The organism is Pseudomonas sp. Tav-5-1A, assembly GCF_055755055.1.
The window spans coordinates 1,914,718-2,138,507 of sequence record NZ_CM146901.1; the positions used below are offsets into that span (position 1 = coordinate 1,914,718).

206 protein-coding genes, 2 tRNA genes and 2 pseudogenes (2 of these 210 only partly in view) are annotated in these 223,790 nt (G+C 65.6%); 128 read left to right on the forward strand and 82 right to left on the reverse strand.

From position 1 onward, the window contains the following. The 9 genes from AC0J42_RS08690 to AC0J42_RS08730 form a co-directional block, all read left to right on the forward strand. On the forward strand, positions 1-776 hold the 3' portion of the coding sequence (locus tag AC0J42_RS08690; RefSeq protein WP_473005853.1) for a TatD family hydrolase. Its footprint begins 10 nt before the window's first position; the window shows 776 of its 786 coding nt (coding positions 11-786); the start codon falls outside the window, past its left edge; its stop codon occupies positions 774-776. A gap of 374 nt (positions 777-1,150) precedes the next feature. Continuing rightward, a complete protein-coding gene (locus AC0J42_RS08695) occupies positions 1,151-1,786 on the forward strand; it encodes a TetR/AcrR family transcriptional regulator (protein ID WP_416423154.1) in 636 nt (211 codons plus the stop codon). Positions 1,787-1,947: 161 nt separating this feature from the next. Continuing rightward, positions 1,948-2,916 carry a GTP 3',8-cyclase MoaA gene (locus tag AC0J42_RS08700; RefSeq protein WP_473005854.1) on the forward strand — a complete coding sequence of 323 codons (969 nt, stop codon included), beginning with the start codon at positions 1,948-1,950 and terminating at the stop codon, positions 2,914-2,916. Positions 2,917-3,003: 87 nt separating this feature from the next. Beyond that, on the forward strand, positions 3,004-3,609 hold the full coding sequence (locus tag AC0J42_RS08705) for a DUF4823 domain-containing protein (protein WP_416423156.1): 606 nt from the start codon (positions 3,004-3,006) through the stop codon (positions 3,607-3,609). A 20-nt stretch (positions 3,610-3,629) separates the two neighbouring features. After that, positions 3,630-4,193, forward strand: coding sequence for a DUF1285 domain-containing protein (locus AC0J42_RS08710; protein ID WP_473005855.1), 564 nt, complete (start codon positions 3,630-3,632; stop codon positions 4,191-4,193). A 170-nt stretch (positions 4,194-4,363) separates the two neighbouring features. Further along, the gene (locus AC0J42_RS08715) at positions 4,364-4,747 is read left to right on the forward strand and encodes a cupin domain-containing protein (protein WP_416423158.1); all 384 of its coding nucleotides are present in this window, start codon (positions 4,364-4,366) and stop codon (positions 4,745-4,747) included. 431 nt (positions 4,748-5,178) lie between these two features. Further along, the gene (locus AC0J42_RS08720) at positions 5,179-12,057 is read left to right on the forward strand and encodes a hybrid non-ribosomal peptide synthetase/type I polyketide synthase (protein ID WP_473005857.1); all 6,879 of its coding nucleotides are present in this window, start codon (positions 5,179-5,181) and stop codon (positions 12,055-12,057) included. Positions 12,058-12,122: 65 nt separating this feature from the next. Then, positions 12,123-13,322, forward strand: a complete 1,200-nt coding sequence (locus AC0J42_RS08725; protein ID WP_473005858.1) for a multidrug effflux MFS transporter — start codon at positions 12,123-12,125, stop codon at positions 13,320-13,322. A 143-nt stretch (positions 13,323-13,465) separates the two neighbouring features. Further along, a complete protein-coding gene (locus AC0J42_RS08730) occupies positions 13,466-13,810 on the forward strand; it encodes a type II toxin-antitoxin system RelE/ParE family toxin (RefSeq protein ID WP_473005860.1) in 345 nt (114 codons plus the stop codon). Here the strand turns inward: AC0J42_RS08730 and AC0J42_RS08735 are convergent. From AC0J42_RS08735 to AC0J42_RS08745, 3 genes are all read right to left on the reverse strand, one after another. Continuing rightward, the gene (locus AC0J42_RS08735) at positions 13,807-14,130 is read right to left on the reverse strand and encodes a helix-turn-helix domain-containing protein (RefSeq protein ID WP_473005861.1); all 324 of its coding nucleotides are present in this window, start codon (positions 14,128-14,130) and stop codon (positions 13,807-13,809) included. The two genes, AC0J42_RS08730 and AC0J42_RS08735, sit on opposite strands and share 4 nt — an antisense overlap. Before the next feature lie 190 nt (positions 14,131-14,320). Beyond that, positions 14,321-14,396 (reverse strand) — tRNA-Asn (locus AC0J42_RS08740). Between the two features lie 71 nt (positions 14,397-14,467). Next, on the reverse strand, positions 14,468-15,664 hold the full coding sequence (locus AC0J42_RS08745) for an amino acid aminotransferase (RefSeq protein ID WP_416423163.1): 1,197 nt from the start codon (positions 15,662-15,664) through the stop codon (positions 14,468-14,470). 333 nt (positions 15,665-15,997) lie between these two features. On the opposite strand from AC0J42_RS08745, the gene uvrB reads away from it, so the two are divergent. Continuing rightward, the gene (gene uvrB, locus AC0J42_RS08750; protein WP_416423164.1) at positions 15,998-18,013 is read left to right on the forward strand and encodes an excinuclease ABC subunit UvrB; all 2,016 of its coding nucleotides are present in this window, start codon (positions 15,998-16,000) and stop codon (positions 18,011-18,013) included. A gap of 79 nt (positions 18,014-18,092) precedes the next feature. Here the strand turns inward: uvrB and AC0J42_RS08755 are convergent, their stop codons facing one another. Together AC0J42_RS08755 and fliK are read right to left on the reverse strand one after the other, a co-directional pair. Then, the gene (locus tag AC0J42_RS08755; RefSeq protein ID WP_473005863.1) at positions 18,093-18,410 is read right to left on the reverse strand and encodes an EscU/YscU/HrcU family type III secretion system export apparatus switch protein; all 318 of its coding nucleotides are present in this window, start codon (positions 18,408-18,410) and stop codon (positions 18,093-18,095) included. After that, positions 18,407-19,966, reverse strand: coding sequence for a flagellar hook-length control protein FliK (gene fliK, locus AC0J42_RS08760; protein ID WP_473005864.1), 1,560 nt, complete (start codon positions 19,964-19,966; stop codon positions 18,407-18,409). Before fliK ends, AC0J42_RS08755 begins: the two co-directional genes overlap by 4 nt. Positions 19,967-20,210: 244 nt before the next feature. Here fliK and ccmA point away from each other — a divergent pair, with 244 nt between their 5' ends. The 14 genes from ccmA (at position 20,211) to AC0J42_RS08830 (ending at position 35,245) form a co-directional block, all read left to right on the forward strand. Next, positions 20,211-20,792, forward strand: coding sequence for a cytochrome c biogenesis heme-transporting ATPase CcmA (gene ccmA, locus AC0J42_RS08765; protein WP_473006826.1), 582 nt, complete (start codon positions 20,211-20,213; stop codon positions 20,790-20,792). Next, entirely contained in the window at positions 20,789-21,460 is a 672-nt protein-coding gene (ccmB, locus tag AC0J42_RS08770; protein WP_416423168.1) for a heme exporter protein CcmB, read from the forward strand. Before ccmA ends, ccmB begins: the two co-directional genes overlap by 4 nt. A gap of 59 nt (positions 21,461-21,519) precedes the next feature. Beyond that, complete coding sequence (locus tag AC0J42_RS08775; RefSeq protein WP_416423169.1) at positions 21,520-22,278, forward strand: heme ABC transporter permease; 759 nt, start codon at positions 21,520-21,522, stop codon at positions 22,276-22,278. Next, positions 22,275-22,451 carry a heme exporter protein CcmD gene (ccmD, locus tag AC0J42_RS08780; protein ID WP_416423170.1) on the forward strand — a complete coding sequence of 59 codons (177 nt, stop codon included), beginning with the start codon at positions 22,275-22,277 and terminating at the stop codon, positions 22,449-22,451. The genes AC0J42_RS08775 and ccmD overlap by 4 nt, the downstream gene beginning before the upstream one ends. Further along, the gene (gene ccmE, locus AC0J42_RS08785) at positions 22,448-22,915 is read left to right on the forward strand and encodes a cytochrome c maturation protein CcmE (protein WP_416423171.1); all 468 of its coding nucleotides are present in this window, start codon (positions 22,448-22,450) and stop codon (positions 22,913-22,915) included. The genes ccmD and ccmE overlap by 4 nt, the downstream gene beginning before the upstream one ends. A gap of 4 nt (positions 22,916-22,919) precedes the next feature. Further along, entirely contained in the window at positions 22,920-24,893 is a 1,974-nt protein-coding gene (locus AC0J42_RS08790) for a heme lyase CcmF/NrfE family subunit (protein ID WP_473005866.1), read from the forward strand. Next, the gene (locus AC0J42_RS08795) at positions 24,890-25,426 is read left to right on the forward strand and encodes a DsbE family thiol:disulfide interchange protein (protein WP_416423173.1); all 537 of its coding nucleotides are present in this window, start codon (positions 24,890-24,892) and stop codon (positions 25,424-25,426) included. The genes AC0J42_RS08790 and AC0J42_RS08795 overlap by 4 nt, the downstream gene beginning before the upstream one ends. Beyond that, a complete protein-coding gene (locus AC0J42_RS08800) occupies positions 25,423-25,893 on the forward strand; it encodes a cytochrome c-type biogenesis protein (RefSeq protein WP_473005867.1) in 471 nt (156 codons plus the stop codon). The genes AC0J42_RS08795 and AC0J42_RS08800 overlap by 4 nt, the downstream gene beginning before the upstream one ends. Next, complete coding sequence (gene ccmI / locus AC0J42_RS08805; RefSeq protein ID WP_473005868.1) at positions 25,890-27,092, forward strand: c-type cytochrome biogenesis protein CcmI; 1,203 nt, start codon at positions 25,890-25,892, stop codon at positions 27,090-27,092. Before AC0J42_RS08800 ends, ccmI begins: the two co-directional genes overlap by 4 nt. A 2-nt stretch (positions 27,093-27,094) precedes the next feature. Further along, positions 27,095-27,496, forward strand: a complete 402-nt coding sequence (locus tag AC0J42_RS08810) for a hypothetical protein (RefSeq protein WP_473005869.1) — start codon at positions 27,095-27,097, stop codon at positions 27,494-27,496. A gap of 554 nt (positions 27,497-28,050) precedes the next feature. Then, a complete protein-coding gene (locus AC0J42_RS08815) occupies positions 28,051-30,060 on the forward strand; it encodes a DUF1302 domain-containing protein (RefSeq protein ID WP_473005870.1) in 2,010 nt (669 codons plus the stop codon). 12 nt (positions 30,061-30,072) lie between these two features. After that, positions 30,073-31,440 (forward strand): DUF1329 domain-containing protein, encoded by a 1,368-nt coding sequence (locus tag AC0J42_RS08820; RefSeq protein WP_473005872.1) that lies wholly within the window; start codon positions 30,073-30,075, stop codon positions 31,438-31,440. Positions 31,441-31,862: 422 nt separating this feature from the next. Continuing rightward, on the forward strand, positions 31,863-32,849 hold the full coding sequence (locus AC0J42_RS08825; RefSeq protein WP_473006827.1) for a WD40/YVTN/BNR-like repeat-containing protein: 987 nt from the start codon (positions 31,863-31,865) through the stop codon (positions 32,847-32,849). A gap of 20 nt (positions 32,850-32,869) precedes the next feature. Next, a complete protein-coding gene (locus tag AC0J42_RS08830) occupies positions 32,870-35,245 on the forward strand; it encodes an efflux RND transporter permease subunit (RefSeq protein ID WP_473006828.1) in 2,376 nt (791 codons plus the stop codon). Positions 35,246-35,343: 98 nt separating this feature from the next. On the opposite strand, the gene AC0J42_RS08835 is transcribed toward AC0J42_RS08830, so the two are convergent. Further along, positions 35,344-36,066, reverse strand: coding sequence for a FadR/GntR family transcriptional regulator (locus AC0J42_RS08835; protein ID WP_416423179.1), 723 nt, complete (start codon positions 36,064-36,066; stop codon positions 35,344-35,346). Between the two features lie 188 nt (positions 36,067-36,254). Beyond that, positions 36,255-37,994, reverse strand: a complete 1,740-nt coding sequence (locus AC0J42_RS08840; protein WP_473005873.1) for an IlvD/Edd family dehydratase — start codon at positions 37,992-37,994, stop codon at positions 36,255-36,257. A gap of 170 nt (positions 37,995-38,164) precedes the next feature. On the opposite strand from AC0J42_RS08840, the gene AC0J42_RS08845 reads away from it, so the two are divergent. The 8 genes from AC0J42_RS08845 to AC0J42_RS08880 all read left to right on the forward strand — a co-directional run bounded on the left by AC0J42_RS08845 (position 38,165) and on the right by AC0J42_RS08880 (position 45,911). Further along, the gene (locus tag AC0J42_RS08845) at positions 38,165-39,496 is read left to right on the forward strand and encodes an MFS transporter (RefSeq protein WP_473005874.1); all 1,332 of its coding nucleotides are present in this window, start codon (positions 38,165-38,167) and stop codon (positions 39,494-39,496) included. 21 nt (positions 39,497-39,517) lie between these two features. Beyond that, on the forward strand, positions 39,518-40,510 hold the full coding sequence (gene araD1, locus AC0J42_RS08850; protein ID WP_416423182.1) for an AraD1 family protein: 993 nt from the start codon (positions 39,518-39,520) through the stop codon (positions 40,508-40,510). Between the two features lie 9 nt (positions 40,511-40,519). Continuing rightward, positions 40,520-42,094 (forward strand): aldehyde dehydrogenase (NADP(+)), encoded by a 1,575-nt coding sequence (locus AC0J42_RS08855; protein ID WP_473005875.1) that lies wholly within the window; start codon positions 40,520-40,522, stop codon positions 42,092-42,094. 249 nt (positions 42,095-42,343) lie between these two features. Next, entirely contained in the window at positions 42,344-42,616 is a 273-nt protein-coding gene (locus AC0J42_RS08860) for a DUF5629 family protein (protein WP_416423184.1), read from the forward strand. 71 nt (positions 42,617-42,687) lie between these two features. Next, positions 42,688-43,860, forward strand: coding sequence for a lactonase family protein (locus AC0J42_RS08865; RefSeq protein ID WP_473005876.1), 1,173 nt, complete (start codon positions 42,688-42,690; stop codon positions 43,858-43,860). Positions 43,861-44,002: 142 nt separating this feature from the next. After that, on the forward strand, positions 44,003-44,824 hold the full coding sequence (locus AC0J42_RS08870) for an alpha/beta fold hydrolase (protein WP_473005877.1): 822 nt from the start codon (positions 44,003-44,005) through the stop codon (positions 44,822-44,824). A 191-nt stretch (positions 44,825-45,015) separates the two neighbouring features. Beyond that, a tRNA-Gln gene (locus tag AC0J42_RS08875) sits at positions 45,016-45,090 on the forward strand. A gap of 209 nt (positions 45,091-45,299) precedes the next feature. Continuing rightward, entirely contained in the window at positions 45,300-45,911 is a 612-nt protein-coding gene (locus AC0J42_RS08880; RefSeq protein WP_416423187.1) for a hypothetical protein, read from the forward strand. On the opposite strand, the gene AC0J42_RS08885 is transcribed toward AC0J42_RS08880, so the two are convergent. Continuing rightward, on the reverse strand, positions 45,833-46,573 hold the full coding sequence (locus AC0J42_RS08885) for an RES family NAD+ phosphorylase (protein WP_473005878.1): 741 nt from the start codon (positions 46,571-46,573) through the stop codon (positions 45,833-45,835). The two genes, AC0J42_RS08880 and AC0J42_RS08885, sit on opposite strands and share 79 nt — an antisense overlap. A gap of 421 nt (positions 46,574-46,994) precedes the next feature. Between AC0J42_RS08885 and AC0J42_RS08890 the strand changes: the two genes are divergently transcribed. Beyond that, positions 46,995-47,174, forward strand: coding sequence for a hypothetical protein (locus AC0J42_RS08890; RefSeq protein WP_416423189.1), 180 nt, complete (start codon positions 46,995-46,997; stop codon positions 47,172-47,174). 271 nt (positions 47,175-47,445) lie between these two features. Here the strand turns inward: AC0J42_RS08890 and AC0J42_RS08895 are convergent, their stop codons facing one another. The 12 genes from AC0J42_RS08895 to AC0J42_RS08950 all read right to left on the reverse strand — a co-directional run bounded on the left by AC0J42_RS08895 (position 47,446) and on the right by AC0J42_RS08950 (position 62,526). Next, positions 47,446-48,018 (reverse strand): glutathione S-transferase, encoded by a 573-nt coding sequence (locus AC0J42_RS08895; RefSeq protein ID WP_473005879.1) that lies wholly within the window; start codon positions 48,016-48,018, stop codon positions 47,446-47,448. Beyond that, positions 48,015-51,653, reverse strand: a complete 3,639-nt coding sequence (locus AC0J42_RS08900; RefSeq protein WP_473005880.1) for an AAA family ATPase — start codon at positions 51,651-51,653, stop codon at positions 48,015-48,017. The genes AC0J42_RS08895 and AC0J42_RS08900 overlap by 4 nt, the downstream gene beginning before the upstream one ends. Continuing rightward, positions 51,650-52,888 carry an exonuclease SbcCD subunit D C-terminal domain-containing protein gene (locus AC0J42_RS08905; protein WP_473005881.1) on the reverse strand — a complete coding sequence of 413 codons (1,239 nt, stop codon included), beginning with the start codon at positions 52,886-52,888 and terminating at the stop codon, positions 51,650-51,652. Before AC0J42_RS08905 ends, AC0J42_RS08900 begins: the two co-directional genes overlap by 4 nt. A 42-nt stretch (positions 52,889-52,930) precedes the next feature. Beyond that, positions 52,931-54,559 carry a BatD family protein gene (locus AC0J42_RS08910; protein WP_473005882.1) on the reverse strand — a complete coding sequence of 543 codons (1,629 nt, stop codon included), beginning with the start codon at positions 54,557-54,559 and terminating at the stop codon, positions 52,931-52,933. Further along, a complete protein-coding gene (locus AC0J42_RS08915; protein ID WP_473005883.1) occupies positions 54,556-56,322 on the reverse strand; it encodes a vWA domain-containing protein in 1,767 nt (588 codons plus the stop codon). Before AC0J42_RS08915 ends, AC0J42_RS08910 begins: the two co-directional genes overlap by 4 nt. After that, the gene (locus AC0J42_RS08920) at positions 56,319-57,395 is read right to left on the reverse strand and encodes a vWA domain-containing protein (RefSeq protein ID WP_473005884.1); all 1,077 of its coding nucleotides are present in this window, start codon (positions 57,393-57,395) and stop codon (positions 56,319-56,321) included. Before AC0J42_RS08920 ends, AC0J42_RS08915 begins: the two co-directional genes overlap by 4 nt. After that, positions 57,388-57,882 carry a DUF4381 domain-containing protein gene (locus AC0J42_RS08925; protein WP_416423196.1) on the reverse strand — a complete coding sequence of 165 codons (495 nt, stop codon included), beginning with the start codon at positions 57,880-57,882 and terminating at the stop codon, positions 57,388-57,390. The genes AC0J42_RS08920 and AC0J42_RS08925 overlap by 8 nt, the downstream gene beginning before the upstream one ends. Continuing rightward, the gene (locus AC0J42_RS08930) at positions 57,879-58,823 is read right to left on the reverse strand and encodes a DUF58 domain-containing protein (protein ID WP_416423197.1); all 945 of its coding nucleotides are present in this window, start codon (positions 58,821-58,823) and stop codon (positions 57,879-57,881) included. Before AC0J42_RS08930 ends, AC0J42_RS08925 begins: the two co-directional genes overlap by 4 nt. Before the next feature lie 5 nt (positions 58,824-58,828). Then, positions 58,829-59,788 carry an AAA family ATPase gene (locus AC0J42_RS08935; RefSeq protein ID WP_416423198.1) on the reverse strand — a complete coding sequence of 320 codons (960 nt, stop codon included), beginning with the start codon at positions 59,786-59,788 and terminating at the stop codon, positions 58,829-58,831. Between the two features lie 224 nt (positions 59,789-60,012). Then, entirely contained in the window at positions 60,013-61,056 is a 1,044-nt protein-coding gene (locus AC0J42_RS08940) for a patatin-like phospholipase family protein (RefSeq protein WP_416423199.1), read from the reverse strand. Between the two features lie 124 nt (positions 61,057-61,180). After that, complete coding sequence (locus tag AC0J42_RS08945) at positions 61,181-61,555, reverse strand: hypothetical protein (RefSeq protein WP_416423200.1); 375 nt, start codon at positions 61,553-61,555, stop codon at positions 61,181-61,183. After that, positions 61,552-62,526, reverse strand: a complete 975-nt coding sequence (locus tag AC0J42_RS08950; RefSeq protein WP_473005885.1) for a hypothetical protein — start codon at positions 62,524-62,526, stop codon at positions 61,552-61,554. Before AC0J42_RS08950 ends, AC0J42_RS08945 begins: the two co-directional genes overlap by 4 nt. A 789-nt stretch (positions 62,527-63,315) precedes the next feature. Between AC0J42_RS08950 and AC0J42_RS08955 the strand changes: the two genes are divergently transcribed. From AC0J42_RS08955 to AC0J42_RS08980, 6 genes and pseudogenes are all read left to right on the forward strand, one after another. Further along, complete coding sequence (locus AC0J42_RS08955) at positions 63,316-63,594, forward strand: hypothetical protein (protein WP_416423204.1); 279 nt, start codon at positions 63,316-63,318, stop codon at positions 63,592-63,594. 51 nt (positions 63,595-63,645) lie between these two features. After that, positions 63,646-64,563 (forward strand): AAA family ATPase, encoded by a 918-nt coding sequence (locus AC0J42_RS08960; protein ID WP_416427561.1) that lies wholly within the window; start codon positions 63,646-63,648, stop codon positions 64,561-64,563. Continuing rightward, positions 64,533-65,516: a DUF58 domain-containing protein gene (locus tag AC0J42_RS08965; protein ID WP_473005886.1), complete on the forward strand. Its 984-nt coding sequence runs from the start codon at positions 64,533-64,535 to the stop codon at positions 65,514-65,516. The genes AC0J42_RS08960 and AC0J42_RS08965 overlap by 31 nt, the downstream gene beginning before the upstream one ends. Further along, positions 65,513-67,504, forward strand: a complete 1,992-nt coding sequence (locus AC0J42_RS08970) for a transglutaminase TgpA family protein (protein ID WP_416423206.1) — start codon at positions 65,513-65,515, stop codon at positions 67,502-67,504. Before AC0J42_RS08965 ends, AC0J42_RS08970 begins: the two co-directional genes overlap by 4 nt. After that, on the forward strand, positions 67,504-68,268 hold the full coding sequence (locus tag AC0J42_RS08975) for a CHAD domain-containing protein (protein ID WP_473005887.1): 765 nt from the start codon (positions 67,504-67,506) through the stop codon (positions 68,266-68,268). The genes AC0J42_RS08970 and AC0J42_RS08975 overlap by 1 nt, the downstream gene beginning before the upstream one ends. Positions 68,269-68,352: 84 nt before the next feature. Next, positions 68,353-69,150, forward strand: a pseudogene (locus AC0J42_RS08980) (acyl-CoA thioesterase). Between the two features lie 12 nt (positions 69,151-69,162). On the opposite strand, the gene AC0J42_RS08985 reads toward AC0J42_RS08980, so the two are convergent. From AC0J42_RS08985 to AC0J42_RS08995, 3 genes are all read right to left on the reverse strand, one after another. Further along, a complete protein-coding gene (locus tag AC0J42_RS08985; RefSeq protein WP_416423209.1) occupies positions 69,163-69,348 on the reverse strand; it encodes a hypothetical protein in 186 nt (61 codons plus the stop codon). Positions 69,349-69,876: 528 nt separating this feature from the next. Further along, the gene (locus AC0J42_RS08990) at positions 69,877-71,130 is read right to left on the reverse strand and encodes a methyl-accepting chemotaxis protein (RefSeq protein ID WP_416423210.1); all 1,254 of its coding nucleotides are present in this window, start codon (positions 71,128-71,130) and stop codon (positions 69,877-69,879) included. An 84-nt stretch (positions 71,131-71,214) separates the two neighbouring features. Continuing rightward, a complete protein-coding gene (locus AC0J42_RS08995) occupies positions 71,215-72,021 on the reverse strand; it encodes a TatD family hydrolase (protein ID WP_473005889.1) in 807 nt (268 codons plus the stop codon). 125 nt (positions 72,022-72,146) lie between these two features. On the opposite strand from AC0J42_RS08995, the gene AC0J42_RS09000 reads away from it, so the two are divergent. The 6 genes from AC0J42_RS09000 to AC0J42_RS09025 all read left to right on the forward strand — a co-directional run bounded on the left by AC0J42_RS09000 (position 72,147) and on the right by AC0J42_RS09025 (position 78,021). Beyond that, positions 72,147-73,577: an MltF family protein gene (locus tag AC0J42_RS09000; RefSeq protein ID WP_473005891.1), complete on the forward strand. Its 1,431-nt coding sequence runs from the start codon at positions 72,147-72,149 to the stop codon at positions 73,575-73,577. A 236-nt stretch (positions 73,578-73,813) separates the two neighbouring features. Further along, a complete protein-coding gene (locus AC0J42_RS09005; protein ID WP_416423213.1) occupies positions 73,814-74,251 on the forward strand; it encodes a DoxX family protein in 438 nt (145 codons plus the stop codon). A 149-nt stretch (positions 74,252-74,400) separates the two neighbouring features. Continuing rightward, positions 74,401-75,204, forward strand: coding sequence for an alpha/beta fold hydrolase (locus AC0J42_RS09010; RefSeq protein ID WP_473005893.1), 804 nt, complete (start codon positions 74,401-74,403; stop codon positions 75,202-75,204). Continuing rightward, positions 75,201-76,055, forward strand: coding sequence for an alpha/beta hydrolase (locus AC0J42_RS09015; protein ID WP_416423215.1), 855 nt, complete (start codon positions 75,201-75,203; stop codon positions 76,053-76,055). The genes AC0J42_RS09010 and AC0J42_RS09015 overlap by 4 nt, the downstream gene beginning before the upstream one ends. A 103-nt stretch (positions 76,056-76,158) precedes the next feature. After that, positions 76,159-76,950 (forward strand): DUF4892 domain-containing protein, encoded by a 792-nt coding sequence (locus AC0J42_RS09020; RefSeq protein WP_416423216.1) that lies wholly within the window; start codon positions 76,159-76,161, stop codon positions 76,948-76,950. A 15-nt stretch (positions 76,951-76,965) separates the two neighbouring features. Then, positions 76,966-78,021: an AI-2E family transporter gene (locus AC0J42_RS09025; RefSeq protein ID WP_416423217.1), complete on the forward strand. Its 1,056-nt coding sequence runs from the start codon at positions 76,966-76,968 to the stop codon at positions 78,019-78,021. Between the two features lie 35 nt (positions 78,022-78,056). Here AC0J42_RS09025 and xopAW read toward each other — a convergent pair whose 3' ends face one another. The 3 genes from xopAW to AC0J42_RS09040 form a co-directional block, all read right to left on the reverse strand. Next, entirely contained in the window at positions 78,057-78,977 is a 921-nt protein-coding gene (xopAW, locus tag AC0J42_RS09030) for a XopAW family type III secretion system calcium-binding effector (protein ID WP_473005895.1), read from the reverse strand. Positions 78,978-79,235: 258 nt separating this feature from the next. After that, positions 79,236-80,315 (reverse strand): sensor histidine kinase, encoded by a 1,080-nt coding sequence (locus tag AC0J42_RS09035; RefSeq protein WP_416423219.1) that lies wholly within the window; start codon positions 80,313-80,315, stop codon positions 79,236-79,238. After that, complete coding sequence (locus AC0J42_RS09040) at positions 80,315-81,079, reverse strand: response regulator (protein WP_008371971.1); 765 nt, start codon at positions 81,077-81,079, stop codon at positions 80,315-80,317. The genes AC0J42_RS09035 and AC0J42_RS09040 overlap by 1 nt, the downstream gene beginning before the upstream one ends. A gap of 345 nt (positions 81,080-81,424) precedes the next feature. Here AC0J42_RS09040 and kdpF point away from each other — a divergent pair, with 345 nt between their 5' ends. The 6 genes from kdpF (at position 81,425) to AC0J42_RS09070 (ending at position 89,338) form a co-directional block, all read left to right on the forward strand. Next, complete coding sequence (kdpF, locus tag AC0J42_RS09045) at positions 81,425-81,514, forward strand: K(+)-transporting ATPase subunit F (RefSeq protein WP_416423220.1); 90 nt, start codon at positions 81,425-81,427, stop codon at positions 81,512-81,514. A gap of 8 nt (positions 81,515-81,522) precedes the next feature. Further along, a complete protein-coding gene (gene kdpA / locus AC0J42_RS09050; protein ID WP_473005896.1) occupies positions 81,523-83,217 on the forward strand; it encodes a potassium-transporting ATPase subunit KdpA in 1,695 nt (564 codons plus the stop codon). 17 nt (positions 83,218-83,234) lie between these two features. After that, positions 83,235-85,295 carry a potassium-transporting ATPase subunit KdpB gene (gene kdpB / locus AC0J42_RS09055; RefSeq protein ID WP_473006829.1) on the forward strand — a complete coding sequence of 687 codons (2,061 nt, stop codon included), beginning with the start codon at positions 83,235-83,237 and terminating at the stop codon, positions 85,293-85,295. A gap of 10 nt (positions 85,296-85,305) precedes the next feature. Beyond that, positions 85,306-85,863 carry a potassium-transporting ATPase subunit KdpC gene (gene kdpC, locus AC0J42_RS09060; protein ID WP_473005898.1) on the forward strand — a complete coding sequence of 186 codons (558 nt, stop codon included), beginning with the start codon at positions 85,306-85,308 and terminating at the stop codon, positions 85,861-85,863. 128 nt (positions 85,864-85,991) lie between these two features. Then, positions 85,992-88,643, forward strand: a complete 2,652-nt coding sequence (locus AC0J42_RS09065; RefSeq protein ID WP_473005899.1) for a DUF4118 domain-containing protein — start codon at positions 85,992-85,994, stop codon at positions 88,641-88,643. A gap of 2 nt (positions 88,644-88,645) precedes the next feature. Further along, positions 88,646-89,338 (forward strand): response regulator, encoded by a 693-nt coding sequence (locus AC0J42_RS09070; protein WP_416423224.1) that lies wholly within the window; start codon positions 88,646-88,648, stop codon positions 89,336-89,338. A 72-nt stretch (positions 89,339-89,410) separates the two neighbouring features. Here AC0J42_RS09070 and AC0J42_RS09075 read toward each other — a convergent pair whose 3' ends face one another. Beyond that, positions 89,411-90,784, reverse strand: a complete 1,374-nt coding sequence (locus tag AC0J42_RS09075) for an MATE family efflux transporter (RefSeq protein ID WP_473006830.1) — start codon at positions 90,782-90,784, stop codon at positions 89,411-89,413. A gap of 157 nt (positions 90,785-90,941) precedes the next feature. On the opposite strand from AC0J42_RS09075, the gene pdxB reads away from it, so the two are divergent. Then, on the forward strand, positions 90,942-92,087 hold the full coding sequence (gene pdxB / locus AC0J42_RS09080; protein ID WP_473005900.1) for a 4-phosphoerythronate dehydrogenase PdxB: 1,146 nt from the start codon (positions 90,942-90,944) through the stop codon (positions 92,085-92,087). Between the two features lie 154 nt (positions 92,088-92,241). Here pdxB and AC0J42_RS09085 read toward each other — a convergent pair whose 3' ends face one another. Next, positions 92,242-92,427: a PA1571 family protein gene (locus AC0J42_RS09085; RefSeq protein ID WP_416423226.1), complete on the reverse strand. Its 186-nt coding sequence runs from the start codon at positions 92,425-92,427 to the stop codon at positions 92,242-92,244. Between the two features lie 260 nt (positions 92,428-92,687). Between AC0J42_RS09085 and AC0J42_RS09090 the strand changes: the two genes are divergently transcribed. Further along, positions 92,688-94,466 carry an ABC transporter transmembrane domain-containing protein gene (locus tag AC0J42_RS09090; protein WP_416423227.1) on the forward strand — a complete coding sequence of 593 codons (1,779 nt, stop codon included), beginning with the start codon at positions 92,688-92,690 and terminating at the stop codon, positions 94,464-94,466. A gap of 45 nt (positions 94,467-94,511) precedes the next feature. On the opposite strand, the gene ppnP is transcribed toward AC0J42_RS09090, so the two are convergent. Both ppnP and AC0J42_RS09100 read right to left on the reverse strand, forming a co-directional pair. After that, positions 94,512-94,793: a pyrimidine/purine nucleoside phosphorylase gene (gene ppnP, locus AC0J42_RS09095; RefSeq protein WP_416423228.1), complete on the reverse strand. Its 282-nt coding sequence runs from the start codon at positions 94,791-94,793 to the stop codon at positions 94,512-94,514. 78 nt (positions 94,794-94,871) lie between these two features. Continuing rightward, complete coding sequence (locus AC0J42_RS09100; protein WP_416423229.1) at positions 94,872-95,414, reverse strand: 3'-5' exonuclease; 543 nt, start codon at positions 95,412-95,414, stop codon at positions 94,872-94,874. Positions 95,415-95,549: 135 nt separating this feature from the next. Here AC0J42_RS09100 and AC0J42_RS09105 point away from each other — a divergent pair, with 135 nt between their 5' ends. The 3 genes from AC0J42_RS09105 to AC0J42_RS09115 all read left to right on the forward strand — a co-directional run bounded on the left by AC0J42_RS09105 (position 95,550) and on the right by AC0J42_RS09115 (position 98,134). Next, entirely contained in the window at positions 95,550-96,173 is a 624-nt protein-coding gene (locus AC0J42_RS09105) for a TetR/AcrR family transcriptional regulator (RefSeq protein ID WP_473005901.1), read from the forward strand. A 105-nt stretch (positions 96,174-96,278) separates the two neighbouring features. Continuing rightward, on the forward strand, positions 96,279-97,076 hold the full coding sequence (locus AC0J42_RS09110) for a substrate-binding periplasmic protein (RefSeq protein WP_416423231.1): 798 nt from the start codon (positions 96,279-96,281) through the stop codon (positions 97,074-97,076). A gap of 74 nt (positions 97,077-97,150) precedes the next feature. Further along, on the forward strand, positions 97,151-98,134 hold the full coding sequence (locus AC0J42_RS09115) for a GNAT family N-acetyltransferase (protein ID WP_473005903.1): 984 nt from the start codon (positions 97,151-97,153) through the stop codon (positions 98,132-98,134). A gap of 217 nt (positions 98,135-98,351) precedes the next feature. On the opposite strand, the gene AC0J42_RS09120 is transcribed toward AC0J42_RS09115, so the two are convergent. Together AC0J42_RS09120 and AC0J42_RS09125 are read right to left on the reverse strand one after the other, a co-directional pair. Next, positions 98,352-98,888, reverse strand: a complete 537-nt coding sequence (locus AC0J42_RS09120; protein ID WP_416423233.1) for an RNA polymerase factor sigma-70 — start codon at positions 98,886-98,888, stop codon at positions 98,352-98,354. Between the two features lie 101 nt (positions 98,889-98,989). Then, a complete protein-coding gene (locus tag AC0J42_RS09125) occupies positions 98,990-99,823 on the reverse strand; it encodes a TlpA family protein disulfide reductase (protein ID WP_473005905.1) in 834 nt (277 codons plus the stop codon). A gap of 151 nt (positions 99,824-99,974) precedes the next feature. Here AC0J42_RS09125 and AC0J42_RS09130 point away from each other — a divergent pair, with 151 nt between their 5' ends. The 5 genes from AC0J42_RS09130 to AC0J42_RS09150 all read left to right on the forward strand — a co-directional run bounded on the left by AC0J42_RS09130 (position 99,975) and on the right by AC0J42_RS09150 (position 103,772). Further along, positions 99,975-100,637 (forward strand): response regulator, encoded by a 663-nt coding sequence (locus AC0J42_RS09130; protein ID WP_473005906.1) that lies wholly within the window; start codon positions 99,975-99,977, stop codon positions 100,635-100,637. After that, positions 100,634-101,953: an ATP-binding protein gene (locus AC0J42_RS09135; protein WP_473005907.1), complete on the forward strand. Its 1,320-nt coding sequence runs from the start codon at positions 100,634-100,636 to the stop codon at positions 101,951-101,953. Before AC0J42_RS09130 ends, AC0J42_RS09135 begins: the two co-directional genes overlap by 4 nt. A 70-nt stretch (positions 101,954-102,023) precedes the next feature. After that, a complete protein-coding gene (locus AC0J42_RS09140) occupies positions 102,024-102,554 on the forward strand; it encodes a GNAT family N-acetyltransferase (protein WP_473005908.1) in 531 nt (176 codons plus the stop codon). Between the two features lie 94 nt (positions 102,555-102,648). Beyond that, entirely contained in the window at positions 102,649-103,128 is a 480-nt protein-coding gene (locus tag AC0J42_RS09145) for a sigma-70 family RNA polymerase sigma factor (RefSeq protein WP_473006831.1), read from the forward strand. 170 nt (positions 103,129-103,298) lie between these two features. Beyond that, the gene (locus AC0J42_RS09150; protein ID WP_416423238.1) at positions 103,299-103,772 is read left to right on the forward strand and encodes a histidine kinase; all 474 of its coding nucleotides are present in this window, start codon (positions 103,299-103,301) and stop codon (positions 103,770-103,772) included. Here the strand turns inward: AC0J42_RS09150 and AC0J42_RS09155 are convergent. After that, positions 103,769-104,314, reverse strand: coding sequence for a PaaI family thioesterase (locus AC0J42_RS09155; protein WP_416423239.1), 546 nt, complete (start codon positions 104,312-104,314; stop codon positions 103,769-103,771). The two genes, AC0J42_RS09150 and AC0J42_RS09155, sit on opposite strands and share 4 nt — an antisense overlap. 223 nt (positions 104,315-104,537) lie before the next feature. On the opposite strand from AC0J42_RS09155, the gene AC0J42_RS09160 reads away from it, so the two are divergent. After that, positions 104,538-105,851 carry an MFS transporter gene (locus tag AC0J42_RS09160; RefSeq protein WP_416423240.1) on the forward strand — a complete coding sequence of 438 codons (1,314 nt, stop codon included), beginning with the start codon at positions 104,538-104,540 and terminating at the stop codon, positions 105,849-105,851. Positions 105,852-105,866: 15 nt separating this feature from the next. Here AC0J42_RS09160 and AC0J42_RS09165 read toward each other — a convergent pair whose 3' ends face one another. Together AC0J42_RS09165 and AC0J42_RS09170 are read right to left on the reverse strand one after the other, a co-directional pair. Beyond that, positions 105,867-106,151 carry a HigA family addiction module antitoxin gene (locus tag AC0J42_RS09165; RefSeq protein ID WP_416423241.1) on the reverse strand — a complete coding sequence of 95 codons (285 nt, stop codon included), beginning with the start codon at positions 106,149-106,151 and terminating at the stop codon, positions 105,867-105,869. A gap of 17 nt (positions 106,152-106,168) precedes the next feature. Then, positions 106,169-106,447: a type II toxin-antitoxin system RelE/ParE family toxin gene (locus AC0J42_RS09170; protein WP_473005911.1), complete on the reverse strand. Its 279-nt coding sequence runs from the start codon at positions 106,445-106,447 to the stop codon at positions 106,169-106,171. Positions 106,448-106,636: 189 nt separating this feature from the next. Between AC0J42_RS09170 and AC0J42_RS09175 the strand changes: the two genes are divergently transcribed. The 7 genes from AC0J42_RS09175 to AC0J42_RS09205 all read left to right on the forward strand — a co-directional run bounded on the left by AC0J42_RS09175 (position 106,637) and on the right by AC0J42_RS09205 (position 112,543). Next, the gene (locus tag AC0J42_RS09175; protein ID WP_473005912.1) at positions 106,637-107,635 is read left to right on the forward strand and encodes a 2-dehydro-3-deoxygalactonokinase; all 999 of its coding nucleotides are present in this window, start codon (positions 106,637-106,639) and stop codon (positions 107,633-107,635) included. Between the two features lies 1 nt (position 107,636). After that, the gene (locus tag AC0J42_RS09180) at positions 107,637-108,257 is read left to right on the forward strand and encodes a 2-dehydro-3-deoxy-6-phosphogalactonate aldolase (RefSeq protein WP_473005913.1); all 621 of its coding nucleotides are present in this window, start codon (positions 107,637-107,639) and stop codon (positions 108,255-108,257) included. Positions 108,258-108,296: 39 nt separating this feature from the next. Beyond that, complete coding sequence (gene dgoD / locus AC0J42_RS09185) at positions 108,297-109,445, forward strand: galactonate dehydratase (RefSeq protein WP_416423245.1); 1,149 nt, start codon at positions 108,297-108,299, stop codon at positions 109,443-109,445. A 121-nt stretch (positions 109,446-109,566) separates the two neighbouring features. Further along, positions 109,567-110,877: an MFS transporter gene (locus tag AC0J42_RS09190; RefSeq protein ID WP_416423246.1), complete on the forward strand. Its 1,311-nt coding sequence runs from the start codon at positions 109,567-109,569 to the stop codon at positions 110,875-110,877. Between the two features lie 64 nt (positions 110,878-110,941). Then, positions 110,942-111,742 (forward strand): IclR family transcriptional regulator, encoded by an 801-nt coding sequence (locus AC0J42_RS09195; protein ID WP_416423247.1) that lies wholly within the window; start codon positions 110,942-110,944, stop codon positions 111,740-111,742. Positions 111,743-111,902: 160 nt separating this feature from the next. Beyond that, positions 111,903-112,085, forward strand: coding sequence for a type II toxin-antitoxin system HicA family toxin (locus AC0J42_RS09200; RefSeq protein ID WP_473005917.1), 183 nt, complete (start codon positions 111,903-111,905; stop codon positions 112,083-112,085). 56 nt (positions 112,086-112,141) lie between these two features. Beyond that, entirely contained in the window at positions 112,142-112,543 is a 402-nt protein-coding gene (locus AC0J42_RS09205) for a type II toxin-antitoxin system HicB family antitoxin (RefSeq protein ID WP_473005918.1), read from the forward strand. A gap of 7 nt (positions 112,544-112,550) precedes the next feature. Here AC0J42_RS09205 and AC0J42_RS09210 read toward each other — a convergent pair whose 3' ends face one another. After that, positions 112,551-112,988: an Lrp/AsnC family transcriptional regulator gene (locus AC0J42_RS09210; protein WP_473005919.1), complete on the reverse strand. Its 438-nt coding sequence runs from the start codon at positions 112,986-112,988 to the stop codon at positions 112,551-112,553. A gap of 132 nt (positions 112,989-113,120) precedes the next feature. Between AC0J42_RS09210 and AC0J42_RS09215 the strand changes: the two genes are divergently transcribed. Further along, positions 113,121-114,011: a DMT family transporter gene (locus AC0J42_RS09215; RefSeq protein WP_473005920.1), complete on the forward strand. Its 891-nt coding sequence runs from the start codon at positions 113,121-113,123 to the stop codon at positions 114,009-114,011. A gap of 7 nt (positions 114,012-114,018) precedes the next feature. Here the strand turns inward: AC0J42_RS09215 and AC0J42_RS09220 are convergent, their stop codons facing one another. The 5 genes from AC0J42_RS09220 to argC form a co-directional block, all read right to left on the reverse strand. After that, entirely contained in the window at positions 114,019-115,209 is a 1,191-nt protein-coding gene (locus tag AC0J42_RS09220; RefSeq protein ID WP_416423252.1) for a Wadjet anti-phage system protein JetD domain-containing protein, read from the reverse strand. Next, on the reverse strand, positions 115,206-118,586 hold the full coding sequence (locus AC0J42_RS09225; RefSeq protein WP_473005922.1) for an ATP-binding protein: 3,381 nt from the start codon (positions 118,584-118,586) through the stop codon (positions 115,206-115,208). Before AC0J42_RS09225 ends, AC0J42_RS09220 begins: the two co-directional genes overlap by 4 nt. Then, the gene (locus AC0J42_RS09230) at positions 118,579-119,322 is read right to left on the reverse strand and encodes a DUF4194 domain-containing protein (RefSeq protein WP_473005923.1); all 744 of its coding nucleotides are present in this window, start codon (positions 119,320-119,322) and stop codon (positions 118,579-118,581) included. Before AC0J42_RS09230 ends, AC0J42_RS09225 begins: the two co-directional genes overlap by 8 nt. Further along, positions 119,319-120,773 carry a DUF3375 domain-containing protein gene (locus AC0J42_RS09235; protein ID WP_416423255.1) on the reverse strand — a complete coding sequence of 485 codons (1,455 nt, stop codon included), beginning with the start codon at positions 120,771-120,773 and terminating at the stop codon, positions 119,319-119,321. The genes AC0J42_RS09230 and AC0J42_RS09235 overlap by 4 nt, the downstream gene beginning before the upstream one ends. Before the next feature lie 228 nt (positions 120,774-121,001). After that, the gene (gene argC, locus AC0J42_RS09240) at positions 121,002-121,922 is read right to left on the reverse strand and encodes an N-acetyl-gamma-glutamyl-phosphate reductase (RefSeq protein ID WP_473005925.1); all 921 of its coding nucleotides are present in this window, start codon (positions 121,920-121,922) and stop codon (positions 121,002-121,004) included. 108 nt (positions 121,923-122,030) lie between these two features. Here argC and AC0J42_RS09245 point away from each other — a divergent pair, with 108 nt between their 5' ends. Then, positions 122,031-122,915, forward strand: a complete 885-nt coding sequence (locus tag AC0J42_RS09245) for a LysR family transcriptional regulator (protein WP_416423257.1) — start codon at positions 122,031-122,033, stop codon at positions 122,913-122,915. A gap of 12 nt (positions 122,916-122,927) precedes the next feature. Here the strand turns inward: AC0J42_RS09245 and AC0J42_RS09250 are convergent, their stop codons facing one another. Together AC0J42_RS09250 and AC0J42_RS09255 are read right to left on the reverse strand one after the other, a co-directional pair. Continuing rightward, a complete protein-coding gene (locus AC0J42_RS09250; protein WP_416423258.1) occupies positions 122,928-123,152 on the reverse strand; it encodes a hypothetical protein in 225 nt (74 codons plus the stop codon). 161 nt (positions 123,153-123,313) lie between these two features. After that, on the reverse strand, positions 123,314-124,978 hold the full coding sequence (locus AC0J42_RS09255; RefSeq protein WP_473005927.1) for an electron transfer flavoprotein-ubiquinone oxidoreductase: 1,665 nt from the start codon (positions 124,976-124,978) through the stop codon (positions 123,314-123,316). A 526-nt stretch (positions 124,979-125,504) separates the two neighbouring features. Here AC0J42_RS09255 and AC0J42_RS09260 point away from each other — a divergent pair. The 9 genes from AC0J42_RS09260 to AC0J42_RS09300 all read left to right on the forward strand — a co-directional run bounded on the left by AC0J42_RS09260 (position 125,505) and on the right by AC0J42_RS09300 (position 132,542). Continuing rightward, entirely contained in the window at positions 125,505-126,254 is a 750-nt protein-coding gene (locus AC0J42_RS09260) for an electron transfer flavoprotein subunit beta/FixA family protein (RefSeq protein WP_416423260.1), read from the forward strand. Next, positions 126,255-127,184, forward strand: coding sequence for an electron transfer flavoprotein subunit alpha/FixB family protein (locus AC0J42_RS09265; protein WP_416423261.1), 930 nt, complete (start codon positions 126,255-126,257; stop codon positions 127,182-127,184). 94 nt (positions 127,185-127,278) lie between these two features. After that, positions 127,279-128,094: a substrate-binding periplasmic protein gene (locus tag AC0J42_RS09270; protein WP_416423262.1), complete on the forward strand. Its 816-nt coding sequence runs from the start codon at positions 127,279-127,281 to the stop codon at positions 128,092-128,094. Positions 128,095-128,103: 9 nt separating this feature from the next. Next, positions 128,104-128,457 (forward strand): DUF4398 domain-containing protein, encoded by a 354-nt coding sequence (locus AC0J42_RS09275; RefSeq protein ID WP_416423263.1) that lies wholly within the window; start codon positions 128,104-128,106, stop codon positions 128,455-128,457. Continuing rightward, on the forward strand, positions 128,454-129,272 hold the full coding sequence (locus AC0J42_RS09280; protein ID WP_416423264.1) for an OmpA family protein: 819 nt from the start codon (positions 128,454-128,456) through the stop codon (positions 129,270-129,272). The genes AC0J42_RS09275 and AC0J42_RS09280 overlap by 4 nt, the downstream gene beginning before the upstream one ends. Positions 129,273-129,468: 196 nt before the next feature. Further along, complete coding sequence (locus tag AC0J42_RS09285) at positions 129,469-130,914, forward strand: aminotransferase-like domain-containing protein (RefSeq protein ID WP_473005928.1); 1,446 nt, start codon at positions 129,469-129,471, stop codon at positions 130,912-130,914. 141 nt (positions 130,915-131,055) lie between these two features. Next, complete coding sequence (locus AC0J42_RS09290) at positions 131,056-131,508, forward strand: translation initiation factor 2 (RefSeq protein WP_416423266.1); 453 nt, start codon at positions 131,056-131,058, stop codon at positions 131,506-131,508. A gap of 123 nt (positions 131,509-131,631) precedes the next feature. After that, positions 131,632-131,889 carry a YkgJ family cysteine cluster protein gene (locus tag AC0J42_RS09295; protein ID WP_416423267.1) on the forward strand — a complete coding sequence of 86 codons (258 nt, stop codon included), beginning with the start codon at positions 131,632-131,634 and terminating at the stop codon, positions 131,887-131,889. Positions 131,890-131,936: 47 nt separating this feature from the next. Beyond that, positions 131,937-132,542, forward strand: a complete 606-nt coding sequence (locus AC0J42_RS09300; RefSeq protein WP_416423268.1) for an START domain-containing protein — start codon at positions 131,937-131,939, stop codon at positions 132,540-132,542. Between the two features lie 845 nt (positions 132,543-133,387). Here the strand turns inward: AC0J42_RS09300 and gltA are convergent. After that, positions 133,388-134,677 carry a citrate synthase gene (gene gltA / locus AC0J42_RS09305; protein ID WP_416423270.1) on the reverse strand — a complete coding sequence of 430 codons (1,290 nt, stop codon included), beginning with the start codon at positions 134,675-134,677 and terminating at the stop codon, positions 133,388-133,390. Positions 134,678-135,040: 363 nt separating this feature from the next. On the opposite strand from gltA, the gene sdhC reads away from it, so the two are divergent. The 11 genes from sdhC (at position 135,041) to AC0J42_RS09360 (ending at position 148,777) form a co-directional block, all read left to right on the forward strand. Beyond that, the gene (gene sdhC / locus AC0J42_RS09310; RefSeq protein WP_008372071.1) at positions 135,041-135,415 is read left to right on the forward strand and encodes a succinate dehydrogenase, cytochrome b556 subunit; all 375 of its coding nucleotides are present in this window, start codon (positions 135,041-135,043) and stop codon (positions 135,413-135,415) included. After that, the gene (gene sdhD, locus AC0J42_RS09315) at positions 135,409-135,777 is read left to right on the forward strand and encodes a succinate dehydrogenase, hydrophobic membrane anchor protein (RefSeq protein ID WP_416423271.1); all 369 of its coding nucleotides are present in this window, start codon (positions 135,409-135,411) and stop codon (positions 135,775-135,777) included. Before sdhC ends, sdhD begins: the two co-directional genes overlap by 7 nt. A gap of 3 nt (positions 135,778-135,780) precedes the next feature. Continuing rightward, the gene (gene sdhA, locus AC0J42_RS09320) at positions 135,781-137,553 is read left to right on the forward strand and encodes a succinate dehydrogenase flavoprotein subunit (protein ID WP_416423272.1); all 1,773 of its coding nucleotides are present in this window, start codon (positions 135,781-135,783) and stop codon (positions 137,551-137,553) included. Positions 137,554-137,564: 11 nt separating this feature from the next. Continuing rightward, a complete protein-coding gene (locus AC0J42_RS09325; protein WP_473005929.1) occupies positions 137,565-138,269 on the forward strand; it encodes a succinate dehydrogenase iron-sulfur subunit in 705 nt (234 codons plus the stop codon). Between the two features lie 255 nt (positions 138,270-138,524). Next, positions 138,525-141,356, forward strand: coding sequence for a 2-oxoglutarate dehydrogenase E1 component (locus AC0J42_RS09330; protein ID WP_473005930.1), 2,832 nt, complete (start codon positions 138,525-138,527; stop codon positions 141,354-141,356). 42 nt (positions 141,357-141,398) lie between these two features. Beyond that, positions 141,399-142,622: a 2-oxoglutarate dehydrogenase complex dihydrolipoyllysine-residue succinyltransferase gene (odhB, locus tag AC0J42_RS09335; RefSeq protein ID WP_473005932.1), complete on the forward strand. Its 1,224-nt coding sequence runs from the start codon at positions 141,399-141,401 to the stop codon at positions 142,620-142,622. 102 nt (positions 142,623-142,724) lie between these two features. Continuing rightward, entirely contained in the window at positions 142,725-144,161 is a 1,437-nt protein-coding gene (gene lpdA, locus AC0J42_RS09340) for a dihydrolipoyl dehydrogenase (RefSeq protein WP_473005934.1), read from the forward strand. Positions 144,162-144,363: 202 nt separating this feature from the next. After that, positions 144,364-145,530, forward strand: coding sequence for an ADP-forming succinate--CoA ligase subunit beta (gene sucC / locus AC0J42_RS09345; RefSeq protein ID WP_416427566.1), 1,167 nt, complete (start codon positions 144,364-144,366; stop codon positions 145,528-145,530). Beyond that, complete coding sequence (gene sucD, locus AC0J42_RS09350; RefSeq protein WP_158155878.1) at positions 145,530-146,417, forward strand: succinate--CoA ligase subunit alpha; 888 nt, start codon at positions 145,530-145,532, stop codon at positions 146,415-146,417. The genes sucC and sucD overlap by 1 nt, the downstream gene beginning before the upstream one ends. Before the next feature lie 322 nt (positions 146,418-146,739). Further along, positions 146,740-148,053 carry a branched-chain amino acid transport system II carrier protein gene (brnQ, locus tag AC0J42_RS09355; RefSeq protein WP_473005935.1) on the forward strand — a complete coding sequence of 438 codons (1,314 nt, stop codon included), beginning with the start codon at positions 146,740-146,742 and terminating at the stop codon, positions 148,051-148,053. 310 nt (positions 148,054-148,363) lie between these two features. Next, positions 148,364-148,777 carry an MAPEG family protein gene (locus tag AC0J42_RS09360; protein ID WP_473005936.1) on the forward strand — a complete coding sequence of 138 codons (414 nt, stop codon included), beginning with the start codon at positions 148,364-148,366 and terminating at the stop codon, positions 148,775-148,777. A gap of 67 nt (positions 148,778-148,844) precedes the next feature. Here AC0J42_RS09360 and AC0J42_RS09365 read toward each other — a convergent pair whose 3' ends face one another. Then, positions 148,845-149,138: a hypothetical protein gene (locus tag AC0J42_RS09365; RefSeq protein ID WP_008372097.1), complete on the reverse strand. Its 294-nt coding sequence runs from the start codon at positions 149,136-149,138 to the stop codon at positions 148,845-148,847. A gap of 155 nt (positions 149,139-149,293) precedes the next feature. Between AC0J42_RS09365 and AC0J42_RS09370 the strand changes: the two genes are divergently transcribed. The 4 genes from AC0J42_RS09370 (at position 149,294) to AC0J42_RS09385 (ending at position 153,019) form a co-directional block, all read left to right on the forward strand. Continuing rightward, entirely contained in the window at positions 149,294-149,767 is a 474-nt protein-coding gene (locus AC0J42_RS09370; protein WP_473005937.1) for a PaaI family thioesterase, read from the forward strand. Next, positions 149,764-150,219, forward strand: a complete 456-nt coding sequence (locus tag AC0J42_RS09375) for a PaaI family thioesterase (protein WP_473005938.1) — start codon at positions 149,764-149,766, stop codon at positions 150,217-150,219. The genes AC0J42_RS09370 and AC0J42_RS09375 overlap by 4 nt, the downstream gene beginning before the upstream one ends. 90 nt (positions 150,220-150,309) lie before the next feature. Further along, positions 150,310-152,214 (forward strand): molecular chaperone HtpG, encoded by a 1,905-nt coding sequence (gene htpG, locus AC0J42_RS09380; protein WP_416423281.1) that lies wholly within the window; start codon positions 150,310-150,312, stop codon positions 152,212-152,214. 73 nt (positions 152,215-152,287) lie between these two features. After that, the gene (locus AC0J42_RS09385) at positions 152,288-153,019 is read left to right on the forward strand and encodes a dienelactone hydrolase family protein (RefSeq protein WP_416423282.1); all 732 of its coding nucleotides are present in this window, start codon (positions 152,288-152,290) and stop codon (positions 153,017-153,019) included. Positions 153,020-153,078: 59 nt separating this feature from the next. On the opposite strand, the gene AC0J42_RS09390 is transcribed toward AC0J42_RS09385, so the two are convergent. From AC0J42_RS09390 to AC0J42_RS09410, 5 genes are all read right to left on the reverse strand, one after another. After that, positions 153,079-153,939 (reverse strand): pirin family protein, encoded by an 861-nt coding sequence (locus AC0J42_RS09390; RefSeq protein ID WP_473005939.1) that lies wholly within the window; start codon positions 153,937-153,939, stop codon positions 153,079-153,081. 11 nt (positions 153,940-153,950) lie between these two features. After that, complete coding sequence (locus tag AC0J42_RS09395; protein WP_473005940.1) at positions 153,951-154,367, reverse strand: OsmC family protein; 417 nt, start codon at positions 154,365-154,367, stop codon at positions 153,951-153,953. 234 nt (positions 154,368-154,601) lie between these two features. Further along, positions 154,602-155,822: a beta-ketoacyl-ACP synthase I gene (gene fabB / locus AC0J42_RS09400; RefSeq protein WP_416423285.1), complete on the reverse strand. Its 1,221-nt coding sequence runs from the start codon at positions 155,820-155,822 to the stop codon at positions 154,602-154,604. Positions 155,823-155,833: 11 nt separating this feature from the next. Further along, the gene (gene fabA / locus AC0J42_RS09405; RefSeq protein ID WP_416423286.1) at positions 155,834-156,349 is read right to left on the reverse strand and encodes a 3-hydroxyacyl-[acyl-carrier-protein] dehydratase FabA; all 516 of its coding nucleotides are present in this window, start codon (positions 156,347-156,349) and stop codon (positions 155,834-155,836) included. 248 nt (positions 156,350-156,597) lie between these two features. Then, on the reverse strand, positions 156,598-158,496 hold the full coding sequence (locus tag AC0J42_RS09410) for a response regulator (protein WP_416423287.1): 1,899 nt from the start codon (positions 158,494-158,496) through the stop codon (positions 156,598-156,600). 206 nt (positions 158,497-158,702) lie between these two features. On the opposite strand from AC0J42_RS09410, the gene AC0J42_RS09415 reads away from it, so the two are divergent. From AC0J42_RS09415 to AC0J42_RS09435, 5 genes are all read left to right on the forward strand, one after another. Then, complete coding sequence (locus AC0J42_RS09415) at positions 158,703-159,728, forward strand: NAD(P)H-dependent glycerol-3-phosphate dehydrogenase (protein WP_473005943.1); 1,026 nt, start codon at positions 158,703-158,705, stop codon at positions 159,726-159,728. Positions 159,729-159,746: 18 nt separating this feature from the next. Then, positions 159,747-160,094 carry a DUF4389 domain-containing protein gene (locus AC0J42_RS09420; RefSeq protein WP_416423289.1) on the forward strand — a complete coding sequence of 116 codons (348 nt, stop codon included), beginning with the start codon at positions 159,747-159,749 and terminating at the stop codon, positions 160,092-160,094. Next, a complete protein-coding gene (sixA, locus tag AC0J42_RS09425) occupies positions 160,091-160,546 on the forward strand; it encodes a phosphohistidine phosphatase SixA (RefSeq protein WP_473005944.1) in 456 nt (151 codons plus the stop codon). The genes AC0J42_RS09420 and sixA overlap by 4 nt, the downstream gene beginning before the upstream one ends. Positions 160,547-160,699: 153 nt before the next feature. Further along, on the forward strand, positions 160,700-161,143 hold the full coding sequence (locus AC0J42_RS09430) for a hotdog fold thioesterase (RefSeq protein ID WP_473005946.1): 444 nt from the start codon (positions 160,700-160,702) through the stop codon (positions 161,141-161,143). 192 nt (positions 161,144-161,335) lie between these two features. Beyond that, positions 161,336-161,644, forward strand: a complete 309-nt coding sequence (locus AC0J42_RS09435; protein WP_416423292.1) for a hypothetical protein — start codon at positions 161,336-161,338, stop codon at positions 161,642-161,644. Between the two features lie 46 nt (positions 161,645-161,690). Here the strand turns inward: AC0J42_RS09435 and greB are convergent, their stop codons facing one another. Beyond that, positions 161,691-162,188 carry a transcription elongation factor GreB gene (gene greB, locus AC0J42_RS09440; protein ID WP_416423294.1) on the reverse strand — a complete coding sequence of 166 codons (498 nt, stop codon included), beginning with the start codon at positions 162,186-162,188 and terminating at the stop codon, positions 161,691-161,693. Between the two features lie 134 nt (positions 162,189-162,322). On the opposite strand from greB, the gene AC0J42_RS09445 reads away from it, so the two are divergent. Further along, positions 162,323-164,074: an FAD-dependent oxidoreductase gene (locus AC0J42_RS09445; protein WP_473005947.1), complete on the forward strand. Its 1,752-nt coding sequence runs from the start codon at positions 162,323-162,325 to the stop codon at positions 164,072-164,074. Between the two features lie 267 nt (positions 164,075-164,341). Further along, positions 164,342-164,864, forward strand: a pseudogene (locus AC0J42_RS09450) (IS110 family transposase). A 222-nt stretch (positions 164,865-165,086) separates the two neighbouring features. On the opposite strand, the gene AC0J42_RS09455 reads toward AC0J42_RS09450, so the two are convergent. The 6 genes from AC0J42_RS09455 to AC0J42_RS09480 all read right to left on the reverse strand — a co-directional run bounded on the left by AC0J42_RS09455 (position 165,087) and on the right by AC0J42_RS09480 (position 172,584). Next, entirely contained in the window at positions 165,087-165,899 is an 813-nt protein-coding gene (locus tag AC0J42_RS09455; protein WP_473005949.1) for a sugar phosphate isomerase/epimerase family protein, read from the reverse strand. Between the two features lie 55 nt (positions 165,900-165,954). Then, complete coding sequence (locus tag AC0J42_RS09460) at positions 165,955-167,298, reverse strand: MFS transporter (protein WP_473005951.1); 1,344 nt, start codon at positions 167,296-167,298, stop codon at positions 165,955-165,957. A 103-nt stretch (positions 167,299-167,401) separates the two neighbouring features. Continuing rightward, positions 167,402-168,196 (reverse strand): IclR family transcriptional regulator, encoded by a 795-nt coding sequence (locus AC0J42_RS09465; protein ID WP_416423299.1) that lies wholly within the window; start codon positions 168,194-168,196, stop codon positions 167,402-167,404. A 63-nt stretch (positions 168,197-168,259) separates the two neighbouring features. Next, positions 168,260-169,303, reverse strand: coding sequence for a Gfo/Idh/MocA family protein (locus tag AC0J42_RS09470; RefSeq protein ID WP_473005952.1), 1,044 nt, complete (start codon positions 169,301-169,303; stop codon positions 168,260-168,262). An 88-nt stretch (positions 169,304-169,391) separates the two neighbouring features. Then, entirely contained in the window at positions 169,392-171,896 is a 2,505-nt protein-coding gene (locus tag AC0J42_RS09475; RefSeq protein ID WP_473005953.1) for an ABC transporter permease, read from the reverse strand. A 4-nt stretch (positions 171,897-171,900) separates the two neighbouring features. Continuing rightward, the gene (locus AC0J42_RS09480) at positions 171,901-172,584 is read right to left on the reverse strand and encodes an ABC transporter ATP-binding protein (protein WP_473005954.1); all 684 of its coding nucleotides are present in this window, start codon (positions 172,582-172,584) and stop codon (positions 171,901-171,903) included. Between the two features lie 10 nt (positions 172,585-172,594). Here AC0J42_RS09480 and AC0J42_RS09485 point away from each other — a divergent pair, with 10 nt between their 5' ends. From AC0J42_RS09485 to AC0J42_RS09505, 5 genes are all read left to right on the forward strand, one after another. After that, complete coding sequence (locus tag AC0J42_RS09485) at positions 172,595-173,200, forward strand: arylesterase (RefSeq protein ID WP_416423303.1); 606 nt, start codon at positions 172,595-172,597, stop codon at positions 173,198-173,200. A 57-nt stretch (positions 173,201-173,257) separates the two neighbouring features. Further along, positions 173,258-173,545, forward strand: a complete 288-nt coding sequence (locus tag AC0J42_RS09490; protein ID WP_416423304.1) for a hypothetical protein — start codon at positions 173,258-173,260, stop codon at positions 173,543-173,545. A gap of 99 nt (positions 173,546-173,644) precedes the next feature. Then, positions 173,645-174,655 (forward strand): L,D-transpeptidase family protein, encoded by a 1,011-nt coding sequence (locus AC0J42_RS09495; protein WP_416423305.1) that lies wholly within the window; start codon positions 173,645-173,647, stop codon positions 174,653-174,655. Between the two features lie 578 nt (positions 174,656-175,233). Further along, entirely contained in the window at positions 175,234-175,527 is a 294-nt protein-coding gene (locus AC0J42_RS09500) for a transposase (protein ID WP_473002674.1), read from the forward strand. After that, on the forward strand, positions 175,524-176,384 hold the full coding sequence (locus AC0J42_RS09505) for an IS3 family transposase (protein WP_473002672.1): 861 nt from the start codon (positions 175,524-175,526) through the stop codon (positions 176,382-176,384). The genes AC0J42_RS09500 and AC0J42_RS09505 overlap by 4 nt, the downstream gene beginning before the upstream one ends. 453 nt (positions 176,385-176,837) lie before the next feature. Here the strand turns inward: AC0J42_RS09505 and oprI are convergent, their stop codons facing one another. Beyond that, entirely contained in the window at positions 176,838-177,089 is a 252-nt protein-coding gene (gene oprI / locus AC0J42_RS09510) for an outer membrane lipoprotei OprI (protein WP_008372139.1), read from the reverse strand. Between the two features lie 587 nt (positions 177,090-177,676). Between oprI and AC0J42_RS09515 the strand changes: the two genes are divergently transcribed. Further along, on the forward strand, positions 177,677-177,958 hold the full coding sequence (locus AC0J42_RS09515; protein WP_416423306.1) for a GNAT family N-acetyltransferase: 282 nt from the start codon (positions 177,677-177,679) through the stop codon (positions 177,956-177,958). Positions 177,959-178,027: 69 nt separating this feature from the next. Here the strand turns inward: AC0J42_RS09515 and AC0J42_RS09520 are convergent, their stop codons facing one another. Together AC0J42_RS09520 and AC0J42_RS09525 are read right to left on the reverse strand one after the other, a co-directional pair. Next, positions 178,028-179,104: a 3-deoxy-7-phosphoheptulonate synthase gene (locus AC0J42_RS09520; RefSeq protein ID WP_416423307.1), complete on the reverse strand. Its 1,077-nt coding sequence runs from the start codon at positions 179,102-179,104 to the stop codon at positions 178,028-178,030. A 147-nt stretch (positions 179,105-179,251) separates the two neighbouring features. Beyond that, positions 179,252-179,683 carry a PilZ domain-containing protein gene (locus AC0J42_RS09525; protein ID WP_473005956.1) on the reverse strand — a complete coding sequence of 144 codons (432 nt, stop codon included), beginning with the start codon at positions 179,681-179,683 and terminating at the stop codon, positions 179,252-179,254. Between AC0J42_RS09525 and AC0J42_RS09530 the strand changes: the two genes are divergently transcribed. The 3 genes from AC0J42_RS09530 (at position 179,682) to cysB (ending at position 181,758) form a co-directional block, all read left to right on the forward strand. Continuing rightward, the gene (locus AC0J42_RS09530; protein ID WP_416423309.1) at positions 179,682-180,068 is read left to right on the forward strand and encodes a YbbN family protein; all 387 of its coding nucleotides are present in this window, start codon (positions 179,682-179,684) and stop codon (positions 180,066-180,068) included. The two genes, AC0J42_RS09525 and AC0J42_RS09530, sit on opposite strands and share 2 nt — an antisense overlap. A 94-nt stretch (positions 180,069-180,162) precedes the next feature. Beyond that, a complete protein-coding gene (locus tag AC0J42_RS09535) occupies positions 180,163-180,663 on the forward strand; it encodes a universal stress protein (RefSeq protein WP_416423310.1) in 501 nt (166 codons plus the stop codon). A 120-nt stretch (positions 180,664-180,783) separates the two neighbouring features. Continuing rightward, positions 180,784-181,758, forward strand: a complete 975-nt coding sequence (cysB, locus tag AC0J42_RS09540) for an HTH-type transcriptional regulator CysB (RefSeq protein ID WP_416423311.1) — start codon at positions 180,784-180,786, stop codon at positions 181,756-181,758. Positions 181,759-181,811: 53 nt separating this feature from the next. Here cysB and AC0J42_RS09545 read toward each other — a convergent pair whose 3' ends face one another. The 6 genes from AC0J42_RS09545 to ppsR form a co-directional block, all read right to left on the reverse strand. Further along, on the reverse strand, positions 181,812-182,546 hold the full coding sequence (locus tag AC0J42_RS09545; protein WP_416423312.1) for a phosphoadenylyl-sulfate reductase: 735 nt from the start codon (positions 182,544-182,546) through the stop codon (positions 181,812-181,814). Between the two features lie 135 nt (positions 182,547-182,681). Continuing rightward, entirely contained in the window at positions 182,682-184,025 is a 1,344-nt protein-coding gene (pabB, locus tag AC0J42_RS09550; RefSeq protein ID WP_473005957.1) for an aminodeoxychorismate synthase component I, read from the reverse strand. Positions 184,026-184,173: 148 nt separating this feature from the next. Beyond that, positions 184,174-185,157, reverse strand: coding sequence for an alpha-L-glutamate ligase-like protein (locus tag AC0J42_RS09555; protein WP_473005958.1), 984 nt, complete (start codon positions 185,155-185,157; stop codon positions 184,174-184,176). Continuing rightward, the gene (gene rloB / locus AC0J42_RS09560; protein WP_416423315.1) at positions 185,158-186,690 is read right to left on the reverse strand and encodes an osmotic stress tolerance membrane protein RloB; all 1,533 of its coding nucleotides are present in this window, start codon (positions 186,688-186,690) and stop codon (positions 185,158-185,160) included. 5 nt (positions 186,691-186,695) lie between these two features. Next, positions 186,696-187,229, reverse strand: coding sequence for a retropepsin-like aspartic peptidase RloA (gene rloA, locus AC0J42_RS09565; RefSeq protein WP_416423316.1), 534 nt, complete (start codon positions 187,227-187,229; stop codon positions 186,696-186,698). An 88-nt stretch (positions 187,230-187,317) separates the two neighbouring features. After that, on the reverse strand, positions 187,318-188,136 hold the full coding sequence (gene ppsR / locus AC0J42_RS09570) for a posphoenolpyruvate synthetase regulatory kinase/phosphorylase PpsR (protein ID WP_416423317.1): 819 nt from the start codon (positions 188,134-188,136) through the stop codon (positions 187,318-187,320). A gap of 179 nt (positions 188,137-188,315) precedes the next feature. On the opposite strand from ppsR, the gene ppsA reads away from it, so the two are divergent. The 8 genes from ppsA (at position 188,316) to AC0J42_RS09610 (ending at position 196,423) form a co-directional block, all read left to right on the forward strand. Further along, positions 188,316-190,691: a phosphoenolpyruvate synthase gene (ppsA, locus tag AC0J42_RS09575; protein ID WP_416423318.1), complete on the forward strand. Its 2,376-nt coding sequence runs from the start codon at positions 188,316-188,318 to the stop codon at positions 190,689-190,691. Positions 190,692-190,827: 136 nt separating this feature from the next. After that, a complete protein-coding gene (locus AC0J42_RS09580; RefSeq protein WP_473005960.1) occupies positions 190,828-191,817 on the forward strand; it encodes an alpha/beta fold hydrolase in 990 nt (329 codons plus the stop codon). Between the two features lie 154 nt (positions 191,818-191,971). Then, positions 191,972-192,460 (forward strand): ribonuclease E activity regulator RraA, encoded by a 489-nt coding sequence (rraA, locus tag AC0J42_RS09585; RefSeq protein WP_416423320.1) that lies wholly within the window; start codon positions 191,972-191,974, stop codon positions 192,458-192,460. 29 nt (positions 192,461-192,489) lie between these two features. Continuing rightward, complete coding sequence (locus AC0J42_RS09590) at positions 192,490-193,485, forward strand: zinc transporter ZntB (RefSeq protein ID WP_416423321.1); 996 nt, start codon at positions 192,490-192,492, stop codon at positions 193,483-193,485. A 91-nt stretch (positions 193,486-193,576) separates the two neighbouring features. After that, positions 193,577-193,822 carry a CrfX protein gene (locus AC0J42_RS09595; RefSeq protein ID WP_416423322.1) on the forward strand — a complete coding sequence of 82 codons (246 nt, stop codon included), beginning with the start codon at positions 193,577-193,579 and terminating at the stop codon, positions 193,820-193,822. Positions 193,823-193,824: 2 nt separating this feature from the next. Next, entirely contained in the window at positions 193,825-194,649 is an 825-nt protein-coding gene (locus AC0J42_RS09600) for a mechanosensitive ion channel family protein (RefSeq protein ID WP_416423323.1), read from the forward strand. Between the two features lie 90 nt (positions 194,650-194,739). Then, entirely contained in the window at positions 194,740-195,330 is a 591-nt protein-coding gene (gene sigX, locus AC0J42_RS09605) for an RNA polymerase sigma factor SigX (RefSeq protein WP_008368464.1), read from the forward strand. Between the two features lie 109 nt (positions 195,331-195,439). Then, positions 195,440-196,423 (forward strand): OmpA family protein, encoded by a 984-nt coding sequence (locus tag AC0J42_RS09610; RefSeq protein ID WP_416423324.1) that lies wholly within the window; start codon positions 195,440-195,442, stop codon positions 196,421-196,423. A gap of 114 nt (positions 196,424-196,537) precedes the next feature. Here AC0J42_RS09610 and AC0J42_RS09615 read toward each other — a convergent pair whose 3' ends face one another. The 4 genes from AC0J42_RS09615 to AC0J42_RS09630 form a co-directional block, all read right to left on the reverse strand. Then, complete coding sequence (locus AC0J42_RS09615; RefSeq protein WP_473005962.1) at positions 196,538-198,214, reverse strand: bifunctional protein-serine/threonine kinase/phosphatase; 1,677 nt, start codon at positions 198,212-198,214, stop codon at positions 196,538-196,540. Between the two features lie 2 nt (positions 198,215-198,216). Continuing rightward, positions 198,217-199,428, reverse strand: coding sequence for a nitrate/nitrite transporter (locus AC0J42_RS09620; protein WP_416423326.1), 1,212 nt, complete (start codon positions 199,426-199,428; stop codon positions 198,217-198,219). A 187-nt stretch (positions 199,429-199,615) separates the two neighbouring features. Then, positions 199,616-200,191, reverse strand: a complete 576-nt coding sequence (locus tag AC0J42_RS09625; protein WP_416423327.1) for an ANTAR domain-containing response regulator — start codon at positions 200,189-200,191, stop codon at positions 199,616-199,618. A 15-nt stretch (positions 200,192-200,206) separates the two neighbouring features. Further along, complete coding sequence (locus tag AC0J42_RS09630) at positions 200,207-201,394, reverse strand: CmpA/NrtA family ABC transporter substrate-binding protein (protein WP_473005963.1); 1,188 nt, start codon at positions 201,392-201,394, stop codon at positions 200,207-200,209. 159 nt (positions 201,395-201,553) lie between these two features. Here AC0J42_RS09630 and AC0J42_RS09635 point away from each other — a divergent pair, with 159 nt between their 5' ends. Next, entirely contained in the window at positions 201,554-202,579 is a 1,026-nt protein-coding gene (locus tag AC0J42_RS09635) for a quinone-dependent dihydroorotate dehydrogenase (protein ID WP_473005964.1), read from the forward strand. 103 nt (positions 202,580-202,682) lie between these two features. Here AC0J42_RS09635 and rmf read toward each other — a convergent pair whose 3' ends face one another. Further along, positions 202,683-202,898: a ribosome modulation factor gene (gene rmf / locus AC0J42_RS09640; RefSeq protein WP_008368461.1), complete on the reverse strand. Its 216-nt coding sequence runs from the start codon at positions 202,896-202,898 to the stop codon at positions 202,683-202,685. 538 nt (positions 202,899-203,436) lie between these two features. On the opposite strand from rmf, the gene rlmKL reads away from it, so the two are divergent. The 4 genes from rlmKL to AC0J42_RS09660 all read left to right on the forward strand — a co-directional run bounded on the left by rlmKL (position 203,437) and on the right by AC0J42_RS09660 (position 209,216). After that, on the forward strand, positions 203,437-205,701 hold the full coding sequence (gene rlmKL / locus AC0J42_RS09645) for a bifunctional 23S rRNA (guanine(2069)-N(7))-methyltransferase RlmK/23S rRNA (guanine(2445)-N(2))-methyltransferase RlmL (protein ID WP_473005965.1): 2,265 nt from the start codon (positions 203,437-203,439) through the stop codon (positions 205,699-205,701). A gap of 193 nt (positions 205,702-205,894) precedes the next feature. Continuing rightward, positions 205,895-208,282: a sensor domain-containing diguanylate cyclase gene (locus AC0J42_RS09650; RefSeq protein ID WP_473005967.1), complete on the forward strand. Its 2,388-nt coding sequence runs from the start codon at positions 205,895-205,897 to the stop codon at positions 208,280-208,282. A 71-nt stretch (positions 208,283-208,353) separates the two neighbouring features. Next, positions 208,354-208,536 carry a hypothetical protein gene (locus AC0J42_RS09655; protein WP_416423332.1) on the forward strand — a complete coding sequence of 61 codons (183 nt, stop codon included), beginning with the start codon at positions 208,354-208,356 and terminating at the stop codon, positions 208,534-208,536. Between the two features lie 56 nt (positions 208,537-208,592). After that, a complete protein-coding gene (locus AC0J42_RS09660; protein WP_473005968.1) occupies positions 208,593-209,216 on the forward strand; it encodes a LysE family translocator in 624 nt (207 codons plus the stop codon). Positions 209,217-209,232: 16 nt separating this feature from the next. Here the strand turns inward: AC0J42_RS09660 and AC0J42_RS09665 are convergent, their stop codons facing one another. The 3 genes from AC0J42_RS09665 to ligD form a co-directional block, all read right to left on the reverse strand. Further along, the gene (locus AC0J42_RS09665) at positions 209,233-209,520 is read right to left on the reverse strand and encodes a helix-turn-helix domain-containing protein (RefSeq protein ID WP_416423334.1); all 288 of its coding nucleotides are present in this window, start codon (positions 209,518-209,520) and stop codon (positions 209,233-209,235) included. After that, entirely contained in the window at positions 209,504-209,797 is a 294-nt protein-coding gene (locus AC0J42_RS09670; protein ID WP_473005969.1) for a type II toxin-antitoxin system RelE/ParE family toxin, read from the reverse strand. Before AC0J42_RS09670 ends, AC0J42_RS09665 begins: the two co-directional genes overlap by 17 nt. Before the next feature lie 300 nt (positions 209,798-210,097). Then, positions 210,098-211,720 carry a non-homologous end-joining DNA ligase gene (gene ligD / locus AC0J42_RS09675; protein WP_416423336.1) on the reverse strand — a complete coding sequence of 541 codons (1,623 nt, stop codon included), beginning with the start codon at positions 211,718-211,720 and terminating at the stop codon, positions 210,098-210,100. A gap of 348 nt (positions 211,721-212,068) precedes the next feature. Here ligD and AC0J42_RS09680 point away from each other — a divergent pair, with 348 nt between their 5' ends. Next, entirely contained in the window at positions 212,069-212,329 is a 261-nt protein-coding gene (locus AC0J42_RS09680) for a DUF1652 domain-containing protein (RefSeq protein ID WP_416423337.1), read from the forward strand. Between the two features lie 74 nt (positions 212,330-212,403). On the opposite strand, the gene AC0J42_RS09685 is transcribed toward AC0J42_RS09680, so the two are convergent. After that, the gene (locus AC0J42_RS09685) at positions 212,404-212,811 is read right to left on the reverse strand and encodes a hypothetical protein (protein ID WP_416423338.1); all 408 of its coding nucleotides are present in this window, start codon (positions 212,809-212,811) and stop codon (positions 212,404-212,406) included. Positions 212,812-213,007: 196 nt separating this feature from the next. Here AC0J42_RS09685 and AC0J42_RS09690 point away from each other — a divergent pair, with 196 nt between their 5' ends. Both AC0J42_RS09690 and AC0J42_RS09695 read left to right on the forward strand, forming a co-directional pair. After that, on the forward strand, positions 213,008-213,403 hold the full coding sequence (locus tag AC0J42_RS09690) for a RidA family protein (protein WP_416423339.1): 396 nt from the start codon (positions 213,008-213,010) through the stop codon (positions 213,401-213,403). A 31-nt stretch (positions 213,404-213,434) separates the two neighbouring features. Next, complete coding sequence (locus tag AC0J42_RS09695) at positions 213,435-214,634, forward strand: amino acid deaminase (protein WP_473005971.1); 1,200 nt, start codon at positions 213,435-213,437, stop codon at positions 214,632-214,634. Positions 214,635-214,703: 69 nt separating this feature from the next. On the opposite strand, the gene AC0J42_RS09700 is transcribed toward AC0J42_RS09695, so the two are convergent. After that, positions 214,704-214,979 carry a peptidylprolyl isomerase gene (locus AC0J42_RS09700; protein WP_008369722.1) on the reverse strand — a complete coding sequence of 92 codons (276 nt, stop codon included), beginning with the start codon at positions 214,977-214,979 and terminating at the stop codon, positions 214,704-214,706. 51 nt (positions 214,980-215,030) lie between these two features. Further along, the gene (locus AC0J42_RS09705; RefSeq protein ID WP_416423341.1) at positions 215,031-217,205 is read right to left on the reverse strand and encodes a PAS domain-containing protein; all 2,175 of its coding nucleotides are present in this window, start codon (positions 217,203-217,205) and stop codon (positions 215,031-215,033) included. 87 nt (positions 217,206-217,292) lie between these two features. Between AC0J42_RS09705 and AC0J42_RS09710 the strand changes: the two genes are divergently transcribed. Next, positions 217,293-218,447, forward strand: coding sequence for a PilT/PilU family type 4a pilus ATPase (locus AC0J42_RS09710; protein WP_416423342.1), 1,155 nt, complete (start codon positions 217,293-217,295; stop codon positions 218,445-218,447). 175 nt (positions 218,448-218,622) lie between these two features. Here AC0J42_RS09710 and hbdH read toward each other — a convergent pair whose 3' ends face one another. The 5 genes in view from hbdH to AC0J42_RS09735 are tightly spaced (at most 16 nt apart) and all read right to left on the reverse strand, a layout consistent with a single transcriptional unit that may run on beyond the window. Next, a complete protein-coding gene (gene hbdH / locus AC0J42_RS09715; RefSeq protein ID WP_473005974.1) occupies positions 218,623-219,393 on the reverse strand; it encodes a 3-hydroxybutyrate dehydrogenase in 771 nt (256 codons plus the stop codon). Between the two features lie 16 nt (positions 219,394-219,409). Then, on the reverse strand, positions 219,410-220,996 hold the full coding sequence (locus tag AC0J42_RS09720; protein ID WP_473006832.1) for an ABC transporter ATP-binding protein: 1,587 nt from the start codon (positions 220,994-220,996) through the stop codon (positions 219,410-219,412). Positions 220,997-221,003: 7 nt separating this feature from the next. Further along, positions 221,004-222,026, reverse strand: coding sequence for an ABC transporter permease (locus tag AC0J42_RS09725; RefSeq protein ID WP_416423344.1), 1,023 nt, complete (start codon positions 222,024-222,026; stop codon positions 221,004-221,006). Further along, positions 222,026-223,087 carry a microcin C ABC transporter permease YejB gene (locus AC0J42_RS09730; RefSeq protein ID WP_416423345.1) on the reverse strand — a complete coding sequence of 354 codons (1,062 nt, stop codon included), beginning with the start codon at positions 223,085-223,087 and terminating at the stop codon, positions 222,026-222,028. The genes AC0J42_RS09725 and AC0J42_RS09730 overlap by 1 nt, the downstream gene beginning before the upstream one ends. Continuing rightward, positions 223,087-223,790: the end of an extracellular solute-binding protein gene (locus AC0J42_RS09735; RefSeq protein WP_473005975.1), read on the reverse strand. It continues 1,144 nt past the right edge of the window; 704 of the gene's 1,848 nt are visible here — the last part of the coding sequence; the start codon falls outside the window, past its right edge; the stop codon is at positions 223,087-223,089. Before AC0J42_RS09735 ends, AC0J42_RS09730 begins: the two co-directional genes overlap by 1 nt.

Sequence of the window (223,790 nt, forward strand, 5' to 3'; positions counted from 1 at the left end):
ATTCCCACTGCCACCTCGATCGTCTGGACCTGGCCCAGCACGACGGTTCCCTCGATGCCGCCCTGCAGGCGGCCCGTGACCGCGGGGTAGGGCACTTCCTGTGCATCGGCGTCAGCGCCGACAACGCCGGCGCGGTCAAGGCCGTGGCCGAGCAATACGCCGACGTCGACTGTTCGGTGGGCATCCACCCGCTGGACCTCAAGCCCGGTGAAGCGCCAGCCCTGAAGTGGCTGCTCGAAGAGCTGGACCACCCGCGCGTGGTGGCCATCGGCGAGACCGGCCTGGACTACCACTACGAGCCCGAGGCGGCCGAGCTGCAGCAGGCCTCGTTCCGCCTGCACCTGGAAGCGGCCAGCATCACCGGCAAGCCGGTGATCATCCACACCCGCGGTGCCCGTGCCGACACCCTCGACCTGTTGCGCGAGGCCAAACTGCCCCAGGCTGGCGTGCTGCACTGCTTCACCGAGGACTGGGACATGGCCAAGGCGGCCCTGGACATGGGCTATTACATCTCCCTGTCGGGCATCGTCACCTTCCGCAACGCCGACGCCCTGCGCGACGTTGCCCGCCAGGTGCCGGCCGATCGCCTGCTGGTGGAGACCGACTCGCCGTACCTGGCGCCCATCCCGCACCGCGGCAAGCCCAACCTGCCGCAGTACGTGCGCGAAGTCGCCGAATTCCTGGCGCTGGTGCGTGGCGAAAGCTACGAGCAACTGGCCGAGCAGACCACCGCCAACTTCAAGCGGCTGTTCCCGCTGGCCCACGTCGCCGGCTGAGGCAAATCCGGGGCAAAAAAAACCCGGGTTCTGGGGGGTGAATCCGGGTTAAGACCATTAGGAGTAAAACAAAGGCGTGCGATCCATTGACACCTTTATCGGCGTCTCACTTGGGGGGTATGAGCACGTCGACACTTCAAGTATTGGCTAGCCTGCGCACTATGCCACCGGCGATTGAGCGTTTTTTAAACAGATTTGGAATACGTCCGCGTCCATTGAGTGCTCTTGGCTTGGTTGGGCCCTGAAAGCGTCAAAAAACAGGTGGTAAAATTGTACCGGCACGTGTCGGCAACCGCTGTCATGGTTGGAACTTCCGTGCAATTTGCTGCAAGTTAGGCATAATACCGGCCTTCGATTTTGATCCAGTCCTTCTTATGCAGAAAGAACCTCGTAAGGTCCGTGAGTTTCGTCGCCGGGAGCAAGAGATCCTCGACACCGCACTCAAACTGTTCCTGGAACAGGGTGAAGACAGCGTCACCGTCGAGATGATCGCGGATGCCGTGGGCATCGGCAAAGGCACGATTTACAAGCACTTCAAGTCCAAGGCGGAGATCTACCTGCGCCTGATGCTCGACTACGAGCGCGACTTGAACGAACTGCTGCATTCGGCGGACGTCGACCGCGACAAGGAAGCCCTGTCGCGCGCCTACTTCGAATTCCGCATGCGCGACCCGCAGCGCTACCGCCTGTTCGACCGCCTGGAAGAGAAGGTGGTGAAGGGCAACCAGGTGCCGGAGATGGTCGAGGAACTGCACAAGATCCGCGCCTCCAACTTCGACCGCCTGACGCTGCTGATCAAGGGTCGCATCACCGAGGGCAAGCTCGAGGACGTGCCGCCGTACTTCCATTACTGCGCCTCCTGGGCCTTGGTGCACGGCGCCGTGGCGCTGTACCACTCGCCGTTCTGGAGCAACGTGCTGGAAGACCAGGAAGGCTTCTTCCAGTTCCTGATGGATATCGGCGTACGCATGGGCAACAAGCGCAAGCGCGACAGCGAACCGTCCGCCTAACCCCTGTGGGAGCTGGCTTGCCAGCGAGCTTTTGATTGCGGCAAGCTCGCTGGCAAGCCAACCCCCATGGCGCGGTCCATACTCAAGTATGTGTGGGGCTTGCAAAAACCTGACTTTTCGGTCAGATTTTCGCAGTCCGCTTCCCCCATGCCGGAGTCATCATGATCGTCGATCGTCAAGGCAGGTCCTTTCGCAACCTGCGCGTCAGCCTGACGGCGGCCTGCAACTACGCCTGCACCTACTGCGTGCCCGACGGCAAGCGCCTGGTGGCCGCGCCGGACGAGCTGTCCGCCGCCGCCCTGGTGCGCGGCGTGCAGTACCTGATCGAAGCCGCCGGCATCGAGCGGCTGCGCATCACCGGCGGCGAACCGCTGGTCAGCCCACGCCTTGAAGAGTTCCTGCACGGCGTCGCGCCGCTGGGCCTTGCGGACATCAGCCTCACCACCAACGGCCAGCTGCTGTCGCGCAAGCTGCCGTTGCTGCTGGACACCGGCATCCGCCGCCTCAACGTCTCCCTCGACACCCTGGACCCCGACGCCTTCCGCGGCATCGCCCGTGGGGGCGACCTGCGCACTGTGCTCGACGGCCTGGAGCGCGCGCGGGCGGCGGGCTTGCGCATCAAGGTCAATATGGTGCCGCTGCGCGGGCGCAACGTCGACCAGGTGCTGCCGCTGCTGGACTATTGCCTGGACCGCGGCTTCGAGCTGCGTTTCATCGAACTGATGCGCATGGGCCACCTGGCCCGCGACAGCGCTGGCTTCCACGCCCAGTTCATCGGCCTTGACGCCCTGCTGGCGCTGATCGGCGAACATTATGAATACCAACAGGCCAGCGCGCCGGTGGACGCCACCGCGTTGCGCTACGAGGTGCCAGGGCGTGGTTATTTTGGCGTGATCGCCAACGAGAGCGTGCCGTTCTGCCGGACCTGCTCGCGCTTGCGCCTGTCGTCCACCGGGTGGCTGCACGGCTGCCTGTCCTCCAGCAACCGCCACTACGTCGGCGACCTGCTGGAACTGCCCCGCGAACAGGCGCTGCCGGCTCTGCAGGGCCTGCTGCAGAAGGCCCTGGGCGACAAGCAGGAGGTGGCGTTTTCGGGCGGCGCCACGGTGATGAAGATCATCGGCGGCTAAACCTTGCAGGGCGGATACGCAGACTGGCGCAAAAGCTGCATCACGCGGCTATTCGCCGGTTTTCCGTCACCGGCCTCTGGAGGAAAGATGCGTAGCCTGGTCTTGCTGCTCGCGCTGTTGGCGTTGGGCGGCTGCATGAGTGTGAGCGATATGGGTGAAGCCACCCGCGAACAATTGAGCGACGCCGGTGTGCTGAACCACAGCAACACCCGCCGCCTGAACAACTTCCGCCTGCAGCCGGATTCGTTCATCTACATCGGCCAGGGCGCCTTCGCCCCGCCGGGCAGCGCCTACCCCAAGCCTAACGTGGTGGCCGAGGCAGCGTTCAACGGCTTCATCGACTACTTCCCCATGGTCCGCCGCGCCCGCGCGCCGCTGGGCCTGGAGCAGGCCCTGGGCGAGGCCCGCAGCGCCGGCGCCAGCTACCTGCTGTACACCCGCTTCGCCAACGCCGATGACCGTATCGGCAACGCCGACGAGTGGGCCGACCAGGAAGCCGTCGACCGCCTGGGCGTGGACAACGGCACCATCCAGGTGATGCTGATCGAAACCAACACCCGCTACCTGATCGACAGCGCCACCATCCGCATGCGCGGTGGCCTGCTGAGCATCCACAACCAGAAGCCGGAAGATTTGCTAGAGCCGCCGCTGGAGGATTACGCTCGTATCCTGTTGGGCATGAGTCGCCCGTAAAGCGGTCACAGGAGCAAGGCATGAGTGGTGCAGGCAAGGCGAACGATCTGTTGGCGCAGATCCCGAGCAGCGGCAAGGGCCTGCCGCCCGTGCACCTGTGGAACCCCGATTTCTGCGGCCACATCGACATGCGCATCGCCCGGGACGGTACCTGGTACTACCTGGGCACGCCCATCGGCCGCAAGCCCATGGTGCGCCTGTTCTCCACCATCCTGCGCCGCGATGGCGACGACTACGTGCTGGTGACCCCGGTGGAGAAGGTCGGCATCACCGTCGACGACGCGCCCTTCGTCGCCGTGACCCTGGACGTGGAAGGGCAGGGCGAAGCCCAGGTGCTGCGCTTCACCACCAACGTCGACGATGGCGTGGTGGCCGACGCCGACCACCCCCTGCGGGTGGAGACCGACCCTGCCACCCAGGAACCGGCGCCATACCTGCTGGTGCGCAGCAACCTCGAGGCACTGGTGCACCGCAACGTCTTCTACCAACTGGTCGAACTGGCCAGCGTGCGCGAAATCGACGGCCAGCGCTGGCTGGGCGTGTGGAGCAGTGGGCAGTTCTTCCCCATAGGTCTCGAGCCCTGACAGTGCAGGACGCCGCCTTCGGCAGCTGCTACGGGGGGGGGCTGCGTAGCAGCGGCCGCAGGCCGCGTCCGGCACCATTGGCCACCCCCTTTTCCACTCCATTGGCGCTTTAACGCCACGGCGGCTGGGCCTATCTTCACCTCATCCCCCCAAAAAAAGAGGCCACGAAGATGAACCTGCGCATCCTGCTCGCCACCGCCCTGCTGTCCACCAGCGCCTTCGCCCACGACAACGTCAAGATCCTGCAACAGCAGAGCCCACCCAACGCCCCGGGCCAGCAGGCCATCATGCTCACCGTCGACTACGCCCCCGGCCAGGCCTCCGACGCCCACAGCCACCCCGGCTCGGTGATGGCCTACGTGCTCGAAGGCAGCGTGGTGTCGCAGCTCAAGGGCCAGGCGCCGGTGACCTACAAGCAGGGGCAGTACTGGTACGAGCCGGCCGGCACCGTGCACCTGGTGTCGCGCAATGCCAGCAAGACTCAGCCGGCGAAGTTGTTGGTGTGGGTGTTAAAAGGGCAGGACCAGCAGGTGCTGGAGCCGTACAAGCCATAAAACCCTACAGCCATGGCGCGATCCCGACTCACCGTTCGTCGGGATCCCCACCCCTGCTCGATAGACCGCCGAACGCATTCTCCGTACACTGCCGCGTGATGGCGGTTTGCTATTCGTTTGCGTGATAACCCCGGCAATCGGGGGGGGCAGCCGAAACACAGCCGCCGTTGAACCACCCGTTTCACGATGACTCCCGACTCTCCCGTATTCCGCATCGAGCCTCGTTCCGTGGCTGGCCCTTTCCTGTGGCTGTCCTCCCAGCGCGCGCCCATGCCGGGGGTGAGTGCGTGGGCAATAAACGACCTTCACTAGGCTAACCCAGATTGACCAACCCTCTGCAGCATTCGCGCCCTGGCACCTCTTCGCTTGACCACCCCGTTGTTGCTTCCCCTGGTATCACCACTGCGCCCCTGTCCCGTGGGCAGCGCGCCATGTGGTTCTTGTGGAGCCTGAACCCCGACGGCGCACAGTACGGCCTGCCCATGGCCTGGACCATTCGCAGTGCCCTGGACCTTGCGGCCTTCGCCGGTGCCCTGCAGGATCTGGTCGATCGTCACCCGGTGTTGCGCACCACCTACGCAGCCCCCCAGGGCGAGCCGCTGCAGATGATTCATGCCCAGGCGGCGGTGGACTTCCAGCACCACGACGCCAGCCAGTGGAGCGCCAAGGCGCTGCACGCACGCCTGGCCCAAGAGGCCGAACAGGGCTTCGACCTGCAGCATGGCCCGGTGTTTCGCGCCCGGCTGTTCTCGACCAGTGCCGATGAGCAGGTGTTGTTCCTGAACTGCCATCACATCGCCGCCGACACCTGGTCGCTGATCGTGCTGATGGAAGAGCTGGGCCTGCTGTACCGGGCGCGATTGCTGGGCGAGGCGGCGGTGCTGCCGGACATGGGCCTGCCGTTCGAGGCCTATGTAGGCTGGCAGCAGCAACTGCTGGAGTCGCCTGCCGGCGAGCAGCATTGGGCCTACTGGCAGCAGGTGCTGCAGCGCCCGCCGGTGCTGGACCTGCCCACCGACCGCCCGCGCCCGCGGGTGCAGACCCACGTCGGCGCCGGGCATGCCTTCGAGTTCGACCAGGCCTTCACCCAGCAGATCCGGGCCCTGGCCCGCGAGCAGGACGTGACCTTCTACACCGTGCTGATGGCGGCCTTCTACCTGCTGCTGTACCGCTACACCGGGCAGGATGACATTGTCGTCGGTTCGCCGCGCTTCGGCCGCCCGCCCGAGGGCCATGGGCGTACGGTCGGCTATTTCGCCAGCCCGTGCGCCTTGCGGGCGCAGCTGGACGGCGAGCAGCCGTTCAGTGACTTCCTGGGCCATGTGCGCAACGTGCTGGTGGGCGCCAAGGCGCACCAGGACTACCCGTTCCCGCTGCTGGTGGAAAAACTCAACGTGGCCCGCGATAGCAGCCGCAGCCCGGTGTTCCAGGTGTCCTTCACCTACCAGAAATCCCACCTGGCGCACCTGAGCGGCGTGGCGGCGGCGCGCATGGGCCTGGGCGGCGCGGTGGTGGACCTCAGCGGGCTGGCGCTGGAGTCCTACCCGCTGGAGCAGCATGGGGTGAAGTTCGACCTCGACTTCGTGGTCGAGGAGGTGGACGGCTGCCTGCGCGCAGTGTGCTGGTACAACACCGACCTGTGGGACGCCCGCAGCATCGGCTACCTGGTGGCCCACTACCAGGCGCTGCTGGCCAGCGCCGTGCAGGCGCCGGCCCAGGCCATTGCCCGCCTGCCGATGCTGACGGACGGCGAGCGCGCCAACTTTGCCGCTTGGAACGCCACCGACGCGCGCTTCCCCCAGGAGCCGGTGCACCACTGGGTGGAAGGCTGGGCCCAGCGCACGCCGGACCGCGTGGCCCTGCTCCATGAAGACCAGGCCATCAGCTACGCCGAGCTCAACGCCCGGGCCAACCGCCTGGCCCATTACTTGCGCCGCAATGGCCTGCAGCCAGGGCAGCCGGTGGGCGTGAGCATGGAGCGCAGCCCCGAGCTGGTGGTGGGTATCCTTGCCATCGTCAAGGCCGGTGGCGCCTACCTGCCCCTGGACCCCGGCTACCCGGCGGACCGCCTTGCCTACATGCAGGAGGACTCGGGCCTGAGCCTGCTGCTGACCCGCGCAGGCGCGGGCGCCGAGCCAGCCTCGGCCAAGGTGCAACAGCTGTGCGTGGATACCCACGCCGCGGCCATCGCCCAGGAGCCTGCCAGCAACCCCGAGCGGGTGTCGCGGCCCGACGACCTTGCGTACATCATCTACACCTCCGGCTCCACCGGCCGGCCCAAGGGGGTGATGCTGGAGCACTACGGCCTGTCGAACATGGTCCATGCCCAGATCGAGGGCTTCGCCATCAGCGAGCAGAGCCGCGTGCTGCAGTTCGCCTCGGTGAGCTTCGATGCCTCGGTGTCGGAGATCTTCACCGCCCTGTGCGCTGGCGCGGCGCTGTGCCTGGCGGCCAAGGCGGACATCATGCCGGGGTCGGCGCTGATCAACACCATCGCCCGCCACGCCGTCACGGTGGTCACCCTGCCGCCGTCGGTGCTGGCGCTGCTGCAACCCGAAGAGGTGCCCACCCTGCGCACCGTGGCGGCGGCGGGGGAGGCCTGCAGCCTGGACATCGTCAAGCGCTGGGCTCCCGGCCGGCGCTTCCTCAACGCCTACGGCCCCACCGAAGCCACCGTCTGCGCGACCATGGCCGTGCTGGGTGCCGAGACCACGCGGGTCACCCTCGGCCAGCCGCTGGCCAACACCCGGCTGTACCTGCTCGACTCGCGCCTGCAACAGGTGCCGGTGGGCATCGCCGGCGAGATCCACATCGCCGGCGTGGGCCTGGCCCGTGGCTACCTCAACCGCCCGGACCTGACCGCCGAACGCTTTATCGCCAACCCGTTCGAGGGCGGTGAGGCGCGCCTGTACAAGACCGGCGACCTGGCCCGCTACCTGCCCGATGGCAGCCTGGAGTACCTGGGCCGCCTGGATCACCAGGTGAAAATTCGCGGTTTCCGCATCGAACTGGGCGAAGTGGAAGCGGTGATTGCCGCCTGTGCCGGGGTGCGCGAAGCACTGGTGATCGCCGGTGGCAGCACGCCGTCGCTGCTGGCCTACGCCATTGCCGACGCGGCCACCGTGACCGCCGCCGACATCCGCGCCCATGCCCAGGGTACCTTGCCGGATTTCATGGTGCCAGCGGCGATCATGCTGCTCGACGCCTGGCCCCTGACCCCCAACGGCAAAATCGACCGCGCCGCCTTGCCTAGCCCGGCCGAGCAGCGGACCAGCAGCCACCTGGTCGCCCCCCGGGACCTGCTGGAACAGCAGATCGCCGGGGCGTGGACCACGGTGCTCAAGCTTGAGGCCGTGGGCATCGACGACAACTTCTTCGAGGTGGGCGGCAACTCCCTGGACCTGGTACGGGTAGAGCTCGAGCTGGAGAAGGTGCTGGGCTACCGCGTGGCGACCATGGACCTGTTCCGCTTCGCCAACATCCGTACCCTGGCCGAACACCTGCGCGGCGCCCACCAAGGCCCCCGCCCCGCACCCCAGGCGCCGCGCCTGACCAGCGTGGGCGTGGACACCGATATCGCCATCATCGGCATGGCCGGGCGCTTCCCCGGCGCGGCCAACGTCGAGGCGTTCTGGTGCAACCTGGCCGCCGGCGTCGAGTCGGTGGGCGAGCTGAGCGACGAACAGCTGCTGGCCGCTGGCGTCGACCCCGCGCTGCTGGCCGACCCGCGCTACGTGAAGCGCAAGGGCGTGCTCGATCAGGTCGAGCAGTTCGACGCCGCGTTCTTCGGCTACCCGCCACGCGAAGCGCTGTTGATGGACCCCCAGCAGCGGCTGTTCCTGGAAACCGGCTGGCACGCCCTGGAGCACGCCGGTTATGCCAATGCCGACTACCGCGGGCGCATTGGCGTGTATGGCGGTACCGGGCGCTCGGGCTACCTGTTGCACTACCTGGAGACCAACCCGGGCAGTGCCGCCGAGCTGTTCCAGACCACCATCCTCAATGAAAAGGATTTCCTCTCCACGCGCCTGGCCTACAAGCTCAACCTGCGCGGCCCGGCGCTGACGGTGCAGACCGCGTGCTCCACCTCGTTGGTGGCGGTGCACCTGGCCTGCCAGCAGCTGATCCTGGGCGAGTGCGACATTGCCCTGGCTGGCGGGGTGTCGATCGAGGTGCCCCATGGCACCGGCTACCTGCACCAGGACGGCCACATTCTGTCCGGTGACGGCCGCTGCCGGCCGTTCGACAGCCAGGCCCAGGGCACCGTGCGCGGCAGCGGCGGGGCGCTGGTGGTGTTGAAGCGCCTCTCGGCGGCGGTGGCCGACGGCGACCAGGTGTGGGCGGTGATCAAGGGCTCGGCCATCAACAACGACGGCAACGCCAAGGTCGGCTTTACCGCCCCGGCGGTGGACGGCCAGGCCGACGTGATCGAACAGGCGCTGCAGCGCGCCAAGGTCGACCCGGCCACCATTGGCCTGGTGGAAGCCCACGGCACCGCCACGTCCCTGGGCGACCCGATCGAAGTGCAGGCCCTGAGCCAAGCCTGGCGTCGTCACACCGACGCCACGCAGTTCTGCGTGCTGGGTTCGGCCAAGGCCAACGTCGGCCACCTGGATGCTGCGGCGGGCGTCACCGGCCTGATCAAGGCGGCGCTGGCGCTGCACCACGGGCAAATTCCCGGCACCCTGCATTTCCAGGCGCCCAACCCCAAGCTCGAGCTGGCGCAGAGCCCGTTCAGGGTCAGCGCCACGCTCAGCGATTGGCCGGCCACGGCCACACCGCGCCGCGCGGCCGTCAGCTCGTTCGGCATTGGCGGCACCAACGCCCACATGATCCTGGAGCAGGCCCCGGCGGTTGCCGTAGTGCCGCCAGCGGGCGGTTGCCAGGTGCTGGCGCTTTCGGCAAAAACCGAGGCGGCCCTGGCGCGCATGACCGAGCAGCTGGCCAGCCACCTGCAGGCCAATCCCGGCGTCGACCTGGCGGATGTCGCCTACACCCTGCAACAGGGCCGCAGCCACTTCCAGCACCGCCGCGCGGTGGTCTGCGACACCCCTGCCACTGCCGTCGAGGCGCTCACGGCGCTGCCCGCCGCGCGCAGCAGCACCGGCCTGGCCGGCCCTGGCGCCGGGGTGACGTTCCTGTTCCCCGGGCAAGGCTTGCAGCAGGTCAACATGGGCCGTGAGCTGTACGACAGCGAAGCGGTGTTCCGCGCTTGCATCGATGACTGCGCACAGCTGCTGCAGCCGGTGATGGGCCTGGACATTCGTACCGTACTGTACCCGCCAGCGGCGGCCACGGACGCGGCGCGCGAGCAACTGATGCAGACCGCCATCACCCAGCCGGCGCTGTTCGTGGTCGAGTACGCGCTGGCGCAGCAGCTGCAACACTGGGGTGTGCGCCCTGCGGCCATGATGGGGCACAGCCTGGGCGAGTACGTGGCCGCCTGCCTGGCCGGGGTCATGGCGCTGCCTGATGCGTTGCAGCTGGTGGCCCGGCGTGGCCAATTGATCCAGGCGCTGCCCGGCGGCGCAATGCTCGCCGTGGAGGCGTCGGCCCAGGAGCTGCAGGTGTATGCCGTCAACGGCGTCGACCTGGCCGTGGTCAACGCTGCGCGCGCCTGCGTGCTGGCCGGGCCCCTCGCGGCCATCGATGCGGTGCAGGCGCAAGTCGCAGCCGCCGGCCTGCGCTGCAAGCGCGTGGCCACCTCCCATGCCTTCCATTCGGCCATGCTCGACCCGGTGCTGGAGCAGTTCATGGCCGAGGTCAGTGCCGTGCCGCTGCACGCGCCGACCACGCCTTACCTCACCAACGTCACGGGTGACTGGGTGACTGCCGAGCAAGCCACCGACCCGGCGCACTGGGTGCGCCACCTGCGCCAGGCAGTACGCTTTGCCGAGGGCCTGGAGCGCTTGCTGCAGGTGCCCGGTGGGTTGTTCCTGGAAGTGGGGCCGGGGCAGACCTTCACCTCGATTATCCGCAAGCACGCCCTGGCCGCCCATGCCCGCGTGGCCAGCGCGACCCTGGCCAGCAGCGCTGGCGGCGCCGATGGTGCCAGCCTGGCCATGGGCCTTGGCCGCCTGTGGGTAGCGGGCGTGGCGCCGCAGTGGGCGGCCTTGCACCAGGGCGCGGTCCGTCGCCGCGTGGCGTTGCCCGGCTACCCCTTCGAGCGTCAGCGCTTCTGGCCCGGCAACACTGCGGCGCCGGCTCGGCAAGTGCCGGCGCCGCAGGTCGAGCCGCGGGCCCAGGGCAATTCCATCGAAGCGCAGCTGGTGGAGATCTTCGAGCAGGTGCTGGGCATGGACGCCATCAGCGTCAGCGACGATTTCTTCGAATTGGGCGGCAGTTCGCTGTCCGCCCTGAGCGTGATCATGCAGGCGCAGCAACGCTTCGGCCAGGCCCTGTCGCCCGCCGCGCTGCTGGAAAATCCCACGGCCAAGGCGCTGGCGGCGACGCTGCAGCGCCAGCAGGCGCCACGCAGCCCGCAACTGGTGGGCATGCACACCGGCGGCGAACTGCCGCCGCTGTTCTGCATCCACCCCTATGGCGGCCACACCACCAACTACCTGGAACTGACGCGGATGCTGGGCAACGACCAGCCGGTGTATGGCATCCAGGCCGCGGGCCTGCAAGGGGAGGCCACGCCGCTGCGGCGAATCGAGGCCATGGCCACGGCCTATATCGCGCTGGTCAAGACGGTGCAGGCCGAAGGGCCGTATCACCTGGTGGGGCATTCCATGGGCGGCTGCATCGCCTACGAGATGGCCCAGCAACTCACCGCGCGCGGTGAACGCGTGGCGCTGTTGGCGCTGCTGGACTCGCGCGCGCAGAACGCCAGCGCCCAGCCGCTGTACCGCAACGGCACGTACGGGCAGATGGCCAAGCGGCACTGGCTGAGCGACGACGCGGTGATGCTCGGCATCCTTATGCCCAAGCTGGCCTTCGACTGGGACAGCCTGCAAGGCGTGCCGGCCCAGGTGCAGTGGCTGCAGGTGCTGGCAGCCGCCACCGGCCAGGACCTGCTGCCCGCTGGCTCCAGCGAAGCGCAGCTGCGCCATGTGCTGACGGTGACCGATGCCAACGACGAAGCGCTGCGCAGCTACCAGCCGGCCCCCTACGCCGGCACCGTGCTGCTGTGCTGCGGCGAGCAGGGCTTTGCCCGGCAGTTCGCCGAGCCCGACCTGGGCTGGGGCGTGCTGGCCGCGCAACTGGACCTGGCCTGGGTGCCTGGCGACCACCACAGCATCATGGCCAGGGACAACGTCGCGGCCATCGTGGCGCAGCTGCAACGCCACCTGGATGGTCGCGGCTGACCCGCCGTCAACGCCCTGCAGGCCTGGCTTGCAGGGCAACCCCTGGACGTTATTAAGGATGGGCTGTGTCCACATCAACGCAAATTCGTTTCACCGGCGACGAGCTGAAAATCGTCGCCATGGTCACCGTGCTGCTGTTCATCGGCTTGCTGGGCACCGACATTCACCTGTCGTCGCTGCCCGAAATCATGAGTGTCATGCAGGTGTCGCGTGCCACCTTGCAGGCCTCGATCTCGATTTTCCTGTTCGGCACTGGCGTGGGAGCGCTGGTGTACGGGCCGCTGAGCGACAAATACGGGCGCAAGCCGGTGATCCTCATCGGCATCGCCGTGGCCATCGCCGGCAACCTGTGGGCGGTGTATGCCGCCAAGGCTTCGGTGTTCCTGGCAGCCCGCTTTGTCCAAGGCATTGGCAGCGGGGTGTGCCTGGCGCTGTCGCGGGTGGTGCTGTCGGACATCGTCCAGGGCCCGCGCTATGCCATCGCCAGTTCCTACATCACCTTGTTCACGGGCCTGTCGTTCGTGCTCGGACCCTTGCTGGGCAGCCTGGTGCAAGCCTGGTTCGGCTGGCGGGCCAACTTCGTGGTCATGGCCCTGTTGCTGGCGGTGATTTTCCTGGCCTACGGCCGTAGCCGGGAAACCAATACCCACAAGGACCCGTCCATCAGCGTGGCCGGCGTGTTCGCCAGCTACGCCGTGGTGCTGGGCGACGCGACCTTCCTGGCCACCACGGTCATGGCCGGCATCGGCATGACCTGCTTCGTGCTGTACACCAGCTCCAGCCCCTTCGTGCTGCAGCAGCGCTTCGGCTTCAGCGCCACCGACTATGGCTGGGCCACGGCCCTGGTGGGCAGCGGCCTGATCATCAGCCGCCTGGCGTTCCCCTGGCTGGTGCGCACCCTGGGCATGCACGCGACCATGGCGGTGGGTTTTGTCATCACCCTGCTGTGCGGCGCAGCGCTGCTGATCGTGGCGCAACTGGGGCTGATGTCAGCGTGGGTGTTCCTGGCCTGCGTGGCGGGCATCTCGTTCAGTTACTCCTTCATCGTCCTGTGCGCCTCGGCGCTGGCGATCAACCGCTTCCCCACCCGGCGCGGGGCGGCGGGGGCGCTGTATTGCTGCTCGCAGATGGGGTTGGCGTTCGGCGTCAACAGCCTGGTGTCGGCGGCGGGGAATGACGTGGTGACGCTGCTGGGAGTGAGCTACGTGGTGCTGCCGGTGCTGGGGTTGGCCTTGTGCCTGCGGATGAGAACGGCGTCTGCCTGACCCGCACCGCACCGCACCGCGCCGTGGCCGGACGCCGCCTGACGGCAGCTGCTACGGGGCGCGATTACAAACAGTAATGGATTTCGGCTGGCGAAGGCTGCGTTTCCCCCCGACTATGGGCGCCATTTCAGGGGAAGCCTTTCATGAGACGGTTCGCTTTTGTCAGCGCAGCAGCCGAACGCGAATACAAAGCCCTGCCTGGCGAAATCCAGGATGAATTCGGGAAGGACTTGCGTCGTATCCAATACGCGGATGAGCCAAGGTTGGTCTGTAAGCCACTGGCTGAATCCGTGGGTGCTGGGGCATTGGAACTGGTGATCAACGGTAGCCCTGCTTACCGGTGTGTCTACATCGTGAAGTACGCCGACACGTTATTTGTGCTGCATTCCTTCATCAAGACCACGAACCGGACGGATCGGCATGCAATGGCTGTGGCCCAGGAACGCTTGAAAGAGTTGCTATGCATACTGCGTGAGCAGCGCGTTTAGCGCTCCGCGTTCTGTGAGATGACAATGCAGGGGTGGGGGCGATCGCCCTCGCTCGACATCGTGAAGTGGGTCCGGAAGCCCAGCTTGTCGAGCATGTCCATCATCGCGTCGACCGTGAATTTCTCTATTTTGCCGTTGGCCAGTTCCGAAATGCGCGACTGGGTGACTTCGAGGCGGGCAGCGGCCTCGGTTTGGTTGAGTTTCATTTGCTTGAGGCAGTCGGTGATGAAAATGGAAAGGTCCATTTTCAAGGCCATTTTGCTGGCCGTTTCTTCGTCGTGGGTGACGTGGAATGGGCTGTCGTAATATCGGATGGACATGGCGTTAGCACCGAATTATCTAAAATTTTAGATAATGTACGTCTTCGGGGTTGCCAGGGCAACCTGAAAGTAGGCTTCATGCCAGCTGCGTGTCTTGATGATGATCGGGAGGGGGGGGGGCGCCCGAGGACTGATTCCACCAAGCCCAGAAACGACAAAGCCCCTCTAAAAGAGGGGCTTTGTTATGTTTTGGCTCCACGACCTGGACTCGAACCAGGGACCCAATGATTAACAGTCATTTGCTCTACCAACTGAGCTATCGCGGAATCTGGTGCCTATGTTACTGATTCAAAAGGAGAAGTCAACACCTTTTGTTAACTTCTCCCGCTGAACGGCATCACAGCACGGCAACGATCGCCTTGATCACGCGGTCGATGTTGCTCTGGTTCAGGGCTGCCACGCAGATGCGGCCGGTGTCCAGGGCGTAGATGCCGAAGTCGCTGCGCAGGCGCTGGGCCTGGGCGGCGGTCAGGCCCGAGTAGGAGAACATGCCGCGCTGCAGGCCGACGAAACCGAAGTCGCGGTTGGCGCCGGCGGCGGCCAGGCCTTCGACCATCTGGTTGCGCATGCCACGGATGCGCAGGCGCATCTCGGCCAGTTCGGCTTCCCACATGGCGCGCAGCTCAGGGCTGTTCAGCACGGTGGCGACGATCATGGCGCCGTGGGTGGGCGGGTTGGAGTAGTTGGTGCGGATCACGCGCTTGACCTGGGACAGCACGCGGGTGCTTTCTTCCTTGGACTCGGTGACGATCGACAGCGCGCCAACGCGTTCGCCGTACAGCGAGAACGACTTGGAGAACGAGCTGGAGACAAAGAAGGTCAGGCCCGACTCGGCGAACAGGCGCACGGCGGCGGCGTCTTCGTCGATGCCGTCGCCAAAGCCCTGGTAGGCCATGTCCAGGAACGGCACATGGCCCTTGGCCTTGACGGTTTCCAGCACTTGCTTCCAGTCTTCGGGGGTCAGGTCGACGCCGGTCGGGTTGTGGCAGCAGGCGTGCAGCACGACGATGGAACCGTTGGGCAGGGCGTTCAGATCTTCGAACAGGCCGGCACGGTTGACGCCATTGGTGGCGGCGTCGTAGTAGCGGTAGTTCTGCACCGGGAAGCCGGCGGTTTCGAACAGGGCGCGGTGGTTTTCCCAGCTTGGGTCGCTGATGGCGACGACGGCGTTGGGCGAGAGCTGCTTGAGGAAGTCGGCACCGATTTTCAGTGCGCCGGTGCCGCCAACGGCCTGCACGGTGACCACGCGGCCTTCGGCCAACAGTGGCGACTGGGCGCCGAACAGCAGTTTCTGCACGGCCTGGTCGTAGGCGGCGATGCCGTCGATCGGCAGGTAGCCGCGGGCGGCGTGCTGGGCAACACGTGCGGTCTCGGCTTCGACGACGGCACGCAACAGGGGAATTCGCCCTTGTTCATCACTGTAAACGCCCACGCCCAAGTTGATCTTGTCGGTGCGGGTGTCAGCGTTGAACGCTTCGTTCAGGCCCAGGATAGGATCGCGGGGTGCCAATTCGACAGCAGAAAACAGGCTCATTTTTACCGTAGCTCTGATTGGAGGGTAATGGGGGGGGTACACCGCTCCAAAAATGCACTAGAGCGGTGCACAAACGGGGAGTCAGTATAGAGATCCTTGCTTGCACCTGCGACAGCTTGATGCAGGTTTTCCGGCCCAATTTCGCTTTTTTTTTACACCGTTAGTCATTTCGATGTGGGCGCGGTCCAATAACCTTGTAGGCCTTATCTTGAAACTGACACCGCAAAACACCACTTGGGGTATAAGATACTGTCTATAAATACAGGCGTCGGTTGCCGCCCGTGATCGTTTTCGTCTGCAGGGCGCGTCCTGCCGATGACCAAGAGGTTCGCCATGTCCGAGTTCCAGCTCGTCACCCGTTTCCAGCCCGCCGGCGACCAGCCCGAGGCCATCCGCCTGATGGTGGAGGGCATCGAAGCCGGCCTTGCGCACCAGACCCTGCTCGGCGTGACGGGCTCGGGCAAGACCTTCAGCATCGCCAACGTGATCTCCCAGGTGCAGCGGCCGACCCTGGTGCTGGCGCCGAACAAGACCCTGGCGGCGCAGCTGTACGGCGAGTTCAAGGCGTTCTTCCCCAACAACGCCGTGGAGTATTTCGTTTCCTACTACGACTACTACCAGCCGGAGGCCTACGTGCCGTCGTCCGACACCTTCATCGAGAAGGACTCGTCGATCAACGACCACATCGAGCAGATGCGCCTGTCGGCCACCAAGGCGCTGCTGGAGCGCAAGGACGCCATCATCGTCACCACGGTGTCGTGCATCTACGGCCTGGGCAGCCCCGAGACCTACCTGAAAATGGTGCTGCACGTGGACCGCGGCGACAAGCTCGACCAGCGCGCGCTGCTGCGCCGCCTGGCCGACCTGCAGTACACCCGCAACGAGATGGATTTTGCCCGCGCCACCTTCCGGGTGCGCGGCGACGTGATTGACGTGTACCCGGCGGAGTCGGACCTGGAAGCCATCCGTATCGAGCTGTTCGACGACGAGGTGGAGAGCCTGTCGGCGTTCGACCCGCTTACCGGCGAGGTCATCCGCAAGCTGCCGCGCTTCACCTTCTACCCCAAGAGCCACTACGTGACCCCGCGCGAGACCTTGCTCGAGGCCATCGAAGGCATCAAGGAAGAGCTCAAGGAACGCCTGGACTATTTGCGCGACACCAACAAGCTGGTGGAGGCCCAGCGCCTGGAGCAGCGCACCCGTTTCGACCTGGAGATGATGCTGGAGCTGGGCTACTGCAACGGCATCGAAAACTACTCGCGCTACCTGTCGGGCCGCCCGGCGGGCGCGCCGCCGCCCACTTTGTACGATTACCTGCCGCCCGATGCGCTGCTGGTGATCGACGAATCCCACGTCAGCGTTCCCCAGGTGGGCGCGATGTACAAGGGCGACCGTTCGCGCAAGGAAACCCTGGTGGAGTATGGCTTCCGCCTGCCGTCGGCGCTGGATAACCGGCCCATGCGCTTCGACGAGTGGGAAGGGGTGAGCCCGCAGACCATCTTCGTCTCGGCCACGCCGGGCAAGTATGAAGAAGAGCACGCCGGCCGGGTGATCGAGCAGGTGGTGCGCCCCACCGGCCTCGTGGACCCGCTGGTGGAAGTGCGGCCGGCGCTGACCCAGGTGGACGATTTGCTCTCGGAGATCCGCAAGCAGGTGGCCATCGAGGAGCGGGTGCTGGTGACGGTGCTGACCAAGCGCATGGCCGAGGACCTCACCGATTACCTGGCCGACCACGATGTGAAGGTGCGCTACCTGCACTCGGACATCGACACCGTGGAGCGGGTGGAGATCATTCGCGACCTGCGCCTGGGGACCTTCGATGTGCTGGTGGGTATCAACCTGCTGCGTGAAGGCCTGGACATGCCCGAGGTGTCGCTGGTGGCGATTCTCGACGCCGACAAGGAAGGTTTCCTGCGCTCTGACCGTTCGCTGATCCAGACCATTGGCCGCGCCGCGCGGAACCTCAACGGCCGGGCGATTCTGTACGCCGACCGCATGACCGGTTCCATGGAGCGCGCCATCGGCGAGACCGAGCGCCGGCGCGAGAAGCAGGTGGCCTTCAACGAAGCCAACGGCATTGTCCCCCAGGGGGTGGTCAAGGACGTCGCCGACATCATGGAAGGCGCCACCGTGCCCGGCTCGCGCAGCAAGAAACGCAAGGGCATGGCCAAGGCCGCCGAGGAAAACGCCAAGTACGAAAACGAGTTGCGCTCGCCCAGCGAGATCAACAAGCGTATTCGCCAGCTGGAAGAGAAGATGTACCAGTTGGCCCGCGACCTGGAGTTCGAAGCGGCGGCGCAGATGCGCGACGAGATTGGCAAGTTGCGCGAGCGGTTGTTGAACGTCTGAGCTTGAGTGGGAGCTGGCTTGCCAGCGAGTTTTTCGGGCCCCCACAACTCGCTGGCAAGCCAGCTCCCACAAGAAAGCGTTATCGCGGCGGGGTGATGTCGCGTTCCACCGGCGCCGGGTTGGGGTCGAACCCCTGGGGGTACTTGCCCTTCAAGTTCCAGGCGAAGGCGATGATTTCGGCGATGGTGCGGTACAGCGCCTCGGGGATGCTGTCGCCCAGCTCCAGCCGCGCCAGCAGCTTCACCAGCTCGGCGTTCTCGTAGATCGGCACCTCGTATTCCCGGGCGATGGCCAGGATGGCCTCGGCCAGTTCATCGTCGCCCTTGGCGGTGAGGGTCGGGGCCTGTTGGCCGTCGTAGGTCAGGGCAATGGCCTGACGGGGGGCTTTGGCAGTCATGCGGTTTCATCCACCCAGCGTTGTTCCAGTTGCGTGCTCGGGCCCTGGGGCGGCATGCCCTGGTGGCATTGCAGGTCGCTGACGGCCAGGCCTGCGGCCAACAGCTGCTGGCGCAGGTTGCCCAACTCGCTGTCGATCAGCCGTGCGGTGGCAGGCCACTGTGCCCACAGCTGGCCGCTGAGGCTGCCGCGCAACAGCTGCGCCTGGATCTGCAAGGGGCCCAGCGGGTCCAGGTCGAAGGCCAGGTCCACGCGCCACAAGGGGTCTTTGCTTTCTCGCTGCTCCTGGGGTTGCGCGGCCTGCTCCTGGGGTTCGTCCTCACGCTGCACGCGCACCTGCAGGGGCACGATGTCCTGCTGGTTGCGCATGGGAATTTCCAACTGCCAGGTGGTCAGCAGCTTGCCGTCCTCGCTCATGCCACTCTGGGCCAGGCTCGACAGCTGGTGGCTCTGCAGTCGCGACACCGCCGCCGAGGCCAGGCGCAGCAAATTCTGCAAGTCGTTTTCACCCTCGGCGCCGCCCAGCAGCCGCGCGGGCAGGGGGAAGCTGCTGGCGTCGGGCTTGTCGCCGATCTGGCCGAGCGTGCCCAGCGCAGTGCGCACGTAGCCGGGCAGGGCGTTGGCCAGCGCCTTGGCGGCGTCGGCAGGGTTGAACGGGGCATTGCCCGGCAGGTTGGGCAGAATTTGCGCCACCAGGCGCAGCAGGCTGCTTTTCAGGTCGTCGGGCTGGGCGCCGTTCTGCGGGGTCAGCAGTTGCGCTTCCAGGAACAGGCCGCTGGCGTTCAGGGCCTGGGCCACGCCGCGGGCGTCGGTCAGTTGGCGAATGTCCGGCAGGCTGGCCAGCAGGCGGCTGGCACTGGCGCGCAGGTCGTCACCCACCTCGCTGCTGTCGCCCAGGTTCTGCAGCGCCGCCAGCAGGCCTTCCAGTGAGCCTTGGCGGCTTTGCTGGGTTTGCAGCTGCTGGCTGACCGCCAGCTGCTCCAACCGCCCGCCCAGGGGCAGGAAGCTCAGGCTTTGGCTGCCTTGCACCTGCGCGCTGAGCAGGCTGCCCAGGCGTAGCGGCCCGGGGCTGTCGATTTCCAGGGTGCTGCCGGCCATGGCGGTGTTGAGCAGGGTCACCAGCGAGCGGTAATTGGCCGTCTGCGGCTGGAACTGGCTGCTCATCACCTTGCCCTGCACCAGGGTGCCCACCGGCAATTGTTGGGTATCCAACTGGGTGAGGGTGCTGACGCTGCTGGCCTTGGCCTGCTGCACCGTGACCGCCAGATTGCCCGAGGCCAGCTGCGTGACCGTCACTTGGGTGCCCTGGGCCAGGGGTTGCTGGCTGGTAGCCTGCACCGTGGCCTTGTCGCCGTTGGCAGTGACCAGCGACAGCACCACCTGGAACGGCTGGCCAGCGCCACCCTTGCTCGACAGCACCTGGCCGCTGGCGCTGTCGCCCACGTCCAGCAGGCCGTCGAGCGAGGTCAGCAGCTTCAGCACGTCGCCGCTGCTGACGCTGGCGCGCAACGCGCTGGCCGACGGCAGTTGGGTGGGAAGGCTGGTGATATCAGTCATGGAGGCCTGGCCTGCGGAAATTGCCATGATGGCAGTGGGGGGCGATATGTATAATGCGGCACCAACTTTTTCGAAGCTTGTATACAGTGCACGTCGAACGCTTGCAAAAAGTACGCCGATGCCAGTTTAACGGCAACGGCGGCGCGCACTTGAACGGCGCCTGTACCCTTTATCCGATTGATAAGGTCTTCGTTTGATTCCTCATCTCCAAGCCCAGGCCCTGGCGTGCGAGCGTGACTGGCGGATGCTGTTCGAGCAGCTGGAGCTGGCCGTCGGCCCCGGCGACATGCTGCAGGTCAGCGGCCCCAACGGCAGCGGCAAGACCAGCCTGCTGCGCCTGCTTGCCGGTTTGATGCAACCTACTGCCGGCCAGGTGCTGCTGGGCGGCAAGCCATTGGCCGGGCAAAGCGCGGCGCTGGCGCGCATGCTGTTGTGGATCGGCCACGCCGCCGGCATCAAGGACGTGCTCAGCGCCGAGGAAAACCTCACCTGGCTGTGCGCGCTGCACCAGCCGGCCTCCCGCGCCGCCATCTGGGAAGCCCTGGCGGCAGTGGGCCTGCACGGTTTCGAAGACGTGCCGTGCCACACCCTGTCGGCCGGCCAGCAGCGCCGCGTGGCCCTGGCGCGCCTGTACCTGCCGGCGCCGCCGCTGTGGATCCTCGACGAGCCCTTCACCGCCCTCGACAAGCACGGCGTGGCCCAACTGGAGGCGCACCTGGCCGCCCACTGTGACAACGGCGGCATGGTCATCCTCACCACCCACCACACCCTGACGGTGATGCCGGCCGGCTACCGCGAACTGGACCTGGGGCGGTGGGCAGCATGAGCGGCGTATTCCTGCAACTGCTCAAGCGCGAGGCGCGGCTGCTGGTGCGCCGGCCTGCCGAACTGATCAATCCGCTGGTATTCTTCGCCATAGTGATCGCCCTGTTTCCCCTGGCGGTAGGCCCGGAGGCGCAATTGTTGCGCACGCTGTCACCGGGGCTAGTCTGGGTAGCAGCGCTGTTGTCGGTGCTGCTCTCGCTCGATGGCCTGTTCCGCAGTGATTTCGAAGATGGCTCCCTGGAGCAGTGGGTGCTGTCGCCGCACCCGCTGCCGTTGCTGGTGCTGGCCAAGGTGCTGGCCCACTGGGCGTTCTCCGGGCTGTCGCTGGTGTTGCTGTCACCCCTGCTGGCGCTGATGCTGGGCCTGCCGGTGGCGTGCCTGCCGGTGCTGCTGGCCTCGCTGCTGCTGGGCACCCCGGTGCTTAGCCTGCTGGGCGCGGTGGGTGCGGCGCTGACGGTGGGGCTCAAGCGCGGCGGCCTGTTGCTGGCGCTGGTGATCCTGCCTTTATACATACCGGTACTGATTCTCGGCAGTGGCGCCCTGCAGGCGGCCCTGCAAGGCATGCCGACCGCCGGCTACCTGCTTTGGCTGGGTAGCCTGACAGCCCTCGCTGTCACCCTCACACCCTTTGCGATAGCCGCTGGCCTGAAGATCAGCGTCGGCGAATAATGATGCCAGCCCCCATGAGGGCTGGCGAAGATTCAGGATGCACCGTGATGAATAGCAGCGTGATCAGTTGGACTTGGTTTCACAAACTCGGCTCGCCCAAATGGTTCTACGGGATCAGCGGGCGCCTGCTGCCGTGGTTGAGCATCGCCGCGGCGTTGCTGCTGGCCATTGGCGTAGTCTGGGGCCTGGCCTTCGCGCCGCCGGACTACCAGCAGGGCAACAGCTTCCGCATCATCTATATCCACGTGCCGGCGGCCATGCTGGCGCAGTCCTGCTACGTGATGATCGCCGTCGCCGGCCTGGTGGGGCTGGTGTGGAAGATGAAGATCGCCGACATCGCCCTGCAGTGCGGCGCACGCATCGGCGCCTGGATGACCGCCCTGGCGCTGCTCACCGGCTCCATCTGGGGCAAGCCCACCTGGGGCACGTTCTGGGTGTGGGACGCGCGCCTCACGTCGATGCTGATCCTGCTGTTCCTCTACGTCGGGCTGATCGCCCTGGGCCATGCCATCACTAACCGCGACAGCGCCGCCAAGGCCTGCGCGGTGCTGGCGCTGGTGGGCGTGGTGAACATCCCGATCATCAAGTACTCGGTGCAGTGGTGGAGCACCCTGCACCAGGGCGCCACCTTCAGCCTGACCGAAAAGCCGGCCATGCCCGCGGAAATGTGGCTGCCGCTGCTGTTCACGGCACTGGGCTTCTACTGCTTCTTCGGCGCCGTGTTGCTGATGCGCATGCGCCTGGAAGTGCTCAAGCGCGAGGCGCGCAGCAGCTGGGCCAAGGCCGAAGTGGCGCAGGCGCTGGAGGGTCGCGTATGAATTTCGCTTCATTCGGCGATTTCCTCGCCATGGGCCATCATGGTGCCTATGTATGGTCGGCCTACGGCATCTGCCTGGTGGTGCTGGCCAACAACGTCGCCGCGCCGCTGCTGGCGCGCCGTCGCTATTTGCAGGAAGAGGCGCGCCGTTTGCGCCGGGAGAAAGGCAAGTGAATCCGCTGCGCAAGAAACGTCTGTTGATCATCGTCGGCCTGCTGGTGGGCCTCGGCGTGGCCGTGGGCCTGGCCCTGAGCGCGCTGCAACAGAACATCAACCTGTTCTACACCCCCACCCAGATCGCCAACGGCGAGGCGCCGGTGGACACCCGCATCCGCGCCGGCGGCATGGTGGAGAAGGGCTCGCTGGTGCGTTCGGCCGACTCGCTGGACGTGCGTTTCGTGGTCACCGACTTCAACAAGCACGTCACCATCACCTACCGCGGCATCCTGCCGGACCTGTTCCGCGAAGGGCAGGGCATCGTCGCCCTGGGCAAGCTGGACGCCAATGGCGTGGTGGTGGCCGACCAGATCCTGGCCAAGCACGACGAGAAATACATGCCGCCGGAAGTCACCAAGGCGTTGAAGGACAGCGGCCAGTCCGCTGCCGGCGCCCCGGCGCAGCCCGGCAAGGAAGGTTGAGACCATGATTCCCGAACTCGGCCACCTGGCCATGATTTTGGCCCTGTGCTTTGCCCTGGTGCAGGCCACCGTCCCCCTGTTCGGCGCCTGGCGCGGCGACCGTCAATGGATGGGCCTGGCCCAGCCGGCGGCCTGGGGGCAATTCTTTTTCCTGGCCTTTGCCTTTGGCAGCCTGACCTACAGCTTCATGACCGACGACTTTTCCGTCGGCTATGTCGCCAACAACTCCAACAGCGCCTTGCCCTGGTACTACAAGTTCAGCGCCGTGTGGGGCGCCCATGAAGGCTCGCTGCTGCTGTGGGCGCTGATCCTCGGCGGTTGGACCTTCGCCGTGTCGGTGTTCTCGCGCCAGTTGCCGCAGGTGATGCTGGCGCGGGTGCTGGCGGTGATGGGCATGATCAGCACCGGCTTCCTGCTGTTCCTGATCCTCACCTCCGACCCGTTCGCGCGCATCCTGCCGCAGGTGCCGGCCAACGGCGCCGACCTCAACCCGCTGCTGCAGGACCCCGGCCTGATCATCCACCCGCCCATGCTGTACATGGGCTACGTGGGCTTCTCGGTGGCCTTCGCCTTCGCCATCGCCGCCTTGCTTGGCGGGCGCCTGGACGCCGCCTGGGCGCGCTGGTCGCGGCCCTGGACCATCGTTGCCTGGAGCTTCCTGGGCTTCGGCATCACCCTGGGCTCCTGGTGGGCCTACTATGAATTGGGCTGGGGCGGCTGGTGGTTCTGGGACCCGGTGGAAAACGCCTCGTTCATGCCGTGGCTGGTGGGCACCGCGCTGATTCACTCGCTGGCGGTCACCGAGAAACGCGGGGTGTTCAAGAGCTGGACCGTGCTGCTGGCCATCGCCGCGTTCTCGCTGAGCCTGCTGGGGACCTTCCTGGTGCGTTCCGGCGTGCTGACCTCGGTGCATGCCTTCGCCTCGGACCCGGCGCGCGGGGTGTTCATCCTGATCTTCCTGCTGTGCGTGGTCGGCGGCTCGCTGACCCTGTTCGCGGTGCGTGCGCCGGTGGTCAAGAGCCACGTGGGCTTTGGCCTGTGGTCGCGCGAGACGCTGCTGCTGGGCAACAACCTGGTGCTGGTGGTGGCGGCCTCGATGATTTTGTTGGGCACCCTGTACCCGCTGGTGCTCGACGCCATCAGCGGCGCCAAGCTGTCGGTGGGGCCGCCGTACTTCAACGCGCTGTTCGTGCCGCTGATGGCCATCCTCATGGTGGTGATGGCGGTGGGCGTGCTGGTGCGCTGGAAGGACACGCCGCTGCAGTGGCTGCGCGGCATGCTCCCCCCGGTGCTGATCGGCGCCGTGGTGCTGGCGCCGATCGGCGGCCTGCTGGTGGACAACTTCGACTGGGCCATTCTCACCGTGTTCGCCCTGGCCGCCTGGGTGCTGCTGGCCGGCGTGCGTGACCTGCTCGACAAGACCCGCCACAAGGGCCTGCTCAATGGCGCCCGCAGCCTGACCCGCAGCTACTGGGGCATGCACGTGGCGCACCTGGGCATTGCCGTGTGCGCCCTGGGCGTGGTGCTGTCCAGCAGCCACAGCGCCCAGCGCGACCTGCGCATGGCGCCCGGCGACGCCGTGGACCTGGCCGGCTACCACTTCATTTTCGACGGCGCGCAGCACTATCGCGGGCCTAACTTCACTTCTGACCGCGGCACCCTGCGCGTCAGCAAGGACGGCAAGGACGTGACCGTGTTGTACCCGGAAAAACGCCTGTACACCGTGCAGCAGTCGATGATGACCGAAGCCGGCATCGACGCAGGGTTCACCCGTGACCTCTACGTGGCCCTGGGCGAACCGCTGGAAAACGGCGCCTGGGCGGTGCGCGTGCACGTCAAGCCGTTCGTGCGCTGGATCTGGTTCGGCGGCCTGCTGACCGCCCTGGGTGGCGCGCTGGCGGCCATGGACCGGCGGTATCGGGTGAAAGTGCGCGCCAAGGTGCGTGATGTATTGGGTCTGGATGGAGCGGCCGCATGAAGCGCTGGATGTTGTTGGTGCCCCTGGCACTGTTTCTCGTGGTGGCGGTGTTCCTCTACCGCGGCCTGTACCTGGACCCCTCGGAACTGCCGTCGGCCATGATCGGCAAGCCGTTCCCGGCGTTCGCGCTGCCATCGGTACAGGATGGCAAGCCGCTGACCGAGGCTGACCTGAAAGGCAAGCCGGCACTCGTCAACGTCTGGGGCACCTGGTGCATTTCCTGCCGGGTCGAGCACCCGGTGCTGACCAAGCTGGCCCAGCAGGGCGTGGTGATCTACGGGGTCAACTACAAGGATGACAACGCCGCCGCGCTGAAGTGGCTGCAGGACTTCCACAACCCCTACCAGATCAACATCAACGACGAGCAGGGCGGCCTGGGCCTGAACCTGGGCGTGTACGGCGCGCCGGAGACCTTCCTCATCGACGCCAAGGGCGTGATCCGCTACAAGCACGTGGGCGTGATCGACGACACCGTGTGGCGCGAGCAGCTGGCCAGCCAGTACCAGGGCCTGGTCGACGAGGCCCGGCCATGAAGCGCTGGCTCGCCGCCGCCGGCCTGGCGCTGGGCCTGGCGGGCGTGGCCCAGGCGGCCATCGACACCTACCAGTTCGCCAACGACGCCGAGCGTGAGCGTTACCGCGAGTTGACCCAGGAACTGCGCTGCCCCAAGTGCCAGAACCAGGACATCGCCGACTCCAACGCGCCCATCGCCGCCGATCTGCGCCGCGAGATCTTCCGCATGCTGGGCGAGGGCAAGGACAACCAGCAGATCATCGACTTCATGGTCGACCGCTACGGCGAGTTCGTGCGCTACAAGCCGGCGCTCACCGCCCGCACCTGGCTGCTGTGGTTCGGCCCCGGCGTGTTGCTGGTGGGTGGCGTGGGCGTGATCCTGCTGATCGTCCGCCGCCGCCGTGCCACCGGCACCGACGCTGAACCCGAATTGTCCCCCGAAGAGCGCGCGCGCCTCGCCACCTTGTTGGATAAAGAACACCCATGATTGATTTCTGGCTTGCCGTGGGCCTGCTGTTGCTGGTGGCCCTGGGTTTTTTGCTGATCCCCGTGGTGCGCGGCCGTCGCGCCCAGCAGGAAGAAGACCGTACCGCCCTGAACGTGGCCCTGTACCAGGAGCGCATCGCTGAACTTTCGGCGCAACAGGCCGACGGCGTGCTCACTGCCGAACAGCTGGAGGCCGGCCGCGCCGAGGCCGCCCGCGAGCTGCTGGCCGACACCGAGGGGGCCGACGGCGCCCGCGTGTCGCGCCTGGGCCGGCCGCTGCCGCTGCTGGCAGCGCTGCTGGTGCCGGCGTTGGGCCTGGGCCTGTACCTGCATTTTGGCTCCAGCGACAAGGTGGAGCTGACCCGCGAGTTCGCCACGCCGCCCACGTCCATGGAGCAGATGACCCAGCGCCTGGAGCGTGCGGTGGCTGCGCAGCCGGATTCAGCCCAGGGGCTGTTCTTCCTCGGCCGTACCTACATGTCGCAGAACCGTCCGGCGGACGCGGCGCGGCTGTTCCAGCACACCCTGGCGGTGGCCGGGCGCGAGCCCGAAGTGCTGGGCCAGTTGGCCCAGGCCGAGTATTTCGCCAGCAACAAGAAGTGGTCGCCGGAGATCCAGGCGCTCACCGATGAAGCGCTGAAGGCCGACCCCAAGGAAGTCACCAGCCTGGGCCTGCGCGGCATCGCCGCCTTCGAGGGCCAGCGTTACCAGGAAGCCGTGGACTACTGGCAGCGCCTGCTGGTGCTGCTGCCGGCGGACGATCCATCCCGCGCTGCCCTGCAGGGTGGCATCCAGCGCGCCGCCGACAAGATCACCGCCGGGGGCGGCAGCGTGGCGGCGGCACCGGTGGAAAAAGCCGCGGCGCTGCTCAAGGTGCACGTCGACCTGGGCGCCGAGCTGAAAACCAAGGTGCAGCCGGGCGACAGCGTGTTCATCTTCGCCCGCGCCGCCTCCGGGCCGCCGATGCCGCTGGCGGTGAAGCGCCTGACCGTGGCCGACCTGCCGGCCAGCGTCGAGCTTACCGATGGCGATGCAATGATGCCGCAGCTGAAACTGTCGAACTTTCCCGAGGTCCAACTTGTCGCGCGCATCTCCCGTGCCGGCCAGCCGACCAAGGGCGAGTGGGTCGGCCGCAGCCAGCCCCTGGCCAGCAGCACCACCGCGCCGCAAAACCTGACCATCGACAGCCCGGATCTCTGATCATGCACGCCATTGCCCGTGTTTCCCTGTTAACCCTGATTGCGGGCCTGAGCGCCTGTGCGGTGCAACACCCGCAGCCCAGCGCCCCGACCATCCCGTCGCTGCCCCAGACCCGCCCGGCGCCGCAGCCTGGCCGGCCCCTGCCGGTCACCCCTGGCAACCCGGCCAGCAAGCCTGCGCCGCGCACCTCGGCCAGCTTCGCGCCGCCACCGGGCGGGGCCAGCCACTGGGAGCCGAAACTGGGCGTGTACGTGCTTGAAGGCCAGGCGGACACCTACTACCGCCAGCGCACCTACTACCGCTGGAACGGCGGCTGGACCTGGGCCACCAGCCTCGATGGCCCCTGGCAGGCCACCGACACCGGCGGCGTGCCACCCGGCCTGGGCCGCCTGCACGGCCAGTAACACCGGGGTATACACCCTCCCGTAGCAGCGGCCAAAGGCACCGCGTTCTTCCAACCACACCGCGTTGGCCCCGGACGCCGCCTGCGGCAGCTGCTACGCAGACCCCCCGTAGCAGCGGCCAAAGGCCGCGTCCCCAGGCACCGCGTTCTTCCAGCCCCACCGCGTTGGCCCCGGACGCCGCCTGCGGCAGCTGCTACGCAGCCCCCCCGTAGCAGCGGCCAAAGGCCGCGTCCCCAGGCACCGCGTTGTTCCAGCCACCCGCGTTGGCCCCGGACGCCGCCTGCGGCAGCTGCTACGGGGCACGGGCCTTCCCGTCGCGTTGTTCCCGCCAGGAAAACCCTGGATTTGTAGGAGGTTTTACCCTGCTGCGTAGGGTATTCCTGAAAATCCGCTCCCCGGCGCATTAGCGCTATCGCTCCCTCGTTACCCTTGGCACTCTGCCTCCCTGACCTTCATCTGCCGGTCAGCACCCGCCTTTTTTTCATACCTTGGGAAATGTCCTACGGATTGACCCTGCGGGTTCGGAAAACAATAAGATTTTCAGGGAGATCACCATGCGTAACCATGCAGTCGCGGTACCCCCAAGCCTGGCACCGGCACGCGCCGGCTACACCTTGGCGGGGCTTTTGCCGTTCCTGGCCTGCGTGCCCGCCGAGGCCGTGGAATTCAGCTTTCTAGAGGATGAAGTGCGTGGCTCGCTGGACACCACCCTGTCCTACGGGCAGCTGTGGCGCGTCCAGGGGCGGGACAAGGGCAACGACGACATCAACGCCAACGACGGCAATCGCAACTTCGACCCGGGGCTGGTTTCCTCGGTCTACAAGTTCACCAGTGAACTGGAGACCTCCTACAGGAACTACGGGCTGTTCCTGCGCGCCAGCGGCTTCTATGACAGCCGCATCATGGACGGCCACACCGACTACAACCGCAACAACAACCCGGTCCAGCCCAGCCAGAATTTCCCTGATGACCGCCATTTCAGCCGCGCCACCCGCGACCACGCCGGCAGCAACGTGGAAATCCTCGACGCCTACGTGCGCGGCGACTGGGACATGGCCGGCATGCCGGTATCCGGGCGCCTGGGGCGGCAGGTGTTCAACTGGGGCGAGGGCATTTTCTACCGGGGCGGGGTGAACACCACCAACCCCATCGACGCCGCCAAGTTCCGCCTGCCTGGCTCGGAGCTCAAGGAAGTGCTGATGCCGGTGGAGGCCATCAACTTTAGCGTCGGCCTCACCGACAACCTGTCCGTGGAAAGCTTCTACCAGTTCAACTGGAAGGAAACCGCCATCGACCCGGTGGGCACCTACTTCGCCGAGACCGACCTGTTCGCCAAGGGCGGCCACACCGCCTACGCCGAAGTACCGGCGCTGCGCGCGGTCACCGGCCTGTACCAGGGGCTCAGTGCGCTGGGCGTTGGTGGCCTGCAGGGCGGCGGGGGCATAGACCGCTACGGCAACCTCAAGGCAGCCAGCATCGGCCCCGACATCAATGCCCGCAACGACGGCCAGTTCGGCGTGGCATTTCGGTACATCGCCGAGCAGTTGAACAACACCGAGTTCGGCTTCTACTTCGTCAACTATCACAGCAAGGAGCCGACCATCCATGCCGACCTGGGGGCCTACAAGGGGCTGAACCTGACCCAGATCAAGGCCGCTTCGGCGCCGGCCATCCAGCAGCAGGTGGCGCAGCAGATGGATATGTCCCGCGAGCAGCTGCAGGCAGCGATTGCCGCCAACCCCACCGGGCAAGTCGCCGCCGCCTACAACGCCGCCCTGACCCAGGCCGCCAACGGCGTCGCCACCCTCGACGTCGCCAACCAGGTGCGCGGCCGCCGCGAGTTCGCCGAGGACATCCGCATGTTCGGTGCAAGCTTCAACACCCGCTTGGGCGAAGCCGCGCTGTTCGGTGAATTCACCTACCGCCCCAACATGCCCATCGGCATGGCCTCCACCAGCGACCTGGTCGGCGACCTGCTGGCCCAGGCCGGGCCGCTGGCCGACGGCAAGACGGTGAACATCGGCGGCAAGCACGTGCGCCTGGGCGACGAGGTGCAGAGCAGCGAGCGGGTGCAGATGTTCAATGCCTCCATCGGCACGCTCTACAGCTTCGGCCCGCGCTGGGGCTTCGATGGCATCAACGCCGTGGCCGAGGTGGCGTCCGAGCACCTGCGCGGCAGCAGCCTGCAGTACACCGCCTTCGACGGCAGCCGCCGCTACTACGCCAGCCGCGCGAACGCCGGCTACAGCGTCGGCTTCGGTCGCGACGCGCAAGTTACCCCGGACGCCTACGGCGCCACGCTGATGGTGATCGGCACCTGGAACAACCTGGTGGGCGGCGTCAACGTCTCGCCGTTCCTGACCTACAAGGACGACTTCAGCGGCAACTCGCACCTCACCGGCAACTTCATCGAGGGCCGCAAGGCCTACTCGGCGGGGCTGCGGGCCAACTACCAGAACAGCCTGGAAGCCGAGCTGCAATACACCGAGTTCTACGGCGGCGGGCAGAAAAACGCCGTGCGCGACCGCGACAACATCGGTTTCAACGTCAAGTACTCGTTCTAAGGGAGAACCACCATGCTCACATTTTCGAGATGGCCAGGCGTGGCCGTGCTGCTCGCCTGTTTCGCCACCCCGGTGCTGGCGGCCGACCCCCAGGGCGGCGTGCAACTGGGCGTGACCCTGACCCCGCTGGGCGCGCAGAAGGCCGGCAACGCCGCCGGCACCATTCCGCCGTGGACCGGCGGCCTGGTGACCCCGCCTGCCGGCTACCCCGGCTCCGGCCACCCGCATGTCGACCCGTTCCCCGCCGACAAGCCGATGTTCACCATCACTGCCGCCAACCTGGCGCAGTACCGTGACCACCTCAGCCCCGGCCAGCTGGCGCTGTTCAAGACCTATCCCGACACGTTCCGCATGCCGGTGTACGTGAGCCGGCGCACCGGCGCCGCGCCCCAGTGGCTGTACGACAACACCCGCCACAACGCCGCCAACGCCGTGCTGGCGCCGGACGGCAACGGCTTCACCGGTGCCCAGGGTGGCATTCCGTTCCCCATTCCGGCCAGCGGCGTCGAGGCGCTGTGGAACCACATTGCCCGTTACCGTGGCATCTACGTGGAGCGTCGCGCCGCCGAGGTGGCGGTGCAGCGCAACGGCAGCTACGTGCCCATCGTCGCCGAGCAGCAGGGCCTGTTCCGCTTCTACGACCCGCAGCCTGCGGCAGACACCAATGACAACATGCTGTTCTACTACCTGAACCAGATCCGCAGCCCCGCGCGCCTGGCCGGTGGCGTGGTGCTGGTGCACGAGCCCCTGGACCAGGTGCGCGAACCGCGCCAGGCCTGGATCTACAACCCCGGCCAGCGCCGCGTGCGGCGTGCACCGAGCCTGGCCTACGACACGCCCATCAGCAGCGCCGACGGCCTGCGCACCGCCGACGACACCGACATGTTCAACGGTTCACCCGACCGCTACGACTGGCGGCTGGTGGGCAAGCAGGAGCTGTACATCCCCTACAACAACTACCGCCTGGGCCAGCGCTCGGTGAAATACGCCGACCTGATCAAGCCCGGCCACCTCAACCCCGAGTTCACCCGCTACGAGCTGCACCGCGTGTGGGTGGTGGAGGGCACCCTCAAGCCCGGCGCGCGGCACTTGTACGCCAAGCGCCGGCTGTACCTGGACGAAGACAGCTGGCAAGCCGCGGTGGTGGACCAGTACGACGGCCGCGGCGAGCTGTGGCGGGTGTCCATGGCCTACCTGAAGAACTTCTACGAGTTGCCCACCACCTGGTCGGCGCTGGACGTGTTCCATGACCTGCAGGCGCGGCGCTACCACGTGCAGCACCTGGACAACGAGGAAGCCAGCACCGTGGACTTCAGCCGGCCGATACCTGCGGCAGCGGATTTCAGCCCGGCGGCGCTGCGGCGCATGGGTACGAGGTAAATAGGTACGAGGTAAATAGGTACCCGATAAAGAGGTACCCGATAACGGCGGATGATGGCCCGACATTCAGCCTTGCCTGCGCAGCCCGGCCCGCCGCGGCTGGCGCCTGGCCCGGCAAGGCTCTGGCCTGCAGCTGCGCGGCCTTCTGCTAGGGTTGGGGAAGCGCCGTGCGGGCCACCGGCGAATGAAAGATCACACCGCGCGCGTTGTCAGCCCGTTTCCGGGCTGGCTAGGATAGACCAGCTTTCGCGGGGCTCTGGCGTGCTGGTTTCAGCCAACCCCCACCCAGGCTGGTCAAATAACAATAATGGGAGTGCGCTATGAGCGAGCCGGTCAGGCGTGGTGGCAAGCACGCCACAGGGAAGGGCGCGTGGCGCCCATGGGTGGCATTGTCGATGGCCGTGGGGCTGGGGGTGGGCGGCATGGCGGGCATGGCCCGGGCTGCCGACCCCAGCGCGGATGCACAAGTGTGGTCGGTGGAGTCGGCCAAGGCAGTGCGCGGCCTGGTGCTGGACGTGGTCAGCGCCGGCAAGCGCCTGGTGGCCGTGGGCGACCGCGGCCACGTGCTGTACTCCGATGACCAGGGCGTGACCTGGGCCCAGGCCAAGGTGCCCAGCCGCCAGCTGCTGACGGCGGTGTTCTTCGTCGACCCCCAGCATGGCTGGGCCGTGGGCCATGACGCGCAGATCCTCGCCACCGCCGACGGCGGCGCCACCTGGACCAAGCAGTTCGAAGACCTCAAGCGCCAGGCACCGCTGCTCGACCTGTGGTTCAAGGACACCAGCACCGGCTTCGCCATCGGCGCCTACGGCGCGCTGCTCACCACCACCGACGGCGGCCAGCACTGGCAGGACGTCAGCGACCGCGTCGACAATCCCGACCAGTTCCACTTCAACGCCATCGGCGCGGTGAAGGACGCCGGCCTGTTCATCGTCGGCGAGCAGGGCAGCCTGTTCCGTTCCCGCGACTGGGGGCAAAGCTGGGAAAAGGTCCAGGGGCCCTACGAGGGCTCGCTGTTCGGCCTGCTGGCCACCGGCGAACCGCAGACCCTGCTGGTGTACGGCCTGCGCGGCAACCTGTTCCGCTCCACCGATTTCGGCGACACCTGGGCCAACGTGCCCCTGCAAGGCCCGCGCGGTCCGCTGGAGTTCGCCCTGTCGGGCGCCACGCGCCTGGACGACGGCACCCTGGTGCTGGTGGGCAACAGCGGCACGGTGCTGCGCAGCAAGGATGACGGCAAGACCTTCAGCCTGTTCAACCGCCCCGACCGCCTGTCGCTGTCGGCCGTTACCGGCGGTGCCGGCGGCACCCTGGTGGTGGCCGGGCAGGGCGGCGTGCGGGTCACCGCGGCCAACGGCGCCGACCTCGGCCAGCAACAGGCCAGCCTTCAGAAGGTGGGCCAACCATGACCGTCCGGGAGCAGATTTCCATGAGCAGCCACCACCAGGACAAGGCCACGTTCCTTGAGCGCCTGATCTTCAACAACCGCCCCGCGGTCATCATCCTCTGCCTGCTGGCCAGCCTCTTCCTGTTCTGGCAAGCCACGCAGATCCGCCCCTCCACCAGCTTCGAGAAGATGATCCCGCTCAAGCACCCGTTCATCCAGCGCATGCTCGAGCACCGCAACGACCTGGCCAACCTGGGCAACACCGTGCGTATCTCGGTGGAGGCGGTGAACGGCGATATCTTCAACAAGGACTACATGGAGACCCTGCGGCAGATCAACGACGAGGCGTTCTACATTCCCGGCGTCGACCGCTCGGGCATGAAGTCGCTGTGGAGCCCCAGCGTGCGCTGGACCGAGGTCACCGAGGAAGGCTTTGCCGGCGGCGAGGTGATTCCGCAGAGCTACAACGGCTCGGCCGACAGCCTCGAATTGCTGCGCAGCAACATCCTCAAGTCCGGCCAGGTGGGGCGGTTGGTGGCCAACGACTTCAAGTCGAGCATCGTCGAGATCCCGCTGCTGGAGTCCTACCCCGACCCCAACGACCAGGGCAAGCTGCTGAGCCTGGACTACCAAAAGTTTTCCCACAGCCTTGAGGAAAAGATCCGCGACAAGTTCCAGGCGCAGAACCCCAACGTCAAGGTGCACATCGTCGGCTTCGCCAAGAAGGTCGGCGACCTGATCGATGGGCTGATCATGGTGGTGATGTTCTTCGGCGTCGCCTTCGTCATCACCCTGGTGCTGCTGTATTTCTTCACCAACTGCCTGCGCAGCACCATCGCCGTGCTCAGCACCACGCTGGTGGCAGTGGTCTGGCAGCTGGGGCTGATGCACGCCTTCGGCTTCGGCCTGGACCCGTATTCGATGCTGGTGCCATTCCTGATCTTCGCCATCGGCATCTCCCACGGCGTACAGAAAATCAACGGCATCGCCCTGCAGTCCAGCGACGCCGACAACGCCCTGACCGCAGCGCGGCGTACCTTCCGCCAGCTGTTTTTGCCGGGCATGATCGCGATCCTGGCCGACGCCGTGGGCTTCATCACCCTGCTGATCATCGACATCGGCGTGATCCGCGAGTTGGCCATCGGCGCCTCGATCGGCGTGGCGGTGATCGTGTTCACCAACCTGATCCTGCTGCCGGTGGCGATTTCCTACGTGGGCATCAGCAAACGCGCCATCGAACGCAGCAAGAAGGACGCGGTGCGCGAGCACCCGTTCTGGCGCGCGCTGTCGAACTTTGCCAGCCCGAAAGTGGCGCCGGTGTCGGTCGCGCTGGCGTTGGTCGCCCTGGGTGGCGGCCTGTGGTACGGCCACAACCTGAAGATCGGCGACCTCGACCAGGGCGCCCCGGAGCTGCGCCCCGACTCGCGCTACAACCAGGACAACCAGTTCATCATCGACCACTACGCCACCAGCTCCGACGTGCTGGTGGTGATGGTGCAGACCGCCGCCGAAGGCTGCTCGCGCTACGAGACCATGCAGCCGATGGACGAGCTGATGTGGCAGCTGGACAACACCGCCGGGGTGCAGTCGACGGTGTCGCTGGTCACGGTGAGCAAGCAGGTGATCAAGGGCATGAACGAGGGCAACCTCAAGTGGGAAAGCCTGTCGCGCAACCCCGAGGTGCTCAACAGCTCGGTGGCCCGCGCCGATGGCCTGTACAACGGCAATTGCTCGCTGGCGCCGCTGCTGGTGTTCCTCAACGACCACAAGGCCGAGACCCTCGACCGCGCCGTGGCGGTAATCAAGCAGTTCGCCGCCAGCCATGACAGCGACGGCCTGCAGTTCCAGCTGGCGGCGGGCAACGCCGGTATCGAGGCGGCCACCAACGAGGTGATCAAGCAGGCCGAGCTGACCATCCTGATCCTGGTGTACATCTGCGTGGCGGTGATGTGCCTGATCACCTTCCGCTCCTTCGCCGCGACGCTGTGCATCGTGCTGCCGCTGGTGCTGACCTCGGTGCTGGGCAACGCGCTGATGGCGTTCATGGGCATCGGCGTCAAGGTCGCGACCCTGCCGGTGGTGGCGCTGGGCGTGGGCATCGGCGTGGACTACGGCATCTACATCTACAGCCGCCTGGAGAGCTTCCTGCGCGCGGGCCTGCCGCTGCAGGAAGCCTATTACCAGACGCTGAAATCCACCGGCAAGGCGGTGCTGTTCACCGGCCTGTGCCTGGCGATCGGCGTGTGCACCTGGATCTTCTCGGCCATCAAGTTCCAGGCCGACATGGGCCTGATGCTGACGTTCATGCTGCTGTGGAACATGTTTGGTGCGCTGTGGCTGTTGCCGGCGCTGGCGCGGTTCCTGATCAAGCCGGAGAAGATGGCGGGCAAGGCGGGGGGGTCGATATTCGCGCACTGACGCGGCCTGGGACGCGGCCTGCGGCGGATGGCCGCTACGACGGACCTCGCGTAGCAGCTGCCGCAGGCTGCGTCCGGGCGTTACGCGGTGGCAGGAGGTTACAGAGTCAACTCCGACCCCAACACCATCCCCAGCGCATTGCGCGCATCATCCAGCTGCACCAGCGTCGCCTGCCGCGCTGCCAGGGCATCGCGGTTCTCGATGGCGGTCAGGATCGCCTTGTGCCGTGGCATCGCCAGTTCATGCAGGTTGGGCCGCTGGTTGGAATGCTTCAACGCCTCGCGCAGCGCCAGCGCCAGCATGTTGCACAGGTGCGCCAGCAGGTCGTTGTGGGTGGCCTCGGCAATGCGGCTGTGGAAGTCCAGGTCCGGCTGCAGCAAGGCTTCCGGCGTGGGCGCCGCTTCCATGCGCTGGTAGGCCTCGGCAATCGAGGCCACGTCCTCGGCGGTGGCGTGCTGCGCCGCCAGGGCCGCTGCCGCCGGCTCGATGATCGCCCGCACGCTGGTCAGCAACGCGAAGAACTCGTTCTGCGGGCTGCTCTGCATCAGCCAGTGCAGCACGTCCGGGTCCAGCAGGTGCCACTCGCGCCGCGCCTTCACCACCGTACCCACCCGCGGCTTGGAATACACCAGCCCCTTGGCCACCAGCACCCGCGTGGCCTCACGCAGCACCGGCCGGCTGACCGCATATTCCTCGCACAACAGCGCCTCGGCGGGCAGCTTGTCATCGGGCTTCAGCCGCCCGGAAACGATCTGCATGCCGATTTCCTGCACGATGCGCGCGTGCATGCTCTTGCGGTCGGAGGGTTTGCGGTAGTCCATGGGGGGTGGGGAGGTCCTGAGCGATGGTTGGCGCGATCATAGCATTGCTGGGCGATGCCCCCCCAACCGTGGGAGCGGGCTCTGCCCGCGAAAAGAACCCCGCGTATTGCCTGACAGACCGCGTTGGTTCAATTCGCGGGCAGAGCCCGCTCCCACGGTTGGCGTTTTCAGATGCCAGCGGGGCCCAATCAATGGGAGTGGCGGGGCACTTCGGCGCCGCGGCAGCCTACCAGGAAGTCGAAATCGCAGCCCTGGTCGGCCTGCATCACATGGTCCACGTACAGCTGGCGGTAGCCACCGGCCAGCAGGTTGTGCGCCGGTGCCTGCCAGTCGGCCAGGCGCGCCGCCAGTTCGGCGTCGCTGATGTCCAGGTGCAGGCGCCCGGTGCTGCAGTCCAGTTCGATGTAGTCGCCTTCCTGCACCGCTGCCAACGGGCCGCCGGCCGCCGCTTCCGGCGCCACGTGCAGCACCACGGTGCCGTAGGCGGTGCCGCTCATGCGCGCGTCCGAGATGCGCACCATGTCGGTCACGCCCTGGGCCAGCAGTTTGGCCGGCAGGCCCATGTTGCCGACCTCGGCCATGCCCGGGTAGCCCTTGGGGCCACAGTTTTTCATCACCAGGATGGAGTCGGCGTCCACGTCCAGCTGCGGGTCGTTGATGCGTGCCTTGTACTCGTCGAAGTTCTCGAACACCACGGCGCGGCCACGGTGTTTCATCAGCGCCGGGGTGGCGGCAGAGGGCTTGAGCACCGCGCCCAGCGGCGCCAGGTTGCCGCGCAGCACGCAGATGCCGCCGTCGGCCACCAGCGGGTTGTCGATGGCGCGGATTACCTCGTCGTCGCCGTAGATGGGCGAGTTGCGCACGTTGTCCCACAGGCTCTTGCCGTTGACGGTGAGGGCCTCGGGGTTGGGGATCAGGTGGTTTTCGCCCAGGCGCCGCAGCACCGCGGGCAGGCCGCCGGCGTAGTAGAACTCTTCCATCAGGAAGCGCCCGGACGGTTGCAGGTCCACCAGGGTCGGGGTACCGCGGCCGATGCGGGTCCAGTCGTCCAGCTCCAGGTCGACGCCGATGCGCCCGGCGATGGCCTTCAGGTGGATCACGGCGTTGGTGGAGCCGCCAATGGCGGCGTTGACGCGGATGGCGTTTTCGAAGGCTTCGCGGGTCAGGATCTTCGACAGGCGCAGGTCTTCCTTGACCATCTCCACGGCGCGCATGCCGGACATGTGCGCCAGCACATAGCGGCGTGAATCCACCGCCGGAATGGCGGCGTTGTGTGGCAGCGAGGTGCCCAGGGCTTCGGCCATGCAGGCCATGGTCGAGGCCGTGCCCATGGTGTTGCAGGTGCCCGCCGAGCGCGACATGCCGGCCTCGGCGGAGAGGAATTCGTCGAGGCTGATCTGCCCGGCCTTCAGCGATTCGTGCATCTGCCAGACGATGGTGCCGGCGCCGATGTCGCGGCCCTTGTGCTTGCCGTTGAGCATCGGCCCGCCGGTGACGACGATGGCCGGCACGTCGCAGCTGGCGGCGCCCATCAGCAGGGCCGGGGTGGTCTTGTCACAGCCGGTGAGCAGCACCACGCCGTCGATGGGGTTGCCGCGAATGGCCTCTTCCACGTCCATGCTCGCCAGGTTGCGGGTGAGCATGGCCGTGGGGCGCAGGTTGGACTCGCCGTTGGAGAACACCGGGAACTCCACCGGGAAGCCACCGGCCTCCAGCACGCCACGCTTGACGTGTTCGGCGATGGTGCGGAAGTGGGCGTTGCAGGGCGTCAGCTCGGACCAGGTGTTGCAGATGCCGATGATCGGCTTGCCGTGGAACTGGTGGTCGGCGATGCCTTGGTTCTTCATCCAGCTGCGGTACATGAAGCCGTTCTTGTCGGCGGTGCCAAACCATTGGGCCGAACGCAGTGCAGGTTTCTTCTCAGACATGGGGGCTTCTCTTATTGTAAGACTTAATGACGGCGCTGATAGCTAAAATAGGCCTAAAATCCCAACATGTGAAGTCGTTGTTCGTTAAATAGTAATACTATATAGTCGTTCGCAACGGAGGACGGCCTGCCGATCCCCATCCATAACAAGAACAATTGGAGACCGTTGCCATGAGCGAAGAACTGCGCCTGGTCAGGCGTATCACCCTCAAGCTGATCCCCTTCCTGATCCTGCTGTACCTGGTGGCCTACGTGGACCGCTCGGCGGTGGGCTTCGCCAAGCTGCACATGGGCAGCGACGTGGGCATCGGCGACGCCGCCTATGGCATGGGCGCCGGGCTGTTTTTCATCGGCTACTTCCTGCTGGAAATCCCCAGCAACCTGCTGCTGACCCGCTTCGGCGCGCGGCGCTGGTTTGCGCGCATCATGATCACCTGGGGCGCCATCACCATCGGCATGGCGTTCGTGCAGGGGCCCAACAGCTTCTATGTGATGCGCTTCCTGCTGGGCGCCGCGGAGGCGGGCTTCTTCCCTGGCGTGCTGTACTACATCACCCAGTGGTTCCCGGTGCGCCACCGCGGCAAGATCCTCGGCCTGTTCATCCTCTCGCAGCCCATCGCCATGATGATTACCGGGCCCGTGTCCGGCGGCCTGCTGGGCATGGACGGGGTGCTGGGCCTGCACGGCTGGCAGTGGCTGTTCATCGCCATCGGCACGCCGGCCATCCTGCTCACCTGGCCGGTGCTGCAGTGGTTGCCCGACGGCCCGGCGCAGGTGAAGTGGATGACCGAGGTGGAAAAGGGCTGGCTGGCCGCCGAGCTGCAGAAAGATCTCGACACCTACGGCCAGACCCGCCACGGCAACCCGCTGCACGCCCTGAAGGATTTCCGCGTGTTGTTGCTGGCGCTGTTCTACCTGCCGGTGACCCTGAGCATCTATGGCCTGGGCCTGTGGCTGCCGACGCTGATCAAGCAGTTCGGCGGCAGCGACCTGGTGACCGGCTTCGTCTCGTCGGTGCCATACATCTTCGGCATCGTCGGCCTGCTGATCGTGCCGCGCAGCTCCGACCGCCTCAACGACCGCTACGGCCACCTGGCCGTGCTCTACGTGCTGGGCGCCGCCGGCCTGTTCTTCAGCGCCTGGCTTAGCGTGCCGGTGCTGCAACTGGCGGCCCTGAGCCTGGTGGCGTTCTCGCTGTTCTCCTGCACGGCGGTGTTCTGGACCCTGCCGGGGCGCTTCTTCGCCGGCGCCAGCGCGGCCGCCGGCATTGCCCTGATCAACTCGGTGGGCAACCTGGGCGGCTACATCGGCCCGTTCGTGATCGGTGCGCTCAAGGAGTACACCGGCAACCTGGCCAGCGGCCTGTATTTCCTTACTGGCGTGATGCTGTTCGGCCTGCTGCTGACCGCGGTGGTCTACCGCCTGCTGGAGCGCCGCCACGCGCTGCCAGCCGAGCAGTTCGCCGCCAGTGCCCGCAGCGCGCAACCCAGCGCACGTACCTGACAACAAAAGGGAGCAGCAACCATGCGTCTAGTGCAATTCCAATTGATTGATGGCCAGCGCCGCGTGGGCCTGGTGGACAGCGACCGCGTGCACGAAGTGCGCGGCGCCAACAGCGTGCGCGAACTGGCCCTGGCGGCCATCGAGGCCGGCATTGGCCTGGCGCGCCATGTCGATGACCTGGGCCTGGGCCAGCACCACGATTACCTGCAACTGCTGGACGAGGGCCGCATCCTGCCGCCGCTGGACCACCCGGACCCGGCGCACATGCTGATCACCGGCACCGGCCTGACCCACCTGGGCAGCGCCGCCACCCGCGACAAGATGCACCAGCAGGTGGGCGAGGAAGCGGCGGTCACCGACAGCATGAAAATCTTCAAGTGGGGCCTGGATGGCGGCAAGCCGGCGGCGGGGCAGGCCGGGGTGCAGCCGGAATGGTTCTACAAGGGCGATGGCAGCATCGTCGTGCGCCCCGGTGGCGAGTTCCCGGTGCCACCGTTCGCCGAAGACGCCGGCGAAGAGCCGGAGCTGGGCGGGATGTACGTCATCGGCCGCGACGGCAAGCCGTACCGCCTGGGCTTCGCCCTGGGCAACGAGTTCTCCGACCACGTGATGGAGCGCAAGAACTACCTGTACCTGGCGCACTCTAAATTGCGCCACTGCTCCTACGGCCCGGAATTGCGCGTGGGCGAGCTGCCCACGCACCTGGCGGGCACCAGCCGCATCTGGCGCGACGGCAAGCTGCTGTGGGAAAAAGAGTTCCTCAGCGGCGAAGGCAACATGTGCCACAGCTTCGACAACCTGGAGTATCACCACTTCAAGTACGCGCAGTTCCTGCGCCCGGGCGATGTGCACATCCATTTCTTCGGCACCGCGACGCTGTCGTTCGCCGACGGCATCAGCACCCAGCTGGGCGACCGTTTCGAGATCAGCCTGGACGAGTTCGGCGCGCCGCTGAACAACCGTGTCGGCCGTGGCGAGGCGGCGTTCGCCCCCGGCAGCATCGGCAAGCTTTGAGGAGGTTCCATGATTCGTGGTCATAACTACATTGGCGGGCGCCGCAGCGCCCAGGGCACGGTAGTGGTCAAGAGCGTCGACGCCAGCACCGGCGCCGAACTGCCGTTCGACTTTCACCAGGCCACCCCGGAAGAAGTCGACGCCGCCGCCCGTGCGGCCCGGCAGGCGTACCCGCTGTACCGGCGCCTGAGCAGCGAGCGGCGCGCGCAGTTCCTGGAAGCAATTGCCGATGAGCTGGACGCGCTGGGCGATGACTTCGTCGCCCTGGTCACCCAGGAAACCGCCTTGCCGGCGGCGCGCATCCAGGGCGAGCGCGGCCGCACCAGCGGGCAGATGCGTCTGTTTGCCAAGGTGTTGCGCCGTGGCGATTTCTACGGCGCGCGCATCGACCGCGCGCTGCCCGAGCGCACCCCGCTGCCGCGCCCGGACCTGCGCCAGTACCGCATCGGCGTCGGCCCGGTGGCGGTGTTCGGCGCCAGCAACTTCCCGCTGGCATTCTCCACTGCTGGCGGTGACACCGCCGCCGCCCTGGCCGCCGGCTGCCCGGTGGTGTTCAAGGCCCACAGCGGCCACATGGCCACCGCCGAACGGGTGGCGGACGCGATCATCCGTGCCGCCGAGCGCACCGAGATGCCTGCTGGTGTGTTCAACATGATCTACGGCGTCGGGGTAGGGGAGGCGCTGGTCAAGCACCCAGCCATCCAGGCCGTGGGCTTCACCGGTTCGTTGAAGGGCGGCCGGGCCTTGTGCGACATGGCGGCGGCGCGGCCGCAGCCGATCCCGGTGTTCGCCGAAATGTCGAGCATCAACCCGGTGATCCTGCTGCCGCAGGCCCTGGAACTGCGCGGGGAAACCGTGGCCCGCGAGCTGACCGCCTCGGTGGTGCAGGGCTGTGGCCAATTCTGTACCAACCCCGGGCTGGTGATTGGCCTGCGCTCGCCGGGTTTCAGCGTGTTCGTCCAGCAACTGGCCGCCGCCATGGGGGCGCAACCAGCGCAGACCATGCTCAACGCCGGCACCCTGCGCAGCTACGCCAAGGGCCTGGAGGCGCTGCACGCCCACCCCGGCATTCGCCACCTGGCCGGCAGCACCCAGCAGGGCGCCCAAGCCCAGCCGCAGCTGTTCCAGGCCGATGTGCAGTTGCTGCTGGATGGCGATGAAGTGCTGCAGGAAGAGGTGTTCGGGCCTACCACCGTGCTGGTCGAGGTCGCGGATCAGTACCAGCTCAACGCCGCGCTCGAGGCCTTGCACGGCCAGCTGACCGCCACGCTGATTGGCGAGCCGGCCGACTTCCGCCACCACGCCGAGCTGACCGCGCTGCTGGAACAGAAGGTCGGGCGCATCCTGCTCAATGGCTACCCTACCGGCGTCGAGGTTTGTGAAGCCATGGTCCACGGCGGGCCGTACCCGGCCACCTCGGACTCGCGCGGCACCTCGGTAGGTACCCTGGCCATCGACCGCTTCCTGCGCCCAGTGTGCTTCCAGAACTACCCCGACGAGCTACTGCCCGAGGCGCTGCGCAACGCCAACCCCCTGGGCCTCACCCGCCTGGTAGACGGCGCCCCCAGCCGCGACGCCTTGTGACATAAACTCGACAACCCGCAACAACCCCGTAGCCGCTGCCGCAGGCTGCGCTGGCCCCATGCCCCGCTGGAGATCTCCAGTGTACTCAGGGGCCAGCGCAGCCTGGCGGCAGCGGCTACGGGGTTTTGCGTCGTAGGGTCGCGGCGTTTTCAGGCATGGAGGTGCGACAGTTTGAAGCGGAAACCGGTTTCAAATTGGCCGATTTGGCATATCATGGATGCCTCTCCACCCCCTTTATGAAAGATGGTCATGACCGGCCTTAAAGAACAACTAGAAACAAGCGGCATGCTGCTGATCAATGATCTGCATGCCTTTGATTTTGTCCTGGACGCGGGCGAACTGCGTATCGAATGCATGGATGGGCGCGAGCTCAAGCGCTGGCGCTTCACCGCCGAGCAACTGGCGGCGGCGCGCTTCGACGATGCACAACAGTCCTGGGAAATCAGCAACGACACCGGCAACTATCAACTAGTCTGCCTCAGTGGTTTCTCTGCAACGGATGAGGATGACGAACAGGAATAAGCGTTCCTGGCGTCCAACTTCTGAATATGACCGGGGTCTTTTGATCAGGACCCGTCGAGGATAAAACTACAATGAAACGCCATCTCCTGCCCCTGCTGCTCGCCAGCGGAATCAGTGTGCTCTCGTCCCACGTCATGGCCGCCAGCGGCTACGACCTGTTGGTGGGCACCTACACCAACAACACCAGCGAAGGTATCTATCGCTACCACTTCGACAGCGCCACCGGCCAGCTCAGCGCCAAGCCGCTGGCCGTGACCAAGGCCGAGAACCCGTCCTGGCTGACCATCAGCAAGGACCAGAAGCACCTGTTCGCCGTGAACGAAAACGGCCCTGACTCGGCCCACGATAAAGTCGGCAAGGTCAGCAGCTTCAAGATCGACCCCAAGACCCATGACCTGACCCTGATCAACCAGGTCGAGACCAAGGGTGAAGACCCGACGTTCTCCAGCCTGGCCAAGGGTGAGAAGCACCTGTTCGTGGCCAACTACTCGGTGCACCCGGACCCTAACGGCAGCCTGTCGGTGTTCGGCGTGGGCGCCGATGGCACCCTGAGCCAACTGGTGCAGCAGGAAAGCCACGACGCAGCCTCCAAGGTGGTTGCCGAGCGCCAGGCCAGCGACCACGTGCACTCGGTGGTCTCCAGCCCCGACGGCCGTTTCGTCTACGTCCAGGACCTGGGCGCCGACAAGGTGTTCGTCTACCACTATGACGCCGCCAACAAGGCCAAGCCGCTGACTGCCGCCTCGCCAGCCTCGGTGCAACTGCCAGCAGGCAGCGGCCCGCGCCACCTGTTGTTCAGTGCCGACGGCAAGCACGCCTACCTGACCACCGAAATGAGCGGCCAGGTGTTTGTGTTCGACGTCAAGGCCGGCAACCTGGTGCAGAAGCAGGCCGTCAACCTGGCTGCTGCCGACGCCGATGCCGCCCACAAGGCCACCGCCGCGCTGCACTTCTCGGCCGATGGCAAGTTCTTCTACGTCACCAACCGTGGCCAGGCCAGCGAGCTGCTGGTGTTCAGCATCGACAAGGCCAGCGGCGAGCTGAAGGAAGTACAGCGTCGCTCCGTGGAAGGTATCGAGCCGCGTGAATTCACCATCGACCCGAGCGGCAAGTTCGTGGTGATCGCCAACCAGAAGAGCAACCAGATCGTGGTGGTCAAGCGTGACCCGGCCACCGGCAAGCTCGGCGACACCGTGCAGAAGCTCGACATCGATTCGCCGTCGGATGTGAAGTTCCTGCGTTGATTCACCAGAACCCCCGCGAAAGCGGGGGGTTTGCTTTGCGGTGCCCGACGACGAGCGGCACCATCGCCCCGCCTTCCACCATCTAACCTCCCTGTTCGGCCTGCGCAGCGTGCGCATGCTTTCCGCACACTGGAGGTGACACATGGCTCTGTTTACCCTCAAAGACGGCACCCAGCTGTTCTACAAGGACTGGGGCACCGGCCAACCCATCGTGTTCCACCACGGCTGGCCGCTGAGCGCCGACGATTGGGACGCGCAGATGCTGTTCTTCCTGCACCAGGGCTTCCGCGTCATCGCCCACGACCGCCGCGGCCACGGCCGTTCCACCCAGACCGCCACCGGCAATGACATGGACACCTACGCCAGCGACGTCGCCCAACTGGTGGCGCACCTGGACCTGAAGAACGCCATCCACGTCGGCCACTCCACCGGCGGTGGCGAGGTGGCGCGCTATGTGGCCCGGCACGGGGCGGGCAGGGTGGCCAAGGCGGTGCTGATCGGCGCCGTGCCGCCCATCATGGTCAAGTCGACGAGCAACCCCGGCGGCCTGCCCATCGAGGTGTTCGACGGCTTCCGCAGCGCCCTGGCCGCCAACCGCGCGCAGTTCTACAAGGAAGTGCCGGTGCCGTTCTACGGCTACAACCGTGAGGGCGCCGACGTCTCGGAAGGGGTCAAGGACAATTGGTGGCGCCAGGGCATGATGGGCGGCACCAAGGCCCACTACGACTGCATCAAGGCCTTCTCGGAAACCGACTTCACCGAAGACCTCAAGCAGATCAGCGTGCCGGTGCTGGTGCTGCACGGCGACGACGACCAGATAGTGCCCATCGCCGACTCGGCCGAGCTGTCAATCAAACTGCTGAGCCGTGGCGCGTTGAAGGTCTACAAGGGCTATCCGCATGGCATGTGCACCACCCATGCCGATGTGATCAACCAGGACCTGCTGGCATTCTTCAAGGCCTGACACCGCCGGCGCTGGCCCCCGCAATCCGCAGGGAAAACGGGGCCCGGCGCCGCCTTGCGGCCTTTCGAGAGGGCAAGCAGCTGTTTTTAAAGAAAAAATTTCACACTAGGGCTTCACAGATCGATATTTTGCTGGTAAATTGCGCGCCATACCCAACGAGCACTAAGCAACATGCTCGTCGCAACACCTACAGGGGCGTCGCCAAGCGGTAAGGCAGCAGGTTTTGATCCTGCCATGCGTTGGTTCGAATCCAGCCGCCCCTGCCATTTTCTCTTCCAGTATTTGAATTCTTTTTCTCCCAAGTGCATAAGCATTGTGGGGGATTTGTCGTGCCTGGCGTTTGAGCTTTATGGGTGGCGGAGGTAGACATTTTTGCTTACTTTATGGGTGACAGGTAGTCAGGTTTACAAGTTGACAGTTGTTTTTTGTAGGCTTAGCCTTCATTCACTGCTTCTTGAATCCTGGGAAACCTGCCATGAACGTCCACCCCACCCCGTTGAACCCTTCGTTTGAAGCGGCCAAGGCGGCGCTGCTGAAGGAATTTGAGGCGCTGATCCTCGCCATTCCCGAATCAGCGGTTATTGCAGCGGCGAAGCTCAAGGGTGAAAAGGCGGTTGCGGTGGTCCTCAAGAAGCCTGCCCGGCCAATGAGCATCCAGGCCCGTAATGAAATCGCCCTGGCACAGATGAAAGCCGATGCCCTGCAAGGTTTCCAGAAGGCCTACGACGCCTTGGAAGCCAGCGATGTGTGCGCCATTCTTGGGGTCACCAAGCAGGCGCTGAGCAAGAAAACCCGGACGGGCAGCGTGGTCGCCTACACTCACAACCGTCGCCGCTACTACCCCGATTTCCAATTCCGCAACGGCAGGGAAACGCCAGTGATTGGCCAGTTGATCAAACAGCTGGGCATAGACCCGGCGGATGAAACGCTGGTCAATGTGTTGGTCTTGTTCCTGGCCCAGCCGATGGATTTCTCTGAGCCAGGGAAGCCGGCAAACTGGCAGCCTCGTTACCTGCTGCTGGAGCATGAGGCGGCGTTTGACATCATTCTGCGCGACTTCCGTAACCGGTTGGAGATGGGGAAGTAACCGGCAGCCGTTGAGGTTGCTTGGCTACACCACAAGCACTTTGAGCTGAAGTAAAGCTCAAGCGCTGTAGTGTCCCCGGATAGCATGACAGTCTCAACAGGTGATGCGTCGAGGGCTAGCAACTGGGTGCCGCGCCCTTCGAACAGCACCACATTATGGCCCTCCATCGATAGGGCCCGGCCAAAGGCTACCGAGCTGTACACAAGGCCATCCGCGTCAACGCCGCTTCTCATGCAGGCACCGCTGAGCTGTTGGGTGAGCCGATATCCTGACCCGCCTTGCCCCCTGCCTTCGCAGATAGCGCCCAATTTGCCCCCGAGGTAGCTACACAGGCGCTGCACATCAACAAGCCGCAGGGTCCGAGCCGTTTCCAGCTGGTGAAGTGACGCGCTGCTGATTTCGGCTACGAGCACGGGAGAGCCAAGCCCATTCCGGCCGTGCTGGAAAGTCTCGGCAATGGCAACTTCCGGGCTGCCCGCGACGTAGCAAACCCCTACCTCCTGGAAGGGGTCGCTGTACCTCGAGATCGAGCGGCGGTTGTAGAAAATGGGCGTTGGGTGGCTGGTGATGCGAAACACCGAAGTTTTTGCTGGCAGGTGTATCCATACATCCTGCCGTTCCATGAGAAGGCGTTGCACCGTCTCCGGATTGGTCTCGGTCATGTTTGTCCATTTCCATAGGTTGTTGTGTACGCAGCTGCGCAGACCTGCGGGATTGGGGGCCGTTGGATGTGGAGCGGGAGAATAGGAATACCTGGCAAGGAGGACAACCCCTACATCGGTCCGGAAATGTTACCGGATGCAGCAAGGGCGGCCGGGGGGGGCTGACCCGGCCTGGCGGCCGGTGCTACAGGGTACTTGCGTAGCAGCTGCCGAAGGCTGCGTCTGCGGTCCGCAAGGTATGCGGCGGTGCGCGGCGTGCGTGACGCGGCCTGCGGCCGCTGCTACGGTGAGGTCGCTCAATATCAATCCCAATGATATCCGCTACCACCCCAATGAATTTCAACCCGCGGCACCCCAGGCGTAAGTTTGACCCATGGCCTCACCGGCCCCAGCCAAACCACCCTATTCGAGGTACGCCGCCATGAACTTCAATCTCTTCTCCGTGATCGCCGCTTCCGCCGTTTCCGCCACCGTGGCGCTGCCAGCCCACGCCAGCGTGCAGGTCACCGAACGCAAGGCCGCCGTCAGCAGCTACACCCAGCAGTACCTGCAGAAAAGCGCCAACTTCTATGCAGCCCTGGACCACAAGATCCAGCACTGAGCAGCCCTGAGCAGACCCGCCCGATCTGCGGCGGGTTGCTAGCCATCAGCTACAATCAAGAAAACCGATAACCTTCATTGATGTTTGTCACTGGTTTTCGGCGCGGCAATACCTGATCCTGTCAGCCTGAATTCTTCGCCACGGAGCCTTCATCATGGCCAGTGCCATTCTTTCGTCTGCCCGTCACGGTGCCTACCTGGCCATCGGCCTGTATGTAGCGGTGATGCTGGCGGCCACCATTGCCACGCAGTTCGTCGTCGGCGGCTGATACTCAGCGGGCCATGATGGCCTTGAACAACGCAGACTCTATGATGCCTTCGATCCACGCGCGCACGCGCGGGTAGGGCGCCTGCCCGAACCAGTCCGGGTCCACGCCGCGGAACTGGCGGATGAAGGGCGCGATGGCGATATCGGCCAGGCCCAAGCGCTCGCCTGCCAGCCACTGGTTTTCCAGCAAACGAGCTTCCAGCACCTGCAGGAACGCGCAGCCCTGTTCCCGGTAGCACGCCATGGGGTGTTCGGGGTAGCGGTCGGCGTACTTGTAGCGGTTCAGCGCCTGCTTGAACGGGCCGTCGTTGTAGGCGATCAGCTCATCGCCATCGCTTTCCAGCCAGCCATCCGGATCGTTGTGTGCCAGGGCCCAGCGCATGATGTCCAGGCTCTCATCGATCACCCGATCCGCCAGCACCAGCACCGGCACCGTGCCCTTGGGCGACGCTGCCAGCATGTCTGCCGGCTTGGCCTTCAGGCTCACTTCGCGAATCTCTACCGGCACGCCGCTGTAGCGCAGCGCCATGCGCGCACGCATGGCGTAGGGGCAGCGGCGGAACGAATACAGAATCATCCTGTCACCTCGACGCTGCTGAGGCCGTTGCCCTGGCGCTTGACCTGGATCTGCACCGGGATGCGCTCATGCATCTCCTGCACGTGGGAGATCACCGCCACCTTGCGGCCCTGGGCCTGCAGGCCGTCGAGGGCGTCCATGGCCAGTTGCAAGGACTCGGGGTCGAGGCTGCCGAAGCCTTCGTCGATGAACAGCGACTCGATGCGCAGCGTGCTCGACGCCATGGACGCCAGGCCCAGGGCCAGTGCCAGGGAGACCAGGAAGGTCTCACCGCCCGACAGCGAATGCACCGAGCGCAGTTCGTCGCCCATTTCCGTGTCCAGCACCAGCAGGCCGAGCATGCTGCCGCCGCGCTTGAGGCGGTAGCGGCGCACCAGCTGGCGCAGCTGGGCGTTGGCGTGGTGCACCAGCAGGTCGAGGTTGTAGGCCTGGGCCAGCTTGCGGAATTTTTCCCCTTCGGCCGAACCGATCAGCGCGGCCAGGCGGCCCCAGCGCTGGAACTCGGCGTAGGCCTGTTCGATGCGTGCCTGCAGCTCGCCGTGGGCAGCCAGGCGGCGCTGGTCTTCGACCTGGCGGGCACGCAGCTCGGCGCAGGTTTCCTCGCAGGCGGCGCACTGTTGCTGGGCCTGGAGCAGGCTGGCGTCCAGTTCGTCGACGGTGCCGGCGCCGTTGGCCTGGGCCTGGTGCGCTTGCAGCTGGCGTTCGCGTTCGTGCAGGCGCACGCGGGCTTCTTCCACGGCCTTGTCGGCCTGGCTCAGGCGCTGGCGCAGGTGGCTGACCTGCTGTTCATCGATGGCCAGCAGTGCGGCCAGGCCGTCGTCGTCCAGCTGCGGGTGCTGCTGGCGCCAGGCGTCGAGGCTGGCCGTCAGCTCGCCGAGCGTCGCGTCGAGCTGCTGTTGGCGCTGCTGGTCGGCCTTGAGTTCGCTGGCCAATTGCAGGGCCTGGTTGCTGGCGTCCTGCTGCTGGGCGGCGGCATCGCTGTCGGTGGTGCGCGCCTGATGCACGGCCTGTTCCAGCGCGGTTTGCCAGGTGGCAGCGTCGGCATGCTGGCCGAGCAGGGCCTGCAGGCGTTCGCTGGCGGCCTGGCGCTGCTGGGTGAACCGCGCAAGGCCTTCGGCCTGGGCCTCGGCCGCCTGTTCGCGGGCCTGTTGCAGCAGGCGCTCCTGGGCCAGGCGTTGGCGCCGCTCGTCATGCTCCTGCTGTTCCTCGCGCTGTTGTTCGAGGTGTTGCAGGCGCTGGCTGACGCTGTTGTCCAGGGCCATGAAGGTGGCGGCCGGGGTGTGCAGCAGGCCGTCGAGGTCGCTGGCCGGCAGCACGCTGGCGAACGCCTGCAGTTCTTCGTCCAGGCGCTGCTGGTCGTTGTGCAGGTGCTGGCTTTGCTCGGCCAACAGGCGGCTGGCGTCCTGGCTGGCCTGCTGCGCCTGTTGCAGTTGCTGCTGTTGGGCGCCGGCCTGCTGTTGCAGGGTCAGCAGCGCGCCTTGCTGCTGTTCCTCGGCCTGGATGCGCTGGTGGGCGGCGTGCTGCTGGTGTTCCAGCCACGGGCCGGGTTGCTCGGCATCGCTCAGTGCAGCGTACAGCGGGTGAGCTTCCAGCAGCGGTTGCACCGTGCCCAGCTGGCCTTGCAGTTGTTCATCCTGTTGCTTGAGCTGCGCCTGCTGGTCACGCAGGGCGATGACCTCGACGCGCAGCTCGGCCAGGCGCGCGGCCAGTTTTTCCACCACCAGGCGGGCGTTGCGCTCTTCGCTGTCATCGTGCCCTGCCAGCGCCTGCAACAGCGCCTCGGGCTGATGCCAGGGATGCTCGGCACTGCCGCACACCGGGCAAGGTTGATCGGCTTGCAGCTGCGCGCGCAGTTCCTCGACGCTGGCGCTGCGGGCCAGGCGCTGGCGGTTGAGCAGCGCGACGGTAACCTCCAGTTGCTGCACGGCGGTCTCGTGCTCGCCCTTGAGCTGCAGGCCTTCGCGGGTGCGCGCCTCGCGCTGCTGGCTGGCAGCGCGGGCCTGTTCGGCCAGGCTGTGTTGGCGCTCCTGCAGTTCCTGCTGGCGCTGCCAGTGGCGGTGCAGGTCTTCGACGCTGCGCAGCTGCTGGCGGCTGTCCTGCAGCTGGCGGGTGAGGGCGCTGAGGCGGTCGGCCAGTTCATGGGGGGCGCAGCCGGCCTGCTGGTACAGCGCGTCCAATGCCTGTTGCAGCTTGGTCAATTGCGCCTGGCCGGCGCTGGCGCGCTGCTCCAGCGCCGGCAGTTCCTCGCGGCCCTTGAGCAGGCGTGCGCTGAGGGTCAGCGCCTGTTGCAGGCGTGGGCGCCATACTGGCCAAGCCTCGGCCAGCGGCGCAAGGCCTGCGCTCTGGGCCAATTGCTGGGTGATCTGTTCGAGGCGCGCGGTGCTGGCCTGCTGGCCCTGGTCCAGGCGCTGGATGGCAGCCTGGCCCTGGTCGCGGGCAGCTTCGGCAGCCTCCAGGGCTTGCTGCAAGGGCGCGGCCTGTTCGTCCAGGCGCGCCAGGTGGCTCTGTTCGTCGAAAGCCTGGCGCAAGGCGGGCGCGGCATCAGCCTGGGCGGCCAGGGCGGCGGTCAGTGCGGCCTGTGCCTGTTCGCGGGCCAGTTGCAGCTGCGCCTGGCGTGTGTGCAGTTGTTCGCTGGCCTGCTGGTGGCCGGCGATGCGCGCCGCCAGCGGCTGCAGTTCGCCGGTCAACTCGGCCTGGCGGCTGAACAGATGGCGCTGGGGCGCCAAGGTGTCCAGGCGCGCCAGGGTGTTGCGGCTATCGGCCAAGGCTTGCGCCTGTTGCTCGGCCTGTTGCAGCTGCTCGCTGGCGGCCTGGTGTTCGCCGTGCAGGCGCTGGCCTTCCACGTGCCATTGGCGCTGCTGTTCCAGCTGCTTGAGGCGCGCCTGTTCAGTGCGCAACAGGCCCAGGGCGGTGCTGTATTCCAGGTCCAGGGCTTCGCGAGCCTCGGTGGGCAGCGGTGCGATGCCGCCGGCCTGGTCCTGCAGCTGCTTGTGGGCGTCGCGGGCGTCGCGGCTCTTCTCGAAGGCGCGCTTGCCCAGGCGCGTGTACAGCGCCGTGTCGGTGAGCTTTTCCAGCAGTTCGCTGCGCTCGTTGTCGTCGGCCTTGAGGAAGGCGCTGAACTCGCTCTGGGCCAGCAGCACGGCGCGGGTGAACTGTTCGAAGTTCAGGCCCAGGCAGCCTTCGAGCAGGGTCTTGTATTCGCCTTTCTGGCTGGCCAGCAGTTGGTCGTTGTCCAGGTCGCGCAGGCTCTGGCGGCTGGCCTGCAGCTTGCCGCCGGCCTTGTCGCGGGCGCGGTTGGCTTCCCAGCGCGCACGGTAGCGGCGGCCGTCGATGCCGACGAAGTCCACCTCGGCAAAGCCTGCGCCGGTGCCGCGGCGCAGCAGGGTGCGCGGGTCGCCGGTATTGATCTCGCCGTCGGCGTCCGGCACCTTGGCGTCGCGGCCGGTCTTGCTCAGCCGCGGCACGGCGCCGAACAGCGCCAGGCACAGGGCGTCGAGCAGGGTGCTCTTGCCGGCGCCGGTGGGCCCGGTTATGGCGAACAGGCCGGCGCTGGCCAGGGGCTCGGCGGTGAAGTCCAGCTCGAAGGGGCCGGCCAGCGAGGCCAGGTTCTTCAGGCGAATGGCGAGGATCTTCATGGCTGTTCTCCCGCCAGTTGCACTTCCTGCAACAGCAGGGCGAAGTCGTCCAGGGTGGCGCTGTCCACCTCGCGGCCGTAGCTGTCCAGCCAGGCGCGGCTGAACAGCTCCTGCGGGCTGAGCTGGTCCAGTTCGATCAGCGCCGCGTCGCCGTCGTCGGCGCCACGGCTGCCGGCGTATTCGGCGCCGATGCGCACCAGGCGCACGGCCTTGTTCTGCAGCGCCGTTTCGATCTGCTGGCGCAGGTCGGGCTGCGGCTCGTCGAGTATCACCCGCACTTCCAGCCAGGGCTGGTGGGTGAGGTCGGCCAGCAGGTCCACTTCGCTCAGGTCGGCCAGCTTGGCCAGCACCTCGGCCAGGGGCGCCGGGCCCAGGCGGATCAGGTCCACGGCGCGGGGAATCAGCAGCGGTTCGACGCTAAGCAGCTGCTCGCCCTCGCAGCGGATCTCGAGGATCTGGTGCGGGTAGTCGATCTCGGAGAACGACAGCGGGATCGGCGAGCCGCTGTAGCGGATGCGCGTTTCGCCGTTGACCTGCTGGGGCTTGTGCAGGTGCCCCAGGGCCACGTAGCTGATGGCCTCGCCGAACAGGCTGGCGGGCAGGGCCTCGGCGCTGCCGATGATCAGGCTGCGCTCCGAGTCCACCGACACCGAGCCGCCGGCCATGTGCGCGTGACTGACGGCAATCAGCGCCTGGCCCGGCTGCCGCTTGGCCTCGGCGGCGGCGATCAGGCGTTCATGCACGTGGGCGATGCCCTTGAGGTAGTCGTCGCCCAGGGTGGCGCCGGTGACTTCGGCCGGGCGCAGGAACGGCAGCGCCAGGCACCAGCCGGCCACTTCGCCGTCGGCGTCTTGCAAGGGGATCAGCAGGCGCTCGCTGTCCAGCTGGCCGTCGTCCAGCCACACCACGCGGCCCAGGGCGTGGGTGCGCAGGCGGCGCATCAGTGGCGCCGGCAGTTCGATGCGTGAGCCGGAGTCGTGGTTGCCGGCGATCATCACGATGGTCAACGCCGGCTGTTGCTCGTGGGCGTTGACGATGAAGTCGTACAGGCGTTCCTGGGCTTTTACCGGCGGGTTGACGGTGTCGAAGATGTCGCCGGCGATCAGCAGCACGTCCGGCCGGCGCTCGCCCAGGCGGGCCAGCAGCCAGTCGAGGAAGCAGGCGTGTTCGAAGTCGCGGTCCTGGCCATGCAGGCTTTGGCCCAGGTGCCAGTCGGAGGTGTGAAACAGGTGCATCGCAAATTCCTTGGCAGGCCCTGCCCGCGGGGCAGGGGCTGGCTATTTGGGGTAGAGCGGCGGCAGCGCGCCGTTGTCGCCGACGGGCGCCTGCACGGCTTCGCTGGCGGGGATGGTGCCGATGGCGCGCCACAGCTCCTGGCCTTGCCAGTGCTGGCCGCTTTCGCTGTACAGCGCGCCGTTGAGGCCGTCCAGTGCGTCGGACAGCGGCACGAAGCGCGCGGCCATGTCGGCCAGGGTCTCGGGCTGCTGCCGCGCCCAGGCGTCGAGCGCCTGGCGGGTGGCCTGGGGGTCGTTGGCAAGGCAGGCGCGCTTGAGGTCGTCCAGCAGCGTACGCGGGCTGGGACCGGCCTGCGCGACGCGGGCCACGGCGGGTTGCGAGCGTGCACGCCACCACAGCACGAAGCCGGCCAGGGTGGTCAGCGCCAGCACCAGGGTGCTCAGCTGCCACGGCCACAGCAGCGGCGTGGCGGCGCTGCTGGCGGCCGGGGTGTCCACCGTCAGGGTCGGGTTCTGCGCCACTTGCAGGGTGCGCGCCGGCAGGCTGGTGTGGTCCAGGTGGTCTTCCTGGGTGTTCCACCAGGTGATGTCGATGGCCGGCACCTCGATGCTGCCTTCGCGCGCCGGCACCAGCGCCTCGCGCTCGTCGCGGCTGCCCACCAGGCCGCGTTCGTTGACCAGGTTGCTCAGTTGCGGCTGGTCGGGGTAGCGGCGCAGGGCAATGTTGTCGGTGCCCGGCAGCGGCGGCAGTTGCGCGGCCGACAGGCCCTCGGCCTTGAGGCTGAGGGTGCGGGTCATGGAGTCGCCCACCTGCAGGTGGTCGGGCTCGGGGTTCCAGCTTTCGCTCAGGGCCAGGCTGTGGGCCGGCAGCCAGGGCGCGTCGGTGGGGTAGCTGGCGGGCTTGGGCTTGACGGTCAGCTCCAGCTGCGCCGATGTCACGTGCACCAGCTTGCCCGGGTGCGGGCTGTTGGCGTCCTGGCCCGCAGGGGCGGGTTCGACCTCGGTGGCGCTGAAGGTCAGCGGCGGAATCTGCAGGCTGCCGCTGTGCTGCGGGTAGATGGCGTAGCGGCTCTCGATGACGCCGTGGCGGATGCCGTTGATGAGCTTTTCGTAGGTGCGGGTGTCGCCGACCGGCTCGATGCGCGCGTCGGCCACCTGTAGCGGGGTCATGTTGCTGTCGTCGTACAGCGCCACCGAATGGTAGACGCGCACGGTGAGCACGGCCTGGGCCTGAACGTAGACGCTGTTGGTGTCGAGGCTGGCCTCGATGGACACCGGCGCCTCGGTGTTGGCATCCGGCGCCTGGCTGGCCAGCACCTGCACGCTGATGGCTTCGCTGTGCAGGTCGCCCACTTGCAGCGAGGGGATGTTCAGGGTGCCGGCGCGGCGCGGCGCCAGGGTAATCAGCCAGCGGGTGGTGGCCTCGCTGTCGCCGCCCAGGGTGCGCAACTGGTTGACCTGGCGGGTGTCGCGCACCTCGAAGGCGGCGTCCAGGCCGGTCAGGTCGGGCTTGCCGAACTGGGTGACGTCACTGGTTTCCAGGGTCAGCACCAGGGTCTCGCCCACGGCCAGGCGCGCGCGGTCGACGCTGGCGGTGAGCGCGGCGGCGTGGGCCTGGCTGGCCAGCACGGCGAGTAGCAGGGTGAGGGGCAGGACGCTTGCGCGACTCATCGGGTCTTTTCCTGATGTTGTTGCTGTTCATACCAGAATTTGCGCCGCAGCAGTTCCGACGGGTTGTCGGGAATCTGCCGCAGCCATTGCTCCAGGGCCTGGCGCTGCTCGTCGTTGAGGTCGCCGTCGGTGGGCGGCGGCGGAGCGAAGATCGGCGTTTGCGCGTCCGGCGTCTGGCTAGTGGCCGCAGTGCTGTCAGTATCGCCTGGCGTGGGGTTGTTGCCGGCCTTGGCCTGGTCCTGGGGCGGATGTTGTTCGGTGTTGGCCGCCTGCTGGGCGTTTTGCGCCTGTTGCGCGGCGGCGTCGGATTGGGCGTTTTGCGTGGGTGCAGTCGTGGCCTGGCTGTTGGCGGCATCCCGTGCTGCTTGCGCCGCGGCGTCGGCGGCGGCCTGGGCCTTGCGTTGCTGTTCGTGCAGCAACTGTTCCACCAGCGCCTTGTTGCGCAGCGCCGGGGCCAGGTCGGCCTGGCGCTCCAGGGCCTGGTCGTAGGCGTCCAGCGCCGCTTCCAGCTCGCCGCTCTTGGCCAGGGCGTTGCCGCGGTTGTAATGGTCCTGGGCCTCGTTGCCCTGGGCGAAGTGCTGGGCGGCGGCCGCATAGTCGCCGGCGCGGTACAGGGCAATGCCCTGCCACTGCGGGTCTTCGAAGTGCTGCGCGGCCTCGGCCGGGCGCTGTTGCTGCAGCAGGCGCTGGCCTTGCTGGTCGGGGCGCAGCCACAGGTCGTCCCAGCTGGCGGCAAAGCTGTGCTGCGGCAGGCACAGCAGCAGCGGCAGGCAGAACAACCAGCCGCGGCGCCCGGCGCAGGCGGCCAGCAGCAACAGCGGCAGCAACAGCCAGTAGCCCTGGTCGGCCCAGCTGTCCAGCTGCACGGTCTGGCCGGTGCTGCGCAGGCTCAGCGGCCCGTCGAGCAGGCCCAGTTCGCCGAGGTCGTCGTCTTCCAGGTGCGCCTGGCGGTACAGGCCACCGACTTCGCCGGCGAAGGTCTTCAGGCCGATGTTGTCCAGGCGCGGCAGCAGGATGGCGCCTTGGGCGTCCTTGAGGTATTCACCCTGTTCGTCGCGCACCGGTGCGCCGTCGCGAGTGCCGATGCCCAATATCAGCAGGCGCGGGGCGTCGCGGCCCAGGCGCTGGACAATGCCGTCGCGCTCGGCGTCGCTGAGCGACGAGCCGATCAGCAGCAGGCGGCCCTGGCCCAGCCCGGCCTGGTGCAGCAGGGTCAGGGCCTTTTCCACGGCCAGGTCGGCGCGGTGGCCGCTTTGCGGCATGATCGCAGGCTTTACCGCGTCCAGCAGGTTGCGGCTGGTGGCCAGGTCATCGGACAGCGGCACCAGCACGTGGGCGGAGCCGGCGTAGACGATGATGGCGGTCTGCGAATCGCGGCGCGCCTGCAGCAGGTCCAGCAGCTTGCGCCGGGCCTGTTCCAGGCGGCTGGGGGCGACGTCGGTGGCGAGCATGTCCGGGGTCAGTTCCAGCATCACCACCAGCGGGTCGGCGGGCTTCTGGCTGGTCTGTTCCACCCGCTGCCAGCTGGGGCCCAGCAACGCCAGGGCGGCCAGCAGCCAGGCCAGGCCGAGGACGACCCACGGGGTCTTGCTGCCGCGCCCGTGGGCGCCGTTGAGCAGGATGGCGTGGAAGGCCGGCGGCAGCAGCACCTGCCAGCGCCCGGCGCGTTTCTCCCGGTGCCAGACCTTCCACAGCAGCCAGCCCAGTACGGGCAGCAGCAACAGCCAGGCGGGCCGGAACCAGTGGGGCCACAGGGCGATCATCGGCGCCTCCGCAAGCGCAGGCGCTTGAGCCGTTCACGCCAGTCGCTGCTGGCTGGCAGGAAGTGCCGGCGGGCCAGCAGGCGTTGCCAGCGGGCGTCCGGCCACTGCTCGCGCACCACCAGCAGCAGGCTCATCAGCAGCGCGGCCGCCAGCGGCCAGCTGTACAGCGCCTGGGTAGGGCGCGCCTGGGTGGGTTGCTGGGTCACCGGTTCCAGGCGGTCGAGGCTGGCGCCGATGGTCTTCAGTTGCTCGCCGTCCTTGGCGCGGAAGTACTGGCCGCCGGTCAGGCGGGCGATTTCGGTGAGGCTGGCCTCGTCCAGGTCCATGCTCGCGTTGATGCCCAGCATGCCCAGGGCGCCGTCCTCGGAGGGGTCGGCACCGATGCCGATGGTGTAGATCTTCACGTGTTCCTCGGCCGCCAGTTTCGCCGCGGTCAGGGGGTGGATCTCGCCGCCGTTGTTGGCGCCGTCGGTGACCAGAATCAGCACGCGGCTCTGCGCCGGGCGCATGCGCAGGCGTTTCACCGCCAGGCCGATGGCGTCGCCGATGGCAGTGTTCTTGCCGGCGATGCCAATGCGCGCCTCGTCCAGCCAGGTGCGCGCGGTGTGGCGGTCGAAGGTCAGCGGCGCCTGCAGGTAGGCCTGGCTGCCGAACAGGATCAGGCCCACGCGGTCGCCCTTGCGGTTTTCCAGGAAGTCGCCGAGCAGGCGCTTGACCAGGGTCAGGCGGCTGACGTCGTCGCCGTCCCAGTGCATGTCGGGGTAGTCCATGGAGCCGGAGACGTCCACGGCCACCAGCAGGTCGCGGCCGCTGGCGGCGATGGGCAGCGGCTGGCCCAGCCATTGCGGGCGGGCGGCGGCGCCCAGCAGCAACAGCCACAACAGTACGAAGGGCGCCTGCTGGCGCCAGGTGGGCAGGCTCATGCGCGCGCGGCGCTTGGCCAGGCCTTCCAGCTCGTCGAGGAAGCTGACTTTCAGCGCCGGCTCGCCGCTGTCGGCCACCGGCAGCAGGGCGCGCAGCACCCAGGGCAGCGGCGCCAGCAGGAAAATCCACGGCCAGGCGAACTCAAACATGTTTGCGGATCCAGGTCTCGACCGACTGGTTGAGGCCCTTGATGGCCTTGTCGTCGAGTTTGCATTCGGGCTTGTAGGCGCCTTCCACCAGCACCATCCAGCGCGTCAGGCCGGCGGCCGGGCAGCGGTTGTCGAGGAACGCCAGCCACTGCCGGCCGTTGAGGGTGTGGCTGTTGGCGTTGGGGTAATGGTTGCGGCACAGGCGCTTGAGCAGCGCGTTGATCTGCTGCAGCCAGGCGCCGGCGGGCGCGCCGTCGTAGGGCTTGGGCAGGCGCGCCAGTTCGTCCAGGGCGTTCTGGCGCACCGGGTCCAGTGGCTGCTCCACCGGCGCTGCGGCCTTGCGCTTGGGCAAAAAGCGGCGCAGGCGCCACAGGCCCCAGCCCAGCACCGGCAGCAAGGCCAGCAGCAGCCACCAGCCGGGGGCGGGCGGCCACAGGCCGGGCGGCGGCGGGGTGATCAGCGGTTGCAGGTCGTCCAGGCTGCTCATTGGCTTTTGCCCGGTTTGTGCGGGTTCAGGTATTCGCGCAGCTGTTCGATCATTTCGCTCTGAGTGCTCAGGGGCATCATCAGGATGCGCAACTTCTGCGCCAGCCGCTCCCAGCGGGCAATGCGCGCCTCGCCCTGGGCGCGGTAGGCCTGGCGCAGCTCGGGGTTCAGGGTGTCGAGCTCCAGTTGCGCGCCGCGCTGGGCGAAACGCAGCAGGCCGGCAGCCGGCAGGGCGTGGTCCAGCGGGTCGGACAGCGGCAGCAACAGCAGGTCGCAGTGGCGCGACAGCAGGCTGAGCTGCTGTTCGGCGGCGCTGCTCAGGGCGCGCTCGTCACAGATGATGAAGGCCAGGCTGCCGGGGCGCAGCACCTCGCGGGCGCGGCGCAGGGCCATGCTCAGGGCTTCGTCGTCGTGGCGGCTGTCGGTGTGCAGCGACTGGTTGACCCGCACCAGGCGGTTCAATAGCTGCAGCAGGCTCTGCTTGCTGCGCCGCGGCTTCACCTCGTAATACTCGCCGTCGCCGTACACCAGGCCGCCGATGCGGTCGTTGTGGCCCAGCGCTGCCCAGCCGATCAGCGCGGCGGCCTGGGCGGCCAGCACCGATTTGAACATCAGCCCCGAGCCGAAGAACAGCCGCTGGCTCTGTTCGACCAGGATATAGATGGGCCGCTCGCGCTCCTCATGGAACAGCTTGGTGTGCGGCTCCTGGGTGCGTGCGGTCACCCGCCAGTCGATGCTGCGCACGTCGTCGCCGGCCTGGTACACGCGCACCTGGTCGAAGTCCACGCCGCGGCCGCGCAGCTTGGAATGATGCAGGCCGATCAGCGGGCTGCGCTGGCCGGGGGTGGAGAACAGCTGCACCTCGCGCACGCGGTGGCGCATCTCGATCAGCTCGGCGAGGCTGATGCGAGTGCCGGGTGCGGTAGGCGCGGGCACGGACATGTTGGTCAAGCGACGGCGACGACGTCGAGGATGCGCTGTATCACCCGGTCCTGGTCGATGCCGGCGGCTTCGGCCTCGAACGACAGGATGATGCGGTGGCGCAGCACGTCGAACAGCACCGCCTGGATGTCCTCGGGGCTGACGAAGTCGCGCCCCGCCAGCCAGGCGTGGGCCCGCGCGCAGCGGTCCAGGGCGATGGAGCCGCGCGGGCTGGCGCCGTAGGCGATCCATTCGGCCATTTCGGCGTCGAACTTGCTCGGGGTACGGGTGGCCATCACCAGCTGCACCAGGTATTCCTCCACGGCGTCGGCCATGTACAGCCCGAGGATTTCCTTGCGCGCAGCGAAGATGGCCTGCTGGCTGACCCGCCGCTCGGGCTTGGTCTCGCCGTTCAGCGCTTCGCCGCGGGCCTGCTGGAGGATGCGGCGTTCGACGGCGGCGTCAGGAAAGCCGATTTTCACGTGCATCAGGAAACGGTCGAGCTGGGCCTCGGGCAGCGGGTAGGTGCCTTCCTGCTCGATGGGGTTCTGGGTGGCCATCACCAGGAACAGCGGCGACAGCTCGTAGGTGCTGCGGCCCACGCTGACCTGGCGCTCGGCCATGGCCTCCAGCAGCGCCGACTGCACCTTGGCCGGGGCGCGGTTGATTTCGTCGGCCAGCACCAGGTTGTGGAAGATCGGCCCCTGCTGGAACACGAAGCTGCCGGTTTCCGGGCGGTAGATCTCGGTGCCGGTGATGTCGGCGGGCAGCAGGTCGGGGGTGAACTGGATGCGGTGGAACTGCGCCTCGATGCCTTCCGCCAGTTCCTTGATGGCCTTGGTCTTGGCCAGCCCAGGCGCGCCTTCGACCAGCATGTGGCCGTCAGCCAGCAGCACGATCAGCAGGCGGTCGATCAGTTTTTCCTGGCCGAGGATCTGGGTGGAGAGAAAGGTTCGCAGCGCGATCAGCGCTTCACGATGTTCCATCGATGAAGGTTCCTGGAGAAGGTGACCGGTGCGTCAAGATAACGCCCGGGCCGGGGGCATTACTTTAATCTATCCGGGCCTTGCAGGACTAACGCTGGCGGTAAAATCTTTGTGCGCGCGGGTGTTTCCGTGGGAGTGGGCTCTGCCCACGAAGAGGGCACCGCGTGGCATCAGGAATTACGCAGCGGTCTTTTCGCGGGTAGAACCCGCTCCCACGGGCCGGGTCAATGGCGCTCGCGCTCGTAATTGTCCAGGGTATCGCTGGCAATCAGCCGGCCCAGCTCGATCAGCTCCGGCGCCTTGTAGAACTCGAAGAACCGGCACACGCGCTTGGGCACGTTGATGAGGATGTCCGGCGGGTAGCCGGCGATCTTGTACTGCGCCAGCGAGGTCTGCATCACCTCGAAGCTCTGGTTGATCAGGTCCAGCAGCGACGCCGGGCCGACGTTATCGACGATGATCGACCCCGTGGCAGAGCTGGGCGCGCCGTCTTCCTCGGGCGCGGCGGCTGGCTGCTGGGCGTTGGGCGACGCCGCGTCGGCCAGCCACGGGTTGGGCAGGATAGCCGCGGCGGGCTTCAGGGTTTCCTGCTCCAGCTGCAGCAAGGCCTCGGCCTGCTTGCGCCGGAACGGCAGGTGCGAGCCCAGGGAGCTGAGCAGCGCGTTGAAACGCTGCTTGAACGCCGCCGGCCGTTCGATCACCGGCAACTGGTATTGCTTCTGGTTGGTGGAGTTGAGGTTCACCGCGATGATCAGGTCGCAGTGGCTGGACACCACCGGCACGATGGGCAGGGGGTTGAGGATGCCGCCGTCCACCAGCATGCGGTTGCCCTGGATCACCGGCGTGAACAGGCTGGGAATCGCCGCCGAGGCGCGCATGGCCTGGTGCAGGCAGCCTTCCTGGAACCAGATCTCCTGCTGGTTGGTGAGATCGGTGGCCACTGCCGTGTAGGGAATGCGCAGGTCCTCGATGTTCAGCTCGCCGACGATCTTGCGAATCTGCCCGAACACCTTCTCGCCGCGAATGGCCCCCAGGCGAAAGCTCACGTCCACCAGGCGCAACACGTCGAGGTAGTCCAGGCTCTCGATCCAGTTGCGGTATTCGTCCAGCTTGCCAGCGGCATAGATGCCACCCACCACCGCGCCCATGGAACAGCCGGCCACGCAGCCGATCTCATAGCCCCGGCGCTCGATTTCCTCGATCACGCCAATGTGCGCATACCCCCGGGCGCCGCCCGAGCCCAGTACCAGTGCGACGCGTTTCTTCATGCTGGAGCCCCCCCGGAGCGTGGCGTTGCTTGGTGGGTTCACAATGCGCCATTGGGTGGGGGCGGGACAAGGGTGGGGCGGGGGTGTTTTGGTTTTTTGTTGGGCGGCGATCTGTAAGGCAGGGCTAATTTGCGTAATGCACAAAAATAGCCCAGCAGCCCATTGCCAGGAGGCCCAGGTAACCTGTGTTGAAAATCGTCATTAGAACCAGCCGCTGCCGGCGCGGGATCTTTACAAGGTCCGCGACGTTGACCATGCCCTGTGCATGGCATCTTTTTGGAAAACACAACAGCGTATTGATGCAGCCGACCCTGAAGGTCAGGTCGAAGAATCCATTGCTGGGCCAGTGTCGCTTGTTTTCCTGCACCCATTGCGAAGTTTCCAAAATCTTTTCCAGTGCAACAACGTTTTTGTAGCTGAAGGTATATAGGCAAGCGGCGTGAATGAGCAGCCACAGGGTGAATATGCAATACACCGTCTCGATTGTGGCCAGGGTCATTGCGCTGCCTGCCTGTATAAAAAGCGCCCTGCGTGCTCGCCGCCAGCCTGGCCTAGCATGCCTCCTGCAAAGCCACCGCCCGCGCCACCGATGACAGCACAGGCCAGCGCCCCAGGGCCCGTGGTCAGGCCCAGTGCGACTGCACAGGCCGCAGTGGCCATGACCGCTCCAACGGTACCGCCGAAGTGCGAACCCAAAATTCCGGCGCCGAGCTTTCCGGCCTCGACAAACTGTGCCTCCGTACACTCGGTTTCGCGGCCCGCGTTGCAAACCTCTTGAATTTCCAATGCGGTAGATGTGCTATCCAGGAACCATCCCACATAAGTACCTTTTTTCAACAGCCTGGCCGCGTTGGCAACTTTCGCCATTCGTTGGGCGTATTGCTTGATTTCCCCGCTTTGCCTGTATCGTCGCGTGGAGATATTGAGCATCTTTTTAATCGAGCCGCTGTTCTTCATTCCAGCCCCGTAGCGGGCCATGCCGTCCAGTTGGCCATCCAGCTTCCTGAACAGAATGGTTCGCTCGGCAATGAATCTGTTTCTGCTTTCAGTTGCCCCACCGCGCAGATACCGCGCGTGCAACCGTTCGACTTCCTTCAGGGTTTTCTCGATTTCAGCCAAGTGTTTGCTCCAGGCAGCGGTTGAAGCTCCTACCCCGAGTGCTGAGTAGCCGAGCAAACTCTGCAAAAAATCATAGTTCTTCAGCACGAAACCATCGCCACCCAGCTGATTGGCAATCATCGCCTGCTTCACGTCCCGCGCGCTTTGCATCAGCCACCCCTCTTCTACTGTGCACGCAAGGCTGGTGGTGTCGGGCAAGATGATCAATTGGCCGGGCAGTACCATTGTGTTGCGGATGTGGTTGTTGAGTTGGTCGAACTTGATGGCGCTGCTGGGGGACAGTCCCAATCTTTGCTTGAGTTCACTGAAGGTCTGCAGGGGTTCGTTGATGTAGGCGTAGGGCTGGGACACGACGTGACCTCTGGCAAATGGCAGAGGGAGATGATGGAAGGGGGCAGTGGGGATGGATGTAGGGTGATTCGCTTTTGGTGGGCGGAAATGTCCGAGAAGTCAGGGAGGTGGTTCCTCTGGGATGGCTGCAGGCCAATGAATGCGGGGCCTTTAGGCATGCATGGGTAGCCAAGCCATGAAATGTAGGGGTTCGCACACCGCTCTGGCGCCGAGCACTAGGCTGGCGTAGCCGCTGCCGGTAGGCTGCGCTGGCCTTCATGTGCGCTGGAGATCTTCAGTGGGGCACAGGGCCAGCGCAGCCTTCGGCAGCGGCTACGGTGCAAGCCTTTCAGGCCATGGCGCGTTCCACCAAACGTAGCAGCTGCCGAAGGCTGCGTCGCGCCGCGTAGGCGGCGCTCGATCTCAAGAGCGGCAAGGCAGCATTGGCGGGCACCTGGAGGCCGTGGCGCGGTCGCCAATAGGAATCTTCGAAGAACGCCCGGTGCGCCTGCCGTGAAACCGCGTCATGGCTCAAAGGTGCATGCCTTGGTTTTTCCATGGCTCTTCAGATCGTGCGCCGCCCGCGCGGCGCGACGCAGCCTGGCGGCAGCATCTACATTTGTTGCAACGTGCCATGGCCTGATGGACAGGCGTTGCCAGCCTTTGGCGTTCGACATCAGAACGGTACCTTCCCCACCCTCAACACCACGCTGGCTTCCAAGGCCCTGCTACGCTACTTTCACGGCACTTTTTCCCTGGCCCAGCGTCTGAGCCAGCATCCAATACCGTATTTTTTTGAGGTGTCACTCCATGAAAGCCTGGATCTGCGTGCCGTTGTTTGCCTTGGCTCTGACAGGTTGTGCCGGCAAGACCGCCTACCGCGACACCTGTGCCACGCAGCTGGATGCCGCCTGGCACGAGCTGGATCTGGCGAAGGCCGAAGGTTTCGCCGGCACCGTGAGTTATTCCAAGGCGCTGTCGCTGTTGACCGGCGCCAAGACCCAGCAGCAGTTCGAGGCCTTTGACGGCTGCACCGAGAAGGCCGAGAAGGCGCGGTTCTACATTCGCGAGTCGCGCGCGGGGCGCTGACCGGTGCGTTAGCCGCAGGCTTCGGCCGGTTCGATACGGAGGGGTTGCATGATGCACAGCCAGTTATCCGCCTGCCTGGAAGCCGTGAACGAGGTGCTGCTGGGCAAGCAGCACCAGGTGCGCCTGGCCCTGACCTGCCTGATTGCCGGGGGGCACCTGCTGATCGAGGACTTGCCCGGCATGGGCAAGACCACCCTCAGCCACACCCTGGCCAAGGTCATGGGCCTGCGCTTCCAGCGCATTCAATTCACCTCCGACCTGCTGCCCAGTGACATCCTCGGCACCTCGGTGTTTGACAAGGACAGTGGCCAGTTCGTCTTCCACCCCGGGCCTATCTTCGCCGAGCTGGTGCTGGCCGACGAGATCAACCGCGCCACGCCCAAGAGCCAGAGCGCGTTGCTGGAGGCCATGGAAGAGGGCCAGGTGACCATCGAGGGCGCCACTCGGCCGCTGCCGCAACCCTTTTTCGTCATTGCCACCCAGAACCCCACCAGCCAGGGCGGCACCTTTGCCTTGCCCGAGTCGCAGCTGGACCGCTTCCTGATGCGCCTGTCCCTGGGCTACCCGGCCAAGGCGGCGGAAAAGGCCCTGCTGCTTGGCGAGTCGCGCCGCGAGTTGTTGCCGCGCATGGCGGCGGTGCTCGACCATGAAGAATTGGCCGTGCTGCAGCAGCAGGCCCGCGAGGTGCGGGTCAGCGACGCGCTGGTGGACTACGTGCTGCGCCTGGTGGAAGCCACCCGCACCCAGCCGCAGTTCGCCTGGGGCCTGTCGCCGCGGGCGAGCCTGGCGCTGCTCGCGGCGGCGCGCGCCTGGGCGTTGCTGCTGGGGCGCGACTACGTGATTCCCGAGGACGTGCAGGCGGTGCTGCCGTCGGTGGTCAGCCACCGCCTGCGCGAACGCGCCGACCCCACCGGCCAAGGGGGCGGCGCGCTGGTGCAGTGGCTGCTCAAAGAGGTGGCGGCGCTGTGATCGCGCGCCTGCGCCAGGGCCTGGTCCGGTGGCAGGCACGCCGCTCGCCGGTGGCGGCGCAGGTGCAATTGGGGCAGCGGCAGATCTACATCATGCCCGACCGCAGCGGTGCCGCGTTCGGCGTGGTGCTGTTGCTGATCCTGCTGGCGGCCATCAATTACCAGAACAGCATGGCCTACGCGTTGGTGTTCCTGCTGGGCTCGGTGTTCGTGGTGGCGATCCTGCACACCTTTCGCAACCTCAGCGGCCTGCGCATCAGCGGCGCCGGCACGCCCGCGGTGTTTGCCGGTGAGCACGCGCGCTTCGTGCTGCGCCTGGAAAGCGTCAACCGCGAGCACCAGGCCATCGGCGTGGGCTGGTCGGCCAACGAGCTGCAAAGCGTCGACATCGCGGCGCGCAGCGCCCTGGAGCTGGAATTGAACCTGCCCACCCTGGCGCGCGGCTGGTTGCCGGCCCCGCGCATTCGCCTGCAGAGTACCTTCCCCCTGGGCGTGCTGCGCGCCTGGAGTTATTGCAACCTGGGCCAGCAGGTGCTGGTCTACCCACGGCCGCTGGAGGGCGAGCTGCCGGTGATGGCCAGCGACCTGCAGGACGTCGAAGGCGAAGGCCAGCGCGTGGCCGGGCAGGGCGTGGATGACTACCAGGGGCTCAAGGCCTACCAGCCCGGGGACTCCTGGCGGCGATTGCACTGGAAGGCCTATTCGCGTGGCGCGCAGTTGCTGGTCAAGGAATTCGCCGACCTGCGCGGCCGTGACCTGTGCCTGGATTTCATGGCCCTGGGCGGCGACGTCGAACAGCGCCTGTCGCGGCTGTGCCACTGGGTGCTGGCCCTGTCCCGCGAGCAGCGGCCGTTCGCCCTGCGCCTGCCCGGCCTGTACCTGCCGGTGGACCGCAGCGACGGCCACCGCGAGGCCTGCCTGCGGGCGCTGGCGCTGTACGGGCAAAAGCCATGAGCCAGGCGCCGGCCATTCCGCGCATCAGCCTGGTGTGGCTGCTGCTGGCGCAGTGCCTGGTGATCGTGCCGTTCTGGCCCCACGTCCCGCCCTGGATGATTGGCCTGTGGCTGGGCTGCACCCTGTGGCGCGTGCAGATTTTCCGCATGCGTGCCGCCTTCCCGGGCTTGTTGCTGAAGGTGGGCATGGTGGTGGCCACTGCCGGCGGGGTGTTCTTGTCCCGCGGCGTGCTGATTGGCCTGGACGCGGCGGCCAGCCTGCTGGTAGCCACCTTCATGCTGAAAGTGGTGGAGATGCGCAGCTCGCGTGACGCGCGGGTGTTGATCTACCTGGGCTTCTTCTGCGTGGTGGTGGCCTACTTGTACGACGCCAGCCTGCCGTGGGCGCTGTACAGCGTGCTGCCGGTGACGGCGCTGCTCACGGCCATGATCGGCCTGCAGCAGACGCGCCTGGTGGCGCGGCCGCTGGCCACCCTGCGCCTGGCGCTGACCATCCTCGCCCAGGCGCTGCCGCTGATGCTGCTGTTCTTCGTGTTCTTCCCGCGCATGGAGCCCCTGTGGTCGTTGCCCATTCCCAGTAACAAATCGCAGACGGGCCTGGCGGAAAGCATGACCCCGGGCGACGTGGCCGAATTGGGCCGCTCGCCGCAACTGGTGATGCAGGTCAGCTTTGACGGGCCGATGCCGCCACGCCAGGCGCTGTACTGGCGCGCCTTCACCCTGGAGCGCTTCGACGGCGCGCGCTGGAGCCAGTCGGAGCTGTCGCGCGGGCTGCCGGTGGCGCCCTGGCAGCCCAGTGGCGCGCAATATCGCTACCGCATCATTCAACAACCGCTGGGCGGGCGCTGGTTGTATGGGCTGGACGTAGCCCGCACCGACCTGCCCGGCGCGCGGCAAATGGCCGACTTCCGCCTGCAGCGGGTGCAGCCCCAGGACCGCCCGCTGCTGTACGAGGTGACCTCGTCGCCGCAGGCCATCCGCGACCTGCAACTGAGCGAGTCCATGCGCCGCCAGGACCTGCGCCTGCCCAACGGCGGCGACCCGCGCAGCCGCCAGTGGGCCCATGAACTGCAGGCTCGCTACGCCCAGCCCGACGCACTGGTGCAGGCCATGCTGCAACGCTTTCGCGACGAGGACTATCATTACACCCTCAAGCCACCTGCGCTGGGCGCCGACAGCATCGACAGCTTCCTGTTCGACAGCCGCCGTGGCTTCTGCGCCCACTACGCCGGGGCCATGACCTTCGTGCTGCGCGCCGCTGGCATCCCGGCGCGCATGGTGGTGGGCTACCAGGGCGGCGAGCTGAACCCCGCCGGGCATTACCTGACGTTGCGCCAGTACGACGCCCATGCCTGGGTCGAGTACTGGCAGGCCGGGCGCGGCTGGCGCAGCGTGGACCCCACGGCGGCGGTGTCGCCACTGCGCATCGAGTCGGGCCCCGAGGATGCCCTGGCGGCGGACGAGGAGTTTCTTGGCGATGCACCGTTCTCGCCCCTGCGCCTGCGGCGATTTGCCTGGGTCAACGAGCTGCGCCTGGGCTGGGATAATCTCAACTATGGCTGGCAGCGCTGGGTGCTGGGCTACCAGGCGGCGCAGCAGTTGGACTTTCTCAACCGCTGGTTCAAGGACCTGGCCAGCTCGATATTGCCGGCAGGCTTGCTGGTGATGCTGGCGATATTGGCTATCGTCCTGCTAAAGCCCTGGCAACGCCCGGCCGATAGCCAGCTGCGGATTTACCAGGCGTTCGAGGTGCTGCTGGCCCGTCATGGCCTGGTGCGGGCCACGGGGGAGGGCGCCGAGGCGTTCGCCCGCCGCGCCGCGCGCCAACTGGGCGCCCAGGCGGCAGCCATCGAGGCCTTCAGTCAAACTTTCATCGGCCAGCGGTATGGTGGCCAACCGCTGGACGTTGCGGTGTTGCGTCAACAATTCAAAGCAGTGCGTGCCAGCCTTGAGGGCCTGCACCCTGCGGCGGTTCGGGAGTCGTTGTAATGTCGAAAATGCTCGATGAAGTCATCGCCCACCTGTTGGGTATCGAGGTGCGCCTGCTGGCCTGCCAGGCGCGGTTGCAGGCCGAGACCGACGCGGAGGCGCTGCACGACCTGCGCACCACCGTGCGCCGCTTGCGCAGCCTGATCCGGCCATTGCGTGGCCTGCCGGGGGTAGACCAACTGGAAGAGGCAGCCAGGGCCGTGGGCCAGTTGACCACGCCCCACCGCGACCGCGAAGTGCTGGCCGCGCACCTGCACAAGCGCGGCCACCATGACCTGGCCCAGGTGCGCGTGGCGCAGATGCGCGGGGTGTTCCCCGCCGTGGCGGCCAGTGCCGAGCTGGGGCGCCTGATTCGCATCCTCGACGGCTTCCCGCGCTTTGCCCGCGCCGCCCAGCGCCAGAAGCTGATCGGCAACCTGCGCGGGCGCATCGAGAAGCGCCTGGCCAAGCAATGGCGCCAGCTTGAGCATGCCTTGAAAGACCCCGGCCACGACCGCCATCGCCTGCGCCTGTTGATCAAGCGCGCGCGTTACGGCGCCGAGGCGTACCCGGCGCTGGACAAGGCCGACGCCAGGCTGGTCAAGCGCCTGAAGCAGGCCCAGGCCACGCTGGGTGATTGGCATGACAACTGGCAGTGGCTGTTGCAGGTGGAGCAGCAGCCCGACCTGCTGCCGTGCCTGCATGAATGGCAGGCGGGCTTGCTCAAGGGCGAGCAGCGCAGCGACCTGGCGCTGGACAAGCTGCTCGGCGCCATGGGCCATTAAGCCGGACAAATGGCCGAAACGGCGCCTGTTGCCCCGGCGCGTGCTGGTTACCATGGAACCTTTGCGTCCCGTATCGAGGTGCCGATGAAATTTGCCGAACTGCTGGCCGCCGTGCGCCAGCACCCACAGGCCGTGACCCTGCCTGCCGAATGGGCCCAGGGCCGTGCCGGCTATGGCGGGCTGATGGCGGCGTTGCTGTTCGAAGCGCTGCAGGCCAAGGTCGGCCCGGGCCAGCCGGTGCGCTCGCTGGCCATCACCTTCGTGGCGCCGGCGCCGTTGCAGGCGCCGATCAGCTTTGAGGTGGAGGTGCTGCGCGAGGGCAAGTCGGTGGTCACGCTACTGGGCCGGGCCGTGGCCGAAGGCGGCACCGTGACCCTGATGCAGGCCAGCTTCGGCGCCCCGCGCGAATCGGCCATCAGCGTTGCGGCGGAGCCTGCGGTGGCGCTCAAGCCGCTGGAGCAGTGCACGGCGCTGCCCTATATCTAGGGCGTCACCCCGGAATACATCCGTCACCTGGACCTGCGCTGGGGTATTGGCGGGCTGCCGTTCACCAACAGCCCGGGGCGGCAGATGGGCGGCTGGGTGCGCCTGCGCGACGAGCCGGTGGCAGAGCCCGTGGGCGTCGCCCACCTGCTGGCCCTGGTCGATGCCTGGCCGCCCGCGGTGCTACCGCACCTGAGCAAGCCGGCGCCGGGCAGCACCCTGAGCTGGACCATCGAATTCGTCCAGCCGCTGGTGCCGCTGTGCACCCAGGACTGGTGCCGTTACTGCGCGACCATCGAGCATGCCCAGGATGGCTATGGGCACACCTCGGCGATGCTGTGGACGGCTGAGGGGGCGTTGCTTGCCATGAGCCGGCAGACCGTGACGGTGTTCGGCTGACGACAGCTGTTTTCACGCCTTGCGCAGGCCCAGCCCGGCAATCACGCCGATGACGCCCACCGCCACGGCAGGGAAACTGCCGTCCACCGCGCCGGAAGCCACCAGCAGCCCGCCCAGGCCGATCAGCGGCAAGCCGATCAGTTCGGCGGTGTGGTCGACGCTGTTGTGCCAATGAAAGTGGGGCAGGTACTTACTCATGGTGCTCTCCTCGATGCGCTACGTTGCTGCTTGAGGTAAGCGTAGTGCGGGGCAGGGCCGGGGGCGAATGAGGGTTGGCTATGGGGGTGATAGCACGCGCCTTTGGCCGCGCCGCCGATGCCTCGCCACACCTACAAGGCTGGCAACGCCTATCTATCAGGCCATGGCACGGTGCAGCAAATGTAGCACCGGCCGGGAGGCCGGGTCGCGCCGCGCGGGCGGCGCTGGATTTCGCAAGCGCTGCAAGGCTCAAGGCATGCACGCCGAAGATCTTCAGCGAACGTTCGGGCCAGCGCAGCCTGGCGGCAGCGGCTACGCGGGTTGCGGGTTGGATTCGGTGGGTTCGTCGGGAGATTGCGTCACGGCGCGCGGTTGCATGTCGGGAGAGGTGTGGCGCTCTTGAGATCGAGCGCCGTCCGCACGGCGCGACCCGGCCTAACGGCCGGTGCTACATGTGTTGCACCGTGCCATGGCCTGATGGAGAGGCGTTGCCGGCCCTTGGCGCCCGGCGAAAGAAAGGTGGTGTCTTTAAAGTTTAAGTTGGCCGATCGCTCGGTTCAGCTCTGTCGCCAGGCTGGCCAGGTCGGTGCTGGTGCTGGCCGAATCCACGGTCTGCTGCACGGTGTTTTCGGTCACGTCGCGGATGCTCACCACCGCGCGGTTCATTTCTTCGGCCACTTGGCTCTGCTGTTCGGCGGCCACGGCGATCTGGGTGTTGCTTTCGCGCATCTGCGCCACCGCGCCGGTGATCTGCGCCAGGGCCTGGCCAGCTTCGCGGGCCTGCTGCACGCAGTCGTCGGCCTTGAACGAGCTTTCCTGCATGAAGTCCACGGCATCACGGGTACCGGCCTGCAGGGCGGTGACCATGGTGGTGATCTCGTCGGTGGAGGTTTGCACGCGCTTGGCCAGGCTGCGCACTTCATCGGCGACCACGGCGAAACCGCGGCCCATCTCGCCGGCGCGGGCGGCTTCGATGGCGGCGTTCAGGGCCAGCAGGTTGGTCTGCTCGGCGATGCTGTGGATCACGCCCACCACGCCGTTGATTTTCTGGCTGTCCTCGGCCAGGCGCTGGATCATCTCGGCGGTTTGCTGCACGCCGCTGGACAGGCCGGCAATGGACACCTGCACCCGGTCCACCACCTGCTGGCCGCTGCCGGCCAGGGTGTCGGCGCTTTGCGAGAGGTCGCGGGTGGCGCCGGCGTGCTGGGCGATGTGGTGCACGGTGGCGGTCATTTCGTTGATGGCGGTGGCGGCCTGGTCGGTCTCGCTCTGCTGGCCGAGCATGCCGTGGCGCACCTGGCCCATGCTGCTGGCCAGGCGCGCGGCGCCCTCGTCCAGCTGCGCAGCGGTGCGCGCCACGGTGCCGACCACGCGCTGGTAGCCGGCCTGCATGGCGTTGAAGGCCACGGCCATCTGGCCCACCTCGTCGGCGCCGGCCACCGGCACCCGGGCGGACAGGTCGCCGGTTTTCTCCACGTGCAGAATCACGTCCTTGAGGGTGTTGAGCTGGCTGAGCAGGAAGCGGATCAGCAGCTGCGAGGCGCCGAGCATGGCCAGCATCAACACCAGCACGGCGCCGGCGTACTGGGCGAAACGCTCTGCGAACACCTGGGCGAAGTCCGGGCCCACGGCACCGGGTGACAGCGCCTGCAGGTCGGCCACGCGGCCCTGTTGCTCGAGGTGGATGGCGTACAGCACCAGCAACAGGGTGGTGATGAAGGCGACCGCGTTCACGGCCCAGAATTTGTATTTGAGGGAGATGTTGCTAAGCCAGGTACCCATGGAGGTCTTCTCTGAATTCGCGGAGCATTAAAGGCAAGGTGCCATCATTGTTCCAGAAGACCATTACGCAAATGTTGATATGGGTCAAGGCAGCGTCGGCAAACCGAAGAACGCGCGCGCGCACGCGGTGGTGTGGGCGGCCAGGTCGTCAGCGCTTTCCTGGCGATGGCGAGCCACCTCGTTGAGCACCTCGGTCAGGTACGCCGGCTCGTTGCGGCCGTTCTTCGGCTTGGGCCGCAGGGTGCGCGGCAGCAGGTACGGTGCATCGCTTTCCAGCATCAGGCGGCCGCGGGGGATATTGCCCACCAGCGGGTGCAGGTGGGTGCCGCGGCGCTCGTCGCAGATCCAGCCGGTGATGCCGATGTGCAGGTCCAGGTCCAGGTAGCTGAACAGCGCCTTCTGCTCACCGGTGAAGCAGTGCACCACGGCGGCGGGCAGGCGGTCGCGGAAGTCCTTGAGGATGCCCAGCAGGCGCACGCTGGCGTCGCGTTCGTGGAGGAACACCGGGCGCTGCAGCTCCACGGCCAGGGCCAGGTGCTGCTCCAGCACCTTTTCCTGCTGCGGGCGCGGGGAGAAGTCGCGGTTGAAGTCCAGCCCGCATTCGCCCACCGCGCGCACCCGTGGCTGGGCCAGCAGGTCGCGCAGCTGGCGCTCGGTGTCGGCGGTCCAGTCGCTGGCGTGGTGGGGGTGGATGCCGGCGGTGCTGAACAGCCGGGTGGCGCTGTCGTCGAGGCGCTCGCACAGGGCCAGGGCCTGCTCGCTGCCGGCGATTTCAGTGCCGGTCAGCACCAGCTGCGCCACGCCGGCGGCGTAGGCGCGTTCCAGCACTCCCGCGTGCTGTTCGTCGAAGCTTGGGTTGGTCAGGTTGACGCCGATGTCGATGAGTTGCATGGTGTGCTACCTCAGGCCGCAGGCCCGACAGCATAACAGAGCGCGTGCAAGAACATTAAAGCCAAGAACTTCAAGACGTTATCGTGGTCTCTTGAGGTCGATTGAGATATCAGGCTGGAGACCCGATGCCCCGTCCCTCATTGTTGACCGTGCTGTTGCTTGCGTTGCTGGCGCCCTTGCCGGCGATGGCGCGCCTGGCCGGGCCGCCCGAAGTGGTGCACCCGGTCAAGGTTCGCGACCTGGCCGACATCCGCCAGAGCCGCGTGCTGCGTGTGCTGGTGAACCAGAGCCGCAACAGCTCCGGCGAAGTGCAGGGCGAGTGCGTGGGCATGGAATTGCACCGCCTGCGCGCCTTCGAGCAATACCTCAATGGTCACGCCAACACCGGCCAGGCCATCCACCTGAAGATCATTCCCCGGCCCAAGGAACAGCTGATCAGCGCCCTGCAACGCGGCGAGGGCGACCTGGTGGCGCCGGGCGAACTGGTGGACATGCCCGATACCCAGCTGGTCAGCGCCAGCGCCCCGGTGGTCAACGACGTGCCGCTGGTGCTGGTGGGCGCCAAGGGCGCGCGCCGCTACGGGCGTGTGGAACAACTGGCCGGCAAGACCGTGTCCCTGCCCGCCGGCAGCGCCGCCGGCGATGCCCTACTGGCCATCAATCAGAAGCTGGCACTGCACAAGCTGGCGCCGATCAAAGTGGAGTGGGCCGACCCCAGCCTGGCCGTGGAAGACGTGCTGGAGATGGTGCAAGCGGGCATCCTGCCGATGACCATCGTCGAGCGGCCCATCGCCCAGCGCTGGGCCAAGGTGATGCCCAAGCTGATGCTGGAGCCGGGCGTGCACCTGGGGGCGCCGCGGCAGATCACCTGGTACGTGCGCAACGACGCTTCCATGTTGCACGCCAGCGTCGACCGTTTCCTGCAGGGCTACCGGGCGCCGACCGACCAGGACGCGACCCTGACCCGTGCCTACAAAGGCCTGTACCGGGTACATAACCCGCTGGCCGCCAGCGACCGCCAGCGCCTGGAGAAACTGCGGCCGGTGCTGCAGCGCTACGCCCGCGAGCAGAACATGGACTGGCTGAACCTGGCGGCCCTGGCCTACAAGGAATCCCAGCTGGACCCGTCGGTGCGGGGCGGGGGCGGTGCCACCGGGCTGTTGCAGATCACCCCGTCGGCCGCCCGCCGGGTGGGCGTGGGCAACGTGCAGAACGTGGACAACAACGTCCAGGCCGCCGCCCGCTACCTGGCCATGATCCGCAAAAAGTTCTTCGCCAGCAGCCAGCTCAATGAGCGTGAGCGCATGGCCTTCGTGCTGGCTGCCTACAACATGGGCCCAGAGCGTGTGCAGGCCATGCGCGCCGAGGCCCGCCGGCGCGGCCTGAACCCCAACCAGTGGTTCTTCCAGGTGGAACGCGTGGCCATGGAACAGGCCGGCATGCCGGCGGTGAGCTACGTCAACAGCGTCAACAAGTACTACCTGGCCTACGACCGCGAGCGCGACACCCTCGACCCCGGCGCCATGAAAGGCCGGCGCATCGCCTTCAACCGCTGACCCTTCGCCTGACCCAAAAACCCGTAGCCGCTGCCGCAGGCTGCGCTGGCCCTTACCCACGCTGGAGATCTTCAGTGAGGTAGAGGGCCAGCGCAGCCTGCGGCAGCGGCTACGTGATTCCAAAAGATATCGAATTGTTCGATTTGTATTGTCGTTTATTTGCGATTTTCTTATTCGATAGATCGATTAATATGGCCCCCATCAACTCCTACACCACTTTCGCAAGGGAATACGCCATGAACGCTTCGATCAAACGCCTTTTCACCACCAACGCCGGCCTGGGCTTCACCGTGCTGCGTATCCTGGTCGGGATCATCTTCGTCGCCCACGGCGGCCAGAAACTCTTCGGCCTGTTCGGCGGCTACGGCCTGGAAGGCACTGGCCAGTGGATGGAAAGCATCGGCATCCACCCTGGCTACTGGATGGCCCTGCTGGCCGGTAGCGGCGAGTTCTTCGGCGGCCTGGCCCTGGTCCTCGGCCTGCTGGTGCGCCCGGCGTCGCTGGTGCTGATCGTGACCCTGGTAGTGGCCATCCTCAGCGTGCACATCCACAACGGTCTGTTCATGGCCAACAACGGCTACGAATTCGCCCTGGCCCTGCTGGCCGGCACCATCGCCACCCTGGTGGAAGGCGCAGGCAAACTGTCCTTTGACCGCCTGATCAGCCGCGCCTGATACCGGTAGCCGCTGCCGCAAGGCAGCGGCTACACGCCATACCCGTCAATCAATGGCCTGAATACCCTCGTTATTGACCATTCCCCGCATTGCCCCCGCCGCCCAGCTTGCGGACAATCCTCCCCAAGATTCGCCCACGAGCCACCCCCATGCCGCAGACTATCTTCTTCGCCCACGCCAACGGTTTTCCTTCGGGTACCTACGGCAAGCTGTTCGCCCACCTGGCCCCCGACTTCAGCGTCGCGCACCTGCCGCAGCATGCCCATGACCCGCGCTTTCCGGTCACCGACAACTGGCCAGCGCTGATTGCCGAGTTGGTGCACCACCTGCGCCAGCAGCCGGGGCCGGTGTGGGGCGTGGGGCATTCGTTCGGTGGCCTGCTGCACCTGTATGCCGCGCTGCAATACCCCGAGCTGTACCGCGGCGTGGTGATGCTCGACTCGCCGGCCTTGACCCTGGCCGACCAGTGGGTGATTCGCGCCGCCAAGCGCTTCGGCTTCATCGACCGCCTGACCCCGGCCGGGCGCACCCTGGGCCGCCGCGAGACGTTTGCCGACCTCGAGGCGGCGCGGGCGTATTTTTCCCGCAAGTCGCTGTTCCGTGATTTTGACCCCGAGTGCTTCGAGGCGTACCTGCAGCATGGCCTGTGCGCCGACGCCGACGGCCTGCGCCTGCGTTTCGACCCCGCCACCGAAATCGACATCTACCGCAGCGTGCCCCACGTGCGCCCGGCCAGCACCCGGCGCCTGCGCGTGCCGCTGGCGCTGGTGCACGGCGCAGAGAGCCGCGTGGTACTGAACCACCACGCGCGCATGGTCCGCGGGTTGGCCCAGGGCGAAACCCACCGGGTGGCCGGCGGGCACATGTTCCCGTTGGAACACCCGCTGGCGACCGCCGACCTGCTCAAGGGCATTGTCGGCCGCTGGCAGCAAGGCCAGGCGGCGTGCGCATGAGCAGTGGCGTGGAGGAAATTCGCCTGAGCCTGCCGCACATCGAACTGGCGGCGCACGTATTTGGCCCGGCCAACGGCCGCCCGGTGATCGCCCTGCACGGCTGGCTCGACAACGCCAACAGCTTCGCGCGCCTGGCGCCCCGGCTCGAAGGCCTGCGCATACTGGCCCTGGACATGGCCGGGCACGGCCTGTCCCAGCACCGCCCGGCCGGCGCCGGCTATTCGCTGTACGACTACGCCCACGACGTGCTGCAGGTGGCCGAACAGCTGGGCTGGCAGCGCTTTTCGCTGCTCGGCCATTCCCTCGGGGCGATTGTCTCGGTGGTGCTGGCCGGGGCGCTGCCCGAACGCGTGGAGCGGCTGGCGTTGATCGATGCGGTGCTGCCGCCGGGCTCGCCGGGGCCTGGCACCGCCGAGCGCTTCGGCCAGGCCTTGCTCGAGCAGGTGGCCCTGCCGGGCAAGCGCAAGTCGGTGTACCCGGACTTCGACCGCGGCGTGGAAGTGCGCATGCAAGGCATGGTGGCGGTGAGCCGCGAGGCCGCCGAGCTGCTGGCCCAGCGCGGCCTGATGCCGGTGCCCGGCGGCTACAGCTGGCGCAGCGACAGCCGCCTGACCCTGCCCACGCCACTGCGCATGAGCGAAGAGCAGGGCTGGTCGTTCGTGCAGCGCATCGCCTGCCCGGCGCACCTGGTGGTGGCCGAGGAGGGCATGCTGGCCAAGCACGCGGGGCTACTGGCGCGGCTACCCTTCAGTCACGAGCGCCTGCCCGGCGGCCATCACCTGCACCTGAACGACGAGGCCGGCGCTGCTCTTGTAGCAAGCTGTTTCAATCGCTTCTTCGCCATGCCTTGACTTGCGGTGGCCAAGTGCCGAGGCTTGGCGTGCTTAATGGGAAGCCGAGCATCGACAGGGAGACCTCCATGAACCACCGCCATACCGCCGCGGCAGCCCCGCGATGAGGGCATGCCTGTTCGCCTTCACCCTTGCCGCAGCCGTGAGTGCCACCGCCGCGGACCTGGCCAACGTGCCGCCGCCCGCCGACGCCCAGGTGGTGGACCAGAAGCCCGCCGCCGAAGCCGAGCGCACCTACCCGCTGGGTTCGGTGCGCAAGATCAGCAACCAGCTGCGCATGGACGCCCAGGTCACCGCCCGTGGCCAGGTCAGCTCGGTGACCTACGAACTGGCCAGCGGCGCACTGGCCACCGACGCCCTCAACGCCGCGCGCCAGGGCCTGCAGGACCAGGGCAGCCAGGTGCTGTTCTGGTGCGAGGCGCGCGACTGCGGTGAGTCCAGCCTGTGGGCCAACGAAATCTTCGCCAACGCCAAGCTGGTGGGCGCCGACGAGCAGCAAAGCGTGATCCTGCTGCGCCACGCCGACTCCGGCCAGGACACCCTGGTGGCGCTCTACGCCATCAACCGCGGCGGCCGTCGCGCCTACCTGCACGTGGAGCAGTTCGTCGCCGCCAGCCCCCTGGGCACGCTGCTGCCGACCCCGGCCACGCTGCTGCGCGAGCTGCGCGGCACCGGCCGCCTGGACTACCCTGACCTGGGCGTGACGCCGCCCCCGCCGGCCTGGGTGGCGCTGCTGGCGCGCAGCCTGAACCAGGACAGCACCTTGCGCGTGACCCTGGCCGGGCCCGCCGCCGAACCCTGGCGCCAGGCGCTGGTGGCCCAGGGCGTGCGCGCCGCGCGCCTGGAACTGGGCGACCCGGCGAAAAGCGGCCTGCACATCGACCTGATTCGCTGAGGAGTAGCGCCTGCCATGACGCTCAACAACGACCGCCTGCTGGTGCAGATCATCCTGCTGGTGCTGCTGGGCGCCTGCCTGTGGGTGATGGCGCCGTTCATCTCGGCGCTGCTGTGGGGCGCCATCCTCGCCTACGCCAGCTGGCCGCTGATGCGCCTGCTGACCCGCTGGTTGGGCGGCCGCGAGACCCTGGCGGCCAGCATCCTCACCCTGGGCTGGATCCTGCTGGTGATACTGCCGCTGGTGTGGCTGGGCTTCAACCTGGCCGACCACATCCGCGACGCCATCACCTTCGTGCGTGACGTGCAGGTGGACGGCCTGCCGGCAGCGCCGGACTGGCTGCAGGCCCTGCCGCTGGTGGGGCCGCGCCTGGCCACCTGGTGGGACACCCTCGACCAGCAGGGCGCCGCGCTGATGCTCAGCGTCAAGCCGTACCTGGGCCAGGTGGGCAACTGGCTGCTGGCGCGTAGCGCGCAGATCGGCGGCGGCATCCTGGAGCTGACCCTGAGCCTGGTGTTCGTGTTCTTCTTTTATCGCGACGGGCCGCGGCTGGCGGCGTTCGTGCTGCGCCTGCTGGAACGCCTGGTAGGCGAGCGCGCCGAATATTACCTGGACCTGGTGGCGGGCACCGTGCAGCGGGTGGTCAACGGCGTGATCGGCACGGCGGCGGCGCAGGCAGTGCTGGCGCTGATCGGCTTCCTGATCGCGGGTATTCCAGGGGCGCTGGTGCTGGGCATCGTGACGTTCCTGCTCAGCCTGATCCCCATGGGGCCGCCGCTGGCATGGATACCGGCGACGGCCTGGCTGGCGTGGAAGGGCGAGTACGGCATGGCGGTGTTTCTGGGGGTGTGGGGCACGTTCATCATCAGTGGCGTGGACAACGTACTCAAGCCCTACCTGATCAGCCGCGGCGGTGACCTGCCGCTGGTGATCGTGTTGCTGGGGGTGTTCGGCGGCCTGCTGGCGTTCGGCTTCATCGGCCTGTTTATCGGCCCGACGCTTCTCGCCATCGGCTACAGCCTGCTGCTGGACTGGACCCGCAGCGGCCACGGCGCCGCGCACAAGCCCTGAGACGGGCAGCCCGAAGGCTGCCCGCGGCGTAAAGGTCAGGCGGCTGTGGTCAGCTGACTGCCCACGGTTTGTTGCGCGTCGGTGGCGTACTGCTTGGTCAGGGCGGCGATCATCTTGTTCAGCGCCGCCGCGGTATCGCTGCTGGCGGTGTCCGAACTGCTGCTGCCACTGCTGCTCTGGTCACCCGAGGATTGCAGGGCGGCGGCCAGTTCCGAGGCGCTGACGGTGCCGTCCTTGTTGGTGTCCAGGTCGCTGAACACTTCGCTGGCCAGGCTGCTGGACGACGAGGTGGAGCTGCTGGACGAACTGCTGGACGACGAGCTGGTGGCGCTCAAGGCGCTGCTCAGTTCGGTCTCGGTGATGCTGCCATCGTCGTTGCTGTCCAGCGCGCTGAACAGGTCATCGCTGGAGACGCTGGCCGGTGGCGGCGGAGGTGGGGGCTGCATGGCCGCGGCCAGTTCGTCCTTGCTCACGGTGCCATCGCCGTTGCTGTCCAGCGCCGAGAACAGCTGGCTGCTGTCATCGGTGGTGTCGCCGGCGGCGCTCAGGGCCGAGCTCAGCTCGTCGCTGCTGATGGAACCGCTGCCGTCGCTGTCGATGGCGCTCATCAGGTCGTCGACCGCGTCAGTGTTCGGCGCGCTGTCCTGGGTGGGCGGTGCCGGTGGCTGCAGGGCCGCCATCTCGTCCAGGGTCAGGCCATCATCCGAGTCGCTGTCCAGGCTGCTGAAATTCTTGCTCAGCGTGACCAGGATGCCGCCGTCGTTGCTGGTGCCACTGCTCGAACTGTTGGAAATCGCCGTGTTCAGCTCGTCGCTGCTGACCTCACCGTTGCCGTCGGTGTCGAGGCTGGCGAACAGCTCTTCCTGGAACTTCTTCAGTTGCGCGCTGGCGCTGGTGCTGCTGGTACTTGTGTAGTTGGAATAGCTACTGCTGCTTACGCCGCTTATGGATGACATTGGGTGTGCTCCCCTGTTGTATGCCGGTTACAAACCGCCGGCGTGTAAAGAATCTATCGGGGGAATGTCGAGAGTGTGTGGGGTTTGTAAGGGGCGGGACATGGGGGCGGGGGTTTATAGCGAAAGCGTAGATTGGCCATCCGACATAATCGCCAACCCCACATCTATTGTGGGAGCTGGCTTGCCAGCGAGCTGTTGGCGCCCTAAAGCTCGCTGGCAAGCCAGCTCCCACAAAAAATGGCCGCGACGGGGAGGGACTCAGCGGGGGAGGCGAATGACGGCAGTGAGGCCGCCGCCGGGTGTTTCTTCCAGGCTCAACTGCCCGCCCAGGCGCTGGCACGCCTCGCGGGCGATGGTCATGCCCAAACCGACGCCGCCGGAGTTGCGGTTGCGCGAGCCTTCCAGGCGGAAGAACGGCTCGAACACCGCTTCGCGCTTGTCGGCGCTGATGCCGGGGCCGTGGTCGATGACGCGGATGGTCACGGCGTCGCGGGTGTCGTCGATGTCCACCAGGGTGGCGCCGCCGTAGCGCAGGGCGTTGTCCATCAGGTTGCTGATGCACGAGCGCAGGGCCATGGGCTGTACTTGCAGCGGCGCACAGGTGCCCCGGGCCTGCACGGCCGCGCCATGGTCCTGGGCGTTCTCCACCAGCGACTCCACCAGCGCCTGCAGGTCATACCATTGCAGCGCCTCGCTGGTGCGCTGCTCGTGCAGGTAGGTCAGAGTGGCGTCGAGCATGCCGATCATGTCGTCCAGGTCCTGGCGCATCTGGCCCTGCAGCTTCTCGTTGTCGATCTGCTCCAGGCGCAGCTTGAGCCGCGACAGCGGCGTGCGCAGGTCATGGGACACGGCGCCGAGCATGCGCGCCCGTTGCTGCACCTGCTCGCGGATGCGTTGCTGCATGCGGTTAAAGGTGTGCGCCACCTGGCGAGCTTCCAGCGGGCCGGTCTCTTCCAGGGGCGGGGCGTCGAGGTTTTCACTCAGCCGCTCGGCCGCTTCGCTGAAGCGGCGGATGGGCCGCGACAGGGCCTTGGCGCCGAACCAGGCGGCCACCACCAGGGTGATCAGCTGGAACAGCAGCGGCACGACAGGCCCGCCGAACAGCGGCGGCGGTGGCCGGTGTTCTTCCTCGCGCAGCTCCTTGGCGCCGAAATCGGCCAGCGCTTCGGGCGAGGGATTGGGGCCCAGCTCCGCGCGCAGCTCACGCAGGTGCTCGCGGTGGGGTGGTGGCGGGAAGCCGTACTGCTGGAACCAGAGGAAGGCCAGCAGGTGGGCGAAGATGATGGCAATCAGTGACACGCCGAACAGGCGGGCGAACAGCGTATCAGGGCTGCGCATCAACCAATGTCTCTCGCATCGAAGAGGTAGCCTTCACCGCGCACGGTCTTGATCAGCTGGGGTGCCTTGGGGTCGTCGCCCAGCTTTTGGCGCAGGCGCGATACCAGCAGGTCGATGCTGCGGTCGAACGCTTCGATGGAGCGGCCGCGGGCGGCGTCCAGCAGTTGTTCGCGGCTGAGCACGCGGCGTGGACGCTCCAGGAACACCCACAGCAGGCGGAATTCGGCGTTGGACAGCGGCACCACCAGGCCATCGGAGGAGATCAGCTGGCGCAGCACGCTGTTCAGGCGCCAGTTGTCGAAGCGCACATTGGCACGCTGCTCGGTGCGGTCGTCGCGCACGCGGCGCAGGATGGTCTGGATGCGCGCTACCAGTTCACGTGGCTCGAACGGCTTGGCCATGTAGTCGTCGGCGCCCAGTTCCAGGCCGATGATGCGGTCGGTCGGCTCGCAGCGGGCGGTCAGCATCAGGATCGGGATGTCGGATTCGGCGCGCAGCCAGCGGCACAGCGACAGGCCGTCTTCGCCCGGCAGCATCAGGTCCAGCACCACCACGTCGAAGTTTTCTTCCAGCAGCGCCTGGCGCATGCCTTCCCCGTCGCTGACGCCCAGGGCCAGGATGCCGAAGCGGGCCAGGTAGTCGATCAGCAGTTCGCGAATCGGCACGTCGTCATCCACGATCAGGGCACGGGTGTTCCAGCGTTTGTCATCGTCGCCGACGAGGTTCTTGCTGGCATCGCTGAGAGGGAGCGGGGTGTTCTGCATGCTTGCGTTCATCTGCCTGGTATTGCTGCCAGCCGCGACGACGGGGCCGCGTCAGTTACCCGGAGGGTAAGCGTTCGCCCGGCGGGCTGGTAGTCATGTTCGGATTGGGAGCGGCCAGCGAGGGTCACTCGCAGGCGTGTCGCTGGAATGTCCTGTATGTATCAAGCTCGATACATTTGGCTACATTTTTCCCGTTTCGTTCCGGCAATCGCTCTACATCGGCATTCTTTACGAAAACTTTATGCCGGTCTTTCCCCTTCAGTCTCGTTCCTTTACGGCCTGGTTTCCGACAATACCGACCAATGGCCCTGCAAGGGGCTGGCGATTCCAACGAGGAGAAAGGCCATGAACGTGCTGGATGGGGTGGCTCTGCTGCTGGCAGCAGGGCTGTTTGTGTATCTGACGGTGGCGCTGTTGCGCGCCGACCGGCACTAGGAGCGACCATGCACAGCTATGACTATGGGCTGCTCCTGGCCTTCCTGGCCCTGGTGCTGGTCCCGGCGCCCTTCCTGGGCCGCTTTTACTACAACGTCATGGAAGGCCAGCGCACCTGGCTCACGCCTGTGCTTGGCCCGGTGGAGCGCGGCTGCTACCGCCTGGCCGGGGTGGACCCGGCGCAAGAGCAAAGCTGGCAGCGCTACACCCTGGCCATGCTGGCCTTCAACCTGGCCGGGTTCGTGCTGTTGATGGGCGTGCTGCTGTTCCAGCAATACCTGCCCGCCAACCCGCAACACCTGCCCGGCATGGAATGGTCGCTGGCCTTCAACACTGCGGTCAGTTTCGTCACCAACACCAACTGGCAATCCTACAGCGGCGAGGCGTCCCTGAGCTACTTCAGCCAGATGGTCGGCCTCACCGTGCAGAATTTCGTCAGCGCCGCCACGGGCCTGGCGGTGCTGGTGGCGCTGTGCCGTGGCATTGGCCGGCGCTCGGCGAAAACCCTCGGCAACTTCTGGGCCGACATGACCCGCGCCACCCTCTATGGCCTGCTGCCGTTGTGCCTGGTGCTGGCGCTGATCCTGGTGTGGCAGGGCGTGCCGCAGACCTTCATGCATTACGTCAGCGCCGTGACCGTGCGGGGCGCCGACCAGGTCATCCCGCTGGGCCCGGCAGCCAGCCAGATCGCCATCAAGCAGCTGGGCACCAACGGCGGCGGCTTCTTCGGCGTCAACTCGGCTCACCCCTTCGAGAACCCCACGGCCCTGAGCAACCTGCTGGAGGTGGTGTCGATCATCCTGATTCCGGTGGCGCTGGTGTTTACCTTCGGCCACTACGTGAAGGACATGCGCCAGAGCCGGGCGATCATCGCCTGCATGTTCGCGTTATTCCTGATCGGTGGCGGCGTGGCGCTGTACGGCGAGTACCAGCCCAACCCGACGCTGCAAAGCGCCCAGGTGGAACAGGCGCCGCCGCTGGAAGGCAAGGAGGCGCGCTTCGGCACCACGGCCTCGGCGCTATGGGCAGTGACCACCACGGCGGCGTCCAACGGTTCGGTCAACGCCATGCATGACAGCCTCAACCCGCTCACCGGCATGGTCGCGCTGGTGAACATGATGGTCGGCGAGGTGATCTTCGGCGGCGTCGGTGCCGGGCTCTACGGCATGCTGCTGAACGTGCTGACGGCGGTGTTCCTGGCCGGCCTGATGATTGGCCGCACGCCCGAATACCTGGGCAAGAAGATCCAGGCCACGGAAGTAAAACTGCTGGTGGTGACCCTGCTGGTGATGCCTGTCGGTGTGCTGGTGCTGGGTGCCATCGCCGCCAGCCTGGCAGGCCCGGCGTCGGCGGTGAGCAACCCCGGCCCCCACGGCTTCAGCCAGTTGCTGTACGCCTACACCTCGGCCAGCGCCAACAACGGCTCGGCGTTCGGCGGCTTCAGCGCCAACACCGTGTTCCACAACCTGATGCTGGGCCTGGGCATGTTGATCGGCCGCTTCGGCTACATCCTGCCGATCATGGCCCTGGCCGGCAGCCTGGCGCTGAAGAAGACCGCGCCGCTGGGCAACAACAGCTTCCCCACCCACGGCCCGCTGTTCGTCACCCTGCTGACGGTGACCATCCTGCTGGTGGGTGGCCTGACCTTCCTGCCGACCCTGGCACTGGGGCCGATCGCTGAACAACTGAGCCTGGGCTTCTAAGGAACATGACCATGAATATGCCGATCCGTGTTGCCAAGCCGGCCGCCGCCGATGCCGCCGGCACTGCGCAGAAAACCGCGTTCGCCGCCCTGTGGCGGCCGGCGCTGGTGCAGGCCTTCGTCAAGCTCGACCCACGCCAGCTGCAGCGGGCGCCGGTGATGCTGGTGGTGGAACTCACGGCCATCCTCACCACGGTGCTGTGCGTGCTGCCCGAAGCCGGGGTGAACACCGGGGTGGCGGTGCAGATCGCCCTGTGGCTGTGGTTCACCGTGCTGTTCGCCAACTTCGCCGAAGCCCTGGCCGAGGGCCGTGGCAAGGCCCGCGCCGACAGCCTCAAGGCCGGTAGCCAGGGCCTCACCGCGCGCCGCCGGGACGGTGCCGGGCAGTTCCAGAACGTTGCCGCCGCCAGCCTGCGCAAGGGTGACGTGGTGCGCGTCGAGGCCGGGGAAATGATCCCCGGCGACGGCGAGGTCATCGAAGGCATCGCCGCGGTCAACGAGGCGGCCATTACCGGCGAATCGGCGCCGGTGATCCGTGAGTCCGGTGGCGACCGCTCGGCCGTCACCGGCAACACCCGCCTGGTGTCGGACTGGCTGCTGGTGAAGATCACCGCCAACCCCGGCGAGTCGACCCTGGACCGCATGATCGCCCTGGTGGAAGGCGCCAAACGGCAGAAGACCCCGAACGAGATTGCCCTCGACATCCTGCTGATCGGCCTGACGCTGATCTTCCTGCTGGTGGTGGTGACCCTGCAGCCGTTCGCCCACTTCGCCAACGGCAGCCTGCCGCTGGTGTTCCTGGTGGCGCTGCTGGTGACCCTGATTCCCACCACCATCGGCGGCCTGCTGTCGGCCATCGGCATCGCCGGCATGGACCGTCTGGTGCGCCTGAACGTGATCGCCAAGTCCGGCCGTGCCGTGGAAGCGGCGGGGGACGTGCACGTGCTGCTGCTGGACAAGACCGGCACCATCACCTTCGGCAACCGCCGCTGCACCGCGCTGTACGCCGCCCCCGGCGTGACCGCCAAGGAACTCGCCGAAGGCGCGCTGTTGGCCTCGCTGGCCGACGACACCGCCGAGGGCAAGTCCATCGTCGAGTTCCTGCGCCAGTTGCACAGCCTGCCGGAGCCGGCTGCCACCGAGTTGGTGGCCGTGCCCTTCAGCGCCGAGACGCGCCTGAGCGGCGTCGACCACGCCGGGCGCATCTACCGCAAGGGTGCGGTGGACTCGCTGCTGGCCTTCGTCGGCCTGGCGCGCCTGGAAATGCCCGCCGCCCTGGCCCGGGAAGTGGACAAGATCGCCCAGAGCGGCGGCACTCCGCTGCTGGTGTGCCGCGACAAGCGCCTGCTGGGTGCCATTCACCTCAAGGACGTGGTCAAGCCGGGCATCCGCGAGCGCTTCGACGAGTTGCGCAAGCTGGGCATCCGCACCGTGATGGTCACCGGCGACAACCCGCTGACCGCCGCTGCCATCGCTGCCGAGGCCGGTGTTGACGATGTGCTGGCCGAAGCCACCCCGGAGAAAAAGCTGGCGCGCATCCGCCAGGAACAGGACGACGGCCGCCTGGTGGCCATGTGCGGCGACGGCGCCAACGACGCCCCGGCCCTGGCCCAGGCGGACGTGGGCATGGCCATGAACGACGGCACCCAGGCGGCGCGCGAGGCGGCCAACATGGTCGACCTCGACAGCGACCCCACCAAGCTGCTGGACGTGGTGCAGATCGGCAAGGAGCTGCTGGTGACCCGTGGCGCCCTGACCACGTTCTCCATCGCCAACGACGTGGCCAAGTACTTCGCCATCCTGCCGGCGCTGTTCGCCGCCATCTACCCGCAGCTGGGGGTGTTGAACGTGATGCACCTGGCCAGCCCGCAGAGCGCGATCCTGTCGGCCATCGTCTTCAACGCGCTGATCATCGTGGTGTTGATCCCGCTGGCCCTGCGCGGCGTGCGAGTGCAGGCCGCGAGCGCCGCGCACCTGCTGCGGCGCAACCTGTTGATCTACGGCCTGGGCGGGATCGTGGTGCCGTTCGTGGGCATCAAGCTGATCGACCTGCTGCTGACCGCCGTCCACCTGGTATGAGGAATTGATGATGTCGACTTATCTGCGTCCGGCCTTGAGCCTGCTTGTGTTGATGACCCTGATCACCGGCGTGGCCTACCCGCTGGCCGTGACGGCGGTGGCCCAGGTGGCCTTCCCGGAACAGGCCAATGGCAGCCTGGTGCACGACGAGGCGGGCAAGGTGCGCGGCTCCAGCCTGATCGCCCAGGGCTTCAGCGGCGATGCCTGGTTCCACCCGCGGCCGTCGGCCGGGGATTTCGCCACCGTGTCCAGTAGCGCCAGCAACCTGGCCCCCAGCAACCCGGCGCTGGCCAGCCGCATCAAGGACGATGCCGCCAAGCTGTATGTGGACGGGCAGGGGCCGGTGCCGCTGGCGCTGCTGACCACTTCGGGCAGCGGCCTGGACCCGCACCTGCCGCCGGCCGCCGCCAGCTACCAGGTGGCCCGCGTGGCCCAGGCACGGCAGTTGCCCGCTGCCACGCTGCAGCAGCTTGTGGCCGAGCACACCGAGCACTCGCTGTTCGGCCCGCCGGTGGTCAATGTGCTGGCTTTGAACCTGGCGCTGGATCGGCTACCTTCAGCCCACTAACCCCGTAGCCGCTGCCGTCAGGCTGCGCTGGCCCTTCAGTTCACTGGCGATGGTGAGCGAACACGAGGGCCAGCGCAGCCTGGCGGCAGCGGCTACGGGTCTTCCATTCCTGGCGTTGAGTGATTGTAATGAGTGATGCCCTGCGCGCCGACGCGTTGCTGGCCCAATTGCCCCGCGACGGCCGCGGCCGCCTCAAGGTGTTCCTTGGCGCCGCCCCCGGCGTGGGCAAGACCTACGCCATGCTGCAGGCCGCCCACGGCCAGCTGCGCCAGGGCCTGCGGGTGGTGGCCGGGGTGGTGGAGACCCATGGCCGGGCCGAGACCGAGGCGCTGCTGGGCGGCCTGGCCCAGTTGCCGCTGGTGCGCTCCCAGTACCGCGGCGTGACCCTGGAGGAGATGGACCTCGACGGCCTGCTGCAGGCCGCGCCGCAGCTGGTGCTGGTGGACGAACTGGCCCACAGCAACGCCCCCGGCAGCCGCCACGCCAAGCGCTGGCAGGACATTCAGGAACTGCTGGCCGCGGGCATCCACGTCTACACCACGGTCAACGTCCAGCACCTGGAAAGCCTCAACGACCAGGTCCTGGACATCACCGGCGTGCAGGTGCGCGAGACCCTGCCCGACTGGGTGCTGCAGGAGGCCGACGAGCTGGTGCTGATCGACCTGCCGCCGCGCGAACTGCTGGAGCGCCTGCGCGACGGCAAGGTGTACGTGCCCGAACAGGCGCGGGCGGCGATCGAGGCTTTTTTCACCCAGACCAACCTCACCGCGTTGCGCGAGCTGGCCATGCAGACCGCCGCCGCCCAGGTCGACGCCGACCTGGCCCAGGGCTACCGGCGCATGGGCCAGGCCGCCCCGGCGTTGCGCGGGCGGCTGCTGGTGGGCATCGACGGCGATGCCCAGGCCGAGCGCCTGGTGCGCCACGCCAGCCGCGTGGCCCAGCGCCGGCACCTGCCCTGGAGCGTGGTGCACGTGGACACCGGCAAGGCCCGTGACGAAACCAGCCGCCAGCACCTGCAGCACGCCCAGCAGCTGACCGAACGCCTGGGCGGCGAAGTGGTGGTGCTGCGCGCCGGCGAGGTGGCCAGGACCCTGATCCAGCACGCCGCCGAGCGCCGCGCCAGCCTGGTGCTGGTGGGCCAGTCGCGGCCGCTGTGGTACCGCCGCTGGCTGGGTGGCGGCCTGGGCCCGCGTTTGTTGCGCGACACCCATGGCCTGGAGATCAACGTGCTCGACCGCGACGCGGCGCGCCCCGTGCCCCGTGGCCACGAGGCCGGGCAGTGGGTGTGGTTCGACTACCTGCTGGCGCTGTTCGCCACCATCGCCGCCAGCGGCCTGGCCTCGGCGGTGGCCAGCGTGCTGGCGCTGCCGAACATCTCCCTGGTGTTCCTTGCCGCCGTGCTGCTGGTGGCGGTGCGCAGCAGCCTGGGGCCGGCGCTGGTGTGCGCGGCGCTGTCGTTCCTGGCGTATGACTTTCTGTTCATTCCGCCGACCTTCTCGCTGACCATCTACCGCGAAGAGGACGTGTTGACCCTGCTGTTTTTCCTGCTGATGGCGGCGCTCACCGGCAACCTCGCCGCGCGCCAGCGCCGCCAGTTGCAGGCCCTGCGCGACACCCAGGAAGAGACCGGCGAGCTGCTCGACCTGTCGCGCAAGCTCACTGCCGCCACCGACCGCCAGGCCGTGCTCAGCGCCGCCGCCCAGCACCTGCAGGGTTGGCGCGAGCTGCAGGTGTGGGTGGCCGAGCGCGACGGCCACCAGGGCTGGAAAGACCCCGGCGGCCACCCCATTCCCCTCAGTGATACCGAGCGCGCCGCCGCCGACTGGGCCTGGCAGCATGACCAGCCCGCCGGCCTGGGCACCGGCACCTTGCCCTCGGGGCGCTGGTGGTGGACGCCGGTGTCGCTGCAGGACGGCCCGCTGGTGCTGCTGGGCGTGCGCGACCGCGAGGGCCGCGCCTTGAGCGCCCAGCGCCGGCGCCTGCTCGGTGCCCTCAGCCAGCCGCTGGCCCAGGGCCTGGCCCGCGCGCAACTGGCCCAGGACCTGGAGGCGGCGCGCCTGCACGGTGAAACCGAACAGCTGCGCAGCGCGCTGCTGGCCTCGGTGTCCCACGACCTGCGCACGCCGCTGACGGCCATGCGCGGCAGCATCGACAGCCTCCTGGCCCTGGGCGAGGCCATTCCCCGTGCCGACCGCCAGGAGCTGCTGGAAGGCACCCGCGACGAGGCCGAGCGCCTCGACCGCTACATCCAGAACCTGCTCGACATGACCCGCCTGGGCCACGGCGCGCTGAAGCTGGCGCGCGACTGGGTGGCGCCGGCGGACATTGTCGGCAGCGCCCTGAACCGCCTGCGCGCGGTGTTGGCACCGCTTGTGGTGGACGTCGAGGTGCCGGCGCAGCTGCCGTTGCTGTACGTGCACGCGGCGCTGATCGAGCAGGCGCTGATCAACGTGCTGGAAAACGCCGCGCGCTTCTCGCCGGTCCACGGCCGCCTGCTGATACGCGCCGCCGTCAGCGGCGAGGAACTGAGCTTCGCGGTCAGCGACCAGGGCCCGGGCATTCCCGAGGAGGAGCGGGCGAAAATCTTCGACATGTTCTACACCGCCGCCCGGGGTGACCGCGGTGGCCAGGGCACCGGCCTGGGCCTGGCGATCTGCCAGGGCATGATCGGCGCCCACGGCGGGCGCATCCTGGTGACTGACGGCCTGGATGGCCACGGCACCTGCATCACTCTATGCTTGCCGGTGCAACCGCAACCCGGCCTGGAAAGTGAAGCCTGAACATGAGTCAAACCGCGACCCTGCTGGTGATCGACGACGAACCGCAGATCCGCAAGTTCCTGCGCATCAGCCTGGCCTCCCAGGGCTACAAGGTGCTGGAAGCCGGCACCGGTGCCGAGGGCCTGAGCCAAGCCGCGCTAGGCCGCCCCGACCTGGTGGTGCTGGACCTGGGCCTGCCGGACATGGACGGCCAGCAGGTGCTGCGCGAGCTGCGTGAATGGAGCGCGGTGCCGGTGCTGGTGCTGTCGGTGCGCGCCAGCGAGATTCAGAAGGTGGAAGCCCTGGACAATGGCGCCAACGACTACGTGACCAAGCCGTTCGGCATTCAGGAGTTCCTGGCGCGCATCCGCGCCTTGCTGCGCCAGGTGCCCAGCGGCGATGCGCCGCCGGCGCCGGTGAGCATCGGCGGGCTGCTGATTGACCTGGGCCTGCGCCGGGTGACCCTGGACGGCGCCGAGGTGGCGTTGACCCGCAAGGAGTACGCGGTGGTGGCGCAGCTGGCGCGCTACCCGGGGCGGGTGATTACCCAGCAGCAGCTGCTCAAGGACATCTGGGGCCCGACCCATGCCGACGACAGCCATTACCTGCGCATCGTGGTGGGGCATATTCGGCAGAAGCTCGATGACGATCCGACGGCGCCGCGTTACATCATTACCGAGCCGGGGGTGGGGTATCGGCTTCTGGCCAATCCCTGACGCGGCCTGCGGCCGCTGATACGTGGAATCGAGAAAGCCCCCGTAGCAGCGGCCGCAGGCCGCGTCCGCGGTTCAGGCGCTGCGAATACGCTTGCGCGCACTGCGCATCAGGCGCACCAGCAGCATCGCCGCCGCACAGGTCAGGCCCACGATCAGTCCCTGCCACAACCCGCTCGGCCCGGCCGGCGCGCCCAGCCAGTCGGTCAGCCCCAGCAGGTAACCCACCGGCAGGCCGATGCCCCAGTAGGCAAACAGCGTCAGCAGCATGGTCACCCGCGTGTCCTGGTAGCCGCGCAAGGCACCAGCGGCCGTGACCTGGATGGCGTCGGAGAACTGGAACAGCGCCGCGTACACAATCAACATGGCGGCAATGTGCAGCACTGCCGGGTCAGCCGTGTAGATACGGGCGATGTGCTCGCGGCCCAGGTACATCAACGTCGCCGAGAAGCACGCATAGGCCAGTGCCGAGGCCATGCCGATGCCGGCGGCGAAGCGTGCCTCGCGTGGCAGGCCGCGGCCCAGGGCCTGGCCGACGCGGATGGTCACGGCCATGCCAAGTGAAAACGGGATCATGAACACCATGGAGCTGATGCTCAGGGCAATCTGGTGCCCGGCCACCACCGTGGAGCCCAGGCTGCCGATCAGCAGGGCGATGACGGCGAAGATGCTCGACTCGGCGAACACCGCGATGCCGATCGGCAGGCCGATGCCCAGCAGGCGCTTGATCACCGGCCACTGCGGCCACTGGAACTGACCGAAGACGTTGGCCGCGCGGTAGGCCGGCGCCCAGCGCACCCAGCCGGCCATGCCCAGCAGCATCATCCACATCACGCTGGCGGTAGCCCAGCCACAACCCACGCCGCCCATGGCCGGCACGCCCAGGTGGCCATAGATGAACACGTAGTTGAGCGGGATGTTCAGCGCCAGGCCGCACAGGCCCAGGACCATGCTCGGCCGGGTACGGCCCATGCCGTCGCTGCAGCAGCGCAGCACGTGGTACAGCGCCACCGACGGCAGGCCGGTGCCGATGCCGCGCAAATAGCCCATGCACGGCGCGATCAGCTCCGGGTCCACCTTCATCAGGTGCAGCACCGGCTCGGCGTTGAACAGCAGCAGGCTGGCACCCAGGCCGGCGGCCAGGGCCAGCCACAGCGCCTGGCGCACCAGCGGGCCGATCTCGGCCGGGGTGCCGGCGCCGTGGCGCTGGGCGACTTTGGGCGTGGTGGCCAGCAGGATGCCGGTCATCAGCAGGAACACCGGCACCCAGATCGAGTTGCCCAGGGCCACGGCCGCCAGGTCGCGGGGGCCGACGCGGCCGGCCATCACCGCATCGACGAAGCCCATGGCGGTGTGCGCCAGCTGCGCGATCATGATCGGCCCCGCCAGGGCCAGCAGCGTGCGCAGTTCCAGGCGCACCCGGGCAGGGCGGGTGAGGGGGGTGGGCATGTCGGTTGCAGCTGCAGTCACGGGGCGTAGTCCACTGGTGGGCGCGGAAAACCGCCCATTCTACGCCCTGACGCGGCGGTCAGGAAACACTTGCCACGTGCTTCGTGACGGCGCGCCCCGCTGCGCCTAAACTGCCGCCCATACTGGGGAGCTTGCCATGCTGATTGTCGCTGACGAAAACATTCCACTGCTTGAAGACTTCTTTGCCGGTTTCGGCGAAATTCGCCGGGTGCACGGCCGCAGCGTCGACGCCGAGGCGGTGCGTGACGCCGACGTGCTGCTGGTGCGGTCCATCACCAAGGTCAACCGCGCCCTGCTGGAAGGCAGCAACGTGCGCTTTGTCGGCACCTGCACCATCGGCACCGACCACCTGGACCTGGACTACTTCGCCGAGGCCGGCATCCGCTGGTCCAGCGCGCCGGGCTGCAACGCCCGCGGCGTGGTGGACTACGTGCTGGGCGCGCTGGTGACCCTGGCCGAGCTGGAAGGCGTGGAACTGCCCACGCGCACCTACGGCGTGGTCGGCGCCGGCCAGGTCGGCTCGCGGCTGATCCGCGTGCTGCGCGGGCTGGGCTGGGAGGTCAAGGTCTGCGACCCGGTGCGCCAGGCGGCCGAGGGCGGGGACTACGTGAGCCTGGACGAGATCCTCGAACAGTGCGACGTGATCAGCCTGCACACGCCGCTGAACAAGGGCGGCAGCCACCCCACCTGGCACCTGCTGGACGCCGGGCGCCTGGCGCGGCTGAAGCCGGGCGCCTGGCTGATCAACGCCGCCCGCGGGCCCATTGTCGACAACCTGGCGCTCAAGGACCTGCTGATCGAGCGGGACGACGTGCAGGCGGTGCTGGACGTGTGGGAGCACGAACCCAGCGTGGACGGTGAACTGGCCGACCTGTGCGTGCTGGCCACGCCGCACATCGCCGGCTACAGCCTGGACGGCCGCCAGCGCGGTACCGCGCAGATCTACCAGGCCTACTGCGCGTTCCGGGGCGAACCGGCCAGCGTGCAACTGGCCGACCTGCTGCCGCCGCCCTGGCTGGCGGAAGTGGCCCTCAACGGCCTGGCCGACCCGGCGCAGGCCATGGCCATGCTGTGCCGCGCGGTGTATGACCCGCGCCGGGACGACGCCGATTTCCGCCGCAGCCTGACCGACAACGATGCCCAGCAACGCAGCGCCTTCGACGCCCTGCGCAAGGGCTACCCCACCTCGCGCCGGGAAATCGAAGGGCTGCGGGTGCGCCTGGACGGCTATTCGCCGGACCTGCGCAAGATTGTCGAAGCCCTGGGCGGCGAACTGGTCTGACTGACTACCGTAGGAGCCGACCTTGGTCGCGATGGGCTCGGCGCGTAGTGGCAGGCACGGCGCTATCGCGGCCAAGGCCGGCTCCTACCGGGTGGGTGTGGGCTAAACAAGAAAAACCCGGCGCAGGGCCGGGTTCACGGGGTGGCGCGGGTCGTCAGTCTTGTTTGGCAGGGGCAGGTTTGACCAGACGTTTTTCCAGTTCCTGGCACGCGTCCTGGATCATGTCTTCGGTGATAGGGATCTCGCGTCCCTTGGCATCGATAATGGAGCCGCCGGCCGGCTGGTGCGGCTGGATTCGGCGTACTTCCACGGTTTGGTTACTGCTGCTGTGCAAGCCCATGGCCCGTCTCCTCATCAGGTTTAGTGCTCAGAGTAGGGTCGCCAGATGACTGCCTGATTACATCCCTGTGCAGCCTGGCGACGCTTTCAGTCCACCAGAAAGCGCTGCAAACCGCCAGCCTGTGCTTAGACCAAAAGCGTCTAGGTAAAGGCCCGGCAGGTCCTGTTTAAGCTGACCTGGCCTGAAAAGCGGAGTTCCCCCCGGGTGCAAACGGTCCGCCAGGGTGTAGGCTTGGCGAACCTTCCTTGCCAGGCCTGCCCATGATTTCGCTGCTCTCCGCCCGCCAGCGTCGCGCCCTGCGCCTGGCCCTGCATTTTCTCTCCCCTTACCGCTGGCGCGCGCTGGCTGCCCTGGTGGCCCTGGTGGTCACCGCTGGCATCACCTTGTCCATGGGCCAGGGCATACGCCTGCTGGTGGACCAGGGCTTCCTGACCCAGTCGCCGGTGCTGCTTAACCGCTCCATCGCCGTGTTCATGCTGCTGGTGGTGGCGCTGGCGGTGGGCACGTTTGTGCGCTTCTATTTGGTGTCGTGGATTGGCGAGCGCTGCGTGGCCGATATCCGCCAGCAGGTGTTCGACCACCTGGTGTACCTGCACCCCGGCTTCTATGAAAACAACCGCAGCTCCGAGATCCAGTCGCGGCTGACCGCCGACACCACCTTGCTGCAGTCGGTGATCGGTTCGTCGCTGTCGCTGTTCCTGCGCAACGGCCTGATGGTGATCGGCGGCATCGTGCTGCTGTTCGTCACCAACCCCAAGCTCACCAGCATCGTGGTCATCGCCCTGCCGCTGGTGCTGGCGCCGATCCTGGTGTTCGGCCGGCGCGTGCGCGGGCTGTCGCGGCAGAGCCAGGACCGCATCGCCGACGTCGGCAGCTACGTGGCCGAAACCCTCAACCAGATCAAGACCGTGCAGGCCTACAACCACCAGGCTGAAGACCAGAGGCGGTTCGGCGTGACCGTGGAGCAGGCCTTCGAGACCGCGCGCAAGCGCATCGTGCAGCGGGCCTGGCTGATTACCCTGGTGATCATCCTGGTGCTGGGCGCGGTGGGGGTGATGCTGTGGGTGGGCGGCATGGACGTGATCGCCGGGCGCATTTCCGGCGGCGAGCTGGCCGCGTTCGTGTTCTACAGCCTGATCGTCGGCAGTGCCTTTGGCACCCTGAGCGAGGTGATGGGCGAGCTGCAACGGGCCGCCGGCGCCGCCGAGCGCATCGGCGAGCTGCTGCAGGCCAGCAGCGAGATCCGCGCGCCGGCCAGCGGCCTGCAGCGCCTGCCCGAGCGCGTCAGTGGCCGCCTGGCCCTGGAGCAGTTGCTGTTCGCCTACCCGTCGCGGCCGCTGCAGCCGGCCATCAACGGCCTGGACCTGGTGATCCACGCGGGTGAGACCCTGGCCCTGGTGGGGCCTTCCGGGGCGGGCAAATCCACGCTGTTCGACCTGCTGCTGCGCTTCTACGACCCGCAGCAGGGGCGCATCCTCATTGACGGCGTGGACCTGCGCCAGCTCGACCCCCAGGACCTGCGCCGGCATTTCGCCCTGGTGTCGCAGACCCCGGCGCTGTTCTTCGGCACCGTGGAAGACAACCTGCGCTACGGCCAGGCCGACGCCCCGTTCGAGCAGGTGCAACAGGCCGCCCGCATTGCCCACGCCCACGACTTCATCGAAGCCTTGCCCCAGGGCTACCAGACCCACTTGGGCGAGGCCGGGCTAGGGCTGTCCGGCGGCCAGCGCCAGCGCCTGGCCATTGCCCGCGCGTTGCTGGTGGATGCACCGATCCTGCTGCTGGACGAAGCCACCAGTGCCCTGGATGCCCAGAGTGAACACTTGATTCAGGAAGCCTTGCCAACCCTGATGCAGGGCCGTACCACGCTGGTCATCGCCCACCGCCTGGCGACGGTGCAGCACGCCGACCGCATCGCGGTGATCGACCAGGGCAGGGTGGTGGCGGTGGGGACGCACCGGCAGTTGATTGCCGGCAATGCGCTGTACGCGCGGCTGGCGGCGTTGCAGTTCAATACCGCAGATGCGGCGCCTACATGACCCCGTGGCCGCTGCCTGGCGGCAGCGGCCACGGGGTTGTGGGGCTTAGCGGTATTCGCAGAGGTAAGCGGTTTCCACTTCCACTTTCAGCTGGAACTTGCTGTTGGCCGGCACGTTGAAGCGGCTGCCGCCTTCGAAGGTTTCCCATTCCAGGCTGTCAGGCAGCTTGACGATCAGCTTGCCGGTGACCACGTGCATGATTTCTTTCTGTGCGGTGCCGAATTCGTATTCGCCCGGGGCCATGACGCCGATGGTGGCAGGGCCTTCCTTCATTTCGAAAGCAATCGACTTCACGGTGCCGTCGAAGTATTCGTTGACTTTAAACATGGGCGAATCCTCAGGATAGGGTCAAAAGGGTCGCCAGTATGCCCAACGCCGTAAGGCGGTGCACGCGCTTTTAACCGTCTAGTTAGGCAGTGACAGTGGCAGCAGCCGCGCCGTGTTGCGCGCATCTTCCAGGGCCCGGTGCTGCTGGCCGCTGAAGCTCAGGCCAGCCAGTTGCAGGGCACCGTTGAGCCCCAGCGGGCGCTGCAGTTTGCGCGCCTTGGCAAAGCGCTGCTTGAGGTTGGTGTGCGGCAGCTCGGCCAGCAGGCTCTGCAACTGGTGCTGCTGCCAGCTGAGCAACAGCTGCTGGCGGTCATAGTCGCCCCAGCTGACCCAGCCCTGCAGGTTGGCCTGGTGGTGGCCCAGCCAGCGCTCGAACTGCGGCCACACCTCGGTCAGCGGCGCGGCAGCGTCGATATTGGCCTGGGTGATGCGCGTCAGCTCGCGGCAGAAGGGCGTGAGGCACGGCCGCCGTTGCGGGCGCACGAAGCGCTGGAAGTGGTCCACCTCGCGGCCGTCGCGGGTCACCAGGCTGGCACCGATCTCGATGATTTCCATTTCCGCGACCGGCCAACCCCCCTCATCCGTGGTGGCTTCCAGGTCAATCACCAGCCAATGCGGCATACCAGGCTCCAGTGCGCTGTGCTCATTCTGGCTAGAGCGTAGCCAAGTACAAAGAGTTCCGATATCCCCCCAAGCGCTTGCTAGGGAGGGGGCCACGGCATACATTGCTCGACGGACGGTAGTGGAGGCAGGGTCGTGGATGAACTGAAGGCACGTGAAGTCATGCAGCAGCTGGTGGCCAGCGGTCAACTGACCGACCCCGACAGCCCCCGCGGCGTGCTGCTGCAGACGGCCGCCCACCTGTTTCGCAGCCAGGGCTTCGACCGCACCACGGTGCGTGACCTGGCCAGCGCCGTGGGTATCCAGTCGGGCAGCATCTTCCATCACTTCAAGAGCAAGGACGAGATCCTGCGTGCGGTGATGGAGCAGACCATCCTCTACAACACCGCGCTGATGCAGGCCGAGCTTGCCGACGTGACCGGCGTGCGCGAGCGCCTGCTGGCGCTGATCCGCTGCGAACTGCAGTCGATCATGGGCGGCACCGGCGAGGCCATGGCGGTGGCCGTATATGAGTGGCGTTCGTTGTCGGCGCAAGGCCAGGCCCAGGTGCTGGCGGTGCGCGAGCGCTACGAGCAATTGTGGCTGCAGGTGTTGGGCGAGGCCCGGGACGCGGGCCTGCTGTGCGGCGACCTGGCCATTACCCGGCGGTTCCTGACCGGCGCGCTGTCGTGGACCAGCACCTGGTTCAAGCCCCAGGGCAGCCTGAGCCTGGAGCAATTGGCGGACCAGGCACTGAAGTTGCTGTTGAAAGAAGATTGACGCCATGTTTGCAGTTGTCGAACGGCCTGCAAACGCCTAATTTATGGGGATCCAATGCCCTTTGCCCCGAGGTACGACACGTTGACTGGGATTCGCCGGCGCTGCATGGCGCGGTTACTCATGGGGGCGGGCATGAGCCTGGTGGCGCTGTCGAGCCTGGCGGCCCAGGAAGTACGGGTGGGCGCGGCGCATTTCCCGCCCTACACGGTGCGCCCCGAAAGCGGCGCCGACACCGGCCTGCTGCCGCAGTTGGTGGAGGACCTCAATGCCTCACAGAGCCAGTTCCACTTTGTGCTGGTGCCCACCTCGATCCCGCGTCGCTACCGCGACTTCCAGGACGGGCGCATCGACATGGCGATCTTCGAAAACCCCGAGTGGGGCTGGCAGCAGATCGAGCACACCAGCGTCGACATGGGCCTGGAAGACGCCGAGATTTTCGTGGCCAAGCGCGGTGAGCACCGCGACCAGACCTATTTCGCCGACCTGTCCGGCAAGCGCCTGGCGCTGTTCAGCGGCTACCACTACGCCTTCGCCGACTTCAACGCCGACCCCGCGTTCCTGGCCAAGACCTACAACGCCACGCTGACCTATTCCCATGACAGCAACCTGATGATGATCCTGCGCGACCGCGCCGACATCGCCCTGGTGACCCGCTCCTACCTCTATGACTACCTGGCGCGCAACCCCGGGGTGGCCAAGGAATTGCTGATCTCCGACCGCATCGACCAGCTGTATCACCACTACGCGCTGCTGCGCCCCCAGGCGCCCATCAGCGGTGAGCAGTTCCACCAGTTGCTGCAGGTCCTGCGCACCAACGGCGAGATGTTCAAGGTGTTCGACCCCTACAAGATCGCGGTGCGGCCGTTGCCCGAGCAACCGGTGGTAGCCCATGCGGTGCCGTAGCCAGCGGCCGGGGTAAATTTCTGCAAGGCGCTCACGTCATTCAGGAATCTTCCCTCCTTTCGTGAGCTGCCCCTATGCCGCAAATCCCGCCCTTGCCCCACTGGTGCGACCTGGTCGCCGACGAGACCGATGACCGCCTGGTGCTGAGCCTGGCGGGTGAGCGCCTGATCGAATTGCAGGTGCAACGCACGCCACAGTTGACCGTCAGCCCCGTGGGCGCCGCCGACTTCCGGGGGGTGTGGGCTGCCAGCTACTGGCTGCTGAGCGCGAACCCACAGGTGCGCCGCTTGCACTGGCGCCTGGCGGACGCGCCGGCCCAGGCGCTGGCCAGCGGCTTGCTGGTGGCCGCTGCGGGCGAATACCTGTGCGAGCGCGAGCTGTTCTGGCAGTTGCCGCAGCCGTGGCTGGTGCAACCCGGCGCACCCTATCCCCAGCAGTTGCAGATCACCGACGGCAAGCGCCACCCGCGCCGCGCGCCCAAGCCTGCGGGTGAGCTGTATCGGCGTTTCGACCCACGGGTGCAAGCCTGGGTGTCGTTGCGCGCGTTGGACGTGGAGCAGGATCTGGAGCGTTTCCACCGCTGGCAGAACAACCCGCGGGTGGCGAATTTCTGGCAGGAGCAGGGCGACCTCGCCCAGCACCGCGCCTATCTGCAAAAGCTGGCGGCCGACCCGCACACCCTGACCCTGATCGGTTGCTTCGACGACCAGCCGTTCGCCTATTTCGAGGCGTACTGGGCGCGAGAAGATCGTATCGCGCCGTTCCTCGATGCCACCGACTACGACCGTGGCATCCACATGCTGGTGGGCGAGGAAAACCATCGCGGCCCGCACAAGGTGGCCAGCTGGCTGTCGGCGCTGACCCATTACTTGTTCCTGGACGACCCGCGCACCCAGCGCGTGGTCGCCGAGCCGCGTGCCGACAACGGCAAGATGATCGGCTACCTGCAGGGCCAGGGCTTCTACCGCGAGAAGGAATTCGACTTCCCGCACAAGCGCGCGGCGCTGATGGTCACCACCCGCGAAGGCTTCTTCGCCCGCCACGACCTGCCCCTTTGAACCACCCGTAGCAGCTGCCGAAGGCGGCGTCCAGGTTCACCGCGGTTTGCCGGGAACAGCGCGGCGCCTTGGACGCGGCCTGCGGCCGCTGCTACCCACACCGTGTTGCGTTCGGGGTAGGAGCCGGCCTTGGCCGCGCGGTGCCCCCCTGTAGCAGCTGCCGAAGGCGGCGTCCGCATACGACGCGGCCCCAGGGTGTGCCCGGACGCGGCCTGCATCAGGCCGCCTCGCGCTCGCCCGAGGCCTTGCGGCAGTGCACCAGCGCGTCGCGGATCATGAAGTTGACCAGGGTCGGCGACACGCCCAGCTCGCGGGCGATGTCCTTCTGCGGCACGCCGTGCAGGCGGTAGGCCTCAAAGGCGTAGCGGGTGCGTTGGGGCAGTTGGCCCAGCGCCCGTTCCACCACTTCCAGGGTGGCCTGGTGCTGGTGGGTGGCCTCGGGCGTGGCGCCGGCCACTACCACATTTAGGCCTTCGTCCTCGTGGGTGCAGTAGCGCTGCTCCAGCGCCTGCTTGCGGTAGTGGTCGATGGCCAGGTTGCGCACGATCTGGAACAGGTAGCTCAGCTGCGCCTTGAACGACGAGGTGATGGACGGCGCTGATTGCAGGCGGAAGAAGGCGTCCTGCACCACGTCCTCGGCCCGTGAGCGACACCCGGTGATGCGCGCGGCGATCTTCACCAGCAGGGTGCGGTTGTCGACGAAGGCTTGCAGCAGGGGTGTGTCGCACGTGCTTGTGGGCTGTTGTTCCATCATGGAATTCACCTGGGTGCCAGTGGGTTATCGCAGGGGCTGGCGCCTGCGAGACGGGCATCAAGCTATCCGTAATGATAATCGTTGTCAAATGAGAATAAAGTCTAAATGCCCTGTTTCGAGGCATAAGCCGCGCCCTCGAACACTTTCAGGGCATCGGCCAGGCTAGCCGCCGACAGCTCGCCCAGGTGGCTGCCCAGCAGTTCGCCGCGGGGGCTGTAGAACAGCGTGGTGGGCAGCGCCGCCGAGCCCAGCTGGCGGCCCCACTGGCTGCCCGGGTCGTAGAGGATGTGCTGGCGGTCGAAGCCGGCGGCGGCGATGAAGTTGCTGACCACCCCGGGCGTCTCGCCCTGGTTGATGAACACGAAGCGCAGGTCCGGCCGCTGCGCCTGGGCCTGCAGCAGCACGGGCACCTCGCGGCGGCAGGGCGGGCACCAGCTGGCCCACAGGTTGACCACCAGGGGGCGCGGGTCGCTGCCCGGCAGCGCCACTGGCCGGCCCAGGCTGTCATGCAGGGCAGCAGTGGGCATGGCCATGGCTTGCTGGTGCTGGCGCAGCAGCAGGCCGGCACCGGCCCAGGCCAGCAGGCCCACGGCCAGGGCGGCGGCCAGGGGCACGCGCACGGCAGGTTGGCGCCAGCCGCGCCACGCGGCGCCGGCGACCAGCGCCAGCAGGCCTGCCCACCACAGGAAGCCGCCGTCGCGCAGGTCGATCACCTGCCAGGGCTGGTCGCGATACTGGCCGGCGTACAAGGCGACGAAGGCCAGCCGCGCCACCAGCAGCGCCACAACGAACACCCCGAAAATGCTGGATTCCGGGTTGGCCGCGCCGCGCCGGCGGGCCACCCACCAGCCGGCCAGCAAGGCCAGCGCCAGGGCGGCCAACAGCAGCAGGTGGTTGACGGCCAGGGCAAAGGGGCCGACGCCGAGACTCAACATGGGGACTTCCTGTGTGGGGGGGCAGATGCAACCAGTCTGGCCGCCGGCCGTTAAGGGGCGATTAACGGCGCGCCGCCGCCTGGCGAACCCGGCATAATCGCCGGTTAATCAACGCCGGCGATACTGCCGGTTTTGCGCATGGGTACCTTTGATGCACGTATTGCTTTGCGAAGACGACGAGCTGATTGCCTGTGGCATCGTCGCCGGCCTGCAGGCCCAGGGCCTGACCGTGGACCGCGTGGGCACTGCCAGCGCAGCGCGCGCCCTGTTGCAGGCGGCGCATTTCGACGTGATGGTGCTCGACCTGGGCCTGCCCGACGCGGACGGCCTGGCCATGCTGGCTGCCTTGCGCCAACAGGGCGAGTTGCTGCCAGTGCTGGTGCTGACCGCGCGCGACACCGTCACCGACCGCGTGGCGGGCCTGGAGGCGGGGGCCGATGACTACCTGCTCAAGCCCTTCGACCTGCGCGAACTGTGCGCGCGCCTGCACACCCTGACGCGGCGGGTGGCCGGCCGCGCGGTGAATGCCATCGAACACGGCCCGCTGCGCTATGACCCCAGCAGCCGCCAGGCCTGGCTGGCCGGCCAGCCGGTGGACCTGTCGCGCCGCGAGCAGGCCCTGCTGCAGGCGTTGCTGCACAGCCGCGGCCGGGTGCTGTCCAGCGAGCAGCTCAAGGACAGCGTCTACGGCTTTGGCGATGAAGTGGAAAGCAACGCCCTCAACGTGCACATCCACCACCTGCGGCGCAAATTGGGCAACGACATCGTCCAGACCGTGCGCGGGCTGGGCTACCGACTGGGCCAGCCGGCATGAGCCTGCGCCTGCGCTTGAGCCTGATTCTGGGGCTGGCCTTCCTGCTGGTCTGGTGCCTGGCGGCGGCCTGGATGTTCCGCGACCTGCGCCACCAGATGATGTTCTCCCTGGACCAGCGCCTGGTCGCCTCGGCGCGCATGGTCGCCGGGCTGGTGGACCAGCTGCCGCCGCTGGCCAGCCAGGGCGAGGCACGGCGTTTCAGCGCCGACCAGCTGAGCATTCCCGACGGCATGGCCTGCCAGGTCAGCTCGCTGCGCGGCGAGATCCTGGCGCGCAGCCACGGCGCCAGTGACCAGCTGGACGACCAGAGCAGCGGTTTCCATGACCAGCTGATCGATGGCGGCCGCTGGCGCAGCTTCACCCTGATGCACGACGGCGTGCGCATCACCACCGCCGACCGCCACGAAGAACGCGAGTCGCTCAACTATTCGATCCTGCTGGCCGCCTCGGTGCCGGTGCTGGTGGCGCTGCTGGGCAGCCTGGCGGTGCTGTGGCTGTGCGTGGGGGTGGGCCTGGCGCCGCTCAACCGCATCCGCGACGCCTTGGCGCGGCGCAGCGCCGACTCGGTGGAGCCGCTGCAGGTGCAGGCCCTGCCCCGCGAGCTGCAGCCGTTGCTGGACAGCCAGAACCAGCTGTTCCAGCGCATCGGCCAGACCCTGGAGCGCGAGCGGCGCCTGACTGGCGACGCCGCCCATGAACTGCGCAGCCCGCTGACCGCCATCAAGACCCACCTGCAGGTGGCGCGCATGACCGATGGCGGTGCCCGTGAAACCGCCCTGGCCCACGCCGAGGCAGGCGCCGACCGCCTGCACCGTACCCTTGAGCAATTGTTGCTGCTGGCGCGGGTAGAAGGCAGCCTGTCGTTCGACGACGGCTGCGCCTGCACGGCAGGGCAGGTGGCACAGACAGCGGTGCAGGATGCCAGCGCCGGCGACCGCCAGCGCATCGTCCTGGAGCTGCCGCCGGCCGCGGCCGAGGCGCGCCTGCAGGTGCCGTCGGCGCTGGCGGTGGCCGCCGTGCGCAACCTGCTCGACAACGCCCTGCGCCACAGCCCGGCCACTGCCCAGGTGCAGCTGAGCGTGAGCGTGGTGGCGGGGCAGGCGAGCTTCCTGGTGCGTGACCATGGCCCGGGCATCGCCGCCGCCGACCTGCCCAACCTTACCCAGCGCTTCTGGCGCAGCCGCCACAGCGTCGGCTGCGGCCTGGGCCTGGCGATCGTGCATGCCATCGTCCTGCGCTGCGGCGGCGGCCTGGGCTTCGACAGCCGTGACGACGGCTTGCGGGTGCGCCTGGCGCTGCCGCTACATGCGTTGTAACGGCGCCGCGGTCGCCAGGGGCGGGCAGTGCGGGTAGGGTAGCGGCTTGCCTCAGGAGAGGAGCACGAGCATGGACCCGCTCACCGAATCACCCATTGCCATCCAGCCGCCTGGCCCCGGCGATGCCGGCATCATCAGCCGTATCCTGGAGCGCTCGATCCGCACTGGCGGCGCCCTGGACCACCGCAATAACCCTTGCCTGGTGGAGGCCTGGTTGCGTCACAAAGGCTGCAAGGACGTTGATCGCTGGCTGCTGGACGACGCGCTGTACCTGCGCCTGGGCTGGCTGCACGGCAAGCCGGCCGGGGTGGCGCTGGCCTTGACCAGCGGCGAGATCTGCCTGTGCTATGTGCAGCCCGAGTGCTTCCGGCAAGGTGTGGGCCGGGCGCTGATGCTGGCCATGGAAGGGTTTCTGCGCCGCCAGGGCCACCGCCGCGCCATGCTCTACAGCACCGGCGCCGCCAGCGGCTTTCACCAGCGCCTGGGTTACCGACAGACGGGCCGGCCGCTGCGTTTGAGCGGGCTGTTGCTGGTGCCCATGGACAAGGTGTTGGAGGATTTCAACATGGGCCGTGGCAATGGGCTGGTAAAACGTGGCTGAGAATTATTATAATTTGCGACATCGCAATATGCCACTATCCGATTCTTCACCGTAACCAGGGAAGTCACTGCTGATGACGCGGCCCGGTGCTGTACTGGAAACCTACTACCGGGAGCTGGTCGGCTTTCTCAGCGCGCGCCTGGGCAACCGCCAGGTCGCCGAGGACGTGGCCCACGACGCCTACGTGCGGGTGCTGGAGCGCAGTGGCGACACCGAGATCACCCACCCGCGCGCGTTCCTGTACCGCACCGCGCTGAACCTGGTGATCGACGGCCACCGCCGCAGCGTGCTGCGCCAGGCCGAGCCGCTGGAAGTGCTGGACAACGATGAGCGCTACCAGGACCCGGCGTTGCAGCAGGCGGTGGACCAGGGCCAGCGCCTGGAACTGATGCGCCGCGCGCTGGATGAACTGCCGGCGGCCTGCCGCGACTGCTTCCTGCTGCGCAAGCTCGAAGGCCTGTCGCACCCCGAGATCGCCACGCGCCTGAACCTGTCCCGGGCCTTGGTGGAAAAGCACATCGTCAACGCCATGAAGCACTGTCGGGTGCGCATGCGCGAGTGGGAAAGCCTGTAGCCAGCGCCTCGGCTCGCCGATCATCGGTTTGGCCCCGAATTTGCTGCGTCGCCCTTGATTTCGCCGCCCATCGGGAAGAATATCGAGCCAGACTTCCGAGGGATGCCGCTTGATGTGTGGCGGCTCACGGGTCAAGGATGCCCTTGGCGCTACGGCGCAGGTCACCGACCATGATCAACAAAGCGTTGCGAATCCTGATTGCCGACGAGCATCCCAGCCAACTGATGCACGTCGAGCGCATGCTCAACACCATGGGCTATTACCGCATTGCCCCGGTGCGTTCCTTCGAGGCCCTGCTGGCGCTGGTACAGAGCGCCGTGGAACCCTTCGACCTGCTGATTGCCAATACCGAGATGGCCGAGCGTGCCGGCGTCGACCTGCCGCGCCTGTGCAAGGGCAGCAAGCAGGTGCACCACGCATTGCTGTATGAGAGCGAAAGCGTGCCCGTGCCGACCATCGCCGCCCAGCAGCGCGAGTCGGTCAACGTGTGCCTGTCACGCCTGCCGGACAGCGATGCGCTGAAGACCCTGATGGACATCGTCGACATGGGCACCGAGCTAGTCGAGCAGCCTGTCGCGGTCGTCAGCCAGCGTCGCCGCAAGCGCCCGGCTCACAAGGAGCCAGCGCTGGCGCGGCACTCCTAGCGGTGCGCCGGGCTGCCCAGGATCATGCAGGTAGTGCTGGCGGTGGCATACAGCCTGCCCTCGGCATCATAGATGCGCCCTTCGGCCAGCGCCGTGGACCGCCCCACGTGAATGGCCTTGCCTTCCGCCCGCACCGGCCCGGTGCTGGCGCTCAATGCTCGTACGTAGCTGATGCGCAGGTCCAGCGTGGTGTAGCCCTGGCCCTGCTGCAGCCGCGTGTGGATGGCGCAGCCCATGCATGAGTCCAGCAAAGTGGCGGCATAGCCGCCGTGCACGCTGCCCAGCGGGTTGTAGTGACGTTCATCGGGCGTGCCCTGGAAGATGAACAACCCCGGCCCCCATTCAATCGGCACGAAATCCATCAGCGTGCCAATGGGCGGCGAGGGCAGCTCGCCGTTGCCAATGCCATCGAAAAATTCCTTGGGCGAAAGCGCACTCACCTGGGCAAAGGTCAGTGTGCCCGGCCCTGCGAGGCGGCCGCGCATGGCCTGTTCCTGGGCTTGCCACAGGGCAATGAGGTCTTGGGTGTCGACGGGCTGCATGGCAGGCTTCCTGAGGAGTGAGCGACAATCAGATAATATTATAATTATAATATAAATCAACCCCGTAGCAGCTGCCGAAGGCTGCGTCCGTACCACCCCGGTATATCAGGCAAATCGCGGACGCGGCCTGCGGCCGCTGCTACGGCGCGTCCCAGTTTGCTATCCTCTGCGCCTTTGGCAGGCGCCAGCATAGGCGTCGCCGTCCCCAATACGTGGATACTACATGACTGCCAACCCCACCCCCGGCCCGCTGCTGCTATCGCGCGCCGACCACAAGACCCTGGGCCTGGCGGCCCTGGGCGGCGCCCTGGAAATCTACGATTTCATCATTTTCGTGTTCTTCGCGCTCACCCTCAGCCAGCTGTTCTTCCCGCCGCAGATGCCCGAATGGCTGCGCCTGCTGCAAAGCTTCGGCATCTTTGTCACCGGTTACCTGGCCCGGCCGCTGGGCGGCATTCTCATGGCCCACTTCGCCGACCACCTGGGGCGCAAGAAGGTCTTCAGCCTGAGCATTCTGATGATGGCGCTACCGTGCCTGCTGATCGGGGTCATGCCCACCTACGCCCACATTGGCTACGCCGCGCCGCTGATCCTGCTGGCCCTGCGCATCCTGCAGGGCGCGGCGGTGGGGGGCGAGGTGCCCAGCGCCTGGGTGTTCGTCGCCGAACATGCGCCGCTGCATCGCCGCGGTTACGCCCTGGGCTTTCTGCAGGCGGGGCTGACCTTCGGCTACCTGATTGGCGCGCTGACCGCCACGGCCCTGGCGCAGCTGTTCACGCCCCAGGAGATCCTTGATTACGCCTGGCGCCTGCCGTTCCTGCTGGGCGGCGTGTTCGGTGTCATCGGCGTGTGGCTGCGCCGCTGGCTGAGCGAGACCCCGGTGTTCCTGGCCCTGCGCGAGCGTCGCGAAGGCCTGGTGGAACTGCCGCTCAAGACCGTGCTGCGCGATTACCGCCACGCGCTGCTGCCGGCGGTGATCCTCACCTGCGTGCTGACGTCCGCGGTCGTGGTGCTGGTGGTCATTACCCCCACGGTGATGCAGCAGCGTTTCGGCCTCACGGCCAGCCACACCTTCGCCTTGAGCAGCCTGGGCATCGTGTTCCTCAACATCGGTTGCGTGCTGGCCGGCCTGCTGGTGGACCGCATCGGCGCCTGGCGGGCGCTGCTGGTGTACAGCCTGCTGATGCCCCTGGGCATCGCCGCCCTGTACGCCAACCTGATCGGCGGCTGGGGCCTGCCGGGGCTGGGCTATGCCCTGGCCGGGCTGGCCTGCGGGGTGGTGGGCGTGGTGCCGTCGGTGATGGTCGGCCTGTTCCCGGCGAATATCCGCGTGTCAGGCATCTCCTTTACCTACAACATCGCCTACGCCCTGTGGGCCAGCGTCACGCCCCTGGCGTTGATCGCCGCCATGCCCTGGAGCCCGTGGGTGTGCGTGGGCTTCAGCGCGGTGATGGGCCTGGTGGGGCTGCTGACCGCGCTGGTGTTTGCCGGGCGGGGGGTGTTGCAGGAGGGGGACCGGGCTCGAGTCTGCAGTTAAGCTCGCAGGTGTTGATCAGGCGACGGCCAGGCGGGTGATCACCGGCAGCTTTTTGCGCTGCGCCTGCCACAGGTCGTACGCGGCCTGCTCGGCCAGATACATGCGCGCGCTGCCCAGCCCCGCCATTTCCAGACGCAACGCCAGGTCAGCCGACAGTGCCGCGCGGCCGTTGAGCACCGTGGACAACTGCCCACGGGAATAGCCCAGGTGATGCGCCAGGGCGGTGACCGTCATGCCGATCGCCGGCAATACATCCTCGCGCAGCGCTTCACCAGGGTGGGGTGGGTTGAACATGGGCATTATTGCCGTCCCTCCAGTCAGTGGTAGTCGAGGTAGTCGACCAGTTCGATATCGGTGCCGTCGAAGCGATAGATCACGCGCCAGTTGCCCGATACCGTTACCGCCCAGAATCCCAGACGGTCGCCCTTCAAGGCGTGCAGGCGGTTACCCGGCCGGTTCATGTCCTCGGGTGCTGCGGCTCTATCCAAGGCCGAGGGCAGCCGACGCAGTCGGGCAACGTGGTCGGGCCTTACGCCTTTGGTCGTCCCTGTCATGTACAAGGCCTTCAAGCCTTTGTGTCGAATGCTCTTGATCATGACGCGACTGTAAGGTCATAGCTTACACCCACTCAAGGCAAACTGTAAGGCAAGACATTACAGTACGCTCATTACTTAATCCCTAAATATGGGATGCAAAATTATATATTGAGATTTTCCCACGACACGGTCTATATTCTCCTCATCAGCTCTACGCCCTCACTGTCAAAAAACAACTCAGGTGAAGCGATGCAGGCGCATTTGATCGCGCTCGATTGGGGGACTACCTCCCTTCGGGCTTATAAACTCGGCCGTGATGGCCAGGTGCTGGAGCAGCGTTCGCTGGCCTCGGGCATCATGCAATTGCCTACCACCGCCCGGACTATCGCCGGGCAGCACTGTGACAATGGTTTTGAACTGGCCTTCGATGACGCTTGCGGCGACTGGCTGCAGGCGCAACCGCAGCTGCCGGTGATTGCCTGTGGCATGGTCGGCAGCGCCCAGGGCTGGCGCGAGGCGGCCTACTGCCCGACGCCGGCGCGGGTCGCCGACCTGGGCGCCAGCCTGCAGACGGTGCAAACCCTGCGCGGCACGGTGCTGCACATCGTGCCGGGGGTTATCCAGCATTCGCGGCTACCCAACGTGATGCGCGGCGAGGAAACCCAGGTGCTGGGCCTGTTGCAGGACCTGCCCGGCCACACCCGCCAGGACGCCCTGCTGATCGGCCTGCCCGGCAGCCACAGCAAGTGGGTGAGCGTGGTGGACGGCTGCATCCAGCGGTTCGACACCTTCATGACCGGCGAGCTGTACGCCGCCGTCTGTGCCCACACCATCCTCGGCCGCACCCAGCAGCCCACCGGCCAGTTCGACGAAGCCGCCTTCGTGCGTGGCGTGCAGGTGGCGTTGTCGGCCGACGCCGACATCGGTCTGCTGTCGACCCTGTTCAGCGCTCGCACCCTGGGGCTTACCGGCCAGCTGAGCGGTGCCCAGCAACCTGACTACCTGTCCGGCCTGATGATCGGCCACGAGCTACGCGCCCTGGCCGAGGTGTCGCGCGCCCGGCAGGCCGAGGCTGCGCTGCCGGAGGTGGTGCTGATCGGCAGCGCACCGCTGTGCCAGCGCTATCGCATTGCCCTGCGTCTGTGCGGCTTTGCCCAGGCCAGCGTGGCCGAGCAGGCCACCGAACGCGGATTATGGAGCCTGGCCGTGGCGGCCGGGCTGCTCGCCCCACAGCCAGAAGAGGTTTGACATGCTCAAGCAAGCGCTCGCCGCCAACGGCCTGATCGCGATCCTGCGCGGCCTTCGCCCCGACGAAGCCCAGGCCATCGGCCAGGTGCTGTACGCCGAAGGTTTTCGCATCATCGAGGTGCCGCTCAATTCCCCCAATCCCTACGACAGCATTCGCATCCTGCGTGACAGCCTGCCGGCCGATTGCCTGATCGGCGCCGGCACGGTGCTGACCGCCGAGCAGGTGCAGCAGGTCAAGGCCGCTGGCGGCCAGCTGATCGTGATGCCCCACTGCGACGCCAAGGTGCTGCGCGCGGCCAAGGCGGCCGGGCTGTACCTGTCGCCCGGCGTGGTCACGCCCACCGAGGCGTTCGCGGCGCTGGAGGAGGGCGCCGACGCGCTGAAACTGTTCCCTGCCGAAGCGCTCAACCCTGGCGTGGTCAAGGCGCTGCTGGCGGTGCTGCCCAAGGGCACCGCGCTGATTCCGGTGGGTGGCATCAGCCCGGACAACATGGCGCCGTTCGTCGAGGCCGGGGTCCAGGGTTTCGGCCTGGGTTCGGGGCTGTTCAAGCCGGGCATGAGCGCCGCCGACGTCGGCGCCCGGGCCAAGGCCTACGTGGCCGCCTGGAAGCGCCTGCACTGATTCGTTGCGACTACAAAACATCGACAAGAGAGACAAGCGATGAAAATCACCAAATTGACCACCTTTATCGTGCCGCCGCGCTGGTGCTTCCTGAAAGTCGAGACCGACGAGGGCGTGACCGGCTGGGGCGAGCCCGTGGTGGAAGGCCGCGCGCACACCGTGGCGGCAGCCGTCGAGGAATTGTCCGACTACCTGATCGGCAAGGACCCGCGCAACATCGAGGACATCTGGACCGTGCTCTACCGCGGCGGCTTCTACCGCGGCGGCGCCATCCACATGAGCGCGCTGGCCGGTATCGACCAGGCGCTGTGGGACATCAAGGGCAAGGCCCTGGGCGTGTCGGTCAGCGACCTGCTGGGCGGCCAGGTGCGCGACCGCATTCGCGTGTATTCGTGGATCGGCGGCGACCGCCCGGCCGACACCGCCAAGGCCGCCCGCGAGGCCGTGGACCGTGGCTTCACCGCGGTGAAAATGAACGGCACCGAAGAGCTGCAGTTCATCGACACCTTCGACAAGGTCGACCTGTGCCTGGCCAACGTCGCCGCCGTGCGTGATGCCGTGGGACCCAACGTCGGCATCGGCGTGGACTTCCACGGCCGTGTGCACAAGCCCATGGCCAAGGTGCTGATGAAGGAGCTGGACCCGTACAAGCTGATGTTCATCGAGGAGCCGGTGCTCAGCGAGAACTACGAGGCCTTGAAGGAGCTGGCGCCGCTGACCAGTACGCCCATCGCCCTGGGCGAGCGGCTGTTCTCGCGCTGGGACTTCAAGCGCGTGCTCAGCGAGGGCTACGTCGACATCATCCAGCCTGATGCGTCCCACGCCGGCGGCATCACCGAGACGCGCAAGATCGCCAACATGGCCGAGGCCTACGACGTGGCGCTGGCGCTGCACTGCCCGCTGGGCCCGATCGCCCTGGCAGCGTGCCTGCAGTTGGACGCGGCCTGCTACAACGCGTTCATCCAGGAGCAGAGCCTGGGCATCCACTACAACGAGAGCAACGACCTGCTGGACTACGTCAAGCGCCCCGAGGTGTTCGACTACGACAACGGCTTCGTGAAGATCCCCAACGGCCCGGGCCTGGGCATCGAGATCAACGAAGAGTACGTCAAGGAGCGCGCCGCCGTGGGCCACCGCTGGCGCAACCCGATCTGGCGCCACGCCGACGGCAGCTTCGCCGAGTGGTAACCCGCCACCTGTAGCTGCGATTTACTGTGGGAGCTGGCTTGCCAGCGAGTTTTTGGGCCTCAACAGCTCGCTGGCAAGCCAGCTCCCACAGGCCAAACAATAAGAATGAGGCATGTTGCCCATGCACACCCAGACTCTCCCCGCGCAGGCGGCGTTGGCTACGCCAAGCCGCAAGCGCTTCTTCATCATGGTGCTGCTGTTTATCACGGTGGTGATCAACTACCTGGACCGCAGCAACCTGTCCATCGCCGCCCCGGCGCTGACCAGCGACCTGGGCATCGACCCGGTGCACGTGGGCCTGGTGTTCTCCGCCTTCGGCTGGACCTACGCGGCCATGCAGATCCCGGGCGGCTGGCTGGTGGACCGGGTGCCGCCGCGCATCCTCTACAGCGTTGCCCTGGCGCTGTGGTCGGTGGCCACGGTAATGCTCGGTTTCGCCGGCAGCTTCATCGCCCTGTTCGTGCTGCGCATGGCCGTGGGTGCGCTGGAAGCACCGGCCTACCCCATCAACAGCCGTGTGGTCACCACCTGGTTCCCGGAACGCGAGCGCGCCACCGCCATCGGTTTCTACACCTCGGGGCAATTCGTCGGCCTGGCGTTCCTGACGCCGGTGCTGGCCTGGCTGCAGCACGCCTTCGGCTGGCACATGGTGTTCGTCGCCACCGGCGTGCTGGGCATTGCCTGGGCGCTGGTATGGTTCGCGGTGTACCGCGAGCCGCGTGACTTCAAGGGCGCCAACGACGCCGAAATCGGGCTGATCAGCGAAGGCGGCGGCCTGGTGGACATGCAGGCCTCGGCACGGGCCGCCAAGCCCGGTTTCAGCTGGGCTGACCTGGGCATCGTGCTCAGCAAGCGCAAGTTGTGGGGCATCTACCTGGGCCAGTACTGCCTCAACTCGACCCTGTGGTTCTTCCTGACCTGGTTCCCCACCTACCTGGTTAAATACCGCGGCATGGACTTCATCAAGTCCGGCATGCTCGCGTCGTTGCCATTCCTGGCGGCGTTCGTCGGCGTGCTGTGCTCGGGGTTCTTCTCTGACTGGCTGATTCGCCGGGGCGCCAGCATCGGCCTGGCGCGCAAGCTGCCGATCATCGGCGGGCTGCTGATCAGCACCTGCATCATCGGCGCCAACTACGCCGAGTCCACGGCGGTGGTGATCGCCTGCCTGGCGGTGGCGTTCTTCGGCAACGGCCTGGCGTCGATCACCTGGTCGCTGGTCTCCACCCTGGCCCCGGCGCGCCTGCTGGGCCTGACCGGCGGGGTGTTCAACTTCATCGGCAACCTGTCGGCGATCACCACGCCCATCGCCATCGGCTTCCTGGCCAGCGGCGATTCGTTCGCGCCGGCCATCACCTACATCGCGGTGATGGCGTTGCTGGGCGCGCTGTCGTACATCGTGCTGGTCGGCAAGGTCGAACGCATCCAGCTGTGACTGGCACAGGCGGGGGCGGGCGCACATAATGCGCCTGCTCACGTACTCACTACAGGATTTGCCCATGCAGGACGACGTCACCCCGCAGGCCAAGGAGGCCGCCCCCGCCGGCACGCAAACCCTGATGCGCGGCCTGGCCGTGATTCAGGCAGTGGCCGACGGCGCCCGCGACCTCAAGGAAATCGCCCGGCACGTCGGCACCACCCGCAGCACCACCCACCGCCTGGCCAGCGCCCTGGTGGACGAACGCTACCTGCGCGTGCTGCCCCAGGTGGGCTACCTGCTGGGCCCCAAGCTGATCGAACTGGGCTTCCAGGCCCGCGAGGAAGTGCCCCTGGTGATGCTTGCCGGCCCGTACCTGGACGAGCTGTCGCGGCTGACCGGCGACACCATCCACCTGGCGGTGCGCGACGGCGACGACGTGCTCTACCTGCACAAGACCCCCGGCCGCAACGGCCCGGAAATGCGCTCGCGGGTCGGCCACCGCATGCCGCTGGCGCGCACCGGCATCGGCAAGGCGCTGCTGCTGGACGCCTCGCCCGCCGAGTGGCACCACCTGTACGAAATCAGCCTGCCCGCCGCCGGCCACAACGCCCTGTGGCCCAACCACCCCGAGCAAACCTGGGAGCAGGTGCACGCGCGCATGCAGGCCTACGCCCGGGGCGGCTACGCCTTCGACCTGGAAGACAACGAGCCCTCCATCCGCTGCGTGGCAGCGCCGATTCGCGATGCGAGCAAACGCATCGTGGCGGCGATCAGCGTGGCCAGCACGGTGCCGTACATGTCGCTGGAGAAGATGGAAGGGTTGGTGGCGGTGGTGCAGAAGGCGGCGGCGGGGATATCGGCTGAGGTGGGGGGCGGATAGGCGCCATGCTTCGCGGTACGTTCTACCTCGTAGTCGCAGCTCGCGGCAGCGGCGATGAGGTGGATGAGCTATAAATTTTCTTACATTGTGTGTATCGTGTGTATTGATACTGGTCCTGGTTGTATCCTTCGCTTTGCAACGGAGGATCAAGGCATGGATTATGCGAAGTCGGGAAATGATCAGATGGATCATGCAGGATGGTTGGTATCTGGTGGCGGTCAGCGGCAGTCATCATCAGTACAAGCACCCGCGCAAGTCAGGGCGCGTCACGATCAAGCATCCAGACGGCGAGCTGCCAAAAGGGACGATCAACAGCATTCTGAAACAGGCGGGTCTGAAATGATCAGCCAGGTCCACCAGATAACATCGGACTTGGTTCCAACAGACAGGTGGCCCCCTATGAAATTTGCAGTGGTCCTGCATAAAGATGAAGGCTCCGAATATGGGGTGTCAGTGCCCGACGTTCCTGGCTGTTTTTCAGCAGGGGCGACAGTCGCCGAGGCGCTAGCAAGCGTGGAGGAAGCCATGGCCTTACACTTTGAAGGGCTGGTCATCGATGGTGAGCCTTTGCCGACATCTCGCGATATAGACTTGCATATTTCCAATCCTGACTTTGCGGGCGGCCTTTGGGCATTCGTCGAGATTGATCTGACCCCCTATTTTGGTAAGTCCGTGCGTTTCAACGCTACTTTGCCCGAGCATCTCCTGCAACGCATAGACCAGACCGTTAGCCGCGACCATCGCTACAAGTCACGGTCTGGGTTTCTCGCAGCGGCTGCCCTACGCGAGTTGTCGATCTGACCACCCATCACCCCATCGGCGGCAATCGCCGCTTCACCGGGCTCTTCTTGATGATCGCGGTATTGGTTTCGGCGTAGGCGTTCAGGCCATCCAATACCGTGTCCAGTTCCTCGATGCTGCGCACATGCAACCGGGCGATGAAACAGTCGTCGCCGGTGACCTTGTCGCATTCGGTGAACTGCGCGATCTGCTGGATCTGCCGTTCCACCACCTGCAGTTGCCCCGGCAGCGGGCGGATGCGGACGATGGCTTGCAGCTGGTAGCCGAAGGCCTTGGGGTCGACTTCGACGGTGTAGCTCTTGAGCACGCCGCGTTCTTCCAGCTTGCGCAGGCGCTCGGCAACGCTGGGGGCGGACAGGCCGGTGAGTTGCGCCAGGGCCTTGAGCGAGCGGCGCGAGTCTTCCATCAGGGCGGCAATTAGGCGCTGGTCGATGTCATCAGTCATGTTTCGCTCCTTAGGCAAAAGCTGCCGAATGCCTTGATAGTAAAGCCGTATCGCCCATTTCACCTTGCTTTTTTCATGGAATCCGCGCGCGGGCGCCGAGCATAATATTGCCCATTGCAAAGGAGAATGTAGATGGACAATTCACTGCGGCGCGGCACCCTGGAAATGGTCGCGGCCATGTTGATTTCCGGCACCATTGGCTGGCTGGTGATGCTCTCGGGGCAGCCGGTGCTGGACGTGGTGTTCTGGCGCTGCGTGTTCGGCGCGCTGACGCTGCTGGTGGTGTGCGCGGCCATGGGCTTTTTGCGGCCTGGTCTGCTGACCCGCACCACGTTGCTGCTGGCGGTGCTCAGCGGCGTGGCCATTGTCGGCAACTGGCTGCTGCTGTTCGGCTCGTACTCGCGGGCGTCCATCGCCATTGGCACGGCGGTGTATAACGTGCAGCCGTTCATGCTGGTCGGGCTGGGGGCGATGTTCCTCGGCGAGAAGATCACCGCGCAGAAGCTGTTCTGGCTGACGGTGTCCTTCGCCGGCATGCTGGCCATCGTCAGCGCCCATGGCGGGCAGGGCGGTGGCGATTACCTGATGGGCATCGTCATGGCGCTGGGGGCGGCGGCGTTGTATGCCATCGCGGCGCTGATCATCAAGCGCCTGAAGGGCGTGCCGCCGCATTTGATCGCACTGGTGCAGGTCAGCACCGGCGCGGTGCTGCTGGCGCCGCTGGCGGATCTGTCGGCGTTTCCCCATGCGCTGCACGGTTGGGGCGCGCTGCTGACGCTGGGCATGGTGCACACTGGCCTGATGTACGTGCTGCTGTATGGCGCTATTCAAAAGCTGCCGACGGCGTTGACCGGGGCCTTGAGTTTCATCTACCCGATCGTGGCCATTTTCGTCGATTGGTTTGCGTTCGGGCACCGCCTGGATGCCCTGCAATGGGTGGGTGTGGCGGCCATTCTGCTGGCCGCCGCGGGCATGCAGCAGGGCTGGGGCCTGCGCCGTGCCCGGCAGGCCAACGCGCACTGAGTGCACATCAGTCCCCAGCCGATGCTGCCCACTGCTTCAGGGCGTGGTGTACCCAATCTTGCGACAGGCGCTCCTGCTCCAGCCTGCCAATGCCCAGCTGGCCGTTGCGCAGGCTGTCGAACGTTGCACGCTCGGCGGCGCACAGGCCCGTAGTGGGCATTTGTGCCGGGGCGGGTTCCGCGCAGCCGCGCTGTCGATGGCGCGCAAGCGTTTCGCTGTCCATCAACAGCGCCTGCACGTGAGGTTGATGGCGCCGGGCATCGGCCAGCAGCTTGAAGCCCCAGGTGTCCAGGTCGCCCCAATAGCCGATGCGTTTGCCCTCCAGCCAGGGCGCCCGCAGCCACGCGGTATTGGCGCCGCCGCCACAGACCGCAATGGTGTCTGGCAGCTCGGGCAGTTCGTACCCTGCCTGCAGGTTTTCCACAACGAGGATGTTGCTGGCAGGCAGCGGGTATTCAAGCAACTGCTCCAAGGGCAACTTCAACAGGCCCAGCCCCGCCAGCCTCACCCTGGCGGTTGTGCACAATGGTTTTACCGTGAGCCAGTTCGACGGGGTGGGCCGGCACCCCAGCCATGCTTCCAGGCCGCCCTGCGCAGACACCTGCTGGCCGTGACGTTGGTCGAGCAAGGCAACGATCAGCGCCTGGTTGAGCTCCACGAACTTGGTGTCGACGCCCACCAGGGGGATGGCGCGCAGGTAACGCCCCTGGCCAAGCCCGCGCTGCAGCTGGGGAATGACCGCTGCCAGCAACCGCACGTCTTCGACCGTCAGCCGCTCCAGGGCAACCAGCTGCCTGATCAGCGCAGGGTAAAGGCTTTCATCCAGCGCCAGCAGTGGTTCAAGGCGCACCTCCCACGCCTTGCTGCGGGCGATGGCGTCATCGCCAAGCACCGTGATCAGTTGTTGCACCGAGCCGATGCGCACCACCACGGGGACTTCACATTCGCCCAACTGGCGGAAGCTGCGGTTCACCCAGGTGACAAGGTCCGGCCAGGGCCAACTGCGCCAGGCGTTGATGTAGGCATGAAACTGCCTGATGTCCGCCAAGGCGAGGGAGCCGGAAGGTGGGTTGAGCCTGCACACGATCGGGAATTTGCGCTTGCCTTCCAGGCGCTCGCGTAGCCTGGTGGGATGCTGCCACTCCACCCGGGATAAATGTTCGATGACCTGCTCGGGCATCTTTCCCCACGTCGTCATTCAGTCAACTCCGGCTCGATGCCTAGCGCCGCGGCGTCGGCTTCTGCTTTTGCCGCACGGTGCTGCGCCTGTTGCTGGTCAATTTCTTCCCAGGTCATCTCGCACAGCCGGCTTTCATGGCTGAGCGGGTCGCGCTCGGCAATCAACAGCGAACGCGCCGACTCGCGGGCAAGGTTGAGGTTTTTATAGGGTGTGATCAGGTTGACGTGGATCTGCAGCGCCTTGAACACCTTCAACACCCTGCGGCTCACGGCCTCGGCGGTATTGGAAAAGGCCTCGTCGAGGAACACCGTGCAATAGATAGGCTGCTGGCAGCCGTCCGGCGTCAGCACGTAGGCCAGGCTGGCCGCCACAATGGTGCCGGCGAACGATTCTTTCTCGCCCCCGGACTTGCCGCTGGACGAATCCAGGACATCGCGAATCGACCCATCGGCCTTGTCGATTTCTTCGGCAAAGAACGATAGCTGGTAGCGTGAATCGAGCAGGCGCAGGCTCTCCATGGTGCCTGACGTGGCGGGTTGGGTGGCTTTCTGCAACGTCGTGACCAGCGCCTGCAGTTGCTGGAAGCGAGCATCGTGGTCATCGCTGCCGGCGCGTGCCAGCACGCTGGTGAGTTGCTGGTTGAACGCCTTCACATGCTCGAAAATCTCGCTTCTGCTGCCCAGGCGCAGGTGGCTACCCTGCCTGAACTCGGTACGTTCGAGCACGCTGTTGATCGTGTCGATGCGATCGCGAATGTCCTCGCGTTCAGCGTCGATGGCCTGGCGTATCTGCGCCAGCGATTGTGTGGCGTTGCGGTTGAGGCGTTCGCGGAAGCGCTCCACCAGTTCGGGCAGGCCTTCGTTTTCCAGCTGCCCGAGGTAGTCCAGGTACTCGCCCAGCCCCTCGGTGCCGCTGACCCAATCGTTGGCGATGAGCGGCCATTGGCTCTTGAACGTGGCGACGATGCTGCTGGCTTCATTCGACGCGGTCAGTTCGCTGGCTGCGGTCTTTTCCCTGGCCTTGTCGAGGGCTGTACGCTGCTCTCGCTCAAGGCGGGCGGCATCGTCCAGGGAAGCCATCGGCAACGAGCCGATGCGTTGCGTGAGGATGTCGCGGACGTCATCGGTGATGCCTGCCTGGACAATGCCGGACAGGTTCAGCAGCTGGCGCCTGGCCTCGTTGCATTGGGTGGTGGCGCTGCCGATGCTCGTGCCGGTAGACGCTTTGTCGGCGCGAAGGGCCTCGCGCGCGTCAACGGACGTTTGCCACTGCGCCTTGGCCAACCCCAGCTCGCTGCGTGGGTCTTCCAGGGCCTGCAGGTCGGCGGCCAGCGTCTCCATGCGCTGCTGGACCGACAGCACGTCAACGGACGCCCATGGGGTGGTGGCAATCGTTTCCCACCGAGTATTGGTTTCAGCCAAGGCGTCCATGGTGGCACGTGCGTCGGCCACCTGTTGGTTCAGCACCTGCTGCTGCGCCTGCAGGGCTGCTTCATCCGCTTCCAGCGCCTGCAGGCGCGCGTGGTTGTTGAAGCCCAGGCACCAGTTTCGAGGATTGTCGATGGCCTGCTGGTCTTTTTTCTCGAACCTGCCCTTGTCCAGGTGGACCAGGCCCTTGATGGTCATGGAAAAAGGGGTGTCGTCCAGCTGTTGCGTGCTGTCCACGCAGTGCAGGTCGAAGCGTGCCAGGTGGTGTTTCAGCCAGTCCCGGTAGGCGTGGGCGCTCCATTCCAGCTTGCGCAGGTAGCCGTCGGGCTTGAACTGCGCGGCGGCCCCGGCCTGGCCCACTACCTGAACGCGGACGTGCAGGCCGGTGTGCCGGCTGTTGAGCCAACGGGTTACCAGGCGAAAATGCTCGCCGTCCACCAGCAGGGTAGTACGCAGGCCGCCCAGCGCCCGCTCGATGGCGCCGCGCCAGGGCGCATGTTCTTCACGCACGTCCAGCAACTCGCCGACAAAGGGCAGGCGGGTGGCCTCCAGCTGCAGGCTGCCCGCCAGTTCGTCGCGGAGCTTCTGGTACGCAGGATCAATGTTGGAGTTGGGCCGAGCCTTTAGTTCGGCGATGTGCGTGGCCAGCGACTTGGCCTGCGCGCGCGCGGTGGTCATTTGGCTGGCGGAGTCTGCGAAGCTGTCCTGGCTGGCTTCGCGCTGCGCCGGGTAGTCGCTGACGAAGGCTTGCGCCCTGGCCTGATGCTGCTGGAAGCTGTCCGCGCCCAGGGCGTCGGCCTGGCCCAGCGCGCGCAAGGTTTCCTGGTAGTGCACGGCGTTGCGCTGGGTATCCCCGAAGCGCTGGCGGGCTTGCTGCACGTCGCGCTTGAGCCCCTCCAGCCGCTCGCCGCCCTGGGATTGGTAGGCGTGATAGAGCATCTGCACGCGCTCGTCGGCGTCCACCAATTGGCTGTCCAACTGGTTTTGCTGCGCCAACAACCGGGCCAGTTGTGCCTCCAGGTCAGCCAGGCGAATGCTCCACAAACGATGGCATTGCTCTGCAAAATAGATGGGCAGCGCCACCGCTTCTCTGGTCAGGGCGACCAGTTGCAGCCTCGCCTCGGCAAGGTCATTGCTGACCTGCGGCAGGCGCGCCAGGGTATCGCGCTGCCTGCGGGCTTCAGTCAACTCACGGTGGATGCTTACCAGGTCGTCAAACTCGCGCACCGCCAGCCCGGCATGCTCCTTGACGCTGCTGGGCTCCAGCACCAGGTCGCGGATCAGCCCGGTCAGGTCATCGATTTTCTTCAGCCCCAAGGCCCGTGAAAGCAGGGCTGGGGCGTTGCGGTTTTCCATGCGCAGCAGGCGGGTGAAGGCTTCCTGGTACTCGGTAAACGTGGCGAACCACTCAAGCCCTGGCGCCTCGCCCAGATGTTGCTTGAGTGCCCGAACATCGCCCTCGCCAAATTGATGCAGTATTTCTTCCAGCGTGACAGGGCGTTTGCCGATGATGAACAGGCGTTTCAGGCTGTCCGCCGCATTGCTTGCCTGGGTGGTCCAGAACAGCGTGGCCAGCACTATCTCGGAGCCGTCGTCGCCCTTGTAGCAGGCCCGCAGCGCACTGGCGGTGGCGCCGGGGCGCTTGAGCAGTGAGGCGGTGTCATTGCCGTCATGCACCTTGCCGTAGTTGCCGCGAATGTACGACATCAGCGTGCGGTCGGTGCGGTCGCCCTGGGCGGCGGCGATGTTGAACGAAGCTTTGCTGGGCGGCAGCAGCAATGCCATCAGGCCGTCGATCAGGGTCGATTTCCCGGCACCGTTGTCGCCGGTGATCAGGGTGCCGTCAGGGTTGATCAGCGCGGTGTGCAGGCCGTGGAACGAGCCCCAGTTGTAGACCGAAAGCTCGGCCAGGCGGATCTGCCCGGTGCCAAACAAATCACCAGGCTGCACGGCATCATGCTCATTCATCGTTATTCTCCTCGGCAGGTGCTGCGGCATCGGGCCCCGCCAGGCGCTGGTATTCGACCAGCAGGCGGTCCAGGAAGTCGGCATTCACCACGTAGCGAATAACCGGGGTCACTTCGAAACGGTCGTTGTCACCGCGTACCGTGCTGATCAGGCGTTTTTCGAGCAGGAACTTGGTCGCGCCACTCAACGAGCGGCGCTCGCCGCGGGTGCTTTGAGTCAAGGGCAGGAAGGGTGTCATCAAAGCCTCGATCTGCTCGGTGGCGATGATGATGCGTTGCTCGCCGGCGGTTTCGCGCTCCTGGTAGTACTTGCGCAGCACCAGCAACAGCAAGGTGTCGTACAGGGTCAGGGTGCGTTTGTTGACCATCGAATACTGTTCGTCGGAGTCCGTGTCGTCGAGGGCGTCGTCCTGCTGCAGGAGGATGGCGATGCCCGCGCGGCGGTCGAGGATCAGGTGCAGGAACATCCGCGCCAGGTGCTGGGTGATGGCTGTTTCATGCAGGCACAGTGCGTCGTAGGCCAGGCGCTTCTGGCTGGCCATGACCACGCCCTGGTGCAACAGCAGGACCATCGCCCGGCGGGCTTCCACTGGCATCTCGCTATCGGCCTGGCCCTGCGCCTGCTGCGTTGCAGCGGGCTCATCCGCGGCTTCAAGGGCCGATTCATCTTCTGCTTCGGCGGGGCGAAAGCGGTCGAACAGCGACGAGCCCTGCAGGTTTTTTTCTTCCTGGCTCATAAACCCAGGTCCTCCGGCTTGTCGGGAAAGTTGTCGGCGGCCATCAACAAGTAAGGCACCCGTACGTTGATGCGCTGGCCTGTCCGATCGGTTACGCCGACGCTTTCGCAGCTATCGAGCTCCACGGCCTTGGTGGCCTTGGCGATTCGCACGTAGGCCACCAGCTCCTCCAGGCCGCTGGTGACCGGGCGGTGCGCGGCCACCTGGGCCACTGACAGGGGGCCGTGCCGGGCCAGCAGGGCCCGTAGCGCTTCTGCCAGTTCCAGCACCTTCACGCTGTCGAGATGGTCGAGCATGCCTTGGCTCGCTGCGGTGGCGTTGCGGGTGACGGCCACGTCGCGGGTGTCGACGCGCTCCTCCGGCAAGCGCAGGTGGAGGCTGGAAGGGGAGTGCACCTTGAAACTACCCGTGGGAATGGGCAGGGCGATGGGCTGGCGGAAGTTGAGGTCCAGTTCCTTGAACCCCACCGCCAGGCGTTCAAGTTGCCGCAAGGTGCGTTCCACCGCGCGGCGCTCCTGTTGTGCGCCGCTTTCAACGAAGGCCCGCAGGCTTTCCTCGGTGCGGCGTCGTACCAGGAATATTCGTTCGCTTTCCTTGCTCAGCTCCCGTACCAGATGGCCGAGGTACCGGACTTCGTCGCGCTCAAGGTGGTGCGCGGCCGGCCGCGCCAGGATCGAGCGGATCTGTTCGCGAAATTCGACGATGCGGTTCTGGTCGCACAACAGCCGGTAGAAGCCATCGAAGGCCCGGCCCGCATCGGTCTGCAGCAGCTGGTCTTCATGCTTGAGCAAGGCTTCCACCACCTCGCCGCGGCCTGACTCGGATTCGATCATGCGCACGCGCAGGGTCTGGTCGAGTTGGCGGATCTCGTCTTCGAGACGACGGAAATCGCCGGTGAGCACGGCGGCTAGGTGATACAGGCCACGGATGCGTTCGCGTTGCTCGGCGTCGTTGAGTTGAGTCAGCTCGCCCCGGCGCAGTTGCTCTATCTGCAGGTCCAGCTCGTCGCGGCGGGCCTGCAGCAGGGTGATGCGTTCCTTGGGGTCCGGGCTCAGCGCAGTGGCCAGGTCACGCACCGCGTCCTGGACGATCCGCAGGTGCGAGGCGGTGGCGCTGCTGTCGCGGTGTTCGAGGCTTTGCGCGAAGCGCATGGCCAGTTCGAAAGCGTCGGTGCGGGTCAGCTGGTCATCGTGTTCGCGCAGCCAGCCGGCGTGAATCCAGTTGCGCAGATGAATGCCTGCATTGTCCTGCAGGCCGTACAGTTCCTGCCACAGGGGCAGCTCTGTTTCCAGCGCCACCCGTGCCTTGCCGAACGGCACTTCGCGGTCTTCGTGGAACAGGTCATTGATGAACGCCAGGATGATGGGGGCATGATCCGCGTGCAGCAATCGCCAGGCGGCGTGTTCGGAAAAAAGTCGTCGATACCGGGCTTGCTGCTCATGCACGGACATGGTCGTTCCCTATCGTGATTGCCAGGGCAAAAAGTGCGCTGCAACCGCAACTATGGACCAGCCTTTAGCGCGACGTTGTAGGAGAACGATTAAGTGGTATGGAGAAATTTCCGAGAAGTGTTACCAAACTCGAGCGCACTACCCCTGTAGCAGCGGCCGCAAGGCCGCGTCTTGCACGCCGTGGTGTGCCTGGTGCTACCAGGGGCAGGACGCCGCCTGCGGCAGCTGCTACGGGGTTTGGTTGATCATCAGATTGAGGTTTTGCACGGCCGCGCCCGCGGCGCCTTTGCCGAGGTTGTCGAAGACCGCCGCCAGCAGCACGTGCTGGCCGTGTTCGAAGACCATCAGGCGCAGGTCGTCGGTGCCGTTGAGCACCTGCGGGTCGAGCAGGGCGAGGGCCTTGCTGTCGGCCAGGGGCATGACGCTGACGTGGCGTTGGCCGGCGTAGTGGTCGGCCAGGCACTGGTGCAGCTGCTGGGCAGAGGCCTTGAGCAGGTGCAACTGCAGTGGGATGGTCAGCACGATGCCCTGGCGGAACGCGCCGTATGCCGGCACGAACACCGGGCGATGCAGCAGGCCGCTGTGCTGGGCGATCTCCGGCACGTGCTTGTGGTTCAGGCCCAGGCCGTAGACCTGGAACGGCGGCGCCTGGGTGGCGTTCTCGCCTTCGTACTCATCTACCCCGGCGCGGCCCTTGCCTGAATAGCCCGAGACTGCGTTGATGCTTATCGGGTAGTCCGCCGGCAGCAGGCCGGCCTGCAGCAGCGGGCGCAGCAGGCCGATGGCGCCGGTGGGGTAGCAGCCCGGGTTGCTGACGCGGGTGGCGGTGCGGATGGCCTGGGCCTGGGCGCTGCCCATTTCCGCGAAGCCGTAGGTCCAGCCGGCCTGGGTGCGGTGGGCGGAGCTGGCGTCGATCACCCGCACCGACGGGTTGTGGATGCTGGCCACGGCTTCGCGAGCGGCGTCGTCGGGCAGGCACAGGATGGCCAGGTCGCAGGCGTTGATGGCTTCGGCGCGGTGGTGCGGGTCCTTGCGAAAGCGTGGGTCCAGGCGCAGCAGTTGCAGGTCGGTGCGGTGCCGCAGCCGCTGGTGAATCTGCAGGCCGGTGGTGCCCTGGTCGCCGTCGATGAAAATCAGTGGGGTGCTCATGTTTCGCTGCTCGCAAGAAGTGACTGCCGCTATCTTCGATTCATCGGTAGCATAGGGAAAGTTGAATTTGGCAACGGCCACGTTCAGTTTTCCTGAAGGTAAAAAAGCATGCGTGAAATCAGCCTCGACCGCCTGCGCACCCTGGTGGTGATCGCCGACCTGGGGTCGTTCGCGGAAGCGGCGCGGGCGCTGAACCTGGCGCCGCCCACGGTTAGCCTGCACATTGCCGACCTGGAGGCGCGGGTGGGCGGGGCGTTGTTGTCACGGGCGCGCGGGCGGGTGCTGCCCACGGCCATCGGCGAGACACTGGTGGAGCGTGCCCGGCGGCTGTTGCTGGATGCGCAGCAGGCGCTGGAGGATGTGCAGCGCCAGGTGCAGGGGCTGGCGGGCCGGGTGCGCCTGGGCGCGTCCACCGGGGCGATTGCGCAGCTGCTGCCCCAGGCCCTGGAGACCTTGGGCCAGCGCCACCCCGGCATCGACGTGCAGGTGGCGGTGCTGACGTCCCAGGAAACCCTGCGGCAGCTGACCGCCGGTACGTTGGACATCGGCTTGATTGCGCTACCGCAGTTGCCGGTCAAGGGCGTGCAGATCCAGCCTTGGCGCCGCGACCCGGTGATGGCGTTCCTGCCGGCGGCGTGGCAGGTGCCCGACGTCGTCACGCCAGCGTGGCTGGCCGCGCAGCCGCTGATCCTCAACGACAGCACCACGCGGCTGTCGCGGCTCACCGCCGAATGGTTCGCCAGTGACAGCCAGCAACCCACGCCGCGTATTCAGCTCAACTACAACGATGCGATCAAGAGCCTGGTGGCGGCGGGCTACGGCGCCACGCTGCTGCCCCACGAGGCGTCCACGCCACTGCCGGACGCGCGCATGCTGATGCGGCCGTTGCAGCCCGAATTGTCCCGGCAATTGGGCATCGTTCATCGTGCCGGTGAAGTCGAAAGGGCGACCCGGCATGTGCTGGAAGTGTTGTGGGCGTTGCAGGTGGAGTAGCGGTGTGGCGGGTCAGGCGACCTTGGCGATGTTGCGGGCCACGCCACGCAAATCGGTTACCGAGGCGGCCAGGCCGCTGAGGTGGCGCTCAATGTAATCGATGTCGGCGGAGTTGTCGGCGTAGGTGGAGTGGCGCAGGAACAGCGCGTGGCCTTGCAGCATGCGCGACAGCGCTTCCAGGTGGGCGGCGGTGTGTTCCAGGTCGTCCTGGATGGTGCCCAGGCGTTCGATGTGCATGGTAATGACTCCGATACTGAAGGCCGTGATTCACTCACTGCCCTGATGCCTTTTCTATCGGCAGGGGCGGGGTGAACTCCAGTAAATTCGGGTATCGGAAGCATTTCGGCGGTGTATGGCGCCTGACACGAATGATGTCATGGCGCCATGCATGGGCCGGATTACATGTTCGGGTAGGTGGGGCCGCCGCCGCCTTCCGGGGTCACCCAGGTGATGTTCTGCGAAGGGTCCTTGATGTCGCAGGTCTTGCAGTGCACGCAGTTCTGGGCGTTGATCTGGAAGCGCTTCTCGCCGTCTTCCTGGGTGATGACTTCGTACACGCCCGCCGGGCAGTAGCGCTGCGCCGGTTCATCGTAGAGCGGCAGGTTGGTGCTGATCGGGATGCTCGGGTCCTTCAGCTTCAGGTGGCAGGGTTGTTCCTCTTCATGGTTGGTGCTGGAGAGGAACACCGAGCTTAGCTTGTCGAAGCTCAGCTTGCCGTCGGGCTTTGGGTACTTGATGCGGGTCGAGTCCTTGGCCAGCTTCAGGCAGGCGTAGTCGGGCTTGGTGTCGTGCAGGGTGAAGGGCAGCTTGCCACCGAAGATGTTCTGGTCCAGCCAGTTGAAGCCGGCACCCAGCAGCGGGCCGAACTTGTGCATGGCCGGGCCGAAGTTGCGGCTGGCGAACAACTCTTCGTACAGCCAGCTGGCCTTGAACGCGTCGACGTAGTTGTTCAGCAGGTCGCCGCCCTCGCTACCGGCCAGCAGCTTCTCGGCCACGGCGTCGGCGGCCAGCATGCCGGATTTCATCGCGGTGTGGCTGCCCTTGATCTTGGCCACGTTCATGGTGCCCAGGTCGCAGCCGATCAGCGCGCCACCGTTGAAGACCATTTTCGGCAGCGAGTTGAGGCCACCCTTGGCCAGGGCGCGGGCGCCGTAGCTGATGCGCTTGCCGCCTTCCAGGTACTGGCTCAGCACCGGGTGGTGCTTGAGGCGCTGGAATTCGTCGAACGGCGACAGGAAGGTGTTGCCGTAGGACAGGTCGACGATCAGGCCGACCACCACCTGGTTGTTTTCCAGGTGGTAGAGGAACGAGCCGCCGGTGTTCTCGGTGCTCATGATGTCCAGCGGCCAGCCGGCGGTGTGCACCACCAGGCCTGGCTTGTGCTTGGCCGGGTCGATTTCCCAGATTTCCTTCAGGCCGATGCCGTAGTGCTGCACATCGGACTCGCTGTCCAGGTTGTAGCGCTTGATCAGCTGCTTGCCGATGTGGCCGCGGCAGCCTTCGGCGAACAGCGTGTACTTGCCGCGCAGTTCCATGCCGGGGGTGTACATGCCGTCCTTGGGGTGGCCTTCGCGGTCAACGCCCATGTCGCCGGTGAGAATGCCGCGCACGGTGCCGTTTTCGTCGATCAGCGCTTCCTGGGCGGCGAAGCCCGGGTACACCTCTACGCCCAGGTTCTCGGCCTGCTGGGCCAGCCAGCGGCACAGGTTGCCCAGGGAAATGATGTAGTTGCCTTCGTTGTGCATGGTCTTGGGCACGAAGAAGTCAGGCACCTTGGTGGCGCTGTCGGCGCTGCGCAGCACGTAGATGTCGTCGCCGGTAACCGGGGTGTTCAGCGGCGCGCCAAGCTCTTTCCAGTCCGGAAACAGCTCGTTCAGCGCGCGGGGTTCGAACACCGCGCCGGAGAGAATGTGGGCGCCTACCTCGGAGCCTTTTTCCACCACGCAGACGCTGATTTCCTGGCCCGCTGCAGCAGCTTTCTGCTTCAGGCGGCAGGCGGCGGACAGGCCAGCGGGGCCGGCCCCGACGATGACCACGTCGAATTCCATGTATTCGCGTTCCACAGGTTCTCTCCTACTCAAGGCTCACAGTTTTTTCTAATGGCGTTGCGCTTTCTGGCGTGGGGTGCGGTGTAGCACACCCGTGGACGCACTACAGGGCAATCTCTTTGGCCGCGCATTATATCTACACCACCGGCAGGGTCCAATACAAACGTTTGTTTGAATTTGTCCCAGGCCAGTAAATTCGCTGGGGGCGGGGGCATGACCGACGGGTTCCGGTTGTTGACCGGTCCGGGCGTAGCGGTCAAGATACGGGCGGTTTTGCATTTGCCGCAGGTTGTCCTGAGGCTGCAAGAGCATCTCTAAAAGCCAGGCCAGAGCCGCGCAGGCACGCCTTGCCCCTGTTGTAGTGGAGTTTACACGTCGCCACCGCCCGTGACTGCCCGGTTTTGCCGCTAAGTCATTGAATTCAGGGAGCAATGCTAAATTAAGCGGGCTCGCCGTCGTTTTTAAAGGTGCCCTTGTGCCCACTGAGCATCGCCTGGCCTGCCGGGCGACATTCTTTTCACCGGAGAGTAACGAGGAATCCATGAAGGTTCTTGTAGCTGTCAAACGAGTGGTCGACTACAACGTCAAGGTCCGTGTCAAAGCGGACAACTCCGGCGTCGATCTCGCCAACGTCAAGATGTCCATGAACCCCTTCTGCGAAATCGCCGTGGAAGAGGCCGTGCGTCTGAAAGAGAAGGGCGTCGCGTCTGAAATCGTCGTCGTCACCATTGGCCCGGCCACTGCGCAGGAACAACTGCGTACCGCCCTGGCCCTGGGCGCCGACCGCGCCATCCTGGTGGAAGCCGCCGAAGAACTGAACTCCCTGGCCGTGGCCAAGCTGCTCAAGGCCGTTGTCGACAAGGAACAGCCTCAGCTGGTGATCCTGGGCAAACAGGCCATCGACAGCGACAACAACCAGACCGGCCAGATGCTGGCGGCGCTGACCGGCTTCGGCCAGGGCACCTTCGCCTCCAAGGTGGACGTGGCTGGCGACAAGGTCAATGTCACCCGTGAAATCGACGGCGGCCTGCAGACCGTTGCGCTGAACCTGCCCGCCATCGTCACCACCGACCTGCGCCTGAACGAGCCTCGTTACGCTTCGCTGCCTAACATCATGAAGGCCAAGAAGAAGCCGCTGGAAACCGTGACCCCGGACGCCCTGGGTGTTTCCGTGGCTTCCACCAACAAGACCATCAAGGTTGAAGCCCCGGCTGCCCGCAGCGCTGGCATCAAGGTCAAGTCGGTTGCAGAACTGGTCGAGAAACTGAAAAACGAAGCGAAGGTAATCTAAATGACTATCCTGGTTATCGCTGAACACGAGAATGGTGCCGTAGCCCCGGCTACCCTGAACACCGTCGCAGCTGCCGCGAAAATCGGTGGTGATGTGCATGTGCTGGTGGCTGGCCAAGGTGTTGGCGCCGTGGCTGAAGCTGCCGCCAAGATTGCCGGCGTGGCAAAAGTGCTGGTGGCCGACAACGCCGCCTACGCGCACTTCCTGCCGGAAAACGTCGCGCCGCTGGTGGTCGAGTTGGCCAAGGCCTACAGCCACGTGCTGGCCCCGGCTACCTCGAACGGCAAGAACGTGCTGCCGCGCGTCGCTGCCCAGCTGGACGTCGACCAGATCTCCGAGATCATCTCGGTGGAATCGGCTGACACCTTCAAGCGTCCGATCTACGCCGGCAACGCCATTGCCACCGTGCAATCGAACGCTGCCATCAAGGTCATCACCGTGCGCGCCACCGGCTTCGACGCCGTTGCCGCCGAAGGTGGCTCGGCTGCCATCGAAGCCGTGGGCGCTGCCCATGATGCCGGCAAATCGGCGTTCGTTGGCGAAGAGCTGGCCAAGTCCGACCGCCCTGAGCTGACCGCTGCCAAGATCGTCGTTTCCGGCGGCCGCGGCATGCAGAACGGCGACAACTTCAAGCACCTGTACGCCCTGGCCGACAAGCTGGGCGCCGCCGTCGGTGCCTCGCGCGCCGCCGTGGACGCAGGTTTCGTGCCCAACGACATGCAGGTCGGCCAGACCGGCAAGATCGTTGCGCCACAGCTGTACATCGCCGTCGGTATTTCCGGCGCGATCCAGCACCTGGCGGGCATGAAGGACTCCAAGGTGATCGTTGCGATCAACAAGGACGAAGAGGCGCCAATCTTCCAGGTGGCCGACTACGGCCTGGTGGCTGACCTGTTCGAAGCGGTGCCCGAGTTGGAAAAGCTGGTCTGATCCAGCTGCTTCACTTATAAAAGAGCCCGGTCCGATGACCGGGCTTTTTTATGTGTGGAAGTTGGAAGGATTAACGATGAAGCGAGCCTTGAGAATGGGCGCCTGGGCAATCGCCATGTTGCTGCCCACCCTGGCCAGCGCCGCCGGCACCTGCGAGCGCCTGGTGGCCACCGGCAGCCCGGATGCGCAGCCCTTTTCGTGGCGCGACCCGGATGACCCCACCCACCTGATCGGCGCCAACGTCGACCAGCTCAAGCGCATTGGCGACGAGCTGGGCATCAAGATCGACGTGCTGTACAGCGGCCGCCGCTCCCAGGCCCTGGAGGAGGTGCGCAGCGGGCGCATGGACCTGCTGGTGGACGCCCCGATGGCCTTCGACCAGTTGGAAACCCTGGACTACATCCACCCGCGCATGGCGCTCAACGATTACCTGGTGTGGACCCGCAAGGGCTCGGCAATGGTCTACCACACCGTGGGCGACCTGCACGGCCATGCCGGCGCGGTGTCGGCGCGGGCGCGCCTGGGTGCCTCGTTCAAGCGCTTCGCCGACGAGAACCTGAGCCTGACCGCCGCCGAGTCGCTGACCGCGGCCTTCCAGCAATTGATGCTGGGCAAGGTCGAGTACGTGGTAGCGGGGCGCTACGCCGGCCAGGCCGTGTCCCAGACCCTGGGGCTGGGCAATGACGTGGTCGCCCACGAGACACCGTTGGACCGCCCGGGGCTGTACCTGGCGCTGTCGCACAATTCGGCCTGCAATGACCCCTGGCTGCGCGGACAGCTGGCGAAAAAGATGACAGAATTGCCCGCGTCCGGCCAAGCCGAGGCGGTGCTGCAGCGTAATGTCGAACGGTGGAAGGCGAGCTTGCAGCAACCGCGCGTGCCGCAACCGGCCAGTGCCCCAAACCAGTAGGGAATCCGTGTGAGAATTCAAGCTTTGACCGCCGTCGTGGCGGTGCTGGCCCTGGCCGGGTGTGCCAGCGACCCGGCCCCCGTCGAGCAACTGCGCCTGACCGAGCAGGCCGTGGACCAGGCGCGTGCCGTGGGTGCCACCGATGAGGTGGATGAGATGAAACTGGCCAGCGACAAGCTCGCCAGCGCCCTGGCCGCCAACGGCAGCCAGTCGTACCGCCAGGCCCGCCTGCTGGCCGAGCAGGCCGAGCTGGACGCACGCCTGGCCGAGGCCCGGGTGCTCACCGAGAAGAGCCAGGAGCAGCTGACCCAGGTCAACACCCGTATCGTGCGCCTGCACAAGCAGCTGGGGGAAGTGCAATGAGCCTGTCTACACGCGTGGGCGGTGGCCTGATTGCCCTGGGTTGCCTGGGCCTGTTCGGTTGTGCCAGCCATGCCGGTGCGCCAGCGGTGACTTTGCAGCAGGCCAGCGCCAGCTTCCAGACGGTCAAGGACGATGCCGACGTGCTGCGCGCCGCGCCGCGCGACGTGATCCGCGCCGGCGAGTCGCTGTCGCGTGCCGAGCGCCTGGCCAACTACTGGGGCAGTGGCGACGACGTGGCGCAGTATGCCTACCTCAGCCAGCGCTACAGCGAGATCGCCCGCGAGCACACCCAACTGGTGCTGAACAAGGAAAAACTCGCCAAGCAGGACCTGGAGCGCCAGCGCCTGCAGCTGGCCCTGCGTGAGTCCAAGCTCAACAGCGTGCAGCAGCAGGGCAAGGCGCTTGAAGAGCAGTTTGTCAGCATGGCCACCACCGAGACCGACCGCGGCCTGGTGCTGACCCTGGGCGACGTGCTGTTCGACAGCGGCGAGGCGGACCTGAAGCCGTCGGCCAACCGCATGATTCTCAAGCTGGTGCAGTTCCTGCAACTCAACCCCAAGCGCGTGGTGCGCATCGAGGGCTACACCGACAACACCGGCGACAGCGACTTCAACCTGGGGCTGTCCAAGGACCGCGCGCAGACCGTGGCCGACACCCTGGTGGACCTGGGCATCGACGACAAGCGCATCCAGGTGCAGGGTTATGGCGACCAGTACCCCGTGGAAGCCAACGCGTCGGAGCGGGGCAGGGCGATGAACCGCCGTGTCGAGATCGTGTTCTCCGACGAGAAGGGCGTGCTCGGCGCCGCCCGCTGAACCACCCGTAGCAGCGGCCACAGGCCGCGTCCGGCCGCGCCGCGCCAGGTAAGGCGTGCGCGGTGAGGCTGGACGCGGCCTGTGGCCGCTGCTACGGGGGCATAATCCCCTCGCAATCGCGCAACTGTCCCCGTACACTTTTCAACTGTTCCGGTACTAAAATCAAAAAACCGCCTGATCAGTCGAGAAGCCCCGCATGACCAGTCTTCTGCTCTACCAGCGCATCGCTCAGCAACTGGCCGAGGATATACGCCGTGGCGTCTACCAGCCGGGGGAGCGGGTGCCGTCGGTGCGCAAGATGAGTTCGCAGCTCAACGTGAGCCATGCCACGGTGCTGCAGGCCTACGCCAACCTCGAGGATCAGGGGCTGATCCGCGCCCGGCCGCAGTCGGGCTACTACGTGCACCAGACCCCGGCGCTGACCGCGCCGACCCCGGACATCGCCCGCGTGGAGCGGCCGGGCCTGGTGACCCGGGCCAGCATCATCCAGCAGGTGCTGGTGGAGTCGCGCCGCGAAGGGGTGTTCCCGCTGGGGGCTGCCGTGCCCCACGTGGACTATTTGCCGGTGCGCGCCCTGCACCAGCAGATCGCCAAGGTCACGCGTTTCCATAGTCCGCGGGCGTTCAGCTACATGTTCAGCCCCGGTTTCGAGCCGCTGCGCCGGCAGGTGGCGATTCGTATGCGCGACGCCGGCGTGGTGGTCGACCCTTCCGAGGTGGTGATCACCCATGGCTGCGTGGATGCGCTGCAGATGTCCCTGCGCGTGCTGACCCGCCCCGGCGACCTGATCGCCGCCGAATCGCCTACCTATTATGGCCTGTTGCAACTGGCTGACCTGCTGGGCCTGAAGGTCATCGAGATTCCCAGCGACCCCTCCACGGGTATCAGCCTGGAAGCCTTGCAGCTGGCGGCCAACCAGTGGTCGATCAAGGCCCTGGTGCTGACCCCGCGGCTGAGCAACCCGCTGGGCGGCACCATGCCCGAAGAGCGCATGAAGCAGCTGTTGCGCCTGGCCTCGGACTTCGATATCCAGATCGTCGAGGATGATATCTATGGCGAGCTGATGTTCGAGCAGGGCAAGACCAAGGCGCTCAAGGCCTACGACCGCCTGGGCCACGTGATCTACTGTTCCAGTTTCTCCAAGACCTTGTCGCCTGGCGTGCGCATCGGCTGGATGATCGCCGGCAAGTACCAGGCGGAAATCCAGCGGCTGCAGACCTTCACCACCCATTCGGCGTGCAGCGTGACGCAGATGGGCATCGCCAGCTACCTGGAAAACGGCGGTTACGACCGCCACCTGCGCTACATCCGCCATGAATACCGCAAGAACCTCAGCGCTTATCAGCTGGCCGTGCAGCAGTACTTCCCCGATGGCACGCAGATCACCCGGCCGCTGGGTGGCTTCATCCTCTGGGTGAGCCTGCCGGGGCGGGTCAATACCCAGGAATTGCACGTGCGGGCGCTGGAGCAGGGTATCAGCATTGCTCCCGGCCTGATCTTCAGCAACACCGAGCAATTCAACCACTGCATCCGCCTGAACTGCGGCATGCCGTGGAACAAGGAGGCGGAGCGGGCGCTGATGACCCTGGGCCTGCTGGCAGGGCAACTGTGCCAGGAGGTGGCGAGCGGCCAGTTTTACTAAGGATTTACGTTCTGTTACCGCTCGGGGACTTGCCAGCGAGCCCTCTAGCGGGGAGCATATAGCCTTGTGCTGCCATTTCTGCCTGTGTCTATGAATGCCTTGCGTTGTATCGGACTGCTTGTGCTGTGCCTGGGATCGGGCATGGCGTGTGCGCAATCGTTACCCTCCACCGAACCTTTTCCGTTGCTGGCCCAGGCGGACGGCGCGCACGCGGCCGTGAAGAAGGCGCCGGTGAAGAAGGCTGCGCCCGTGGTCAAGAAGCCGGTGGCCAAGGCCAAGCCGGTGAAGAAGCCGGTCGCCAGCAAGACCAAGGCACGCAAGGACGCCGATGCCGTGGCGGCCGACCTGCCCAAGGCGAAGCTGGACCTGTCCTTGCCCAAGGCCATGGTCAACACGCTGGAGCCTGCGAAGAAAACCGAGGCCCAGGCCCCAGCCAGGGATCAGGCGCTGCTGCCGTCCTATTTCGACGAAAAGAAAACCGAGGACTTCCAGCTCAACGGTCGCTTGCTCAGCAACGAACTGCAGCTGCAGCGGCGCAACGAAAACACCCGCGAAGTGGAAGGCGCGGCGCTGGATTTCCAATTCAAGCAGTAATCGGACGGGCGGTTGGCAGCATCGCCCTGTCGAAAATCCTTCCGGGCCAATTTCAAACGCCTGTTTAAGCGGTTACTATCCCCCTACACCCGATTCATTGCCTGACGTGAGGTTCGTGTCGTCATGATGTGCCGTGAAGGCTGTGGCGCCTGCTGCATAGCCCCTTCCATCTCTTCTCCCATTCCGGGCATGCCCAACGGCAAGCCTGCCGGCGAGCGCTGCGTGCAGCTCGATGCGCGCAACCTGTGCCAGCTGTTCGGCCGCCCGGAGCGCCCCGCGGTGTGTGGCGGGTTCCAGGCGGACCCGGAAGTGTGCGGCGAGACGGACGCCCAGGCGATACAGTTGCTGGGGTGGTGGGAGCAGATGACATCTGTAGCCTGACGGGCGGTGAGGGCGGTGTACCTTCTGGACTATAAGGAAAAATAATTATGGGTTCGCTGCATCGTTTGGCTGTTGTATGTGGATTGACGGCGCTGGTCGCCACCGCGGTGCATGCCGAGGACTGGCAGACGGCCAAGGACGAAGACGGTATCAAGGTGTCGCTGGCCGTGGTGCCGGGCTCCGATTACAAGGCTTACCGTGGCGTGACCACCATCAAGGCGTCGATCGCCAAGATTCGCGCCCTGCAGGAAGACGTGGCCGGCGCGTGTACCTGGACCCACGAGTGCAAGCTGCAGAAGCTGCTCAAGCACGAGGGTGACAAGGCCTGGACCTACACCCAGTTCAACACGCCGTGGCCGGTGACCCCGCGTGACTCGGTGCTGGAGATCACCACAGTGCAGGGCGCCGATGGCAGCCTGACCCGCAACCTGGAGGAGGTGCCGACCTACCTGCCGCCCGAGAAAGGCTTCGTGCGCGTGGCCCAGGTGCAGGGCTTCTGGAAACTGGTGCCCAAGGGTGCGGACAGCACCGAAGTGACCTACCAGGTGCACACCGAGCCGGGTGGTAGCGTGCCGTCGTTCGTGGCGAACAAGTTTGTGGTCGAGGCACCGTTCAATACGCTGAAAGAGCTGCGTACCAAGGCTGAGCAGTAAAGGTTGCAGCTGCAGCTGCAGCTGCAGCTACAGCTGCATCGGCACCACCGCGAACCGCCCTTGACCTTGATCCCGTGCGGCCCTTGATCTTGATTGTGTGCCCCATTAAGCGCCAGGGCCGACTGGAGGCGGCGAGCAAGCGGTCCGAGGCGGAGCCGAGGAAGACGGAACCGGAGACGCTTCTATTCCGGGCCGTCGTCCGCTTGATCGGCGCCGGAGGGAGGGGACCCGCAGCGAAGCGTAGGGACCAAGCAGGGGCAAGCCTTTTTTGCTTACTTTTTGTGGCGTTTGACAAAAAGTGAGCCGCCGTAAGGGCGGAAAGGTGATTGTGCATCACCCTTGATATTGGATATGTGCATGGCTTTCGAATCTCGCTTCTGAGGGATTCGGACATATCCATTTTCGTGGTGCGACCACCGACTGTTTCGGCCTTACGCCGACTCACTTTTTTTCAGACGCCAAAAAAAGTAAGCAAAAAACGCTTGCCCCTGCTTGGGCCCTCCGCTGCGCTACGGGTCCCCTCCTTCCGGCGTCGCTCAACGGGCAGACGGCACCCGCTATAGAAGCCTGCGGGTTACCGTCTCTTCGGCCTGCGGCCTCGGCCCTTCGGGCAGCCCGTTGATCGACGCCTCCAGTCGGCCCTGGCGCTTTACGGGGCATACAATCAAGATCAAAAGCCAGATCAAGATCAAGATCAAGATCAAGATCAAAATCAAGATCACAAGCAGATCACAAGCCAGATCAAGATCAGCAGCCAGGTCCAGGTTGCAGGCTGGATCTGGATCATTGGTGGATGGAAATAAAAAAGGCTGCCCGAGGGCAGCCTTTTTTTGCAGCTGGAAAACTTACTTGCGGTCTTCCAGCTTGCTCACGTCGCGCGAATCGTAGCCGGTGTACAGCTGGCGCGGGCGGCCGATCTTGTACGGGCTGGAGAGCATTTCCTTCCAGTGCGAGATCCAGCCCACGGTACGTGCCAGGGCGAAGATCACGGTGAACATGCTGGTTGGAATGCCGATCGCCTTGAGGATGATCCCCGAGTAGAAGTCGACGTTCGGGTACAGCGAGCGCTCGATGAAGTAAGGATCGGTAAGGGCGATCTCTTCCAGGCGCATGGCCAGTTCCAGCTGCGGGTCGTTCTTGATGCCCAGCTCTTTCAAGACTTCGTCGCAGGTCTGCTTCATCACGGTGGCGCGCGGGTCGCGGTTCTTGTAGACGCGGTGACCGAAGCCCATGAGCTTGAACGGATCGTTCTTGTCCTTGGCCTTGGCGATGAACTTGTCGATGTTGGACACATCGCCGATTTCATCGAGCATGGTCAGCACGGCTTCGTTCGCACCGCCGTGGGCAGGGCCCCACAGTGCGGCGATGCCGGCGGCGATACAGGCGAACGGGTTGGCACCCGACGAGCCTGCCAGGCGCACGGTGGACGTCGAGGCGTTCTGTTCGTGGTCGGCGTGCAGGATGAAGATGCGGTCCATGGCCTTGGCCAGGATTGGACTGATCGGTTTGATCTCGCACGGGGTGTTGAACATCATGTGCAGGAAGTTTTCCGCGTACGTCAGGTCGTTGCGCGGGTACATCATGGGTTGGCCCATGGAGTACTTGTACACCATCGCTGCCAGGGTCGGCATCTTGGCGACCAGGCGCACGGCGGAAATTTCGCGGTGCTGCGGGTTATTGATGTCCAGCGAGTCATGGTAGAACGCCGACAGGGCGCCAACCACGCCGCACATCACGGCCATCGGGTGGGCGTCGCGGCGGAAGCCGTTGAAGAAGGTCTTCAACTGCTCGTGCACCATGGTGTGGTTCTTCACGGTGCTGACGAACTGGGCCTTCTGCTCTGCCGTCGGCAGTTCGCCGTTGAGCAGCAGGTAGCAGGTTTCCAGGTAGTCGGATTTCTCGGCCAGCTGCTCGATCGGGTAGCCCCGGTGCAGCAGGATGCCGTTGTCACCATCGATGTAGGTGATCTTCGATTCGCACGAGGCGGTCGACATGAAACCAGGGTCGAAAGTGAAGCGGCCCGTGGAAGTCAGGCTTCGCACGTCGATAACATCGGGACCAACGGTGCCGGTTAAAATGGGCAGCTCGACGGGGGCTGCGCCCTCGATGATCAACTGCGCTTTTTTGTCAGCCATGTGGCCTCCTATTAATGCTTGAAATCATCAGACAGACCCCCCACGCAGGGCCCGCACCACTATAGTGAGATAAATCCGAATGTCAATTTGCTTAAAGTCAGGCTGTACAAGGCTTTTAGCGCGTTTTTTCATTGCTGATCCCTGCCATTTACGCCTTTTTTTCATATAGCGCAATCCGCCCTTTCGGGTAGGTCGGCGCGTTGTCATTAGTATCCTAACTGTCTATACTCGGCAGCCGACCGTCAGGGGCTTTTCAGCCCGTTTCCGCTGGCGTCGTCACTCCCTGGGTGGTGGGTACCTGACCAGTACACTTCCCGACAACTTGCCCTGCTTGCTAGGGGCTCTTCAGTGTGAAAAAAAGCCGTGAATAGCCAACGACCTGTAAACCTAGACCTAAGGACCATCAAACTCCCCATAACCGGCGTAACGTCGTTCCTTCATCGCGTATCGGGCATCATCCTGTTCCTGGGTATCGGCTTCATGCTTTATGCATTGGGCAAATCCCTGGGTTCGGAAGAAGGCTTCGCGTCCGTGAAGGACACCTTGACCAGCCCCCTGGCCAAGTTCGTTGCATGGGGTCTTTTGTCCTCCCTGCTGTATCACCTGGTGGCCGGTGTGCGCCATCTGATCATGGATGCCGGTATTGGTGAGACGCTGGAAGGCGGTCGCCGTGGCTCCAAAATCATCATCGCCGTTTCCGTGGTGCTGATCGTTCTGGCAGGAGTTTGGATATGGTAACCAGCGTTACGAATCTTTCGCGTTCGGGCCTCTACGACTGGATGGCACAGCGTGTGTCGGCGGTTGTCCTCGCGGCTTATTTCATTTTCCTGATCGGATACCTCGTTGCGCATCCGGGCATTGGTTTCGACCAATGGCATGCGCTGTTCTCCCACAACGCCATGCGCATCTTCAGCCTGTTGGCGCTGGTGGCCCTCAGTGCTCACGCCTGGGTCGGCATGTGGACCATCGCCACCGACTACCTGACGCCAATGGCGCTGGGCAAGGCGGCGACGGCAGTGCGTTTCCTGTTCCAGGCAGTATGCGGCGTAGCAATGTTCGCGTACTTCGTCTGGGGTGTGCAGATTCTTTGGGGTATCTGATTCATGGCTAGCATCAATTCAATGACTTTCGACGCCATCATCATCGGTGGTGGTGGCGCCGGCATGCGCGCTGCGCTGCAACTGGCACAGGGCGGTCACAAGACTGCCGTGGTCACCAAGGTGTTCCCGACCCGTTCGCACACCGTATCCGCCCAGGGTGGCATCACCTGCGCTATCGCCTCGGCCGACCCGAACGATGACTGGCGCTGGCACATGTACGATACCGTCAAGGGTTCCGACTACATCGGTGACCAGGACGCTATCGAATACATGTGTTCCGTAGGTCCGGAAGCCGTGTTCGAACTGGAACACATGGGTCTGCCGTTCTCCCGTACCGAGCAGGGCCGCATCTACCAGCGTCCGTTCGGTGGCCAGTCCAAGGACTTCGGTAAAGGTGGCCAGGCCGCTCGTACCTGCGCCGCTGCCGACCGTACCGGTCACGCGCTGCTGCACACCCTGTACCAGGCCAACCTGAAGGCCGGTACCGTATTCCTGAACGAATACTACGCCGTTGACCTGGTGAAGAACTCCGACGGCCAGTTCGTCGGCGTGATCGCCATCTGCATCGAAACCGGTGAAACCTCGTACATCCGCGCCGACGCGACCGTACTGGCTACTGGCGGTGCAGGCCGTATCTACTCGTCCACCACCAACGCCCTGATCAACACTGGTGACGGCGTGGGCATGGCCCTGCGTGCCGGCGTGCCGGTGCAGGACATCGAGATGTGGCAGTTCCACCCGACCGGCATCGCCGGCGCCGGTGTGCTGGTTACCGAAGGTTGCCGTGGTGAAGGTGGTTACCTGATCAACAAGCACGGCGAGCGTTTCATGGAGCGTTATGCGCCGAACGCGAAGGACCTGGCTGGTCGTGACGTGGTTGCCCGTTCGATGGTTAAAGAAATCATCGCCGGCAACGGTTGCGGTCCTGACGGCGACCACGTGATGCTGAAGCTCGACCACCTGGGCGAGGAAGTGCTGCACAGCCGCCTGCCTGGCATCTGCGAACTGTCGAAGACCTTCGCCCACGTTGACCCGGTCGTCGCGCCAGTTCCTGTGGTTCCAACCTGCCACTACATGATGGGCGGCATCGCCACCAACATTCATGGCCAGGCCATCACCCAGGACGCCGAAGGCAACGACACCATCATCCCTGGCCTGTTCGCAGTGGGTGAAGTGGCGTGCGTATCGGTGCACGGTGCCAACCGCCTGGGCGGCAACTCGCTGCTCGACCTGGTGGTGTTCGGCCGCGCCGCTGGCCTGCACCTGGAGCAGGCCCTGAGCGAAGGCGTGGAATACAGCCGCGCCAGCGACACCGACATCGAAGTGGCCCTGGCTCGCCTGAACGGCCTGAACACCCGTACCACCGGCGAAGACGTCGCTACCCTGCGCAAAGAACTGCAGCAGTGCATGCAGAACTACTTCGGCGTGTTCCGTACCGGCGAATACATGCAGAAGGGCATCGCCCAGCTGGCGACCCTGCGCGAGCGTATCGCCAACGTCAAGATCAACGACAAGAGCCAAGGCTTCAACACCGCTCGAATCGAAGCCCTTGAGCTGCAGAACCTGCTGGAAGTGGCCGAAGCCACCGCGATCGCCGCAGAGCATCGCAAAGAGTCCCGCGGCGCCCACGCCCGTGAAGACTACGAAGACCGCGACGATGAAAACTGGCTGTGCCACACCCTGTACTTCCCGGGTGAGAAGCGCGTTGCCAAGCGTGCTGTCAACTTCTCGCCGAAAACCGTTCCGACTTTCGAACCTAAAGTCCGGACTTACTAAGGGTGGCCGCCATGTTGCAAGTCAGTGTTTACCGCTACAACCCCGACGTGGATACCGCGCCGTCCATGCAGACCTTCCAGGTCGACACCGGCGGCAAGGACCTGATGGTCCTGGACGTGCTGGCGTTGATCAAGGAGCAGGACGAGGGTTTCTCGTACCGTCGCTCCTGCCGTGAGGGCGTTTGCGGCTCCGACGGCATGAACATCAACGGCAAGAACGGCCTGGCGTGCATCACGCCGCTGTCCGCTGTCGTAAAAGGTAACAAGTTGGTCATCCGTCCACTGCCAGGCTTGCCGGTAATCCGTGACCTGGTCGTCGATATGAGCATCTTCTACAAGCAGTACGAGAAGGTGAAGCCTTTCCTGCAGAACGACACGCCGGCCCCGGCCATCGAGCGTCTGCAGTCGCCGGAAGAGCGCGAGAAGCTGGACGGTCTGTACGAGTGCATCCTGTGCGCTTGCTGCTCGACTTCCTGCCCGTCCTTCTGGTGGAACCCGGACAAGTTCCTGGGCCCTGCTGCGCTGCTGCAAGCCTACCGTTTCCTGGCTGACAGCCGTGACACCAAGACCACAGAGCGTCTGGCGTCCCTGGATGACCCGTTCAGCGTGTTCCGCTGCCGGGGCATCATGAACTGCGTGAACGTTTGCCCCAAGGGTCTGAACCCTACCAAGGCGATCGGCCACGTACGTAACATGCTGCTGCAAAGCGGCGTTTGATACTGATACACCTGCTGTAACGTAAAGCGCCAGGGTGCGGGTCTTCTTCAGCCCGTACCCTGGTAACAACCAGAGCGTGGCCCACAAGGCCTTCGCTTTTAATTTTGAAGCAATGAGACCAGCAGGGGCATCCGGGCTGGTACCCGGACTACTTGCGTGATTTCTCGGTGGCTTGTTGTAGTCGCTGCACTCGGACTTATTCAAGCTTGCTGTGGCGTCAACGCCGGTGGAGTCCCCAAACGAGGGTGACCAAGCATGCAAGAAAGCGTGATGCAGCGCATGTGGAGCAGTGCCTACCTTTCCGGTGGTAACGCTGCCTATGTGGAAGAGCTCTACGAACTCTACCTGCACGACCCTAACGCTGTGCCAGAAGAGTGGCGCACCTACTTCCAGAAGCTGCCTGCCGATGGCGGCGCAGCTACCGATGTTTCGCACTCGACAATTCGCGATCATTTCGTGCTGCTGGCCAAAAACCAGCGCCGCGCCCAACCGGTTTCCGCCGGAAGCGTGAGCAGCGAGCACGAGAAGAAGCAAGTTGAAGTGCTGCGATTGATCCAGGCCTACCGCATGCGCGGCCATCAGGCGGCCCAGCTGGACCCGCTGGGGCTGTGGCAGCGACCTGCACCGGCAGACCTGTCAATCAATCATTACGGCATGACCAATGCCGATCTCGATACAACCTTCCGTGCCGGCGACCTGTTCATCGGCAAGGAGGAAGCGAGCCTACGTGAAATTCTCGAAGCGTTGCAGCAGACATATTGTCGCACCATCGGTTCGGAGTTCACTCACATCGTCGATTCCGAGCAACGCCAGTGGTTCCAGCAGCGTCTGGAAAGCGTGCGCGGCCGTCCGGTGTTCTCCGCTGACGTGAAGGGCCACGTGCTCGAGCGCGTTACCGCGGCAGAGGGCCTGGAGAAGTACCTGGGCACCAAGTACCCAGGCACCAAGCGCTTCGGTCTGGAAGGCGGCGAGAGCCTGATTCCGATGCTCGACGAGATGATCCAGCGTTCCGGCTCCTACGGCACCAAGGAAGTGGTCATCGGCATGGCCCACCGTGGCCGCCTGAACGTGCTGGTGAACACCTTCGGCAAGAACCCGCGCGAGCTGTTCGACGAGTTTGAAGGCAAGAAGAAGGTCGAGCTGGGCTCCGGTGACGTGAAGTACCACCAGGGCTTCTCGTCCAACGTGATGACCCCGGGCGGCGAAGTGCACCTGGCCATGGCGTTCAACCCGTCCCACCTGGAGATCGTATCGCCAGTGGTCGAGGGTTCCGTGCGCGCCCGCCAGGACCGCCGCAACGACGCGGTCGGCGACAAGGTGCTGCCGATTTCCATCCACGGTGACGCTGCGTTCGCAGGTCAGGGCGTGGTCATGGAAACCTTCCAGATGTCGCAGACCCGCGGTTTCAAGACCGGCGGCACCGTGCACATCGTGATCAACAACCAGGTCGGCTTCACCATCAGCAACCCGCGCGACTCGCGTTCCACCGAGTACGCCACCGACGTTGCCAAGATGATCCAGGCGCCGATCCTGCACGTGAACGGCGATGACCCGGAAGCGGTGCTGTTCGTCACCCAGCTGGCCGTCGACTACCGCATGCAGTTCAAGCGCGACATCGTCATCGACCTGGTGTGCTACCGCCGTCGCGGCCACAACGAGGCCGACGAGCCAAGCGGCACCCAGCCGCTGATGTACCAGCAGATCGCCAAGCAGCGCACCACTCGCGAACTGTACGCCGAGCGCCTGATCCAGGGCGGCAGCCTCAACGCCGACGCCGTGCAGGCCCAGGTGGACGAGTACCGCAACGCGCTGGACAACGGCCTGCACGTGGTGAAAAGCCTGGTCAAGGAACCGAACAAGGAACTGTTCGTGGACTGGCGCCCGTACCTGGGCCACGCCTGGACTGCGCGCCACGACACCCGCTTCGACCTCAAGACCCTGCAGGAACTGTCCGCCAAGCTGCTGGAAATTCCGGAAGGCTTCGTGGTGCAGCGCCAGGTCGCGAAGATCTACGAAGACCGCCAGAAGATGCAGGCCGGTGGCTTGCCGATCAACTGGGGCTACGCCGAAACCATGGCCTACGCCACCCTGGCCTTCGAAGGCCACCCGGTGCGCATGACCGGCCAGGACATCGGTCGCGGCACGTTCTCGCACCGTCACGCGGTCCTGCACAACCAGAAGGATGCTTCCACCTATATCCCTCTGCAGAACCTGTACGCCGGCCAGCCACGTTTCGACCTGTACGATTCGTTCCTGTCCGAAGAAGCGGTACTGGCGTTCGAATACGGCTACTCCACCACCATGCCTAACGCGCTGGTGATCTGGGAAGCCCAGTTCGGTGACTTCGCCAACGGTGCCCAGGTAGTGATCGACCAGTTCATCACCAGCGGCGAGCACAAGTGGGGTCGCCTGTGCGGTCTGACCATGCTGCTGCCACACGGTTATGAAGGGCAGGGCCCGGAGCACTCCTCCGCGCGTCTGGAGCGTTACCTGCAGCTGTGCGCTGAGCACAACATCCAGGTGTGCGTGCCGACGACCCCTGCACAGATCTACCACCTGCTGCGTCGCCAGGTCATCCGTCCGCTGCGCAAGCCGCTGGTGGTCCTGACGCCGAAGTCGCTGCTGCGTCACAAGCTGGCGGTCTCGACCCTGGAAGACCTGGCCGAAGGCTCCTTCCAGACCGTTATCCCGGAAGTCGACGCCATCGAGCCGGCCAAGGTCAAGCGCCTGGTGCTGTGCAGCGGCAAGGTCTACTACGACCTGCTGGAAAAACGTCGTGCCGAAGGCCGTGATGACATCGCGATCGTGCGTCTGGAGCAACTGTACCCGTTCCCTGAAGACGACCTGATGGAGACGCTCGCCCCGTACACCAACCTCGAGAACGTGGTGTGGTGCCAGGAAGAGCCGATGAACCAGGGCGCCTGGTACAGCAGCCAGCACCACATGCGTCGCAGCTTCAACAACCACAAGAAGGGCCTGGTCCTGGAATACGCCGGTCGCGATGCTTCGGCCGCGCCAGCCTGTGGTTACGCTTCGATGCACGCCGAGCAGCAGGAAAAACTGCTGCAAGACGCATTCACCGTTTGATGCCATCGCGCACAAGAAACCGAATTTAAGGAACCACTGATAATGGCTATCGAGATCAAAGCCCCTACTTTCCCGGAATCGGTTGCCGATGGCACCGTTGCCACTTGGCACAAGCAACCGGGCGAAGCCGTCAAGCGCGACGAGCTGATTGTCGACATCGAGACCGACAAAGTAGTGCTGGAAGTACTCGCCACCGCTGACGGCGTCCTGGGCGCCATCGTCAAGGGCGAGGGCGAAACCGTCCTGTCCGACGAAGTCCTGGGCTCCATCGTTGAAGGCGGCGCCGCTGCCGCCGCTCCGGCTGCCGCGCCTGCCGCTGCCGCTGCTGCACCTGCTGCTGCCGCCGCTGGCGACGAAGACGCCATCGGCGCGCCGGCTGCGCGCAAGCTGGCCGAAGAAAACGGCATTGCCCTGAGCAGCATCAAGGGCACTGGCAAGGACGGCCGCGTGACCAAGGAAGACGTGGTTGCCGCCATCGAAGCCAAGAAGTCCGCACCTGCTGCCGCCCCGGCTGCCAAGCCTGCCGCTGCCGCTGCTGCCGCCCCTGTGCTGGCCGCCGGTGACCGCGTTGAAAAACGCGTGCCGATGACCCGCCTGCGCGCCAAGGTTGCCGAGCGCCTGGTCGAAGCCCAGTCGAACATGGCCATGCTGACCACTTTCAACGAAGTCGACATGACTGAGGTCATGGCCCTGCGTTCGAAGTACAAGGACCTGTTCGAGAAGTCCCACAACGGCGTGCGCCTGGGCTTCATGTCGTTCTTCGTTAAGGCTGCCACCGAAGCGCTGAAGCGCTTCCCTGCGGTCAACGCCTCGATCGACGGCGCCGACATCGTCTACCACGGCTACGCTGACGTCGGCGTTGCCGTGTCCAGCGACCGCGGCCTGGTCGTGCCAGTACTGCGTAACGCCGAGCTGATGAGCCTGGCCGAAATCGAAGGCGGCATCGCCACCTTCGGCAAGAAGGCGCGCGACGGCAAGCTGTCGATGGAAGAAATGACTGGTGGTACCTTCACCATCACCAACGGCGGTACCTTCGGTTCGATGATGTCGACCCCGATCGTCAACCCGCCACAGGCCGCTATCCTGGGCATGCACAACATCATCCAGCGCCCGATGGCCGTCAACGGTCAGGTCGTGATCCGTCCGATGATGTACCTGGCGCTGTCCTACGACCACCGCCTGATCGACGGTAAAGAAGCCGTTACCTTCCTGGTGACCATCAAGAACCTGCTCGAAGATCCGGCTCGTCTGCTGCTGGACATCTGACAAAGCAGCCGAAAGCTGTAAGCTACGAGCCTCAAGCCGTCCGCGGCGGGGCTCTGGCCTGCAGCTTGCGGCTTGAAGCTTGAAGCTAATAGGAAGCTATTTATGACTCAGAAATTCGACGTGGTAGTGATTGGTGCGGGCCCTGGCGGCTACGTGGCCGCCATCAAGGCAGCACAGCTCGGTCTTTCGACTGCCTGCATCGAGAAGTACACCGACAAGGAAGGCAAACTGGCCCTGGGCGGTACCTGCCTGAACGTCGGCTGCATTCCTTCCAAGGCGCTGCTGGACAGCTCCTGGAAATTCCACGAAGCCCAGGACGGTTTCGCCATCCACGGTATCGGCCACAGCGGCGTGACCATGGACGTGCCAGCGATGGTCGGCCGCAAGGCCAACATCGTCAAGGGCCTGACTTCCGGCGTTGCCACCCTGTTCAAGGCCAACGGCGTCACTTCGATCCAGGGCCACGGCAAGCTGCTGGCTGGCAAAAAAGTCGAAGTCACCAAGCCTGACGGCACCACCGAAGTCATCGAAGCCGAGAACGTCATCCTGGCCTCCGGTTCGCGTCCGATCGACATCCCGCCGGCTCCGGTCGACAACAAGGTCATCGTCGACTCCACCGGCGCCCTGGAATTCCAGGCCGTGCCAAAACGCCTGGGCGTGATCGGCGCTGGCGTCATCGGCCTGGAGCTGGGTTCGGTATGGTCGCGCCTCGGCGCGCAGGTGACCGTGCTGGAAGCCCTGGACACCTTCCTGATGGCCGCTGACACCGCCGTCTCGAAAGAAGCCTACAAGACCCTGACCAAGCAAGGCCTGGACATCAAGCTGGGCGCGCGCGTCACCGGCTCCAAGGTCAACGGCGAAGAAGTCGTGGTCACCTACACCGACGCCAACGGCGAACAGAACATCACCTTCGACAAGCTGATCGTTGCCGTGGGCCGTCGCCCAGTGACCACCGACCTGCTGGCCGCCGACAGCGGCGTGAACATCGACGAGCGTGGCTTCATCTTCGTCGACGATCACTGCACCACCAGCGTGCCTGGCGTCTACGCCATCGGTGACGTGGTACGTGGCATGATGCTGGCCCACAAGGCCTCGGAAGAGGGCATCATGGTCGTCGAGCGCATCAAGGGTCACAAGACCCAGATGAACTACGACCTGATCCCATCGGTTATCTACACCCACCCGGAAATTGCATGGGTCGGTAAAACCGAACAGGCCTTGAAGGCTGAAGGCGTTGAAGTTAACGTGGGCACCTTCCCGTTCGCCGCCAGTGGCCGTGCCATGGCAGCAAACGATACCGGCGGTTTTGTAAAAGTTATCGCTGATGCCAAGACTGACCGCGTGCTGGGTGTCCATGTAATTGGCCCAAGCGCCGCAGAACTGGTTCAGCAGGGCGCGATCGGCATGGAATTCGGCACTAGCGCCGAAGACCTCGGGATGATGGTTTTCTCCCACCCGACCCTGTCCGAAGCACTGCATGAAGCAGCGCTGGCCGTGAATGGCGGTGCCATCCACGTTGCCAACCGTAAAAAGCGTTAAGTGAAACAATAAGAAACCACGACGGGCCGCCCGTCGTGAGTCTTGCGTGCACGACTCACCGCGGAAAGTTCGTCGGACTCACCCCGCAGGCCAACAGGGACCACGCATCCTTGAAAGCCTGCGAGCAGCAGTCACAGGTGGCGCGGCACTCCACAGAGAGCGCAGCGCCGAAGCGCAGTACCTAACGAAGACGGTAATAAGCATGAATCTTCACGAGTATCAGGGTAAGCAGCTGTTCGCTGAATACGGCCTGCCAGTATCCAAGGGTTACGCGGTAGACACCCCGGAAGAAGCTGCAGCAGCTTGCGAAAAAATCGGCGGGACTGAATGGGTCGTCAAGGCTCAGGTCCACGCGGGTGGTCGCGGTAAAGCGGGCGGCGTAAAGCTGGTTCGCAGCAAAGAAGACGCCAAGGCCTTCGCACAGCAGTGGCTGGGCAAGCGCCTGGTGACTTACCAGACTGACGCCAATGGCCAGCCTGTTACCAAGATCCTGGTTGAATCCTGCACCGATATCGCCAAAGAGCTGTATCTGGGCGCAGTAGTCGACCGCTCCAGCCGTCGTATCGTGTTCATGGCTTCCACCGAAGGTGGCGTGGACATCGAGAAGATCGCTCACGACACTCCTGAAAAGATTCTGAAAGCTACCATCGACCCACTGGTCGGCGCACAGCCGTTCCAGGGTCGCGACCTGGCGTTCCAGCTGGGTCTGGAAGGCAAGCAGGTTGCCCAGTTCGCCAAGATCTTCGTTGGCCTGGCCAAGCTGTTCCAGGACCACGACCTGGCCCTGCTGGAAGTCAACCCGCTGGTGATCAAGGCCGACGGCGACCTGCACTGCCTCGATGCCAAGATCAACATCGACGCCAACGCCATGTACCGTCAGCCCAAGCTGAAGACGTTCCATGACCCGTCGCAAGACGACGCCCGTGAAGCCCACGCTGCCAAGTTCGAACTGAACTACGTAGCACTGGAAGGCAACATCGGCTGCATGGTCAACGGTGCCGGCCTGGCCATGGGTACCATGGACATCGTCAACCTGCACGGCGGCAAGCCTGCCAACTTCCTGGACGTGGGCGGCGGCGCTACCAAAGAGCGCGTGACCGAAGCGTTCAAGATCATCCTGTCCGACTCCAACGTCGCCGCAGTACTGGTCAACATCTTCGGCGGCATCGTTCGCTGCGACATGATTGCCGAAGGCATCATCGGCGCCGTGAAAGAAGTCGGCGTGAAAATCCCGGTCGTTGTGCGCCTTGAAGGCAACAACGCTGACCTGGGCGCCAAAGTACTGGCAGAAAGCGGTCTGAACATCATCGCTGCCACCAGCCTGACCGACGCTGCTCAACAAGTCGTTAAAGCTGCGGAGGGCAAGTAATGAGCGTCCTGATCAATAAAGATACCAAAGTCATCTGCCAGGGCTTCACCGGCTCGCAGGGTACTTTCCACTCCGAACAAGCCATCGCCTACGGCACCAAGATGGTTGGCGGCGTGACCCCAGGCAAGGGTGGTACCACCCACCTGAACCTGCCAGTGTTCAACACCGTTGCCGAGGCTGTAAAAGCCACCGGCGCCACCGCCAGCGTGATCTACGTACCGGCTCCGTTCTGCAAGGACTCCATCCTTGAAGCGGCGTTCGGCGGCATCAAGCTGATCATCTGCATCACCGAAGGCATTCCTACCCTGGACATGCTGGATGCCAAGGTCAAGTGCGACGAGCTGGGTGTTACCCTGATCGGCCCGAACTGCCCAGGCGTCATCACTCCGGGCGAGTGCAAGATCGGCATCATGCCAGGTCACATCCACTTGCCAGGCAAGGTAGGCATCGTGTCGCGTTCCGGCACCCTGACCTACGAAGCCGTGAAGCAGACCACCGACGCCGGCTTCGGCCAGTCGACCTGCGTCGGCATCGGCGGTGACCCGATCCCGGGCTCCAACTTCATCGACATCCTGAAGCTGTTCCAGGAAGACCCGAAGACCGAGGCGATCGTGATGATCGGCGAGATCGGCGGTTCGGCTGAAGAAGAAGCGGCTGCCTACATCAAGGCCAACGTGACCAAGCCGGTCGTGTCCTACATCGCTGGTGTGACTGCCCCTCCAGGCAAGCGCATGGGCCACGCAGGCGCAATCATCTCCGGCGGCAAGGGCACTGCAGACGAGAAGTTCGCTGCCCTGCAAGACGCTGGCGTGAAAACCGTGCGTTCGCTGGCTGACATCGGCAAGGCCCTGGCCGAGCTGACTGGCTGGGAAATCAAGAAGGCCTGAGCCTTCGTTGATTAGCTGAGCCAACAAAGGCCACCTTCGGGTGGCCTTTGTCGTTTTCGGAGGTGGAAAGGTGAAACGTTTCGCCTGACGAAATCGGCAAAAAATGTCCCCCGTGCGACATTACCGCGCGTTCATCGGACAGTACGTGCAATAACAGTGCGTTTATCGCCCGAATCCGATACGCTAGCCGCCATCTCTGCGATTTGCCCCCAAAAGGGGTAGCCGCACGCTGTAAGGGCCTTGGCTTATCCAGCCTGGCCGCATTTCCCTGACCCATGGGAGATCCCTCTCTAAATTCCGATTCAGTAGTGTGGATTCCTTAATGAAAGTGTTGAAAGGCCAGGACATCCTGGCACTTGGTTTCATGACGTTCGCGTTGTTCGTAGGTGCTGGCAACATCATCTTCCCACCGATCGTCGGCCTGCAGGCCGGCCCTCACGCGTGGATGGCGGCCTTCGGCTTCCTGATCACCGCCGTGGGCCTGCCCGTGGTGACCGTGGTCGCCCTGGCGAAAGTCGGCGGCGGCATGGACGCGCTCAGCAGCCCCATCGGCAAGGTCGCCGGCGGCCTGCTGGCGGCTGTCGCGTACCTGGCCGTGGGCCCGCTGTTCGCCACCCCACGTACGGCCACCGTGTCGTTCGAAGTGGGCCTGGCGCCCCTGACCGGCGACAGCCCGACCGCGCTGTTCTGCTACAGCCTGGTGTACTTCATCGTCGTGCTGGCGGTGTCGATGTACCCTGGCAAGCTGCTCGATACCGTGGGCCGCTTCCTGGCACCGCTGAAAATCATCGCCCTGGCCGCGCTCGGCATTGCCGCGTTCATGCTGCCTGCCGGCCCCGTGGGTGACGCGCAACCGGCCTACCAGGCCGCGCCGTTCTCCAATGGCTTCATCAACGGCTACCTGACCATGGACACCCTGGGTGCCCTGGTCTTCGGCATCGTCATCGTCAACGCCATCCGCTCGCGCGGCGTCGAGTCGCCGAAGCTGATCACCCGCTACGCCATCATCGCCGGCCTGATCGCCGGTGTCGGCCTGGCGCTGGTGTACGTCAGCCTGTTCCGCCTGGGTGAAGGCAGCCACATCATCGCGGCCGACGCCACCAACGGCGCCATGGTCCTGCACGCCTACGTGCAGCACACCTTCGGCTCCCTGGGCAGCGGTTTCCTTGCCGTGCTGATCTCCCTGGCGTGCCTGGTGACTGCCGTGGGCCTGACCTGCGCCTGTGCCGAGTACTTCAGCAAGTGCCTGCCGCTGTCGTACAAGACCCTGGTGGTGCTGCTGGCCGGCTTCTCGCTGCTGGTGTCGAACCTGGGCCTGACCAAGCTGATTGCCTTCTCGATCCCGGTGCTGACCGCCATCTACCCGCCGTGCATCGCGCTGGTGGCGTTGAGCTTCTGCAAGGAGTTCTTCAGCTCGCCGACTCGCGTGTTCGCGCCGGTGATGGGTGTGTCGCTGCTGTTCGGCCTGGTTGATGCCCTCAAGGGCGCCGGTTTCACCGAATGGCTGCCGGCCTCCCTGGCCAACCTGCCGCTGAGCGACCAGGGCCTGGCGTGGCTGGTGCCTTCGGTGGTCACCCTGGTGGCTGCCGTGGTCTACGACCGCGTGATGGGCAAGGCCCGCGAAGCGGTTGCCTGACACCCGGTAGCAAACCTTTGCCGGCGGCCACAAGCCGCCCAGGCAATATCGAAATGCCCTGCATCGACGGATGCAGGGCATTTTTTATGCCTGGCCGAAAAACACCCGTAGCAGCAACTGTCTTGAAGCGGCGTCGTCTGCATCGCGACGCAATCGACGAGGTACACGTAGCCTCGTAGCAGCGGCCGTAGGCCGCGTCCGAGCACGCCGCCCATCCCCCGGCATACCGCGCCGTAGCCGGACGCAGCCTGCGGCAGCTGCTACGGGGGCGTGCTATACCCTTTGGGCGAACCCCAAGGAGGAACACCCCATGAGCATCCCGTTCTGGTGCATTTTCATTGCCGCGCTGTTGATCTACATCGCCCGTATCCCCGTGGCCAAGGCCATGAAAGAGCAGGGCGGCTACGACAACCACAACCCCCGCGCCCAGCAGGCGCGCCTCACCGGCCTGGGCGCGCGGGCGGTGGCGGCGCACCAGAACAGCTTCGAAGCCTTCATTCTGTTTGCGGTAGGCGTGCTGATGGCGCACACCACCCAGACGCAGGGCTGGTTCGTCGACCTGCTGGCCATCGTCTTCATCATTGCGCGGGTTATTTACCTGTACCTGTACCTCAACGACAGGGCGTCGTTGCGTTCGCTGGTATGGATGGTGGGGGTGGTGTGTTCATTGTTGTTGATGCTGACGCCGGTTTATCGTTATTGGGTGTTATCCACGCTGCAATAAAGTTCAATGTCCGGAAACAAAAAAGCCCGGCAATCGGCCGGGCTTTATTGTATGCGTCAACCGCCAATCAGTTCTTGGCAGGTTCGCTCGGGGTAGTGGCCTGAGGCGCTGGAGTCTGCACGTTGGAAGCACCGTCGGAGTTCTCCTTGGCGCGTTCCTGGTTGGCTTCGTCGTTGGATTTGGCAGCTTCGGCGTTTTCTTTAGCGGCGTCGTTCATTTTATCCTGAGCGTCGTCCATCTTCTGTTGTGCTTGTTCGGCGTGTTGCTGCGCATCCTGGGCTTTGTCCTCGGATTTTTTATCGCAAGCAGCCAGGCCCAGGGAAGCGGCCAGCATCAGGGCATAAGCTAAAGTTTTACGCATGGGGTGTTTCTCCTTATTGAAGATATCTACTTTCCCTTCGAACGCGGCCCGGCAACTTAAGTTCCGTGGCAGTGCACGATATATAAGTGTTGGATCCATATAGACTTTTTGTTCACGGTGTGCTGTTTCGAAAAACAATAACCAAGGCCTCAGCCATGACCGATTCACCGTTGTTACAGCAAGCCCGGCGGTTCATCAGTGCGTTGCCGCATTGCCAGATCATTGGCCTGAGTGTCAGTGCCATTGATCAGCAGGGCGTCACCTTGGTGCTGCCTTATTCGCCGGCCATTGTCGGCAACCCGCAGACGGGGGTTATCCATGGCGGTGCGGTGACAACCCTGATGGACACCACGTGCGGCATTGCCACCCTGTGCGTGCTGCCGCAGTTCGAGGTGTGCCCGACCCTGGACCTGCGCATCGACTACATTCACCCCGCCCAGGCGCACAAGGCCATCTACGGCCATGCCCAGTGCTACCGGGTGACGCGCGATGTGATCTTCACCAGGGGCTTTGCCTACCAGGACAGCGCCGATGAACCGATCGCCCAGGTGGTGGGCACCTTCATGCGCCTGGGCAAGGGCGTGAAGGGCAGCGCCGCCTTCGCCGGTGCCCTGGGAGGCCAGCCATGATCGATCAAGCCCTGCGCGAACGGCTGCGCGTGGCCCACGCCGACAATGACTACGCGCCGCTGCTGGCGTTGATTCCCTACGCGACGCTGATCGGCATCCAGTGCCGGCGTGAGGAGGAGGGCGTGCTGTTCATCTTGCCGGCCAACCGCGGCAATATTGGTAACCCGTTGTTGCCTGCCATTCACGGCGGCGTGATCGCCGGCTTCATGGAACTGGCGGCGGCGCTGCAGCTGATCCTGTTCACCGAGACCGGGCAGGTGCCGAAGATCATCGACTTTTCCATTGATTACCTGCGTGCCGGGCTGTTCCGCGACACCTTCGCGCGCTGCCAGTTGTGGCGCCAGGGGCGGCGCGTTACCAACGTGGCCATCACCGCCTGGCAGGCCGACCCGGCCGAGCCCATCGCCACCGCGCGGGCGCATTTCAAGATTGATGAAAGTCCTGCCCCTTGAAATCACCGGGGCTGCCCCCATCTGATTGTCATCCCGCCGCAAATGCGCTTGAGCCCGCGGCCTGTGCCATCTGATTGGAGTTTGATGACCATGAGTGTGGAAACTCAAAAAGAAACCCTGGGCTTCCAGACCGAGGTGAAGCAGCTGCTGCACCTCATGATCCATTCGCTGTATTCCAACAAGGAAATTTTCCTTCGCGAATTGATCTCCAACGCATCCGACGCTGTCGACAAACTGCGCTTCGAAGCGCTGTCCAAGCCCGACCTGCTGGAAGGCGGCGCCGAGCTGAAAATCCGCGTGAGCTTCGACAAGGCGGCCAACACCGTCACCCTCGAAGACAACGGCATCGGCATGAACCGTGACGACGTGATCACCCACCTGGGTACCATCGCCAAGTCCGGCACCGCCGACTTCATGAAGAACCTCACCGGCGACCAGAAGAAAGATTCGCACCTGATCGGCCAGTTCGGCGTGGGCTTCTACTCCGCGTTCATCGTTGCCGACCAGGTCGACGTGTACAGCCGTCGCGCCGGTACTGCCGCCAGCGAAGGCGTGCACTGGTCGTCGAAGGGTGAGGGCGAGTTCGAAGTCGCGACCATCGACAAGGCCGACCGCGGCACCCGCATCGTCCTGCACCTCAAGCCAGCCGAGTCCGAGTTCGCTGATGGCTGGCGCCTGCGCAACATCATCAAGAAGTACTCCGACCACATCGCCCTGCCGATCGAGCTGCCCAAAGAACAGGCTGCTGCCGAAGGTGAGGAACAGCCTGCCGCCGAATGGGAAACCGTCAACCGCGCCAGCGCCCTGTGGACCCGTCCGCGCACCGAGGTGAAGGACGAGGAATACCAGGAGTTCTACAAGCACATCGCCCACGACCACGAGAACCCGCTGAGCTGGAGCCATAACAAGGTCGAAGGCAAGCTGGAATACAACTCGCTGTTGTACGTGCCGGCCCGCGCGCCGTTCGACCTGTACCAGCGCGAAGCGCCACGCGGCCTGAAGCTGTACGTGCAGCGCGTGTTCGTGATGGACCAGGCCGAGTCGTTCCTGCCGCTGTACCTGCGCTTCATCAAGGGCGTGGTCGATTCCAACGACCTGTCGCTGAACGTGTCGCGGGAAATCCTGCAGAAAGACCCGATCATCGACTCCATGAAGACCGCCCTGACCAAGCGCGTGCTGGACATGCTGGAGAAGCTGGCCAAGAACGAGCCTGAGCAGTACAAGGGCTTCTGGAAGAACTTCGGCCAGGTCATCAAGGAAGGCCCGGCCGAAGACTTCGCCAACAAGGAAAAGATCGCCGGCCTGCTGCGCTTCGCGTCCACCCATGACGACAGCGGCGAGCAGACCGTGTCCCTGGCCGACTACCTGGCGCGCGCCAAGGAAGGCCAGGACAAGATCTACTTCCTCACCGGCGAGAGCTACGCGCAGGTCAAGAACAGCCCGCACCTGGAAGTCTTCCGCAAGAAAGGCATCGAAGTGCTGCTGCTGACCGACCGTATCGACGAGTGGCTGATGAGCTACCTGACCGACTTCGACGGCAAGGGCTTCGTCGACGTGGCCCGTGGCGACCTGGACCTGGGCAAGCTGGATTCGGAAGAAGACAAGAAAGCCCAGGAAGAAGTGGCCAAGGACAAGGAAGGCCTGATCGAGCGCCTGAAAGCCGCCCTGGGTGACAGCGTCAGCGAAGTGCGCGTGTCGCACCGCCTGACCGATTCGCCAGCCATCCTGGCCATCGGTGAGCAGGACCTGGGCCTGCAGATGCGCCAGATCCTGGAAGCCAGCGGCCAGAAGGTGCCTGAGTCGAAGCCGATCTTCGAGTTCAACCCAAGCCACCCGCTGATCGAGAAGCTGGATCACGAGCAGAGCGAAGATCGTTTCGCCGACTTCTCGCACATCCTCTTCGACCAGGCGGCCCTGGCCGCCGGCGACAGCCTCAAGGACCCGGCCGCCTACGTGCGCCGCCTGAACAAGCTGCTGGTCGAACTGTCCGTTTAAACTGTTGCAGCAAAAACCCGCTTCGGCGGGTTTTTGCGTTTAAGTCCCACTCTCTTTGTATCGGGGAAATCTCATGACTGTTACCGTTCAATCCGTTGTCTATCAGATCGATGGCAAGCCATATGAAAGCCGCCTGGTGTATGACGATGCGGTGGTATCCCCGCGTCCGGGCCTGTTGATGGCGCCGAACTGGGTAGGCATCAGCGAAGGCGCCGAGCGCATCGCGCAATCCGTCGCGGCCCAGGGTTATGTGGTACTGCTGGCTGACCTGTACGGCCAGGCCGTGCGCCCGAAAGGCAACGAGGAATGCCTGGCGGCGATGATGCCGCTCAAGACCGACCGCGCCGAACTGCGCAAGCGCATGCAGGTGGCCTTCGAGCAGCTGCAGGGCCAGGCCGTTGCTGCCGTGGACAAGGACCAGCTGGCCACCTTCGGCTTCTGCTTCGGTGGCTGCTGCTCCCTGGAGCTGGCCCGCACCGGCGCGCCGCTGAAGGCTGCCGTGTCGTTCCACGGTACCCTGGACACGCCGAACCCGGCCGATGGCAAGAACATCCTGGGCAAGGTGCTGGTGCTGCACGGCGCCAGCGACCCGCTGGTACCGAAAGAGCAGCTGCCTGCCTTCGAAGAAGAAATGAACGCCGCGGGCGTGGATTGGCAGCTGACCAGCTACGGTGGCGCCTACCACTCGTTCACCGACGTGGAAGCCAACAACCCGGGCGTGCAGATGTACAACAAGGTTGTGGCTGACCGTGCCTTCAAGGCCATGCACAACCTGCTGGAAGAAGTCTTCAAGCCAGCGGTCTGAGTGTGAGGACGCGGCCTGCGGCCGCTGCTACATGACCGTAGCAGCGGCTGCAGGCCGCGTCATCGCGGTAATTCGATCCGTTCGGTTTCGCCCGGCACCGTCGGCCAATCGCCGGCTGCCCATTTTGCCCGTGCCTGGTCGATCAGCGCCACGTCGCTGGCGACGAAGTTCCAGTTCATGCGCCGCGGCCCGTCCAGCGGGGCGCCACCGATCAGCACCAGGTGGCAATCGGTCTGTGCCACCAGCGTCGGCTGCTCGCCGGCTTCCAGCACCAGCAGTGTCAGCGGCTGCACCGCCTCGTCCTCCAGTTCTACCTCACCCTCCAGCACATACAGCGCCCGCTCCTGATGTTCGTCAGGCAGCAGCAGCGTGCTGCCTGCCACCATGTGCACTTCAGCGTACAGCGTAGGAGAAAGCACCGGCACCGGTGCGACCAGGCAGAAACCTTCGCCGGCAATCATCCTGATGTGAACGCCCAGGGCGTCGCTCACGGGCAGTTCTCCCCCGAAGTGATGGCTGTAGTGGCTTTCACCCTGTTCGGCGCTCACAGGCGACGCCAGCCACACCTGCAGGCCATGCAGGCGCGAACCGCGGGCGCGCAGGTCGTCCGGCGTGCGCTCCACGTGGGCGATGGCCTTGCCGGCGGTCATCCAGCTGACCTCGCCGGGCTTCACCCGCTGGTCGCTGCCCAGGCTGTCCTTGTGCACCAGTTCGCCTTCGAACAGGTAGGTCAGGGTCGACAGGCCGATGTGCGGGTGCTGGCGGATGTTAACGCCAGCGCCGGGAGCATAGGTGGTGGCGAGCATGTGGTCGAAAAACACGAAGGGGCCCACCGCGCGGCACTGCCGCGAGGGCAGCGGGCGCAGGATGGGCTGGCCTTCGACGTCTTCGGCGGGTGGGCGAATCACCAGGTGCGGCATGACGGGCTCCGTTACTGGCTGAAGGCGCCTTCGGCCAGGGTGGTGGTGATGGCGATCTCGGTGCTGGTCATCAGCTTGTGTACCGGGCAGCGGTCGGCCACGCGGTGCAGTTCGGCGCGCTGCTCGGCGGTGAGCACGCCCTTGAGGGTCAGCACGACGTTGATTGCATAGTGGCCCTTCAGCTCCTGGCTGTCATCGCGCTGCACGTCCACCGACACGCCGGTCAGCGGGATGCCTTTTTTCTGCGCGTAGTACTTCAGCGTCAGCGCCTTGCAGGCGCCCAGGGCGGCGTCGAAATAGTCGTGGGGGGAGGGCGCCGAATCGTCGCCGCCCAGGGCCTTGGGCAGGTCGGTGAACAGGGCGTGGTCGTCGATCTGCAGGCTGTGGCGGAAGCTGTCGGCGGATTCGGTGTTGAGGGTGATGGGCATGGGGCGGTCCTTGGGCATGATCGCCCTACTGTAGACCGTGTGGCCTGGAAGTGCTGGTACGTTTGTGCTCTGGCGGCGCTCCTGTAATTAAGGGAATGGCTGTGGGAGCTGGCTTGCCAGCGAGCTGTTGAGGCCCGAAAAGCTCGCTGGCAAGCCAGCTCCCACAAGACAATTCAGGGCATAAAAAAAACGGCACCCGAAGGTGCCGTTCTTTTTCAGCAAGGGGGTGAGCCCTTACTTGCCCTGCCAGCGCTTGAGCACCAGCGTTGCGTTGGTGCCACCGAAGCCGAAGCTGTTACTCATGACGGTGTCGATCTTGGCGTTTTCTTGAGTCTCGCGCAGAATCGGCATGTCGGCAACGGCTGGGTCCAGCTCGTCGATGTTGGCGGAACCGGCAATGAAGTTGCCTTCCATCATCAGCATGCAGTAGATCGCTTCGTGAACGCCGGCGGCGCCCAGGGAGTGACCCGACAGGCTCTTGGTGGAGCTGATGGCCGGGGCCTTGTCGCCGAACACTTCGCGCACACCTTTCATTTCCGCGACGTCGCCGACCGGGGTCGAGGTGCCGTGGGTGTTCAGGTAGTCGATCGGGGTGTCGACGGTGGACAGCGCCTGCTGCATGCAGCGGATCGCGCCTTCGCCGCTCGGGGCCACCATGTCGTAGCCGTCGGAAGTAGCGCCGTAGCCGACGATTTCCGCGTAGATCTTGGCGCCACGGGCCAGGGCGTGTTCCAGCTCCTCGACCACTACCATGCCGCCACCGCCGGCGATGACGAAGCCATCACGGTCGTTGTCGTAGGCGCGCGAAGCCTTTTCAGGGGTGTCGTTGCGCTTGCTGGACAGGGCGCCCATGGCGTCGAACAGGAACGACTGGCTCCAGTGCTCTTCTTCACCGCCACCGGCGAAGACGATGTCCTGCTTGCCCATCTGGATCTGTTCCATGGCGGTACCGATGCAGTGGGCACTGGTGGCGCAGGCAGAAGCGATGGAGTAGTTCAGGCCCTTGATCTTGAATGGCGTGGCCAGGCAAGCGGAGACCGTGCTGCTCATGGTGCGGGTCACGCGGTATGGACCAACGCGCTTCACGCCCTTCTCGCGCAGGATGTCCAGCGCTTCCATCTGGTTGAGGGTCGACGCGCCGCCCGAACCTGCGATCAGGCCGGTACGCGGGTTGGAGACCATCTCTTCGGTCAGGCCCGAATCCTTGATCGCGTCGGCCATGGCCAGGTAGGCGTAGGCAGCGGCGTGACCCACGAAACGGAACACCTTGCGGTCGATCAGTTCTTCGAGGTTGAGGTCGATGGAGCCGGAAACCTGGCTGCGCAGACCCATTTCGGCATATTCCGGGTTGAAGCGGATGCCAGGGCGGTTTGCACGCAGGTTTGCGGTGACGGTGTCTTTGTCATTGCCCAAGCAGGAAACAATGCCCAGACCAGTGATAACGACGCGGCGCATGCGGATAACCCTTAGAAATTTTCGGTGGATGTGAACACGCCGACCCGAAGGCCTTCGGCGGTGTAGATCTCTTTGCCGTCAACGCTGACGGAACCGTCGGCGATGGCCAGGTTCAGCTTGCCCTTGAGGACGCGCTTGATCTGGATGTTGTAGGTGACCTTCTTGGCGGTCGGCAGTACCTGGCCGAAGAACTTCACTTCGCCCGAGCCCAGCGCACGGCCGCGGCCCGGCAGGCCTTGCCAGCCGAGGAAGAAACCGACCAGCTGCCACATGGCGTCGAGGCCCAGGCAGCCCGGCATCACCGGGTCACCTTCGAAGTGGCAGGCGAAGAACCACAGGTCCGGGTTGATATCCAGCTCGGCGACCAATTCACCTTTGCCGTACTTGCCACCTTCGCTGCTGATATGGGTAATGCGATCCACCATCAGCATGTTACCGGCGGGCAGTTGCGCGTTACCTGGGCCGAACATCTCGCCGCGGCTGCAGCTCAGTAGTTCTTCCCGAGTAAAGGCGTGTTGTTTGGTCATGCGAGCTCCTCAATAGTCCCGTGTGGCAGTGGGGCAAATTCTCCCGGCCGTGCCAAAGCGAATGCGCCTTTGGCAGGGCAGCCTACACATAGACTATTGCGTTGTAGTGAAAGTCACAGCGCCAGGGACAAAGAAGTACACCTGTGCACTGAAATTTTTTATCCAGGCGGTTCATTTTGCCTGACATAACGTCTAAGACTGCCGCACTTTAGCATTTAGCGCCAGCCCCGGCTGCCCCGGGGGCGCATTTAAGCTGCCAGCCAGCGCCTCAGTACCTGCTCCAGATCGGTACGTTTGAAAGGTTTTGCCAGATAGTCATTCATGCCGGCGGTCAGGCAGGCCTCGCGGTCGCCCAGCAGGGCGTTGGCGGTCAGGGCGATGATGGGCAAGTGCGCGTGCTCGGGCAGTTGGCGGATGCGCCGGGTGGCTTCGTAGCCATCGACGATGGGCAGGCGGCAGTCCATCAGCACCGCATCGAACGGCTGGTGGGTGACCTCGTGGATGGCCTGGGCGCCGTCGCCGACCACGCTCACCACGAAGCCCAGGCTGCGCAGCATGGCCTCGATCACGGTCTGGTTGACCGGGTTGTCTTCCACCAGCAGCACGCGCTTGCCCAGGTTCTGCGCCTCGTCGCCCAGCCGCGCTTCGCGCAGTGGCGTGGCGGCGCGTTGGCTCAGCGCCAGGGGGATTTCCAGGGTGAACAGCGAGCCGCGGCCTTCCTCGCTTTCGGCCAGCAGGGTGCCACCCATGCGCTCGGCCAGGGTGCGCGCGATGGGCAGGCCCAGGCCGGTGCCGCCGTAGCGGCGCGAGATGCTGCTGTCGGCCTGCTGGAAGGCCACGAACATGCTTTCCAGGCGCTCGGCGCTGATGCCGATGCCGGTGTCGCGCACGGTGCAGGTCAGCCAGATCAGCTGGTGGTCGAGCACCTGCCACTGGGCGTCGATGTGCACGCTGCCGACGTCGGTGAACTTGATGGCATTGCCAATCAGGTTCACCAGGATCTGGCGGATGCGCGTGGGGTCGCCCTCCACCTGCAGGGCGTCGAAGCCCTGGGCCAGGCTCAGGTGCAGCGCCAGGCCGCTTTTCTGCGCGGTGTGCTGGAAGGTGTGGGCGCAGCTGGCCACCAGCTCGCCGAGGTTGAAGGGGATGTGCTCCAGTTCCAGTGCGGCGCGTTCGATGCGCGAGAAGTCGAGAATGTCGTTGATCACCTTCAGCAGGTGTTCGGTGGACTGGGTGGCCAGGGCCGCGTACTCGATCTGCTCGTCGGTCATCACCGTGGTTTCCAGCAGCTGCAGCATGCCCAGCACGCCGTTCATGGGCGTGCGCAGCTCATGGCTCATCATGGCCAGGAAGTCGGACTTGGCGCTGTTGGCGCGCTCGGCCTGTTCGCGGGTGCTGATCAGTTGCTCGATGGCCTGCTGCTGTTCGCGCCCGGCCTGGTCCAGGCCCTTGGCGAGGTTGTTGATGTGCTGGGCCAGGTTGCCCAGCTCGGTGTCATCGACAATGGGCAGCGGCGCCTTGAAGTCGCCTTCCTGGATGGCCTTCACCGCCAGGCCCATCTCGCTGATCGGCCGGGCCAGGCTCAGGGCCAGGCGGCGGGCCAGCAGGAAGCTGAACAGCAGGGCCACCAGCGCCAGCACCGCGGCCTTGAGCAGGATCTCCTGCTGGCGCTGGTTGAAGGCGTCGTTGGACATGCCGACGATCACCCGGCCCACGCAGTCGGGTTGGCCCACGCGCAGCAGGTTGCCGTGGTGCAGGTCGCCGGCCAGGGCGGCGCGCTGCAGGCGGATGCTGGCTTGGAACACCTGCACCTTGGCGCTGTGCGCCAGCACGCCGTCGGGCTGCTCGACGTACAGCAGCACATGGTCGTTGCTGTCCTGTACCTCCAGGAAGCGCACGTGGGGGATTTCCAGGGTGGCGCGCAGCAGGCTGTCGAGCACCGTGGTGTTGTGGCTGATCACACCGAACTCGGCGGCCGGCGCCAGCTGGTTGGCGATCAGTTGGCCGGTGCGGGTCATTTCCTCGCGTAGGTCCTGGATGCGCACGAAGGTGAAGAAACCGGTGAGCAGCAGGGTCAGCACCAGGGCGGGGCCCAGGCAGATCACCTGGGTGCGGCTGTGGATGTCCCAGCTGGGACGCCATTTCATCGGGTGCAATCTCGCACGGTGCGGCCTTGGCAAAGTCGAACAGCCGCGCATTTTAACCGCCTTGGGCGACATTTCCAGTCATGTGTACGGCATCGACACGTGCGGCTACGCTTTCGCGCAAGGCTTTGGCCTGCGGGGCTGGCCGCGGCGCGTGCGCTCCGTATAATGCGGGCGTCGCCACTTTTTATGGTTTTGATGGATTGGATATGACTGAACAGCAGCCTGTTGCAGTGCTGGGGGGCGGAAGCTTCGGGACCGCCGTGGCGAACCTGCTGGCCGAGAACGGCCATGCGGTACGCCAGTGGATGCGCGATCCCGAGCAAGCCGAGGCGATCCGCACCCAGCGCGAGAATCCGCGCTACCTCAAGGGCATCAAGATCCACGCCGGCGTCGAGCCGGTTACCGACCTGCTCGCCACCCTGGGTGGCAGTGACCTGATCTTCGTGGCCCTGCCGTCCAGCGCCCTGCGCAGCGTGCTGGCGCCCCATGCGCAGCTGCTGGCCGGGCGCATGCTGGTCAGCCTGACCAAGGGCATCGAGGCCCAGACGTTCAAGCTGATGAGCGAGATCCTTGGCGACATCGCCCCTGACGCGCGCATCGGCGTGCTGTCGGGCCCCAATCTTGCGCGCGAGGTGGCCGAGCACGCCCTGACCGCCACCGTGGTGGCCAGCGAGGACGAGAGCCTCTGCGAACAGGTGCAGGCCGCGCTGCACGGGCCCACGTTCAGGGTCTACGCCAGTGCCGACCGCTTCGGCGTGGAGCTGGGCGGGGCGCTGAAGAACGTCTACGCCATCATCGCCGGCATGGCGGTGGCGCTGGGCATGGGCGAGAACACCAAGAGCATGCTGATTACCCGCGCCCTGGCGGAGATGACCCGCTTCGCCGTGAGCCAGGGCGCCAACCCCATGACCTTCCTGGGCCTGGCCGGGGTGGGCGACCTGATCGTCACCTGCTCCTCGCCCAAGAGCCGCAACTACCAGGTGGGCTTCGCCCTGGGCCAGGGCCTGAGCCTGGACGAGGCGGTCAACCGCCTGGGCGAGGTGGCAGAGGGCGTCAACACCCTCAAGGTGCTCAAGGCCAAGGCCCAGGAGCTGAAGGTGTACATGCCGCTGGTAGCCGGGCTGCACGCCATTCTGTTCGAAGGGCGTACCCTGGCCCAGGTCATCGAACTGTTGATGCGCGCCGAGCCCAAGACCGACGTCGACTTCATTTCCACCAGTGGTTTCAACTGATTTTGCAGGAGCAAGGACATGAGTGATTCGCCTCTCAAGCCCAGCCAGGAATCGATCCTGCTGCGGGTGCTGTGGATGGTGCTGTACGTGCTGGTGTGGCAGGTGGCCCAGTTGCTGCTGGGCGCCGTGGTGCTGATCCAGCTGGTCTACCGGCTGGTGTACGGCTCGCCGAACCTGAGCCTGATGAACTTCGGCGACAGCCTCAGCCAGTTCATGGCGCAGATCGGCCGGTTCGGCAGCTTCCATACCGAACAGAAGCCCTGGCCGTTCGCTGATTGGCCGGCGCCACGCGCACCCGAAGGCGAGGCGCCGCACAGCGTGCCGCCTGCGCCGCACCCGGCCCGCGACGAAGAGCCCAAGCTGTGAAGCTGTGGATCCTGCGCCACGGCGAGGCCCAGGGCCAGGCCGCCCGCGACAGCCTGCGCGAACTCACCGACCACGGCCGCGAAGAAGTGCTGCGCAGTGCCGCACACCTGCTGGGCCAGCCGCTGGCGGCGGTGTACGCCAGCCCCTATGTGCGTGCCCAGCAGACTGCCGCCATCGTCCACGAGGCGCTGGCGCTGGAACAGCCCATCGTCACCGTGCCCTGGCTGACCCCCGAAAGCGACCCCCAGGAGGTCATCGGCCAGCTGGACCGCCTGGGCCTGGACAGCGTGCTGCTGGTCAGCCACCAGCCGCTGGTGGGCGCCCTGGTGGGCCTGCTGGAATACGGCCACCTGCAGCAGCCGCACGGCATGAACACTGCCAGCCTGGCGGTGCTCGAAGGCGACTGGCCGCTGGCCGGGCTGATGAGCGTGCAGGCCGTGCACCACGCCTGAGCCGGCGGCGGAACGGCCAAATGCCAGCCTGCAACGGCGCTGGCGCTTGCACGCCGCGCCGGGGCTGCCAGATAGTGGGGCGGCCGATTGCGGCCGCCTCGCTGTTCCAGCGACGCGCGCAGGTCTTGAATATTCCGGAAAAGGACGAATCCCATGAGCCTATGGCGCACGCAACCCAACCTCGAGCAGTTCAACGAGGCGCAGAAGAACACCATCGGCGAGGTGCTCGACATCCGCTTCGAAGCCGTGGATGACGACTCCCTGACCGCCAGCATGGCGGTCGACCATCGCACCCACCAGCCCTACGGCCTGCTGCACGGCGGTGCCTCGGTGGTGCTGGCGGAAACCCTGGGTTCCATGGCCAGCTACCTGTGCATCGACCCCAGCACCCATTACTGCGTGGGGCTGGAGGTGAACGCCAACCATGTGCGCGGTGTGCGCAGTGGCCGCGTGACCGGCGTGGCACGCCCCGTGCACATCGGCCGCACCACCCACGTGTGGGACATTCGCCTGAGCGACGAGCGCGGCAAGCTCAACTGCATCTCGCGGCTCACCGTGGCGGTGGTGCCGCTGGGCGAGAACCCGCCGGGGCGTTGATCTACGTTCGTCTCGTTGACACCGGTGCCATCGTTTTACTACGATGGCATTCAAGCGCCGATTTAACACAGCTACTTGCGGGGCGCAGGAATACTTCCATCACGGGAGTTTCCGAAATACCGCTAAAACGCTGGTTCGGTGTCGCCTCCCACCGCAGCCCAGCGGGACCTGCGAGGCTTGGAAGACACCACCATGAGTTGCCCCCGTCCAATCGTATGCCTGACGCCACTGCCAGCCAGCAGCGCGCCGCGCAACCCCCGAATCCTGCTGGTCGGCCAGCACCAGCCGACCCTGCTGCGCTACCTCGATGGTTGGCCACGCCGTGCCGGCAAGGCCAGCGCCTTCCTGATCCAGTTCATCGACCCCAGCCAGTCCCTGGCCAACCTCGCCAACAACCGTTTCGACCTGGCTGTGGTGCAGTCGCCGGCGGCCGAGCACGCCGCCGAAGTCATCGGCCACCTGACCCGCGTGGCGCGCCAGGGGCTGGTTACCCTGCGCTGAGACGGTTGGGCGACGCGGCCTGCGGCCGCTGCTACATCGGTGGCGTTCAGGGGTAATCAATCTCGACGATATACACCAGCTGCTCGCCGGTGGGGGTGTGCACCCGCACCTCGGCGTCCAGCGCCTTGCCCAGCAGGGCACGGGCCAGGGGCGAGTCGATGCTGATCAGGTTGAGCTTGAGGTCCAGCTCGTCGGGGCCGACGATGCGGTAGCGTGAGGTGTCGCCCTGTTCGTTTTCCACGGTGACCCAGGCGCCGAAGTACACCTTGTTCGGGTCGCTGGGGCGCTCGCTCACCACCTTCAGGTTTTCCAGGCGCTTGGTCAGGAAGCGCACGCGGCTGTCGATCTCGCGCAGCATCTTCTTGCCATAGGTGTATTCGGCGTTCTCGGAACGGTCGCCCTGGGCCGCGGCCTCGCTGACCGACTGCGTCACCTGGGGCCGGCGCACGTGCCACAACTCATGCAATTCCGCCCGCATGCGTGCCTCACCCTCGGGGGTGATCAGCGCGGTGCCGTGGCTGCGGGGTGGGCGATAGCGACTCATTTAAAGCTCCTTGACTGGTCGGCGCGCAGTCTACCAGCACGGTGGGCGGGGCTTGTGCTTGCGGCTTTGTGGTAATTAAATTAATTTGTGGAATGTAATTCCAATAAATCGATTTGCTGCGCGAGGTCATAACAATGAGAAAGCACCTGGTGGACATTGAGGAAGGCGAGAGCTTCGACATCGTCGTGGTGGGGGCGGGTGGCGCCGGCATGTCGGCGGCGCTGTTCGGTGCCATCGAGGGGGCCAAGGTGCTGCTGGTGGAGCGCAGCGAGTACGTGGGCGGCACCACGGCGTTTTCCGCCGGCACCACCTGGGTTCCCAACAGCCACCACGCCGCCTCGGTGGGCGTGCACGACGACAGCCTGGAGAAAGCCAGCGGCTACCTGGACCTGGCAGTGGGCGCGCGTTCCAATCCGGTGTTGCGCCGGGCGTTCCTGGCCAACGGCCCGCGCGCGGTGGCGAAAATCGAAGCCGGTTCGGCGGTGCGCTATCGCGCCCGGCCGTTCCACCCTGACTACATTTCCGACCTCGCCGGCTCTACGTTGAAGGGCCGGGCGCTGGAACCCCTGGCGTTCGACGGGCGCAAATTGGGCGAACGCTTCCGCCTGGTGCGCCCGCCGATCCCCGAGTTCACCGTGCTGGGCGGCATGATGGTGGACCGTGACGACGTGGGCCACCTGCTCAACCTGAGCCGCTCGCTGGCCTCGTTCAAGCACAGCGCCAAGCTGTTGCTGCGCCAGGCCATGGACCGCCTCAAGCACCCGCGCGGCACGCGCCTGGTAATGGGCAACGCGCTGGTGGCCAGCCTGTTGTATTCCCTGGACGAGAAAGGCGTGCCGGTGCTCACCGACTGCCAGATGGACCGCATCGTCAAGGGCGCCGATGGCGTCGAGGCCATTGAACTGTCGCAGCGCGGGGTGAAGCGCCGGGTGCAGGTGCGCGGTGGGGTGATACTGGCCACGGGCGGCTTCAATCGCCACCCGGAGCGGCGCAAGACGCTGCTGCCGGGCATCGACGCCCGCTGGTGCCCGGGCGCGCCGGGGCACACCGGCCAGGCCCATGACGTGGTGCAGGAGGCGGGCGGCCGTTACGGCGAGCCGGGGCTGAGCCATGCCTTCTGGGCACCGGTGTCGATCCGCCAGCGCGCCGATGGCAGCCAGGCGGTGTTCCCGCACTTCATCCTCGACCGCGGCAAGCCGGGCATGCTCACGGTCAACCAGCAGGGGCGGCGTTTCCTCAACGAGTCGACGTCCTATCACCTGTTCGGCATCGGCCTGCAGGACGCCGGGGTGGCGCCGGGTTACCTGATCACCGACGCCGAGGGGCTGCGCAAGTACGGCCTGGGTATGGTGCGGCCCGGTGGCAAGGGGCTGCAGCCGTTCCTGGATGATGGCTACCTGACCCAGGGCGCCAGCCTGGCAGAGCTGGCACGGCAGCTGGACATCGATGGCCAGGGCCTGCAGGACAGCGTCAAGCGCATGAACGAGTACGCGGTGACGGGTGTAGACCTGGACTACCAGCGTGGTACCACGGACTACCAGCGCGCTAATGGCGATGCGAGCAATGCACCGAACCCGAACCTGGGGCGCATCGGCACCGCGCCGTTCTACGCCGTGCGCCTGTACCCAGGCGACATCGGCGCCGCCACCGGGTTTGCCACCGATGCCCAGGCGTGCGTGCTGAACAGCCATGACCAGGCCATCGGTGGCCTGTACGCGGTGGGCAATGACATGCATTCGGTGATGGGCGGCACGTACCCCGGGCCGGGCATTACCCTGGGGCCGGGGCTGACGTTTGCCCTGCTGGCGGCCGAGCATGCGGCCGCGCGGGCCAAGGGGCAGGCCAGCCAACAGCGCCGCGCTGCAGAGCCTGCCGCTGCCCTGTAGCAGCGGCCGCAGGCCGCGTCCTGCCCCGCGCGGTGCCTGGGACGCAGCCTACGGCCGCTTGTGTCTTTCAGAAGGAATAGAATCGAATGAGAGCGGTGAATGGCAGGTTGTTCGGCCGGAGTGCTCCCAAGCACGGGTAGCAGCAGAAACGCCATTCACCTCTCCACTCTGGCTTTAAGCCCGAACAGTTGAACGAGCAGACCTCGAACATCACAAGCGTGGGCTCCGCCAGAACGCACTCATCCTTGAGTGTAAGAGGTTTTTGCCATGATTTCCTGGATCGGTATCGATGTCAGCAAAGCGTCTCTGGCAGTTTGGATTCATCCGCAAGACATCAGTTTCAGTGTTCCCAATGACTCAAATGGTGACGCCCAACTTATCGAAAAGTTGGGCGGTTACGAGGTGCGCAAGGTCTTGCTCGAGGCGACCGGTGGTTATGAGCGCGGGGTTCTGACGGCGCTGGTTGATTTTAGCGTCGTTCGGGTCAATCCACGTCGGGCCAGGGCGTTCGCCGAGGCGATTGGCAAGCATGCCAAGACCGACCCTATCGATGCCCATGTTCTGGCCCAGTTGCGCCGCGCTCTCCGTAGATTTCTCGCTTGCCTTCAGACGGGTCTTGTACATGACGTGCTGGATCGTGCTGCGTTATGACGCGTCCTTCAAGGCGCGCTACGAAGGGTTGCGAGCGAAGGGCAAGTGCGGCAAAGCGGCGCTCGTGGCTTGCATGAGGGTACTGCTTGTTCGGCTCAATGCCATGCTGCGCGATGGGACGCAATGGCAGGCACAGTAGGCTTGCGCCGTAGCAGCTGCCGCCAGGCTGCGTCCGGTCTCTGCGCGGTCTGACCGCCAATGCGCGGCGCCTGCGGACGCGGCCTACGGCCGCTGCTACGGGGCCCCGTGTACCTCGTCTATCGCGTCGCCTGCATCGCGGCCAAGGCCGGCTCCTACCACAGATGGCGTAGGAGCCGACTTTAGTCGCGATGCAGGCAACGCAGATTCAAGACAGTTGCTGCTACGGGGGCGTGATCAAGGTTGCCTGGGCCGCCTGCAAGGCGGCCTTTGCCCACGCGTGTACGCCCATCTGTGCGACGCGCCGGTCATTGGGGATTTCAACGCTGACCGGCAACTGCGCCGGCAGCTGTTGCCAGATGGCCTTCAAGTCGATACCGCCTTCACCAGGCAGCAGCCGCTCGCAGCGCGCGGCGTGGATCAGCGCCTCGGTGGTGCTGGGGCGCTCGGCCGGGCCGTCGCAGATTTGCGCGTAGTGCAGCCATTGAGCGGGGATGCTGGCCAGCTGATCGAGGCGGCTGGCGGAGCGGTCGAAGTGCAGGCTGTCCACCAGGATGCCGGCGTTGGCGCGGTCGGCCTGGTTGACGATCTGCAACGCGGTGTCCAGGTCGGGCACCGCGGTCCAGGGCATGAACTCCAGGTCTGCGGTCAGGCCGTAGGGCTGCATGGCGTCGCACAGCCGTGCGTAGTTGGTCATCAACCGCGCCGGTTCCGGGTCGTCGCCCGCCACCAGCACCGCCTTGGCGCCCAGCCGCGCGCCCACCTCGAAGAATGCCTCGAAGGTGGCCGGGTCGAAGTCGGCGTTCAGGCGGATCAGCTCCAGGTCAAACACGCTGACGCCGGTATCGGCCATGCGCGCCAGGGTTTCACGCAACAGCGCAGGGTCATCCATCAACGCGTAGGCCACGGCCCCCGGCGCCACCGGCAGCAGGCGCAAGCCGGCGTGGTCATAGCCGGCGCTGGCGGCGAGGTCGATCATCTGCGGCGGGTTGCAGTGCAGGGCGGTCAGTTGGGCAAGGGCAAAGGCAGGCCGCATGGCGTTCTCCTGTAGGCGAAGAAAAAAGCGCACCCGAAGGTGCGCAAGGTAGGTATCAGGCCGACGCCGCCAGGGTGGGCTGGCGTCGCTGGTGACGGTATTTGATGGTCAGCGCCACGATGCCCAGGGCAGCGGGTACGGTGAGGAACAGGAACACCTGGTTGAAGTGCCAGTCGGCCGCCAGCATCAGCGCGCCCACGCCAGCGCCGCTGATGGCGCCGAAACGGCCCATGCCAGTGGCCCAGCTGACGCCGGTGGCGCGAATCTGCGTGGGGTAGAACTGGGTGGCGAGGGCGTAGCTGCCGGTGTTGACGCCGTTGATGAAGTAGCCCAGCAGCACGATCAGCGGGCACAGCACCTGAATGGTCGGCTGCTGCAGGGCAATCAGCACCGCGCTGATACCGCCGCCCAGCAGGGTCAGGGCCACCACCTTGTGGTGGTCGAAGCGGTCCATTTTCATGCCAATGGTGAAGTTGCCCAGCACGCCACCGGCTTGCAGCAGCGAGCCGATCAGCGCCGCCTGGGACAGGCTCAGGCCGGCGTCGCGGCTGATCAGCGGCAGCCAGCTGGACAGCAGGTACATGGTCAGCAGCCCCATGAACAGCGTCACCCAGATCATGCAGGTGCCCAGCCGGTAGCGCGGTGCGAACAGTGCGCCCACCGAACCCTTGTCCTGGACCTTTTCTTCCGAGCTGTAGAACAGCGTGTCAGCGTTGGCCAGGCCTGGCGCCACCTTGGCCACGGCCTGCAGCAGGCGCTGCTTGAGCTCGGGGCGGTGCACCAGGAAGTTGATCGACTCAGGCAGGCAGGCCAGCAACAGCAGGGCGAAGGCGATGGGCAGCACGCCACCGGCGACCATCACCGAGGGCCAGCCGAAGTGTTCGATCAGCGCCTCGCTGCCGATGCCGCCCAGGGTGGCGCCGATGGTGAAGCCGCAGTAGATGCCGGTGACCATGTGCGAGCGGCTGCGCTTGGGCCCGTACTCGGCCACCAGGGTGGCGGTGTTGGGCATGGAGGCGCCCAGGCCCAGGCCGGTGAGGAAGCGCAGCAGGGTGAGGCTGGTGATGTCGGTGGCGAACGCCGAGGCCAGGCTCCACACGCCGAAGAAGAACACCGACCCGATGATGACCTTGCGCCGCCCCAGGCGGTCGGCCATGGGCCCGGCGACCATGGCGCCGATGGCCAGGCCCAGCAGGCTGCTCATCATCACCGGGCCCAGGTCGTGGCGGGCGATGCCCCAGTCATCCACCAGCGCCGGGGCGACGAAGCCGATGGCGGTGGTGTCGAAGCCATCGAAGGCCAGCACGATGAAACCCAGCAACACCACCAGCCACTGACGCGCGCCCATGGGGCGGGCGTCGAGGAAGGTGCTGACATCCACGCGAGCGGAATGAGGCATGACGATACTCCCGATTTTTTTATTGTTGGGTGAGGCTCGGGAGTGAAAATAGCAGTATTGGAATGCAATTCCAAATATTAATTAGATGTCATTTGTCTGTTTGTCATGTCGCGGTCATGGTGGAAAACTTCGGCACGCTGCCCAGCTCGGTCTGCGCCAGGTCCTTGGCCGCCGCCAGCAGTGCTGGCACCAGCGCCTGCATGCGCTCGGCGCTCAGGCGCACGCTGGGGCCGGCGATGCTGATCACGCCTGAAGGCGTGCTCTGGCCGGGGTGGTACAGGGCGGTGGCAATGGCGGCGGCGCCGGCTTCGAAGCTCTCGTTGACGCAGGCGTAGCCGTCGGCGCGGGCCTGGTGCAGGTTGTTCAGCAGGGCCTCGACGGTGGTCGGTGCGTTGGGGCCGTATTCGCCCGGCTTCGGCAGGCCTTGGCGGTACACCAGTTCCAGCGCTTGCTCGTCGCTCAGGCAGCTCAGCCATGCCAGCCCCGAAGCGGTGCAGCCCAGCTTGGCTTCGGCGCCGGCGTCCGGGTCGTAGCGCAGGCCGCTGCGGGTGCCCTGGGCCTTGGCCACCCACACCAGGTGTTCGCCGTCGACGATGCCCAGGCGCACCAGCTCGCCGGATTCGCCGGCCAGCCGCTCGAGAATCGGCCGTGCAAGGTCCACCACGCTGGCATGGGCCAGGTGCTTGAGGGCCAGGGAGATGACCTTCAGCGCCAGAATGTAGTTGCCGTGTTGCGGGTCCTGGCGCACATAGCCTTGCTCCACCAGGCAGGTAAGCATGCGGTGCGTGGCGCTGGGGGCGATGCCCAGGCCTTCGGAGATCTGTTGCAGGGGCAGGCCGGCGGCTTTGCCGGCCAGCAGTTCCAGCGCGCAGAGGCCGCGCTCCAGTGCGTTGCTCATGAGGTATCCCGGGAATGGCATTGAGGGTTGGAATGTCATTCTGCCTGCTTGCCGGGGTTATCGCTACAGCGTCGCCGGCGCCATGGTTCGGCCCTCAGTGGCGGCCCGTTGCGCGGCCTGCACCAGGGCCAGGGTGCGCGCGGCGTCGGCGGCCGTGACCAGTGGCGCGCAGGCGCGGCGGGCTACCTGTACCAGGTGGCGCAGCTGGTTGTGCATGGCCAGGCTGTTGTCGGCCTGCTCTTGCCGGCACAGCAACGGCGAGTGCCAGCCCCGGGTGTCGCCGTACTGCCACAGTTTGAGTTGCGGCAGGCTCAGCGAGCCTTCGGTGCCGGCCAGCAGCAGGCAGGGCTGCTCGGGTTGCTGGGCGAACACCGCCGGGTTCTCACCGGCGTTCTGGTCCCAGCCCCAGGGCGCTGCGGTGGCGTCGGAGCCGGTGAGGGTGCCCAGCGCGCCGTTGGCGAACTGCAGCAGCAGCGCCGCGCTGTCTTCCACCGGCAGGTCGCGGGCCAGGTGGCTGGTGATGGCCTGCACCTCGCTGACCTCGCCGCACAGGTAGCGCATCAGGTCGAGGTCGTGGATCAGGTTGATCAGCAGCACCCCGGCGCCGGGCTCGCGGCGCCAGCCGACGTCGAAGTAGGCGTCGTCCTTGCGCGTCTGCCACAGCCCGGTCACCGTGGTCAGCCGCCCCAGCGCGCCGGCTTCGATGATCTGCCGGGCACGGCTGATAATCGGGTTGTGACGGCGGTGATGGCCGATCAGCAGCGGCACGCCGGTGCGCCGCTCGGCGGCGACCAGCAGCCGCGCCTGTTCCAGGGAACAGGCCACCGGCTTCTCCAGCAGCGTGGCGACGCCGGCGTCCAGGCAGTCGATGGCCGTGGGCACGTGCAGGTCGTTGGGGTTGGCGATGATCACCGCATCGGGCCGGACGCTGTCGAGCAGCGCCTGGTGGTGGGGGTAGCTGGGCACGTCGAAGTCATCGGCCAGCTGGCGGGTGAACGGGTCGGCGACCGCCACCAGTTGGGTCTCGGGCAATTGCTGCAGGTAGTGGGCGTGTTGACGGCCCATGGCGCCGGCGCCGATGAGGGCGACCCGGAGGGGAGTTGGCATGCGTGTGTTCCTGATTGTTGTTTTTGGCTGCAGGATAGTTTCTGGAATCTAGTTCCAAAAAACCATCCATGCAACCTTGCACACGCAATCAGCTGTCGCGCAGCACCGCCAGCGGGCTGGCGTTCAAGGCGCGGCGGGTGCCGAACACGCCGGCGCCGCCGATCAACAGGGCGCCCACCAACGGCAGCACCAGCAGCCAGGGGTGCAGGTGCCACTCCAGGTTGAATGCCAGGCGGTACAGCGCCAGGCTGATCAGCTCGGTGCCCAGGGCGGCCAGCAGGCCACTGGCAGCGCCGAGCAGGCCGAACTCGATGCGCCGCGCCTTGACCAGCAGCCGGCGTTCGGCGCCCAGGGCGCGAAGCAGGGCGCCTTGACGAATGCGTTCGTCCAGCGTGGCCTGCAGGCCGGAGAACAGCACCGCCATGCCCGCCGCCAGCACGAACAGCAGCACGTACTCCACCGCCAGGGTCACCTGGGCGAGGATGCTGCGCAGCTGCTCCAGCAGCGCTTCCACCTGCAGCAAGGTCACCGCCGGGAACGCCCGCGCCAGCTCCACCACTTGCTGGTCGTGGCCGGGGGCCAGGTAGAAGCTGGTGAGGTAGGTGGTGGGCAGGTCGGTGAGGGTGCCGGGCTGGAAGATCATGTAGAAGTTGGGCTGGAAGCTGTCCCAGTGCACCTCGCGCAGGCTGGTAACCCGGGCCTGGCGCTCGCTGCCGCCGATGTTGAAGGTCAGGGTGTCGCCCAGCTTCAGCTTGAGGCTGTCGGCCAGCTTGGCTTCCACCGAGACGCCGGGGTGCTCGGTGTCGGGCACCGGGCCCCACCATTGGCCGGCGGTGAGGCTGTTGCCGGTGGGCACCTCCGCCGACCAGGTCAGGCTCAGGTCGCGCTCGGTGGCCTGGTCGCCGCGCGAATCGCGGGTCACCAACTGGCGCACCGGCTCGCCGTTGACCGCGGTCAGGCGCCCGGGGATGACCGGGAACAGCGGCGCCGACCTGGCCGAGTAGCTGGCCAGGCGCTGGGCGAAGTTGTCCTTGTCGCTGGGCAGGATATTCAGGGCGAAAAAGTTGGGCGCGTTTTTCGGCAGCTGGTTCTGCCAGGTGTCCAGCAGTTCGCCGCGTAGCAGGGCGATCAGCGCCATGGACAGCAGGATCAGGCCGAAGGCCAGGGACTGCCCGGCAGCGGCCAGTGGGTGGCGCAGCAGTTGGCCAAGGCCCAGGCGCCACGGCAGCGGCGCGCCTGCCAGCAGGCGCCGCAGGCTTTGCAGCGCCAGCAGCAGCACGCCGCCCAGCACCAGCGCCGCCAGCAGGCCGCCGGCGAGCAGGGTGAAGGTCAGCAGCAGGTCCAGGCTCAGGCGCCACATGATCAGGCCCAGCGCCAGGATGGCCAGGCCGTACACCAGCCAGGTGCTGGCAGGCACCGGCAGCAGGTCGCGGCGCAACACTCGCAGGGGCGGCACGCGGCCCAGCGCCGCCAGTGGCGGCAGGGCGAAACCGGCCAGCGCCACCAGCCCGGTGCCGATGCCGGCCAGGGCGGGCAGGGCACCGCCGCTGGGGATGGCGCTGGGCAGCAGGCCCTGCAGCAGCTTGAACAGGCCCAGCTGGGCCAACCAGCCCAGCAGTGCGCCGCTGATGCAGGCCAGCAGGCCCAGCACGGTGAGTTGAATGCAGAACGACAGCAGCACTTCGCGCCGCGACAGGCCCAGGCAGCGCAGCAGGGCGCTGGCGTCGAAGCGGCGGCTGGCGAAGCGGCTGGCCGACAGCGCTACGGCCACCCCGGAGAGCAGCACCGCCACCAGGCTGGCCATGTTCAGGTAGCGCTCGGCCTTGCTCAGGGCACTGCCGATCTGCTGGTTGCCGTCGCGGGCATCCTGGATGCGCTGGTTGGGCGCCAGGCCTGCGTGCACGGTCTGCGCGTAGGCGGCCAGGGCGATGGGCTTGCCGCGCCACAGGTCACGGAAGGTCACCCGGCTGCCGGGTTGGATCACCCCGGTGGCGGCCAGGTCAGCCTCGTTGATCATCACCCGTGGGGTCAGGCTGTAGAAGTTGCCGGCGCGATCGGGTTCGTAGGTCAGCACTCGTGCCAGGCGCAGGGTCTTGTTGCCGACGTCGATGCTGTCGCCGATCTTCAGGTTCAGCGCCGCCAGCAGCCGTGACTCCACCCAGGCCTCGCCCGGGCCCGGCCGGCCGCCCGCGCTTTCCTCGCCGTAGGGCTGGGCGGCGCTTTTCAGCTCACCGCGCAGCGGGTAGTTGTCGTCCACCGCCTTGATGCTCGACAGCTGGATGCCGTTGTCGGTGGCCACCACGCTGGCGAACTCCACCACCCGCGCATGCTCCAGCCCCTGCTCGCGGCCCAGGCGAAGCTGCTCGGGGCGTGGCGGCGTGGTGCCTTGCAGCACCAGGTCGGCGCCCAGGAACTCGGTGGCGCGCAGCAGCATGGCGGCGTTCAGGCGCGCGCCGAAATAGCCGATGGCGGTGCTGGCGGCCACGGCCACCAGCAGGGCAAAGAACAGCACCCGCAATTCACCGGCGCGGGCATCGCGCAGCAGTTGGCGAACGGACAGGGTGAGCAGGCGCGTGAGTGGCAATCCAGCCATCGGGTCAAGGCTCCAGGGGGCCGACCAGGCGGCCGGCATCAAGACGGATCAGGCGCCGGCAGCGGTGCGCCAGGCGTTCGTCGTGGGTGACCAGCACCAGGGTGGTGCCGCGTTCCTTGTTCAGTTCGAACAGCAGGTCGCTGATGCGCTCGCCGGTGTGGCTGTCGAGGTTGCCGGTGGGTTCGTCGGCGAACAGCACGTCGGGCTCGGCGGCAAACGCGCGGGCGATGGCCACGCGTTGCTGCTCGCCGCCGGACAACTGCCGCGGCGAATGGCTCAGGCGCTGGCCCAGGCCCACCCGCTCCAGCAGGCCGCGGGCGGTGTCGCGGGCGTCGTGGCGGCCATCGAGTTCCAGCGGCAGCATCACGTTTTCCAGGGCGTTGAGGCTGTCCAGCAGTTGGAACGACTGGAACACGAAGCCCACGTGCTCGGCGCGCACCCGCGCGCGCTGGTCTTCGTCCAGCTGGCTGAGGTCGCGGCCGGCCAGGGTAACGTTGCCGGCGCTGGGCAGGTCGAGGCCGGCGAGCAGGCCCAGCAAGGTCGACTTGCCCGAGCCCGAGGCGCCGACGATGGCCAGGCTGTCGCCCTTGTGCAAATCCAGTGACAGTTCGTGCAGGATGGTCAGGTCGCCTTCCGCGCTGGGAACCACTTTGCTAAGGTTCTGAGCTTTGAGGATGCTGATGCCCATGGAGAATCCGATGCGAATGTTGTGGTTGAGTGCTGGCCTGGCGCTGATGGTGCTGGCGCAGAACGCAGCGGCGGGTACCGTGCTGGTCGTGGGCGATAGTATCAGCGCCGGTTTGGGCCTGGATACCAGCAAAGGGTGGGTGTCCTTGTTGCGACAACGGCTTGAGCACGAGGGTTTCAAGGATGAGGTGGTGAATGCCTCCATCTCTGGCGACACCTCGGCGGGCGGCCAGGCGCGGCTGCCGGCGCTGCTGGCGGCGCACAAGCCACAGGTGGTGATTCTGGAATTGGGCGGCAACGATGGCCTGCAGGGGCACCCGCCGGCGCAATTGCAACAAAACCTGTCAGCAATGATCGATGGCGCCCGCGCCGCCGGTGCCAAGGTGCTGTTGCTGGGCATGCAATTGCCGCCCAACTACGGCGTGCGCTACACCACTGCCTTCGCCCGGGTGTATGGCGACCTGGCCACGCAGAAGCAGGTGGCGTTGGTGCCGTTTTTCCTCGAAGGGGTGGGTGGGGTGCCGGCGCTGATGCAGGCCGATGGCATCCATCCGGCGGTGAATGCCCAGGGCAAGTTGCTGGAAAATGTCTGGCCGCAGCTAAAACCGCTGCTTTGACGCTTTTCTAGCAACCGCGTTTCGGCTAATGTGGCGCCCCCCGATCTGGAGCCCCCAATGCCGCGTCCTGCCTGGTCCCTGTTTGCGTACCAACTTATCGAGCCCGATGAGCAGCTCGATCTGTTCGCGTGCCAGGAAATTCGTGTGCACCTGATTGCCCGCCAGCTCGAGCTGGGGGGCTCGGCTGACCGCACGTTGTGTGGCACCTTGTTGCCGGCCCAGCCGCGTTGGTCCGGGGTGGCCCCGTCGATATTCCGCGACCGGCGCCTGTGCCCGCTGTGCAAGGCCATCCTGCAGGCGCAGAAGAAGGGCACCCGGCCGGTGTGGCCGGAACTGGCCAACTGATTTTCTGTTCATCCGCTGGCCGCCCACAGGCCTCCCGGTAAGCGGGACGCCGGTGTACAATCGTCCGATTATCCCTCTCGTTTTGCAAAGGATCCTCGGATGTTGCCGCGCTTTTCCGTCGTCACCCGTTGCCTGGCCCTGACCGCTGCCATCGCCGCCGGTCCCGCTGCGGCACTGGAATTCCCCCTGCCGCCGCCCGGCCAGGACATCGTCGGTCAGGTCCAGGTGATCAAGGCCAAGTACGAAGACACCTTTGCCGACCTGGGTGAAGCCAACGACCTGGGCTACCTGGAAATGATCGCCGCCAACCCTGGCGTCGACGCCTGGCTGCCGGGCGCCGGCACCGAGATCGTGCTGCCCACCCGCTTCATCCTGCCGCCGGGCAAGCGCGAAGGCATCGTGATCAACCTGCCTGAATACCGCATGTACTACTTCCCCAAGGGCGAGAACGTCGTCTACACCTACCCGATCGGCATCGGTCGCGAAGGCTGGGGTTCGCCAATCTCGCAGACCAAGATCACCGGCAAGATCCCCAACCCGACCTGGACCCCGCCCGCGTCGATCAAGGCCGAACACGCCGCCGACGGCGACCCGCTGCCGAACGTGGTGCCGGCCGGCCCCGACAACCCCCTGGGCCCGTTCAAGTTCACCCTGGGCATTCCGGGTTACCTGATCCACGGTTCCAACAAGAAGTTCGGCATCGGCATGCGCACCAGCCATGGTTGCTTCCGCATGTACAACTTCAACGTGCTTGAACTGTCGAAAATGGTGCCGGTGGGTACTCCGGTGCGCATCATCAACGAGCCCTACAAGTTCGGCGTGAGCGAAGGCAAGATCTACATCGAGGCCCACACCCCGCTGGACGCCAAGGGCGACCCGTCGGCGGTGGACAAGCACACCGCGGTGATCAACGCGATGCTCAACCGCCCGGACCTCAACGGCACCAACATGCAGATGAACTGGGATACCGTGCGTGACGTGGTGGCGGCCGAGGACGGCCTGCCGGTGGAAATCGCGGCGCCTGGCGTGGCGGGGTCTGCGAACGACTCGGTTATTTCCAAGGCGCCGGTGACGCCTGCGCCGCAGGTGCCGGTGCAGAAGATGGATTGATTGCCGGCTGGCATCAAAAAGGGGGAGGCCGCTGACGTGGGCTCCCCCTTTTTTATGCCAACGAAGTTGGCAACTGCCGCACCGCGAACTGGTCTTGACCTTGATCTTGATCCCGTGCGGCCTTTGATCTTGATTGTGTGCCCCATAAAGCGCCAGGGCCGACTGGAGGCGTCGGCCGAGCGGTCCCTGGCGTAGCCGGGGAAGACGGAACCGGAGGCGCTTCTATTCCGGGCCGTCGGCCGCTTGGGCGACGCCGGAGGGAGGGGACCCGAAGCGAAGCGTAGGGACCAAGCAGGGGCAAGCCTTTTTTGCTTACTTTTTGTGGCGTTTGACAAAAAGTGAGCCGCCGTAAGGGCGGAAAGGTGATTCTGCATCACCCTTGATATTGGATATGTGCATGGCTTTCGAATCTCGCTTCTGAGGGATTCGGACATATCCATTTTCGCGGTGCGACCACCGACCGTTTCGCCCTTACGGCGACTCACTTTTTGGCAGTCGCCCCAAAAAGTAAGCATGGGCCTGTCCCATGACAACGGACGCCAAGAAGCGATACTTACATTGCCATCCTGGAGGTTGCCATGTACCCAAGTACTCGCCGTAACTATACCGATGAATTCAAAATGCAGGCTGTAGCCCTCGCGGAATCGGTGGGCCGAACCGAAGCTGCCCGTCAGCTCGACATCTCCGTCAAGACGTTGGACAACTGGGTTGATGCAGCACGAAAGGGGCTTGCGCCAAGCTCCCCCAATCGTCGCCCCATCTCCAAGGAAAGCAGCGAACTGGCACGGCTCCGGGCCGAAAATGCCGAGCTCAAATTGGAGCGCGAAATCCTAAAAAAGGCGGCAGTATTCTTCGCCAAAGAGTCCAGGTGAGATACGCCTTCGTCGCTGCAGAACGGGCTCAATTCCCTGTCCGCACACTGTGTCGGGTCATGGGTGTCTCCGTTTCAGGGTTTTACGACTACCGGCATCGGCGCAACCGTCCTGACCCTGATGCAGAGTTACGTCTTGAACTGCATAAGGTCTTCACTGCCAGCCGTGGAACCTACGGACGGCCCCGACTGGTTCAAGCGCTACGCCAGAAGGCTTACGCCGTGGGCCCTAAACGGGTTAGCCGCCTCATGCATGAAGAGGGCATCCAGAGCAAAGGCAGAGCCAGGTACGTGCCGTGCACCACCGATAGTCATCACTTTCAGCCTGTGGCAAACAATCTGCTTGATCGTCAGTTTTCGGTGCATGGCGCCGTGCCCGCCTGGGTCAGTGATATTACCTACATCCCAACTAAAGAGGGCTGGATGTATTTGGCAGTGGTGTTGAGCATCCAAACCCGTCAGGTACTGGGTTACAGCTTCGCTGACCGGATGCCAGACGAACTCGTTGAACGGGCTTTTATCAACGCCTGGAACGCCTGCCTGGGGGCTTGCGGAGTGATTTTTCATTCTGATCAGGGACGTCAATACGCCAGCGGAAGGTTCCGCCAGACCTTGGCTGCGAAAGGCGTGACGCAGAGCATGAGTCGCAAGGGAAACTGCTGGGACAACGCGGTGGCCGAAAGCTTCTTCGCTACACTCAAGCGAGAGGAGGCTTGCGGGACCTATCCCAGCAAACAGCAGGCGTATGTATCGATCGCCAGCTACATCCATGGGTTTTACAATGCCGTCCGACTGCACTCGGCACTGGGGTATCGTTCACCGAACGACTACGCGAAAGGGTTGAGACGGACGGCGTGATGAACAGCTTCTTGGCGTCCGTTAACGGGGGACAGGCCCAGCAAAAAACGCTTGCCCCTGCTTGGGCCCTCCGCTTCGCTACGGGTCCCCTCCTTCCGGCGCCGCTCAACGGGCAGACGGCACCCGCTATAGAAGCCTGCGGGTTACCGTCTCTTCGGCCTGCGGCCTCGGCCCTTCGGGCAGCCCGTTGATCGACGCCTCCAGTCGGCCCTGGCGCTTTACGGGGCATACAATCAAGATCACAAGCAAGATCAAAAGCCAGATCAAGATCACAAGCCGAAGCAAGATCACAAGCCGAAGCAAGATCACAAGCCAAGGCAAGATCACAAGCCAAGGCAAGATCACAACCCGAGACAAGATCACAAACAACGGTAACGGCCGCTGTTTTTTCCAGGCATAAAAAAAGCCAGCCCACCAAAGGTGGGCTGGCCTTGCAATAATCCCGAGGGACTATTACTTACGGCTTGCCTTGTCCAGCATGCGCAGAGCGCGCTCGTTGGCTTCGTCAGCAGTCTGTTGAGCTTTCTGGGCAGCAGCCAGAGCTTCGTCAGCTTTGCGATAAGCTTCGTCAGCACGAGCTTGAGCGCGAGCCGAAGCATCTTCGGTAGCGGTCAGGCGAGCTTCGGTTTCTTTGGAGGCGCTGCTGCAACCGGTAGCCAGGACGGCGGCCAGAGCCAGAGCAGAGAATTTCAGAACGTTGTTCATCGTGATCCCCTTCAAGGACTTTCTATTTAAAGCCATCTCTCGTGAGTGAGAAAATAGCCGGCGTACATAGTACCCATTACTTGTAGTAAGTAAAATGACCTAACGCAAGAAGCAAAAAAAATTCTCACCGACCCCTCTGTTGTATTGACGACAGCCCGCGTACAGGTTCCACCAGCCAGTCTGGAAAAGGCGTCAAGGGGCGGGTGAGGTGTGAGCTGCATCACCTTTGCAGCGGTCACTATTAAACCTGGGCAACGCTTCCCGGTGTGTTTGGTAAAGCCTGCTAAAGTGTTTTTTACTGAACTAGTAGTGACTTCAATTGTCGGCAGTCGTCGAAGGTTTAACATTCGGCAATGTTCAGTCGGGGCTGCCTTCAGATGTTCGGTCACGTAAATGTTACGTACAGCCGGGCGAGTGTCTTGAGTGTCGGTGGCAACGGCGCCTACTATTGAGCTACGTGCTCCTTTGAAAAGAGAACGACAAAGCTCGTCTCTGTGTCGAAACAGGCACGGGGTGGCGTAGAGGTTCCTTCGCCGGAAAAACATCGGTAAGGTAAGGGTCACATACAAGACCCGCGAGGAGTTGTGATGAGCGAGGCGTTGTCCATCCACCATGACCAGGCCGGTCACCAATTCGAGACCAACGTAGACGGTCATCGTGCCTACCTGACCTACATGGACCTGGGTAAGCAGACGCTGGATATCTATCGTACCTTCGTGCCCAACGCGTTGCGCGGCCGCGGCATTGCCGCGGCCCTTACCGAGCAGGCGCTGGCCTATGCCGACCGCATGGGGTACACCGTGATCCCGTCGTGCTCCTACGTGGAGCGCTACATGGAACGTCACCAGCGGCACGCCGCCAAGACCTGAACACGCGTCGGCCACCAGCCAGACACGAAAACGCCGGGGTATGCCCCGGCGTTTTCATGTGCGCGCTGCTTAGCCGCGGGCGCGCTTGGGCAGCACGTCCTTGAGCTTGGCGTGCATGTTGCGCAGGGTGGTCTCGGTGCTGGCCCAGTCGATGCAGGCATCGGTGATGGACACCCCGTACTGCAGCTCGGCCAGGTCCTTGGGAATGGCCTGGCAGCCCCAGTTCAGGTGGCTTTCCACCATCAGGCCGATGATCGAGTTGTTGCCCTCGACGATCTGGTTGGCGACGTTCTCCATCACCAGCGGCTGCAGGGCCGGGTCCTTGTTGGAGTTGGCATGGCTGCAGTCGACCATGATGTTGGGGCGGATGCTGGCCTTGTTCAGGGCCTGCTCGCACAGGGCGACGCTCACCGAGTCATAGTTGGGCTTGCCGTTGCCGCCGCGCAGCACCACGTGGCCATAGGCGTTGCCCTTGGTGGTAACGATGGACACGCCACCTTCCTGGTTGATGCCCAGGAAACGGTGCGGGCTGGAGACTGACTGCAGGGCGTTGATGGCCACGGTCAGGCCGCCGTCGGTGCCGTTCTTGAAGCCCACGGCCGAGGACAGGCCCGAGGCCATTTCCCGGTGGGTCTGGGATTCGGTGGTGCGCGCGCCGATGGCCGACCAGCTGATCAGGTCCTGCAGGTACTGCGGCGAGATCGGGTCCAGGGCTTCGGTGGCGGTCGGCAGGCCCATTTCCGCCAGGTCCAGCAGCAGCTGGCGGCCGATGTGCAGGCCGTCCTGGATCTTGAACGAGTCGTCCAGGTACGGGTCGTTGATCAGGCCTTTCCAACCCACGGTGGTGCGCGGCTTCTCGAAGTACACGCGCATCACCAGGTACAGGGTGTCGCTCACTTCAGCGGCCAGGGCCTTGAGGCGCTCGGCGTATTCGTGGGCGGCCTTGATGTCGTGGATGGAGCAGGGGCCGATCACCACGAACAAGCGGTGGTCCTTGCCATCGAGAATATCGCGGACAACCTGGCGGCCCTGGGTCACGGTCTTCAGCGCGGCCGGGCTCAGGGGGATGTCCCGCTTGAGCTGGTCGGGGGTGATCAGGGTGTCGTTGGAGGCGACGTTGAGGTCGTCGATCGGTAAATCAGCCATCGTGTTACTCGTCAGGTCACGGGTGCCGGCCGCCAGCGATCCCCCCGCGCGGCGGAGCACAGCTTATTTTGGGCGCAGCGGGGACCGGAACCTTAGCGCGAACGCAGGGGCTGCGACAATGGGGCGCGGGCGAAATGCGTAACGAATTTAATACGAAGCGTCGCTCAGGCTGGCCTGGGAGAACTCCGCGGCGTGGCGCTCCACCCACTGCCGGGCCAGCGCGTCGATGCTTTCCACGTTGGCGGAAAAGGGTGATTGTGTTTCGCAGTATTGCTGGATCTGGCAGACCTGCTCGCCCATGCGCGCGCCGAACAGCGTCTGTTCATCGGTAAAGGCCACGCCGATCAGGTAGCCTGCAGACTGTTTGCGGCACCAGGCCACGTAGCCGGGGTAGCGCAGGCCGTTGTTCAGGGTGGGCATGCTCAGGTCGATGGCGGTGCCGGCGCGGTAGGCGCGGTGGTGCTGGCAGGCCACGCCGCCCAGGCTGATCACGTGCAGGCGGCGGGCGGCAAGGGCAGGGCGGTGACACAGGTTCAACTCTACGGCTACATCGAAAGGATGAGGAAGAAAACGACCCATGAACACTGGCTCCGAGTGTCAGCTGGTTGACGAAGATGCCTGCAGGCCCCTGCAGGAACTGGAACTGACTGATTTGACTATAGATCACGTATTGCTGGATGCGCCGGGTACGTCACTGCTGATTTTCACCGGCGCCGGCTGTGCCAGCTGCCGGGTGGCGCGCCGCGAGCTGCCGCGCCTGCCGCTGGCGGTGCAGCGCCTGTGCTGGATCGATGCCGGCGACAACTTCGGCGCGGTGCAAAGGTACGAGGTCTTCCACCTGCCTGCAATCTTTGTCGTGCACAACGGCCAGTTCCATGGCGCGCTGAACGCACGGCTGCTGGCTGGCGAAATCGACCTGCGGGTGCGCGAGGCCTTGCTGCGCGCGCCCGACGAGCTGCCGTGAGTCCCGTCCGCCAGGTTATGAGCGGGGCGTCGGACTGTGGGCGGCGCTGCTAAGCTTGTGCAAGCTCTGCCGTTTTGGCAGTCGAGGAGATCACATGATCCGTTCGATGCTGTATGCCACTGACCTGGGTCTGTACGCCCCCTACGTGATGCAACACGCGCTGGCCCTGGCGCGCACCTTCAAGGCCGACCTCTACGTGATTCATGCCGTGGAGCCCATGGGGCTGTTCGCCGAGTCGGTTTTGCAGAGCTACCTGGACGAGCCTACCCTCAACGAGCTGCACAGCGAGGGCCTGAGCACCATGATGGCCGGCATCGAGCACAAGGTGCTCGACGGCTTCCGCGAAGAGCTGGGTGAGGGCCAGCAGGACCTGGCCCTGATCACCGCCGTGCGCGTGCGCCAGGGCGACCCGGCCCAGGTCATCCTCGACCAGGCCCAGCGCCTGGCGGTGGACCTGTTGATCGTCGGCAGCCACAGCCACGGCGCCGGTGCCGACATTCCCCTGGGGCGCACCGCCGCGCGGGTGCTGCAGCTGTCCACGGTGCCGGTTTACATGGTGCCGCTGTCCCAGCAGCTGGGCCGGCGCAAGGCTTGAGGCACGGGCAAGGGTGCACTCACGTACAAAATCTGATAAAAAGTTCTAGATTTATTACCCAGACCATTAATATAGTTATAACTCGTCGCTGTTGGCGTTTATCTGCTTTGAGGGATTCATATGAAGCTTCAACAATTGCGCTACATCTGGGAAGTAGCGCACCACGACCTCAACGTCTCCGCGACAGCACAAAGTCTCTATACCTCCCAGCCCGGCATCAGCAAGCAGATCCGCTTGCTCGAGGACGAGCTGGGCGTTGAAGTCTTCGCCCGCAGCGGCAAGCACCTGACCCGGGTCACCCCGGCCGGTGAGCGCATCATCACCACCGCCGGCGAGATCCTGCGCAAGGTGGAAAGCATCAAGCAGATCGCCCAGGAATTCTCCAACGAGAAGAAAGGCACGCTGTCCATCGCCACCACCCACACCCAGGCGCGCTACGCGCTGCCGCCGGTGATCAGCAACTTCATCAAGCAATACCCCGACGTGGCGCTGCACATGCACCAGGGCTCGCCCATGCAGATCGCCGAGATGGCCGCCGACGGCACCGTCGATTTTGCCATCGCCACCGAGGCGCTGGAGCTGTTCGGCGACCTGATCATGATGCCGTGCTACCGCTGGAACCGTTGCGTGGTAGTGCCCCAGGGGCACCCGCTGACCAAGCTGCCGAAGCTGACCCTGGAAGTGCTGGCCGAATACCCGATCGTGACCTACGTGTTCGGTTTCACCGGCCGTTCCAAGCTGGACGAAGCCTTCAGCCACCGCGGCCTGACCCCAAAGGTGGTGTTCACCGCGGCCGACGCCGACGTGATCAAGACTTACGTGCGCCTGGGCCTGGGCGTGGGCATCGTCGCCAAGATGGCGGTGGACACCAAGCTCGACAGTGACCTGGTCATGCTCGACGCCGACCACCTGTTCGAGGCCAGCGTCACCAAGATCGGCTTCCGCCGTGGCACCTTCCTGCGTGGCTTCATGTGCGACTTCATCGAGAAGTTCGCCCCGCACCTGACCCGCGACGTGATGGCCAAGGCCATCCAGTGCCACAACAAGCAGGAGTTGGAAGAGCTGTTTGACGGCGTCGAACTGCCGGTGCATTGATTCCCGGCCTTCGGGCATAAAAAAACCGGCCAAACTGGCCGGTTTTTTTTGCTTCAGGCTTTCTGGATCAGGTTGCCTGCATGCAGCCCACATTCCTTCTGCGTGGCTTCTTCCCACCACCAGCGGCCTTCGCGCTCGTGCTGGTTGGGCAGCACGGGGCGGGTGCAGGGCTCGCAGCCGATGCTGATGAAGCCGCGTTCGTGCAGGCTGTTGTACGGCAGCTCGAGCATGCGGATGTAGCCCCAGACTTCCTCGCTGCTCATCTGCGCCAGCGGGTTGAACTTGTACAGCGGGCGCTCGGGCGTGGAGAATGCGCCGTCGATTTCCATCACCGAAACCTGGCTGCGGGTGCCCGGGCTCTGGTCGCGGCGCTGGCCGGTGGCCCAGGCCTTGACGGTGGACAGCTTGCGGCGCAGCGGCTCGATCTTGCGGATGCCGCAGCACTCGCCGTGGCCGTCCTTGTAGAAGCTGAACAGGCCCTTTTCCTTCACGAACGGCTCAAGCCGGGTGTGGTCGGGGGACACCAGCTCGATGGCGATGTTGTAATGCTCGCGCACCTGGTCGATGAACCGGTAGGTCTCCGGGTGCAGGCGGCCGGTGTCGAGGCTGAATACCTTGACGTTCTTGTTCAGCTTCCACGCCATGTCCACCAGCACCACGTCTTCGGCGCCGCTGAAGGAGATCCACAGCTCGTCGCCGAAGTGCTCGAAGGCAAGCTTGAGGATGTCCTGGGGGGACTTGTTGGCATAAGTCGCGGCGAGTTCGGCGACGTCGAGGTTCAGGCTCATCAGGCGGCTTCCTAGGTCATTCGGCGCTTGGGCGCTCATTTGTGTCTGATGGTAACAAAAAGTCCCTGTGGGAGCTGGCTTGCCAGCGAGTTTTTCATGGGGCTGAAAAGCTCGCTGGCAAGCCAGCTCCCACATTTACAAGGCGGCGAGGGTGTCCATCAGCACCCTGACCTTGAACACCGACTCGGCATATTCATCTTCCCAGCGCGAATCCGCCACGATGGCGCCACCGCCCCAGCAGCTCACCTGGCCGTCCTTCACCAGCAGGCTGCGGATGGCGATGGAGCTGTCCATGTGCCCGCGCACGTCCAGGTACAGCAGCGAACCGCAGTACAGTGCCCGACGGGTGGGCTCCAGCTCGTCGATGATCTGCATCGAGCGGATCTTCGGTGCGCCGGTGATCGAGCCGCCGGGGAAGCTGCCAGCCAGCAGGTCGAGGCAGTCCTTGCCGTCGGCCAGCTGGCCGATCACGGCGCTGACCATGTGGTGCACGTTGGGGTAGCTTTCCAGGGCGAACAGCTCGGGCACGCGCACCGAGCCGATCTTGCAGGTGCGGCCCAGGTCGTTGCGCAGCAGGTCGACGATCATCAGGTTTTCCGCCCGGTCCTTCAGGCTGGCCAGCAGCTCGCGGCCGTTGGCGGCGTCGCGCGCAGGGTCGGCGTCACGCTGGCGGGTGCCCTTGATAGGGCGGGTCTCGACGTGGCCGTCGCTGACCTGCACGAACCGCTCCGGCGACAGGCTGAGGATGGCGCTGCCGTCCTCCAGGGCCAGGAAGCCGGAAAACGGCGTCGGGCAGGCCTCGCGCAGGGCGCGGTAGGCGGTCCATGGGTCGCCATGGCAGGGCGCGCGGAAGCGCTGGGTCTGGTTCACCTGGTAGCAGTCGCCGGCGGCGATGTAGGCCTGGATGCGCTCGAACGCGTGGCGGTACTGCTCGGGCGCCAGGTCCGGGCGCATGGGGGCGTCCAGCTTGAACGGGCCGGCCGCGCGGCTGGCGGGCTGGCTGAACAGCGTGGCCAGGCGCTGGCGCTCGTCGGTGCCCACGCTGGGGTGGAACATCAGCTGGCTGCTGCGCAACTGGTGGTCGCTGATCAGCGCCCAGGCGTACAGGCCCAGGTGCGCATCGGGCAGTTGCAGGTCGTCCACGGCCACGCTGGGCAGCTGCTCCAGGCGCCGGCCGAAATCGTAGCTCAGGTAGCCGATCAGCCCGCCGGCGAACGGTAGCTCCATGCCCTGGGGCAGCTGCGCCGGGCCCAGGCGGCCAAGGGCTGCGCGCAGGCGTTGCAGGTAGGCGTCGCCGCTTTCATCTGGCAGCGCGCGCAGGGTTTCTATCGGCCAGGCGCTGAGGATGTCGAAGCGCCCGCGCTCGGCGGCCGGCTTGGCGCTGTCCAGCAGGATGGCGCCGGGGGCGTGGCGGATGGCGGCGAACCAGGCGCCGGGGTCGGGGCTGTAGGGCAGGGGTACGACGGAGCAGGTAGGCATGCGGGCGGTGGAACACCATCGAAAAGCGAGGGGGGCGATTGTAGACCTGTGGGCGCAAACTGTGTAGCCGCTGCCATGTGGGAGCTGGCTTGCCAGCGAGCTGTTGGCGGCAAGGCAAAGCTCGCTGGCAAGCCAGCTCCCACAAGTCTCAGGCGGGTGTCGGCACGTGCCCGAACAGCCCCTGGGTAAAGCGCACGCGCTCTGCTGCGCTTTCCGTGAGCCCTTCGGCCGCCAGCTCCGCCAGGCGCGCTTCCACCGCTTCGGTGCGGTGGGTCAGGCCGCAGTCGTTGGCGATCTGGATGTTCAGCCCCGGGCGGGCGTTGAGCTCCAGGATCAACGGGCCTTTTTCCTGGTCCAGCACCATGTCCACGCCGATGTAGCCCAGGCCGCACAGTTCATAGCAGCCGGCGGCCAGCTTCATGAAGCCGTCCCAGTTGGGCAGTTGCACGCCGTCCACCGCGTTGGTGGTGTCGGGGTGCTTGCTGATGATGCTGTTCAGCCAGGTGCCGCGCAGGGTCACGCCGGTGGCCAGGTCCACGCCCACGCCGATGGCGCCCTGGTGCAGGTTGGCCTTGCCGTTGGACTGGCGGGTGGGCAGGCGCAGCATGGCCATCACCGGGTAGCCCATCAGCACGATGATGCGGATGTCCGGCACGCCTTCGTAGCTGATGCTGCGGAAAATCTGGTCGGGGGTGACCCGGTATTCGATCAGCGCGCGGTCGCGGTGGCCACCCAGGGAGTACAGGCCGGTGAGGATGCTGGAAATCTGGTGCTCGATCTCGTCGTGGCTGATGATGCGCCCCGACACCGTGCGGTAGCGCCCTTCGAAGCGGTCGGCCACCACCAGGATGCCGTCGCCGCCAGCGCCCTGGGCCGGCTTGATGACGAAGTCGCTGCGCCCGCCGATGATGGCCGGCAGTTGGCTGATTTCCTTCTCGGTGGCAATCACCCCGTACATTTCCGGCACGTGGATGCCGGCGGCGATCGCCCGTTCCTTGGTGATGATCTTGTCATCGACGATAGGGTACAGGCTGCGCTTGTTGTACTTGAGCACGTAGTCGGCGTTGCGCCGGTTGATGCCCATGATGCCCCGCGCCTGCAGGGCTTTCCAGGTCTTGAACAGGCCGAACATTCAGCTGTCCGCCTTGACGAAGGCCTTGAAGCGCAACAGCTCGGTCAGGCGGTAGCCGCGGTAGCGCCCCATGGCCAGCATGAAGCCGACCATGATCAGCAGGATGGCCGGGAAGGTGAACACGAAGTACACCAACTGCGGCACGGTCATCAGCAGGTGCGCCAACGAGGCGGCGAACAGTGTGCCGATGGCCACCTTCATGGCATGGCTGCCACCGCGTTCTTCCCAGGTAATGGACAGGCGCTCGATGGTCATGGTCAGGATCACCATGGGGAACAGCGCCACCGACAGGCCGCGCTCCAGGCCCAGCTTGTGGCTGAACAGGCTGATGGCGGCGATCAGCACCACCACGAAGGTCAGCACCACCGACAGCCGCGGCAGCATCTGCAGCTTCAGGTGCTCGAGGTAGGAGCGCAGCGACAGCCCCAGGGCGGTGATCACCGTGAACAGGGCAATGCCGAAGCCCAGCTGGGTCTCGCGGAACGCCAGGGCGATCAGCACCGGGGTGAAGGTGCCCAGGGTCTGCAGGCCGATCAGGTTGCGCAGGATCAGGATCACCAGCACGCCGATGGGGATCATCACCATGATCATGAACGTCTGCTGGGTCTGCAGCGGCAGGCTGTACAGCGAGTATTCGAGGAAGTCGGCGTCGGTGTTGGCGTCGGTCAGCTTGGCCAGGCGGATGGCGTTCATCTCGCTGTTATTGAGGGTGAAGGTCACCAGGGCCTTCTTGCCGCCTTCCACGCTGATCAGGTTTTCGTCGCCGGTCCACCACACCAGGCGGTCGGCGGGCAGGCCCTGTTCGCCGGTGTCGGGGTTGAAGTACAGCCATTGGCTGCCGTTGAAGCTGCGCAGCCACAGCTCGGGTGCCTGCGGCTGGTCGGCCACCAGGCGGATGGTGTGGACCTTTTCCATGGGCACGTGGGCGATGGACAGCAGCAGGTCGACGATGCTGGCCTTGTGCGCGGTGGACGGGTCGCCCGCCAGCAGCAGCTTGACGTTGTCGTCGCCCAGGTTGTTGACGCGCTTGATGGTCTCGCTGACGAAGGTCTCGACGTCGGCCGAATGCTGGCGGATCGGCGCCAGCAGGGCTTCGGCGGCGATTTTCTCCGGGCCGTCGATGGTCATGCTGTCGCGGAAGGTCGGGCCCTTGATCTTGGGCTTCTCGCTGCTGTAGCGCTTGGTCAGCACCAGGCGGTAGTACAGGGTCTGGTTGCCGCTGGCGCGCCGCGCCGACCAGGTGACCTTGCGGTTGCCGTCGATGCGGTTGACGTTCACCCCGTAGTTATTGGAGATGAAGCTTTCGTTCAGGCTCACGTAGTCGCGGGTCAGCGGTGGCACGAACATCTGGATCTTGACCGGGTCCTTGGGGCTGGCGACGAACTCGACCTTGGCGTCGATGTTCCACAGGTCGTCGGTCTCGTCCTCGGTCATGGGGATGCCGAGCACGAAGATCTGATAGGCCGTGATCGCCAGGCCCAGGGTGACCAGGACGGCGATGAGGACTTTCAGGTGGAGGGTAAGCGAACGCATCGGGATTACTCTGCGGTAGGAGCGTTGCGGCAGGCAGGCTTGCCGGCGGCATATTTTAGACTGGGGTCGACCAGCGCATTGAAATGCGTGAGCGCGTCGCTGCCGATCAGCAGCGGGTACTGGAACGCGCTGCGGTCGGTGAGGTTGACCTCGATGTCACGTTCTTCCTGGCCCATGCACACGGCCAGGGTGATGACTGGGCGGGCGGTGTAGTGCTGGCCAGCGTCGGCGTCGTAGTCGCCGGCGCGCCGTTTGATATGGGTGACACGTGCCAGGGGGCGTTCGATGGGGTGGCTGTGGGCCGAGTCGATGGCCAGGTAGAAGCGCACCCAGGACTCGCCGTCGCGCTTGAAACGCTTGATGTCGCGGGCGCTGAGCGAGGCGGTCTTGGCGCCGGTGTCGAGCTTGGCGGCCACCTGCAGGTCGATATCGTCCAGGCGTGCGTATTCGTTGAGGCCGTAGGTGGTCTTTTCGGCGGCCGTGGCAAGGCCTGGGACGAACAGCAGGCAGATCAGGCGGTGCAGAGGCTTGATGGTCATGGTTCCCGGAAATCAGCACCCACGGCGCGGGCGGCGCATTCTAGCATGATGGTTTCATGGCGCCAGCGAACGGGGTGCGGGGTCGGGGTTATTTGAACCGGCGCTCCACGCCTTTCTCTACAAGGATCTTGGCGGAAATCTCTTCAACCGAGAAATGTGTTGAATTGATATTGGGGATGTTCTCGCGGCGAAACAGGTTTTCCACCTCGCGCACCTCGAATTCGCACTGGGCGAAGCTCGAATAGCGGCTGTTGGGCTTGCGTTCGTGGCGGATGGCGGTCAGCCGGTCGGGGTCGATGGTCAGGCCGAACAGCTTGTGCTGGTGGGCCTTGAGGGCTGCCGGCAGCTGCAGGCGCTCCATGTCGTCCTCGGTCAGCGGGTAGTTGGCTGCGCGAATACCGAACTGCATTGCCATGTACAGGCACGTTGGCGTCTTGCCGCAACGGGAAACACCGACCAGAATCAAGTCAGCCTTGTCGTAGTAGTGCGTGCGCGCGCCGTCGTCGTTGTCCAGGGCGAAATTCACCGCCTCGATGCGCTCCATGTAGTTGGAGTTGTGCCCGATGGAATGGGATTTGCCCACCGAATAGGACGAATGGGCGCTCAATTCCTGCTCCAGCGGGGCCAGGAAGGTGGAGAAGATGTCGATCATGAAACCGTTGGAGGTGGCCAGCACCTCGCGGATTTCCTGGTTGACGATGGTATCGAAAATGATTGGTCGCACGCCGTCGCGGTCGGCTGAATCGTTTATCTGCTTGACCATCGTCCGGGCTTTGTCGACGCTGTCGATGTAGGGGCGCGTGAACTTGTTGAACGTAATGTTCTCAAATTGAGCCAGCAGGCTCTGCCCCAGCGTTTCGGCGGTGATACCCGTGCCGTCGGAGATAAAGAAAGCAGATCGTTTCATTTGCGCCTTGGGCCTTAAGCTGGTGACGATTCTTGGATATGATAGGCCGGATTTGCCGGCCTTGATTGCCTGGCATTCTCACTTATTTTCCGGGTCCAGGCCATAAACACTCGGCACCCTCCCAATCGGGAGCTGTACGGGTCCTGAGCTTTTCCAACACAGTTAGTGGAGAGATCACCTTGGTAGAGTACGTAGTTTCCCTCGATAAGCTCGGCAAACACGATGTTGAGCATGTGGGGGGCAAGAACGCATCCCTTGGCGAGATGATCAGCAACCTTGCCGGTGCCGGCGTATCGGTACCCGGTGGCTTTGCCACTACGGCTCAGGCTTACCGCGATTTTCTCGAACAGAGCGGCCTGAACGCTCAGATCCATGCGGCGCTGGACGCCCTGGACGTGGATGACGTGAATGCCCTGGCCAAGACCGGCGCGCAGATCCGCCAGTGGATCATGGACGCCGAGTTCCCCGAACAACTGAACACCGAGATTCGCGCCCACTTCGCCGAACTGTCCAAGGGCAACCCGGACATCGCCGTGGCCGTGCGTTCCTCCGCTACCGCCGAAGACCTGCCCGACGCCTCGTTCGCCGGCCAGCAGGAGACGTTCCTGAACATCCGCGGCGTCGACAACGTCATTCGCGCGGCCAAGGAAGTGTTCGCCTCGCTGTTCAACGACCGCGCCATTTCCTACCGCGTGCACCAGGGCTTCGACCACAAGCTGGTGGCCCTGTCGGCCGGCGTGCAGCGCATGGTGCGTTCGGAAACCGGCACCGCCGGCGTGATGTTCACCCTGGACACCGAATCGGGCTTCCGCGACGTGGTGTTCATCACCGGCGCCTACGGCCTGGGCGAAACCGTGGTGCAGGGTGCGGTCAACCCTGACGAATTCTACGTGCACAAGCACACCCTGGAAGCGGGCCGCCCGGCCATCTTGCGCCGCAACCTGGGCAGCAAGGCCATCAAGATGATCTACGGCGCCGAGGCCAAGGCCGGCAAGTCGGTGCAGACCGTCGACGTCGACAAGGCCGACCGCGCGCGCTTCTGCCTCACCGACGCGCAGGTCAGTGAGCTGGCCAAGCAGGCCATGATCATCGAGAAGCACTACCAGTGCCCGATGGACATCGAATGGGCCCAGGACGGTGACGACGGCAAGCTGTACATCGTGCAGGCCCGTCCGGAAACCGTGAAAAGCCGCTCCCAGGCCAACGTCATGGAGCGCTACCTGCTGAAAGAGAAGGGCACCGTGCTGGTGGAAGGCCGTGCCATCGGCCAGCGCATCGGCGCCGGCCGCGTGCGCATCATCAAGGACGTGTCCGAGATGGACAAGGTCCAGCCAGGCGACGTGCTGGTCTCCGACATGACCGACCCGGACTGGGAACCGGTGATGAAGCGCGCCAGCGCCATCGTCACCAACCGTGGCGGGCGTACCTGCCACGCGGCCATCATTGCCCGTGAGCTGGGCATTCCAGCCGTCGTGGGTTGCGGCAACGCCACCCAACTGCTGGTCGACGGCCAGGGCGTGACCGTGTCCTGCGCCGAAGGCGACACCGGCTACATCTTCGAGGGCGAACTGGGCTTCGACATCAAGAAGAACTCGGTGGACGCCATGCCCGAGCTGCCGTTCAAGATCATGATGAACGTCGGCAACCCCGACCGCGCCTTCGACTTCGCCCAGTTGCCCAACGCCGGTGTCGGCCTGGCGCGCCTGGAATTCATCATCAACCGCATGATCGGCGTGCACCCCAAGGCGCTGCTGAACTATGACGGCCTGCCAGCCGACATCAAGGACAGCGTCGACAAGCGCATCGCCGGTTACAGCGCCCCCGTGGACTTCTACGTCGACAAGCTGGTCGAGGGCATCAGCACCCTGGCCGCCGCGTTCTGGCCGAAAAAGGTCATCGTGCGCCTGTCGGACTTCAAGTCCAACGAATACGCCAACCTGATCGGCGGCAAGCTGTACGAGCCGGAAGAAGAAAACCCGATGCTGGGCTTCCGTGGCGCCTCGCGCTACATCAGCGAGTCGTTCCGCGAGTGCTTCGAGCTCGAATGCCGCGCCCTCAAGCGCGTGCGCAACGACATGGGCCTGACCAACGTCGAGATCATGGTGCCGTTCGTGCGCACCCTGGGTGAGGCGAGCCAGGTGGTCGACCTGCTGGCCGAGAACGGCCTGGGCCGTGGTGTCAATGGCCTGCGCGTGATCATGATGTGCGAGCTGCCGTCCAACGCGCTGATGGCCGATGAGTTCCTGGAATTCTTCGACGGCTTCTCCATCGGCTCCAACGACATGACCCAGCTGACCCTGGGCCTGGACCGCGATTCGGGTATCATCGCGCACCTGTTCGACGAGCGTAACCCGGCGGTCAAGAAGCTGCTGGCCAGTGCCATTGCCGCCTGCAACAAGGCCGGCAAGTACATCGGCATCTGCGGCCAGGGCCCCTCGGACCACCCTGACCTGGCCAAGTGGCTGATGGAGCAGGGCATCGAAAGCGTGTCGCTGAACCCGGATTCCGTGCTGGAAACCTGGTTCTTCCTGGCCGAGGGCCAGGGCGCCGCGTAATAGCTGCAAGGGGCGCAAGCCCCACTCACCCGTAGCAGCTGCCGAAGGCTGCGTCGCTTTGCAAACAGCGACGCAGCCTTCGGCAGCTGCTACGGGTGTTTTTGATCTTCCGTTTATTTTCTGTACAAGAAGTCTTATGCAAAGCAGCAGCAATCTCTTCCCGGTCGCCTTGCTCAGCGCCGAGCGCCGTGGCGACCTGAGCGAAGACGTCTATCGCATCAAGGCTGCCAACAGCCCGGATGCCAGCGTTGAATTGGCCGTGACCCGCCTGGGCCTGGCCGACCAGGCGCAACCTGGCGGCGTGCCCGTCATCCTGCTGCACGGCAGCTTTTCCAACCGGCGCTTCTGGGTGTCGCCCCGCGGCATCGGCCTGGGGGCCTGGCTGGTGCGCGAAGGGTTTGACGTGTGGATTCCGGAAATGCGCGGCCACGGCCTGTCGCCGCGCAACCTGGACTACGCCCGCAACCGCGTCGCCGACTACGCCCGCTACGACCTGCCGGTGATCGGCGCGTTCGTGCAGGAGCAGACCGGCCGCGCGCCGCACTGGATCGGCCATTCCCTGGGCGGCATCAGCCTGGCGGCCGCCCTGGGCGGTGGTTACCTGCCGCAGGACAACGTCGCCTCGGCAGCGTTGTTCGGCTGCCAGGTCAGCCGCACCTACTGGCCGCTGAAAATGCCACCGGTGGAATGGAGCGCACGCCTGCTGCTCAAGCGTTTCGCCCACATTTCCGGCTCGCGCCTCAAGCGCGGCCCCGAGGACGAGCCCATCGGCCTGGCCCTGGAGGCCATGCGCTGGTATGGCCTGTTCGGCCGCTTTGGCGACGGCAAGCAAGACTGGTGGGCGGGCCTGGCCGAGGTGCACGTGCCGTTGCTGGCAGTGACCGCCAGCGCTGACCACCAGGACCCGCCGTGGGCCTGCCGCAAGCTGTTCGAGGCCTTTGGTGGCGACCAGCGCCAGTTCGTGCAACTGGGGCGCGACCACGGCTTCGCCGACAACTTCGGCCACGTCGAGATGCTGGTCAGCAAGGCCGCCCAGGCCGAGGTCTGGCCGCTGGTGGGGCGTTGGCTGCACAACCCCCACGCGCCGTTGCTGGCGCAGGCGCAGGAAGTGCCCGTGGGTGCGTGACTTCACGGTCAGCGGTGGGGCGGCTAAGCTATGTCGATTGCGCGTGCGTTGGCAACGACGCACGCAGGGTGTAAACGCAGGGCAGGCCGGCTCGTTCCTACAGTAGCGGTCGCCTTTTCGATCGACCGTGTCTTGAGCTGACAGGAGTTACCCCATGCATTACCTCACTCCCGATTTGTGCGATGCCTACCCCGAGCTGGTCAAGGTGCTGGAACCCATGTTCAGCAACTTCGGCGGGCGCGATTCCTTCGGTGGCGAAATCGTCACCATCAAGTGCTTCGAGGACAACTCCCTGGTCAAGGCCCAGGTGGAGTTGAACGGCAAGGGCAAGGTGCTGGTAGTGGATGGCGGCGGCTCGCTGCGCTGCGCGTTGCTGGGCGACATGCTGGCGGACAAGGCCGCCAAGAGCGGTTGGGAAGGGCTGGTGATCTACGGTTGCATCCGCGACGTCGACGCCATCGCCCAGACCGACGTTGGCGTGCAGGCCCTGGCCAGCCACCCGCTGCGTACGGAAAAGCGTGGCCTGGGCGACCTGAACGTGCCGGTGACCTTCGCCGGTGTCACGTTCAAGCCGGGAGAATTCATCTACGCCGACAACAATGGCGTTATCGTGTCCCCCAGCGCATTGAAAATGCCGAGTTAAGCGGTTCGCAATCAATCATCGGGGTGTGGATGTTCGAGGAAGAAAACGCGCAGTGGGGCCTGGTGCAGGCCCTGGTGCTCGACGGTAAAGGTGGTGCGCGGCAGATCGCCCGCGCGCAGTTGGATGAGCTGGTACTGGAACCGCAGGAAAGCCTTTGGCTGCACTGGGACCGTGGCCATCCGCAAACCCAGGCGTGGTTGCGCAACGACAGCGGGCTGAACGAGTTCAGCTGTGACCTGCTGCTGGAAGAAAACACCCGGCCACGGCTGCTGCCGTTGCCCGATGACCAGCTGCTGCTGTTCCTGCGCGGCGTCAACCTCAACCCCGGTGCCGAGCCCGAGGACATGGTCTCGGTGCGTATCTTCGCCGAAGCCCGCCGGGTGATCTCCCTGCGCCTGCGCCCGCTGCGCGCCACCGACGAACTGATGGTGCTGCTGCAGCAGGGCCGTGGCCCGCGTACCTCTTCCGAACTCATCCTCTACCTGGCCCAGTACCTCACCGAAAAGGTGCAGACCCTGGTGGGCGAGCTGAGCGAGGTGGTCGACGACGAGGAAGACAAGATCGACGCCGACGAGCAATACACGCCCGAGCACGGCAGCATCCTGCAGATTCGCCGGCGCGCCGCCGGGCTGCGGCGTTTCCTGGCGCCGCAGCGGGAAATCTTCGGCCAGCTGTCGCGCAACAAATTGCCGTGGTTCGTCGACGATGACGCGGACTACTGGAACGAGCTGAACAACAGCCTGACCCGTTACCTCGAAGAGCTGGAGCTGACCCGCGAGCGTGTGGGCCTGGTGCTGGAGGCGGAAGACCGGCGCCTGAACGAGCGCATGAACCGCACCATGTACCGTTTCGGCATCATCACCTGTATCTTCCTGCCCATGAGTTTCCTGACCGGGCTGCTGGGTATCAACGTCGGTGGCATTCCGCTGAACACCAGCCCGTATGGCTTCCTGGTGGCGTGCACGCTGATGGTGCTGCTGGGCGTGGGGCAATGGTGGCTGTTTCGTCGATTGCGTTGGGTTTAGGCGCCGTTCAGGACACATATGGTTGCATATGCCTGCCGGATCGATGTGACCCGCCTGCGACAGCTCTCGTCTTTGACTGATAATTCGTGAGGTGCGTATGCACGATCCGTTTGAAGAATCACTGCGTGACATGCTCAAGGCGTCTTCCTCCCCAGGGCGGGATGACGACGCCTGCCTGGGGCGTGTCCTCAAGACTGCCAATCGGCAAGTCGGCGCCGGCGATCTGTTCAGCCTGATGGGCCGTTGGCTGCAGGCCTTCATGATCGCCGTGGAAAATGGATCGGGTCATGTGGCGCCAGTCTCGCGACGCAAACCCACTGCTGATAAGGCTGATTGACTATGCAACTTGATCTCTGGACTCAGAGCCTGGTGACGGCCATGACCGCACTCTGGACGAAGGTCGCGAATTTCATCCCCAACCTGTTCGGTGCGTTGGTGGTGCTGCTGCTGGGCTTTGTCGTGGCCAAGCTGCTCGATACCCTGCTGTCCAAACTGCTGGCCAAGCTGGGCCTGGACCGTCTGATGGCAGGCACCGGGTTGACCAAGCTGATGAGCCGCGGTGGCATCCAGGTGCCGATTTCCACCCTGGTGGGCAAGATCGTCTACTGGTTCGTGTTGCTGATTTTCCTGGTTTCTGCGGCCGAGTCCCTTGGCTTGCAGCGAGTTTCAGCTACGCTCGACATGCTGGCGCTCTATTTGCCGAAGGTTTTCGGTGGCGCGCTGGTGCTGTTGGTCGGCGTGCTGCTGGCGCAACTGGTGAACGGCCTGGTGCGCGGCGCGGCCGAAGGCGTGGGGCTGGACTACTCGGCAGGGCTTGGGCGAGTGGCGCAGTGGCTGGTCATTGTCATCAGTATCTCGGTGGCCATTAGCCAGCTCGAGGTCAAGACCGACCTGCTGAACCACGTCATCGTCATTGTTTTGATTACCGTTGGTCTGGCCGTTGCATTGGCCATGGGCCTCGGCAGCAAGGAAATCGCCGGGCAGATCCTGGCAGGAATTTACGTGCGGGAGTTGTACCAGGTGGGGCAACAAGTGCGAATTGGAGAGGTTGAAGGCCAGATCGAGGAGATCGGCACGGTCAAGACGACGGTGCTGACGGACGACGGGGAATTGGTTTCCCTGTCGAATCGGATCCTCTTGGAGCAGCGGGTTAGTAGCCGCTGAGCCGGCAAATTCTGCTACTGTATGCCGCCGCAAAATGGCCCGGGTGTCGGGCCATGGTGGATATTGACCTGACTGTCGGCCCGACTTGTTTTGAATAAAGTTCATTCGTTGCCCCTGCGTTACGACCCCCGCACGCTCACAGACGAGGAGCTGGTGGCGCGTTCGCATGTGGAGCTTTTTCACGTCACCCGTGCCTACGAAGAGCTGATGAGGCGCTATCAGCGAACCCTGTTCAACGTGTGTGCGAGATATTTAGGGAACGATCGTGATGCTGACGATGTCTGTCAGGAGGTGATGTTGAAGGTGTTGTACGGTCTGAAGAATTTCGAGGGTAAATCGAAGTTCAAGACCTGGCTCTACAGCATCACCTACAACGAATGTATCACGCAGTACCGTAAGGAACGGCGCAAGCGCCGCCTCATGGATGCATTGAGCCTCGACCCGCTCGAGGAGGCATCCGAAGAGAAGGCGCCGAAACCGGAGGAGCGTGGTGGATTGGATCGTTGGCTGATACATGTCAACCCGATCGACCGAGAAATACTTGTGCTTCGATTCGTCGCAGAGCTTGAGTTTCAAGAGATCGCGGACATCATGCACATGGGTTTGAGCGCGACGAAAATGCGATACAAACGTGCGCTCGACAAGCTACGTGAGAAATTTGCAGGTATCGCCGAAACTTAGTTCGGTGCAAATATCTCTAACGTGGGGGCTAGTTCTGCTAGACTGGCCGCCGAGTTGTCCCCCGTGTAAGGGGGTACTGCTTAACAATCACCAGATGGGGATTTAACGGATGAAACTGAAAAACACCTTAGGCATTGCCATTGGTTCTCTTGTTGCCGCAACTTCTTTCGGCGCTTTGGCACAAGGCCAAGGCGCGGTCGAAGGTGAAGCCTTCTACCAGAAGAACTACAACGACAGCGTCAAGCACGTCGAAGACGGCCGTACTGCCGGCGCTTCGCTGGGTTACTTCCTGACCGACGACGTTGAAGTCATCCTGGGCTACGGCAAGACCAACTACACTCGTTCGAACGATGGTACTGGCAGCCAGAAAATCCACGGTGACACTGGCTCCCTGACCGCCATGTACCACTTCGGTACTGTCGGCGACGCCATTCGGCCGTACGTTTCCGGTGGCTTCGCTCACCAGAGCCTGAGCAACGTGCAAGCTGACGGCCACAGCGGTCGCGACAGCTCCACCTTCGCTACCATCGGCGCTGGCGCCAAGTGGTACATCACCGACAACCTGTACGCTCGTGCCGGTATCGATGCTGACTACAAACTGGACAACGGCAAGTGGGACTACGCTCCTACCATCGGCCTGGGTGTGAACTTCGGCGGTAACGGCGGCAAGGCTCCGGCTCCTGCTCCAGCACCAGCTCCAGCTCCAGTTGCTGAAGAGCCAGCTCCAGCTCCAGCTCCAGAAGTCGTTCGCGTTCAGCTGGACGTGAAATTCGACTTCAACAAGTCGGTCGTCAAGCCAAACAGCTATGCTGACATCAAGAACCTGGCTGACTTCATGAAGCAGTACCCACAGACCACTACTCGTGTTGAAGGCCACACCGACAACGTCGGTCCAGACGCCTACAACCAGAAGCTGTCTGAGCGTCGTGCCCTGGCCGTTAAAAACGTACTGGTCAACCAGTACGGCGTGCAAGGCAACCGTGTTGACTCGATCGGCTACGGCAAAACCCGTCCAGTCGCTGACAACTCGACTGACGCTGGCCGCGCTACTAACCGTCGCGTAGAAGCTGAAGTAGAAGCTCAATCCAAGTAATTGGATAAAGCTTGAAAAAAACCCGGCCTAGGCCGGGTTTTTTTTCGCCTGCAGGTTCCGCGCATCCCTGTAGCAGCCGCCGCAGGCTGCGTCCGGCTCGCCGCGCAGCTGGCGTCAAGCGTGCTGCAACACCCACACCAGCAACACCAGATTCACCAGCAGCGACCCCAGCGCCAACCCCCGCCACACCCTCAGCGGTTCACGCTGCAGCAACGGCAAGGCACGCGGTTGCAGGCCCTGCCTTTCACCCTGTTCCAGCACCAGCAGCCATTCCTCTGCCGTCTCGAAGCGCTGCGTCGGGTCGGCCGTCACGCTGCGCGCCAGCATGGCGTCCAGCCAGTCGGGCACGTCGGGGCGGTAGCGGTGGGCATTGGCCGGGACGCCGAAGCGCGGGTGCTGGAAGGCCTCGATTTCGCCGTAGGGGTAGTGGCCGGTCAATAGCTGGTACAGGCACACGCCTGCGGCGTACAGGTCCTGTTGTGGCGACGGAGGCGCGCCGCTGAAACACTCCGGCGCCAGGTAGCTCGGGGTGCCGGGCAGGGCGTTGGGGCTGTCGCTGGACAGGCCGGGGCTGTACGCCAGGCCGAAGTCCAGCAGGCGCAGCTCGCCGTCGTCGCCCAGCAGCAGGTTCTCCGGCTTGATGTCACGGTGGATGATGTTGCGCCGGTGCAGCGCCCCCAGCGCCCGCAACAAGCCCTGGGCAACCGCCTGCCAGTGCGCCAGGGGCAGCGGCCCCTGGTGGGCCAGGCACTGGGCCAGGGTTTGGCCGGGGTAGTCACGCATCACGTAGTACAGGTGCTGGCGGCCGGGCAGGGCGTGCACCTGGGGGAAGTGGCGGCCGGCCACGCGGCGCAGGAACCATTCCTCCATCAGCAGCGCCTGCTGCGCACCCGCCTCGTCGTGGCGTTCGGCCGGCAGGGTCTTCAGCAGCCAGCGCTGGCCCTGGCTGTCCTCGACCCGGTACAGCAGCGATTGCCGGCTCTGGGCCAATGGCGCCACCACCGTCCAGCCTTCGAACACCTGGCCGGGCTTGAGCGTGCGCGGCAGCGGCCATTGCCGCAGCTGGTGCAAGGTGTCGCCAAGGTTGTCGGCGCCACGTTTGTCGATACGTACCAGCAGGGCGCTGGCGTTGTCCTGGCTGCCGGCCAGGTGCGCGGCGCTCACCAAGGTCTGGGCCGCCTGGTCGAGGTGGCCCACGTGGTCGGCCAGCACCGCGGCAATCTGGGTGTTGCCCAGGGTCGCCCACACGCCGTCGCTGAGCAGCAGGAACACTTCGCCGTCCTGCAGTTCACCCTCCTGATAGTCCACCACCAGGTGCCGGTCCAGGCCCAGGGCGCGGGTCAGCACGTGCTCCATGCCCGCCGACTCCCACACATGGTCTTCGCTGATCTGCCGCAACTGGCCCGGTTGCCAGCGGTACACCCGGCAATCGCCGACATGGGCGAGGGTGAAGCGCTGGCCGCGCAGCACCACGGCGCTGAGGGTGGTCAGCAGCGGCTGGCCGCCGCCGTTGGCTTGTAGCCAGCGGTTCTGGGCGCTGAGCAGGCGGTCCAGGGACTGGGCCACGCCCCAGGCCTGCGGTGTGGCGTAGTAGTCCAGGGCCAGGGCCTGCAGCGTGGCGCGCGCCGCCAGGCCGCCGTCGGCGCACTGGCTGACGCCGTCGGCCAGGGCGAACAGGTAGCCCTTGCTGGCAGCCAGTTCCGGCGCCGGGGTGACCAGGCGCAGGGCATCCTGGTTTTCCGCGCGTGGCCCGCAGGCGCTGGCCTGGGCACAGCTCAATTGCAAGGGCATGGTCAGACCCGCGCCGCAGTAACGGCGGCCGAGCCCCAGGTGGTGCGCCAGCGGCGCTTGACCCCGTGCAGGCCGAACCAGGCCACCACCGCCAGGGCGGCGAACAGCCACAGGCCCCACTGGTAGTCGCCGGTGTGCTGCTTGATCGCCCCCAAACCTGCGGCCAGCAGGAAGCCGCCGATGCCGCCGGCCATGCCCACCAGGCCGGTCATCACGCCGATCTCCAGGCGGAACCGTTGCGGCACCAGCTGGAACACCGCACCGTTGCCGGCGCCCAGGCCGAGCATGGCGCCGACGAACAGCGCCAGCGCCGCATAGGAATTACCCAGGTGGAAGCCCACGGCGGCGATGCAGATCGCGGCCACGCTGTACATCGCCAGCAGGCTGCGGATGCCGCCGAAACGGTCGGCCAGTGCACCACCCAGGGGCCGCATCATGCTGCCGCCGAACACGCAGGCGGCGGTGTAGTAGCCCGCCGTCACCGGGCTCAGGCCGTACTGGTCGTTGAAATAGCCGGGCAGGGCGCTGGCCAGGCCGATGAAGCCGCCGAACGTCACGCTGTAGAAGAACATGAACCACCAGCTGTCACGGTCGCCCAAGGCCTTGAGGTAATCCGCCACGGCCTTGGGCTTGGGCCGTTGCGGGGCGTTGCGGGCCAGCAGGCTGAACGCCAGCAACACGGCCAGCAGTGGCAGCAGGGCGAAACCGAAGACATTGTTCCAGCCGAACGCCGCGGCCAGCGCCGGCGCGAACAACGCGGCGAACACCGTGCCCGAGTTGCCGGCCCCGGCGATGCCCATCGCCTTGCCCTGGTGCTGGGCGGGGTACCACTGCGAGGCCAGCGGCAGCGACACTGCGAACGAGGCACCCGCCACGCCCAGGCCCACGCCCAGCAGCAACGCCTGCTCGTAGCTGTGGATGCCGAAATGCCAGGCGCAGAACAGCGCCACGATCACCGTGCACTGGCCGATCAGGCCGGCGGTCTTGGGCGACAGGCGATCCACCAGCACGCCCATCACCAGGCGCAGGATGGCCCCGGCAAGGATCGGCGTGGCGACGATCAGGCCGCGTTGCTGGGTGGTCAATTGCAGGTCGTTGGCGATCTGCACGGCCAACGGGCCCAGCAGGTACCAGACCATGAAGCTCAGATCGAAATACAGGAAGGCGGCGAACAGCGTAGGGGCATGGCCGGATTTCCAGAAGCTTGTGCTCATCGAACACCTCGACAGGGGGCAGCAGGGGCCGAAAACGAAAAAACGCCGCAACCCGGCTCGCCAGGGCGAGAGGGTGTGCGACGTCTTTGTCGTTCAATGTGGGGGCAACCGCCGTTGGCTACCTGGCTGATACAAAGCAAATCCCGGGCCAGCCCCCACGCGCGTTCTTACGGAACAAGGGTGGGGATCAGCCCAGCAGTTCGCTCATGGCAATGATCTGCTCCGCCACCTGGATCAGCTTCTGCTGGCGGCTCATGGCCTGCCGGCGCATCAGGGTGTAGGCCTCCTCTTCCTTGCAGTCCTTCATCTTCATCAGCAGCCCCTTGGCCAGCTCGATGCGCTTGCGCTCGGCCAGCTGCTGGTCGCGGGCCTGCAGTTGCGCGCGCAGGGCCTGGTCGCTCTCGAAGCGGGCCATGGCCACGTCGAGGATCGGCTGCAGGCGCTGGGCCTGGATGCCTTCGACGATGTAGGCGCTGACCCCGGACTTGATCGCCTGGCGCATTACCTGCGGGTCGTGTTCGTCGGTGAACATCACAATGGGGCGCGGCTGGTCACGGCTCACCAGCACCACTTGCTCCATCACATCGCGGCCCGGTGACTCGGTATCGATCAGAATGACGTCCGGGCGCACCGTTTCGACGCGCGCCGGCAGGTCGATGGTCAGGCCCGACTCGTCGATCACCTCGAAACCGGCTTCCACCAACGCCGACTTGAGGCGCCCGACCTTGCGCGGGGTGTCGTTGATCAACAGGATACGCAGCATAGTGGTCGTCTCCCGTCAGTCATCGGCCAAGGCATGCAGGGCGAAGCTGCGCGCGTAGCCGGCGGGGTCGCTGCCGTCCCAGACCTTGCCATCGATCAGTTGGCTGCTGCGCAGATCATCAGGGGCCACTGGCACACCGACACTGGCGGCTGCGCTGCGGTACAGCGCGGTCTGCTGCACTTGCCGGGCGATGCCCAGGTAGTCCGGGTCATGGCGCAGCAGGCCCCAGCGGCGGAACTGGGTCATGAACCACATGGCGTCGGACAGCCACGGCTGGTTGACGCTGCCGCCGGCGAAGAAGCGCAGGGCGTGAGGGTCATGCCAGTGGTGGCCCAGGCCGTCGTCGTAGTTGCCCAGCAGACGCGGCTCGATGGCGCTCAGTGGTGCGTCCAGGTACTCCTCGCCGCTGAGCAGCTGCGCGGTGCCACGCAGGTTTTCCGGGCTCTGCTCGATGAAGCGGCTGGCCTGCAGCACGCTGGCCACCAGGGCGCGGGCGCTGTTGGGGTGCTGGTCGATGAAGGCCTGGGTGCACGCCAGCACCTTCTCCGGGTGGTCGGGCCAGATTGCCTGGCTGGTGCTGAGGGTGAAGCCCAGGCCTTGGTCCACAGCGCTGGCGGCCCAGGGCTCGCCCACGCAGAAGCCGTCGATGCGCTCGGCGCGCAGGTGCGCCACCATCTGCGGCGGGGGGACCACCACGCTGTCGACGTCGTCGAGCGGGTGGATGCCCTGGGCGGCCAGCCAGTAATACAGCCACAGGGCGTGGGTGCCGGTGGGGAAGGTCTGGGCGAAGGTCAGGCGTGCACCTTGCTGGTGCGCGTGGCGCGCCAGTGCCTCGGGGCTGGTCACGCCAACGGCCTGCAGCGTGGGTGACAGGTTGATGCTCTGGCCGTTCTGGTTGAGGCCCATCAGCACCGCCATGTCGCTGGCCGGGGTGCCGCCGATGCCCAGGTGCACGGCGTAGACCATGCCGTACAGGCTGTGGGCAGCGTCCAGTTCGCCACTCAACAGTTTGTCGCGCAGCCCGGCCCAAGACGCCTGGCGGTGCAGGTTCAGGGTCAGGCCGTGGGGCTGGGCGAAGCCTTGGGTGGCGGCGACCACCAGCGGGGCGCAGTCAGTGAGGGCCATGTAGCCGATGTTCAGGCTGGTTATCTCCGGCGCATCGCTGCCGGCCACCCAGGCCAGGGGGGTGTGGGGCTCGGTCATGTCGGGGGTCCGTGTGGAAGTACCCAAAGTGACGCAAGAGGTATGCCAGTGCACCGGGACGGTGCTGGATGCGGACGCCGCCTGCGGCAGCTGCTACGGGGGCGTAAATGTGGCTATAATGCCGGCCCCCGACGATCTTCCAACGAGTCATGCCTGCCCATGTATAACCTGGCCCGCCAGCTGTTGTTCAAACTCTCTCCGGAAACCTCCCACGACCTGTCCCTGGACCTGATCGGCGCAGGTGGCCGCCTGGGGCTCAACGGCTTGCTGACCAAGGCGCCGGCGCGTCTGCCCGTGACCGTCATGGGCCTTGCGTTCGACAACCCGGTGGGCCTGGCTGCGGGCCTGGACAAGAACGGCGCGGCCATCGACGGTTTCGCCCAGCTGGGCTTCGGCTTCGTCGAGATCGGCACGGTGACCCCGCGCCCGCAGCCGGGCAACCCCAAGCCGCGCATCTTCCGCCTGCCTGAAGCCACCGCCATCATCAACCGCATGGGCTTCAACAACCTGGGCGTGGACAACCTGCTGAACCGCGTGCGCGCGTCGCAGTACAAGGGCGTGCTGGGCATCAACATCGGCAAGAACTTCGACACCCCGGTGGAGCGCGCCGTCGACGACTACCTGATCTGCCTGGACAAGGTCTACGCCCACGCCAGCTACATCACCGTCAACGTCAGCTCGCCCAACACCCCGGGCCTGCGCAGCCTGCAGTTCGGCGAGTCGCTCAAGCAGCTGCTCGACGCCCTGGCAGCACGCCGCGAAGTGCTGGCCGCGCAGCACGGCAAGCGCGTGCCGGTGGCGATCAAGATCGCCCCGGACATGAGCGACGAGGAAACCGTGCAAGTGGCCCAGGCGCTGCTGGCCTCCGGCATGGACGCGGTCATCGCCACCAACACCACCCTGGGCCGTGAAGGCGTCGAGGGCCTGGCCCACGGTGACGAGGCGGGCGGTTTGTCGGGCGCGCCGGTGCGCGAGAAGAGCACCCACATCGTCAAGGTGCTGGCCGGCGAGCTGGCCGGGCGCATGCCGATCATCGCCGTGGGCGGTATCACCGAAGGCAAGCACGCGGCCGAGAAAATCGCCGCCGGCGCCAGCCTGGTGCAGCTGTACTCGGGCTTCATCTACAAGGGCCCGGCGCTGATCCGCGAGGCGGTGGACGCCATCGCCGCGCTGCCACGAGGCTGAAGGCATAAAAAAGGGGCCCTCGAAGGGGCCCCTGGGCTCTCGCCCGCCGCCCGTTAGGGCGCGCATGGTTGATCACGAAAATGTAAGAGAAAAATCGTCCTCGTCAGCCGACCGCGTGAAGTTCGTTGAGTCTGTGGATACCCGCAGTGCCGGTCATACCGTCCCAGTTGTCGCCGCGTCCTTCACGCCAGCCATTGATCCAGGCTTGACGAACTGACGGTAGAGTAAAAGGGCAAAGCTCACGGGATTTGCCATGGATGCCATATTGGTATCCGCGTAAAAATGCTCGTTCCAACGGATCACGCTTAAGTCTTCTCATAGGGTGTTGCCCTCGTCTGTTGACTGTTATGTCCCGTCGGCCTCGTCTGAGGCCGGGCAGAGTCTTTCTGCCGGTTTTGGATGCTCGCTGCCGGCGTGGCGAGCAGTGGTGCCGTACCATTGCGATGCGGCCTGTAGGGATTTCTAAACAATGCGTTCTTCCGTGTGAACGACCGTTTTGTCATAAGGACGTAACGATTATGGTGTCTCGACCATAAGTAAAAGGATGCTTCAAAGGCCAGCGGGGGTTAAACCCGGCTATGATCAGCCTTGCAGCCCCAGTAATGGGACGTTGCCATCAGGGATTGATGGCTAAATGCTTTTCAGTATTAAACGACGAAGGGTCATTTTCAGGCCCGTCGTTTTGCAGAATTTTTTTCTGCCGGGGCGATCAAAGGCTGTTCCACAGCCGATTTCCAGTCCCGGCGGTCGACACCACGGTGGTGTCACACGGGCGCTTCCACAGAAAAGCGCCTGGTTAAACTCGGGAAGGGTGATGCGTTGCCCTTCCATTTATGGCTCATGCCCCTGGATACCCCATGTCGGATCGTTACGAACTCTTCCTCACCTGCCCCAAGGGCCTCGAAGGCCTGCTTGCTGAGGAAGCCACCGCGCTTGGCCTCGAAGACACCCGCGAACACACCTCCGCCGTGCGCGGCATGGCCGACATGGAAACGGCCTACCGCCTGTGCCTGTGGTCGCGCCTGGGCAACCGCGTGCTGCTGGTGCTCAAACGCTTCGCCATGAAGGACGCCGAAGACCTGTACCACGGCGTGCACGACGTGGACTGGCAGGACCACCTGCTGCCCGACGGCACCCTGGCGGTGGAGTTCAGCGGCCATGGCTCGGGCATCGACAACACCCACTTCGGCGCCCTGAAGGTCAAGGACGCCATCGTCGACAAGCTGCGCACCCCCGAGGGCGAGCGCCCCAGCGTCGACAAGCTCAACCCCGACCTGCGCGTGCACCTGCGCCTGGACCGTGGCGAAGCCATTCTGTCCCTGGACCTGTCCGGCCACAGCCTGCACCAGCGCGGCTACCGCCTGCAGCAAGGCGCGGCGCCGCTGAAGGAAAACCTGGCGGCGGCGATCCTGATCCGTTCCGGCTGGCCGCGCATTGCTGCCGAAGGCGGCGCGCTGGCCGACCCGATGTGCGGCGTGGGCACCTTCCTGGTGGAAGCGGCGATGATCGCCGCCGACATCGCCCCCAACCTCAAGCGCACCCGCTGGGGCTTCAGCGCCTGGCTGGGCCACGTGCCGGCCCTGTGGCGCAAGCTGCACGACGAGGCGCTGGCCCGTGCCGACGCCGGCCTGGCCAAGCCACCGCTGTGGATCCGCGGCTACGAAGCCGACCCGCGCCTGATCCAGCCTGGTCGCAACAACGTCGAGCGTGCCGGCCTCAGCGACTGGATCAAGATCTACCAGGGCGAAGTCGCGACCTTCGAGCCGCGCCCGGACCAGAACCAGAAAGGCCTGGTAATCTGCAACCCTCCCTACGGCGAGCGCCTGGGCGACGAGGCCAGCCTGCTGTACCTCTACCAGAACCTCGGCGAACGCCTGCGCCAGGCCTGCCTGAACTGGGAAGCGGCGGTGTTCACCGGCGCCCCGGACCTGGGCAAGCGCATGGGCATTCGCAGCCACAAGCAATACTCGTTCTGGAACGGCGCGCTGCCGTGCAAGCTGCTGCTGATCAAAGTGCTGCCCGACCAGTTCGTCACCGGCGAGCGCCGCACCGCCGAGCAGCGCCAGCTGGAACGCGAACAGGCCGACGAGCAGGCCACCCAGCCAGCTGCCGACCCGTACGCGCGCGTCAACAAGAACGGCAACCCGATCAAGCCGGCACCGGTTGTGGTCGAGCAGGCGCGCCTGAGCGAAGGCGGGCAGATGTTCGCCAACCGCCTGCAGAAGAACCTCAAGCAGCTGGGCAAGTGGGCCCGCCGCGAGAAGGTCGACTGCTACCGCGTGTATGACGCCGACATGCCCGAGTACGCCCTGGCCATCGACCTGTACCACGACTGGGTCCACGTGCAGGAATACGCCGCGCCGAAATCCATCGACCCGGAAAAGGCCCAGGCCCGCCTGTTCGACGCCTTGGCGGCCATTCCCCAGGCGCTGGGCATCGACAAGAGCCGCGTGATCATCAAGCGCCGCGAGCGCCAGAGCGGCACCAAGCAATACGAGCGCCAGAGCGCCCAGGGCCAGTTCACCGAAGTGCAGGAAGGCGGCATCAAGCTGCTGGTGAACCTCACCGACTACCTGGACACCGGCCTGTTCCTGGACCACCGCCCGATGCGCCTGCGCATCCAGCGCGAGGCGGCCGGCAAGCGCTTCCTCAACCTGTTCTGCTACACCGCCACGGCCAGCGTGCACGCGGCCAGGGGCGGCGCGCGCAGCACCACCAGCGTCGACCTGTCGAAAACCTACCTGGACTGGGCGCGCCGCAACCTGTCGCTGAACGGTTTCTCCGACAAGAATCGCCTGGAGCAGGGTGACGTGATGGCGTGGCTGGCGGCCAACCGCGAGGAATACGACCTGATCTTCATCGATCCGCCGACCTTCTCCAACTCCAAGCGCATGGAAGGCGTGTTCGACGTGCAGCGCGACCACGTCGAGCTGCTGGACCTGGCCGTGGCGCGCCTGGCCAAGGACGGGGTGCTGTATTTCTCCAACAACTTCCGCAAGTTCCAGCTCGACGAGCACCTGGGCGAGCGTTACCAGGTGGAAGAAATCAGCGCCCAGACCCTGGACCCGGACTTCGCCCGCAACAGCAAGATTCACCGCGCCTGGAAAATTCAGGCCCGATGAACGGTAGCCCGCGCCAGTCCTGACTGTCGTACATTTTGGCTACATCGCGAAAGGGCTCCCATGGAGCCCTTTTTGCTGCACCCCATGATCAACAATTTCGCTTGATGACTCACTAGGCAAACTACTGGCAAATAGCTATAACTGAGCCAAAGCCAAAGTGATACGAAGCACGCCGGCGTTGTGAGTTCCGCTTATGTCGTTGCATGCCGTTCGCCCGAAAATTCTTGGCTTTATCAGTGAGGATGCCTCCGCCTGGCTTATCGCCTCGCTGGCGCTGGCCGCTGGCGCCGTGGTCACCAGCCTGGTGGCCCTGGGCACCTCCGAGCTGTATCAGCGGCAGTTGCGGCAACGCTTCGAGCTGCTGGCCAACGAACGTTTCAGCCGCATCGAAGAGCGCTTCGAGGACCAGACCCAGCGCCTGGCTGGCCTGCGCCGTTTTTTCAGCTATTCCGACAACGTCAGCCGCCACGAATACGAAGGCTATGCCGGGCCGTTGCTGCTGCGCACTCAGGCCTATTCCTGGCTGCCGCGGGTGACCAACGCCCAGCGCGCCGCCTTCGAGCAGGCAGCCCGTGACGAGGGCATCGAGGACTTTGCCATCCGCGACCAGCGGCCGGACGGTTCGCTGGTGCCAGCCGCCACGCGTGACGAGTACTACCCGGTGTTCTTCACCCAGTCGCAGACGCGGCTGAAGCTGCCCCTGGGCTTTGACGTGAATTCCCAACCCTCGCGGCATGAGACCCTGCAGCGCGCCCTGAAGACCGGCGACCTGGCCGTGACCCCGCCGGTCAATCTGGTGGGCGTGGCCCTGCGCAACAGCCGCGGGGTGCTGATGGTGGCGCCGGTGCCGGGCAAGGATGGCGGGCCGCCGCTGGGCTTCGTGTCGGCGGTCATCAGCCTCGGCCAGTTGATGGGCGACGGCTTGCCGGCGCAGAACGACGACAACCTGCACGTGCGCATCCTCGACCTGTCCACGGCGGGCGAGCATGAAGTGCTGTACGAGTCCAGCAACCCGGCGCCGCCCGAGGGCCTGACCGCCACGCACCTGTTACGCCTGGCCGACCGCGACTACCAGCTGGACATCAGCCCCAGCCCGCTGTTCGCCGAGGCCAACCACACCTCGCCGCTGAACGTGGTGGTGACCCTGGGGGCGCTGCTGACGCTGATGCTCAGCGCCTTGCTCTACAGCCTGGTCAGCCAGCGCCAGCGGGCCTTGAAGCTGGTGGAGCAGCGCACCTCGCAGCTGCGCAGCAGCGAGCAGGCCCTGCGCATTACCCACAACCAGCTGAGCAGCGTGCTCAACGCCGCGACCCAGGTGGCGATCATTGCCACTGACCTCAATGGCCTGATCACCATCTTCAACGCCGGCGCCGAGCGCATGCTGGGCTACCGCAGCGAGGAAGCGGTGGGGCACCTGACCCTGCAGAACCTGCACCTGAGCGAAGAGCTGGTGGCGCGCGCCTGCACCCTGCGCGCCTATTACGAGCGCGACATCCCCCTGGCCCAGGCGATGCTGGTGGAGACCCCCGGCGACGGCGGCGACCAGGCCCGCGAGTGGACCCTGGTGCGCCGCGACGGCAGCCGGATGCCGGTGAACATGCTGGCTACCACGGTGCTCGACGAAAAAGGTCAGTGGGTGGGGCACCTGGCCGTGTGCATCGACATCACCGAGCGCAAGCGCGTGCACGAGGCCCTGGCCGCCCGCGACCAACTGCTGCGCAAGCTCAGCGCCGAGGTGCCGGGGGGCATCTATCAGTTCCGCCTCGACCCGGACGGCCGCACCAGCTTCAGCTGGGCCAGCGACGGCATCCGCGACATCTACGAGATGGAGCCCAGCGCCCTGCGCGAGGACGGCCGGCTGGTGATGCAGCGCATCCACCCCGACGACGCCGAGCGGGTGCTGGAGTCGATCCGCTATTCCGCCGAGCACCAGACGCCCTGGCGCGAGGAGTACCGCGTGCAGCTGCCGCGCCAGGGCCTGCGCTGGGTGCGCGGCGAGGCCACGCCGGAGCCGATGCCGGGCGGCGGCACCCTGTGGCATGGCTACCTGACGGACATCTCCGACCTCAAGCGGGTGGAAGAAGAGTTGCGCGCCCTGTCGGTGACCGACGTGCTCACCGGCATCCACAACCGCCGCTACTTTCAGGAGCGCCTGAAGGTCGAACTGGACCGCGCCGAGCGCGATCATCTGCACTTGTCGGTGATCATGCTCGACATCGACCACTTCAAGCGCATCAACGACCATTACGGCCACGCCGTGGGCGACCGGGTGCTCAAGAATATCTGCGAGAAAATCAGCCATCGCCTGCGCCGCACCGACGTCTTCTGCCGCCTGGGCGGCGAGGAATTCATGGTGCTGTGCCCCGGCAGCAACGCCGAGCAGGCCCACGCCCTGGCCCTGGAGCTGTGGCAGGGCCTGCGCCACACCCCGGTGGATGGCGTGGGCGTCGTCACCGCCAGCTTCGGCGTGGCCAGCTGGCGCCGCGGCGAGGGCGCCGATGCCTTGCTGCTGCGCGCCGACTCCGGCGTGTACGCGGCGAAGCAGGGTGGCCGGGACCGGGTCGAGCCGGAACTGGCCTAAGCGCGCCAGCAGGCAACTCCTGGCGCGGATGGCGATCACAATAAAACCAGCCCCGCGCGCACAGGTGTCCCATGACCTCCGACCCCCTCGACCGCTCCAGCAACCCCTTGGCTCCCGACCCGGTACCGCCCGATGCGCGGCCAGGCGATGAAAACCTGCCGCCCATTCCCCTGGACAAGGACCCGGAACTGGACCCGGACAAGGTCCGCACCGAGACCGACGACGGTGAAATGAGCCCCGACGACCCTCGTTGAGCCAGCCCGACAGGCGGTGCTAAGCTGCCAGGCCGTCCTGCCTGGAGCGTCATGCCGTGAACCTTGCGACCCTGCTGCTGTTCGTGCCCGCCTGCTTTGCCTTGAACATGGCTCCGGGGCCGAACAACCTGCTGTCCCTGAACAACGCCAGCCGCCACGGCTTCGCCACCTCGTGCCTGGCGGGCGCCGGGCGGCTGCTGGCCTTCGCCGGTATGATCGCCCTGGCGGCCATGGGCCTGGCAGTGGTACTGCATGCGTCGGAACGGCTGTTCCTGATGGTCAAGGTGGCCGGTGCGCTGTACCTGTTCTACCTCGCCGTGCAGCTGTGGCGCGCCCCGGTGGACGGCCAGGCGCCGGGCGGGCCGGGCAGCCGCGGCCTGTTCAAACTGGCGGGGCAGGAGTTCTGGGTGGCGGCGGGCAACCCCAAGGCCATCCTCATCTTCACCGCCTTCCTGCCGCAGTTCGTCTCGGTCGACGGCCCGACCTCGGTGGGCCAGCAGTTCTTCTGGCTGGGGGCCATGTTCCTGCTGCTGGAATGGCTGGCCATCGCCATCTACGCCTGGCTGGGCAGCCACCTGCAACGCTGGTTCAGCGAGCCGCGGCCACGGCGGGTGTTCAACCGCGCGAGCGCGGTGTTGTTGAGTTGCGCGGGGGTGGGGCTGCTGGCGGCGCGGCGTTGACGCGCAGATAGGGCGCTCAGACGAAATGCACTTCAATCCTCTTGCCCAGCGCGGCGGCGTACTTGCGCAAGGTGTCCAGGCTGGGGGAGTGCTTGCCGGACGCCAGTGCCCGCTCCAGGCGCGCCACGGCGGGCGCCTTGGTGCCCATGCGCTCGGCCACCTGCGCCTGGGTCAGCCCTGCTTCCCGGCGCGCATTGAGCATCTCGTCCAGCAGGGCAAATTCCTCGCGGTTCAGCCGTTCGTACTCGGCCAGCGCTTCGGGCTCCGCCAAGGCCTTGGCTTTAAGCTCAGCGTGAGTCAGCATTGTTCTTTACCTCTTTCATTCTGGTTTCGGCCAACCGTCTGTCTTTGACAGGCGTCTTGTCGGTCTTTTTCACGAAGCTGTGCAGGACCACGATTCGCTTGTTGACCAAGGTGCAGTAGAACGCCCTGGCAATGCCTTCAGCGGACTTCAGGCGCAGCTCGAACAACCCCTCGCCAAACGCCTTGCTGTGGGGTTCCCCGAGGTTGGGGCCGTGAAGCTCCATGCGATCGGTCAAGGCAAAGTAGCGGCCACGCAAACCCGGCGGCAATGCAAGCACATCATCCTGAACGCTTTCATTCTAATAGGTTAGGGTATAAGTCATGGAGCGCAGAATAACAAATATGTTATTTCTGTGCCAGGCAGGCAGATGAAGGTGGGCGCCCCCGGGTAGCCGGGGCGGCGCATCCCAGCCAAAAAAAAGACCAATGCCCTCGGGGTTGGGGATCTCCGGGCATTGGCCATTCAAGGGCAAACGTTGAGACATCCTGTCTCGACACCTGCACGATAGCCTGTGTGCTAACTATGAGCCAGCTAACAGTTAGTGAAACACCTTTTCAAACCACACAATAATCGGATCCTAATCGTGGGGCGGCTCCACGCCCAGCTGCGTCCACATGCGCGTGGTTAGGCGTTGGCGGTTGTCATAGCCTTGCCACGGGTCGGTGGGCAGTTGTTCCAGGCGCTCGCCAATGTTGCCCACGTGCCAGTGACGCGCGCTTTCCAGGTTGGCCAGCTCGTGCCGGGCGATGGGCGTGGACACCGGCAGGCCGGGGCGGGCCCGTACCGAGTAGGCGGCCACGGTGCTGGCGCCGCGCTGGTTGCGCAGGTAATCGACGAAGATGCGCCCCGCCCGGTAGCGCGGCCCCTGGGTGGCGGTGAAGCGCTCGGGCAGTTGGGTCATGAGGTAGTGGGCGATGGCCTTGGCGAACCCCAGCACGCGGTTCCAGCGGGCGTGGCGGGCCAGTGGCACGATGATGTGCATGCCCTTGCCACCGCTGGTCTTGAGGTAGCTGCGCAAGCCCAGTTCATCGAGCAGCGCCTGGGTCTGGGCGGTGGCGTCCAGCACCATGCCCCAGGGCAGCGCCGGGTCGGGGTCGAGGTCCAGCACCAGGCGGTCGGGCAGGTCCAGGCGGTCGCTGGTGGCGCCCCAGGCGTGGAATTCCACGGCGCCGCGCTGCACGGCCTCGATCAGCGCCGGCAGGCGGTCGACCTGCATCAGCTGCGCGTGCCCGGGGTCGAGGGCGGGAGGTAGCAGGGTGATGTGCGGCAAGGCCAGGTGTTCGGTGTGGCGCTGCAGGAACAGGTCGCCCTCGACGCCGTGGGGCGCGCGCATCAGGGCCACCGGGCGTTGGCGCAACTGCGGCAGCAGCCAGGCGCCGATCCGCTGGTAAAAACGCGCCAGGTCGACACGGGCTGTCTGGCTGACGCGGTCGAGCACGCGCTCGGGGTGGCTGATGGACACCCCGGCGACAGACTCGCGGTGGCCATCGCTGAAGTCATGGCTGGGTTCGTCCGTGTGGCGGGCCTGGCTTTCGGTCATCAGGGGCGCATGGCTGGCGTCGGTCACACAGTCCAGCTTGATCCAGTCCAGGTTCCGCTCGCCGTCGCGGTATAGGCTGCCGCGACGCTTGCCGATCACGCCCTCGTGGTTCAGGGTGCAGACGCCTTCGAGGATGTCCGGGGTGCTGGCGGTGAAACTGTCGGAGAAGCGCAGCAGCGGGTGCTTGGCGCTGCCCAGCAGCTTGCGCAGGCGCGCGCGGCGCTGCTCCAGCGGCTGCTCGCGCAGGTCCTCGCCGTTGTGGAACGGCAGGTCGAACAGGTAGTACTGCAGGTCCATGCAGCGGCCGGCCTCGAAGGCCTCCTGCAGGGCGAGGTAGTCGGCGACGCCCTCGGCGTTGGCCTGCACCAGCTTGCCGTCCAGCCAGCTCTCGTTGAGCTGCAGCGCGGCGATGGCCTGCGCCTGGTGCGGCAGCTCGGCGGTCCAGTCCAACCCCTCGCGGTTGAACAGGCGCACCTCGCCGCCGCTGATGCGGCTCATCAGCCGGTAGCCGTCATGCTTGATCTCGAACAACCATTCGCCTTCGGGCGGCTGCTCGACGCGGGTGGCCCGTTGCGGCGCCAGGTGGGGCGGGATGGGAGCTGGCTCTGAGGGGGTGTCGGCAGGCGGGCTGCGACGATCTTCGCTCAACGGCTTGGCCATGATATGTACTTCCTGGGGCTGAACCTCTGGGATCTGACGTCCTGTACGATATTTTCAGCTGACCATGGCGAGGGCGGTTAAGTTTCAGCGCAGGGAAGGTGTGCAAATTGCAGGGGTTGCGACCTGCAACGTGGCATTTTGCATGATGGCTTTTTGATTTCTAGCGGGTATGTCGTTGATTTTCAACGATACGCTTGGCGGCGGTGGCCGGGCATGGAAGCTGCACAAGAAAAGTGCAGGATCCCTGCCATCAGACCGGTGGTGCAGCGCGCAATCAAATAGCCATCTAGGCTGCACGAAGCCGCTGAAAAATCACGGACGCAACCGATAAGAAATGGAGCTTTTGCCATGTTGTCCACCCTTGAACTGCGCAACATCATTGAATCAAGTTTTCTGCCCCAGCGTTGCCAATGCACCTTGGCCCAGGACCAGTCCCTGACGGTGCGAGTGTTTGATCGAACATCGGACCGGGTGGACCTCACCGTCACCGGCATCAGCGCGCAGCAGCTCAACAGCAGCCGGGCGATCTCGAACCTGATCGCCGGCCTGCGCGCCGACCTGGCGCACCGCCACCTGAACCAGGTGCGACGGGTGAACGACAGCCTCTGATTGGTTCAACTGCGCGTAAAAAAACCGGCTGCTCCCTTTCGGGCGCGCCGGTTTTTTTGTGCCTTGTCGAGGTATCAGCGCGACGCTTGCATCTGCCGCAGGATGGCGCGCTCGCCATTGCCCACGCTGACGAACGCCAGGCCCAGGCCCAGCTCGGCGAACACCGAAATCAGGATGCCGGGGCCGGCATGGCCGCTGAGCCAGTCGAATAACCCCAACAGTGCCATGGCCAGGCAGCCCACCATGAACCCGCGCACCATGGCAGCCCGCGCCGGCGACGGCGGGCAACCGCGCACGCAGAAAAACATCACGCCCACGCCCAACAGCAGCGCGGCAATGCGCCTGCCCAGCAAGGCGGCGGCTTCGCTGTGAGGGATGTCCCAGAAGGCGAGCAGGCGTTCGGCGGAGGTACCCCAGATCAGGGCGAGGGCGAAACACAGGAAGGCACAAAAGAGGGCGAGGCGACGGAAAGTCAGCGGCATTTCTAGTCCTTGAAAAAATCATGCGTCCAGCGCAAACGCTGATAGTAGCGCGGTCGCGGCCTTGCGCGCATGTGAATTTGGTATCGGATTTTCAAACCCTGTCGCAAAGTTGTCGTCGATGGCGGGCGGGGCGGCTGGCACAATGGCGGTGCATATTACCCATCATTGCGTTCAGCGCGAGAGCACAGGAGTCCTCATGTCCATTACTCGTCATGGCACCGGCAGCACAGGTGCCGGTGGTCAACCGCTGCCTTTCGCACGGGCGGTGGAGGCCGATGGCTGGCTGTATGTATCGGGCCAGGTGGCCATGGAAAACGGCGAGATCATCGACGGCGGCATCGTCGCGCAAACCCACAAGACCCTGCAGAATCTCGTCGCCATCCTCCATGAGGCGGGCTACGGCCTGGAGCACGTGGTGCGCACCGGCGTGTGGCTGGACGATGCGCGCGACTTCTGGAGCTTCAACAAGGTCTTCGCCGAATACTTCCCGCCGCACCTGGCGCCTGCGAGGGCGTGCGTGCAATCGAGCATGGTGGTGGACTGCAAGGTCGAAATCGACTGCGTGGCCTACAAAGCCAAACCCCGAGCATGATCGCGCGCGTTGCCGCCCCTGGAGATACGTTATGCAAGTAGTGGAGAAGGGCGCCGCGGTACCGGGCGACAACCTGTTGATCGACGTCAGCCTGCCAGCCCTGGTGCTGCACGGCGAAGCGCTGGAACACAACATTCGCTGGATGCAGGCGTTCGCCAGCGCCAGCGGCGCGCAGCTGGCGCCCCACGGCAAGACCAGCATGGCCCCGGCGCTGTTCGCCCGGCAGCTACAACGCGGCGCCTGGGGCATCACCCTGGCCACCGCGGTGCAAACCTGCGCGGCCTATGCGGCCGGTGTGCGCCGGGTGCTGATGGCCAACCAGCTGGTGGGCGCGGCGAACATGCGCCTGGTCGCCGACCTGCTGCTGGACCCCAGCTTCGACTTCCACTGCCTGGTGGACCACCCGGACCAGGTGCTGGCCCTGGGTGAATACTTCGCCGAACGCGGCCAGCACCTCAACGTGATGATCGAGTACGGCGTGGCCGGCGGCCGTTGCGGTTGCCGAAGCGAGGCCGAGGTCAAGGCGCTGGCCGCCGCCATCGCTGCCCAGCCGGCCTTGCGCCTCACCGGCATCGAAGGCTACGAGGGGGTGATCCACGGCGAGCAGGAAATTGCCGCTATCCGCGCCTTCGCCGCCTCGCTGGTCAGCCTGGCGGTCGAGTTGCAGGGGCAGGGCGCCTTTGCCTTGCCGCAACCCATCGTCACCGCGTCCGGTTCGGCCTGGTATGACCTGATCGCCGAAGCCTTCGACGCTCACACCGCCCGTGGGCGCTTCCTGGCCGTGCTGCGCCCGGGTAGCTACGTGGCCCATGACCATGGCATCTACAAGGTCGCCCAAGGCGGCGTGCTGGCTCGTCGTGCCGACCTGGGCGAGGGGCTGCGCCCGGCCATGGAGGTGTGGGCGCACGTGCAGTCGGTGCCGGAACCGGGCTGCGCGATCGTGGCGCTGGGCAAGCGCGACGTCGCCCATGACGCCGGCATGCCGCAGCCGCTGCGGCGCTACCGGGCCGGGTTGCTGGGCGACACCGGCGATGACGTCAGTGCCTGCGAGGTCACCCGTATCATGGACCAGCACGCGTTCGTGAAGGTGGCGGCGGGGGTGGACCTGCGCATCGGCGACATCATCGCCTTCGGCACCTCGCACCCGTGCCTGACGTTCGACAAGTGGCGGGTAGGCTGCATCGTCGACGAACGCTTCAACGTGGTGGAAACCTTCACCACCCAGTTCTGACAACCCCGTAGCAGCTGCCGAAGGCTGCGTCCGGGCCGGGACGCGGCCTTTGGCCGCTGCTACGGGGGATCAGTCGCGGTAGAACACCTGCACCAGGTGGTAGCCGAACTTGCTCTTGATGGGGCCATGCACGGTGCGCAGCGGCTTCTTGAAGATGACCTGGTCGATGGCGCCCACCATCTGCCCCGGGCGCACTTCGCCCAGGTCGCCGCCGCGCTTGCCCGACGGGCAGGTGGAGAATTTCTTCGCCAGCACGTCGAAAGCTTCGCCCTTGGCGATGCGCTGCTTGAGTTGTTCGGCCTCTTCGGCGGTTTTCACCAGAATGTGGCGAGCTTGAGCTTTCATGACGCGGGGCCCTGTGAACGACGTTGAAAAAGCGCGCGATTATGCCGCAAATCAGCTGTCGGCGGCGGGTTGATTGATCATCTCGCGAATCTTGTTGGCCAGCAGGTCAATGGAGAACGGCTTGGTGACCATGTCCATGCCCTCGGCGAGGAAGCTGTGGCGCTCCGCGGCTTTTTCCGCATAGCCGGTCATGAACAGCACTTTGAGCCCCGGCCGATGCTGGCGCGCCATCTCCGCCAGCTGCCGGCCGTTGAGGCCAGGCAGGCCCACGTCGGTCACCAACAGGTCAATGCGCAGGCTCGACTCCAGCAGCGGCAAGGCGGCCTTGGCGTCCGCCGCCGGGTGGGCGTGGTAGCCCAGTTCGTCCAGCACGTTGAGCACCAGCATGCGCACCGCCGGGTCGTCCTCCACCACCATCACGCTTTCACCATGCTGCGCCAGCGGCGCGCCCTGGGGCGCCAGCACCTTGGGCTTGGCCTCCTCCTGCTCGACGTGGCGCGGCAGGTACAGGCGCACGCAGGTGCCCTGGCCCGGTTCGCTGTGCAGGGTGACCAGGCCGCCCGACTGCTGGGCAAAGCCGTAGATCATCGACAGCCCCAGGCCGGTGCCCTGGCCGATGGGCTTGGTGGTGAAGAAGGGGTCGAAGGCCTTGGCCTGGATCGCCGGGGTCATGCCGGCGCCGTCGTCGCTGACGCTCAGCAGCACGTACTGGCCGGGCTTCAGGGCTTCCAGCCCCGGCTCCTCGCCAGGCGCGGCCAGGCTCAGGTTGCTGGTCTCGATGCGCAGGGTGCCGCCGTCGGGCATGGCATCGCGGGCATTGATCACCAGGTTGAGCAGGGCGTTTTCCAGCTGGTTGGCGTCGGTGTTCACCGGCCAGACGTTGGGCGCCAGGCGGATCTTCAGCTGAATGTGTTCGCCCTTGGTGCGGCTGAACAGCTCCTCCAGGGAGTGCACCAGCTGGTTGGGGTCCAGGCGCTTGCGGTCCAGCGACTGGCGCCGGGAGAACGCCAGCAGCCGGTGGGTCAGGGCCGCGGCGCGATGGGCCGAGGTGATGGCGGCCTCGCTGAAGCGGCCAATCTCATCGGCGCGGCCCGCAGCGATGTAGCGCTGCATCAGGTCGAGGCTGCCGATGATGCCGGTGAGCATATTGTTGAAGTCGTGGGCGATGCCGCCGGTCAGTTGCCCCACGGCTTCCATCTTCTGCGCGTGGCGCAGGGCTTCCTCGGCGCGCTCGCGCTCCTGCATCTCGGTGTGCAGGCGGCGGTTGGCCTCGGCCAGCGCCTCGGTGCGCTCGGCCACCCGTTCTTCCAGGGTTTCGTTGAGGCGCAGCAGGGTGCGTTCGGCCTCGCGGCGCTCGGTGATGTCGATGGAGGCGCCGACAAAGCGCACCGGCCGGCCATGGTGGTCGTTGTGGCTGCGGCCGCGGGCGTACACCCAGCGCACTTCGCCGTCGGGGCGCAGCAGCCGGTATTCGTTGGCGTATTCGCCGTCGCTGTGCACGCAGGCATTGATGCTACGCGCCACCATGCCGCGGTCGTCAGGGTGCACGCCCTTGAGGTACTCGCCGATAGGCATCTTGCCGGCCAGGCCCGGGTCCACGCCGTGCAACTGGGCGAAGCGCGCGTCGGCCTGGAACAGGTCCTCGCGGATGTCCCAGTCCCAGGTGCCGACGCCGTTGGTCGCCTCCAGCGCCAGCTGCAAGCGCTCTTCGGTGTCGAGCTGGGCCTTGGCGCTGGCTTCGGAGCGGCGTTGCAGCTCGGCGGTCACACGCCGGCGCTCGTTGGCTTCGATGGCGGTGACGAGGATGCCGGCCACCGTGCCGCTTTCATCGCGGATGGGGCTGTAGGTCAGGTCCAGCCACACCTGGGCAGGGCCGGCGTCGCGGGGCAGGGTAAAGCCCTGTTCCACGTAGGTGCGCACCTCGCCGGCCAGCACCGCGCGGTAGATGGGGTCGGTGAATTCCTTCAGCTGCGGCCAGATCAGGTCCACCGGCTGGCCAAACGCGCGGGGGTGGTTGCTGCCCGCCAGCAGGGCGAAACTGTCGTTGTACAGCTGGCACAGCTGCGGGCCCCACAGCAGCAACATGGGCATGGGCGAATGCACCACGATGTCCACCGCGGTGCGCAGGCTCTGCGGCCACTGCGCGGGCGCGGGCAGGGGGCTGTCGCGCCACGGCAGCTGTTCGATCAGTTCGACGATGGAGCTGCCGACGGGGGTGCCGCTCATGTGCGTTGTCCTTTGATTTGCATGGCGGGGTGTTCTACCGCCAAGCTATAGCTTACTTTTCTATTGTCGCCCTGTGGACCCTCGCATATGGAAATCCAAGCCCTGCTGAAAATCCTCGCCTCCCAGGACGGTTCCGATCTCTACCTGTCCACCGGGGCGCCGCCCTGCGCCAAGTTCAACGGCGTGCTCAAGCCACTGTCGGCGGAAGCGCTGAAACCCGGCGAAGTGGCGGCCATCGCCGCCGATATCATGGACGCCGAACAGCGCCAGGACTTCGAGCGTGACCTGGAGATGAACCTGGCCATGTCCATTCATGGCGTCGGACGCTTCCGGGTGAATATCTTCAAACAGCGCAACGAAGTGTCCATCGTCGCCCGTAACATCAAGCTCGACATTCCCCGTTTCGAAGACCTCAAGCTGCCGCCGGTGCTGCTCGAGACCATCATGCAGAAGCGCGGCCTGGTGCTGTTCGTCGGCGCCACCGGCTCGGGCAAGTCGACTTCCTTGGCGGCGCTGATCGACTATCGCAACCGCAACGCCAGCGGCCACATCATCACCATCGAAGACCCGGTGGAGTATGTGCACCGGCACAAGAAGTCGATCATCAACCAGCGCGAGGTGGGTGTCGACACCCGCAGCTTCCAGGCGGCCTTGAAGAACACCTTGCGCCAGGCGCCGGATGTCATCCTGATCGGCGAAATTCGCGACCGCGAGACCATGGAGCACGCCCTGGCGTTCGCCGATACCGGCCATCTGGCCATCTCGACGCTGCACGCCAACAACGCCAACCAGGCGCTCGACCGGATCATCAACTTCTTCCCCGAGGACCGCCGCCCACAGCTGCTCAATGACCTGGGCAACAACCTGCAGGCGTTCGTCTCCCAGCGGCTGGTGAAGACCACCGACGGTAAGCGCCGGGCGGCCGTGGAGGTGATGCTGGGCACCGCCACCATCAAGGACCTGATTCACCGCAACGAGTTCGGCGAGCTCAAGGGCATCATGGAAAAATCGGTGAACCTGGGGATGAAGACGTTTGACCAGGCGCTGTACGAATTGGCCCTGGAGGGGGCGATCAGCGAGGAGGAAGCACTGAAGAACGCCGACTCGCAGAACAACCTGCGCCTGCGCCTCAAGCTGCACCGTGAAAACGGCCATGAGCCCAGCAGCGTGCCACTGCCGCCGGAGCCGGCGGCGGACGTGGACAGCGCTGACTGGAACCTGGTGGATGATGAGAACACCTGACCCCCGGACGCGGCCTGCGGCCGCTTGTGGGAGCGGGCTCTGCCCGCGAAAGCCACACCGCGCAGTATCAGACAGGCCGCAGTGTTCTTTTCGCGGGTAGAACCGGATGGCCGGGCCCCCGCTCCCACAAGACAGTTGCTGCTACGCACATCCGTAGCAGCGGCCGCAGGCCGCGTCATTGCGCCAACCACCCGCCATCCATGTTCCACGCCGCGCCACGCACCTGGCTGCCGGCCTCACTACACAGAAACAGCACCAGCTCGCCCAACTGCTCGGGGGTGACAAATTCCAGTGACGGCTGTTTCTCCGCCAGCAGGTCCTCGCGCGCCTGTTGCGGGTCCACGCCCTTGGCCGCGCGGTCGTCGATCTGCTTCTGCACCAGCGGCGTCAGCACCCAGCCGGGGCAGATGGCGTTGCAAGTCACCTGGGTGCGCGCGGTTTCCAGGCCCACCACCTTGGTCAGGCCGATTACCCCGTGCTTGGCCGCCACGTAGGCGGCCTTGCCGGTGGAGCCCACCAGCCCGTGCACCGAGGCGATGTTGATGATGCGGCCCCAGCCGCGCTCGCGCATGGCGGGTAGCGCCAGGCGCGTGGCGTGGAACACCGAGGACAGGTTGATGGCGATGATCGCGTCCCAGCGCTCCACCGGAAAGTCTTCCACGGCGGCCACATGTTGGATGCCGGCGTTGTTGACCAGAATGTCGACGCCGCCGAACTCGGCCTGGGCGTAGGCGAACATCGCCTCGATCTGCGCCGGCTGGCTGACGTCCGCCGGGTGGTGGCCAACCTTCGTCCCGTGGCGGGCCAGTTCGGCCAGCACCGCCTGGGCGTCGCCGAAGCCGTTGAGTATCACGTTGGCGCCAGCGGCGGCCAGGCCGTGGGCAATGCCCAGGCCGATGCCGCTGGTGGAACCGGTGACCAATGCCGTCTTGCCATTCAGGGTCATGCCTATGCCTCCAGGGTCAGTGCGGCTCGGCCTGCACGTGGGCGGCCAGCAGCAGTTCGCGGGTATAAGGATGTTGCGGGGCTTCGAACAGGTCGTGGCTGGCGCCGCGCTCCACCACCTGGCCGTCCTTGACCACGATCACGTCGTGGGCCAGGGCCTTGATCACCGCCAGGTCGTGGCTGATGAACAGGTACGTCAGGCCATGGTCGTCCTGCAACTGGCGCAGCAGGGCGACGATCTGCTTCTGCACGGTGCGGTCCAGCGCCGAGGTGGGTTCGTCCAGCAGGATCAGGTCGGGCTTGAGCACCAGCGCCCGGGCAATGGCGATGCGCTGGCGCTGGCCACCGGAAAACTCGTGGGGGTAGCGGTGGCGGCTGGCCGGGTCCAGGCCCACTTCCTCCAGCACCTTGATCACCCGTTCCTCGCGGTTTTCGGCGTCGCACTCGACGTGCACTTCCAGGCCTTCGCTGATGATCTGCTGCACCGACATGCGCGGGCTGAGGCTGCCGAAAGGGTCCTGGAACACCACCTGCATGCGCTTGCGCCACGGCAGCATCTGCTTGGGGGTCAGGCCCTCCAACGGCTGGCCGTCGAAACGGATGCCGCCTTGGGAATCCAGCAGGCGCAGGATGGCCTGGCCGAGGGTGGACTTGCCCGAGCCGGACTCGCCGACGATGCCCAGGGTTTTGCCTTTCTGCAGGCTCAGGCTGATGCCGTCCACCGCCTTGACGTAATGGGGCTTGCGCAGGAAGCCGCCACTGGTGGCGTACCACACCCGCAGGTTGTCGACGTCCAGCAGCGGCGGGCGTTCGTGGCGCGGCAGCGGCTCGCCGGCCGGTTCGGCGTTCATCAGGATGCAGCTGTAGGGGTGTTTGGGCGTGCAGAACAGGGTTTCGGTGTCGGCCTGCTCGACGATCTCGCCGGCGCGCATCACGCACACCCGCTGGGCAATGCTGCGCACCAGGTTGAGGTCGTGGCTGATCAGCAGCAGCGACATGCCCAGGCGCTGCTGCAGTGATTTGAGCAGCACCAGGATGCGCCGCTGCACGGTCACGTCGAGGGCGGTGGTGGGTTCGTCGGCAATCAGCAGGTCGGGCTCGCAGGCCAGGGCCATGGCGATCATCACCCGCTGCCGCTGGCCGCCGGACAGTTGGTGCGGGTAGGCCTTGAGGCGCTTTTCCGGCTGCTGGATGGCCACCAGTTGCAACAACTCCAGGGTGCGCGCCTGGGCGGCCTTGCCGGTCAGGCCGCGGTGCACTAGCAAGGTTTCGCCGATCTGCTTTTCCACCGTGTGCAACGGGTTCAGCGAGGTCATGGGCTCCTGGAAAATCATCGCCACGCGGTTGCCGCGGATCTCGCGCAACACGTTGGCCGGGGCGCCCAGCAGCTCGGTGCCGCGGTAGCGGATGCTGCCCTGGGTGTGGCTGCCGGTCTGCGGCAGCAGCTGCAGGATCGAGTGGGCGGTCACCGACTTGCCCGAGCCCGACTCGCCCACCAGCGCCAGGCACTCGCCGGGACGGATGTTCAGGTTCAGCTCACGCACTACGGTGTGGTCGTTGAAGGCCACGCTCAGGTTGCGTATTTCGATCAGGTTTTCGCTCATGCTGGCCTCAGGCGCGGGGGTCGAAGGCATCACGCAATGCCTCGCCGATGAACACCAGCAGCGACAGCACCAGTGCCAGGGTAAAGAAGGCCGTGAAACCCAGCCACGGCGCCTGTAGGTTGTCCTTGCCCTGGGCGATCAGTTCGCCCAGCGAAGCACTGCCCGCCGGCATGCCGAAGCCCAGGAAGTCCAGGGCGGTGAGGGTGGAAATGGCCCCGGTGAGAATGAACGGCAGGTAGCTGAGGGTGGCGTTCATGGCGTTGGGCAGGATGTGCCGGCGGATGATCTTGCCGTCGTTGAGGCCCAGCGCCCGCGCCGCCTTGACGTACTCCAGGTTGCGCCCGCGCAGGAACTCGGCGCGCACCACATCCACCAGGGCCAGCCAGGAAAACAGCGCCATGATGCCCAGCAGCCACCAGAAGTTGGGCTCGACGAAACCGGAGAGGATGATCAGCAGGTACAGCACCGGCAGCCCCGACCATACCTCCAGCAGGCGCTGGCCGAACAGGTCCACCCAGCCGCCGTAATAGCCTTGCAGGGCACCGGCGAGGATGCCGATCAGCGAGCTGATCACGGTCAGCGCAATGGCGAACAGGATCGATACCCGCGCGCCGTAGATCACCCGCGCCAGCACGTCGCGGCCCTGGTCATCGGTGCCCAGCCAGTTGCTGGCGCTGGGCGGGCTGGGGGCCGGCTGGGTGAGGTCGTAGTTGGGGGTGTCGGCGCTGAACGGAATGGGCGCGAAGATCATTTCCCCGCCGGCGTCGGCGATCAGCTTGCGCACATAGTCGCTGCGGTAGTCGGGCTGGAACGGCAGCACGCCGCCGAACTCGGTTTCGGTGTAGCGCTTGAAGGCCGGGAAGTACCATTGGCCGTGGTAACTCAGGGCCAGTGGCTTGTCGTTGGCGATCAGCTCGCCGCCCAGGCTCAGGGCGAACAGGGCAATGAAGATCCACAGCGACCACCAGCCGCGGCGGTTCTTGCGGAAACGGTCGAGGCGCCGGCGCGAGACCGGGGACAGGCGTTTCATCAGGCGCTCCTCCCGGCAAAGTCGATGCGTGGGTCGACCAGGGTGTAGCACAGGTCGCCCACCAGTTTGATCAGCAGGCCGAACAGCGTGAAGATGAACAGGGTGCCGAACACCACTGGGTAGTCACGGGCCACGGCGGCCTCGTAGCTCAGGCGGCCGAGGCCGTCGAGGGAGAAGATCACCTCGATCAGCAGGGAACCGGCGAAGAACACGCTGATAAACGCCTGGGGCAGGCCGGCCACCACCAGCAGGATCGCGTTGCGGAACACGTGCCCGTACAGCACCCGGCGCTCGCTGACCCCCTTGGCGCGGGCGGTGACCACGTACTGGCGGGTGATTTCGTTGAGGAACGAATTCTTGGTAAGGATGGTGAGCGTGGCGAAGCCGCCGATTACCAGTGAGGTCACCGGCAGCACCAGGTGCCAGAAATAGTCGGCGACCTTGCCCAGGGTGGACAGCTGGTCGAAGTTTTCCGACACCAGGCCGCGCACCGGGAACCAGTTCAGCTCGGTGCCGCCGGCGAACAGCACAATCAGCAGCATGGCGAACAGGAACGCCGGCATGGCGTAGCCGATGATGATGGCGGTGCTGCTCCAGATATCGAAGTGGCTGCCGTGGTGCACCGCCTTGCGGATACCCAGCGGGATCGACACCAGGTAGGTGATCAGCGTGGCCCAGAAGCCCAGGGACAGGGTCACCGGCATCTTGTCGAGGATCAGGTCGGTGACCTTGGCGCCGCGGAAGAAACTGTTGCCGAAGTTCAGCGTGGCGTAGTTCTTGATCATCAGCCACAGGCGCTCCGGTGCGGGCTTGTCGAAGCCGTACTGGTGCTCGATGTCCTTGATCAGTTTCGGGTCCAGGCCACGGCTGGCGCGCGACGCGCCCTGGGCCGAATCGCCGCCGCCACCGCCCACGGCCACGCCGCCCAGGCCCTGCAGGCGGGCGATGGCCTGTTCCACCGGGCCGCCGGGGGCCGCCTGGACGATGACGAAGTTGACCAGCAGGATAATCAGCAGCGTCGGCACGATCAGCAGCAGGCGCCGCAGGGTATAGGCCAGCATCAGTGGGCCTCCTTGGCGCGCAGCTCGGCCATCTGCGCGTTGGTCAGCGGCGTGGGGCTGACCTGCCACCAGCTTTCCGGGGCCTCGTCATTGGGCGCCGGGTGCGCGGGAATGCCGAAGCGGTTCCACCACACGGTAGAGGTGCCCGGCGGGTAGTAGTTGGGAATCCAGTAGTAGTTCCACTGCAGCACCCGGTCCAGGGCGTGGGCGTATTCGGTCATGTCGGCCTTGGTCCTGGCATTGACCAGGCCTTTGATCAGCGTGTCCACGGCCGGGTCCTTGAGCACCATGTAGTTGCTGGAGCCAGTATCGGTGGCGCTGGCGGAGCCGAAGTAGTTGGACAGCTCCATGCCGGGGGAGGGCGACACCGGGTAGCCGGTGATGATCATGTCGTAGTCCCGGGCCATCAGCCGGTTGATGTACTGGGAAGAGTCGATGCGGCGGATCTGCAGGTCGATGCCGATCTGCGCCAACGTGCGTTTCCACGGCAGGATGAGTTTTTCCAGGCCGGGTTGGCCATTGAGGAAGGTGAAGCTCAGCGGCTCGCCAGCGGCGTTCACCAGGCGGTCGCCGTCGGGCGTCCAGCCGGCGGCCTTCAATAGCGCCAGGGCCTGCAATTGCTTGTCACGAATAAAGCCGCTGCCGTCGGTGCGCGGGGCTTCGAACACCTGGGTGAAGACCTCGTCCGGCACCTGCCCGCGCA

What these genes read in the sequence shown, in the direction of transcription:
- AC0J42_RS08695 (WP_416423154.1), top strand. Translation starts at nt 1,151, where the DNA reads ATGCAGAAAGAACCTCGTAAGGTCCGTGAGTTTCGTCGCCGGGAGCAA.
- AC0J42_RS08700 (WP_473005854.1), top strand. Translation starts at nt 1,948, where the DNA reads ATGATCGTCGATCGTCAAGGCAGGTCCTTTCGCAACCTGCGCGTCAGC.
- AC0J42_RS08705 (WP_416423156.1), top strand. Translation starts at nt 3,004, where the DNA reads ATGCGTAGCCTGGTCTTGCTGCTCGCGCTGTTGGCGTTGGGCGGCTGC.
- AC0J42_RS08710 (WP_473005855.1), top strand. Translation starts at nt 3,630, where the DNA reads ATGAGTGGTGCAGGCAAGGCGAACGATCTGTTGGCGCAGATCCCGAGC.
- AC0J42_RS08715 (WP_416423158.1), top strand. Translation starts at nt 4,364, where the DNA reads ATGAACCTGCGCATCCTGCTCGCCACCGCCCTGCTGTCCACCAGCGCC.
- AC0J42_RS08720 (WP_473005857.1), top strand. Translation starts at nt 5,179, where the DNA reads ATGTGGTTCTTGTGGAGCCTGAACCCCGACGGCGCACAGTACGGCCTG.
- AC0J42_RS08730 (WP_473005860.1), top strand. Translation starts at nt 13,466, where the DNA reads ATGAGACGGTTCGCTTTTGTCAGCGCAGCAGCCGAACGCGAATACAAA.
- AC0J42_RS08735 (WP_473005861.1), bottom strand. Translation starts at nt 14,130, where the DNA reads ATGTCCATCCGATATTACGACAGCCCATTCCACGTCACCCACGACGAA.
- AC0J42_RS08745 (WP_416423163.1), bottom strand. Translation starts at nt 15,664, where the DNA reads ATGAGCCTGTTTTCTGCTGTCGAATTGGCACCCCGCGATCCTATCCTG.
- uvrB (WP_416423164.1), top strand. Translation starts at nt 15,998, where the DNA reads ATGTCCGAGTTCCAGCTCGTCACCCGTTTCCAGCCCGCCGGCGACCAG.
- AC0J42_RS08755 (WP_473005863.1), bottom strand. Translation starts at nt 18,410, where the DNA reads ATGACTGCCAAAGCCCCCCGTCAGGCCATTGCCCTGACCTACGACGGC.
- fliK (WP_473005864.1), bottom strand. Translation starts at nt 19,966, where the DNA reads ATGACTGATATCACCAGCCTTCCCACCCAACTGCCGTCGGCCAGCGCG.
- ccmA (WP_473006826.1), top strand. Translation starts at nt 20,211, where the DNA reads ATGCTGTTCGAGCAGCTGGAGCTGGCCGTCGGCCCCGGCGACATGCTG.
- ccmB (WP_416423168.1), top strand. Translation starts at nt 20,789, where the DNA reads ATGAGCGGCGTATTCCTGCAACTGCTCAAGCGCGAGGCGCGGCTGCTG.
- ccmD (WP_416423170.1), top strand. Translation starts at nt 22,275, where the DNA reads ATGAATTTCGCTTCATTCGGCGATTTCCTCGCCATGGGCCATCATGGT.
- AC0J42_RS08790 (WP_473005866.1), top strand. Translation starts at nt 22,920, where the DNA reads ATGATTCCCGAACTCGGCCACCTGGCCATGATTTTGGCCCTGTGCTTT.
- AC0J42_RS08795 (WP_416423173.1), top strand. Translation starts at nt 24,890, where the DNA reads ATGAAGCGCTGGATGTTGTTGGTGCCCCTGGCACTGTTTCTCGTGGTG.
- AC0J42_RS08800 (WP_473005867.1), top strand. Translation starts at nt 25,423, where the DNA reads ATGAAGCGCTGGCTCGCCGCCGCCGGCCTGGCGCTGGGCCTGGCGGGC.
- ccmI (WP_473005868.1), top strand. Translation starts at nt 25,890, where the DNA reads ATGATTGATTTCTGGCTTGCCGTGGGCCTGCTGTTGCTGGTGGCCCTG.
- AC0J42_RS08810 (WP_473005869.1), top strand. Translation starts at nt 27,095, where the DNA reads ATGCACGCCATTGCCCGTGTTTCCCTGTTAACCCTGATTGCGGGCCTG.
- AC0J42_RS08815 (WP_473005870.1), top strand. Translation starts at nt 28,051, where the DNA reads ATGCGTAACCATGCAGTCGCGGTACCCCCAAGCCTGGCACCGGCACGC.
- AC0J42_RS08820 (WP_473005872.1), top strand. Translation starts at nt 30,073, where the DNA reads ATGCTCACATTTTCGAGATGGCCAGGCGTGGCCGTGCTGCTCGCCTGT.
- AC0J42_RS08825 (WP_473006827.1), top strand. Translation starts at nt 31,863, where the DNA reads ATGGCGGGCATGGCCCGGGCTGCCGACCCCAGCGCGGATGCACAAGTG.
- AC0J42_RS08830 (WP_473006828.1), top strand. Translation starts at nt 32,870, where the DNA reads ATGAGCAGCCACCACCAGGACAAGGCCACGTTCCTTGAGCGCCTGATC.
- AC0J42_RS08835 (WP_416423179.1), bottom strand. Translation starts at nt 36,066, where the DNA reads ATGGACTACCGCAAACCCTCCGACCGCAAGAGCATGCACGCGCGCATC.
- AC0J42_RS08840 (WP_473005873.1), bottom strand. Translation starts at nt 37,994, where the DNA reads ATGTCTGAGAAGAAACCTGCACTGCGTTCGGCCCAATGGTTTGGCACC.
- AC0J42_RS08845 (WP_473005874.1), top strand. Translation starts at nt 38,165, where the DNA reads ATGAGCGAAGAACTGCGCCTGGTCAGGCGTATCACCCTCAAGCTGATC.
- araD1 (WP_416423182.1), top strand. Translation starts at nt 39,518, where the DNA reads ATGCGTCTAGTGCAATTCCAATTGATTGATGGCCAGCGCCGCGTGGGC.
- AC0J42_RS08855 (WP_473005875.1), top strand. Translation starts at nt 40,520, where the DNA reads ATGATTCGTGGTCATAACTACATTGGCGGGCGCCGCAGCGCCCAGGGC.
- AC0J42_RS08860 (WP_416423184.1), top strand. Translation starts at nt 42,344, where the DNA reads ATGACCGGCCTTAAAGAACAACTAGAAACAAGCGGCATGCTGCTGATC.
- AC0J42_RS08865 (WP_473005876.1), top strand. Translation starts at nt 42,688, where the DNA reads ATGAAACGCCATCTCCTGCCCCTGCTGCTCGCCAGCGGAATCAGTGTG.
- AC0J42_RS08870 (WP_473005877.1), top strand. Translation starts at nt 44,003, where the DNA reads ATGGCTCTGTTTACCCTCAAAGACGGCACCCAGCTGTTCTACAAGGAC.
- AC0J42_RS08880 (WP_416423187.1), top strand. Translation starts at nt 45,300, where the DNA reads ATGAACGTCCACCCCACCCCGTTGAACCCTTCGTTTGAAGCGGCCAAG.
- AC0J42_RS08885 (WP_473005878.1), bottom strand. Translation starts at nt 46,573, where the DNA reads ATGACCGAGACCAATCCGGAGACGGTGCAACGCCTTCTCATGGAACGG.
- AC0J42_RS08890 (WP_416423189.1), top strand. Translation starts at nt 46,995, where the DNA reads ATGAACTTCAATCTCTTCTCCGTGATCGCCGCTTCCGCCGTTTCCGCC.
- AC0J42_RS08895 (WP_473005879.1), bottom strand. Translation starts at nt 48,018, where the DNA reads ATGATTCTGTATTCGTTCCGCCGCTGCCCCTACGCCATGCGTGCGCGC.
- AC0J42_RS08900 (WP_473005880.1), bottom strand. Translation starts at nt 51,653, where the DNA reads ATGAAGATCCTCGCCATTCGCCTGAAGAACCTGGCCTCGCTGGCCGGC.
- AC0J42_RS08905 (WP_473005881.1), bottom strand. Translation starts at nt 52,888, where the DNA reads ATGCACCTGTTTCACACCTCCGACTGGCACCTGGGCCAAAGCCTGCAT.
- AC0J42_RS08910 (WP_473005882.1), bottom strand. Translation starts at nt 54,559, where the DNA reads ATGAGTCGCGCAAGCGTCCTGCCCCTCACCCTGCTACTCGCCGTGCTG.
- AC0J42_RS08915 (WP_473005883.1), bottom strand. Translation starts at nt 56,322, where the DNA reads ATGATCGCCCTGTGGCCCCACTGGTTCCGGCCCGCCTGGCTGTTGCTG.
- AC0J42_RS08920 (WP_473005884.1), bottom strand. Translation starts at nt 57,395, where the DNA reads ATGTTTGAGTTCGCCTGGCCGTGGATTTTCCTGCTGGCGCCGCTGCCC.
- AC0J42_RS08925 (WP_416423196.1), bottom strand. Translation starts at nt 57,882, where the DNA reads ATGAGCAGCCTGGACGACCTGCAACCGCTGATCACCCCGCCGCCGCCC.
- AC0J42_RS08930 (WP_416423197.1), bottom strand. Translation starts at nt 58,823, where the DNA reads ATGTCCGTGCCCGCGCCTACCGCACCCGGCACTCGCATCAGCCTCGCC.
- AC0J42_RS08935 (WP_416423198.1), bottom strand. Translation starts at nt 59,788, where the DNA reads ATGGAACATCGTGAAGCGCTGATCGCGCTGCGAACCTTTCTCTCCACC.
- AC0J42_RS08940 (WP_416423199.1), bottom strand. Translation starts at nt 61,056, where the DNA reads ATGAAGAAACGCGTCGCACTGGTACTGGGCTCGGGCGGCGCCCGGGGG.
- AC0J42_RS08945 (WP_416423200.1), bottom strand. Translation starts at nt 61,555, where the DNA reads ATGACCCTGGCCACAATCGAGACGGTGTATTGCATATTCACCCTGTGG.
- AC0J42_RS08955 (WP_416423204.1), top strand. Translation starts at nt 63,316, where the DNA reads ATGAAAGCCTGGATCTGCGTGCCGTTGTTTGCCTTGGCTCTGACAGGT.
- AC0J42_RS08960 (WP_416427561.1), top strand. Translation starts at nt 63,646, where the DNA reads ATGCACAGCCAGTTATCCGCCTGCCTGGAAGCCGTGAACGAGGTGCTG.
- AC0J42_RS08970 (WP_416423206.1), top strand. Translation starts at nt 65,513, where the DNA reads ATGAGCCAGGCGCCGGCCATTCCGCGCATCAGCCTGGTGTGGCTGCTG.
- AC0J42_RS08975 (WP_473005887.1), top strand. Translation starts at nt 67,504, where the DNA reads ATGTCGAAAATGCTCGATGAAGTCATCGCCCACCTGTTGGGTATCGAG.
- AC0J42_RS08985 (WP_416423209.1), bottom strand. Translation starts at nt 69,348, where the DNA reads ATGAGTAAGTACCTGCCCCACTTTCATTGGCACAACAGCGTCGACCAC.
- AC0J42_RS08990 (WP_416423210.1), bottom strand. Translation starts at nt 71,130, where the DNA reads ATGGGTACCTGGCTTAGCAACATCTCCCTCAAATACAAATTCTGGGCC.
- AC0J42_RS08995 (WP_473005889.1), bottom strand. Translation starts at nt 72,021, where the DNA reads ATGCAACTCATCGACATCGGCGTCAACCTGACCAACCCAAGCTTCGAC.
- AC0J42_RS09000 (WP_473005891.1), top strand. Translation starts at nt 72,147, where the DNA reads ATGCCCCGTCCCTCATTGTTGACCGTGCTGTTGCTTGCGTTGCTGGCG.
- AC0J42_RS09005 (WP_416423213.1), top strand. Translation starts at nt 73,814, where the DNA reads ATGAACGCTTCGATCAAACGCCTTTTCACCACCAACGCCGGCCTGGGC.
- AC0J42_RS09010 (WP_473005893.1), top strand. Translation starts at nt 74,401, where the DNA reads ATGCCGCAGACTATCTTCTTCGCCCACGCCAACGGTTTTCCTTCGGGT.
- AC0J42_RS09015 (WP_416423215.1), top strand. Translation starts at nt 75,201, where the DNA reads ATGAGCAGTGGCGTGGAGGAAATTCGCCTGAGCCTGCCGCACATCGAA.
- AC0J42_RS09020 (WP_416423216.1), top strand. Translation starts at nt 76,159, where the DNA reads ATGAGGGCATGCCTGTTCGCCTTCACCCTTGCCGCAGCCGTGAGTGCC.
- AC0J42_RS09025 (WP_416423217.1), top strand. Translation starts at nt 76,966, where the DNA reads ATGACGCTCAACAACGACCGCCTGCTGGTGCAGATCATCCTGCTGGTG.
- xopAW (WP_473005895.1), bottom strand. Translation starts at nt 78,977, where the DNA reads ATGTCATCCATAAGCGGCGTAAGCAGCAGTAGCTATTCCAACTACACA.
- AC0J42_RS09035 (WP_416423219.1), bottom strand. Translation starts at nt 80,315, where the DNA reads ATGCGCAGCCCTGATACGCTGTTCGCCCGCCTGTTCGGCGTGTCACTG.
- AC0J42_RS09040 (WP_008371971.1), bottom strand. Translation starts at nt 81,079, where the DNA reads ATGCAGAACACCCCGCTCCCTCTCAGCGATGCCAGCAAGAACCTCGTC.
- kdpF (WP_416423220.1), top strand. Translation starts at nt 81,425, where the DNA reads ATGAACGTGCTGGATGGGGTGGCTCTGCTGCTGGCAGCAGGGCTGTTT.
- kdpA (WP_473005896.1), top strand. Translation starts at nt 81,523, where the DNA reads ATGCACAGCTATGACTATGGGCTGCTCCTGGCCTTCCTGGCCCTGGTG.
- kdpB (WP_473006829.1), top strand. Translation starts at nt 83,235, where the DNA reads ATGCCGATCCGTGTTGCCAAGCCGGCCGCCGCCGATGCCGCCGGCACT.
- kdpC (WP_473005898.1), top strand. Translation starts at nt 85,306, where the DNA reads ATGTCGACTTATCTGCGTCCGGCCTTGAGCCTGCTTGTGTTGATGACC.
- AC0J42_RS09065 (WP_473005899.1), top strand. Translation starts at nt 85,992, where the DNA reads ATGAGTGATGCCCTGCGCGCCGACGCGTTGCTGGCCCAATTGCCCCGC.
- AC0J42_RS09070 (WP_416423224.1), top strand. Translation starts at nt 88,646, where the DNA reads ATGAGTCAAACCGCGACCCTGCTGGTGATCGACGACGAACCGCAGATC.
- AC0J42_RS09075 (WP_473006830.1), bottom strand. Translation starts at nt 90,784, where the DNA reads ATGCCCACCCCCCTCACCCGCCCTGCCCGGGTGCGCCTGGAACTGCGC.
- pdxB (WP_473005900.1), top strand. Translation starts at nt 90,942, where the DNA reads ATGCTGATTGTCGCTGACGAAAACATTCCACTGCTTGAAGACTTCTTT.
- AC0J42_RS09085 (WP_416423226.1), bottom strand. Translation starts at nt 92,427, where the DNA reads ATGGGCTTGCACAGCAGCAGTAACCAAACCGTGGAAGTACGCCGAATC.
- AC0J42_RS09090 (WP_416423227.1), top strand. Translation starts at nt 92,688, where the DNA reads ATGATTTCGCTGCTCTCCGCCCGCCAGCGTCGCGCCCTGCGCCTGGCC.
- ppnP (WP_416423228.1), bottom strand. Translation starts at nt 94,793, where the DNA reads ATGTTTAAAGTCAACGAATACTTCGACGGCACCGTGAAGTCGATTGCT.
- AC0J42_RS09100 (WP_416423229.1), bottom strand. Translation starts at nt 95,414, where the DNA reads ATGCCGCATTGGCTGGTGATTGACCTGGAAGCCACCACGGATGAGGGG.
- AC0J42_RS09110 (WP_416423231.1), top strand. Translation starts at nt 96,279, where the DNA reads ATGGCGCGGTTACTCATGGGGGCGGGCATGAGCCTGGTGGCGCTGTCG.
- AC0J42_RS09115 (WP_473005903.1), top strand. Translation starts at nt 97,151, where the DNA reads ATGCCGCAAATCCCGCCCTTGCCCCACTGGTGCGACCTGGTCGCCGAC.
- AC0J42_RS09120 (WP_416423233.1), bottom strand. Translation starts at nt 98,888, where the DNA reads ATGATGGAACAACAGCCCACAAGCACGTGCGACACACCCCTGCTGCAA.
- AC0J42_RS09125 (WP_473005905.1), bottom strand. Translation starts at nt 99,823, where the DNA reads ATGTTGAGTCTCGGCGTCGGCCCCTTTGCCCTGGCCGTCAACCACCTG.
- AC0J42_RS09130 (WP_473005906.1), top strand. Translation starts at nt 99,975, where the DNA reads ATGCACGTATTGCTTTGCGAAGACGACGAGCTGATTGCCTGTGGCATC.
- AC0J42_RS09135 (WP_473005907.1), top strand. Translation starts at nt 100,634, where the DNA reads ATGAGCCTGCGCCTGCGCTTGAGCCTGATTCTGGGGCTGGCCTTCCTG.
- AC0J42_RS09140 (WP_473005908.1), top strand. Translation starts at nt 102,024, where the DNA reads ATGGACCCGCTCACCGAATCACCCATTGCCATCCAGCCGCCTGGCCCC.
- AC0J42_RS09150 (WP_416423238.1), top strand. Translation starts at nt 103,299, where the DNA reads ATGATCAACAAAGCGTTGCGAATCCTGATTGCCGACGAGCATCCCAGC.
- AC0J42_RS09155 (WP_416423239.1), bottom strand. Translation starts at nt 104,314, where the DNA reads ATGCAGCCCGTCGACACCCAAGACCTCATTGCCCTGTGGCAAGCCCAG.
- AC0J42_RS09160 (WP_416423240.1), top strand. Translation starts at nt 104,538, where the DNA reads ATGACTGCCAACCCCACCCCCGGCCCGCTGCTGCTATCGCGCGCCGAC.
- AC0J42_RS09165 (WP_416423241.1), bottom strand. Translation starts at nt 106,151, where the DNA reads ATGCCCATGTTCAACCCACCCCACCCTGGTGAAGCGCTGCGCGAGGAT.
- AC0J42_RS09170 (WP_473005911.1), bottom strand. Translation starts at nt 106,447, where the DNA reads ATGATCAAGAGCATTCGACACAAAGGCTTGAAGGCCTTGTACATGACA.
- AC0J42_RS09175 (WP_473005912.1), top strand. Translation starts at nt 106,637, where the DNA reads ATGCAGGCGCATTTGATCGCGCTCGATTGGGGGACTACCTCCCTTCGG.
- AC0J42_RS09180 (WP_473005913.1), top strand. Translation starts at nt 107,637, where the DNA reads ATGCTCAAGCAAGCGCTCGCCGCCAACGGCCTGATCGCGATCCTGCGC.
- dgoD (WP_416423245.1), top strand. Translation starts at nt 108,297, where the DNA reads ATGAAAATCACCAAATTGACCACCTTTATCGTGCCGCCGCGCTGGTGC.
- AC0J42_RS09190 (WP_416423246.1), top strand. Translation starts at nt 109,567, where the DNA reads ATGCACACCCAGACTCTCCCCGCGCAGGCGGCGTTGGCTACGCCAAGC.
- AC0J42_RS09195 (WP_416423247.1), top strand. Translation starts at nt 110,942, where the DNA reads ATGCAGGACGACGTCACCCCGCAGGCCAAGGAGGCCGCCCCCGCCGGC.
- AC0J42_RS09200 (WP_473005917.1), top strand. Translation starts at nt 111,903, where the DNA reads ATGCGAAGTCGGGAAATGATCAGATGGATCATGCAGGATGGTTGGTAT.
- AC0J42_RS09205 (WP_473005918.1), top strand. Translation starts at nt 112,142, where the DNA reads ATGAAATTTGCAGTGGTCCTGCATAAAGATGAAGGCTCCGAATATGGG.
- AC0J42_RS09210 (WP_473005919.1), bottom strand. Translation starts at nt 112,988, where the DNA reads ATGACTGATGACATCGACCAGCGCCTAATTGCCGCCCTGATGGAAGAC.
- AC0J42_RS09215 (WP_473005920.1), top strand. Translation starts at nt 113,121, where the DNA reads ATGGACAATTCACTGCGGCGCGGCACCCTGGAAATGGTCGCGGCCATG.
- AC0J42_RS09220 (WP_416423252.1), bottom strand. Translation starts at nt 115,209, where the DNA reads ATGACGACGTGGGGAAAGATGCCCGAGCAGGTCATCGAACATTTATCC.
- AC0J42_RS09225 (WP_473005922.1), bottom strand. Translation starts at nt 118,586, where the DNA reads ATGAATGAGCATGATGCCGTGCAGCCTGGTGATTTGTTTGGCACCGGG.
- AC0J42_RS09230 (WP_473005923.1), bottom strand. Translation starts at nt 119,322, where the DNA reads ATGAGCCAGGAAGAAAAAAACCTGCAGGGCTCGTCGCTGTTCGACCGC.
- AC0J42_RS09235 (WP_416423255.1), bottom strand. Translation starts at nt 120,773, where the DNA reads ATGTCCGTGCATGAGCAGCAAGCCCGGTATCGACGACTTTTTTCCGAA.
- argC (WP_473005925.1), bottom strand. Translation starts at nt 121,922, where the DNA reads ATGAGCACCCCACTGATTTTCATCGACGGCGACCAGGGCACCACCGGC.
- AC0J42_RS09245 (WP_416423257.1), top strand. Translation starts at nt 122,031, where the DNA reads ATGCGTGAAATCAGCCTCGACCGCCTGCGCACCCTGGTGGTGATCGCC.
- AC0J42_RS09250 (WP_416423258.1), bottom strand. Translation starts at nt 123,152, where the DNA reads ATGCACATCGAACGCCTGGGCACCATCCAGGACGACCTGGAACACACC.
- AC0J42_RS09260 (WP_416423260.1), top strand. Translation starts at nt 125,505, where the DNA reads ATGAAGGTTCTTGTAGCTGTCAAACGAGTGGTCGACTACAACGTCAAG.
- AC0J42_RS09265 (WP_416423261.1), top strand. Translation starts at nt 126,255, where the DNA reads ATGACTATCCTGGTTATCGCTGAACACGAGAATGGTGCCGTAGCCCCG.
- AC0J42_RS09270 (WP_416423262.1), top strand. Translation starts at nt 127,279, where the DNA reads ATGGGCGCCTGGGCAATCGCCATGTTGCTGCCCACCCTGGCCAGCGCC.
- AC0J42_RS09280 (WP_416423264.1), top strand. Translation starts at nt 128,454, where the DNA reads ATGAGCCTGTCTACACGCGTGGGCGGTGGCCTGATTGCCCTGGGTTGC.
- AC0J42_RS09285 (WP_473005928.1), top strand. Translation starts at nt 129,469, where the DNA reads ATGACCAGTCTTCTGCTCTACCAGCGCATCGCTCAGCAACTGGCCGAG.
- AC0J42_RS09290 (WP_416423266.1), top strand. Translation starts at nt 131,056, where the DNA reads ATGGCGTGTGCGCAATCGTTACCCTCCACCGAACCTTTTCCGTTGCTG.
- AC0J42_RS09295 (WP_416423267.1), top strand. Translation starts at nt 131,632, where the DNA reads ATGATGTGCCGTGAAGGCTGTGGCGCCTGCTGCATAGCCCCTTCCATC.
- AC0J42_RS09300 (WP_416423268.1), top strand. Translation starts at nt 131,937, where the DNA reads ATGGGTTCGCTGCATCGTTTGGCTGTTGTATGTGGATTGACGGCGCTG.
- gltA (WP_416423270.1), bottom strand. Translation starts at nt 134,677, where the DNA reads ATGGCTGACAAAAAAGCGCAGTTGATCATCGAGGGCGCAGCCCCCGTC.
- sdhD (WP_416423271.1), top strand. Translation starts at nt 135,409, where the DNA reads ATGGTAACCAGCGTTACGAATCTTTCGCGTTCGGGCCTCTACGACTGG.
- sdhA (WP_416423272.1), top strand. Translation starts at nt 135,781, where the DNA reads ATGGCTAGCATCAATTCAATGACTTTCGACGCCATCATCATCGGTGGT.
- AC0J42_RS09325 (WP_473005929.1), top strand. Translation starts at nt 137,565, where the DNA reads ATGTTGCAAGTCAGTGTTTACCGCTACAACCCCGACGTGGATACCGCG.
- AC0J42_RS09330 (WP_473005930.1), top strand. Translation starts at nt 138,525, where the DNA reads ATGCAAGAAAGCGTGATGCAGCGCATGTGGAGCAGTGCCTACCTTTCC.
- odhB (WP_473005932.1), top strand. Translation starts at nt 141,399, where the DNA reads ATGGCTATCGAGATCAAAGCCCCTACTTTCCCGGAATCGGTTGCCGAT.
- lpdA (WP_473005934.1), top strand. Translation starts at nt 142,725, where the DNA reads ATGACTCAGAAATTCGACGTGGTAGTGATTGGTGCGGGCCCTGGCGGC.
- sucC (WP_416427566.1), top strand. Translation starts at nt 144,364, where the DNA reads ATGAATCTTCACGAGTATCAGGGTAAGCAGCTGTTCGCTGAATACGGC.
- sucD (WP_158155878.1), top strand. Translation starts at nt 145,530, where the DNA reads ATGAGCGTCCTGATCAATAAAGATACCAAAGTCATCTGCCAGGGCTTC.
- brnQ (WP_473005935.1), top strand. Translation starts at nt 146,740, where the DNA reads ATGAAAGTGTTGAAAGGCCAGGACATCCTGGCACTTGGTTTCATGACG.
- AC0J42_RS09360 (WP_473005936.1), top strand. Translation starts at nt 148,364, where the DNA reads ATGAGCATCCCGTTCTGGTGCATTTTCATTGCCGCGCTGTTGATCTAC.
- AC0J42_RS09365 (WP_008372097.1), bottom strand. Translation starts at nt 149,138, where the DNA reads ATGCGTAAAACTTTAGCTTATGCCCTGATGCTGGCCGCTTCCCTGGGC.
- AC0J42_RS09370 (WP_473005937.1), top strand. Translation starts at nt 149,294, where the DNA reads ATGACCGATTCACCGTTGTTACAGCAAGCCCGGCGGTTCATCAGTGCG.
- AC0J42_RS09375 (WP_473005938.1), top strand. Translation starts at nt 149,764, where the DNA reads ATGATCGATCAAGCCCTGCGCGAACGGCTGCGCGTGGCCCACGCCGAC.
- htpG (WP_416423281.1), top strand. Translation starts at nt 150,310, where the DNA reads ATGAGTGTGGAAACTCAAAAAGAAACCCTGGGCTTCCAGACCGAGGTG.
- AC0J42_RS09385 (WP_416423282.1), top strand. Translation starts at nt 152,288, where the DNA reads ATGACTGTTACCGTTCAATCCGTTGTCTATCAGATCGATGGCAAGCCA.
- AC0J42_RS09390 (WP_473005939.1), bottom strand. Translation starts at nt 153,939, where the DNA reads ATGCCGCACCTGGTGATTCGCCCACCCGCCGAAGACGTCGAAGGCCAG.
- AC0J42_RS09395 (WP_473005940.1), bottom strand. Translation starts at nt 154,367, where the DNA reads ATGCCCATCACCCTCAACACCGAATCCGCCGACAGCTTCCGCCACAGC.
- fabB (WP_416423285.1), bottom strand. Translation starts at nt 155,822, where the DNA reads ATGCGCCGCGTCGTTATCACTGGTCTGGGCATTGTTTCCTGCTTGGGC.
- fabA (WP_416423286.1), bottom strand. Translation starts at nt 156,349, where the DNA reads ATGACCAAACAACACGCCTTTACTCGGGAAGAACTACTGAGCTGCAGC.
- AC0J42_RS09410 (WP_416423287.1), bottom strand. Translation starts at nt 158,496, where the DNA reads ATGAAATGGCGTCCCAGCTGGGACATCCACAGCCGCACCCAGGTGATC.
- AC0J42_RS09415 (WP_473005943.1), top strand. Translation starts at nt 158,703, where the DNA reads ATGACTGAACAGCAGCCTGTTGCAGTGCTGGGGGGCGGAAGCTTCGGG.
- AC0J42_RS09420 (WP_416423289.1), top strand. Translation starts at nt 159,747, where the DNA reads ATGAGTGATTCGCCTCTCAAGCCCAGCCAGGAATCGATCCTGCTGCGG.
- AC0J42_RS09430 (WP_473005946.1), top strand. Translation starts at nt 160,700, where the DNA reads ATGAGCCTATGGCGCACGCAACCCAACCTCGAGCAGTTCAACGAGGCG.
- AC0J42_RS09435 (WP_416423292.1), top strand. Translation starts at nt 161,336, where the DNA reads ATGAGTTGCCCCCGTCCAATCGTATGCCTGACGCCACTGCCAGCCAGC.
- greB (WP_416423294.1), bottom strand. Translation starts at nt 162,188, where the DNA reads ATGAGTCGCTATCGCCCACCCCGCAGCCACGGCACCGCGCTGATCACC.
- AC0J42_RS09445 (WP_473005947.1), top strand. Translation starts at nt 162,323, where the DNA reads ATGAGAAAGCACCTGGTGGACATTGAGGAAGGCGAGAGCTTCGACATC.
- AC0J42_RS09455 (WP_473005949.1), bottom strand. Translation starts at nt 165,899, where the DNA reads ATGCGGCCTGCCTTTGCCCTTGCCCAACTGACCGCCCTGCACTGCAAC.
- AC0J42_RS09460 (WP_473005951.1), bottom strand. Translation starts at nt 167,298, where the DNA reads ATGCCTCATTCCGCTCGCGTGGATGTCAGCACCTTCCTCGACGCCCGC.
- AC0J42_RS09465 (WP_416423299.1), bottom strand. Translation starts at nt 168,196, where the DNA reads ATGAGCAACGCACTGGAGCGCGGCCTCTGCGCGCTGGAACTGCTGGCC.
- AC0J42_RS09470 (WP_473005952.1), bottom strand. Translation starts at nt 169,303, where the DNA reads ATGCCAACTCCCCTCCGGGTCGCCCTCATCGGCGCCGGCGCCATGGGC.
- AC0J42_RS09475 (WP_473005953.1), bottom strand. Translation starts at nt 171,896, where the DNA reads ATGGCTGGATTGCCACTCACGCGCCTGCTCACCCTGTCCGTTCGCCAA.
- AC0J42_RS09480 (WP_473005954.1), bottom strand. Translation starts at nt 172,584, where the DNA reads ATGGGCATCAGCATCCTCAAAGCTCAGAACCTTAGCAAAGTGGTTCCC.
- AC0J42_RS09485 (WP_416423303.1), top strand. Translation starts at nt 172,595, where the DNA reads ATGCGAATGTTGTGGTTGAGTGCTGGCCTGGCGCTGATGGTGCTGGCG.
- AC0J42_RS09490 (WP_416423304.1), top strand. Translation starts at nt 173,258, where the DNA reads ATGCCGCGTCCTGCCTGGTCCCTGTTTGCGTACCAACTTATCGAGCCC.
- AC0J42_RS09495 (WP_416423305.1), top strand. Translation starts at nt 173,645, where the DNA reads ATGTTGCCGCGCTTTTCCGTCGTCACCCGTTGCCTGGCCCTGACCGCT.
- AC0J42_RS09500 (WP_473002674.1), top strand. Translation starts at nt 175,234, where the DNA reads ATGTACCCAAGTACTCGCCGTAACTATACCGATGAATTCAAAATGCAG.
- oprI (WP_008372139.1), bottom strand. Translation starts at nt 177,089, where the DNA reads ATGAACAACGTTCTGAAATTCTCTGCTCTGGCTCTGGCCGCCGTCCTG.
- AC0J42_RS09515 (WP_416423306.1), top strand. Translation starts at nt 177,677, where the DNA reads ATGAGCGAGGCGTTGTCCATCCACCATGACCAGGCCGGTCACCAATTC.
- AC0J42_RS09520 (WP_416423307.1), bottom strand. Translation starts at nt 179,104, where the DNA reads ATGGCTGATTTACCGATCGACGACCTCAACGTCGCCTCCAACGACACC.
- AC0J42_RS09530 (WP_416423309.1), top strand. Translation starts at nt 179,682, where the DNA reads ATGAACACTGGCTCCGAGTGTCAGCTGGTTGACGAAGATGCCTGCAGG.
- AC0J42_RS09525 (WP_473005956.1), bottom strand. Translation starts at nt 179,683, where the DNA reads ATGGGTCGTTTTCTTCCTCATCCTTTCGATGTAGCCGTAGAGTTGAAC.
- AC0J42_RS09535 (WP_416423310.1), top strand. Translation starts at nt 180,163, where the DNA reads ATGATCCGTTCGATGCTGTATGCCACTGACCTGGGTCTGTACGCCCCC.
- cysB (WP_416423311.1), top strand. Translation starts at nt 180,784, where the DNA reads ATGAAGCTTCAACAATTGCGCTACATCTGGGAAGTAGCGCACCACGAC.
- AC0J42_RS09545 (WP_416423312.1), bottom strand. Translation starts at nt 182,546, where the DNA reads ATGAGCCTGAACCTCGACGTCGCCGAACTCGCCGCGACTTATGCCAAC.
- pabB (WP_473005957.1), bottom strand. Translation starts at nt 184,025, where the DNA reads ATGCCTACCTGCTCCGTCGTACCCCTGCCCTACAGCCCCGACCCCGGC.
- AC0J42_RS09555 (WP_473005958.1), bottom strand. Translation starts at nt 185,157, where the DNA reads ATGTTCGGCCTGTTCAAGACCTGGAAAGCCCTGCAGGCGCGGGGCATC.
- rloB (WP_416423315.1), bottom strand. Translation starts at nt 186,690, where the DNA reads ATGCGTTCGCTTACCCTCCACCTGAAAGTCCTCATCGCCGTCCTGGTC.
- rloA (WP_416423316.1), bottom strand. Translation starts at nt 187,229, where the DNA reads ATGACCATCAAGCCTCTGCACCGCCTGATCTGCCTGCTGTTCGTCCCA.
- ppsR (WP_416423317.1), bottom strand. Translation starts at nt 188,136, where the DNA reads ATGAAACGATCTGCTTTCTTTATCTCCGACGGCACGGGTATCACCGCC.
- AC0J42_RS09580 (WP_473005960.1), top strand. Translation starts at nt 190,828, where the DNA reads ATGCAAAGCAGCAGCAATCTCTTCCCGGTCGCCTTGCTCAGCGCCGAG.
- rraA (WP_416423320.1), top strand. Translation starts at nt 191,972, where the DNA reads ATGCATTACCTCACTCCCGATTTGTGCGATGCCTACCCCGAGCTGGTC.
- AC0J42_RS09590 (WP_416423321.1), top strand. Translation starts at nt 192,490, where the DNA reads ATGTTCGAGGAAGAAAACGCGCAGTGGGGCCTGGTGCAGGCCCTGGTG.
- AC0J42_RS09600 (WP_416423323.1), top strand. Translation starts at nt 193,825, where the DNA reads ATGCAACTTGATCTCTGGACTCAGAGCCTGGTGACGGCCATGACCGCA.
- AC0J42_RS09610 (WP_416423324.1), top strand. Translation starts at nt 195,440, where the DNA reads ATGAAACTGAAAAACACCTTAGGCATTGCCATTGGTTCTCTTGTTGCC.
- AC0J42_RS09615 (WP_473005962.1), bottom strand. Translation starts at nt 198,214, where the DNA reads ATGCCCTTGCAATTGAGCTGTGCCCAGGCCAGCGCCTGCGGGCCACGC.
- AC0J42_RS09620 (WP_416423326.1), bottom strand. Translation starts at nt 199,428, where the DNA reads ATGAGCACAAGCTTCTGGAAATCCGGCCATGCCCCTACGCTGTTCGCC.
- AC0J42_RS09625 (WP_416423327.1), bottom strand. Translation starts at nt 200,191, where the DNA reads ATGCTGCGTATCCTGTTGATCAACGACACCCCGCGCAAGGTCGGGCGC.
- AC0J42_RS09630 (WP_473005963.1), bottom strand. Translation starts at nt 201,394, where the DNA reads ATGACCGAGCCCCACACCCCCCTGGCCTGGGTGGCCGGCAGCGATGCG.
- AC0J42_RS09635 (WP_473005964.1), top strand. Translation starts at nt 201,554, where the DNA reads ATGTATAACCTGGCCCGCCAGCTGTTGTTCAAACTCTCTCCGGAAACC.
- rmf (WP_008368461.1), bottom strand. Translation starts at nt 202,898, where the DNA reads ATGAGAAGACTTAAGCGTGATCCGTTGGAACGAGCATTTTTACGCGGA.
- rlmKL (WP_473005965.1), top strand. Translation starts at nt 203,437, where the DNA reads ATGTCGGATCGTTACGAACTCTTCCTCACCTGCCCCAAGGGCCTCGAA.
- AC0J42_RS09650 (WP_473005967.1), top strand. Translation starts at nt 205,895, where the DNA reads ATGTCGTTGCATGCCGTTCGCCCGAAAATTCTTGGCTTTATCAGTGAG.
- AC0J42_RS09655 (WP_416423332.1), top strand. Translation starts at nt 208,354, where the DNA reads ATGACCTCCGACCCCCTCGACCGCTCCAGCAACCCCTTGGCTCCCGAC.
- AC0J42_RS09665 (WP_416423334.1), bottom strand. Translation starts at nt 209,520, where the DNA reads ATGCTGACTCACGCTGAGCTTAAAGCCAAGGCCTTGGCGGAGCCCGAA.
- ligD (WP_416423336.1), bottom strand. Translation starts at nt 211,720, where the DNA reads ATGGCCAAGCCGTTGAGCGAAGATCGTCGCAGCCCGCCTGCCGACACC.
- AC0J42_RS09680 (WP_416423337.1), top strand. Translation starts at nt 212,069, where the DNA reads ATGTTGTCCACCCTTGAACTGCGCAACATCATTGAATCAAGTTTTCTG.
- AC0J42_RS09685 (WP_416423338.1), bottom strand. Translation starts at nt 212,811, where the DNA reads ATGCCGCTGACTTTCCGTCGCCTCGCCCTCTTTTGTGCCTTCCTGTGT.
- AC0J42_RS09690 (WP_416423339.1), top strand. Translation starts at nt 213,008, where the DNA reads ATGTCCATTACTCGTCATGGCACCGGCAGCACAGGTGCCGGTGGTCAA.
- AC0J42_RS09695 (WP_473005971.1), top strand. Translation starts at nt 213,435, where the DNA reads ATGCAAGTAGTGGAGAAGGGCGCCGCGGTACCGGGCGACAACCTGTTG.
- AC0J42_RS09700 (WP_008369722.1), bottom strand. Translation starts at nt 214,979, where the DNA reads ATGAAAGCTCAAGCTCGCCACATTCTGGTGAAAACCGCCGAAGAGGCC.
- AC0J42_RS09705 (WP_416423341.1), bottom strand. Translation starts at nt 217,205, where the DNA reads ATGAGCGGCACCCCCGTCGGCAGCTCCATCGTCGAACTGATCGAACAG.
- AC0J42_RS09710 (WP_416423342.1), top strand. Translation starts at nt 217,293, where the DNA reads ATGGAAATCCAAGCCCTGCTGAAAATCCTCGCCTCCCAGGACGGTTCC.
- hbdH (WP_473005974.1), bottom strand. Translation starts at nt 219,393, where the DNA reads ATGACCCTGAATGGCAAGACGGCATTGGTCACCGGTTCCACCAGCGGC.
- AC0J42_RS09720 (WP_473006832.1), bottom strand. Translation starts at nt 220,996, where the DNA reads ATGAGCGAAAACCTGATCGAAATACGCAACCTGAGCGTGGCCTTCAAC.
- AC0J42_RS09725 (WP_416423344.1), bottom strand. Translation starts at nt 222,026, where the DNA reads ATGAAACGCCTGTCCCCGGTCTCGCGCCGGCGCCTCGACCGTTTCCGC.
- AC0J42_RS09730 (WP_416423345.1), bottom strand. Translation starts at nt 223,087, where the DNA reads ATGCTGGCCTATACCCTGCGGCGCCTGCTGCTGATCGTGCCGACGCTG.